This is a genomic window from Novosphingobium sp. BL-A-41-Hi4A-0G, assembly GCF_055521735.1.
Map to the genome: position 1 here is coordinate 114081 of NZ_JBVFVU010000002.1, position 224895 is coordinate 338975.

The window sequence follows — 224895 nt, forward strand, 5'->3', positions numbered from 1 at the left end:
GCTTGATCGGCGTGGGGGCGTGGATTTCCGGGCAGATTACCACACCCAGCTTGTGGGCGAGATCAAGGTTGCGCTCGGTATAGGCTTCCCATTGCGGTTCGGGGATCAGGTCGTGCGAGAGTACGCCGAACTTTGGGCGCAGGAACTTGAAGCCCAATTGGTGGGCAAGGCGCAGGTCGCGCTCGAGCTCTGCGGCACCTTCCTCGACAGTGAGGTTGCGACCCAAGGTAATGCGCATGTCGACCCACGAGCACATGTTGGTGGGTTCCAGCTTGTACTTGTCGAGCAGGCCGAACCAGCGGTCGAGGAACTGGCTACTGGGATTGGGATAGCCTTCGATCTGGCCCTCACCAAGGATCTCGATGCCGGTGGCACCGGTATCGGCGATATGATCGAACGCATCCTCCAGCGTCATGACCGAGCCGTAGTCGTCGACGTAACTGTAGGTTGAAACACCGTATTTGAACGAACCGGGCATGTCTTGCTCCTGGATGGCGGGAGAGGGAGCCAGGGCATCCTCTCCCGCCGGTATGCGTGTCAGATCAGAAGTTCACACTGGCCCGCACGCCATAGGTGCGGGGCGGCTGGAACTGGTAGTTGTCGCTGAAGCCGTTGAAGTTCTGCTCGGCAAACGACAGCACGTTTTTGTTGAGGACGTTGCGGACATAGGCCTGCAGCTTCCAGCCACCCGCGTTCGGCTCGATCGAGGCCGAGAGGTTGCCGAGGAAGTAGGACGGCGATCGGATCTGCGACAAGTTGAAGGCCGAGAAGTAGAAGCTCGACGAATACTTCCCATCCGCACGGAACGAGAGCAGGTGATCGCCCAGCGGAACGCCCTGTTCGAAGCCCATCGAGGCGGTGAAGCGCGGGGCGTTGGGCAGCTGGTTCCTGCTGATGTCGACGTTCTGGTTGTTGCCGTTGGTGACGACGATGTTGCCGCCGAACCTGGTGTCGAGCAGGGTGCTGTTGAGATAGAGCTTCGTGTTCTGTGCGACGCGAGCGTTCAGTTGACCTTCGAGGCCGAGCACGCGGGCGCTGCCGACGTTGAACACGCCGGTCGAGCAGGTCGGGCATGTGCTCTGTTGGGCCTGATAGCCCTTGTAGTTGAAGTAGAAGGCGGCGAAGTTCAGCTGCAGGGCGTTGCCCATCAGCGTGTTCTTGGTGCCGATCTCGAACGCGTCGACCTGTTCGGCGCCATAGGGCGTGGCGGCGACCGAGCCGTTCGAGTTGAACCCGCCCGACTTGTAGCCGCGATCATACTTGGCATAGATCAGGCGGCCCGATTCCGGACGCCAGTTGAGGCCGAGGTGCCAGGTTGGCTTGCTTTCTTTGGTCTCGCCCTGCCCCGAATTGACGATCGGGAACGGCGGACACGTACCGGGAGCCGGGAAGCCATTGCCACAGAGCGGGAAGGCCAGCGCCGGCAGGACCAGCGTCGAATTGCCGGTGCGCGACTTGTTGTCCCAGGTGTAGCGCGCGCCTGCCGAAAGCTGGAGCTGTTCTGTCAGGTCATATTCGGCCTGGGCGAAGATGGCGTCGGACTTCGTCTTGATCGCGAAGTCGAAGGCGATGCCGTAGCGGAACGACTGGTCGGCGTTGGGCGCGAAGGAGAGCGGCCCGCCCGGCGCGAACAGGCCGGTCATCTCGCGGTTGTAGAGCCCGGCAGTGAGCGCGTTGTCTTCCGAGAAGTGGAAGTAACCCGCCTGGACGAAGAGCTTGCCGGTCTTCTCGTTGCTGACGCGCACTTCGTGGTTCCACGTCGTCGGCGCCTGGGTGTTGAGGTACTGGCGGTTGGCCGGGTAGTTGGGGCCGGTGGCGTCGAGCGTGAGGTCGAACTGCTGCTTGTCCCACCCGCCCGAGTAGATCAGGTTGAGATTACCGAGGCCGCTGTAACTGGCCTCCCAGCGGATGCGTTCGCCCTTGAGCACGGTGCGGGTAGGGGAATCGCTGCGGAAAGCTGGCAGCGGGTCGAAGCTCGGCTGCGGCGCGCCCAGCGTGTCCTTGAGCACTGCCTCGCCATCGGTGTCGCGGTCGTCGCGCTGATAGGACACCCACAGGTCGAGGCCGTCCTTGGCGAAGCGGGCCTGAATGCGGCCGGACTTGAAGTCCTCGTTGTCGGCCGACGGCATCACGCCGACCTGGCGGCGGTAGCCATCGTGCTTGAGGAACACGCCCGAGGCACGCAGCGCGAAGTTGTCGGACAGGGCGAGGTTGACTGCAGCGTCGGCGTTGGTCGTGTCGTAGTTGCCGTATTCGAACGAGGCGGAGACCTCGTTCTTGAACTTGGGCCGGTTGGTGATGATGCTGACAAGGCCGCCGGTGGAATTGCGGCCCTGCAGCGTGCCTTGCGGACCTTTCAGCACTTCGACGCGGGCGACGTCGTACATCGAGGTGTTGATCGAATAGGCACGGTTGGTGAAGAAGCCGTCGCGCGACACGGGGACCGAAGGATCGCCCAGCTCGGTGACGTCGGTCGAGGCGATGCCACGCACCGCGACATAGGCCGAGCTGTTCGAGCTGGAAACGTTGAGGCTGGGGTCGATCGACGAAAGGTCGCGAACCGAATTGATGCCACTCTCGGCAAGGTCCGCGCCGGTATAGACGTTGAGCGCGATCGGCGTGTCCTGCGCGGTCGTCTCGATGCGGTTGGCGGTGACGATGATGTCGCCGACGCCATGATCGGCGGTGTTCGTCTCATCGGCCTGCCCGGCGGTTTGCGCAACGGCTGGCGCGGAGAGCGCCAGGGCCGACGTGGCGAGCAATATGGCAGTGGTATTCATGGCCGTTCCCTCCCGGTTTTTGCTGACCGCTAGCCTTTCGCTCCGGTCTATTTGATCGGTGATTAAATTCGGGAAAGGTGAGCGTCAAGTGAAAATCTAATCACTGCTTTGATTGCAATTGAGCGCACGAGCGCAGGCGCGGCAAATGCGCCGTCGAGCCTAGGCTGCGAACGGGTTCAGTCCGCGAGCGCGGCCAAGGCTGCGCGGGCTACGATCGCCTCGGCGATGTCGATGCTCGGCACGGCCTGCTCGCTCGGCCGGATCACGCCCTTCTTGCGCATGGAGGCGAAGCCATAGATCGCCGACCAGTAGGCAATCACCCGAAGGTCTGCTTCCTCGTCGCTGATGTCCGGGAGCGCCGCGGTGAGATGATCGCGCAAGTTGAAATGCCCCTTGAGCTGGTAATCGAGCAGCTGGGGATCGAGCACTGGCGAGGTCAGCTCGCTCTCGTACATCAGGTCGAGCAGGCAAGGATTGGCCTCGGCAAAGCGGATGAACAGCAGGCCCATGCGGCTGAGTTTCTCGGCCGGGGTCATGGCGCTCACCCTGACCTGTTCGGCTCCCTCGAGCATCTCCTCGAAGCCCTCCACGGCCAGCGCGAGCAGGAGCGAGCGCCGGTCAGGGAAGTGGTGGTAGGGCGCGCCCGGCGACACGCCGACCTGCTGCGCCAGCGTGCGGATCGACAGCCCGTGGTGCCCATGTTGCCGCACGTATTCGCGGCCCGCATCGAGGAGGTCGCGGCGCAGGTTCTCGCGGTGATAGGGCTTCTTGGCAGACATCGGATCTCTCGGGCGACCGGACGGAATCCCGGACAACGGATTGCTTCCCTAACAGCAAACCACCTTCTGGCCAGATGGAAAGCGCCCGTTCCTGCTCCTTAGGGTGGGCGACTGCAGGCATTTCAACGGACTGTAGCGAGCGGCTTGCCAGCCAATCTGATCAATGATCAAAGGCGGACATGGATGATCAAGGTCTGGTGACACTCGCCGCGTCGGATTACGAAGTGACGATTGCGCCGCAAATCGGCGGTTCGCTGCGCAGCCTCGACTGGAAGGGGTTGCCGGTGTTGCGCAAGGCGCGAACCGGGCACATTCTCGACGCGGCATGCTTCCCCATCGTGCCGTTCTGCAACCGCATTGCGCAGGGACGATTCGCCGTGGATGGGGTCGACCATTGCGTGCCGTCCAACTTTCCCGATGGCTGGCATCCCCATGCGCTGCACGGCTATGGCTGGGTGCGCCCGTGGCAGGTGATTGCGCATGATGCGTCGTCGATCCGGCTGGTCCACGACTATGCCGAAGGGGTGTGGCCGTGGCGCTATCGCGCCGAACAGAGGATCACGGTTTCAGGCGACGGAGTGCGACTGTGGATGGCGGTGACCAATCTGAGTCCGGGCACCATGCCGTCGGGCCTCGGCTTCCACCCCTATCTTCCGGGCGATGACAGTGTCGTGTATCATGGCCTGCATCGCAGCGAGTGGGAAACTTCACCTGATGGCCTGCCGCTGCTGCTGGTCGATGCGGGCGAGGCGGTGGACTGGTGGCAAGGCGCGCCTGTCATCAGCCGTGCCGTCGATACGATCCAGGAGGGGCGCGAAGGAGCGCTCACGATCCGGCGACCGGCCAATGCTCTGCAGATCGAGATGGAGCCGTCCGATGCGTTGTCCTGCACCGGAGTCTATGTCGGGCAGGATGGCGACTTCTTCTGCATCGAACCGCTTACCCACCCGACCGACGCGATCAATCGTGCGCCCGAACGCATGGCGATGCTGGCCGAAGGGCAGAGGCTTGAGGCCAGCTTGCTGATCCGTGCGCGACGCATCCCGACGGAGGACGATTGACTTCGCCGCGCGATAATCTAATCAACGATTAAATTGTCAATTGACGGAGGACGCGGGTTGGCCTGCGCCTGCGTGGGAGGGATGGATGGAACCTGTCAGGATCGGCGTTGTCGGCGCGGGCGATATCAGCGCGGTCTATCTCAACGCGATCACGCGCTCGTCTGCGTTGGACCTGCGCGCGATAGCCACGCGTAACCCGCAGGCGGTCGCGGAAAAGGCACGAGGTTTGGGCGCGCGGGCCACGTCGGTGGCAGAACTGCTGGCCGACGAGACGATCGAACTCGTCGTCAACCTCACGCCGGGCGTGGCGCACGAGGCAATCAACCGCTCGGCGCTGGAGGCGGGCAAGCACGTCTATTCCGAAAAGCCCTTTGCCCTCTCGCACGCGGCGGCGCGGCGGCTTGCGGACATCGCCGAGAGCCGGGGGCTGCTGATCGGCTCGGCACCCGACACATTCTACGGCAGCGCACACCAGGCCGCGCGCAAGGCGCTCGATGCGGGCGCGATCGGCAAGCCGGTGTTCGGCACCTCGTTCCTCGGGCTGCCGGGCCTCGAGCTGTTCCACCCCAGCCCGGAGGCGTTCTACCGTCCGGGGGGCGAGCCACCGTTCGATGCGGGGCCCTATTACACCACGATGTGGATCAACCTGCTGGGGCCGGTGAAGCGGGTGTTCTCGGTTTCTGGCGCAGGCAGAAAAGAGCGCACGATCTTGCGCGGGCCCCGGAAGGGAACGGCCTTTCCGGTCACGGTCGACACCACGTTCAACACGGTGCTTGAGTTCGAAGAGGCCTCGGTCAGCTTCGTCATCTCGCTCGACGTGGTGGTGCCGACGCTGCGGCCGGGGGAACTGTTCGGTTCGGATGGCATGCTGGCCATGGCCGACCCGATGTTCTTCGGCGGCGAGCCTGCGGTGATCGCGCCGCCGCAGCCTCGCACGGCTCTCGCCACCGCTGAACAGGGCTTTGCCACGCCCAACCGGCATGACCACACGGGGCGCGTAGTGGCCGATTATCGTGGCGCAGGGCTGGTCGATCTCGCGCTCGCCATCCGCACCGGCAGCAGGCACCGCACGGGGGCAGAATTCATCGTCCACTCGGTCGAGGTGATGGAGGCCATCGTCAGGTCGGCCAGGACGCGCACAGTGGTCGACCTCGTCTCCACTTGCGAGCGCCCGGCGACCATCGATCCCGAGGCGGACGCGGCGCTGATCGCGCTGACGGCATCGCCCTTCGATCTGGCCGAAAACAGCTCGGCCCACTGATTTCTCGCTTTTGATGGAGTTTCCCGAAATGTCCGCACGCCAACGTCTTCTTGCTGCCCATCTCGCCTGGGGCCTCGCCCTGATTGCTCCTGCGAGTGCGAGTGCTGCCGATGGCCCGCCCGATGGTTCGACACCCGAACAGAAGGCAGTGATTGCCAAGGACCCGGCCTATCGCAGGCAGGACCTCGTGCTGACCGATGTGCCGCGCAGTAAGGCTGCGCCCCGGAAGCTGTTCAACGGCCGCGACCTCACCGGGTGGGACAGCTGGCTCGGCGTGACCGTGCCGTCAACGACCTATGGCACGCCCAGCAGCGCGCCGATCGGGCTCAATCACGATACCTACGGCGTGTTCAAGGTGGTCGAGCAAGACGGCGCACCAGCGATCTATTCGAGCGGCAAGCTGTTCGGCGGGCTGATCACCAGGCAGGCCCATCGCAATTACCACCTCCACGTCGAATACAAGTGGGGCGCGAACACGTGGATGCCGATACCGCGCAACAACGGCGTGCTCTATCACTCGCACGGGGCCTATGGCGCGTTCTTCGGCACATGGATGAGCGCGATCGAGTTCGAGGTGGTGCCGCACTCGGTCGGCATGCTGCTGACGGTGGGCGATTCCAAGGGCAAGCAATCTTTCGAGACGGTCGACTGGCGGGTCGGCGCGACGGTGCCGGTCGCCAATGATCCGTCGATCCCATATCCGAGCCGCCGCTACTTCCATGACGGACTGCCCGCGCAGCTGGTTTTCCCGACGTGGAACGTCGATGCCGGGACGGACGCGGAAAAGCCGCTGGGCGAGTGGAATTCGCTCGACCTCTATGTCTTCGGCGACAAGTCGATCCACGTGGTCAACGGCGTGCCGGTGATGGCAGCAACCAACCTTACCACCAGGGACGCCAAAGGCCGAACGGTGCCTCTGACCGCGGGCAAGATCCAGCTGCAGTCGGAAGGGGCGGAGACCTATTTCCGCGCGATCACGATCGAGCCGATCCGCCGCCTGCCGACCATCACTGAGCGCAAGGCACGCTGAAATAGAGGAGCGGGCATCATGGCAGAGACGGTTTTCGAGCAGGTAACGGGCGAGCAGGACCTGCTCGATGTGGCTGAGTTTCGCGCGGCGGCCGAGCCGCTGATGCCCGAACCCTACCGCAACTTCGTCAACAATGTCGGCATGGAGCGCACCCTGCACGACGACATCGCAGCGTGGCAGGCAATGCACTTGCGGCCGCGTGCGCTGGTTGATGTCTCGCATATCGATACCTCGACCACGGTGCTGGGGCAGCAGATCGCGATGCCGATCATGACCGCGCCGTTCGTCGGTTCGACGCTGGTCCATCCCGAAGGCGAGGTGGCGACCGCACGCGGGGCGATGGCGGCCGGTACGATCACCACGCTCAGCATGATGGGCACGCGCCCGCCCGAGGCCGTGGGAGCCGTGGCGAGCGGACGCTACTGGCAGCAGATCTACTTCATGCGCGATCGCGGCGTGGTGGAGGATGTGGTTGCGCGCGCTGTGGCTGCGGGGGCCTGCGCGCTGGTCTTCACCGTCGACCTGCCGGTCATGCCCGCCTTCCCGCGCCCGATGCGCCTTGCCGCGCAAGGGCTGTTCCAGCGCTGGCAGGAACCGGAGCACATGATGTTCGCGATTCGTGACTATGGCGACCGGCCAATGGGGGCGACGTTCCCCGACGCCAAGGCAACCTGGGCGGACATTGCATGGCTGCGTGGGCTGTCCGACCTGCCGCTGATCCTCAAGGGCGTGATCCGCGCCGATGACGCGATCCGCGCGCGCGATCACGGGGCGAGCGCGCTGATCGTCTCCAACCATGCCGGGCAAGGCCTGCGCAGTTCCCAGCCTGTCGCCCATGCCTTGCCATCGATCGTCGAAGCGGTGGGCTCAGATATCGAAGTCTATGCAGACAGCGGCATTCGCAGTGGTGCTGACGTGCTGCGGGCACTGGCGCTGGGCGTGAAGGCGGTGCTGGTCGGAAGGCCCGTGCTGTGGGGACTTGCCGCAGGCGGCGCGGGCGGTGTCGAGCGCGTGCTCGGGCTGTTGCAGGCCGAACTTGCCGAAGTGATGGCGATTACCGGGGCGACGCGCCTTGCCGATATCGACCGGTCGGTTCTCGGCATCATGTGATTGCCAAGCGGGCGGGAGGCACTGGCCGCGTCCCGCCCTTTACCCGGTCATGCGGTGAGAGCGCCGAGGTGGGTTTCCCACGTGATCTCGTCATTGTGCGAGTGGGTGAAGCCGATCGAACGTTCGAAATCGACGCAGGCCTTGGTGCGGAAAGCGACGATATAGGTGCGGCGCCAGCGGTCGGGCGAGGAATTTCCGCCCGAGCCGTGGACGATCAGTTCGTCGTGCACGGTAATGTCGCCGCGCTTCAGCGGCAGCTCGACCACTTCGTCCTCGGCGGCGAGCGTAACGCTGAGGATGTGCGACTTGCTGCGATCGTCGCCCATCAGCGGACGGTGCGGGCGCAGGCCCTGCTTCTGCGATCCGGGTACGACCTTGAGGCAGCCGTTTTCGGCATCGGCATCGTCGAGCGCGAGGCTGCAGGTGGCGGTGAGCGGCTCGGGCGTCCCGGTCGGCCAGTAGCCGAGGTCCTGGTGCATGGTGAACACAGCGTCGGGCTTGGCCGGGCGCTTGGCGAGGAACTGGTCGTAATCGAGTGTGGCAGTCTCGCCCAGAAGCTGGCGCGCGATCGAGGCCGCGCGTGCCTCGTAAAGGTTGCCGCGCAGCGTGGGTTCATAGCGACGCGGTAGAACGGCGTTGACGAGACTGAAGTCCTCGAACTTACGCTCATAGGGGCCGGACATGTCGCAGAAGTCCTTGCCCATGCCGGGGACCTGGCCGGTGACGAAGCGTTCGAACTCGGCCTCGAGCGGGGCAAGCTCCTCCTCGGTCATCACACCGCGCAGGGTGACGTAGCCCGCGCGATGGAACTGCGCGATCTCCTCCTCGGTCAGAATGTAGTCGCGGCCTTGGCGGCCATAAGGCTGGGTCATCGTTTGCAGCATCCTCATCAGGGCACGTGCCGACAGGGCCGCGCCGTGGTTGACGTGAACCGTTTAATCAGTGATTAGATTGTGTTCAACCGAAAAGGTTGGCGCGGGGCATGGGAGTGACAGCCCCGCGAGGTCGGGGGAACCCTGTGGGGGATGAGTGGTTGTGCTTCTGCAATCGGGGGCCCATAGGCTGGTGATGCCGGAAACACATGTGATCGTAGCCATTGCCTGGGCCATCGTGCTCGGCGGACTGGGCGGAGTGCTGACCAAAATCGGCGCGTGGTATCGCAATTTGCGCAAGCCTCCATGGCAGCCGCCCGACTGGCTGTTCGGTCCGGCATGGACGGTGATCCTTGGGGCAGCCGCATGGGCCATGGTGCTGAGCTGGGAAGGCGCGGGCGATGACTGGGGGCGGCGCGTGATCGTGATGCTCTATGCCGCCAACTTCGTGTTCCACTTCCTGTGGTCGCCGCTGTTCTTCACGCTCAGGCGGCCGGACTGGGCGCTGGTCGAGGTGGTGCCGCTGTGGCTCTCGGTCTTCGCGCTGTGCGTTATGCTGCGGCCGTTCTCGGTGCAGGCGAGCTGGCTGATCGTGCCCTACCTCGTCTGGGTGAGCTTTGCCGCCTGCCTCAATATCGCCATCGTGCGCCTCAACGGGCCGTTCCCGACGAAAGAACCCGCACCGCATGAGCGTGAGGGAAATCTTCGCGAGGTGTGAAGTCCCGCACATTCTTCCGGGCCGTGTGGCGCTACCAAGCCCATGCGACCCGAAGGGCTCTGCCAGTCAGAGTTCCTCAACTTCAAAGGGGCGGCGCGTTAGATCGCGCCGCCCCCTTTTTTGTCCGGGAACCTGCGTCTCTGCGAGAAACATCCTGCAGTGCGATGCCGCTCGACTTTCAGGCGTTCCTTGACAACACCGAGGTCCCCGCCTTCGCGGGGACGCAGCGTGTCAGTAGGAGCCCTGCTTTCGGATCAGGGCGATTTCGGCTTCGGTCAGGTCGCGGATCATGACGTTGCGCATCAGGACTTCGGCGGCTTCGAATTCGAGGGCGATGCGCCCACGGGTCAGCGGCTCGCCCTTGCGGTCGATCATGCGGAACAGGGTGTTGACGATGCGGCCGTTGACGAGCTGCGCGGCCTGGTCGCCGAAGACGACGAGGTCGACGGTGTTCCAGTCGTCGATGCGTTCGTAAGTGCCGGCGTGGCGGTGCCATTGGCGGGCGATGCCGCCGGCATTTATCGGTTCGGCATAGTCGGTGGGCAGGCCGGGGAAGTAGTTGGGCCAGAGCGGCGTGCCGCCGAGCAGCGGGCCTTGCAGGGCCCTGGTGTTGACCATGATCGCATCGCCGATGTCGCCCTCTTCGAACTGGAATTCGACGCAATCGGGGAAGAGGCGGTCAAGCTCGGGGGCCATGTGATAGAGCAGGCCGGAATTGCGGCGCTGCCACCCGCGCGGGGCGAAGCGGCGCTCGCCGAAGCGGAAGTCCATGCGCAGGTGGTAGTTGGCGTGTGTGCCGGTCGTGGCGATGTGGCCGAAGCTGGCCTTATCGGGGCCGGTAAAGCTGCTGCCCAGCATGTGCAGCACGCCTTTTTCGATGCGGATGGCGTTGTGCGCATCGCGGTTGCCTTCGCCGTCCTGGTAGATCGTCCAGCCATCGAGGTTGCGGCCATTGAACAGGGCGCGCCATGGGGAAGGCGTTGCAGGAATGCGGGCGATGGCGGGGAGGGCGGTTGTTGCTGCTGCTACGGCTAGGCCCTGCAGCATGGTGCGGCGGTTTGGCATTTGCGCTCCGTCCCTTGCGTTCCGTAACAACACCGGCGTCCCCGCTTTCGCGGGGACGCCGGGTTCGGGAATCAGGCGGCGAGTGCGAGGTCCTTGGTGTCCTTGGTGGTGGGCACGAAGGGCAGGTAGGAGACGCGGTTGCGCACGGCAAAAGTGATCGTGTGGGTGCCAGCGGAAAGGCCGCCGTTCAGCACGATGATCTGCGCCTTTTCGCCGAAGTTCCAGCGGTCGTCATAGACCGTTTCCATTTCGTCGAGCGTGTAGGTCTTGCCGCGCACGCTGAAGCGCACCGATTCTCGCGGCTGGACTTCGCCATCGACGGTGACCTGGATGTCCTCGATCATCGAAAGACCAAGGCCGCGGTAGTAGGGCAGGCGCCCGAGGAAGGAAAAGCCACCCTCCACGGACTGGAGGCTGCCCTCGACGATCATCTTGTTGTCCATCATGGGAAGGCTCTCCTTATTCTGCGGCTTCGCGGGTGGCTTCGGCGTCAGCCGATGCGGTGGGCGAGGTCTTGATCGTGGGGACTTCGGCTTCGCCCAGCAGGCGGGCGAGCATGACCTGCTGGCGGCGGACCTGTTCGACCGAGTCTGGCTCCTGCGCATCCTCGATCCAGCGGTTGCCTTCGTATTCCGAGCAGATGTAGCCTTCGTAGCCGCCCTGCTTGAGGACTTCGACGATCTTGTCGTAGGGGATCGAGGGCTCCACGTAGTCCTCGTCCATCTGGTAGAACTTGCCGTGGATGTTGTGGATGCGCGGCATGTAGTCGAGCATGCGCTTGGGTTCGAAAGCGGCGTTGTGGCGCAGCGTTTCGGCCATGGCGATGGCAGGGCCGGTGCCGCCCATCTGCTGCACGTCGAGGATGACGTATTCCGAAAGGACGCGGTCCTCGTAGGCCTTTTCGACGTAGTCGGCGATGTTCTGCGGCACGCCGATGCGGAGGAACTTTTCCTTCCACACGGGCGGGAACCTGAACAGGAACATGCCCATGTCGGGCAGGAAGCCGAGTGCGTCGGAGCCCGACTTCTCGAAGGCTTCAGCGTGGCGGATGATCCACGGATGATCGAAGTGCAGCGGGGCGTGGACCTCGATCAGGATCTTGAGCCCATGTTCTTCAGCGTAAGGCGCGGCGGCGACGAGCACTTCGGGGGCGATCGATACGAGCGCGCGGATGTACTTCATGCCGAGGCGGGCACCGAATTCGATGTCCTTCTTCACGCTGGCGACCTGCTCGTCGAAGGGCATCGGGCGGCCCTTGTAACGCTTGTAGTCGAGCATGAAGTCGTGGCTGACGGGGGTGCAGTCGTACTGCTTGATCAGGCGGTGCCAGTTTTCGACATCGGCATCGGCCGCGCCATATTCGGGCCAGCCCCAGAAGGTCTGCTCGCCGATGATCTCGATGCCCTTGGCGCCGAGTTCCGCGCTGGTGCGGATGCAGTCCTCGAGGGTCATCTTACCCTGGAAGGTCTCGTTCTGGTAGGAATAGAGGCTCACGCCCCTCTTGATCTTCGACACACGTCACCTCTTGGCGGGGGTTCTTGCGGATAGCCGGGCACAGGCTGCGGTTCGGTTCAGTGCCGAGTTTACAGGTCGGACAGGGCTGGGGTTCGGGCCATTGCGGGCCGGATGCCTCTCGCTCTCTCCTGGGGTCTGGCGCCCTCTATTGGAATAGATATTCTACTAATTCAACCTCGCCGTCAAGGCCTGTCAATCGCCGCTTGACCCCATTTTAGAATCAACATACTTGTTTTGGTACCGGGCAGCAGCGAGCGCGAAGACGTGCCGCGACAGGAGCTGCCAATGGGAGAGCGACATGACAATTCATCACTTGCGCAAGGGCATGCTGGCGATCGGTGCGGCCACTCTGGGACTGGCAACGCCGGTGCTGGCCAAGGACGACGTTTCTGCCGAGATCGCCGCGCTCAGGGCTGAAGTCTCGCAGCTCAGGGCCACGGCCCAGTCTGCGCGCGACCGGGGGGATATCCAGAACCTGTTCTCGCGCTACATGTATCTGCACAACGCCTTTCACGATCCCGAGATCATTCCGCTCTGGGCGAAGAAGGGCACGCCCGGCATACGCGCGCAGTATTCGAACAACGGGGTCTATACTTCCTGGGAATCGATCACCGGCTATCACGCGCAGCGGCCCAATCCGGCGGGCAAGCTGATCTTCCACTACCTCGCCTCGCCGCTGATCGAGGTGGCGGCCGATGGGCAGACCGCCAAGGGCCTGTTCGTTATGGCGGGCGTGGAATCCGGGCTGACCGATCCCGAGGCGGCGAAGAAGGCGCCCGACTTCATGTACGTCAAGGACCTGATGATCGACGGCAAGCGCGTGTGGATGCACGAGATCATGGTCAAGTACGGCGTCGACTTCATCCGCCAGGACGGGCAGTGGAAGATCTGGCACCTGCATTGCTACGAAGTGGCGCGTTCGCCCCATGGCATGGGCTGGATTCCCTTTGCCGCCAAATCGCAGGACAACCCCTTTGCCGATGACCTGATGTACTTCGGCGAGGACGGAAAGCCGGTGCTGATGCCCAAGCCAGATGCGCCGGTGACCATGCGCAACAATCCCTATCGTACCGACACCGGCCAGACTTTGGATGCGCCGCCGCCGGTGCCCTATCGCACGATGAGCGAAACCTTCGAATATTGAGGCCGGACATGATGCGGAACCTTGCCGTCGCCGGGGCGCTGGCCCTTTCCTTCGCCGCGCAGGCAGGGCTTGCGCGGACAGTCGTCCCGACCAGCGGCGGCGCGGTTCGCGGGGTGGTGAAGGGGGATGCGGAGGCGTTCCTCGGCATCCCCTATGCTGCGCCTCCAGTGGGAGCCGACCGCTGGCGCGAGCCGCAGCCTGCGCCGGTCTGGCAGGGCGTGCGCGACGGATCGGCGTTCGGGGCTGTGTGCCAGCAGGGCGTGCCCGCGCCGTGGGGGCCGTACACCGCTGAATTCCTTGCCGCCCCGCCGATGAGCGAGGACTGCCTGACGCTCAACGTGTGGCGCCCTAAGAGCGCAGCCACGAAGAAGCTGCCGGTGTTGGTCTTCATCCACGGCGGCGGCTTCGGTGGCGGTGCGGGCAGCCTGCCGATCTATGATGGCGCGAAGTTGGCGGCGAAGGGCGCCGTGGTGGTGACGATCAACTACCGCGTTGGCGTGCTGGGCTTCATGGCCCATCCCGCGCTCACCGCGGAATCGCCGCTCGGTTCATCCGGCAACTACGGGCTGCTTGACCAGATCGCCGCGCTGAAATGGGTGCGGGCCAATGCCGGCAAGTTTGGCGGCGATGCTGGCAACGTGACCGTCTCGGGCGAGAGCGCGGGCGCGGCATCGGTGGCGGACCTGATGGTCTCGCCACTCGCCAAGGGCCTGTTCGACAAGGCCATCGCCTTCAGCGGGGCGAGCATGGCGGTGGACGTGCCGCCCCTGAAGCAGAACGAGCAGATCGGCAGCGACCTTGCGGCCAAGCTCGACAAGGCGAGCATTGCCGACATGCGCGCGGAGCCCGCCGAGGCGCTTGTCGAGGCGACGCGTTATGTTCCCGGCGCCAGCAGCGGGCCGCCGCGGCTGATGTTCGTGCCCAATGTCGATGGCAAGGTGGTGCCGTTCGATCCGATCCGCGCAAGCGGCCCTGTGGCGAGCCCGGTGCCGCTGATCTCGGGCTACAACAGCGCGGAGATGATCGACCCCTCGGTGCGCACGCCTGCGCAGTTCGAAGCGGCGGTGCGGGCGCGCTATGGTGCTTCTGCCGAGCGTCTGCTGGCGCTTTACCCGCACGCGACGGACGCCGAGGCGGTGGCATCGAACACGCTGATCGCGCGGGATCGCTACATGGCGGGGCTGCTGCTCTGGGCGCGCGAGCGCACGCGGACGGCGCAGCAGCCGGTCTTCGCATATCTCTATGACCATGCCTATCCGGCGGTGAACGGCGGGCAATCGTGGGGGGCCTTCCATTCCTCGCAGCTGCCCTATGTGTTCGGCAATATCGGCATCGGCGAACGGGCGTGGAAGCCTGCAGACGATCGCGTTGTCCGGCAATGGCAGGACCGTCTGCTGGCATTCATGCGCAGTGGGGTTCCGGGCAAAGGCTGGGCGAAGGTGTCGAAGACCGGCGCGACGGTGATGGGGCTGGGCGACCGCGAAGGGATGCGCCCCGCCGTGTCCTCGCCCGAACGCTTCGAGGCCTTCTGCGCCTATGCAGCAAGCGGGGGCAAGCTCGGCCTGATGTGAGCGCCACTCGTCCGGGGGTGCGCGATTTATCGCTATGGGTCGTGCCGTTAATGGCAATGGACGCGTGCACCCCCGCCCGATAGTCCCGCGCCAATGGCAAAAGGGGCGCGAATTCTATTGGGCCTGAGTGGGCTGCTCGCAGCGTCGAGCCTGCTGCTGTCCGCGCAATCCGGGGCTGAGCCTGCGGCTGCTGCACCTGACGCCTTGGCGCAGAGCCGCGCCGCCATGGTCGAGCCGATGCTCGATAAGTTCTGTTCGCGCTGCCACAACGATTTCGATCATGTCGCCGGGCTTTCGGTGGCGGATCTCAAGGCTTCGGACCTTGCAGATGGCCGCAATGCGGAAGCCTGGGAGAAGATCCTGCGCCGCATGGCGACGGGTGAGATGCCGCCCCATTCCAAGCCGCAGCCGGAATTGGCCCAGCGCGCCGCCGTGGTCGAATGGCTCGACAGCGCGCGGGCGCAATATGTGGCGGCGCATCCCGATCCCGGCCGCAGCGCGGTGCGACGGTTGAACCGCACCGAGTATGCCAATGCGGTGCGCGATCTGCTCGGCGTCGAGGCGGATCTTGCCCGCGCCTTGCCGCCGGACAATTCGGGCTTCGGGTTCGATAACATCGCCGATGTGCTCAGCGTCTCGCCCACGCTGATGGAGCGCTATGTCGCGGTGGCGGGCAAGGTGGCGCGGATGGCGACCGGGCTGGTGCCGACGCGGCCTTTCGTGACGACATGGCAGGTGCCCAAGGACGGCTCGGTGATGAACGGCGGGGTTCCGGCCTACAACGAGCGCGCCGTCGATGCGTTCGGCGCGGGCGACCTGCCGCTGGCCTCGCGCGGGGGTACGGCGGTGCGCTATGTCGCGCGGGCCGATGGGCTTTACGATATCGTCGCGTGGCTGAACTCGAACACCAATAACGAGACCGACCGGCTGGTCGAGGACCGCTATTCGCTGCGCGTGGGGTTGAGCGCGGGCGAGCATCGCATCGGCGTATCGTTCCGCCGCCAGACCTGGCCGGACGAGAGCGTGCAGACCTTGCGCAACAACACCGACTACGTGCCGCTGCCGCTCGACACGCCGAAGCTCCTGCCAATGGACGTGTGGGTGGATGGCAAGCGGGCGGGCACGGTGCAGGTGCCTTCGTGGCGGATGCACCCGCGCTATTCGCAGCGCAATTTCCCGCGCGACGTGCTGCAGCTGGACGTGGCGGGGCCTTTTGATGCGAAGGGCGGACCGCCACGAACTCCGGGGCTTTTCCAATGCCGTCCGCGCAATGCGGCGGAGGAAGGGCCTTGTGCTCAGACTATCGTCTCCGCGCTGGCGCGGCGGGCGTGGCGCAGGCCGGTGACGGCGGCGGATGTTGCGCCCTTGCTGCGCATCTATGGCGCGGCGCGGGCGGGGAGCAGTTTCGAGCAGGGCATCGAGGCGGCGGTTGAGGCGATCCTGGTATCGCCGCAGTTCCTGTTCGTGGTGGAAAGCCCGCCCCCTGCAGGGATTGCGGGTGCGGCCTATGGCGTGTCGGACCTCGATCTCGCCACGCGGCTCGCGCTGTTCCTGTGGAGTTCGATCCCCGACGAGCGGCTGCTGGCGCTGGCCGAGCAGGGGCGCCTGCGCTCCCCCGGCGTGCTCGATGCAGAGATTGCGCGGATGCTGGCCGATCCCAAGGCGCAGGCGCTGACCGACAACTTTGCCGGGCAGTGGCTCTATTTGCGCAACCTTGAACAGCAGCGCCCGGACATCACCGAGTTTCCCGATTTCGACACCCGGTTGCGCAGCGCGATGGCGACCGAGACGAAGATGTTCTTCGCCTATGTCATGGGCGCGAACCGGCCCGTGACCGATTTCATCCGCGCCGATTATACCTTCCTCAACCAGCGGCTGGCGCGGCATTATGGCATCGCGGGCGTCAGCGGCACGGCGTTTCGCAAGGTGGCGCTGGACCCTGCAACCACGCGCGGCGGGCTGCTCGGGCAGGCGAGCATCCTGACGGTGACCTCCTATGGCAACCACACTTCCGTGGTGAAGCGGGGCAAGTGGGTGCTCGACAACATGCTCGCCTCGCCGCCGCCCCCGCCGCCGCCCGATGTGCCCGCGCTGAAGGCCGAGCATGACGGGCGCAAGCTGACCGCGCGCCAGCAGCTGGAACTGCATCGCGCCAACCCGACCTGCGCCGCCTGCCACGCCAAGATGGACCCGCTCGGCTTTGCGCTCGAGAACTTCGACGCGGTGGGCGCCTGGCGCACGGTCGATGCGGGGCAGGACATCGACAATACCGCCGTGCTGCCCGATGGCCGCGCGATTGCCGGGTTCAGCGGGCTGCAGCAGGTGCTGATGGAGCGGCGCGACGAGTTTGCGCAGGCCTTTACCGAGCGGCTGATGACCTATGCCCTCGCGCGCGGGCTGGGGCCGCAGGACATGCCCGCCGTCCGCGCCATCGCGCGCAAGGCGGCGCAGGAGGACTATCGCGTGCAGACTATCGTGCGGGGGATCGTGACCAGTCCGGCGTTCACCATGCGGCGGGCTCCGGGGCTGAAAGTGGCGCAGGTGCAGCGATGATCGTGCGCCGCGCCCCTCTTTCGCGCCGCACCGTGTTGCGCGGGGCTGGCACGATGCTGGCACTGCCGTTCCTCGAAGCGATGATGCCGAGCGCGAAGGCCGCGGACATTGCGCAGCGGCCCAAGCGGTTGCAGGTGTTCTATACGCCCAACGGCATGACCATGGCGGAGTACCGGCCCGTGGGGACGGGGGCCGATTTCACGCTGCCGCAGACGCTTGCGCCTTTGGAGCCGCATCGCAAGGACTTGCTGTTCGTGACAGGGCTGGGCCATCCGCAGGCGGCGGCTTTCGGGGATCGACCGGCGGGGCATGGGCGGTCCTGTCCGGCGTTCCTGACCGGCGCGCATGCCAAGCAGACCGAGGGGCCGGACATTCGCTGCGGCGTGTCGATGGATCAGGTGTTCGCCGCGCATCTGGGAGAGGCGACGCAGCTCCCCTCGCTCGAACTGGGCATCGATCAGGCGAGCCTGCTCGGCAGTTGCGACATCAACTATTCCTGCGCCTATACCAACGGCATCTCGTGGGCCACGCCGACGGTGCCGCTGCCGGTAACCGCCAATCCGCGCGACGTGTTCGAGCGCCTGTTCGGCGATGGCGAGGCGCTGGACGAGACGAGCCGACTGGCGCAGCTGCGGCGGCAGAGCTCGATCCTCGATTTCGTGCGCGAGGATGCGGCGCGGCTCTCGGGCGCGCTGGGCATGGAGGACCGGCACAAGCTGGATGAGTACCTCGACGCCACCCGCGCGATCGAGAAGCGCATCCAGCGGGCGCAGGGGACTCCGGTGGCGCAGCAGGGAACTTCCATGCAGGCGCCGGCGGGCATTCCCGATGACTTTGCGACCCACGTGAAGCTGATGATCGACCTGCAGGTGCTGGCGCTGCAGGCGGACCTGACGCGGGTCGGCACGTTCATGATCGGGCGGGAGATTTCGAACCGGACATATCCTGAAATCGGCGTGCCGGATTCGCACCACATGCTCAGCCATCACGGCAAGAACCCGGACAAGATGGCCAAGCTGGCGCTGATCAACCGCTATCACATGACCTTCTTCGCCTACATGCTGCAGCGGCTGAAGGAAGTGTGCGACGGCGAAGGGTCGCTGCTCGATACCATGCTGGTGTTGCGCGGATCGGCGTTCGGGGATTCGAACGACCACGATTTCATGGACTTGCCGGTGATCGTGGGCGGCGGGCTGGTCTCGGGCGGGCGGCACCTGACAGTGGCGCAGGGGACCTCGATGTCGGACTTGATGCTGGCCGGGCTGAACCTGCTGGGCGTTTCGGCAACCAAGTTCGGGGATAGCAGCGGACCGCTCAAAGGGCTGGCCGATGCTTGAGCTTGTCGCAGCCTTGCTGCTCGCGGGCGCTTCGCCGGTGGCCGAGGCTATCGCGGCGGACGATGCGGCGGCCTTGCAGGCGGCGCTGGCGGGCGGGGCCGATGCCAATGCGCCGCTCGACTATGGCGAGCCTGCGCTTGGCCGTGCGGTCGAGGTGCAGGACCCGGCGCTGGTCACGCTGCTGCTGGGCGCGGGGGCCAGGCCGAACCTTGCCGACGCCAATGGCCTGACGCCGCTGGCGCTGGCCTGCGAGCGGGGGAATCCGGCGATTGTCTCGGCGCTGCTTGCTGCCGGGGCCGATCCGCGCAAGGCGGGGGCGGAAGGGGCCTTGCCCTTGTCGCTCTGCGCGCGGTTTGCGCCTGCGGAGACGGTGGCGGCGCTGCTCGCCAAGGGGGCCAAGGCCGATGCGCCCGACCCGCGCGGACAGACGCCGCTGATGTGGGCGGCCTCGGCGGGCAAGGCCGATGCGGTGGCGATGCTGGTCAAGGCCGGGGCCAAGGTCAACCGGGTGACTCCGGGCGGATTTACGCCGCTGTTCTTTGCCATCGCGGGCGGAAATGCCGATGCCGTGGCGGTGCTGGTCGATGCAGGCGCGGACCTTGGCCATCGCGGGCCGGAGAATACGAGCGCGCTGCAGCTTGCGCTTTACCAGAAGAACTGGGCGGCGGCGCGGTTGCTGCTGGCGCGGCGGGGCTGGGATCTTGGCGAGATCGACCGCAATGGCAATCGCCCGCTCCATGTTGCCGCCGCGGCCGGGCAGGGGGCGCTGGTGGCGGCGCTGCTCGAAAAAGGCGCCGATGCCAATGGCTTGACCGGGCCATCGCGGATCACCTGGGTGACCGAGGCGAACTTCGGCGTGGCCCCTCCGCCCAAGTCTCCAACTCCCCCCCTACTCTCCGGGGCAGAAGGGGGGCAGAGCGGGGTCATGCGGCAACTCGTCGAGGCAGGAGCACAGCAGGACGTGGTGCTGAGCGATGGCACCAATGTGCTCCTCGCGGCGGCTTCGAGCCACAGCCCGGAGGCGCTGGAATATGCCCTGACCCTTAGCCCCGATGTGAGCTTTGCCGACGCCAATGGCATGACTGCGCTGCACCGCGTGCTGGGCGGCGGGTGGCATCCGGGGCTTGAAGCCATGCTCCGCCTCCTCGCCGCCAAGGGTGCCCGCACTGACCTTGCCGACAAGTTCGGGCGCACCCCGGCGGCCATGGCCGAGGGCGGGCTTGCCACGGTGCGCGAGGTCTATGCCAAGGTCTTTCCCCAAATGCCGCCTTCCGCGCTGGCGCTGAAGCCGCTTTGATTTCATCTGCGTTCTATCGAGGATTCCGACCCATGATGCGCTCTGCTGTTCTCGCTCTTGTTCTTGTAGCCACCGGCGCCTCGCTCGCCGTCGCTGCTTCGCCCGCCGATACGATTGCGGCGCGGCAGGCGAACTTCAAGAAGATGGGCGGGGCGATGAAGGTCATCAAGGACGAGCTGGCGGGCGGGGCCGACAAGGCCAAGATGGTGGGCGCGGCCAAGACCATCGCCGCCGTTGCCCGCGCGCAGGGTCCGCTGTTCCCCAAGGGCACCGGCCCCGGTGCGGGGGTGAAGACCGACGCTCTGCCCGCGATCTGGACCGACCGCGCGACGTTCGATGGCCATGCCAAGAAGCTGATCGCTGAGGCGGACAAGCTGGTGGCCGTGGCAGGCAGTGGCAATGCGGCGGCGGTGGGCGCGCAGTTCAAGGCGGTTGGCGGCACTTGCGGCGGATGCCACAAGGCGTTCCGGGCGGACGATTGATCCGGCGCAAAGGTAGGGGGCAGCACTTTGACAGAGGGCAAGGTTGGCGTGTGGGACGTGCCGGTGCGGTTGTTTCACTGGTCGTTGCTGGGGCTGTTCTGCTTTTCGTGGTGGAGCGGGGAGAACAATGAGATGGACTGGCACCGGCAGTCCGGTCTGCTGGTGCTTGCGCTGCTGCTGTTCCGGCTGTTCTGGGGCCTTGCCGGATCGCGCACCGCCCGGTTTGCGCAGTTCCTGAAAGGCCCGGGCGAGGTCATCGCCTATGCGCGCAAGGCGGGCGACGAGCATCCCACCGACGGGCACAATCCGCTGGGCGGGTGGAGCGTGGCGGCGCTGCTGCTGGTGCTGCTGACGCTGGTTGGCGCAGGGCTGTTCGCGGTCGATGTCGACGGGTTGGAATCGGGGCCGCTGGCTGATTACATCAGCTTCGATGCGGGGCGGCAGGCTTCGGAAATTCACGAAATCGCGTTCAAGGCCGCGCTGGCGCTGATCGGGTTGCACGTCTGCGCGATCGGCTACTACCAGTTCCTCGTCGGGCGCGATCTGGTCAGCCCGATGATCACCGGCAAGCGCGAGCTGGCACCGGGCGAGAGCGCGGAAGGGGTGCGCTGGTCACCCGTGAGAGCGCTGATTGGCCTCGCGGTGATTGCCGCGCTGGTCTGGGCGGTGTCGAAGGGGTTTCACTTCTCGAGCGCTGGCGAGGTGTAGGACGGATCGTGCGCGAAAGGCAGTTCGCGGCCCTCGCGCAAGGCCTCCAGCACCTCGGCAAAGCCGGTCCTGCAACGGAAGCCAAGGCGGCGTTCGGCGTGTGATGCGTCGTAAACCCGGCCGATGCTGGGGGGTAGAGTCCAGCCCTTCGCTGCGTAGAGCGCTGCCGCATCGGGGAAGTGGCGGGCGATGACACTGCGCGCATCGGCTTTCAGCTCGCGCACCTCGCTGCGGCTGAACGGCGTGGGAGCGGACAGCACGAAGATGTCGAAGCCGAGATCGGGCGCGCTTTCAAGCGCGGCGATGTGCGCGTCGGCGGCGTCTTCCACCGTCAGGCGGCGGTTGAGCAGTTCGTTGGCCTTGAGGTTCTCGCCCGAAGGGGTGGCGTGGGTGTCATCGTCTTCGGGAAAGAAGCGCCCTGTGCGAAGGACCATGGAGGCAAGGCCGTGTTCGTGCGCGTAGAGGCGGCACAGGCCCTCGGCGGCGAGCTTGGTCACGCCGTAGATGTTGCGCGGGGCGAGCGGGCCGGTCTGTTCATCGAGCCAGACGGCCTCGCTGCCCGCCTCGTCACGCACCTGCTGGCTGATCATCAGCGAGGTGGTGGAGGTGAACACGAAACGGTCATGCCCTGCCGCCTTTGCTGCCTGCAGCAGGTTGAGCGTGCCGGTGACGTTGACGTCGATGAAAGTCTGTTCGCCGTAGCGGACGATGTCGGGCTTGTGCAGGGCGGCGGCGTGGATCACCGCGTCGACGCCTTGGGCGAAGGCCTGTTCGATCACGGCGCGGTCTGCCACCGAGCCGATGATCTGCGTTTCCGGACCTGCCGCGACGTCCAGCCCGAGGACCTTGTGGCCCTGTTGGCGAAGGCGGGGGGCGAGGGTGCGTCCGAGCCAGCCGGACGATCCGGTGAGCAGGACGCGCATCGCGCTCAGGCGAGGCGTTCGGGGACGGCTTGCGCTTCTTCGGCCAGCGTATCGGCGGTCATCACCGCTTCCCATGGGAAGACGAACCAGCGCTTGTCAGCCGCGCGGTCGATCACTTCGGCGGTGTAGTCGACCCGGGCCTGCGAGCGGCAGTTGTCCATCAGGACGGCGAAGCGCAGGTTCTCCTTGTTGCAGCCGAAGTCTGACAGGAGCTTGCGGATATAGACGATTGTGCCGCCGCTGTCGTTGATGTCGTCGACGAAGAGGAGGCGGGTGCCGTCAGCCGATTTGCCCGCGACCTTGCCCAGCAGCTCGTCGGCAAAGCCGGGAACTTTGGAGGAATGGTCGATCGAGAGCATCGGCACTTGCAGTTCGTGGCTGATATAGACCGCCGGGACGAGGCCGCCGCGCCCGATGCCGATGATGAAATCGGGCTTCCAGCTGTCTGCCGCGAGGGTCCGCGAAAGGCCGCGCACTTTGGCGAGGAAGTCCTCGTAAGCGATGTAGTTGAGCACCGGAGGGGCGGAATCGGTCATGTTCCGGACAATACCTTGGCAGATGTACGAGATTCGCGGGGTATCGCGTGAAGGGGTTGCGCGCAATTGCGGTTCCCACGTCTTTTTGGGTTCCGCTGGCGTTGGTCGATTGACCTTCGCGGGGGCGGCGCTGTGGGGCGTGTTTCTCGCAGAGACGCAGAGAAGAAAGGGAGACGCAGAGGTGTTGTGTCTGGCCGCAAGGCCACTCAGGTCTTTCAAGCTTCTGGCAGGAGGCAGCGTACCGAGCAGAAAGCGGCTTCGCCGCAAGCGCTGCTTCTTTGCGATCTCCCGTTCTTCTCTGCGTCTCTGCGAGAAACAGAAGGACGCGCAAGCCTCAGACCGGCAGGACCGGCGATCCGGGATAGGCCAACTGGCCGAAGGCCGCCTGCATTTCGCCCAGAACGATGTCTGCCGCATAAGTCGGGGGGCGGGCGGTGGCGGTGCACAGGGCGAGCGTCATCGGGCGCAGGACGGGGTCGGAAATGCGGGTGAAGGAGAGCAGGCCTGCGCGGACCTCGGTCATCACGTCCAATGAGGTGAGGATGCCGATGCCGACGCCCTGGAGCACCAGCGACGTGATCATCTGGATGTTGTTGCTGGTGGCTTTCTTGTCGAGCGTGGCGCGGGTGGTGCCTTCGAGCACGGCGATCTGCTGGTGGACCGCGAGTGCACTGGAGGGGATCACGACGGGTGAGCCGATGCAGGCGGAAAAGCGCGCTTCGGCCTGCTGGCCGAAGGGGTGGCCGGCGGGCGTGATGAAGCCGAGGTGCACGTCGACGAAGGCGCGTACGGTGATATCACGGAAGGATTCGGGATCGAAGAAGATGCCGAAATCGACCTCGTTGCTGGCGATCATGCGGCGGACCTGATCGTTGCCGGTGACTTTCACATCAATGGTGATGCCGGGGTAGCGGCTCTGGATCGACTGGATGGCGGCGGGAATCACGCCCTTGGCCAGTGCATCGATCACCGCGATTTCAACGTGGCCGCGCTTCAATCCGCGCAAGTCCTCGATCTGGGCGCGCACTTCGGAAAGGCTCTTCTGCCAGCGCCCGCCTGCGGCCATCATGATCTCGCCCGCCGAGGTCAGGCGCAGGCCGGTGGGCAGGCGCTCGAACAGGGGCATGCCGATCTCGGCCTCGACGTTGAGGATCTGCCGGTCGATCGCCGAGGCCGAAACGTTGAGCTCGTCTGCCGCCTTGCGGATCGAGCCGAGGCGGCCGACGGCGAGGAAATAGCGCAGGAAGCGGGAGAATGCTGGCACGACTGGGGGCTACCTATTTTTTGCAACGCTGTGTCGGATTCATTGCGTTTGTGTGCAAAGGGTCAAGTCCTTAACCACCGGCCATCGCATTTTTCGCGATGGAGGGTTCGCACAGATGGCAGGGGTCAAGACGGCAAGGGGCTGGCGTGCGCACATGCGCGGCGCAGCTGTCTTTGCCGTTCTGGCGCTCGGGTCTGCCCCGGCCTTTGCCGAACCGCTGCCGCTCGATCCGGCGCGCGAAGCGGCGGTTGCGGCGCTGATCGACAAGGCCAGGGCGAGCCCGCCAAGCTTGCGGGTGCTGCTGCGCCCGATGCCCAAGGGCGGCGATCTGCACAATCACCTTGGCGGCGCGATCTATGCCGAGGATTTCCTCGAATGGGCGGGCGACAAGGGGTTCTGCGTCAAGGCCGATGGCTTGGGCGTGGAGCCGCCGCCGTGTCCGCCTGAGCGCACGATTGCGCGATATTCGGTGGAGAACGAGTTCGGCTACGACCGGCTGGTCAATGCGATGTCGACGCGCGGCTGGCAGCGCGGGGTCGGGCGCAACGATGTGACCGGGCACAACCAGTTCTTCGGTGCCTTCAGCCGGTTCGGGCCGATTGCGGGCGAGAATGCCAAGATGCTGGTGGCGGCGCGGCGGATCGCTGCGGGCGACAATCTTTCCTACCTTGAGCTGGACCACAATACGACGACGCTGTCGGCCAGCTTTGCCGCAGCGCCGCAAGGAGCGCTGGACGAGGCGGGGCTGGCGGCGCGTTATGCGGCGGAGGTCAAGGCTCTGGCCCCGCTGATCCCGGCGGCGCGCAAGGAGCTGGATGCCGACGAGGCCGAGGCGGGCAAGGCGATGGCTTGCGGCACGGCAAAGGCCGAGCCGGGGTGCAAGGTGGCGGTGCATTACCTGTTCCAGGCCATGCGCGCGCTGCCGCCGACCTATGTCTATCGCTCGCTGATCCTTGGCTTTTTGATGGCCGAGGCAGATCCGCGCTTTGTCGGCGTGAACATCGTCATGCCCGAGGACGCCTATCCGGCGAGGCGCGATTACCGGCTGCACATGGCGATGATCCGCCTGCTTTCGGCCAAGCATCCGGGTGTGAAGCTGACGCTCCATGCGGGCGAGGTGACGCTGGGCCTCGTGCCGCCGCAGGACTTGCGCGACCATATTGCGCAGGCGGTGGCGGTGGGGGCCAAGCGCATCGGCCATGGCACCGGCATCGCGTTCGAGGACAAGGCCGAAGACACCATGGCGCAGATGGCGCGCGATGGCGTGGCGGTGGAGATCAACCTTTCGAGCAACGACGTGATCCTTGGCGTGAAGGGCGCGGACCATCCGCTCAACCTCTATCGCGCGCATGGCGTGCCGGTGGTGCTTTCGACCGACGATCAGGGCGTGCTGCGCTCTGACATGACCAACGAATACGTGCGCGCGGTGACCGAACAGGGGCTGGGCTATGCCGAGCTCAAGAAAATCGCGCGGGCCGGGCTGCACTACTCCTTCCTGCCGGGCGCGGCGCTGTGGGCCGATGTGGCGGGGCTGAAGCCGGTGGCGGCTTGTGCCGACCTTGCCGCGCCTGCTTGCACAAAGTTCCTGTCTGCAAACGAGAAAGCGCGGCTCCAGGCCGATCTCGAGCAGCGCTTTGCCGCTTACGAGACGGGGCGGCTGGCGCGGGCCACGAAGGAGAATTGAGCGCGCTGCCCTGCGGGACGGGCGCGGTGAGACAAGCAATGTGCGCGACTTGCGTATTCATCGCCGCGGCGCGGCATGATCGAAGGGACGACAGCACGAAAGAATGAGGGAGAGGCGCGGTTCAACCAGGCGACATCCGGGCTTCAAGGGGAAGCCGGAGCGCCAAAAAGCGTCCAGGGGGGTTAAAACAATGCAAGACCCGATCACACTCGAAAGCAATTCCCGTCTCAATCGTGGCCTGATGAAGGGCCTTGCCGCCCTGATGGCCTGCACCGCGCTGACCACGCCCGCCTTCGCGCAGGAAGCGGCCGATGCCGAGGAGCCGCCCAAGGAAGAGATCGTCGTCACCGGCTCGCTCAACGCGCTGCCGCTGAAGGACGTCGGCTCGATCTTTGGCTTCGACAAGAACCTGGTGGAAACGCCGCGTTCGGCCTCGTCGATCTCGAAGGAGCAGATGGAGCGCTTCGGCGTGACCGAGATCTACGATCTCGTGGCGCAGTCGCCCGGCACTTTCACCAACTCGTTCTTTGGCGTTGGCGGTGCGCTCGACATTCGCGGCACGCCCGGCGAAGTCTATTTCCGCGGCATCCGCCGTCTCGACAACCCCGGCAACTACCCGACGCCGATCGGCGCTTCGGACCGCATCGACATCGTGCGTGGGCCTGCCTCGCCGATCTATGGTCCGTCCAAGACCGGCGGCTACATGAACTTCGTGCCCAAGTCGGCGCGCGTGGCGGGCGGCAAGTACCTCGGCAGCCCCGAAGGCCAGCTGACCTTCACTACCGGCAGCTGGGACCGTGCGGTCCTTTCCGGCGAAGTGCGCGGGCCCGGCAAGATCGGCACGCAGGAGTTCGGCTACAACCTCTACGCCGAGGTCGAGAACTCGGGCAGCTACTATCGCAACATGAGCACGAAGCAGACGATCCTGCAGGCGGCGTTCGACACCGATCTGGCGCCCAACCTGCGGCTCGAGTTCGGCGGCATGTACCATGACTACAAGGGCCAGCAGAACGGCGGCTGGAACCGCCTGACGCAGGAGCTGGTCGACAACGGGACCTATATCACGGGCTCTGCGCAGCCGGTTGATACCGATGGCGACGGACAGATGTCGCAGGGCGAGATCAACGCGGTGATCCCCGGCGGCTTCTCGATCTTCGGCACCTTTGGCTGTGGCGGCGGTTCGCCGTTCGCCTCGGGCTTTACCGATGCGTGCTTTACCAACGCCTATCCGCAGCTGGCGCTGACCAATGTCGGCACGGCCAAGCTCGACCGTCGCAACACGCTGACCGGCCCGAACGACAAGCTCAACAACAAGGCCAAGACCGCCTATTTCGACCTGATCTTCGACGGCGGCAATGATCTCGAGATCAAGAACCAGTTCTTCTACGACGGCTACACCAACCTCAACGAAAACGCCTACGGCTTCTCGCAATTCCACGATTCGTGGGTGATCGAGGACCGCATCGTGATCTCCAAGTCGTTCACCAATGACATGGGCAAGTTCTCGTTCCAGGCCTCGCCGTCGATCCGCTACACCAAGTTCAAGCATGGCGACGACTTCAACTACGAGTACTTCCACCGCGTCGACCTGACCAAGGGCTACACGCCGCTGTCGGATCGCCTGCTCTCGACCGAGTGCGACTGCGACTACACCTCGTACAACCAGGGCCACTACACCGACCTTGGCGCGGCGTTCCTGACCGATCTCGATTTCAATTTCGGCCTCGGGATCACGGCGGGTGCGCGCTACGACCATATCTCGGTCACCACGGCGGACGTTGCCGCCAAGCTCGAGAACCCGGCCTCGGCAGGGCGGGCGAGCGACAGCAAGGGCGCATGGTCGTGGTCGGCCAGCGTCAACTACAAGACGCCGTTCGGCCTGATCCCCTACTTCACCGTATCGCGCCAGTCGACGGTGATCGCCGGGCAGGGCGCCGAGATCTATGTGGCCGACGTGACCGGCGGCACCTTCATCAGCGCGTCCAAGCTCTATGAAGGCGGCATCAAGGGATCGTTCCTCAACAACCGGCTCTATGCGGCCGTCTCTGCCTACAAGCAGACCCGCGTGGACCGCAACGCGCAGGCGATCGTCACCAACCAGGCGGTCGAGACGAAGGGCATCGAGGCCGAAATGCGCTGGTCGGTGGACCGGCACCTGCTGATCACCGCCAACTACACCAAGACCAAAGTCTACAACCTGACCGCGCTCGGCAATGGCGTGCTGTTCAGCTTCTTCGGCATCGAGGATCTCAAGAACGTCACCAACCCGGCGCTGCATCTTGGCGGCCAGCCGATCGGCCTCGTGCTGATCACCAACAAGGAACAGTCGCGCCGCGCCGGTATTCCGGAAGACCTCTACTCGGCCACCGCGACCTACTCGTTCGACAACGGCCTTGCCGTTGCGGGCAGCATCACGCGGGTGCCAGCGGTGTTCTCGGGCCAGTCGCAGGCGGTGCGTCTGCCAGCCTATACGCTGGTCGATGGCTCGCTTTCGTACACCACGGGTCCGTGGCTGCTGCGCGCGGTGGTCAAGAACGCCACCAATGCCAAGTACTTCCGCGCCAACTTCACCGAACTGTTCGGCAGCACCATCGCGCTGCCGGAACGTCCGCGCAGCTGGCAGGCTTCGGTCGTCTACAAGTTCTGACGACTGGTCTGAATGCGAGGGGCGGTTCTCTCCCGCCGCTCCTCGCAACCGGCGAATATTCCAAGGTATCCGACATCATGCGAACCATTGCGCGCCTCGCGCCCTTCGTTGCGGCTCTGATGGCCGGAGCGCCGCTTGCTCACGCGGCCCCTGTGGCGGACGCGGCGAGCGTGGCGGCAGTGCAGGCCTGCGTTCCGGCGCGGCCCTGCGCGGCGAAGCTGCCGGTGCGGGTGGTGGTCGTCACCATGTTCGAGATCGGCAAGGACAGTGGCGACAAGCCCGGCGAGTTCCAGCTGTGGAAGGAGCGGCGCGGGCTTTCGGTGACGCTGCCGTTCCCGCAAGGCTGGCACGATCTGGCCTATGACCCTGAGACCGGCGTGCTGGCGATCGTGACGGGGATGGGCTCGATCAAGTCTGCCACGGCGGCGCTGGCGGTGGGGATGGATGACCGGCTGGACCTTTCACAGGCCTACTGGCTGGTGGCGGGGATTGCCGGGATCGATCCCGAGGATGCCTCGGTGGGATCGGCGGCCTGGGCGCGCTACCTGATCGATGGCGACATCGCGCACGAGATCGATGCGCGCGAGATCCCGGCGGAGTGGAAGAGCGGCTACTTTGCGCTGCACAGCAAGGGGCCGATGGACCCGACGCCGCTGCCGCCCGACAACGGCGAGATGTTCGAGCTGAACCCTGCACTGCAGGACTGGGCCTTCGCGCTGACGAAGGACATGAAGCTGCCCGACGATCCGGCGATTGCCACCGCGCGCAAGGCGTTCACCGGCTACCCCAATGCGCAGAAACCGCCGTTCGTGCTTAAGGGCGACAATCTGGCGGCGATGACGTTCTGGCACGGCGCGAAGATGACGCAGTGGGCCAATGACTGGACGAAGTTCTGGACGCGGGGGCAGGGCGAGTTCGTGACCTCGGCGATGGAGGAGACGGGCACGTTCCAGTCGATCGAATATCTGACCCGTGTGGGCAGGGCCGACCGGGACCGGGTCATGGTCCTGCGCTCTGCCAGCAACTTCACCATGCCGCCGCCGGGGGTGGACCCGGCCAGCTACCTGCTGAGCGAGAACCAGGGCTATGCCGGGATGACCGCGGCGCTGGAGGCGCTCTACCTCGTTGGCGGCAAGGTGGTGGACGAGATCACCGGGCACTGGGATCGCTATGAGAAGGCACCGCCCAAGTGATGGGTGCCGTCTGACATGGCGCTGACGCTGATCCGCAACGCTGCCGTTGTCGTCGTGATGGACGATCCGGGCACCGAGATCGCGGGCGGGGCGGTGGCGATGCGCGACGGGGTGGTGCTGGCGGTGGGGACGACTGCTGAACTCGCACCGTTGGCGGGCCATGCCGATGTGATCATCGAGGCGGCGGGCTGTGTAGTGACGCCGGGGTTGGTCAACACGCACCACCATTTGTACCAGACGCTGACCCGCGCCTTGCCGGGTGCGACCGAGGCATCGCTGTTCGGCTGGCTCAAGCGGCTCTACCCGATCTGGGCGACTTACACGCCCGACGACGTGTTTGCCGCGACGCAACTGGGTTTGGCCGAGCTGGCGCTTTCGGGCTGCACGATGAGTTCGGATCACCTCTACCTGTTCCCGAACGGGGTGACGCTCGACGATACGATCCATGCCGCCGCGGGCATCGGCCTGCGCTTTCACGCCACGCGCGGGAGCATGAGCGTGGGCGAGAGTGCGGGCGGACTGCCGCCGGACTCGCTGGTCGAGCGCGAGGACGCGATCCTCAGCGATTGCGTGCGGGTGATCGACCGGTTCCATGACGCGTCTGACGGCGCGATGGTGCGGGTGGGGGTGGCACCGTGCTCGCCGTTCTCGGTCAGTCAGGGGCTGATGCGCGATGCGGCGCTGCTGGCGCGCGACAAGGGCGTGATGCTGCACACCCATCTGGCCGAAGATGCCGACGACGTGGCGTTCAGTCTGGAGCGGTTCGGGTGCAGGCCGGGGCAATATGCGCAAGAGCTGGGCTGGACCGGGCCGGACGTGTGGCATGCCCATTGCGTGCAGCTGGACATGCAAGAGATCAGCCTGTTTGCGCGGACCAAGACCGGGGTGGCGCATTGTCCGGGGTCTAATTGCCGGTTGGGATCGGGCGTCGCACCGGTGCGGGCGATGGTCGATGCAGGCGTGCCGGTGGGGCTGGGGGTTGATGGCTCTGCCTCGAACGATTCCGGCAATCTGCTGGGCGAGGCGCGGCAGGCCCTGCTGTTGCAGCGGGTGACGCATGGGGCGACGGCTTTTGCCACGCGCGAGGCTTTGCGGCTGGCGACGCGGGGCGGGGCGCAAGTGCTCGGAAGGCATGACCTTGGCAGTCTGGTGCCGGGCAAGCGCGCCGACATTGCGGTGTGGGACATGGGCACCGTCGCCTCTGCCGGGGCGTGGGATCTGGTGGCGGGGCTGGTGCTCGCGCCGCCTGCGGGGGTGCGCGACCTGTTCGTCGAAGGGCGCGCGGTGGTGCGTGATGGCGAGCTGGTGATGACGACGCGGGCGGCGGTCGTCACCGCTGCGCGCAAGTCGCTCGATCGCCTGATGGCACTGGCATAGGAAAGGGGATGGCATGGCTTTGCCCGGAGCAGTGACCCGCGAGCAGGCGCGCGATCCGGACTTCTTCCCGGGCTTCGGCCTCGCCATTCCGCTGGGCGTGCAGCACGTGCTGGCGATGTTCGTATCGAACCTGACGCCGCCGATCATCATTGCGGGCGCGGCGGGGTTCGGCTTCGGATCGCCCGATCCTTCGGCGCTGATCTACATGATCCAGATGTCGATGCTCTTCGCCGGGATCGCCACGCTGCTGCAGACGGTGGGCGTGGGGCCGGTGGGCGCGCGGCTGCCCTTGGTGCAGGGGACGAGCTTTGCCTACATCCCGGTGATGATCCCGATCGTGGCGGGCAAGGGCGTGGATGCCATGGCTGCGCTGACCACGGCGGCGCTGATCGGCGGGCTGGTCCATGCCGCGTTGAGCGTGTTCGTCGGCCGCGTGCGCTTTGCCCTGCCGCCGCTGATCACCGGGCTGGTGGTGCTGATGATCGGCCTGTCGCTGATGCGGATCGGGGTGCAGTATTCGGCCGGTGGCGTGCCTGCGATTGGCACGCCTGCATTCGGTGCGGGGACGAGCTGGCTGCTGGCGGCGGTTGTGGTTCTGGCGACGCTGGGGCTCAAGTTCTTTGCGCGGGGGATCTGGTCGACCGCTTCGGTGCTGCTGGGGCTGCTGGCGGGATATGCGGTGGCGCTGGCGATGGGGCGGATCTCGTTCGAGGCGGTGGGACAAGCGCCGATTGCCATGCTGCCCAACCCGTTCCACTTCGGATTTGCGCTTTCGGCCTCGGCCATTCTGGGCTTCGTGCTGACCGGGTTTGTCTCCTCGATCGAATCCATCGGTGACGTCGAGGCGATCTGCGAGGGGACGGCGGGGCGGCCTGCGAGCGATGCGGAACTGCAGGGTGCGGTGGCGGCGGACGGCGTGGGCACGGCGCTGGCGGCGGTGTTCGGGGCAATGCCCAACACCACGTTCAGCCAGAACGTGGGGCTGATCGCGATTACCGGGATGATGAGCCGCCATGTGGTGACGCTGGGCGCGGTGTTCCTGATCCTGTGCGGGCTGGTGCCCAAGATCGGCGCGGTGGTGACGACGATCCCCATCGAAGTGCTGGGCGGCGGGGTGATCGTGATGTTCGGCATGGTCGCCTCGGCTGCGCTCTCGATGCTGGCTTCGGTCGAATGGAACCAGCGCAACATGCTGGTCTTCGGGGTGAGCCTGTCGCTGGCGCTGGGGCTGCAGCTTGAGCCGGATGCGGTGGCGCACCTGCCCGAGACGGCGCGGGTGCTGCTGACTTCGGGGGTGATGCCGGCGGCAGTGCTGGCGGTGGTGCTGAACCTGGTGCTGCCGCGCGAGACTGCTGACGAAGATCGTGGGGACCGGGAACCAACGCTGGCGGCGGCGGAGTAGTGTGGGGCAGGGTGCTCTCTTTTTTGCAACGATGCGTGCCGATCATTGCGTTGGATCGGTAGGGTGGAGCGGGGCATAGCGGGACGAGCCATGACCACGCGCAGCAAACTTCCCTCGGTCGATCCGTTCCTGCTCTGGCTGGTGGGCACGGTCGTGGCGGCGAGCCTGCTGCCGGCGCGGGGCGTGGCGCTGGAAGCGTTCGACGTGGCGGCGGACGCGGCGATCGTGCTGCTGTTCTTCCTCCATGGCGCGAAGCTGAGCCGCGAGGCGGTGCTGGCGGGGATCGGCAACTGGCGGCTGCATCCGCTGGCACTGGGCTTTACCTATCTGCTGTTTCCGGTGCTGGGTCTGGGCGCGGCGAAGGTCGCCGGGCTGGTGATCGATCCGTCGCTGGCGATGGGACTGCTGTTCCTCGCGCTGCTGCCATCGACGGTGCAAAGCTCCATCGCGTTTACCGCCATGGCGGGCGGGAACGTGGCGGCGGCGGTGTGCTCTGCCTCTTTGTCCAACCTTGTCGGGATCGTGCTGACGCCGCTGCTGGTGGCGCTGTTCATTCATGCCGATGGGGCAGGCGGGGTGGACGGGCTGGCCTCCGTGCAGAAAATTGCAACGCAATTGCTCCTGCCGTTCGTGGCGGGGCATCTGCTGCGGCCCGCGATCGGCAAATGGGTCGATGCGCACAAGAAGCTGCTGCAGCCGGTGGACCGGTCATCGGTGCTGCTGGTGGTCTATTCGGCATTCAGCGCGGCGGTGGCGAACGGGGTGTGGAGCAGGGTCGGGCCGTTTGATCTTGGCGTGCTGCTGGTGGCCTCGGCGGTGATTCTGGGGGTTGTGATTGCGGTGAATGGCGTGGTGGCGCGCGTGGCAGGGTTGCCGCGCGAGGATGCCATCGTGCTGCTGTTCTGCGGATCGAAGAAGAGCCTGGTTTCGGGCGTGCCGATGGCGGGTGCGCTCTTTGCCCCGGCGCAAGTGGGCATGGTGATCCTGCCGCTGATGATCTTCCACCAGTTGCAGCTGTTCGTCTGCGCCTGGCTGGCGGGACGCTATCGGCGCGAACTGGATGCTGCCGCTGCGGTGCGGCCGCCGCAGGGCGAGGCGGCGGCGCTGGCGCGGGCGGCGGAGATCGGACTGCCGATACCGGAAGCCTGCCGCGCGGGCGTGGTGGCCAATCTCGAACTGCTGACGCGTCATGCGCGGGTGCTGGACGCATGAGGCGGGCGGTTGACATTGACGCTGCGGTGCGGGCGGAGGAGGTCAGCGCAACTTCGCTGGCCGTGGAGGCGATTGCCGCGCTCAAGGCCGATGCGCATGTTGCCGTGACGCGCGTGCTGGAAGAGCGGGCGCTGGCCGAGGCGGCGGTGGTGGATGCCATGGTCGCGCGCGGGGACGATCCGGGGCCGCTGGCGGGCGTGCCCTATGGGGTGAAGGACCTGTTCGACGTGGCGGGCCTGCCGACGACGGCGGGTTCTGCGGTGCGCGCTGGGGCTGCGCCTGCAGAGCGCGATGCCGAGGCGATCCGGCGGTTGCAGGCCGCAGGGGCGGTGCTGGTGGCGACGCTCAACATGGATGAGTTTGCCTATGGTTTTGCGACGATCAATGCGGCGCATGGCACGACGCGCAACCCGCATGACCCGGCGCGGTTGGCGGGGGGATCGTCGGGCGGGTCGGCGGCGGCGGTGGCGGCGGGACTTGTGCCGTTCGCGCTGGGGTCTGACACCAATGGCTCGATCCGCGTGCCTGCCAGCCTGTGCGGGCTCTATGGACTGAAGTGCGCGCATGGCTCATTGCCGGTGGCGGGGACGTTTCCGTTTGCCGAGAGCTTTGACGATATCGGGCCGTTCACGCTGAGCCTTGCCGACATGGCGCTGGTGTGGGGCGTGCTGCGCGGCGGGGCACTGCCGGAATGGCCGAGCGATATTCGCATTGCGCGGCTGGGCGGGCGGTTCCGGGAGAATGCCGATCAGGTGCAACTGGCGGCGATCGATGCGATTGCGGAGCAGGCTCCGCTGGTGGAACTGCCCGACATTGCGAAGGCGCGCAGTGCGGCGTTCCTGATCACTGCGTTCGAAGGCGGCGCACTGCATCGCGAGACTCTGGCCACGCGGGCGATGGACTACGATCCGGCGGTGCGGGACCGGCTGATGGCGGGCGCGCTCCTGCCGGAGGAACTGTACGCCAAGGCGCTCGCTTTCCGCGCCGACTTTCTGACGCGGCTGGAGGGGCTGATTGCGGATTTCGATGTGCTGCTGGCACCGGCCACGCCTTGCGTAGCACCGCTGATCGAGGACCCGCGCATCGTGATCGACGGGGCGCTGAGTCCGGCGCGGGCGGATCTTGGCATTCATACGCAGCCGATCACGTTCACCGGCCTGCCGTCGCTGGCGGTGCCGCTGCACCGGCCGGGGCAATTGCCGCTGGGGCTGCAGCTGATCGGCAAGCCGGGCGGCGAGGGCGCGTTGCTGGCGCTTGCCGAGCGGCTCGAAAACGAGGGATGGACTGGCGTGAGCGCGCCGGAGCGCTTGATTGCGGGGGAACTGATATGACGGCGGCTACAACAGCTGAGGGCGGCGTGCTCGAACGCCACTTCAGGATGCGCGAGCGCGGGACCAATACGCGGACCGAGGTGCTGGCGGGGTTCACCACCTTCCTGACCATGGCCTACATCGTGCTGGTCAACCCGGCGATCCTTGGGCAGGCGGGGCTTCCCGTGGCCTCGGTGGCGGCAGCGACATGCTTTGCCGCGGCGTTCGCCTCGATCCTGATGGGGATGGTGGCGAACACGCCGCTGGCACTGGCGCCGGGGATGGGGCTCAACGCCTATTTCAGCTTTACCGTGGTGCAGCAGATGGGCGTGCCCTGGCCGGTGGCGCTGGGCTGCGTGTTCATCTCGGGCGTTGCGTTCCTGATCCTGACGCTGACGGGCGTGCGGCAGTTGATCGTCTCGGTCATCCCGCAGCACCTGTTTGCCGCTGTTGCGGGCGGGATCGGGCTGTTCATCGGCTTCATCGGGCTGAAGGACGCAGGGATCGTGGTGGCCAATCCCGCCACCTTCGTCGGCCTTGGCAGCGTGACCGAGCCGGGGCCTGCGCTGGCGCTGTTCGGGCTGGTGGTGATCGGCACGCTGTCTGTGTGGAACGTGCGTGCGGCGATGCTGATCGGGATCGTGCTGACGACGATTGCCGCGTGGATCGTGGGCCTCGTGAGCGCGCCGACCGAGCCTTACAGCCTTGCTGCGCTGACCGGGACCGCGTTCCAGCTGGATATTGCGGGCGTGTTCGGGCTTTCGGGCAAGCACGGCATCGGCCTTCTCGAAATCCTGTTCGTGTTCCTGTTCGTCGACCTGTTCGACAACATCGGCACGCTGGTGGCCGTGACCAAGCGCGCCGGGCTGATGGACGCGGCGGGCAGGATTCCGGGGCTCAACCGCATCCTGATGACCGATGCGGTGGCGACGATGGTCGGCGCGATGGCGGGGACCAGCACGGTGACCAGCTATGTCGAGAGCGCGGCGGGCGTGCAGGCGGGCGGGCGCACTGGGCTGACGGCGGTGGTCACTGGCCTGCTGTTCCTGCTGACGATGTTCGTCGCGCCCTATGCGCAGCTGGTGCCGCTCGCTGCCACCGCGCCCGCGCTGGTCGTGGTGGGCGGGCTGATGCTGCTGCCACTGACCGAGGTGGACTGGGAAGACCCGATGGCGGCGATCCCGGCGTTCCTGACCGTGGCGATGATCCCGCTGACCTTCTCCATCGCAAACGGCCTTGCCTTTGGCATCACCGCCCACGCCCTGCTCAAGCTGCTGAAGGGCAAGGCGACGACCAAGGACTGGTTCCTGTTCACCCTCGCCGCGCTGTTTGTGGCGCGCTTTGCCTGGATGGCCGCTGCATGATCCGCCAAATGACGCGACGTATCGCACTTGCTTTCGTTGCCCTGCTCCTGCCCGCGTCTGCGCAGGCGCAGAAGCTGGATGATACCCCGCGCACCGTGGTGATGACCGCGTTCCGGCCGGAATGGAACGCGCTGGTCCACACGGTGCAGGGTGCGAAGGAGCATTCGATCAACGGCGGCACGTTCCTCACCGGGACGATGGAAGGCAAGCCGGTGGTGTTGATGCAGAGCGGGGTCAGCGTGGTGAATGCCGCGATGAACACGCAAGTGGTGCTCGACCGGTTCAACGTGAAGCGCATCGTCTTTTCCGGCATCGCGGGCGGGGTGGACCCCAAGCTTTCCATTGGCGACGTGCTGGTGGCCGAGGACTGGGGGCAGTATCTCGAGGCATCGTTTGCGCGCAAGACCAAGAACGGCTGGATGCCGCCGGACAAGGGCCAGCCTGACAGCCCGGCCAACTGGTTCTTCATCTTCCCGCGCGGCACGGTGATGGCCAATGCCGCCACGCCGCCCAAGCGCATCTATCGCGTGCCGGTGGATGCAGGGTTGCTCGATCTGGCGCGCAAGGTGGTGCCTTCGATCACGCTGGAGCGCTGCGTGCCGCCATCGGAAAAGATGCTGGCAGGGTCCGAGCTGTGCCTGCCGCGCGTGCCGAAGATCGAGGTCGGCGGGACCGGGGTGACGGCGGGCATCTATGCCGACAATGCCGAGTTCCGCATCTATCTGCACAAGGCGTGGAAAGCGCGCGTGCTCGACATGGAAAGCGCCGCGGTGATGCAGGTGGCCTATAGCAACATGGTCCCGGCCATCGTCTTCCGCAGCCTTTCCGACCTTGCCGGCGGCGACAAGCACAAGAACATGGAAGACACGTTCGAGCACCTCGCCTCGGTCAATTCGGCGCATGTGGTGCGCGCCTATCTCGCCGCGCTGCCGGACTGATCGCGATGGAACGCAAAACCGTCACCGGATCGAAAGGCATGGTCACCGCGCCGCATTGGCTGGCGGCGGAGGCAGGGCTTTCGGTGCTGCAGGACGGCGGCAATGCGGTGGAGGCGACCGTCGCGGTCGCCGCGTGCCTTGCCGTGGTCTATCCGCACATGACCGGGATCGGCGGGGACGGGTTCTGGGTGATCCACGAGCCTGATGGCGCGGTGCATGGCATTCATGGCTGCGGCGGGGCTGCGGGGGCGGCTTCGCTGGCGCTTTATGCGGGGCTGGACGCGGTGCCGTTCCGCGGGCCTCTGGCTGCGAATACCGTAGCGGGGACGATTTCCGGGTGGGCGGCGGCGCTGGAGAGCGCTGGCGGATCGCTGCCGCTGTCACGCCTGCTGCGCGATGCGATTGCCCATGGTGAGACGGGGGTTGGGGTCACGGCGGGACATGCCGCGATTGCCGCCGCCAAGGGGCCGGAGCTGCGGGTGCAGCCGGGGGCCTATGCCACGACATTCGAGCCGGAAGGCCGTCCGCTTCATGAGGGCGATGTCCTGCGTCAGCCGGTGCTGGCGCAGACATTACGGCGATTGTGCGAGGAGGGGCTGGAGAGCTTCTACACCGGGCCGCTGGCGGCAGATATTGCGGCTGATCTGGCGGCGCTGGGCAGTCCGGTTTCGGCTGCGGACCTTGCCGCGCATGAGGCGACACGTCCTGCGCCGCTGACCACGCGGTTGCGAGACTGCCGGTTGTGGAACAGTGCCCCGCCGACGCAGGGCTTCGCCTCGCTGGTGATCCTTGCGCTGTTCGACCGGCTGGCGGCGGATGCGGTGGACGGATTCGATCATTTCCATGGGCTGGTCGAGGCGACCAAGCAAGCGTTCCTGCTGCGCGACGTGCATGTGGGCGATCCTGCGTATCATGACTTTGACTGGCAAGGGCTGCTGTCTGATCCTGTGGCGCTGGATGAACTGGCGGCGCGGATCGATCCGGCGAAGGCCTTGGCATGGCCGCAGCCGCCGCAGTGGGGGGATACCTGCTGGTTCGGGGCGGCGGACGGCGAGGGACGCGTGGTCAGCGCGATCCAGTCGACCTACTTCGAGTTCGGATCGGGGCTGGTGCTGCCAAGGACCGGGATCACCTGGCAGAATCGGGGCAGCAGTTTCCGGCTCGCGGCGGATGGGTGGAATGCGCTGAAGCCCGGGCGCAAGCCGTTCCATACGCTGAACCCTGCGCTGGCGCGGTTCGATGACGGGCGGGTCTTGGCCTATGGCACGATGGGTGGCGAGGGGCAGCCGCAGACGCAGGCGGCGTTGTTTTCGCGCTATGCGCGGTTTGGCGTGGACTTGCAGGAGGCGATCTCTGCGCCGCGCTGGCTGCTGGGGCGGACGTGGGGCGAGCAGTCCACCACGCTGAAGCTGGAGGATGGGTTCGATCCGGCGCTGTATGCCGCGCTGGCTGCGGCGGGGCACGATGTAGAGCGCGTGGGGCCGCTGACGGCGACGATGGGGCATGCGGGCGCGATCGTGCGCCATGGCGACGGGTGGCTGGAAGGCGCGACCGATCCGCGCAGCGATGGCGGGGTGGCGGCGTGGTGAGCGGGGTGCGCGCTGTCTTGCGTTGTGATGAGCTGACGGTGCCGCCGTTCAGCGACAGCGTTGGCGGGCTGACGCGGACCTATCTTTCGCCTGCCTACTTTGCCGCGCAGGACAAGATCTCCGAGTGGATGGCCGAGGCCGGGATGGCGCTGCGGTGCGATGCGGCGATGAATCTGGTCGGGCGCTACGAAGGCGCGGCGGCGGGTGCGCCTGCGCTGGTGATCGGCAGCCACCTTGATAGCGTGCGCAATGCCGGGGCCTATGACGGGCCGCTGGGGATCATGCTCGGCGTGGAAGCGGTGGCGGCGCTGCATGAGCGCGGGGTGCGCCTGCCCTTTGCCATCGAGGTCTATGCCTTCGGGGACGAGGAAGGCTCGCGCTTTCCTGCGGCGATGCTGACGAGCCGGGCGGTGGCGGGCACGCTCGATCCGGCAGCGCTGGAGGTGACGGACCGCGAGGGCGTGGCGCTGGCCGAGTTGGTCGATGTTGCCGCCTTTGCTTCGGCGGTGCGGCGCAAGGGCGAGGTCTTTGCCTATCTCGAGGCGCATATCGAGCAGGGGCCGGTGCTGGAGGCGCAAGGGCTGGCCGTGGGCACTGTCACCGGTATTGCCGCGCAACTGCGCTATGAGATCGAGCTTGGCGGGACGGCAGGCCATGCCGGGACGACCGCGATGGGCCTCAGGCGTGATGCCGTGACGGGCATGGCCGAGATGGTGCTCGCGGCCGAGAGCGTGGCCAAGGCGGGGCCTGCCGATCTCGTGGCGACAGTGGGGGTGGTGCAGGTGCCTTCGGCCGCGGCCAACGTGATCGCGGGCAAGTGTTCGTTCACGCTCGACGTGCGTGCGGCAAGCGCTGCGACGCGCGATGCGGCGGCGGACGAGATCCTGCGCCGCTTTCGCGCCATCGCCAATGCGCGCGATCTGGGCCTTGCCGTGCGCAAGGGGCACGATCTTCCCGCCAGCCCCTGCGATCCGGCGCTGATGCAGCTGCTCGATCAGGCGACGCAGGCGGCGGGACACAAGCCGTTCCGCCTTGTTTCGGGGGCGGGGCATGATGCCATGATCATGGCCGCGCTGTGCCCCACCGCGATGCTGTTCATCCGCTGCCGGGGCGGGGTGAGCCACAATCCTGCCGAGCATGTCGACCCTGCCGATGCGCAAGTGGCGCTGCAGGTCATGCTCGGCTTCATCGAACAACTGGGAGCCAGCCTTGAGCCAGCTTGATCCGACTCTCTTCGGCGAAATCGACCCTCCGCAGCGGCTGCTGATGGGGCCGGGACCGGTCAATGCCCATCCGCGCGTGCTGCGGGCGATGGCGGCGGACCTGCTCGGGCAGTTCGATCCGGAAATGACCGGGTTCATGAACCAGGTCATGGCGCTTTACCGCCCGATCTTCGGCACCTGGAACCAGTGGACAATGCTGATCGACGGCACGGCGCGCGCGGCGATCGAGGCTTCGCTGGTGAGTCTGGTCGAGCCGGGCGACACGGTGCTGGTGGTGAACTTCGGGCGCTTTGGCCTGCTGCTGACCGAGATCCTGACGCGGCTGGGCGCCAAGGTCGAACAGGTCAGCGCGCCGTGGGGCGAAGTGGTGCCGCTTGAGGCGATTGCCCGCGCCATCGAGATGCACGGGCCGAGTGTCGTTGCCACGGTGCATGGCGATACTTCGACGACGATGAGGCAGCCACTGGAAGGGCTCGGCGCGCTGTGCAAGGCGGCGGGCGCGTTCGCCTATGTCGATGCCTGCGCGACGCTGGGCGGCATGGAGATCGCGGCGGACCGCTGGGGCGTGGACGTGGTGACGGGCGGTTTGCAGAAGTGCCTTGGCGGGCCTTCGGGCTCTGCGCCGATCACCATTTCCGACCGCGCGGCGCAGCGCATCTTCTCGCGCCGCCATGTCGAGCAGGGCATCCGGCGCGATGACATCGTCGATGGCAAGGGGCCGCGCATACCATCCAACTACTTCGATCTGGCCATGATCATGGACTACTGGTCGGACAAGCGGCTGAACCACCATACCGAGGCGACCTCGATGCTCTATGCCGCGCGCGAATGCGCCCGGGTGGCGCTGGGCGAGGGGCTGGAGGCGCGGTACGCGCGGCACCGCAAGGCGGGTGCTGCGATGACCGCCGGCGTGCGTGCGATGGGGCTGACGGTGTTCGGCGAGGATGCCCACCGCATGACCAACGTGACCGGCGTGTACATTCCCGCAGGCGTCGATGGCGAGGCGATCCGCACGATGATGCGCGATCACTTTGAGATCGAGATCGGCACCGCCTTTGGCCCGCTGCAGGGCCGGATCTGGCGGCTGGGCGCGATGGGCTACAACGCGATGAAGCACAAGGTGCTGCTGACGCTTGGCGCGCTGGAGGCCTGCCTCAAGGCGCAAGGGTTCAGCCTGCCGCTGGGCGAGGCGGTGCCTGCCGCGCTGGCGGCGTGGGAGGCAGAATGACGGCCGCGCGCGATCTTACAGGCTACGGCGCGACGCCTCCGCCAGCGCAATGGCCGGGCGGGGCGCGCATCGCCGTGCAGTTCGTGATCAATTACGAGGAAGGCGCGGAGAACTCCGTGCTCAATGGCGACAAGGGTTCCGAGGCATTCCTGTCGGACATGGTCGGCGCGGGCTCCCATCCGGCGCGGGCGATGGCGATGGAGAGCCTCTATGAATACGGCAGCCGCGCCGGGTTCTGGCGGCTGCACCGGCTGTTTGCCGCGCGGCGTGTGCCGGTGACGGTGTTTGGCGTGGCCACCGCGATGGAGATGAATCCGGCGGCGGTTGACGCCATGCTCGAGGCTGGGTGGGAGATTGCGAGCCATGGGCTTCGCTGGATCGACTACCAGTATGTGCCCGAAGAGGTGGAGCGCGAGCATATTGCGCGGGCGATTGAACTGCATACCCGGCTGACCGGGGAGCGTCCGCTGGGCTGGTATCAGGGGCGCACCTCACCCAACACGGCGCGGCTGGTGGTGGAGGAAGGCGGCTTTCTCTACGACGCCGACAGCTATGCCGATGACGTTCCGTACTGGGATGTGCGTCATGGCAAGCCGCAGCTGATCGTGCCCTATTCGCTCGATGCCAATGACATGAAGATGGTGGCGCTGAACGGCTTCACCGAGGGCGAGCAGTTCTTCCGCTACTTGCGCGATACCTTCGAGCAATTGCGCGAGGAGGGCGGGCGGATGATGTCGGTCGGCCTGCATGGGCGCATTGCCGGAAAGCCGGGGCGGGCGCGGGCGGTGGCGCGGTTCCTCGACCATGTGATCGAAAGCGGCGATGCGTGGATCGCGCGGCGGATCGACATCGCGCGGCACTGGCAGGCCTTGCATCCTTATGCTGGAGGCGCGGCGTGACGGTGAACGATCCGGTGCTGCTGGCTGAAATGACCGCTGCGTTTGCGGCTTACGAGCGCGCGCTGATGACGGACGATCTGCCTGCGATGGACGCGCTGTTCCACGATGCGCCGACGACCAACCGCTTTGGCGTGGGCGAAGTGCTGTGGGGGATGGAGGCGATCCGCGAGTTTCGCAAAGGGCGTGGGGGATCGCCGCAGCGCCGGTTGGGGCAGGTGGCGATAACGGTTTATGGCACGGTTTACGGCGACGCGTTCGCCACGGCGGACGCCGAGTTCTTCCGCGAGGGGAGCGAGCGACGCGGGCGGCAGAGCCAGGCATGGGTCAGGTTTGCCGATGGCTGGAAGGTCGTCTCCGCGCATGTGAGCCTTGAAGGGGCCAAGTCATGACCGCGCTGTTCGAGCATAGTCCTTGGGTGGAGGCGCGGGCCGATGCGCGAGCGTCGAGCGGGGACCGTCATGCCGATCTGATGGCGGTGGTGCGTGATGCCTCGGCGGAGGAGCAGATGGCCCTGATCCGCGCCCATCCTGAACTGGCTGGCAAGGCGGCGGTGGATCGCACGCTGACCGCGGCTTCGGCGGCGGAGCAGGCGAGCGCCGGGCTCGACCGGTTGAGCGAGGCGGAATTTGCGCGGTTCCATGAATTGAACGCGGCCTATCGGGAGCGGTTCGGCTTTCCCTTCATCATCTGCGTGCGGCTGACCGACAAGGCGGGGATTCTCAGCGCGATGGAAGCACGGTTGGCCAACGAGCGTGACACCGAAATCGCCACCGCCATCGCGCAGATCGGCGAGATCGTGCGGCTTCGTCTGGAGGACATGAAGTGACGGTGGACTGGGGCGAATGGCTGAACCTTGCGATCCGCTGGTTCCACCTGACCGCGGGCATCGCGTGGATCGGCTCGTCGTTCTACTTCGTCTGGCTCGACAACCATCTGGTGCCGCCCAAGGAGGGCGAGGCGAGCGGCGAGGTGTGGTCGGTCCACGGCGGCGGGTTCTATCACAAGCAGAAGTACGCGGTGGCGCCCGCAAAGATGCCCGAGGACCTGCACTGGTTCAAATGGGAGGCCTATACCACGTGGATCACCGGCTTTTCGCTGCTGGTGCTGGTCTATTGGGTGGGCGCAGAAAGCTTTCTGATCGATCCGGCCAAGGCGCAGCTTTCGCAAGGGGCGGCGATCGGCATCGGCGCGGCTTCGCTGGTGACGGGTTGGCTGGTCTATGACGGGCTGTGCCGTTCGCCCTTTGGGCGCGACAACCGGGTGCTGGGGGCGGCGTGGTTTGCCTTTCTGGTGCTGGCGGCGTTGGCGCTCAACGCGGTGTTCAATGCGCGCGGGGCCTATCTGCACGTCGGCGCGATGATCGGCACTGTCATGGTCGCCAACGTGTTCTTCGTCATCATCCCCAACCAGCGCAAGGCGGTGGCGCAGCTGATGCAGGGGCAGGCGCCCGATCCGGCGCTGGGCAAGGCGGGCAAGCAGCGTTCGGTCCACAACAACTACATGACGCTGCCGGTGCTGTTCATCATGATCAGCCACCACTATGCGATGACCTTCGGTGCGGCGCGGCCCTGGCTGGTGCTGGCGCTGCTTGGGTTGACCGGCGTCGCGGTGCGGCATGTGTTCAACTTGCGGCATCAGGGCCGGAAGACCGGGCGGGCGATGGTCGTGGCCGGGGCGATGGCGCTGGTGAGCGTGACGTATGTCTCGGCGGAAAAGGCGACCTTGCCTGCGGTGGCGAAGGCTGCGGAGGCTTCGCAGGAGCCCGCGACATGGGCCAGCGTGGAGCCCATCTTCACCAAGCACTGCACCAGTTGCCACGCCGCAAAGCCAACGAGCGAGGCATTCACCGCGCCGCCGCTGGGGGTGATGCTCGACAGCTATGACCATGCCCATGCCGTGGCGCCGCGGGTGCAGAAAGTGGCGGTCGATGCCGAGATCATGCCGCTGGGCAACATGACCGGAATGACCCGCGCCGAACGCGATGCGCTGGGCCGCTGGATTGCAGCAGGAGCGCCGCAATGACCACGCTTTCGACCCACGTGCTCGACACCATGCATGGCCGCCCGGCGGCGGGCGTGAAGCTGCGGCTGGAAGATGGGAAGGGGACGGTGCTGTTTGCGGGGACGACCAATGCCGACGGGCGCTGTCCGGGGATGCCGCAAGTCGGGCCAGGGCGATATGCGCTGGTCTTTGCGGTGGCGGAGTACTTTGCCGAAGCGGGCGTGACGCTGCCCGAGCCGCCGTTCTTGGATGACGTGCGCATCGCTTTCGGCATGGCGGACGAGGGGCATTATCACGTGCCGCTGCTGGTCTCGCCGTTCGCCTATTCGACCTATCGGGGAAGCTGAGCCATGGCGGTACGCTTCCTGCTCGATGGCCAAGTGATCGAGATTGCGGACTGCGATCCGACCGGAACCTTGCTCGATTACTTGCGCGGGGCCTTGCGCAGGACCGGCACCAAGGAAGGTTGCGCCGAAGGGGATTGCGGCGCTTGCACTGTTCTGGTGGGCGAGCCGGAGGGCGCGGGTGTGCAGTGGCGCGCGGTCAATGCCTGCATCGCGTTTCTGCCTATGCTGCACGGTAAAGCCTTGATGACAGTCGAAAGTCTGGCGAAGAGCGGAGTGCTCAATCCGCTGCAGGCATGCATGGCGGCCAATGGCAGTTCGCAATGCGGGTTCTGTACGCCGGGGTTCGTGATGTCGCTGCATGGGCGGGCGATTGGGGCGCTTGGGAGCGAGTTGCCAGTGGCCGACGTCATTGCGGGCAATCTTTGCCGTTGCACCGGTTACGGGCCGATCCTCGAGGCGGGGGAGACGGTTTCGCGGATCGTGCAGGACGATGCGGATGTGGCGGCGGCGCTGGCTGGGTTGGGCGGTGATGCCAGCGGAACGTCTGGCGGGCGCAAGTGGTTTGCGCCGCGTTCGTCCGATGCGCTGGTGGCGATCCTTGCCGAGCATCCCGAGGCGCGGATCGTGGCAGGTGCCACCGATGTCGGCCTGTGGGTGACCAAGGGCTTGCGCGATCTCGGCACCGTGGTGTTCATCGGCGACGTTGCCGATCTCGGGCAGATCGAGGAGACGGACGAGGGCCTGCGGATCGGTGCAGCGGTGCGGTATGCGCAAGCCCATGCGGCGATGGCGCGGCTGCACCCGGATCTGGGCGAGCTGGTGCGGCGGATCGGCGGATTGCAGGTGCGCAATTCGGCCACGGTCTGCGGCAACATCGCCAATGGCTCGCCCATCGGCGACGGGCCGCCTGCCTTGATCGCGCTGGGGGCGGAGCTGACGTTGCGCTCTGCCGCAGGGCGGCGGACGCTGGCGCTGGAGGACTACTTCCTCGATTACGGCAAGCAGGATCGGCATCCCGGCGAGTTTGTCGAAAGCGTGTTCGTGCCGCGCCCTGCGGCGGGTGCGCTGGTGCACATCTCCAAGCTCTCGCGCCGGTTCGACAGCGACATTTCGGCGGTGCTGGGAGCCTTTGCGCTGACGGTGGAGGGCGGGGTGATCAGGGCGGCGCGCGTTGCTTTTGGCGGGATGGCCGCGACGCCCCGGCGCGCGCAGGGGTGCGAGGCGGCGCTGGTGGGGCAGCCATTTGCCGAAGCGACGATGGCTGCGGCGGCGCAGGCCTTGCGCGCAGACTTCCAGCCCTTGACCGACGTGCGCGGGACATCGGCCTACCGCAACGAGGCTGCGGCGGCGCTGCTGTGGCGGCTGTGGCACGGGGAGCAGGGTGAGGTCGTCTCGGTGCTTGACGTGGAGGCCTGCTGATGGCCGAGGCTGATCCGCTCTGGCCCGCAGGCACCAAGCCTTCCAACCCGCATGACAGCGCGCATCTGCACGTGGCGGGGCTGGCGCGCTATGTGGATGACGAGCCGGAAGCGGCGGGCATGCTGCATCTGGCCTTCGGGCTTTCCGCCCATGCGCGGGCGCGGATGGTCGGCATGGACCTTGCGGCAGTGCGCGCCTTTCCGGGCGTGGTGGCGGTCTATACCGCCGCCGACATTCCGGGGGAGAACAACGTCGGGCCGATTGCGCACGATGACCGCGTGCTGGCCGATGGCGAGGTGGTGAGCCATGGGCAGCCGGTCTTCCTGGTTGCGGCGGAAACGCGAATGGCGGCGCGCAAGGCGGCGCGGCTGGGCAGGATTGACTACGAACCGCTGGATGCGGCGATCACCGTGGCGCAGGCGCGGGCGGCAGATGCGCGGATCGAGGCGGACCAGCGCATGGCGCAGGGCGATGCCGATGCTGCGCTGGCTATGGCACCGCACTGGCTTGCCGGTCATCTGAAGATCGGGGCGCAGGATCACTTCTATCTGGAGGGTCAGGTTGCCCATGCGCGGGCGGGGGAGGACGGGCAGATCCATGTCGTCTCCTCGAGCCAGCATCCGAGCGAGGTGCAGCATCTGGTGGCGCACCTGCTGAACAAGCCGAGAGCCGACGTGACCGTGGAAGTGCGGCGCATGGGCGGGGCGTTCGGTGGAAAGGAAAGTCAGGCCGCGTTGTTCGCCGCCGCTGCCGCGCTGGTGACGCATCATACCGGGCGGCCTGCCAAGTTCCGCTGCGACCGGGATGACGACATGATCGTGACGGGAAAGCGGCACGATTTCGAGGTCCATTACGAGGCGGGGCATGATGATGCCGGACGACTGCTTGCGGTGAAGCTGAGCTTTGGCGGACGCTGTGGAGCGACGATGGATTTGTCGCCCGGCATCAACGACCGCACAATGTTCCATGCCGACAACTGCTATTTCCTGCCCGACGTGGAGATCGTCTCGGAGCGGCTGAAGACCAATACCGTCTCGGCCACCGCCTTCCGGGGCTTTGGCGGGCCGCAGGGCATGCTGGCGATCGAGCGGGTGTGCGATCACGTGGCGGCGCGGCTGGGACTTGATCCACTTACGGTGCGGGCGCGCAATCTCTATCGGCCGGGGCGCGATGTGACGCCCTATGGCATGAGGCTGGAAGACAACATCGCGCCGCAGCTCGTCGCGCGGCTGCGCGAGACGGCGCGCTATGACGAGCGGCGCGAGGCCGTGGCCGCGTTCAATGCGGGCAACCGGGTGCTCAAGAAGGGGATCGCGCTGACGCCGGTGAAGTTCGGGATCAGCTTCACCACCACGCATCTCAATCAGGCGGGCGCGCTGGTGCACGTCTATGCGGACGGGTCGATCCAGGTGAACCATGGCGGCACCGAGATGGGGCAGGGCCTCTACATCAAGGTCGCGCAGATCGTGGCGGACGTGTTTGCCGTGCCGGTGGGGCAGGTGCGGATTACCGCGACGCGGACGGACAAGGTGCCCAATACCTCGGCCACGGCGGCGTCATCGGGGGCAGACCTCAACGGCATGGCGGCGCACCACGCGGCCATGGCGATCCGCGAGCGGATGGCGGCGTTTCTGGAGCGGGCGTTCGGCGGCGAGGTGCAGTTCACCGCCGATGGCGTGATCGCGGGCGAGACGCGGATGAGTTTTGCCGAAGCGGCGCGCAAGGCGTGGCTGGGGCGGATTTCGCTCTCGTCCACGGGCTTCTACGCCACCCCCGAGATCGAGTACGACCGCGTCGCGCACAAGGGGCGGCCGTTCTATTATTTCGCCTATGGCGCAGCGGTTTCCGAAGTGGTGGTCGACACGCTGACCGGGGAGCACAAGGTGCTGGCCGTGGACATCCTGCACGATGTGGGCCGCTCGCTGAACCCGGCGATTGACCGGGGGCAGATCGAGGGCGGCTTCGTGCAGGGGCAGGGCTGGCTGACCACTGAAGTGGTGGAATGGGACGCCAAGGGCCGCCTGCTCAACCATTCGCCTGCGACCTACAAGATCCCGACGGCCTCGGACCGGCCCAGGCGGCTGCGCATCGACCTGTGGGACGGGGAGAACGTGAAGCCTACGGTGCACCGTTCAAAGGCGGTGGGCGAGCCGCCGCTGATGCTGGCCAATTCGGTGTTCTGCGCGATCAGTGCCGCGATTGCCGCGACCAACCCCGCGCGACGCGAGCTGCCGCCGCTTGATGCGCCGGCCACGCCCGAGGCGGTGCTGCGGGCAATTGCGGCGCATAAGGGAGCGGCGTGATGGAGTGGATCGAGCAGCTCCGGGTTCTGTCATCGCGCGGGCCTGTCGCGATGATCAGCGTGCTCGCCACCGAAGGCTCCGCGCCGCGCGGGGCGGGGACGCGGATGCTGGTCACGGCAGGGGGCGAGCTTGGCACTATTGGAGGCGGCGCGCTGGAGTTCCGTGCGGTGGAGCAGGCGCGCGCCGTGCTGGCGCATCCGCCGGGGACCTGGCGGGTGCAGGACTATCCGTTGGGGCCGCTGCTGGGGCAATGCTGCGGCGGGCGGGTGCGGGTGCTGGTCGAGCATCTCGATCGCGATGCGCTCGGCTGGCTTGGCGATGCTGCGGAAGGGCGGGTGCTGGTCAGCCAGTTGCGGGCGGGTGCGGTGCAGCGGCATGTGAGCGACGGGCCTGCCGTGCCGCTTTCGGCGCGGGGGGACCGGCCGCGCGAGGGCAGTCGTCTGGTGGAGATGATCGGGCAGGTGCGCCGTCCGCTCTATCTGTTCGGCGCAGGGCACGTGGGGCAGGCGATTGCGCGGCATGCGAGCGGATTGCCGCTCCGGCTGGCATGGTTCGATACGCGCCCGGTGTTCGAGACGATCGAGGGCGTGGCGGTGGTGCCCGAAAGCGCTATCGCGCAATGCGTGGCCGAAGCGCCGGAGGATGCCGCCTTGGTGATCCTGACGCATGACCATGCGCTGGACTATCGGCTGACCCATGCTGCGCTGACGCGCTCGCCGCTTGCCTTCACCGGGCTGATCGGATCGCAGACCAAGCGCGCGCGGTTCCTTTCGCGGCTGGAGCGCGAAGGGGTGAGCGCCGAGGCGCGGGGGCGGCTGACCTGTCCGATCGGCTTGCCGGGGGTCACGGGCAAGGAGCCGGACGTGATCGCGGTCGCCCTGCTGGCGCAGCTGTTGCAACTGCCGGATGCCGCGCAAGTGCGAGCTGTGGCGGCATGAGGCTGCAAGGGTTTCGCGGCGAAATTCTGAGCCTCACTCACGATCCCGCCGAGGGCAGCGATGCGGTTCGCCATGACGCCGACGGGCTGCTGGTGGTGGAGCATGGGCGGATCGTTGCGCGCGGGAGCTTTGCCGAGGTTTCCCCGCGTTTCACAGGGATTGCGGTGGAGCGGCTGGAGGGGCTGATTGTCCCCGGCTTCATCGACGCGCACGTTCATTATCCGCAGCTCGACTGCATCGCGAGCCATGGCGAGCAGTTGCTCGACTGGCTGGAGCGGCACATCTTTCCGGCGGAGCAGGCCTTTGCCGATCCGGCGCATGCGGGCGCGGTGGCGGGAGCGTTTCTGGACGAGCTGCTGCGCCATGGTACGACCAGTGCGCTGGTGTTCGGGACGGTCCATGCCGCCAGCGTCGATGCCTTCTTCGAGGCGGCGCGGGCGCGGGACTTGCGGATGATCTGCGGCAAGGTGCTGATGGATCTGGGGCCGGATGACTTGCGCGATACCGCAGACAGCGGGGTGGCGGAAAGCAAGGCGCTGATCGCCCGGTGGCATCGGCGCGGGCGGCTGGGCTATGCGGTGACGCCGCGCTTCGCTCTGACATCGAGCGATGCGCAGCTGGCCAGCGCAGGGCAGTTGCTGGCCGATCATCCCACTGTTCTTCTGCACACCCACCTTGCCGAGAACACCCGCGAGATTGCCGAAGTGGCGGCGCGGTTTGCCGAGGCTGCGGACTATCTCGACGCCTATGACCGCTTCGGGCTGGTGACCGACCGGTCGGTCTTTGCCCATGGTGTGCACTTGCCGGACAGGTCCTGCGCAAGGCTGGCGCAGAGTGGTGCGGGGATTGCGGTGTGCCCTAGTTCGAACCTGTTTCTGGGTTCGGGCATGTTCGATTTCGCGCAAGCCGAGCGGCATGGCGTGCGGCTGGGGCTCGGGTCCGATATCGGCGCGGGGACGTCGCTGTCGTTGCTGCACAATGCCGGGATTGCCTATCAGGCGGGGCTGTTCAACGGCTACCGGCTCGACCCGCTGCGCGCCTTGTGGCTGGCAACGGGTGGCTCGGCCCGTCTGCTGCATATCGAGGACGAGGTAGGGATGCTGGCAGAGGGGCAGGAGGCAGACTTCGTGGTGCTGGACGACAAGGCCACACCGCTGCTCGCGCGCCGGACGGCCGGGGCGACGCTTGAGGAGCGGTTGTTCGCGCTGCAGGTGCTGGGCGATGATCGGGCGGTGCGGCGGACTTACGTCATGGGGCAATGCGCGTGGGACCGTGATGGGTTACGGTGCGCGGCATGACCGATCTCGACAGCTTCATCGCCCGCCTTCCCAAGGCCGAACTCCACCTGCACATCGAGGGCAGCCTCGAGCCTGAACTGATGTTCGCGCTGGCCGAGCGCAACGGCATCGCGATCCCCTATGCCAGCGTGGACGAGGTGCGCGCGGCCTATGCGTTCTCAAACCTGCAGGACTTCCTCGACATCTACTATGCCGGGGCCGGAGTGCTGCAGACCGAGGCGGATTTCCATGACCTTGCCATGGCCTATTTCGACCGGGCAGCGGCCGATGGCGTGGTCCATGCCGAGATCATGTTTGATCCCCAGACTCACACCGACCGGGGCATTGCTTTTGAAACGGTGATCCGAGGGCTGCTGTCTGCGATGGCCGAGGCCGAGATCAAGCACGGGATGACCAGCGCGCTGATCCTGAGCTTCCTGCGCCACCTTTCGGAAGAGGCGGCGTTCGAGACTCTGGCGATGGCCGAGCCGTGGCTGGATCGGATTGCGGCGGTCGGGCTGGATTCGAGCGAGGTTGGCCACCCGCCTGCGAAGTTCGCGCGGGTCTTCGCGGCGGCGCGGGCCAAGGGGCTGAGGCTCACCGCCCATGCCGGCGAGGAAGGGCCCCCGGATTACGTCTATGAAGCACTCGACCTGTTGCAGGTGGACCGGATCGACCATGGCAACCGCGCGCTGGAAGATCCGGCGCTGGTGCGGCGGCTGGCGTCAGAGGGCATGACGTTGACCGTCTGTCCGCTTTCCAATCTCAAGCTCTGCGTGGTGAGCGATCTGGCCGACCATCCGCTTGATCGCATGCTCGCCGAAGGGCTGAAGGCGACGGTCAATTCCGACGACCCTGCCTATTTCGGCGGCTATGTGGCCGACAACTACCGCGCGGTAGCGCGGGCGCGCGGGCTGTCCCGCGATTATCTAGCCCAGCTTGCCCGCAACAGCTTCACCGGATCGTTCCTGTCACCCGAGGCGGTGGCGCGGCACCTTGCAGCCATCGACGATTACCTCAGCCGAACATAGGAGTCCCATGCGCCGTCTGCTCGTTGCCATCGCCCTGTTCTTCGCAGCATTCGGTGCCGCCCATGCCGCCGAGCCGCGACGGAAGGTGATCATCGACGACGAGGGCTTTGCCCTGATGCACCTGCTGCTGCTGGAAGACCGGCAGGTGGAGGTGATGGGCATCACCACCGTATCGGGCAACACCTGGGCCAATCGCGCCACGGCCATGGTGCTGCGCGGGCTGGAATTGTCGGGGCATGAAAGCGTGCCGGTGGCGCAAGGGGCGACCTTTCCGATCCTCAATTCCGAGGCGCGCACCGAGCGGTGGGAAGCGCTCTATGGCAAGCTGGTGTGGAAGGGCGCGTTCATGAAGCAGTGGGCCGAGCCGACCGTCCAGTCGACGCCCGAGCATCACGGACCCTTCGATCCGGTGGACCTGCCGTGGGGCAATCCGAAGCTCAAAGCCCTGCCGGAGGCCGCCGCCCTCTTTATGATCCGCACCGTGCGGGCCAATCCGCATCAGGTGACGATCATTGCCTGCGGGCCGCTGACAAACCTTGCGCTGGCGCAGCGGCTTGATCCCGAGTTCGCCTCGCTGGTCAAGGAAGTGGTGGTCATGGGCGGAAGCCTCAACCCGCAGCAGGTGCTGGACGATACCTCGGCGGCGCAGTTTGCGCGCGAATTCGTCAACACGCCGCGCCGCGAGTTCAATATCCGCTTCGACCCGGAAGCTGCGAGCATGTTCGCTCATGCGTGGTGGCCCAAGGTGACCTTCGTGCCGGTCGATCCCTCGACCGCCACGCAACTGACCCCGGCGCTGGTGGAGCTGCTGGCCAATGTAGCGCGGCCGCCGGTGGCGGCGATGATCCGCCGGATGGAGCCGGGATTTCCGATGTGGGACGAGATCGCCGCTGCCGTCTGGCTCGATCCTTCGCTGGTCACGCGCCAGCAGCGCCTGTGGTACGATTTCGATGTCCAGTTCGGCCCCGGTTACGGCGACATGTTGACTTGGCACGACGCTTACCGGCCCGGCCTCGACGAGGGGCAGGCGGACATGGTGCTGACGGTGGACGTGGCCCGCATGGAAGCGCTGTTCGCGCAGGCGCTGGGTGGGCGTTAGGGTCAGGTGAGGAGGGCGTTGCGCGCGGCGATGTCTTTGCGGATGGTTTCGTGGAGGCCGTCCATCGGCCACATCAGGACGACCACGGTCTGCAGGGCGAGGAGGATGACGGCGCTGCCGTAGTAGGTCCAGCGGATCGCTTCGCGGGCAGTGTCGGTGACGGCGTCGGGCACATAGCCAGCAGCGCCGAGCATGAAGGCAAACCCTGCCGTGCCGATGGCCATGCCGACCTTGGTCGAGAGGCTGATGCCGGCCGAGAGCAGGCCTTCGCGCCGGGTGCCGAACTTCCATTCGTGATAGTCCACCGTCTCGGCAATCATCGCGAAGGCGGCGGTGATGGTGATCGAGGTGGCAAGGCAGGCGGCGATGTAGAGCGTGAGGAAGGTTGCGGTGTTGCCTTGCGTGAGCGGCAGGACGGCGAAGATCACGGCGGCCAGCGCGAGGACGAAGGCGCTGCCTTTCCTGATGCCGGTGCGCGCAAGGATCGGCGGGGCGACAAACGAGGACAGCAGCAACATGCCCGAGACCGCCGGGAGCATGACCGAGATCATCCACGGCGCGCGCATCACGTCGATGGCGAAATAGGCGGTCGCGCTCATCATCAGGCCGAAGCGGATGAAGTAGAGCAGGCAGGAGGCGAAGACGACGAGCCAGGCTTTGTTGCGCAGCATCTCCTTCACGGCAGGGCCGATGGCGAAGTGGGGCGAGGAGCCGTCGTCGAAGCGTTCCTTGCAGTTGCGGAACAGGGCGAGCGTGCAGACGAAGCCGATGGCGGCAAAGAGCATCGCGACGAGCTGGAAGCCCTTGTTCTGGTCCTCGCCGCCGAACACACCGACCAGCGGCATGACCGCCGCGGTGCCGAGCACGACCGAGATCGAGGTGCCGACCCCGCGCATGCCGGAAAGCTTGAGGCGCTGCTTCGGGTCGAGCGTCATCATCGGCATGAGCGCGGTGTAGGGGATAGCCTGCACGGACATGAGGATGCCCAGCGCCTTGAAGGTGACGAAGGCATAGACCAGCTGCGCGCCGTGGCTCCACGCAGGCACATGGAAGAGCGCGACGGTGAGCAGGGCATAAGGCAGCGCGGTGAACAGGAAATAGCCGCGCGTGCGGCCCCAGCGGCTGCGGGTCTTGTCGACCGCGATGCCGACGACCGGATCGATCACCGCATCGAGCAGGCGGGCGATCAGGAATACCGTGCCCACGCCTGCTGCCGGCATGCCAACGACATTGGTGTAATAGAACAGCAGGAACCCGCTCGCCATGTTGTAGGCAAGGCTGGTGCCCATGTCGCCGAGGCCGTAGCTCAGGCGTTCGGTGAAGCTCAGTCTGGTTTCGGCCACTTGTCCTCTCCCGGATCGCGGCGTTCTGTGTCTAGCAGCCCAGCGTTTTGCGGGTCAGCGCGAGTGACTGGTCCATCGGCAAGGTGGGGAAGTATTCCATGCCGATGCTGCCGGTGTAGCCGAGGCTTTCCAGCGTCTCCATGACGTGCGCCCAGTCGACCGTGCCGGTGCCGGGTTCGTTGCGGTCCTGCATGTCTGCCACCTGCACGTGGGCGACGAGATGGATGCGTCCTTCAAGGACTTGCGCGATGTCCTCGCCCATCACGGCGCTGTGCCAGACATCGTAGAGCAGACGCAGGTTGGGGCTGGCGACGGCTTCGATCAGGTCCAGACCGAGCGTGGTGCTGACGAGGTACATCGCCGAGAACAGGCGGGTGTTGAGCGGTTCGAGCAGCAGGGTGACGCCTGCCGCCTCGGCAAGGGCGGCCGCTTCCGTGAGCGCGGCGACGGCATTGGCGAAGTGGTCTTCCTCGCTCATCCCTTCGACCTTGAAGCCCGAGGCGACGATCAGCGGCGGCTTGCCGAGCGGGGCGGTGGCCTTGATCGTTTCGCGCACGGCATCCACCATCTCGGCGCGCTCTGCCGGGTCGACGATCGAGCGGCGCGGATCGACGCAGATGCCGGTGAGCTTCACGCCCGTCTCTTCGAGCGCGGCACCGATGGCCTCGACCGGCTTGTCGCGCCAGAGGTGGAATTCGACGAGATCGAAGCCTTCGGCCTTGGCGGCGCGGACACGCTCGGCCAGATCACCGGCTTCGGCGAATTGCCATTCGATGCAGGAAGACAAGGGGTAAGCAGCAGGCACGTCGATCTCCCAATCGGCGGCCCCGCACCCTTGGACGAGCGCGTTTGCCTGGCGGCAGAATGGGCCGCTACTTTATTGGAATATATATTCTCATCCTTCGCGACGAAGGTCAAGGCCCGCCGACGCAATTCGTCCCTCACGCCGACAAAGGCCGTCATGCGTCTGACGGGAAGCTGATCCTAGGTAATCAGCCACTTCCTCTGTATGGAGCGGGTGAATCGCAACACCCCTGCGCAGAGCGAAAGGCGCCATCCGAAGTCATGACGTCATGCGCATCCCGATTGGACGAACTGGGCTGGAGGCCGTTCTTCAGCGCGCAGTTGTCCGAAGAGGAAGTGGCGCAGTGTCTGCCCGTGCGGGTCATGGCGGTGCATCGCGGCTATATTTCCGTGGCGGGCGATGGCGTGGAAACGCTGATGCCCTCGCAGATTCCGGGGGCGGATGGCGAGGAGGACCGACCTGCGGCGGGCGACTGGCTGCTGCTGGCGCGCGACAGCATGGAGCCGGTACGGCTGCTGGCCCGTGCCAACCTGTTCAAGCGGCTGGCGGCGGGGGTGCGGCAGAGGCTGCAGGTCATCGCTGCCAATGTCGACACGCTGTTCGTCGTTGCCTCGTGCAACGACGATTTCAACATTGCGCGGCTCGAGCGCTATCTGGTGCTGGCGCGCGACGTTGACGTGACGCCGGTTGTGGTGCTGACCAAGACCGACCTTGTCGATGCGTGGGAGCCTTTTGCCGAGGCCGCGCGTGCGCTTCAGCCCGATCTGATCGTGCAGGCCGTCAACGCGCGCAATCCGGCAAGCGTGGCGGCCTTGGCCAAGTGGTGCGGGCCGGGGCAGACGGTTGCGTTTCTGGGCTCGTCCGGCGTCGGCAAATCGACGCTGATCAATACGCTGAGAGGCTCCGACAATCTTGCCACGGGCGCGATCCGCGAAGAGGACGGCAAGGGGCGGCACACGACCACGGCGCGCGAGATGCACCGGCTCGAAGGCGGCGGCTGGCTGCTCGACACGCCGGGGATGCGCGAGTTGCAGCTATCCGAGGTGGCATCGGGCATTGCCGAAGTCTTCGACGATATCGTCAGCCTTGCGCAGGAATGCAGGTTCTCGAACTGCACGCATGAAGCCGAGCCGGGCTGCCGGATCGTGGAAGCGATGGGCAACGGAACGCTCGACCCTGCGCGGCTGGCGCGCTGGCGCAAGCTGGCGAGCGAGGAAGCGGCCAATTCGGCGAGCAGTGCCACCCGCAAGGCGCGCGGCGCTGGCCGGGCTGGTTCTGCGCCGCAGCCCTCAAACAGAAACGGGCGGCGTCCGCGGCGGTAACGTCACGGGCTGCGCGCACGATTATTGGAGATATCATGGCCGACTTGTACCTGCGTGCGCTCGAATCCGAACGCAAGAGCCTGTGGGCGATGTGCCGGCTCAAAGGGCTTTCCAAGGACACGCCCGAGCGCCGCCGCATTGCCGAACTGGATGAGCTGATCGGGACGCACAAGGCCAAAAAGGCCTGATACCAACCTGCACTGATCCTGACCTCATGGGTCAGGATCAGTGCAGGTTGGTATGAGGTTCAGCGCGCGGTGATCGCCGCTTCTGCCGCGCTGGCTTCGGCGATGAGCGTGCGCAGCGCGGCGGCGGTATCGGCAAGGAGCCGTTCGCTGATCGGCTTTTCGCCATTGATGAACCGCCGCAACGACCGCTCGTCTATGCCAAGGCGGCGCGAGGAGGTGGTGACGCCGCCCAGCACCTGAATGCAGTGGGCGAAGTGGTCCTGCAGGGCGTGCGTCTGTTCGGGGGCTGTCATCGGTTCTCTCTGCTCGGATGAAGGCGGGCGCGTCAATCCCCGGTGATGAATTGATCGTTGCGGGCGAAGGCAAGGAACCTTCGCGCGCGGTTCCGGTTCTTGGGTGAGGCGGACGGCACCACGTGAGGGGCTGCTTCTGCAATCTCTCACGAAGGATCGAAACATGGCTATTCCCCGCAACGGCAAGGCTGACGCTAACCGCTCGCCTGCGCTCGACAATGCCCTGCGCGATCACCAGCCCGGCGCGGGCCGACCCGGATACGCGACGGATCTCGGCAATGCCGGGGAGACGCATCAGGATGCCGAGGCCGGCAGCGCGGCTGATGGCTTCCTGACCGACAATTTCGGCCATCGCCTGTCCGACAACCAGAACAGCCTGAAAGCGGGTGAGCGCGGGCCTACGCTGCTGGAAGACTTCATCCTGCGCGAGAAGATCTTCCACTTCGACCACGAACGCATCCCCGAACGCATCGTCCACGCCCGCGGATCGGGCGCGCATGGCGTGTTCGAGGTGACCAGGGCACTTCCGGAGCTGACCCGCGCGGGGCTGTTCCAGAAGAAGGGGACGACCTGCCCGGTGTTCGTGCGCTTCTCGACCGTGGCGGGCGGGGCCGGATCGATCGACACCCCGCGCGACGTGCGCGGCTTTGCGGTGAAGTTCTACACAGATGAAGGCAACTGGGACCTGGTTGGCAACAACATCCCGGTGTTCTTCATCCAGGACGCGATGAAGTTCCCCGATCTGGTCCATTCGGTGAAGATGGAAGCCGATCGCGGCTATCCGCAGGCGGCGAGCGCGCATGACACGTTCTGGGACTTCATCGGACTGATGCCGGAATCGATGCACATGATCATGTGGGCGATGAGCGACCGCGCCATTCCGCGCACGCTGCGCATGATGGAAGGCTTTGGCGTCCACACCTTCCGCTTCGTCAATGCGCAAGGGCAGGGCAAGTTCGTCAAGTTCCACTGGAAGCCGGTGCTGGGCATGGAATCGCTGATCTGGGACGAGGCGGTGAAGATTGCCGGGGCCGATCAGGACTTCCACCGCCGCGACCTGTTCGAAAGCATTGCCGCAGGCAGCTTCCCGGCCTGGGACCTTGGCGTGCAGGTGTTCGACGAGGACTTCGCCGCAGCGCAGCCCTATGACGTGCTCGATGCGACCAAGCTGATCCCGGAAGAGGATGTGCCGGTCGAGATCGTCGGGCGGATGACGCTCAACCGCAATGTCGATAACTTCTTTGCCGAGACCGAGCAGGTGGCGTTCATGCCGACCAACGTGATCCCCGGCATCGATTTCTCGAACGATCCGCTGCTGCAGGGGCGGCTGTTCTCGTACCTCGATACGCAGAAGTCGCGCCTTGGCACGACCAACTTCCACCAGATCCCGATCAACGCGCCTAAATGCCCGTTCCACAACATGCAGCGCGACGGCATGATGCAGACGCTGGTGCCGACGGGCCGCGCCAACTACGAGCCGAATTCGCTGAACGAGGCGGGCGAGGACAGCGGCCCGCGTGCTTGTCCCGATACCGGCTTCACCTCGTTCCGCGAGAACGGGGAGCGCAACGATCCGACCGAGAAGGTGCGCGTGCGGGCCGAACTGTTCGCCGATCACTACAGCCAGGCCGCGCTGTTCTTCCATTCGCAGACCGCGAACGAGCAGGCGCACATCGCCTCGGCGCTGGTGTTCGAGCTTTCGAAGGTGACGCTGGAGCACGTTCGCCTGCGGGTGCTTTCGCGCCTGCGCAATGTCGATGAAGGGCTGGCCGCGCGCGTGGCCGATGGCCTTGCCATGGACCTGCCCGAGAAGGCTCCTGCCGCGCGTGAGCCGGTGGAGATGAAGCCTTCCGATGCCCTGTCGATCCAGAAGCAGAGCAAGAAGACGTTCGAGGGCCGCAAGCTGGGTATTCTCTTTGCCGAAGGATCGGACATGGCGACGATCGACAGGATGAAGGCCGATGTCGAAGCGGCGGGCGGCAGCGTGTTCCTCGTCGCGCCCAAGGTTGGCGGCATTGCGGTCAAGGGTGGGACGCTCAAGGCCGATGGCAAGCTGGAAGGCTCGCCCTCTGTGCTGTTCGATGCGGTTGCCTCGGTGCTGATGCCCGCAGAGGCCGAGAAGCTCAGCCTGCAGGGCGCGGCGGTGCAGTGGTTCATGGACGCTTATGGCCACTGCAAGACCATCGCCCACTGCAACGGGACCAAGGTCATCCTCGCCAAGGCGGGGGTCGAGCCGGACGAAGGCGTCGTCCCCAATGAAAAGCTGATGGAGGTCGGCCCGGTGCGGCACTTCGCGCGCGAGCCGAAGGTCCGCGATCTCGCCTGAGGAGCAACGGTGGTGGCGACAGTCAACAAGATCAAGCCGGATGAAGCGAAAGCCAAGGCCGTTGCCAAGGCCAAGGCCATCGCGCCGGAGGTGCCGGCGCATATCGGCCAGACTCCGGCCACCGACCTTCGCGGGTTGCCCGATGTGTTCGGGCGGCTCGTCGAGGATCATGACCGACACCGCGCGCTGCTCGCCATGCTGGAGGCAACCGGCGGCAAGGGCGTTGAGGCCAAGGCGCTGTTCGAGGAGCTGGTCTATGAACTGAAGGGCCACGCCGCTGCCGAGGAGCAGGCGCTGTGGTCAACCGTGCTGCGCAATCCGGAGACAACCGAATTCGCCCGCCATGCCGTGGCCGAGCACAAGGACATCGACAAGATGCTCGACGACCTTGCCGCGCGCGACATGGGCACCATCTCCATCACATCCGCGAGGAAGAGCAGGAGCAGTTCGTCGAGAGCGAGAAGATCCTCACCGCCGCCGACCGCAAGCACATGCTGGCCGTGTTCGAACGGCGCAAGAAGGCGGAGAAGGCCGCAGCCGAAGTGAAGCCCCGGCTGCGGATCAACGATATCGCCTGAGTCTGGACCCGGTGCTCAGCCCAGCTTGCGCAGCGGTTCCGTGCCGTCCCAGTCCTTTCCGGCGTCCTTGATCATCTGGAAGATGCCATCGGCGCCGGTCATGTTCTGGAGCAGTTCGATCACGTGCCCCGGCCCCATTCCGGGATCGACATAGATCACTTCGCCATCGGCTCCGACCTTGCCCTCGACGAGGATCTCCGCGCCTGCCTCGGCACAGGCGGCGCGGGCTTTGGCGATGGAATCGACGAAGATGCAGATGTGGTGGAGGCGGTCGGTCACGGCATATTCGCCGGTGTAGATCGATGGCTCGGCGTTCTCCGGGCGGATCAGCTCGATCTGCACATCGCCCCAATAGGCGATGGCGATGGAGAAGACCGCGCCGGTGGGGACGCCCTTGTACTTGGCATGCCCGAGCGCGACGTTCTCCATCAGGTAGAACGGGCCGACGCCCATGGTTTCGGTCCAGTACTTGACCGCCGCGTCGAAATCGGACGGCAGATAGGCGAGCTGGCCGACAGGGCCCAGCTTGGTGATCGCGCGGGTCATGCGAACAGGCCCTCGGGTGCTTCGAGCAGGCCCTTCAAGGTCTGCAGGAACTGCGCGCCCGCCGCGCCGTCGATGGCACGATGATCGACCGACATGGTCAGGCCGATGCGGCTTTCGAAGGCGATGTCGCCGTTGGCTGCTTCCACCGCCACGCGGTTCACCCCGCCAACGGCAAGGATCGCGCCCTGCGGCGGATTGATGATCGCGTCGAATTGCTCGATCCCGAACATGCCGAGGTTGGAGACGGAGAAAGTGCCGCCGTCCATGTCCTCGAACCCGAGCTTGCCAGCCTGCGCCTTGTCGATCAGCGCGCGGGTGGTCGCCGCGATCTGGGCGATGTGCATGCGGTCGGCCTGGCGGACGATGGGCGTGACGAGGCCCTTGGGGCTGGCCACGGCAATGGCAACATCGGCGTGCGGGAAGGAATGCACGGCATCGCCATGGACCTGCACGTTGACATCGGGGTGCCTGACCAGCGCCAGCGCCACGGCCTTGACGATGTAGTCGTTGATCGAGGCCTTGGTGCCGAGCACGAGGTTCGCCGTCTTGCGCAAGTCCATCAGCGCATCGACCGAGGCCGAGACGCGCAGGTAGAAGTGCGGGATGGTCTGCTTGGCTTCGGTCAGGCGGCGGGCGACGACCTTGCGCACCTTGTCGAAGGGCTGGACGCTGGGCTGGTTGGCGACCAGCTCGAACGGTGCACCGAAGGCGACCGCTGGTGCAGCCGTGGTCGGCTTGACCAGTGCCAGCACGTCAGCCTTGGAAATGCGGCCGCGCGCGCCGGTGCCCTTGATCCCGGCCAGCACAATGCCTTGCTGTGCCGCGATGCGGCGGGCGAGCGGCGAGGCGAAGGCTTCGGGCGTGTCTGCAACCAGTTGCGCCGTGCCCTTGAAGCTGGCGGCGCGTTCCGGGCGCAGGGCCTGCACCACGTCCTGATAGGTGATGCGCCCGTTGCGGCCCGATCCTGCGATCGGTTCGATGTCGACGCCTTCGGCTTCGGCAAGCTTGAGCGCTTCGGGGCTGATCGCGCGGTTGGTGACGATCTTCTTCGGCTCGCGCGCGGGTGCTGCGGCAGCAGCAGGGGCCGGAGCCGCCGCCGCTGCCGGGGCAGGGGAAGCGCCGCCAGCCTTGGCCGCGACCGAGGTTTCGGCAGGCTTGAAGGTGGCGATGAACGCATCGACTTCGGCGTCGGTGGTATCGGCATCGGCGAAGACCGCCAGCAGCGCGCCCACCGGGTGCGCCTCATCGCTGGCGGGCGTCAGCAGGCGCTTGAGCACCGCATCGTATTCGGCTTCGACCTCGTTTGTGATCTTGTCGGTCTCGATCAGGCACAGCAGCTGGCCCTTGGAAAAGGCCTCGCCTTCCTTGACCATCCATTCGGCGATCGTGCCCTCGGTCATTTCGATGCCCCATTTGGGCATGCAGAACGGGCGTATATTGGCCATGTCGCGGCTCCTCAACGGTAGCTCAGGACCTTGCGCACCGCCGCTTCGATCTTGTCGACCGAAGGGAGGTAGGCAGTTTCCAGCTCGCGCGCGAACGGGATGGGGGTGTGCGGCGGGTTGACCGACAGCGGCGGGGCCTTGAGGCTGGCGAAGGCCTTTTCGGCAACCAGCGCGCAGATGTCGGCACCAAGGCTGCAGCGCGGCGGCGCTTCGTCAACCACGATCAGGCGACCGGTGACTTCCACGGAGTCGAGGATCGCCTCTTCATCCAGCGGGCTGGTGGTGCGCAGGTCGATCACGTCGCAGCCGATGCCCTCGGCGGCCAGCTTGTCGGCCACGGCCTCGCAGAAGCCAAGCAGCAAGCCGGTCGAGACGATGGTCACGTCCTGCCCGGCGCGGGAAAGGCGCGCGTGGCCAAAGGGGATCATGTAATCGGGATCGTCGGACACTTCGCCCTTCATCCCGTAGAGTGCCTTGTGCTCGAGGAAGATCACCGGATCATCGTCACGGATGGCGGTGCGCAGCAGGCCCTTCACGTCATCCGGCGTGCTGGGCATCACCACCTTGAGACCGGGCATCCCGGTGAGGATCTGGTGGACGGCCTGGCTGTGCTGGGCAGCGGCGTTGTAGCCTGCGCCATAAGCCATGCGGATCACCGCAGGGCACTTGGTCTTGCCGCCGAACATGTAGCGGAACTTGGCGAGCTGGTTCCAGATCTGGTCGAGCGAGACGCCGATGAAGTCGGCGAACATCAGTTCGGCAATCGGGCGCTTGCCCGAAAGCGCAAGGCCGGCCGCCGCGCCCATGATCGCGCTTTCCGAGATCGGGGTGTCGATCACGCGGTCCGCGCCGAACTTTCCGAACAGCCCGGTCGAGGTCGACCAGATGCCACCGATGGCTTCGGGGCCGCCCGGCGTGCCCATGCCGCCGACAATGTCTTCACCGAGCATGACGACATTCTCGTCGCGCTCCATTTCCTCTGCGATCGTCGAGACGACGGCGTCGCGGTACATCATTTTTGCCATTTGTCCGCTCCCCGGCTCAGTACGAGATATAGACGTCGGTCAGGACGTCTTCGGCGGTGGGCCGGTCAGCGGCCTTGGCCTGGCGCACGGATTCCTCGATCACTTCGAGCACTTCGGCATCGAGCGCATCGAGATCGGCGTGTTCGAGCAGGCCTGCATCCGTCACCGACTTGCGGAAGTTCTTGAGGCAATCGCGCATCTCGCGGATGCGATCGAGCTCGCCCGGACCGCGATAGCGCTGCGGATCGCCTTCGAAGTGGCCGAAGAAGCGCTCGGTATCGAACTCGACCGCCGCCGGACCGTTGCCGGGGACGCGGACGTAATCGAGCACTTCGCGCATGGTTTCATAGACCGAGAAGAAGTCGGTCCCGTCCCCGCGCCAGACCTTCATGCCGAAGGCTTCGGCGCGGCTGGCGATATCGCCGCTGGTGCCGACCGCATACTGGTAGCCGGTGTGTTCGGAGTAGTGGTTGTTCTCGAACACGAAGATCGTCGCGGCCTTGGTGACCACGGCCATGTTCATGGCTTCGAAGGTGGTGCCCTGGTTGCACGCGCCGTCGCCCGAGAAGGTGATGGCGACCTTGCCCTTTCCGTCGATCTTGGCGGCGATGCCTGCGCCCACGGCGATGGGAGCGCCCGCGCCGACGATGCCGTTGGCACCGAGCATGCCCTTGTCGACGTCGGCGATGTGCATCGAGCCGCCCTTGCCCTTGCACAGGCCTTCGCGGCTGCCCCAGATCTCCTTCATCATCCCGTTCACGTCACAGCCCTTGGCAAGGCAATGGCCGTGGCCGCGATGGGTCGAGACGATCTTGTCATCGACCGAAAGGTGCTCGCACACGCCCACTGCGACGGCTTCCTGCCCGCAATAGAGGTGCGTGAACCCGGCGATCTCACCGGTCTGGATATCGACGTGAAGACGTTCCTCGAATTCGCGGATCACCTTCATCTGGCGATAGGCGCGCAATAGCGCCTCACGGCTCAGCTGCATCCTTTTCTTCCCTTAAAGTCCGAGAACAGTCCGGGCGATGATGCCCGCCTGCACTTCGTTGGTTCCGCCGAAAATGGTCCAGGCACGGCTGTTGAGATAGCGTGCCGAGGCGACTTGCGCTTCTCTCGAATGAATCGGAGCAGGCGCGTTGTCGCCGTAGAACGGCCGTGCGAAATCGAGCTGGAGCCCGGCCGGGCCGTAGAGGTCCACGGCGAGCAAATCTACGTCCTGCCGCAGGTTCGAGGCGAGCAGCTTGCACAGCGAGGTCTGCGGACCGGGCGCGCGGCCCTTGGCGATCTCGGACAGGATCTTCAGCTCGATCATTTCGAGGCTCTGGATGCCGAGGCGGACCTTGGCGACGCGGCGCTTCCAGTCCCTGTCGTCGGCCAGCTTACCGCCCGCGCCATCAGGCTCGCCCGCTGCGGCCTGTTCGATCTGGGCGAGATCGTATTCAAGCTTGGGCGAATGGCACGATCCGCCGCGTTCGTTTTCGAGCAGGAACTTGGCGAGCTTCCAGCCATCGCCTTCCTCGCCCACGCGGTCCTCGACCGGGACGATCGCGTCTTCGAGGAACACCTGATTGACCTCGTGGTCCCCGGCCAGCGTCAGCAGCGGGCGGACGGAAACGCCGGGCTGGTTCATGTCGACCAGCAGGAACGAGATGCCCGCCTGCTTCTTGACGTTGGCATCGGTGCGCACGAGCGCGAACATCCTGTTCGCCCAGTGCGCGTGGGTGGTCCAGATCTTCGAGCCGTTGAGCTTGTAGTGCGTGCCGTCATCCGAAAGCACGGCGCGGCATTGCAGGCTGGCGAGGTCCGATCCCGAGCCGGGTTCGGAGAAGCCCTGGCACCAGTAATCCTCGCCCGAGAGGATCCTGGGCAGGTACTTGGCCTTCTGTTCGGGCGTCCCGAAGGTATAGATGACCGGCGCGACTAGCTTGAGGCCGAGCACGGTCAGGTTCGGCGCCCCTGCCAGCGCGCATTCCTTCTCGAAGATGTAGCGCTGCGTCGGAGTCCAGCCGGTGCCGCCAACCTCTTTGGGCCACTGATAGGCGAGCCAGCCCTTTTCGTTGAGCACCGCGTTCCAGCGCTGGCCGATGTCGGGTTCGACGAAGACTGTCGGCGAGGCGGCGGCGCCGTCCTTCACATCTGCCGGAAGGTTCTGCGCAAGGAACGCGCGGACTTCGTCACGGAAGGCCAGTTCTTCGGGGGAAAGATCGATATCCATGGGTGTCAGCGCTCGAGAATGGTGACGGCAGAGACGCCGGGGGCGCCATAGACGTGACTGTATGCGGTCTTGGGGTTGCCGGGAACCTGCCTGCCACCGCCGTCGCCGCGAAGCTGGACGACGTTTTCATAGACCTGACGAAGGCCTGAAGCGCCGATCGGTTCGCCACAGGCAAGGCAGCCGCCATCGGTGTTGACGGGCAGCGCGCCGCCGATCTCGGTGCGGCCCTGTGCCAGCCATGCTTCCTGCTCGCCATCCTTGCAGAAGCCGTTCTCGGCCATGTGCATGATCTCGGCGCCGCATTCGGTGTCCTGCAGCTGGGCGAGCGCGATGTCCTCAGGCCCGATCCCGGCCATGCGGAAGGCATCGGCGCTGGCGATCTGCGTGGCCGTGGCCTTGCCGCCGCCGATGTCGATGGACGGGGCAAAGACCTCGAAAGACTTGGGCGGGCGCGTGCGCATGGTTGCGGCCTTGAGGCGGACGAGCGGCTTGCCCAGCTCGCGCGCCTTCTTCTCGCTGGCAAGGATCAGCGCCACGCCGCCCTCTGCCGGAGAGCAGAACATGTACTTGGTATAGGGGTCCGAAACGAGCGGCGCTTCGAGGATTGTCTCGATGTCCACCGGCTCGCGCCGCCATGCGTGGGGAGCGTGAACGGCGTTGCGGAAGGCCTTGTTGGCCACGCGCGCAAGGCTGGTCTGGCTGATGCCGTGCTCGTGCATGTAGCGCATGATCTTGGCCGCGAAGAACTGCGTTGTGATCATGTAGCCGGCATCGCCGTACCATTCCGGCAGGTTGTATTCCGAAGGCAGGGCATTGAACGCGCCGCGCGGATGCTTGTCGAATCCGACGGCAAGGCCGATGTCGAACTCGCCAGACTTGATCGCCATCTGCGCCGAGAACAGCGCCGAGCCCCCCGCCGCGCAACCATTGCGCACGTTGATGAACTGCACGCCGGTAAGACCCAAGCGCTCGACCATCGTGTCAGGATTGCCCGCCGCGTCCGAGCTGCCATATGCGAACTGGATCTGCGGCCAGTCGATCCCGGCGTCGGCCAGCGCCTCGTGCACGGCGAAGACGCCCTGTTCAAGGCCCGAGAGCCCATCGGTGCGGCCGAAGGGGTGAATACCCACACCGACGATGCAGACGTCACCGCTCATGCTGCAGCTCCTGCGGGGCGGAAGGCGGGGATCATCACGGAGTCTTCCGCATCGGGATCGAGCGGGATCATGGTCAGCTCAAGCGGCATGCCGATACGGATATCCTCGAAGGCAACGTCGGTCAGGCGCGATTCCACGATCACTTCGCCCGGCAGTTCGACATAGGCAACAGCCCATGGGCGGAAAGCCTCAGGCCCCTTGTAGGGCGGCGATTTCGGGCGGTAGCGCTGGATGGTGTACGACCACAGTGTGCCGGTGCGCGAAAGCGCGACCTGCTCGTACCGGTCCCCCAAAGGACACGGAAACACGACGCGCCCGGTATCCCGCTCACGCCCGCCGATCAGGTGCGGCGGATTGTCCTCGGTAATGAGCCCTTGGGCGATAACGTGCATTCCACTCCCGTCCGTGCAGTTCCGGAGGTCTGATTCCGATTTCATGCACTAGACCCGTCCAAGCAACTTTTGCCGACTCTGCAAAACGCTAGGGTGAGCAAATGGACAGGTCGGGATCAGGCCAGTTGCAGTTCGTCCAGAAGGTGCGGAATACGGGATTTCAGGTTGAAGAAGCCCTTGCCGCAATCGGGCCAGCACAGCCGGTCCCATTGGCGCTGATGTTCGGCAAGGACGATGTCCCGCGCCGCCAGCGCCGTGCCCAAATCCTCGAGCGCGGTTGCCACCGGTCCGACCGGCGCAAAGCCCGTGACCACCTGCTTGCAACCTTGCTGCACCGCCAGCGTGGCAACATCGCCTGCACCGACCGGGCATCGCCAGTGCGCTGCGGCCCGCGAGGCAGCGTCGCTCAGCGCGGTCTGGTCCCATGCGTTGCGCGTCATGGTGTCCGCGACAACCACGATGCGCACGTCTAGCGAGGGCAGCACGGTTTCAAGCGAGCAGTCCTCGGGCGTGATCAGCACCAGCGTCGGCAGCGCCGGGTCGATGGCCCGTGGCTCGCGCAAGGGCGTGCGCGGCGGATGGGGCGGGGCAGCGGGGCCTTGCGCAGTCTGCGCAAGGCCATCTGGACGAAAGCGCCCCCCGGTCATCGCTGCGATGCGGTCGGCATTGGCGAGGTAGCTCTTGCCCGCCGTGTGCAGCCCCGCCACCCAGCGCCAGCTGAGCGTGTTCGAGGCAGGGTCTGCGTCCATCAGCTTGTCGAAGAACCACTGTGCGCCCAGCTGCCACGGCAGGCCCAGCGTGAACGTCCAGATCGAGGCGACCTGCATCCGCGCCCAGTTGTGCAGGTATCCGGTCTCTGCCAGTTCACGCGCCCAGTGGTCGAAAGCGTCGATCCCGGTCCGCCCGCCAATCGCTTCTGCAATCGCGCTGCCGGGATGGAAGGCATCGAAATCGGCAAGGTAGCTGCGCCACACGCCCGGTCGCTGCTCGAGCCAGCCCTTCCAGTAGGTCCGCCAGAACACTTCGGCGATGAACTTGTCGCAACTGTCGATCCGATGCGCCCCCAGCACCGCGCGTACCACTTCATCCTCGCCTATCAGTCGGCGACGCAGGGCAGCCGAGAGGCGCGAGACGTTGGCGTGATCGCGGTGCGGATCGACCAGATTGCGCCGCGCGCCATAGGCGCTGCCCGCCTTCGGCACGAAACGCGCGAGCCGCTCGAGCGCGGCCCTACGGGTGAGGGGAAAGCTGTCCATCGCCCGTGCCTAGACCTGCGACGGGGCAGGCTCGACGCGGCTAAAGGGCCGTGTTGCCGCGCCATGGCAAGAAGGCCAGAGCAGGGCGACGATCAAGGAGTCTGCCTGCATGCCTGCTTCTCCCCTCCCGCGTGCCGTTACCGTGCTTGGCCTTGCCGGTTGGCTGCCGCAGGCGCTGTGCATCTGGGCGGTGCTCGACAAGGGGCCGTATCAGTGGACCGCCAAGGCGGCGGGCTGCTTCTACGCCGCGCTGATCCTGTCGTTCCTTGGCGGGCTGTGGTGGATGGCAGGGCTGATGGGCGGCGTTCGCAAGTCGGGGCTCTATGTCGTCTCGGTCCTGCCGAGCCTTGCCGCATGGGCCGCGCTCCTGCCGTGGAGCGAGGGCTGGCACTGGCCGGGGCCGTCGCTGGTGGCGCTCGGGGCTCTCCTCCTCGCCAGCCCGCTGGTCGATCGCAAGCTTTCGGGCGATGTTACCCTGCCCGAAGGCTGGTTGCGCCTGCGCGTGTGGATGGCCAGCGGGCTTGGCGTTCTGACGCTTGTGCTGGCGGCGATCGGCTGACGCTCGCACGAGAGTTTCGCTGCGTGGAACGCTCGTGCAGACCGCCGATGGCAGGCAAAGGGTCTGCGCGATAACTCTTCGGTGAAGCGGAGATGGCCCTGAAGGCCGTCCCGGACCGGAGGGGATCATGCCGAAAGACAGGACGGCGCTCGTTGCCGCAGGGATTTTGCTGGTGGCGCTCGCCGCGCCAGCCATCGCGGGCCAGAAGCTGGGCGAAGCGCAACCGATCCGCGCGCCTGAGACGATTTACGCCAAGACCTGCGGCTACTGCCATGGGCGCAATGTCGGCCCGATCATCCTCGGTCGCGCCCTTCCGGCAGAGACCGTCAAGTACATCGTGCGCTACGGCCAGAACGGCATGCCCGCCTTCCGCCCGACCGAAGTGAAGCCGGAGGAACTCGAAGCTCTCGCCGCGTGGGTCGAGAAGAGCGAAACGCGCAAGGGGGAGCACGGACAGTGAGCGAACTCAATCTGGACCGTCGCGGCCTGCTGGGCGCAGGGATCATCGGTGCCGCCAGCCTCGGGCTTGGCACGGGTGCCAGCGCGAAGAACCCCGCGCCGCTTGCGCCGCACATGACCAAGGCCGGTTTTGCCGGCGCGATGAAGGCGTTTCGCGGCGTCGTCGGGGCCGAATGGGTGTTCGGCGATGAAGAGGCGGTTGCGCCCTATGCCAAGGTCTATGTCCCCGATCCGCTGAACCGCCACGTTCCCATCGGTGCGGTCTGCCCGGAGACGGTCGAGCAGGTGCAGGAAATCGTCCGCATCGCCAACACCTATCGCCAGCCGCTCTGGCCGGTCTCCACCGGCAAGAACATGGGCTATGGCATGACCGCGCCCGCAACGCCGGGGCAGGTCGTGCTCGATCTCAAGCGGATGAACCGCATCCTTGAGGTGGACGCCGATCTCGGCACCTGCCTGCTCGAGCCGGGCGTGACCTACCAGCAGCTCAAGGACTATCTGGTCGAGAACAACTTGCCCCTGTGGATCGACGTGCCCACCGTCGGCCCTATCGCCTCGCCGGTTGGCAACACGCTCGATCGCGGGGTCGGCTACACGCCCTATGGCGAACACTTCATGTTCCAGTGCGGCATGGAAGTGGTGCTGGCCGATGGGCAGGTCATGCGCACCGGCATGGGCTCGATCAAGGGCAGCACCGCGTGGCAGGCGTTCAAGTGGGGTTACGGACCCTATCTCGACGGGCTGTTCACCCAGTCGAACTTCGGCGTGGTGACCAAGATGGGCCTGTGGCTGATGCCAAAGCCGCCGGTCTACAAGCCGTTCATGATCCGGCACCCCAACATGGAGGACACGCCGAAGATCATCGAGGCGATGCGCCCGCTTCGCGTCTCAAACCTCGTCGCCAACTGCAACTTGATGATGAGCGCGTCCTACCAGCTTGCCATGTTCAAGCGCCGCAATGAGATCGTGCCCGATGGCGTGCCGCTGGACGAAGCCTCGCTGAAGAAGGCGGCCAAGGCCAATGGTCTGGGCATGTGGAACACCTACTTCGCGCTCTACGGCACTGAACAGACCGTCGGCGCGATCGAGCCGATCATCCGCGCCAGCCTCACGGCCAGCGGCGGGGAGGTGCTGACAGCCGCCGAAATGGGCGACAACCCGTGGTTCCACCACCATTCCACGCTGATGGAAGGCGGCCTGAACCTCGACGAGATCGGCCTGCTGCGCTGGCGCGGGGCGGGCGGGGGCCTCGCCTGGTTCGCGCCGGTTGCCGCCGCGCGCGGGGTGGAGGCCGAACGCCAGACCGCTCTGGCCCGCGAAATCCTCGAAAAGTGGGGCTTCGACTATACCGCTGCCTATGCCATCGGCTGGCGCGACCTGCACCACATCATCGCCCTGTTGTTCGACAAGTCCGATGCCGAGCAGGAGAAGAAGGCGGACGCCTGCTACCGCGAACTGGTCACCCGCTTCGGCGCGCAAGGCTGGGCAAGCTACCGCACCGGGGTCAACTCGATGGACCTCGTCGCGCAGCAGTACGGGCAGGTGAACCGCGATTTCAACGCCAAGATCAAGCATGCCGTGGACCCCAACGGCATTCTGGCCCCCGGCAAATCAGGGATAATGTGAGATGATGCGTTTCGAAGGAAAGGCCGTGCTCGTGACGGGCGCCGCCACCGGCATCGGGCGGGCCACCGCACTGGCTTTCTCGCGCGAGGGTGCCGCGGTGATGATCGGCGATATCGATGATCGCGCCGACGAGACCGTCGCGATGATCCTCGGAGAAGGGGGCCGCGCCGCCTTCCGCCGCACCGATGTGCGCAAGGCGGGTGATCTCGACGAACTGGTCGCGCAATGCCTCGACCGGTTCGGGCGGATGGACGCGGCGTTCAACAATGCCGGCGTCCTGCCCCCGCAGCGCCCGATCCACGAAGTGACCGAGGAAGAGCTGGATCTTGCCATCGATGTCGATTTCAAGGGCGTGTTCTTCGCGATGCAGGCCGAGATCCGCCACTTCCTGAGCGTCGGCGGGGGCACAATCGTCAACACTGCCAGCGTCGGCGCGCTGATCGCGGACCCGAACATGAGCGCCTATTGCGCGATGAAGCACGCGGTATCGGGCCTCACCAAGGCCGCCGCTGTGGAATACGCCCAGCAAGGCATCCGCGTGAACGCCATCGCGCCCGGTTTCGTGGTGACGCCGATGACTCAGCACTGGGCCGACAGCAACGCCTTCACCGACATGTTCTTTGCCCAGAACATCTCCGGCCGCGCCGCACGGCCCGAGGAGATCGCCCCCACTGTGCTCCACCTGTGCTCGGACGGCGCAAGCTTCATCAACGGGGCCACTTTCACCATCGATGGCGGCCAGACCGCCCACTGAGGGGACACACCATGCGCAAATTCATCGCATTGCTTGCCGCATCGGCGCTTTCCATCGGCGCTGCCGAGGCCAAGCCGCTTGAATATAAGGTCATCCCGACCAGCCCGGTCAGCATGGTCGCCAACATCACCCTGATCACTGGCGAAAAGGACGCGGTGCTGGTCGACGTGCCCTTCGCCCGCTCCGATGCGATGCGCGTAGCCGCCGAAGTGCTCGACAGCGGCAAGACCTTGAAGGCGATCATCATCACCCACGATCACCCCGATCACTTCTTCGGGCTCGATGTGCTGCAGGATGCCTTCCCCGACGCAAAGATCATCGCCAACCCGGTCGCGGCCAAGGACATGGCCCGCTCGATCCCGATCAAGTTCAAGCGCTGGAGCGGCCAGCTCGGCACCAATGCACCCAAGCGCCCGGTCCAGCCGGAGGCCATGACGGGCGACAGCTTCGACCTCGAAGGCCACAAGCTGCAGGTCATGGGGCCGATGCAGGGCGACCATGTCCATTCGACCGTGGTCTGGGACGCCGAGACGCGTACCTTGATCGCGGGCGATGTGCTCTACAACGGGGTCTATGTCTGGCTCGGCGAACATGGCCCCGCGCAATACGATGCTTGGCTCAAGGTGCTCGACCAGCTCGAGGCGCTCAACCCGGTTCGAGTCGTGGCGGGCCACACCAAGCCCGGCCTTCCCGACGACTCCATGAGCATCGGCTGGACCCGCGCCTACATCAAGGCCTTCGCCGATGCGCGCAGCCGGTCCAAGACCTCGAAGGACCTCGCCGCGATCATGGCCGCGAAGTATCCCAACGCCACCGAAGTCTATGGCGGCTTCCTGCTCGGCATTTCCAGCCAGGTCGGCGCGGGCGAGATTCCGCCTTGGGATGAATGAGGGTCTGGATTGAGCCCTGTTACACCCCCTCCCCGGCGGGGAGGGAGGATCCATCAAGTCGCCAGCGAAATGTAGCCCAGCTGCGCAGCCTTGAACACGGTCTGGCTGCGGTTGACCGCGTTCAGCTTCATCGAGGCGTTGTGGATATGGAAACGCACCGTCGCGCGGCTGCGGCCCATGATCATGCTGATTTCGAGGTCGGTCTTGCCGATCGCCGCCCAGCGCAGGCACTCGACCTCACGCTTGGACAGGCGCGAGCCTGAGGGCAGGGCCTGTGCCGACCCCATCGCGTGCACGTAGCTGGCGATGAAGGTGCGGGCATAGATCCCGAAGGCATCGCCATTCTCGAGGAAGACATCGTCCAGCTCGGTCAGTTCCGGGTCGAGCGGGTTGAAGCTGACCGCGCCGATCTGCCCGAACGGCAGGTGCACCGGCACCACGATCGCAGCGCGGGTCATTGCCCGCGCCTCGAAGTTGGTGAGGTCGATGGCGGTCAGGTAGTGGTTGGGCTGGCGGGTGTGGAAGCCGTTGGCGTTGACCCAGAAGGGCTCGCTCTCGAACCGGCAGGCCGAGGTCAGCGGCGAATCCAGCGCGATGCGCGAATTGCGCCACCACACCTTCTCGTCGTTCCAGCCGAACACGTCGCGGGCAAGGATGTTGCCATCGGCATCGACGGGCGTGCGCTTGTCGGCAATGTCGTGGGCCGGGGCCGCGCGCATTCCGGCACCGGTCGCGATCTGGTGCAGGGCCTCAGCCGCGCGGCGCACGTCCTGCGGTGTGCTGATCCTGACCGAATCGATGGACTCCACCGAAAGCTGCAACTGACCTCTCCTGTACTTATGGCCGTACCCATACCGGGCGAAGCCTTTGGAAACAACGACGCTATTGCCTCAAACGCCTAGTCATTTGCGCAGCATGGCGAGCCGTGCGAACTTGTTACAGGTCATTCCCTTGAGGAGAGGGACGTGAATTTCGACCTGAACGAAGACGAGGAAATGCTCAAGGCGCTGGCCGAGCGTTTCGTCGACGACAATTACGACCTTGATCGCCGCCGGGTCTATCTGGGTGGCCCCAACGGCTTTTCGCCGCAGATGTGGTCGCTGCTGGCCGAACTGGGCCTCGTTGCCGCGCCGCTGTCGTTCGAGAGCGGCGGCATGGCGCTTGATGCCACGGCCATCGCCACGGTGTTCCAGGCGCTCGGCAAGGGCCTTGTGGTCGAACCCCTGATCGAGAACGTGATGGTCGCCGCCCGCCTGTTCGAGCGCGTCGCACCTGCCGAACTTGCCGGGCAATGGATGGAGGCACTCGCCATGGGTACGCGCCGTCTTGCCCTGGCCCACGCCGAACAGGGCGCACGCGGCGGACGCACCTTCGTCGAGACCCGCGCCAATGCGGACGGATCGTTGACCGGCGCCAAGTCCTGCGTGCCTGCAGGCGCCGGGGTTGACGGCTACATCGTCACTGCCCGCGAAAGCGGCTCGGCCACCGATGACGCAGGCGTTGCGCTCTATCTCGTCGCTGCCGCCGCGCCGGGCCTGTCGATCAATCCCTGGCGCATGGTTGATGGCTCGCTCGCCGTCGCGCTCTCGCTCGATGCCGCGCCCGCCGTGCGCCTCGGCGGTTCATTGGCCGACGTTGCCGAAGTGGGCGTGCTCGCCTCGCTCGCCCGCTCCGCCGAAGCGCTGGGTGTGATGCAGTCGCTGTTCGATGCCACGCTCGATTACCTGCGCACGCGCCAGCAGTTCGGCACGCCGCTCGGCTCGTTCCAGGCTATCCAGCACCGCATGGTCGCGCAATATGCCGCGATCGAACAGGGCCGCGCGCTGCTCGATCTCGCCATCGTCAGCCAGGGGTCGGCAGGCTTTGCCGCTGCGGTCGATGGCCTGCGCGCCTTTGTCGCCCCTGCCTCGGTCGAGCTTGGTCACGAGATGATCCAGTTCCACGGCGGCATGGGCGTTACCGACGAGCTGTTCATCGGCCACGGCCATAAGCGCCTGCTCATGCTCTCGCGCTGGCCCGATGATGGCGTGGCCGCGCTTGACCGCTTCGCCGGAGCGGCCTGACAACCCCACTCTATCCTTCCAAGGTACAATTGGCGTCGCGCTGATGCGGGCGCATGCTCCGGGTCGATCTCAACGACAATCGACCCGGAGTACCGAGGATGTTGCAGCAGGCCCTTAGCCAGTTCACTGGCATTTCGCTCATTCGCGAAAAGTTCGACAACTTCATCGGCGGCAAGTGGGTTGCCCCGGTCAAGGGTGCGTACTTCGACAATATCTCGCCGGTGACCGGCCAGGTCGTGTGCCAGGTGGCGCGCGGCACGGCAGAGGACATCGAGCTGGCGCTTGACGCCGCACACGCCGCCAAGGACGCGTGGGGGAAGATGTCCACCACCGAGCGGTCGAACATTCTGCTCAAGGTTGCCGACAAGATGGAGGCCAACCTCGATCTCCTCGCGCTGGCCGAGACCATCGACAATGGCAAGCCGATCCGCGAGACGACTGCCGCCGACATCCCCCTCGCCATCGATCACTTCCGCTACTTCGCCGCCTGCGTCCGCGCGCAGGAAGGCTCGATCGCCGAGATCGACCACGATACCGTCGCCTATCACTTCCATGAGCCGCTGGGCGTGGTCGGCCAGATCATCCCGTGGAACTTCCCGATCCTGATGGCGGCGTGGAAGCTCGCCCCGGCGCTGGCCGCAGGCAACTGCGTGGTCCTCAAGCCCGCCGAGCAGACCCCGATGTCGATCCTCGTTCTCGCCGAACTGATTGCAGACATCCTGCCTGCCGGCACGCTCAACATCGTCAACGGCTTCGGCATCGAGGCAGGCAAGCCGCTCGCCACCAACAAGCGCATCGCCAAGATCGCGTTCACCGGCGAGACCACCACCGGCCGCCTGATCATGCAGTATGCGTCCGAAAACCTGATCCCCTGCACGCTGGAACTGGGCGGCAAGAGCCCGAACATCTTCTTCGCCGACGTGATGGATCACGACGACGACTTCCTCGACAAGGCGCTCGAAGGCTTCACCATGTTCGCGCTCAACCAGGGCGAGGTCTGCACCTGCCCGAGCCGCGCGCTGGTCCACGAATCGATCTATGACCGCTTCATGGAAAAGGCGATTGCCCGCGTCGAGGCGATCAAGCTCGGCAGCCCGCTCGATGCCGGAACCATGATCGGCGCGCAGGCCTCGAACGACCAGATGGAGAAGATCCTCTCCTACATCCAGATCGGCCGCGACGAGGGCGCCAAGGTCCTGACCGGCGGCGAGCGCGCGATGCACACCGGTGAACTGGCCGACGGCTACTACGTCCAGCCGACCGTGCTCGAAGGCCACAACAAGATGCGCGTGTTCCAGGAAGAAATCTTTGGCCCGGTGCTTGCCGTGACCAAGTTCTCGACCGACGAGGAAGCGCTCGAGATTGCCAACGACACGCTCTACGGCCTCGGCGCCGGGGTGTGGACCCGCGACGGAACCCGCGCCTACCGCTTCGGCCGAGGCATCCAGGCCGGGCGCGTCTGGACCAACTGCTACCACGCCTACCCGGCCCACGCGGCCTTCGGTGGCTACAAGCAGTCGGGCATCGGGCGCGAAACCCACAAGATGATGCTCGATCACTACCAGCAGACCAAGAACCTGCTGGTCAGCTACAGCCCCAAGAAGCTCGGCTTCTTCTGAGGATGACGTGAGACCGGCGTGATCGCTGGAGGGAGACGGCGCGGTGCAGGGAGGAAGGTCCCGCCCGCGCCGTCGCCATTTGTGATCCGCCAATTGCCAAGGCGCCACAAGAGCGCAAAGATGAAGCGACAACTATGAGAGGATGAATGGATGGCCCAGGTCGTCGTCAACGTGTTCTACAATGCCCCCACCGATCCGGAGGCGTTCGAGGCCTACTACCTCGGCACCCACATGCCGATTGCCGAACAGATTCCCGGGCTGGAAAAGGCTGTCCTGCTCAAGGGCCTGCCCGGTCCCGATGGCAGCCCGCCCGCCTACTATCGCCTGACCCAGCTGTGGTATGCCGATGCCGCCGCGATGGCTGCGGCGATGTCCTCGCCTCAGGCGCAGGCCGCCAGCGCGGATATCGCCAACTTCGCCACCGGCGGCGCGAGCATCATGATTTCCGAAGTCGGATGAGCAGTCAGCCGCCTCGTGTTCTGATTACGCCGGAGGCCGGGGAATGGATTTCCCGGCTCAAGGCGCAACACGGGGCGCTGATGTTCCACCAGTCGGGCGGATGCTGCGATGGCTCTGCTCCCATGTGCTTCGTCGCGGGCGAATTCCGCGTCGGCGGGCAGGACGTGCTGCTCGGCCACGTGGCGCAAGACACGCCGGTCTGGATCGGGGCGGCCCAGTTCGAATACTGGCGGCACACCCAGGTCACCATAGATGTCGTGCCGGGACGCGGCGCGGGCATGAGCCTCGAAGCGCCCGAAGGCGTCCGCTTCATCGTTCGCAGCCGGGTGTTTTCCGATGAGGAGAGCGCTGCGCTCGAAGCGGCGGGCGAACCCATGCGCGGGGATGCGCCAGCGCTTGGCGCAGGGGCTATCTCGCCCTAAGCTGGCACAGGCAGGAGAACCCGCAAGAGGTCGGCCATGGAGGATGCAGTGATGGATATGGCGACACGGATCGCGACATCTGGCGATGATGCGCGGATGATCGCCTGCACGTCGCGCGCCGCCGATCCGCAGGCCGCCGTTGCCGAACTTGCCGAATGCATCGCTGGCCGCAAGCTTTCAGGCGCGCTGCTGTTCTGCTCCAATGCCTACCCGCGCGATGCCCTGCAACAGGCTCTGGCCGAGCGCATGCCCGATGTCCGCCTCTACGGTTGCACCAGTGCGGGCGAGCTGACCGAGCAGGGCTATGATACCCATTCGGTCGTCCTCATCGGCTTTCCCGAAGGCCCGTTCTCGATGGCCTCGCTGCGCTTCGACGATCTCGACAGCTTCGATCCCGCCGCCGCGCAGGGTGCGATCCGCCAGCTCGTCGCCCAGTCCCGGCGTGATCACGGCGCGGGCGAGGGGCTGCATCAAGTTGCACTGTTCTTCGTCGATGGCCTGTCCCACCGCGAGGAGCTGCTGACGATGACCGCGCAGCATGCCTTGGGCGATATCCAGCTGATCGGCGGGTCGAGCGGCGACGGTCTTTCCTTCCGCGACACTGCGATCTTCCATGAAGGCGCGTTCCACAAGGACGCGGCGGTCATCGTGCTGCTCACCAGCCGCCGCCCGCTTCACGTCTTCTGCAAGAGCTTCTACCGCCCCGGTCCTGCCAAGATGGTCATCACCGAGGCCGACGCCGAATCCCGCGTCGTCACCGAAATCAACGCCGCCCCCGCTGCCGAGGAATACCGCCGCCTCGCGGGCAGCCCGGTGACCGAACTCAACGCCCAGTTCTTCGCCGCCTATCCCCCGATCGTGCGCACCGGCGGACAGTTCCACGTCCGCTCGATCCAGACTGCGAACGCGGACGGCTCGCTCACCTTTTACTGCGCCATTGACACGGGCGTGGTCCTTTCGATCGGGGAGCCGATTGACCGCATCGCCGAGATGGACGCCCTGTTCGAGGAAATCGGCGACAAGGTCGGCGAGATCGACCACGTCGTCGGCTTCGATTGCGTGCTCAACCGGCTCGATGCGGAGGACCGCCAGCAGGCAGGCGCGGTCTCGCGGATGTATGTTGCCAACCGCGTGTTCGGCTTCAACACCTATGGCGAACAGTTCCGCGCTGCGCACATGAACCAGACTTTCACTGGACTTGCGGTGGGGCGATGAACAGCGGCCTCACCGGCATCCTCGCGCCAGCGATGGTCAATGGCGAGGACGAGATTACCGCCCTGCGCGCCCGCGTGCGCCAGCTTGAGAAGATCAACGCCGCGCTGATGGACCGGGTCGAACGCTCGGTCGACATGGAAGGCGGCGCGTTCTCGATGTTCGAGACGGCCATCGCGCTCGAATCCGTGGTGCGTGATCGCACCAGCGCACTCGAAGCGGCGATGGCCGAACTCGCCGCCGCCAACGAGGATGCCACCGCCGCCCGCGTCCTCCTGCGCGATGCCATTGAATCGCTGAGCGACGGCTTCGCCCTGTTCGATGCCGATGACCGCCTGATCCTGTGCAACCGCGCCTTCCTCAGGATCTTTCCGGCGGTCGAGCCGATCTCGGGTGACAGCCCCGAATTCTCCGAAATGGCCAGCCGCGTTGCCCTGACCGGTTCCACCATGGGCGCGGCCATGGCGCCCGACCGCTGGCTGAGCGACCGCGTCGACTGGCACCGCCGCGCCGAAGGGGCGCACGTTCAGGCGCTGAACGACGGGCGCTGGATCCAGATCAACGAGCTGCGCACCAGCGATGGCGGCATCGTCGGCATCTATACCGACATCACCTCGGTCAAGGCCGAGGACGCCCGCCAGCGCGCGCTCGAACTGGCCGAGCGCAACCTCGCCCTACAGGCCACGCTCGATACCCTGTCCGAAGGCGTCTGCCTGTTCGATGCCCAGCGCCGGATGCAGGCGTGGAACGAAGGGTTGGTGCGTGTCCTCGGCCTTTCGGGCGGAGACCTGCTGCGCCATGTCGAGAGCCACTCCCAGCTGGTCGAATGGTGCAGCTGGCGCTTGGGCCTCGAATGCGCTGACAGCCTCGCCTGGCGCGAGGGCGATACGCGCCAGCTTTCCGCCGAATGCCTGATGGACGGGCGCCACTTCGTGATCCGCTCGGTTCCGCTGGGCAATGGCGGCATGGTCTTCACCTTCGACGACGTGACCGACCACGTCAGCCTGCAACGCTCGCTCACCGAAACGGCTGAACTGCTTGAACGCCGGGTGGAGGAGCGCACCGCCGAACTGGTCGAGGTCAACCGCCAGCTGGTCGAGGCCAAGAACGAGGCCGAGACGGCCAACCGCTCAAAGACCAGCTTTCTTGCCGCCGCCAGCCACGACCTGCTCCAGCCGCTGAACGCTGCGCGCCTGTTCGTCTCGGCCATGGACGGGCTGCGCCTGCCCGAACGCCCGCAGGCACTGGTCGCCCAGGCCTCCACCGCGCTCGATTCGGTCGAGGACCTGCTCGAAGCCCTGTTCGAAATCTCGCGCCTCGATGCAGGCGCCATCCAGCCCGAGATCGGCCACCAGTCGCTGGGCTCGATCCTGCAGACCTTGCGCGTGGAGTTCGCCCCGCTTGCCGCAGCCGGGGGCCTGCAGTTCGATGTGGTGGAAACCGATGCATGGGTCCGCTCCGACGCGCGCCTGCTGCGCCGCGTGCTCCAGAACTTCGTCTCCAACGCGATCCGCTATACCGATGCGGGCCGCGTCTCGGTGGAAGTGGCAAAGCTTGACGGGCAGGTGCGCGTGACCGTGCGCGATACCGGCCCCGGCATTGCCGCGCAGGACCGCGAGGAAATCTTCGGCGAGTTCCGCCGCGTCGGCAAGACGCAGAAGATCCCCGGCAAGGGCCTTGGCCTTGCCATCGTCCGCCGCGTCTCGACCATGCTCGATCATCCCATCGGGCTGGATTCGGTCCCCGGCCTCGGCTCGGCCTTCTCGATCCTGCTGCCCCGGGTCGAGCCGGTCGCCGCGCCTGCGCCCGCCGAACCTGCATCCGCTGCGCCCACCGGCAATGGCGGCCTCGTGCTGGTGATCGACAACGATCCGTCGATCCTTTCCGGCATGGAGGCCCTGCTTGAGAACTGGGGCCTCGAAGTGGTCACCGCGCGCGATCCTGCCGACGACAGCGTCAGCGCTGCACTGGCGCGCAAACCGGCCATGACCATCGTCGATTACCACCTCGACGACGGCCAGACCGGCGATGAAGCCATCGCCGCCCTGCGCCGCCGCGCGGGCTACGATCTGCCCGCCATGGTCATCACTGCCGACCGCGGCGAGGAGACCAAGACCCGCCTCGCAGCCCTCGCGCTCCCGCTCCTCAACAAGCCGGTAAAGCCCGCGCAACTCCGCGCCTTCCTGCGCCAGAGGGACGTGCTTTAAAGCGCCCGTTTTCTAGAGCGCGCGTCGCGCCTTCATCCACGCCTTGGCCTGACCCTGCACCTGCAGCAGCGAGGCGAAGACCGATTTGTCCGGATCGGGCCGCCCGGTCCGCCCCAGCGCATCGATCTGGGCATAGTACCACATCTGCACGCCGAAGCCCGCGATGGTGCGCACGGCATCGAACCGTTCGAGCCAGCGCAGGGCCGGGGGCAACATGCGCAGGGTTGCCTCGAAGCGCGGCAAGTCCCCCCTGTCTTCCAGAAGGTCGCGGCAGGCCGCAGGCGCGGCACACAGCGGACGGCCGATGCCGATCAGGTCCGCCGCGCCCGTCTCCAGCGCATGCTGCATCGCGGCCCGGCTGCGGAAGCCGCCCGTGACCATCAACGGCCTCCTGGTCAGGCTCGCCTTCATTGCCTTGGCAAAGTCGACGAAATAGGCCTCGCGTGCCGCAGTCGACGCTGGGACGTCTGGCCGTTCCACGGCCTCAAGCCCCTCCATGTCCATCATAGCGGGCTGTTCATAGGACCCGCCCGAAACCTCAAGAAGGTCCACCCCCGCCCCTTCCAGCCAGCGCGCCACTTCCAGGCTTTCCTCGAACGCGAACCCGCCGCGCTGGAAGTCCGCCGAATTGAGCTTCACCGAAATGCCGAAGGCCGGACCCACCGCGTCACGCACCGCGCGCACCGTCTCCATCAGGAATCGCGCCCGGTTCTCCAGCGAACCGCCCCACCGGTCGCTGCGCTGGTTGCTGCGCGGGCTGAGGAACTGCGAAAGCAAGTAGCCGTGCGCAGCATGGATCTGCACCCCGCCAAAGCCCGCCTCCTGTGCGGCCCTGGCGCAAGTGGCAAAGCGCCCGATCAGGTCGAGGATCTCCGCCTCCTCCAGCGGCACCGGCTCACCGAACTGCCCGCCCGGCAGCCCGAGCTTGACCGCCGAAGGTGCCTTCGGGTGCGGATTTACGGTGCTCTGCGTCTGCCGCCCGGCGTGGCTGATCTGCATCCACAGCTGGTTGCCCGCGCGCGTCCCCGCCTCGGCCCACCGCGCCAGCGCCGCTTTCATCGCCTCATCGGGCGCGCGGTCGATGATCACGTTGCCGGGCCGCTCAAGATGGTCGCCGTCGATCTGCACGTTGCCGGTGATCAGCAACCCCGCGCCGCCATCGGCCCAGACGCCGTAGAGCCGGTCAAGCTCCGCCGTCGGTCGGCCCGAGGGATCGGCAAGCCCCTCGGTCATTGCGCCCTTGGCAAGGCGGTTCGGAATTACGGTGCCACATGGCAGCGCCAGTGGTGTGTTGATCAGCATGGCAATCTCCCCCGCGCCCAGTCTGCCAGACCGGCGGCGAAGAGCAATTGCCCATTCGTGACAGTTTACCGGCGTGAAAGGTTACCCCTTGAAGCCGATCTTGCCGGCCATGATCACCGCCTGCGTGCGCGAGAAGACGTTCATCTTCTGCAGGATCGCCGATACGTGCGCCTTCACCGTCGTCATCGAGACGTCGAGTTCATAGGCGATCTGCTTGTTCAGCCGCCCGGCGACGAGATGCCCCAGCACCACGCGCTGCTGCGGGGTCAGGCTGTCGATCCGGCTGCGGATCAGGTCTTCCTCGGCAGCCGCGCTGTCATCGCCTTCCAGTTCGGGCATGTAGATTTCGCCCGACAGCACCTGGTGTAGCGCATCGAGGATCGCCGCGCGCTTGAGGCTCTTGGGCACAAAGCCTGCCGCACCCGCCGCCAGCGCATCGCGCACCACCTTGCGGTCGGTCACGCCCGAGACCATCACCACCGGCGTCGCCGGAAAGCGGTCACGCAGCGCCTCAAGTCCGGAAAGATGCGAAACGTCGGGAATGTTGAGGTCAAGCAGGACGAGATCGACATCACCCTCTGCCGCCAGCGTGTTCAAGGCCGCTTCCAGGCTGTCCGCCTCGAGGATCGCACAGTTCGGAAAGGCATCGTCGAAGATCGAACGCAAGCCATCGCGCACCAGCGAATGGTCATCAACGATCAGCACGCGTTCCGGAGATCCGACTTCTGCCACGGCAGCGCTCCCCTTATCGTCTGCGAATGCGGTTAGTGCGGCGGTATTGATCATTGTCATCTACCCGGGGAGGGGGTGGAGCGCCAGACCTGCGGTATGGTCTGGCGCTCCGGGGAGAGTTACTTCGGCAGCTTGAACACCCAGAGCGAACCGCCCTGGCTGATTTCCTTGAAGGTCTTGGCAACCTCGCCGCCCCACAGCGGCACCGCGCCGCCCCAGCCTGACATCACGGCGACATACTGCTCGCCGTCCTGCTCCCAGGTGATCGGCGATCCGACCACGCCCGACCCGGTCTGGAACTTCCACAGCTCCGCACCCGTCTTGGCGTCGAACGCCATGAGGTAGCCCTCGGGCGTACCCGTGAACACCAGATTGCCGCGCGTGGCCAGAACGCCGCCCCACAGCGGAGCCTTGTTCTTGTATTCCCACACGATCTTGCCGGTCACCGGGTCCATCGCGCGCAGGGCACCGATGTGGTCCTCGGCGATCGGCTTGATGGTGAAGCCCGCACCCAGATAGGCCGCACCCTTCTTGTAGGCGATGGGTTCGTTCCAGATGTCCATGCCCCAGTCGTTCGAGGGCACGTAGAACAGGCCGGTATCCTTGGAATAGGCCATCGGCATCCAGTTCTTGCCGCCAAGGAACGACGGGCTGGCAAACACGGTCGTGCCCTTTTCCGCACCGTTAGGCGCACCCGGACGGTTGGCGGGGATGAAGTTGGGGCGGCCAGTCTTCAGGTTGATGCCGTCGGCCCACGTGGTCTGCATCACGAACTTGCTCGCGCCGACCAGTTTGCCGTTGGTGCGGTCGAGTACATAGAAATAGCCGTTGCGGTCAGCCTTGGCGCCGAGCTTCATCGGTACCTGCTTGCCCTTGACCGTCATCGTCGCATCGAACGGAATGAACTCGTTCACCCCGTCGAAGTCCCAGCCGTCATGCGGCGTGGTCTGGTAGTGCCACTTGATCTCGCCGGTATCGGGATCGATCGCCAGCGTCGATGCGGTGTAAAGGTTGTCGCCAGGGCGCAGGTTGCTGTTCCACGGGCCGGGGTTGCCGGTGCCGAAGTAGAGCAGATTGGTTTCCGGGTCGTAGGTTCCGCCAAGCCAGGTCGCGCCGCCGCCGGTCTTCCACAGATCGCCGGTCCACGAAGCATTGAGCTTGCCGGTCATGGTGCTCGGCTTGCCAGCCAGCGTGCCCATGTGGCCCTCGATGGTCGGGCGCGTCCAGATCAGCTCGCCGGTATCGACATTGCGCGCCGATACTTCGCCGATGATGCCGAATTCACCGCCCGAGTTGCCGGTGATGACCATGTCCTTGACGATCAGCGGCGCAGCCGTGGCCGAATAGCCCGCCTGATAGTCGGCCAGCTTCTTGTTCCAGATGACCTTGCCGGTGTTGCGGTCGAGCGCAATCAAGTGAGCGTCGAGCGTGGCGAAGATCACCTTGTCGCCATGGATGGCGGCACCACGGTTGACCACGTCACAGCAAGGCATGATGCCGTCGGGCAGGCGGGCGTTGTATTCCCACTTCTTCTCGCCAGTGCGCGCATCGAACGCAAACAGGCGCGAGTACGAGCCGGTCACGTAGATCGTGCCGTCATAGACCAGCGGCTGCGATTCCTGGCCGCGCTGCTTCTCGCCTCCAAGCGATGCCGCGAACACCGGCACGAGGCCCTTCACGTTTTCGGCATTGATCTTGTCGAGCGAGCTGAAGCGCTGCTGCTGCGGACCCATGCCATAGCTGATCACGTCACCGGGCGTGGCCGCATCGTTGACGATGTCCGCGCTGGTCGGTCCACCGGCAAGTACCGGTGCTGCCGTAAGGCTGGTTGCGGCCGCAAGGCCTGCCAACACGATTGAAAAACGCCGCTTCATCCTGTCCCTCCTGTTATGGGGTCTTGTTTTGCGATGGAGTGCGGTCATGCGGGAATCCCCCCGGTTCGCCACTGATCCCCTATCGTCGAAGTGAGCCTATCGGTTGCAGCATGCCACACAATTGAACCTTGGGATAAGGAGTTGTGCCTCAGGCCCACCCCCGACACCTTCCGCCTGCGGCACGGGGAAACAGGCGCAGTTCTATCACCTCCCCTCCCGCAGGCGAGAGGGGCTGGGGGTGGGCATTCCCCCGCGAAAAATGTTGCGCAAAACAAGTGCAGCAAAAACGGTTCGGGGAACACCGGTCGCAGTCGGTGTTCCCGTCCCCCCCGTTTGCCTGCCCTTGCGGTTCAGGCCCGAAGCAAATCTTCAGGATTGCGCGGAAAGCGCTGGTTTCCAGGTCACGCCGTGGGCCTTGAAGATCGCAGCCATCCGCCCGTCGGCGACCATCTGCTCAAGGATCTCCTCAAGCCGGAAGCCGAGATTGCGCGAGTTCTCCTTGACCGCGATGCCGATGTCCCAGCCCGGAGACATCATCATTGGCAGCGGGCCTTTGCGCACCTTGATCCCGGCGTCGGCATGATCGGCAACTGCCGCCTCGATCTGTGCGGTCGTCGCCACGGTGAATTCTGCGCTGCCATCGGCGAGCGCCGCTGCGGCATCGTAGCCCGTGGGCACGTGAACCAGATCCTTCGCCAGCACCCCGCCTGCATGGCCGAGCAAATAAAAGTCGGGGATGGAGGCCAGCTCCACCGTGATCGGCCGCCCCTTGAAAGCGGCCGGAACCGCCTCGCAATTGCCGCCATCACGCGAACAGGCCGCGCCGAACGTCTCGCGGTAATAGGGCGCGAGGAACACCACGTTGTCCTCGGCCTGCATCAGCTGTCGCTCGAACGGCACGTGCAGCATCACGTCGCAGGGCTGGAAGCCGAGCAGCCCGCCGCGCCAGACCACGTTGCGCAAGTCGTCGGATATGTCCTCGCCCGCGAAGAACAGCTGGACATCGGCGCGCACGCCCAGCGCTTCAGCCAGGGCGCGTGCGATGTCGGCGTCGATGCCCGCCACCTTGCCACCCTGATCCCACGACCATGGCCGGTTGTCCGCATAGAGTCCGACCCGAAGGACTCCGAGGTCTTTGACCTTCTCAAGCGGCGCGGCAAAGGCGCTGGACGACGCGGCCAGCGCGCTCAGGGCGAGGGCCTGCAGGAATGAACGCCGGTTCACTCGTCGGTGTGCTTCGATTCGATCCAGGTCCGGATCGCCCAACCGGCCTTCTGGCCCAGCACTTCGCCCATCGGCGGCATATAGACCTTGCCGTCGCGCGCCGAACCATGCTGGAAGCGCTGGATGAACCATTCGTCCCCGCTGTCGCCGGTCTCCAGATAGCGCAGATCAGGCGCGATGCCGCCCGAGATCGCATCGAGACCATGGCACCGCGCGCAGTTCTGGCCATAGGCCGACTGCCCGATTTCCAGCGCCTTCTCGTTGCCGCGATAGGGATTGACCGTCACCCACGTGTCGTTGCCACCGGCAAGGTCGGGCAGGGCGGAGGTATCGACCGCCTGCGGCGTCACGTTGCCATGGGCGGAAAGGCTCGATGCGATGGCGCCGGTGGCGAGCGCAGCCGCTGCCAGCAGGGCGGCTCGGCCCTTGGATATCTTGATCATCAGTCATCCTCTGCGACACGGGTGCGGACGATCGTCCGCCCCGATGATGTGCCCTGCTTATCGCGCTGCGGGTCGATCGCAAATTGAACCATGGTACAAGACCAAGGTGCCATATGAGAAATCCCTAACCCGCAATATTGTGCGCAGCATGGAGAGAAAACTGAAAGCCATTGCTGCGGCCCTGCTGCTCGGCACCGCGCTCGCACCCGCTGCTCACGCGAGCCGCGCCTATGTCAGCAACGAACGGTCCTCCACCGTCACGGTGATCGATCTCGACAAGGGCACAGTCGAAGCCGAATGGCCCGTCGGCAAGCGCCCGCGCGGCATCGCCATGACGCGCGATGGCAAGGCCCTGCTCGTCGCCGCCAGTGCCGACAACGCGGTCGAAATGCGCGATCCCGCCACCGGCGCGCTGATCGCCACGCTGCCATCGGGCGCTGATCCCGAACAGTTCTTCCCCGCCTATGCCGGAGACCTGCTCTTCGCCGCCAACGAGGACAACGGCGCGGTCACCGCCATCGATCTTGCGGGGCGCAAGGTCGCCTGGCAGGTTGCCACCGGCAACGAGCCCGAGGGCGTCGCGCAGAGCCCTGACGGCAAATGGCTGCTCGTCACCAGCGAGGAGGACAACACCGTCGCCTGGATCGACCTTGCCACCCGCACCCTGGACGAGGAGATGGAAACCAACGCAAGGCCCCGCCACATCGAGTTCGAGGCCAGCGGCGCGAAAGTGTGGATTGCTGCCGAAATGGCCGGCACCGTCCAGATCGCCGACGTCGCCACCAAGACCATCGAGCAGACTCTGACCTTCGCCCCAGCGGGCGTGCCCGCCTACAAGGTCATGCCCTGCGGCATCCGCTTCACCCCCGACGGCAAGACCGCGATAGTGGCCCTCGGTCGCGCAGACAGCATCGCTGTTGTCGACGTCGCTTCCCGCACGGTTCGCGGCTACGTCAAGGTCGGCGACCGCCCCTGGCACCTTGCCATCACCGCTGACGGCACCCGCGCCATCGTTGCCAACGGGGCCAGCGATACGGTCTCCTTCGTCGACATCGCCGCGATGCAGGTCACCGCCACGATTCCGGCAGGCGGCGGCCCCTGGGGCGTCGCGCTGGGGCGCTGACTGTCCTTCGTCATTATCCCAAAGTCCAACGCCCAAAGTCCAATATCGCGGTTTGTTTCCGCGCAGCATTGTCCCCGCTCAGTCGCAGATAATCGACACGACCTTTCAAGGAGGGGATGGAAATGAACATGAAGAAGGCGCTTTGCGCCTCGGTCGCGCTCGCCACGATGGCGCTCGCCACCACGCCCGCCTACGCCGGCACCGCCGAACTTCTGAAGCGCCTGCACGAGAAGGGCATCCTCTCCGACGAGGAATATGCCGAGCTGCTCGCCGAGGAAAACAAGCCCTCTCCCGCTGCTGCTCCGACGCCTGCCGTCGAGGCCGCCGCGCTCGATGCAATGGCCCGCGCGCAGGCCTCGATCGATCACACCCGCGACGTTCGCATGACCGATAGCGGCATCGGCCTGCAGGTCGGCCCGGCAACCATCACCTTCGCAGGCTCGGTCAACGGCTTCTACGTTCACGACAACCCCGCCACCCCCACCGCGCGCACTGCCGTCACGGGCGGCATCGCCAGCGTCGGTGCCAACAATTCGAGCGCGGTCCGCAACGGGTTGCTCCCCGGCTTCCTCAAGGTCTCGGTCGCGGCCAAGCAGTCTGGCTGGGACGTCGGCGCAACCTTCGGCATGTACCCCGGTATCAACTCCACCGCCTGGGGAGCGCTTGGCGCCAACAACGGCGGCCAGCCGACCGCGCTGGCCACCGCCGGGATCGACTTCCGCCAGACCTTCATGACCTTCGGCAAGCCCAACGTCGGCACCTTCAAGATCGGCCGCGACATCGGCCTGTTCGCGTCCGAAGCGATCCTCAACGACATCACCCTGCTGTCCTCGGGCACGCCCGGAAACAACGTTGCACCCGGCAACACCACGCTGGGCCGCATCGGCGTCGGGTACATCTACACCGACTTCCAGCCGCAGATCACCTACACCTCGCCGAGCTTCAAGGGCCTGCAGGCCTCGGTCGGCGTGTTCCAGCCGCTGTCCTCGCTTACCGGCCCGGCGGAAAGCAACTCCGCCCCCGGCTTCCAGGGCAAGGTCACCTATGACGGCAAGTTCGGCGACGTTGTGGCGCGTCTGTGGGTCTCAGGGATCACCCAGAAGCATGACATCGTCGGCGGCGGCAGTTACACCGGCAGCGGCGTGGACTTCGGCGGCAAGGTGACGGTCGGCCCGGTCACCGCGACCGGTTACTACTACACCGCCAGCGGCCTCGGCACGACCGTGCTCGGCCTGTTCGACACCGGCGCTCCACAGACTGGCCCCGGCATCGCCAAGCGCGATTCCAGCGGCTTCTACGCCCAGGCCCTCGCCACCTTCGGCAAGGTTTCGGTCGGCGGAAGCTATGGCGAGAGCCACCTCGATTACGCCAGCAACACCGACCGCGTCGCCAACCCCAACCTGCTCGACGTCAACTCGAGCTACGTCGGACAGGTCCGCTACGGCCTGACCTCATGGGTCACGCTGATCGGCGAATACGTGCATTCGAAGGCCGTCGCCCACTCGGGCAACAAGGCACAGAGCGATGCCGTGGCGGTTGGCGGAATCCTGTTCTTCTGATCCGGATTTCAAAAACTTAACATCCTAACCATAAGTCCACCCTTGTCGGCGGCGCATAATGCTCCCAAAGCGCCGCCGACAGACCTGTCTTCAAATCGTCATCCGGAAAGTCGCAGCAGATGGACGACACCAGATTCTCGCGTGCCTGCAGCCTCCTGGCCGCAGCCGCTCTCGCATCGACCGCGCTCCCCGCTTTCGCGGATGAGGGGCCCGATGGCGAAATCGTCGTATCCGGCAAGGGCCTTGAAAAGACCCCCGGCACCCCCGCCTATTCCACCGTCGAAATCGGCCGCGACGCCATCACGACCTCGGCTTCGGGCCGCATCGAGGACGTGCTGACCTCGGTCGCCGGCTTCCAGCAATTCCGCCGGTCAGACAGCCGCTCGTCCAACCCTTCGGCGCAGGGCGTCACCCTGCGTGCATTGGGCGGCAACGCCACCAGCCGCGCCCTCGTGCTGCTCGATGGCGTGCCGATGGCCGATCCGTTCTTCGGCTATGTCCCGCTCCCCGCGATCACGCCTGATACGCTGGGTTCGATCCGCGTGACGCGCGGCGGCGGCTCCGGCCCGTTCGGCGCAGGCGCGCTGTCGGGCACGATCGAACTCGAGAGCGCAGACCCAGACCAGCTTGGCCTCGTAAATGGCCAGCTCCTCGCCAGCCAGCGCGGTGAGACCGAGGCGTCCTTGAGCGTCGCCCCGCGCCTCGGCTCGGGCTTCGCGGTCGTCTCGGGCCGCTGGGATCGCGGCAAGGGCTTCTTCACCACGCCTGAGGCCCAGCGCGTCCCGGCCACGGTCCGCGCCCGCTACGAATCGTGGTCCACGCAGATCCGCGCCGTCGCCCCGCTCACCGACACGGTAGAGCTGCAAGCCCGCGCCCTGGTGTATCGCGATGAACGCCTGCTGCGCTTCAAGGGCGCCACCACCTCCAGCGAAGGGCAGGACGCCAGCCTGCGCCTCGTCGGTCGCGGCGATTGGCAGTTCGATGCGCTGGCCTATGTCCAGGTCCGCAACTTCGACAACATCGTCGTCTCCGCCACCAGCTTCAAACCCACGCTCGACCAGTACGACACCCCCGCCCAAGGCCTCGGCGGCAAGTTCGAGCTGCGTCCGCCGATGGGCGGGAAAGACGTCCTGCGCCTCGGCGTGGACTGGCGCCGCGCCTCGGGCACGATGAAGGAAAACGCGATCAGCGCCGCCACCGGCGCAATCACCGCCCGCCGCCGGGCAGGGGGCGTCAACACCGACCTCGGTTTCTACGCGGAGAACGACCTGACCATCGGGGCGCTCGTGCTCACCGGCGGCCTGCGTGCCGACCGGACCGTGATCGCCGACGGCTACTTCGAAGTTCGCAACAACGCCGGCACCGTCACCAGTCGCAACGATTACGCCACGCAGAGCGACTGGACCGTCACCTGGCGCGGCGGCGCGGTCTTCCGCGCCAATGACATGATCGCCCTGCGCGCCGCTGCCTACACCGGCCTGCGCCAGCCGACCTTGAACGAACTCTACCGCCCGTTCACCGTCTTCCCGGTCACCACGCAGGCCAACGCCGCCCTGCGCAACGAAAAGCAGAAGGGTTTCGAGGCCGGGATCGACCTCACCCCCGCCAAGGGCCTGCGCCTCTCCGTCACCGGCTTCGACAACCGCATCGAGGACGCCGTCGCCAACGTCACCATCGGCACCAACCTGCGTCAGCGCCAGAACGTCGACCAGATCCGCGCGCGGGGCATCGAGGCATCGGCCCACGCCGAACTCGGCATCGTCCGCTTCGATGGCTCGCTGGCATGGACCGACGCCGAAGTGCGCAACGGTGCCGCCTCGAATCTCACCGGCAAACGCCCCGCCCAGACCCCGCGCCTCGCCGCCTCGGCCACGCTCGGCCTCGCGCCTGCATCGGGTTGGGACATCGCCGCCACGCTGCGCCACGTCGGCCAGCAGTACGAGGACGACCTGCAGGTCGACAGCCTCAAGGCCGCAACCACGCTCGATCTCTTCGCGCAAGTGCCGCTGCCCAGGGGCGTCAGCCTGATCCTGCGCGCGGAAAACGTGTTCGATACCGATATCGTCACGCGCAACGCCGGCGGGTCTATGGACCTCGGCAACCCGCGCACGGTATGGGCAGGCCTTCGCGTGAAGATCTGATCCTATGCGCCGTACGATTGCTGTCCTCCTCGCCGCCGCCCCGCTTCCGGCGCTTGCTGATGAAGCGCCCGAGATCGTCGTGACCGCTCCGGGCGGCACAATCGATCTCGACGAGGCACGTGCGCTGAATCTAGCCGCCATCGACGCCTCGGGCCGCCCCGATCTCGGCCGCGCGCTCGAACGCGCCATCCCCGGCATGACGCTCGGCGAGGCGGCGGGCAATCCGTGGCAGGCAACGCTGGGCTGGCGCGGCTTTTCCGCAGGCGCGCTGCAGGGCATGGAGCAGGGCCTTGCCGTCTATCTCGATGGCGTGCGCTTCAACCAGCCGTTCGGCGATGTCGTCCTGCTCGATCTCATGCCCGATACCGTGCTTGTCAGCGCGCAAGTCAACGACGCCAACCCGGTGCTTGGCCGCAATGCCCTTGCCGGATCGCTGCTCGTCCAGACCGGTGACGGGATGAGCCTTGGCGGCCTCAAGGCGCAGAGCGACGTTGACAGCGAAGGCATGGTCGGCGGTGCGGTCAGCTACGGCACCGGCACCTCGCAGGACAATCTGCTCGTATCGTTCGAGGCGCGGCGCGACAAAGGCTGGCGCGTCGCCAGCCCCTCGAAGCTCTATCGCGGCTTTGCCAAGGGCATCCATCAGGGCAATGGCTGGGGCGTGGAACTCTCCGCACTCGGCGCATCGACCGACCTCACCGGCAACGGCGTCGCCCCCGTCGAACTGCTTGATGCGCAGTACAACGCCGTGTTCACCCGGCCGGACACCACCCGCACCCGCTTTGCCCGTGTGGTCGCAGCGCCATGGCTGGCTAGAGGCGATACCGGCCGCATCGAACTGCGTGCCCACTGGCAATACCTCGACCGCCGCAATGCCAATGGCGATCTTGCCGATTTCGGTCCATGCGATGCCAGCCCGGCGCGGCTCTGCGTCGAGGATGACGACGACGGCTTCTCCGATCCCCTGTTCTCGAACGGCGTCCCCATCGCTGTCGATGCGGCAGACGATGAGCCCGCCGTGTTCAATCGCGGGCAGGAGCGCACCCGTGCCTGGGGCGCAACCCTGCAATGGCTCGACGTGCGCGAAACTGCCATCGGCACCCGCCGCATCGCGCTTGGCGGCACATGGGAACGCGCCCGCACCAGCTTCGGCGCGCAGACCGACCTTGGCGAGCTCGAGGAAGACCGTTCGGTCGAAGACCTCGGCTTGCCGCTGGTGTCGGCAGAAGGCGCGATCCTGCCGGTCGATCTTGTCACGCGGCTGGATGATCTCGCCCTGTTCGCCAGCGCCCAGATCCCGCTTACCAGCGCTCTCTCGGTAGAGGCCGGGGCACGCTATTCGCACAACCGTGTGGTGATGGACGACCGGCTCGGCACCGCGCTCGATGGCGACCACACCTTTCGCCGCTTCAACCCCTCGGTCGAATTCGACTATGCGCTGGCCGACGGCATCCACGCTACGGCAGGGTTCGCGCTGACCAGCCGCAATCCCACCCCTGCCGAACTCAGCTGCGCCGATCCCGAAGCGCCGTGCACGCTGGCCAACTTCTTCGTAGCCGACCCGCATCTGAAGCAGGTCACCGCCAGCAATTGGCACGGTGGAATCAACGCCACCCGCAAGGCGCTGGCCTGGCGGATCAACGCCTGGCGCTCGGAAACCAGCAACGACATCCGCATGGTCGCCTCCACCGTGCGCGGCCGCGCCTATTTCGCCAACCTCGGCCACACCCGCAGGCAGGGCGTCGAAGCCTCTGCCGAATGGCGACACAATGGCTGGCACGCGTCGGCCAATTACGCCTTCACCGACGCCCGCTTCCGCGATGCCTTCACCATGTCGAGTCCGTCCAACCCCGCGGCTGACGACGAAGGCACGATCATGGTCGAGCGAGGAAACCAGCTCCCCGCTGTCCCGCGCCATGCGATGAACCTGCGCCTCGCCCGTGAAGCGCGTGACTGGTCGGCAGGCTTCACCCTGCGCGCCCGCTCGGGCCAGTACCTCGCCGGAGACGAAGGCAACGACAACGCCCGCACCCCGGCCTATGCGGTTCTCGATCTCGACGGCGCTGTAAAGCTCGCCCCGGGCATCCGCCTCGTCGCCCAGCTACGCAACGTCCTGAACAAGCGCTACGCCACCTTCGGCACCTTTTCGGAAGTCGACGAGATCGACCTTGCCGAAGCTCCCGGCGCCGAAAACCCCCGCGCCTACGCCCCTGGCGCCCCGCGCAGGTTGACGGTCTCGCTCCGCGCGGAGTTCTAGAGCTTCGGCAACAACTCCGCCTCGAGCGCCGGGTAAAAGTGCGAGACGCTGCGCTGCAATTCATAGCGCGCGGCCTTGAGCGCTGAGAAACGCGGCGCAATCGGCAATTCGCCCGCCTCGCTCATGTCGAGCCCCCCGGCCACCGCATCGCGCAGCGTGGCCTCTACCCAGCCGAGCCAATCCCGCGTCTGCGCAATCGCGCTGCCGTCGCGGTCCAGCGGGCCGTGGCCCGGCACCAGCAGCTTGTGGGGCAGGGCGGCGAGGACATCGAGTGACTTGCGCCAGTCGGGCAGGCTCGCGTGCGGCGTTGACGGCGCGCGGTCGTGGAACACGAGATCACCCGCCAGCAGCACACCGGTCGCCTCATCCAGCAGCGCCAGATCGCCGCCCGAATGGCCCTTGAGCGCGAGCAGGCGGAACTTGCGCCCGCCAAATTCTGCCGCACCTTCAGTTACATCGCCCTGCGGCAGGACCACTGCGGTGCCTTTCATCCAGTCGGCCAGCAGGCGGTACATCGCGTCCGAAAAGCCCTCGCCATCGCGCTCCAACTCGGCGCGGGTCGCGGGCAGGGCGTGGACAATCGCGGGATCGAATGCTGCCGCGCCCATCGCATGGTCGGGGTGCAGGTGGCTGACATAGACCCGGCCCACCGCCTTGCCCGTCACCCGCTGCGCCAATGCGCCCAGCGCCAGCCCATGCTCGCGCGAAACGCCCGGATCGAACAGCACCGCGCCTGCCTCTGTTGCGATGATCGCGCTGTTGGCAATCGCCCCGCCATTGGCAAAGCCGATCGCCTCGTCCGCCCCGCGCACCATCCACAGGCCATCGCCGACGGCTTGCGCCAAGGGATTGTATTTGCCTGCAAACTGCTCTGCGAACGCGGCGGCGGGAGCCAGCAGTCCCGCCAGCACTACAGCCCGCCGGTCAAGCCTCATGCGCCGACCTTGCCGGGGAAGCGCAGGCCCGCACTGTCGCGCGCCTCGAAGCTGATCGCACCGCGCGCCTTGACCACCACTGTGAAGGCCGGGTCCTCGGCCACCGAGCCGAAAATTTGCATTTCGCCCAAAGACTTGCCGCCCGCATCGTGGATTGTCAGGTGCTCTATGTTGTAGGCCGGGATGTTCTCGACCAGCCCTGTATCCATCGGGTGGCGGAAGGTCATGCGCAGCCGTGTTTCACCCGCCTTTTCAGGCCATTGTGCGCCGCGCACTTCGCCCAGATGGTCCGCCCAGTCGCCCTTCACGCGGCTCACCGGCGGGGCAGAGCAGCCACCGCCTGCCGCATCGATCCACGATCCGCCCACGTGCCACGTCCCGTCCGCCGTCAGCACCGCCGCCCGCACCGGCGTGCGCTGATCGAGCTTGATCCGCGTGGCGATGAAGGGCTCGGCCTCGGCAGGGCGATAATCCAGCGCGACCGGGATCGGGTTGAGATCGGCGAAGAGCACGATGCGCTGCACGTCGGGCAGGGTGCGGGCGTCCACGGTCACCGGAAATACACGCTGATTCTCAGCGATTTCAGGGATGCGCACGACCACGCGCGGGTCGAACACGACCTTGTCGGCGCCGAACAGCCGCGCGGCGTGATGCTCCCACATCGGCGATTTCAACGGGTCCGCTGGCGCTGCCTGCGCGTTGGCGGCAACGACAAATGACAGGACGGCAATCGTCAGCCTTGGCATTTCACGCATTCTCCCAAAGTCCACTATGACCGCTTCGGGCGCGCCGTCATATTGGACCTTGGAACAAGAGGGGAAGGGCACATGGCAGGCACGATCAGGACCCTCGCACTGGCGCTTGTTGGCGCTCTCCAACTCCCCGGCAACTCTGCGGGGCAAACGGGTAACTCCCCCCCAACTCTCGCCGAAGTCTTCGACGCCAACGGCTACCGCACGGCACGCTATCGCGCCCCGGTAGATCGACTGCCCACACCCGCCACCCCCATCACCCTTCAAGACGCTCTCAAACTCAAACCGGGGGTCGATGCCCTGTTCATCGATGTCCTCCCCGCCGAAGGGGGCGTGCGCGATTCCGTGACGGGAAGCTGGACTCTGGCGACTGCCCACGAGACCATCCCCGGTGCCCTCTGGCATCCCGAGACCGGACGCGGCCAGCCCGATGTCGCGCTGTGGCATGGGCTGCACGATGCGGTGGCCGCCGCGCGCGAAAGATCGCCGGGGATGCCGGTGGTGCTGTTCTGCCGCACCGATTGCTGGATGGGCTGGAACGCCGCCCGCCGCCTCGCCCGCGATGGCTTCGGCAATGTCCACTGGCTGGCCGAGGGGATCGAGGGCTGGCACGGCGCAGGCCGGGCGCTGGTGGTGGCAAGCCCGGCCAAGATCCTCCCTGTTTTTCCGTAGGACAAACGGGGAGGGGGACCGCCCGCGCAGCGGGTGGTGGAGGGGCCGGATTCTTACCCCTCCGTCAGTCCTTCGGACTGCCACCTCCCCTTTTGCACTTCGTGAAAAAGGGGAGGATTTTCCGAAGTTACTTCAGCGTCTTGAGATACGCGATCAGTTCGGCGCGCTTGGCCGGGTCCTTGATGCCGGGGAAGCTCATGCGGTTGCCGGGGATGAGTTTCGCCGGGTTTTCCAGCCATTTGTCGAGCGTTGCATCGTCAAGCTTGAGGCCCGACTTCTTCACCGCGTCAGAGAACTTGTAAGTGCGCTTGACGCCCATTTTGTGGCCATAGACGCCGAAGAGGTTGGGGCCGATCTTGTCGGGCGCGCCCTTGGCGTTGCTGTGGCACACCGCGCAGCGCGCCCAAGTGGATGGCGGATTTGCGGGCGGACCAGCATGAGCCGCGGTCGCGGTCAACAGGGCGCCAGCGATGAGTGCAAGGCGTAGGTTGGTCATTGTATCTCTCCCGGATTCGTTACCCGGAAGGTGTGACACGGCCCCCTTGCCGCCTAAATTGGACTTAGGATCAAGCTTTCGCCGGACGATCCTTCAGCCAGCCGATGCCGCGCCGGAGCAGGTCGTAGAACACCGGCAGGTCCCAGGCGCAGCGGTCGACCGTGGGCCACCAGTCGAGCATGGGCTGGAGATCGTAGTGCCCGCGGCAATGGCCCAGCGTGTTGTAGAGCACGCCACCTTTTCCGTGGTCCTTCAGGTACATGACCGCATGCTTGCCAATGGCATCCGCCGCCTCGACAAAGCCGGTGCCTTCCACGGTGCAGTCGGTTTCGAGCAGCACGTGCAGGTCGCCGTGGTACTCCATGTGGTAGAGCTCGTCCGTGGTTTCGAACGGCTCCACCCCTTGCACCAGCGGGTGATCGGGGTCCGCGACGGTCACCGTATAGGGCGCGATCGGCGGGTGGCTGATGAACTGGCTGCCGAGCAGGTCCATCATCAGCGGCGCCCAGCGCGGCGCGTCCCACAGGTTCTTGTGCTCGCCCGAAGTGAGGAAGCGCAGGACCGAGTTGGTGCCGTGCAGCGCATACCAGCGCCCGCCTGCCTGCAGCCAGTCGCGAAGGGCTTCCTGCGCCTTGAGCGAGGGCGTGACGTCGCAGGTGTAGGTGATCAGGATATCAGCCGCCTTGATCGCCTCGATGTTCTCGTAATCCTCGAACACGCGGGTGCGGATCGCCGGGTCCTCGGCCAGCAGCTTGAGGATCTCGAGCCGCGCGAAGTCCATGTCATGCCACACGCCGCCACAGACGAACACGCAATCGATGCGCGGGGGGCGAATCTCGCTGTTGTCTTCACTCACTTGGCATCATCTCCCAAACTCGCAGCGACATGGTTCTGCCGCCTATGTCTTTTGCACACGCTGCCCTCGAATGCCCACCCCCAACCCCTCCCGCCTGCGGGAGGGGAGCGAGACTTATCGAGCCGAAGGCGAGATTAGTCGCAGCGGGGTGGGCTGTCTGCGCTATGCGTTCAGATATTTGTCGAGCGTCTGGTGGAACTGGCGGATGCGGATTTCCTGATAGTCGCCGAGGTTTACCTCGCCGGTCTTCGACGCATGGAGACCGTCCTGCACATAGGGCAGGTTGTCCATGTCCTGTTCGAAGACGTGGCCGAGCACGCCGAGTTCGGGCGCATCGGTCCACTTCTGCTCAGGGGTGAGCAGCTTCATCGGCACGCCATGCGGCATGGGATCGCCCTTCCTGACGCGGGCGAGGATGCGCACTTCCATCAGGCAGGTGTCGGGCGTCTTTCCGGGGCGCCAGCGATAGACGATGTTCGGCATGAACCCGCCCCACGGCGCGAAGTTGGGGAAGACGTTATAGACGAGACCGTCGAGCAGTTCGGCGTCGGTGGCGTGGTCGTGGTCATAGCCGGTCTGCGCGGTATAGCCTGCGCGCATGGCCGCGCCGAGGGCAGCGCGTGCGGTCATGCCTTCGGGCACGCTGACCGCGAAGGGATCGCCCGATGCATCGTAGTTGTCCGCCGAGCGACCGTTGTACTTGCAGAACTCGTCGACGATCCACTGCTGGGTCTTGCCCTCGGGATCGACGTGCGGGGACATGATGCCGAAGGGCACATGGTTGACGTTCACATTGTCGCCATAAGTCCAGTAGGCGGCGTTGGCGTCACCGGTGAACGGCAGGAGCTGCGGGTGGGTGACGACGGTGTGCCAGGCTTCCATGAAGGCCTCGGCAGTGACCTTCCAGTTCGCCGGGACTTCCTTGGCCACCCAGATCACCGTGGTGCATTCCTCATGCCGCCAGCGCTTGAAGAATTCGGGGATCGGGGCGAGGTATTCCTCGAGGGTGGGGCCGCCCGGTTCCTCACGCAGGAAGATATAGCCGCCCCAGCGGCCGACTTCGGCCTCGGGCAGGGCCATCTTTTCTGCCTGCAGATGCTTGAAATCCCACGAGCAGGGCATGCCGGCAAAGCTGCCGTCCTTGTTCCAGGCAAAGCCGTGGAACGGGCAGGTGAAGGTATCCGCCGTGCCGTCCTCGGTACGCAGCTTGCGGCCGCGATGGAGGCAGACGTTGTGCATCGCCTTGACGCTGCCGTCTTCCTGACGGGAGATCAGCCACGAGCGGCCCGCGTTCTCGAACACGGTGTAATCGCCCGCCTCGGGAATGTCCTCCTCGCGCGCGGCAAACTGCCAGACGTGGGGCCACATCTTCTCGCGCTCGAGCCTGGCGAACTCTTCCGAAGTGTAGCGCTCGGCGGCAATCGGTTCCGAGCCGCGATACTGGTAGCTCTCTTCGGTGAGCATCGCCGGAGCGGGGCGCGAGTCCTGTGCCAGCAGTTCCTGCCAGCTGATTGCTTCGCACCTTGCCTTGCCGCCGCCCATATTGGGATCGCTGTCAGCCATTTTCTCGATTCCTCACCCAGAATTCAGTCATTGCTGCCGGTTTTGCCGGTCCCCCGCGCGCGCGTCACCTTGCTGAAAGCATAGGTTGCACGGACTGCGCGTGCGCGTAACCACTGACGCCATAAATTCACGCAGATTCTGTGCGGGAGAGAGCAATTGTCAAAGAGGCTTGAAGGGAAGGTCGCCCTGATCACCGGGGGCACCACCGGCATCGGCGCGGCCACTGTCGCGCGGCTGACGCAAGAAGGTGCCAAGGTGTGGTTCACCGGATCGAAGGAAGAGGCCGCCGCCGCGCTTTGCGCCGAAACAGGCGCGGTGTTCCGCAAGCTGCGCGTGCAGGACGCTGCGGGCTGGCCGGGCCTGATCGACGAGATCATGTCGACCGAAGGCCGTCTCGACATCGTGTTCGCCAATGCCGGCACCGAAAGCGGCGATGCCAGCATCGAGGATGTCGGCATCGAGGGCTGGGACAACGTCGTGGCGGTCAACCAGACCGGCGTGATGCTGACCGTGCAGAACGCGATAAAGGGCATGAAGCGCAATCCCGAAGGTCCGCGCGGCTCCATCATCATCAACTCGTCGATGAACGCCACGCGCCCCTTGGGCAATTACGTGACCTACTCGGTGACCAAGGCAGCGGTCTGCGCGCTGGCCAAGTCCGCTGCGGTCCACTGCGGGCAGCAGGGCTATGCCATCCGCGTCAACGCGATCCTGCCGGGCGTGGTGGAAACGCCGCTGATTCAGCAGATCATGAACAGCCAGCCCGATCCCGCCGCCGCGCGCGCGATGTACGAAGGCATGGCGCCGATGAAGCGCATGGCGCAGCTCAATGAAGTGGCGGGCCTTGTCGCCTACCTTTCGAGCGATGAGGCCGGGTTCATCTCCGGCGCGGAATACGCGATCGACGGCGCGACGACCGCCGGTATGATGGGGGTCTGAGTACCATGGAACTTTCCGCACAGCGCCTGAAGGGGCGCGTTGCCTTCATCTCGGGCGGCCTTCGCGGCATTGGCCTGGCCTGCGCGACCCGTTTCCTCGCCGAAGGTGCCGAAGTGGTGCTGTCTGACCTCGACGCCGAGGACAGCGACACCGCGCGCGAAGTGATGGGCAAGCTGGGGCAGGCTGCCAGCTACATCAGCGCCAACGTGGCCAGGGAAGAGGACTGGGAGCGTGCGGTCGCGCTGGTGAAGGAACGCCACGGCAAGTGCCACGTGCTCGTCAACAACGCCGGGATCGACCTGACCGGACCGGTCGAGACGCTCTCCATGGAAAGCTGGCGGCGGATCATGTCGATCAACGTCGATGGCGTGTTCCTCGGCACCAAGCATTTCGTGCCGCTGATGGCAGAGAGCGGCAAGGACTTCCGCGGCGGCTCCTCGATCATCAACGTCAGCTCGATCATGGGGCTGGTCGGCATGAACGAGGTTTCGGCTTACAATGCGTCCAAGGGCGCCGTGCGGCTGTTCACCAAGGGCATCGCCATCGAGTTCTGCCAGAAGAAGACCCCGATCCGCGCCAATTCGCTGCATCCGGGCTTTGTCGAGACGCCGCTGCTCAAGGCCGGGTTCCAGCGCTGGGTCGATCAGGGCTTTGCCGAAAAGCCCGATGATCTGGTCGCAGGCGTGGTCGGCGCAACGCCGATCGGGCGTCTGGCACAGCCCGAAGAACTGGCCTCGGCCGCGTTCTTCCTCGCCAGCGAGGATTCAAGCTACATGACCGGCGCGGAGCTGGTGATTGACGGGGGATGGACGGCACAATGACGATTGCTCTGGATAACGTAGTCGCCGTCATCACCGGCGCAGCAGGTGGCATTGGCCGCGAGCTGGTCAAGGCGATGAAGGCGGCCAATGCCATCGTCATCGCCACCGACCTTGCCGCAGACGCGCAGATCGAAGGCGCGGACCATTACCTCAAGCACGACGTGACGAGCGAGGCCGACTGGCGCACCGTAGCGGCGCTGGTGCAGGAGAAGTACGGCAGGCTCGATGCGCTGGTGAACAACGCGGGCTATTCCATCGTCACCAAGTTCGAGGAAACGCCGCTCTCCGATTTCCACCGTGTCAACGCGATCAACGTGGATTCGATCATCATCGGCACGCAGGTCCTGCTGCCTCTGCTGAAGGAGGGCGGCAAGGCGCGCAAGAGTGGCGCTTCGGTGGTCAACTTCTCCAGCGTGGGCGGCCTGCGCGGTGCGGCCTTCAACGCGGCCTATTGCACCAGCAAGGCGGCGGTGAAGATGCTGAGCAAGTGCCTTGGCGCAGAGTTTGCCGCGCTCGGCCACAATATCCGCGTCAACTCGGTGCATCCCGGCGGGATCGACACGCCGATGCTGGCCTCGATCATGGACAAGTACGTCGAACTGGGTGCCGTGCCATCGCGCGAGGTGGCAATGCAGGGCATCGTCGCCAACCACCCGATCGGACGCATGGGGCGGCCGGAGGAAATGGGCGGGGGCGTGGTCTATCTTTGCTCGGACGCGGCAAGCTTCGTCACTTGCGCCGAGTTCGTGATGGACGGCGGCTTCAGTCAGGTTTGATAACGTAATGTTTCCCAATAGTACGCAAGTATTGCTTTGCGGGAAACATTGTGTTCTGTCTGCACCACTTCACCTGTAATAGTATTTCTGGAATGTAACCGCACTTCGGGGCAATTGACCCCGATGGGCGGCTTTGCAGATTGCCCCCAACCCGCGCCGGGCATGGCGCGGAAAACGGGGACTGATCATGAAAACCAGAACATCCATTCGCGTCGCAGCGCTGGTCACTGCGAGCGCTCTTTCCATTACTGCCATTCCCGCCTTCGCGCAGGACGCTGCCGCTCCGGCACCGGCGATCGACAGCCCGGCCGAGGCCGAAAGCGCCGACGGCACCATCGTCGTCACCGGCAGCCGCCTGCAGCGCAGCGCCAATGAAACCGCGCCGCTGCCGATCAACACGATCACGTCCGAAGCGCTGCGCAACGCCGGCAACACCGACGCCACGGCGACGCTGCGCCAGATCCCGGCGCTGATTTCCTCGGGCACGGTCGCAGACTCGATCGAGCGCGGCGGTGGCGGCATCGGCCAGGCCACGCTCAACCTGCGCCAGCTCGGCTCGAACCGCACGCTGGTGGTGGTCGATGGCTATCGTCATGTCTCGGGCGTGGCCGGAACGCAGACCGTCGACGTCGCCACGATCCCCAACGCGCTGATCGAGCGTGTCGAAGTGCTGACCGGCGGCGCATCGGCAGTCTACGGTGCCGACGCGGTGACCGGCGTGGTCAACTACGTGCTCAAGCGGGACTTCGAGGGCCTGATGTAGATTTCCGCTGAGAAGTGACCCGGTATTTCCATCGAGAATTGACCCGGGTGATGGTATGTCCCGCAGAGCGGGTTTTGGGTCAAGCTGGTGATTTTTCCTTTCGTGGTTTTGGTGAGGCAGAGCTGGCCCTGAACCGGAAGCTGTCATTGCCAGTTTCGATGATGTGGCAATGATGGGTTAGCCGATCCAGCAGGGCTGTGGTCATCTTGGCATCGCTGAATACCTCGGCCCATTCGCTGAAGCTGAGGTTAGTGGTGATCACGACGCTGGTGCGTTCGTACAATTTGCTGAGCAGGTGGAACAGCAAAGCTCCGCCTGATGGGCTGAACGGCAGATAGCCCAGTTCATCAAGGATGATGAGATCGAGCTTGAGCAGACGTTCGGCAATCTGCCCCGCCTTGTTGGCTGCTTTTTCCTGTTCGAGCGCATTGACCAGATCGACCGTGGCAAAGAAGCGCACTTTTCTGCGGTGATGTTCGACGGCTTGAACTCCCAGCGCAGTGGCGATGTGCGATTTGCCGGTTCCGGGCCCGCCAATCAGTACTACGTTGTCAGCGCCGTCGATGAACTCGCCACCATGGAGTTGCCGAACCAGGGCCTCGTTGGCCTCGCTGGATGCGAAGTCGAACCCGGCCAGGTCTTTGTAAGCTGGGAACCGGGCGGCCTTGATCTGATAAGCAATCGAGCGGACCTCACGTTCGGCCATCTCGGCTTTGAGCAACTGGGAGACCATCGGCACTGCGGCACTGAAGGCTGGGGCGCCTTGCTCGATAAGGTCCCCCACTGCTTGGGCCATGCCATACAACTTCAGCGCCTTGAGCATGACGACAACGGCGGCACTGGCGGGGTCATGACGCATGACGCAGCCCTCCCTCACGCAGGGCATCATAACGTCCGACATTGGCCAACGGCTCTTGCGCAAGGCGCAAAGCCTGCGGTGCGTCAATCGGCGCTGCCGGTGGAGCCTTACCATCGATCAGGCGGTGCAGGATATTGAGGACGTGGGTCTTGGTGGCGACGCCCGCATCCAGCGCCAGTTCGACAGCGCAAAGCACTGCCTGTTCGTCATGTTGCAGCACCAACGCCAATATCTCCGCCATCTCCTTGTCTCCGCCGGGACGACGTAGGAGCTGGCTTTGCAGCTGCTTGAAGGCCTCTGGGAGCTGCAAGAATGGCGCGCCATTGCGCAGTGCTCCCGGCTTGCGCTGGACTACTGCCAGATAATGCCGCCAGTCATAAATTGTCCGCCCGCCAGTGTGGTGGGATCGGTCAATGATTCTGGCATGTTCGCAAAGGATCTGCCCCTCGGCCGCCACCACGATCCGCTCGGGGTAGATCCTGATGCTGACCGGGCGGTTGGCAAAGGATGCCGGGACGCTGTACCGATTGCGTTCAAAGCTGATGAGGCAGATCGGGGACACCCGCTTGGTGTGTTCGACAAAACCATCGAAGGTCCGCCCCAGCGGCATCAGACTACCAACCTCAGCGGCGTGTACATCGGCTACGGTGCCGGGCAAGTTGCCATGTTGGATCTCACCCCATTGCGCGATGCATTGTTCCTCGAGCCAGGCATTGAGCGCATGGATATCCGGGAAGCTCGGCAACTTCTGCCACAGCCGCCGCCGTGCATCTTGCACGTTCTTCTCGACTTGGCCCTTCTCCCACCCCGAGGCCGGATTGCAGAATGCAGGCTCGAACAAGTAGTGGCTGGCCATTGCGGTGAAGCGCGCGTTGACCTGTCGGGCTTTGCCCTTGCCGATCTTATCGACCGCAGTTCGCATGTTATCGAAGATCCCGCGCTGCGGCACACCACCCAGCACGCGGAATGCCTGCGTCAGTGCATCAAACAGCATCTCATGCGTCTGTAACGGATAGGCCCGCACGATGAACGCCTTGCTGTGTGATAGTTTGGTATGGGCCGCCTGCAGCTTGACACGCTCGCCACCAAGAATTGCCCAATCTTCGCTCCAGTCGAACTGGAACGCCTCACCTGGCTGGAAAACCAAAGGCACGTATGTTCCGCGGCCACTGGCCTGCTGTGCCAAGAGACGGCCTGCCTTCCAATCCCGCACATAGGCAGCGACACGATTATAGGACCCTTCGTAGCCCAATACGGCCAGATCAGCATGCATCTGCTTCGCCGTGCGCTTCTGCTTGCGCGATTTGCCAGCCTCGATTTGTAACCAACCCGTCAGCTTCTCAGCAAACGGGTCCAGCTTGCTCGACCGGTCAGGTACCTTGAACTGCGGCACCACCGTATCCGCGCGCAGATACTTGCGGATCGTGTTGCGCGACAAACCGGTGCGCCGCTCAATCTCACGAAGCGGGATCTTATCACGAAGGCGCCACCGGCGAATTACACTCAATAAATCCATGTCGATCACTCCCGATACCCCTGACTGGTCAGCCAGGGGCGGGTTCAAACATGGGTCAATTCTCAATGGAAATTTATGCCCTTACCGGGTCACTTCTCAGCGGAAATCTACACGCCACGACCTGGACGGTGGGCACGGTGATCCAGCCGCGCTTCATCCGGGGCCTGACGCTCTCGGTCGATTACTACTCGATCCGCATCGAGGACGCGATCGCCGCGGTTTCGGCGCAGGACATCGTCAACACCTGCTATGACAACGACACGTTCCCGAACCAGTTCTGCGCGCTGTTCTCACGCAACGGGCCGAGCGCGGGGCAGAGCACCTTCGGCTTCAACTTCCTGCGCCAGACGCAGATCAACTTCGGCCGGATCGAGACGTCGGGTATCGACGCCACGATCGACTACCGCTTCAGCCTTGGCGCGAACAACTTCGGCATCAATGTGGTCGCCAACTGGACCGAGAAGTTGAACCGCTTCTTCGATCCGGTGAACCGCAGCCTCGTCAATCCGGGCCTGAAGGAAACCGGTGCGCCGGAATGGTCGGGCGTGGGGTCGTTCACGTGGAACCGTGGGGCCTTCACCCTGAACTATTCGCTGCAGTACATCGGCCGCCAGGCCGTTGCCTCGGCGATCCAGATCGAGCGCATTGCCACCGAGTTCGGCCCGGCGGGCATGGCGCCCGAATACTGGGTCCACAACCTGGCGGCGACGTTCGACGTGCAGAAGAACTTCTCGATCACGGCGGGCGTCAACAACCTGACCGACAAGGAACCGTTCATCGCCAGCTCGGCCTACCCGGTCAGCGGCATTGGCCGGACCGTGTTCGTGGGCGTGCGCACCAACTTCTGACCCTGAAGGGCGGGGCGCAGTGGCGCTCCGCCCGCCTTCTCAGGCTGTGGCTTCCACCGCCAGCACTTCAATCGCCTCGGCCTTGCCGCCGAAATCCACCAGTTCCCCCTCTTCCGCCCCCATCATTGCGCGGGCGAGCGGGGCCGACCAGGCGATCAGGCCGCTTGCCGGATCGGCTTCGTCGTCACCGACGATGGAGATGGTGCGCTCCTTGCCGCCCAGCGCGAAGCGCACGGTGCAGCCGAAGCCGACCGTGCCGTCGGCCGGTGGCGCGGTCACTTCGGCGGTAGCTTGCCGGGTGCTCCAGTAGCGAAGGGTGCGGCGCAGCTTCTTGATCTCGGCCTCGTCCGCCACGCCGTCTTGAGCGGCATTGGCAAGCGCCGCTTCGGCTTCGGCCAGCTTCTGCGCGATCTGCGTCGCGCCGCGTGGCGTCACGAGGTTCGGCCCCGGCGGGATCGGGATCTCGAACGCGGGCTCGAGATGCTCGTCATCGCTCTCGCGCCGGAAGGCGACACTCATGCTCTTTCTCCACTGGCGCGCATCTGCCCGCTCTGCAACAAGCCGACCCCTATGGCACAGGTCACGCGCGCAACGAAGGCTCTGGAGCAGGCGGGCATCGCCTTTGAACTGCGCACATACGATTATGATCCCGCCGCAACGAGCATTGGCCGCGCTGCCGCCGAGGCCTTGGGGGTGGACCCGGCGCAAGTGTTCAAGACGTTGATGGTGCTGGCCGACGGCAAACCCGCCTGCGCCATCGCGCCCAGCGACGGCGAAGTTTCATTGAAGCGTGTTGCGGCGGCCTTGGGCGCGAAGTCTGCCGCGATGATGCGCGGGGCCGATGCCGAGCGGCTGACCGGCTACAAGATCGGCGGCATCAGCCCCTTCGGCCAGATGCGCCCGGTGCCGGTGGTGATCGACGAGACCGCGCTGCTGTGGGACGCGGTGTTCCTCAACGGCGGGCAGCGGGGGCTTCAGGTCATGCTCTCGGGCGAGGACGCGGTGCGCGTGCTGGGCGCGGTGGTGGCGGAGATCGGGGCAGCATAGATCCTCCCCGTTTTTGCGAAGCACAAACGGGGAGGGGGACCGCCAGCGAAGCTGGTGGTGGAGGGGTGGGAAGCCCCTCCGTCATTCGCTGCCGCGAATGCCACCTCCCCATTTGTCCTTCGGAAAAACAGGGAGGATCGACGGCAGGCTACCGCGTCAGATAGCCACCCTCGACCGCCAGGCTGTGCCCGGTCACATAGCTGGAGGCATCCGAGCACAGCCACGCGCTTGCCTCGGCCACTTCCTCAGGTTTGCCGAAGCGGCCGAACAGGCTGAGTGCCGGGGCGAAGTCTTCCTCGGTGAAGCCGGTGGTTTCCAGCGCGCCGCGCAGCATCGGGGTGTCGATTGCGCCGGGCAGCACCGCGTTCACGCGGATGTTGCGCCCTGCGTATTCGAGGCTGCCGGTCTTGGTCAGGCCAATCACGCCGTGCTTGGCCGCGACATAGGCCGCATTGTTGGGCTGCGGGCGGACCGAGCTGACCGAGCCGATGTTGACGATGGAGCCGCCCGAGCCCTGTGCGAGCAACTGGCGGATCTCGTACTTCATGCACAGCATCACGCCGCGCAGGTCGACGTTCAGCACCTTGTCGAACACCGCCATGTCGGCCTCGTGGATCGGCAGCACATCCGGGGTGATCGCGGCGTTGTTCACCGCGCAGTCGAAGCGGCCGAAAGTGGCAACGGTCTCGGCGACGAGCGCCTCGACCTGGGCTTCATCGGCAACGTCGGTGCGAACGGCGTGGGCGGTGCCGCCCGCCTCGCGGATCGCGGCGACGGTGGCGGCGGCGGTGTCGGGGTTGATGTCCGAGACCACGACCTTCGCCCCGCGCGCGGCGAGCAGGCGCGCGGTGGCCGCGCCCATGCCGACGCCTGCGCCGGTGACGATGGCGACCTTGCCGTCAAGGCTTACGAGATTGGGATTCACGATTTTGCTCCTTGCGCGATCCATGCGCGGATTTTGGCGACGTCGCCTGCATCGAGCGGGAATCCGCCGAACGGCATCATCGCTCCGGACCCGCCATGGTCGAGATGGGTGCCTTCGATCTTCATCACCAGATAGGACTTGTCCGGCGCGCCGGGCTCGACGCGCATGACGGCGGGCGCTTCCTGCGAGGGCTTGCCGACAAGGAAGCCGATAGCGGAATCGCCGACCAGCGACATGCCCCCTGCTTCCTCGCCCGTCAGGTGGCAGGTAGCACAGTTCTGTTCGAGGATCGGCACGATGTCCTTTTCATAGGACACAGGTACCGCCGGTTCCTCGGCCCGCGCGGAGATGGCAAGTGCCAGCAACCCCGTGCCAAGCGCCAGCCACTTCATGCCGACACCGCGTGGCGACCGGCGATGTAACCGAAGGTCACGGCTGGTCCGATCGTGCCGCCTGCGCCGAGATAGGCCTGCCCCGTAGGTGCCGCGATGCAATTGCCTGCTGCGTAAAGGCCCGGGATCGGTTGTCCATTCGCCGCGAGAACCTGCGAGTTGGCATTGATCTGCGGCCCGCCGGCCGTATCGAGCGTGCCCGGCCCGAGCACCAGCGCATAGAACGGTCCCTTCGTCGCAAACGGGTGCATCGTGTTGTTCGGCCAGGGATTTTCCGGCTGCGTCGTGCCCGCGCGGCGGGCCGAGAACAGCAGGTGCCATTCGCGGTCATAGAGATACTTGCCGCGCCCGAATTCGGGATCGACGCCCTTCTTCGCATAGGCGCTGAAATTGCTGATCGACTGCTTGGCGTTGGCGGCGAACTCCGGCGCAAGGCGCACGCCGCCGGTGCGATCCTGCCAGCCTACCAGCTGCGCATCGACCTTGGCGAAGACCTCGTCCCAGGTCTGCCCTTCGACAAGGTGCGGCTGCTCGGCCTTGTTGACGGGGAAGGGGAAGGCTCCGCCGAAGGCATCGATGCTGCGCTGGTCGAACAGCATGAACATCAGGTGGTTGGGGTATTCCTCATGCGCCGGATCGTACCAGAAGTGCGCCTGCGTGCGGTCGTTGTAATCGCGCTTCTCGTTGACCACGCGCTTGCCGTACTTGTTGACGAGGATCATCGAATCCCCCGGCAGCACGAAAGCGCCAAGGCCGATGCCACGCGTCTTGAGCGCCTCGCCCAGCACGACCTGGCTGCGCCAGCCGAGGCCCATGTTGCCCATCATCGCGCCTGCTTCCTGCGCGATCGGGATGAAGTCTCCGGTCGATCCCGGCAGCGAGCACGAGCCATAGACCGCAGGCTGGTGGACGTCGCACAGCTGGACGTTGTGGCTGTAACCGCCGGTGCCGAAGACCACGCCCTTGTTGGCCTTGATGCGGATGACCTTGTCGCCCTGCTTCGCCTCTGCGCCGATGACCCGGCCCGATGCTTCCTTGACGAGCTTCGTCACGCGGGTGCGGGTCAGGATCGGCACGCCCTTGGCCTTGAGGTAGGCATGCATCTGCGAGGCGAGACTGCCGCCGCCCTGCGTCGATCCGGAACCTACAGCGGGTTCCAGCGCGCGGCCGGTCGGCACCTTGTTCTCAGGCAGGTGGTCGGCATAGTCAGGCGCGGGCTTGTCCACCTGGAACAGGCGGAACTGCTTGAACTGCACCGCGCCCAGATCGCGCAAGTGATCGACCGCTGCCGAGCCGTGGTCATAGAACGCCTCGACCACCTTGAAGCGGTTCTCATCGAGGCCGAGCGTGGGGCTGTTGGGGTTGTACTGGCGCGGATAGCCATAGCGCACGACATAGCGCAGCGCGTCGGTCTTGGGGTCCTCGATGCCCTGTTCGCGGAAGATGAAGTGGTTGAATATCCACGTGACGCCGCCCGACTTGGCGGTGGTGCCGCCAAGGATCGGCATCTTCTCTACCATCATCACCTTCGCACCTGCTGCCATCGCGGTGATGGCGGCCGTCCCCGCCGCCGCGCCACTGCCGACGCACAGGACGTCGCATTCATGGTCCCAGCCTGCTGCGGGTGCTTCCTGAGCCTGCGCGGCACTGGCAATGCCGCTGGTTGCCGCCACTGCGGCGGTGATGCCTGCGCCTGCCAGCATCTGGCGGCGATGGATACCCTTGGTGGGCTGGGTCATTGGTTGTTCTCCCGTCTGTTCTGTTCATGGGTGAGCGCTGGATGCCCACCCCGTCTGACTAAGGGCCTGCTGCGCAGACCCAAGTCTCCCGGCCCTCCCGCCTGCGGGAGGGCGCATTCGTTACTTTCTACTCCCCTCCCGCAGGCGGGAGGGGCTGGGGGTGGGCATTCACAGCGCCGAGTTCACCGCCGCCCAGCGATGTAATCGTTGATCACCTCATGGAACCGCCGCACCCGGTTTTCCTGCCGGGCGAGGTAAGCGTCGTCGTGGCCGAGCGAGTGCAGACCCTGCTGCTGCGTCACCGCAACATCGAGGTCCTGGATCAGGAAGTCTCCCTGCGGAATCTCGGCGCTGTAGGCGGTAAAATCGCCGGTCTGGTGCTCGGCTTCCTTCCACGGGCGCAGCCCATAGAGCGTTGGCACATCGGCCCCGCCTGCCACTTCGGGCGCGAGATACCAGTAGTCGAAGGTCGACCAGTTGGGGTCTTCCATGTCGGGTTCGGTGCGGAACACGTGGAGCCCCTCGGGGGTGCCGGTAAGCGTCAGGTTGGGGAAGCAGGTGTGGTGGAACTGGTCGGTCAACTCGTCATCGGCGAGCTTTTCGAAGTGTTTGTAGCCGCGCTCCGGCCCGAGCTTGCGCCGCGCCTGCTGCAGGGCAAGGCGGCCCTCCTGCGCGCGGCCTTCGAACTGCGCAGGGTCGAGGTCCCATTCCTTCAGCACCTGCGCCCACAGCGGCTTCATCTGCTGCGCGTCCGGGTAGCGGCTCGAGGGCTGCAGCTTCTCGATCATGCGGTTGTGGCCGGTCGGATACATCTCGAACACGGTGGTCGAGTAGTGATCGTCGATCATGCCCTCGAACTGCGGATGCACCGCCGGGATGTGGTAGGCCTCGTTGAAGTTGTCGGAGGCGAACTTCCAGTTGGTGTTGACGCGCAGCGTGCGCCAAACCACGCGCTTCCAGCTGGCGAGATCGCGATTGCCAAGCAGCGTCGGGATGGGATCGAGGTATTCCATCAGCGGCACGGCGTTGGGGTCGAAGCTGTAGAACACGAAGCCGCCCCAGGTCTCGCAGGGCACTTCCTTCATGCGCAGCGTGGCGCAGGGGGAGCCTTGGGGGAAATCCTCCTCGTCCTGCACATGGTCGAGCGCGCCGTTTATGTTCCACTTCCAGCCGTGGTAGGGGCAGGTGAAGTGCTCGCCTACGCCGCCTTCTTCCACAGTGACGAGGCGGTTGCCGCGGTGGCGGCAGACATTGTGGAAGGCGCGGATGCCGCCGTCCTTCTGGCGGACCATGACCACCGACTGGCGCATGAAGTTGTGGGTGATGAAATCGCCCGCCTCCTCAAGCTGCGCCGTGCGCCCGCCAACGTGCCACACGCGCTTCCACATGTGCTCCCATTCGAGCGCGGCGAAGTCCTTTGACCAGTAGCGGTCACCGGTGATGGCATCGCCGCGCGGTTCGGGAAACTGCGCGCTTTCGTGCGTGGGGTAGGGGGCATCGGCTTCGGGGACCTGGATATAGGTGGCCATGATCAAGCACTCCTGTAACCGGCGTTCTCCCCGAGCGCCGGATGGGGTTGGGTGGTTTTGTTTTCTTCTGGGCGTTGCGCGAGTGCCCACCCCCTACCCCTCCCGCCTGCGGGAGGGGAGATTAAGGACCTGCCCTCCCGCAGGCGGGAGGGCCGGGAGACTTGGTTCTGCGTAGCAGGACCTAGTCGGACGGGGTGGGCACCCCGCACAAGCTTACTTCGCGTTCTCGAGCGTGCCCGAAAGCGGCATCAGGAAGTCCATGGTGTAGCGCGTGGCCTTCCAGCCCTTTTCTGTACGGCGGACCTCGAAGTAGTAGCGGCCGTTGACCGTCACCGCCCGGCCGTCCTTGCCCACGCCCATGCCGATCACATAGGCGCGCATCGAGGCGGTATCGCCTGTGTAGCCGGTGACCGCGAAGTTGGTCAGGTAATGGGCGTGGTGCGCCATGTTGGCGAAGACGTTGGTGAAGAATGCGCGGATGCCATCGTGGCCATGCTGCGGTTCAAGGCCGATGCCCGAGAGATCGAATACGGCATCCTCGGTGAAGACATCGAGGATTCCGTCGATGTTGCCGATGGTGTCGACGGCATGCGCATAAGCAACCATCAAGTCCTGAATGGCAAGGCGGTCTTCAATCGGGCACTGCATTATCGTTTCCTCTCAGATACTTATAATCTTGTTGGAATGTTTAGCTTCGCTGAACTACGCTTCGCTCCGTTTCCCCGGGGAAACACGCAAAACGCCAAATGGAACAAATGGGGAACATATCAGCCGAACAGCGGCCGGATCGGGTCGGTCACGCCATCCCAGCCAGCAGCGCCCTCCGCGATCTTCGTGAAGGCCGAGGTCTGGTTCTCGTCCTCCTCGACGATCTCGATCATGCAGCCCAGCGCCGCCGAGGTATCGACGTAGCAGAAGCGCATCACGCCGAACTTGCCGTCGATGGCCACGGCAAAGCCCTGATCGACATAGCGCTGTCGGCAGGCGTCGTAGTCGCCGGTGTAGATGCAGAAGTGGTGGAACCCGGTCTGGCCCTTGGCGATGGTATCGCGATAGGCGCTGGGGCGGTCGCAGTGCTGCTGGATCAGCTCGATCTGAATGCCGCCGGACTGCGCGAGCGCGACCGAGAAGTCGATGCCGTCCGACGGTGCCCCGCGATAGGTCGCTTCGGCCAGCTCGATGTGTGGGACCATGAAGAACGGGCCGATGCCGGTGGTGGCGATCCACGCCCTGGCGGCAGCTTCCACGTCCTCGACGATGAAGGCGGCCTGCATGACGTGGGGGCCGGGAGTCCCAGGAACTATTGGGCCGGGAGTTATGGTGGTGCTGCTCATTCCTTGTCCCTCTCCTTGGGCAAGGCACAGGCCCACCCCGTCCGACTAAGCCTTGCTGCGCAAGGCCAAATCTCCCGGCCCTCCCGCCTTCGGGAGGGCAAGTTGCGTCTGTTTTCTTCTTCTCCCCTCCCGCAAGCGGGAGGGGTTGGGGGTGGGCCTAGCGCCCTCTATTCCCGCGCCTTGGTCGGATGCCCCAGCACCATATCGTTCAGCTTCTCATGGAACCGCTGCACGCGCTTTTCCTGACCCGGAAGCAGGCAGCCCTTGAAGCCGCGCGAGTTGAGGCCCTGCTGCTGGGTGGTGCCGATCGACAGGTCCTGATCGGCCACATAGCCAACCGACACGCCATCGCCGTACGTCGAGTGGCGCGCGATGGCATCGTGGCGCAGCGGGGCCATGCCGACAGGGGTCAGCACTTCGGGCATCTTCGCGTTTGGCGGATAGAGGCACCAGTGCTGGAACACGCACTTCTCGGGGTCGGTCGGGTGCGGTTCGGTGCGCAGGATCTGGCACTGTTCGGGCGACATGGTGATCGTCAGGTTGGGGAACAGCGTGCAGTGGAAATAGTCCACCAGCTGCTGGTCGGTCATCGACGAGTAGTCGTAGCCCGCATCGGCCCCGCGTTCGCGCTTGGCCTTGATCACGGCCTCGCGGATGTCGGCGGTGCGGCCCCGATATTCCTTGGGATCGATGCCCCATGCCTCGGCGGCTTCATAGAGGCCCGGCGGCACGTCGCCGCTGACGTAGTCCTTGCGGCTGGTGGCCTGGTGGCCGATCATCCACATCGCGTTGTGGCCGTTCTCGTACATCTCGAACACGGTGGTCGGCAGGCCATCGTTGATGAAGGTGGCGAGTTCGGGGTGGATCGTGGGGAGGTGGTAGCTCTCGTTGAAGTTGTCGCGGATGATCTTCCAGTTGAAGTCGCAATCGGCCGAGACGTTGAACACGCGCACCCAGTTGTCGAGCTTGTAGCCCGCCAGACGCTCGGTGTAGGGCCAGAGCCATTCGTGCAAGGGGGCGACATCGTCGTCCATGCACCAGAACACGAACGGACCCCAGGTGTCGCAGCGCAGTTCCGAAAGCGTGACCTTGCCGCAGGGGTTGCCGCCGGCGAAGTCATCGGGGTCCTGCACGTGGACCAGCGTACCATCGGGATCGAACTGCCAGCCGTGATAGCCGCAAGTCAGGCGCGGGGCGGAGCCGACATCGCCGAGGACGAGGCGGTTACCGCGATGGGGGCAGGTATTGTAGAACGCCTTCACGCTGCCGTCGGCCTGTTTGACCATGACGACCGATTCCTTGCCGAAGTTGTGGCGGATGAAATCGCCCTCTTCCTCAAGGTCTGCGAGCACGCCGCCAAGGTGCCAGACCTTGGGCCAGAGGTGCTTGTTCTCAAGCTCCATCCACTCGCGCGTGATGTAGCGGTCAGCGGTGATCGTGTCGCCGCGCACGGCAACGTCGAACTCCGGGGAATAGCGGGAAATCTTGTCCTGAGCGGTCATTTCGGCGTCCTCGATCCTGTGCTCAGACCGGCCAGTCGCGGGTCTGGCTGAAGTCTGTTCCGCGTCGTCCCGGCCGGACCAGCGGATTGCCTTCGAGGAATCCGTCGGCTGCCGGGTCGGTACGCGCCCAGTCCACTATTTCGCGGCGGCGGCTGATCCGCCACTCCCCATTCTTGCAGGTGTATTCGTCGACATAGCGCCCGGCGACGACGAGGTCCTTGGGCTCGCCATCCTCGCGGGTGCGGTGCCAGGCGTAGAAATAGACCTCGCCGGAGGCCTTGTCGCCATCGACGCTGATCTGCGCCTGACCGATGATGTGCTGGCTGCCGTCAAGGTCTGCGAGGAAGCCTTGGGCGAATGCGACGAACTCGTCGGCGCTGCCCTGCATCAGCCCGCAATCGACCCATGCGTCATCATGGAAGGCGCTGCGGTGCAGGTCGGGGTCAAGCCGGTCCTGCCCGCGCATGTAGCGGCACAGGCAATCGTGAATGTCGCGGCGGGCGCAGAGGTCGCGGATTTCGGCTTCCATGTCGAAGGCCATCAGGCTTCTCCTGCCAGATATTTGTCGACGACCATCTGGAAGTGGCGGATGCGCGATTCCTGATAGTTGCCGAGGTTCTGGACGCCGACCGCACTGGCGCGGAAGCCCTGCTGCTGGGCGCGCAGGTTGTCGGTGTCCTGATCGTAGACGTGGCCCATAGCGGCATCGAAGCCGGGCGCGGTGGCGTAGCTCTGGTCCTCGGCGACGTGGAAGGGTTCGGCAGGTTCGGGCGCGGGGCCGTTTTCGGGATTGGGGCGCAGGAACAGGATTTCGAACAGGGTGCGGTTGGGGTCGAGCCCGATCGGGCGGAAGCGATAGACCATCGGCAGCGACAGGCCGGGGAACAGCACCATGTTGGGGAAGACGTGGTATTCGATGGTGTCGATCATCTCGCTGTCCGAGACGGTCGACAGATCGCACTTGTAGGCCTCGCCCAGCACCTTGCGCAGGTGGCGGGCCATGACGGTGCGGGCGGTTTCGCCGGGGCCGACGGTGAGGCCCTGCCCGCGTGAATCGCTATCGCCGAGGATCATCGTGGCGAGCAGTTCCTCCTCGCTCAGCGGCTTGGCGAGGTGGGGTGAGTTGACGCCGCTGGCGGCATAGAACCGCGTGACCGTGTCCGAATGGCAATCATACTGCACGTTGGCATCGCCCACGCCCTTGAGCAGCTGGGGATGGGTTTCGAGCACGTGGTAGGATTCAAGGAACGCTTCCTGCGCGGTCTTCCAGTTGCAGGGCAGCTCCTTGGCGACATGGACCGCGACGTGGCGGTTCGCGATGTTCCAGTCCTTGAAGTGTTCGGGCAGGGGGGCGAGGTATTCCTCGAGGCTGGGGCCTTCCGCGCTCGGGTTGATGAACACGAAGCCGCCCCAGTGGCCGACGCGGGCTTCTGGGAGGTTGGTCTTTGCCGGGTCGATGTGCTTGAAGTCCCATGCGCAGGGGACAGAAGCGAGCGTGCCGTCGTTGTTCCAGGTCCAGCCGTGGTACGGACAGCGCAGATTGTCTCCCGAGCCGACGCCTTCGCCGCGCTTGAACTTGGTCGAGCGGTGGAGGCAGGAGTTGACGAAGGCGCGGACCGACATGTCGTCCTGCCGGACCACCACGTAGGAGAGGTGGCCGACTTCGTAGGTATAGTAGTCGCCGGGTTCGGGGATGTGGTCCTCGCGGCAGACCCACTGCCAGGTGCGCTTCCAGATATTCTCGATCTCGGCCTCGAAAATGCCCTGATCGAAGTAACGGTCCACCGATACGGGGGCGGTGCCGAGAAACATCGGCTCTTCCATGGCCAGCACCGGCGGCGGGGGGAGCGCGTCGTTCGCGACGATCTGCTGCATGCTGGGCGCGCCGGGGCAGCGGATTGCGGCGAGGTCTTCCGCGTCGGCGGGCTCGGGCAAACCGTGGGGGTTGATCGCGTCAAGCATCGGACTCTCCGGGGCTGCCATGTTAAAACCGGCAGTTGTGCCTGTTTTATGGACGCTGGCGCGAGTCGGCTCAACCTAGCGGTTACGCTAGGTTTTGGAGAAACGGCGATTCAGCCGAGATCCCGCGCAATGTCACCAAATCGGCGACTGACGGGATCACGTCCGCAACGCTAATGCGCGGCCGTGTTTGACAAGGCCTTATTGACAGACGTTGCGCTCACCCTCGCCCCGGCGTTGTTCATTCTGCTGAACTTCGCGCTCGTGGACATGTTCTATGGCGACGAAACGTTCGGGCTGCAGAGCTTTCTGGCCATCTTTTTCGCCGGGGTGACGTTGTTCGCGACGTTCCTCTTCGGCGGACTGACCGGTTACATCGTTGCCAAGATCGCGACGTTCGTGATCGTCGGGCGGTGCCTGCTTGCCACAAGGCGACGCTGATCGTCGGCCAAGCGCGTTTCAGGTCGGCCAGACCAGTTCCACCCGCCGCAGGGCGCCGACGATGCCGGGGACGGGGGAGAGGTCCGAGCCTTGGCCCAGCGCAAAGTCGGGGATGCGCTTCAGCCACTCCTCCAGCGTGATCGCCACTTCTTTGCGGGCGAGTTCCTGGCCCGGGCACATGTGCGGGCCGGAGCCGAAGGTGGAGTGGCGGGCGCGTTTGCGGGTGGGGTCGATGGTCAGCGGATCGGGGTTCACGCGCGGGTCGAGGCCGTGGACTTGCGTGGGGATGGCGATCATGTCGCCCGCTTTTAGGGCGACGCCGTGGAAATCGGCGATGTCGTGGCGGACCTCGCGGGCGATGGAGACGAGGCCGAAGCGGCGGAACAGTTCGTGGACGATGGGAGTGATGTCCGCGCCACGTTGTTTCAGGTCGGCGCGCAGGGCCGGGTTTTCGGCCAGTTCGCGCATGATGAAGCCGAGCACGTTGACCACGGTATCGAGCCCCGCGATCAGCACTTGGGTGACGATCGACAGCGCCTCGTCGCGGGTAAGCGTGCGGCCGCCACCCAGATCGGCGTTGATCATCGCGCTGATCATGTCCTCGCCGCTGCCACCGCGCCGCGCATCGACCAGCGGGCCGACGTAGTCGAAGAACACCGCCTTGGCCTCGTCGAAGGTCATCGGCATGCCGGGGCGGGTCATGCATTCGGCCCAGTGGCGGATTTTGGGCGCTTCGGAGGCGTCGATGCCGACCAGCGCCATGAACACGCGGATCGGGAACTGTTCGGCATATTGGGCGGTAAAGTTGCAGTGGCCGTTCGCGGCAAAGCTCTCGATCAGTTCGATGGCGGTGGCGCGGATCGATTCCGACGCGCCGCGAATGGCAGCGGGATTGAGGTGGGCGTTGAGCAGCTGGCGGTAGGGGCGGTGCTCGGGCGGGTCTATCGTCGTGGGGATCAGCCCGTGCATTTCGCCCACCGACTTGGGCAGGACGATGATGCGCGAGGAGAATCGTTCGGGATCGGATTGCACATCCTGCAGCGCCTCGCCGCCCAGCGCGATCCAGTGGCCTTCGTTGCGCGGGGTCCAGACGACGGCGGGATTGTTTGCCGAAAGGTCGCTCCATGCCTTGTGGAAGCCGGCCGTTTCGAGGGCCGGGGGCATGTAGATGTCGATATCGACGATGCGGTCGGCAGGTACGTGCGCGGGCGCTTCCATGGGTGATCCTCTTCTGTCTGTTTTGCCGGGGATCATGCGACAGGTCCGGCGTCTTGGCGCTTGGCGATAAGGATAGGCGGGCAAGGGATTGGCGCAGGGAGGGTGGTTGACACTGCCGCGATAAGATTAGAATATAGATTCTCGTTAATAAGGAAGAGAGTATGGGAACCCGCCGGGATGCAATGAAGGCCGCCGTGGCAGGAGCGCTGGGGGTTCCGGCGCTGCTGCATGGCACGGACATCAGGGCTGCGACTGCGGGCGCGTGCAAGACCGCTGGCAAGGCGCCGGCGTGGGGACGCGGGATCGAGGGGCAGCGCAAGGCGGACCTTGGCAACGGCACGTTCCTCAACCCGATCATCTCGGGCGACTATCCCGATCCTTCGGTGCTGAAGGACGGCGACGATTACTACATGACGCATTCGTCGTTCGATGCAGCGCCGGGCATGCTGATCTGGCATTCGCGCGATCTGGTGAACTGGCGACCCATCGGCCCGTCGCTGAACAAGCCGCTCGGCACGGGCTTCGCGGTGGACATCGTCAAGCACGGCGGGCGCTACTTCATCTACATTCCGTTCATGAAGGCGCCGTGGTCCAAGGGGCTGAAGGACTTTGCCAATATCTTCGTGATCCATGCCGACAGCATGGCGGGGCCGTGGAGCGATCCGGTGGACCTTGGCATTGGCGGGCTGATCGACCCGGGCCACGTGGTGGGCGAGGACGGACACCGCTACCTGTTCTTCAACCAGGGCAAGCGGGTGCGGCTGACCGATGATGGCCTTGCCACGGCTGGGCCGATCGAGACGGTCTATGAAGGCTGGCGCTATCCGGACGACTGGGTGACCGAGAACTATGCGCTGGAAGGGCCAAAGCTGTTCCGGCGCGGGGGCTGGTTCTATCTGGTGAGCGCGGTGGGCGGCACCGGCGGGCCTGCGACCGGACACATGGTCGTCGCATCGCGCTCGCGCTCGATCAACGGGCCGTGGGAGCATTGCCCGCACAATCCCATCCAGCGCACGAAAGACGTGTCGGAAAAGTGGTGGTCGCGCGGGCATGCGACTTGCGTCGAGGGGCCGGGCGGGCAGTGGTACATGATCTACCACGGCTACGAGAACGGCTACCGTACGCTGGGGCGGCAGACCTTGCTCGAACCGATCGAGTGGACGGCTGACGGCTGGTTCCGGGCCAGGGGTGGCGATCTTTCGCAGCCGTTGCCGATGCCCAAGGGCGCGGCAGTGCCGCACGGGTTTGCGCGCTCGGATGACTTCTCGGTCCCGAGCCTTGGCACGCGCTGGTCGCTCTATGCCAGCGCGCCCGAGGAGGCGGGGCGGGTGCGTTACGAGGCCGGGGCGCTGGTTCTGGCGGGCAAGGGATCGGGGCCGCAGGACTGTTCGCCCCTGACGCAGAACGTGGGCGACCTGTCCTATGAGTTCAGCGTCGAAGTGGAACTGGTGGGCGAGACGACGGCGGGGCTGCTGCTGTTCTTCAACGACCGCCTGTTCCTCGGCATGGGCATCGATGGCACGCGGATGACGAGCTATCGCGGCGGCAAGGCGAGCTACTGGCCCGAGCCTGCGCCGCCGGTGCGCCGGATGCACATGCGCATCGTCAACGAGGCGCAGATCGTGACGTTCTACTACAGCCTCGACGGTAAGGACTGGACCCGCCACGGCGTGCGCAGCGAGGTTTCGGGCTACAACGCCAATGTCGTGGATGACCTGCTGAGTTTGCGGCCGGCGCTGTTTGCGGCGGGCGGGGGCAGCGCGCGGTTCCGGAACTTCCGGTTTCGCGCGTTGGGGTGAGGCGTAGTGCGGGGCTTCGAGGTTGTGGGCCCCGGCCTTCGCCGGGGCGACGAGGATTGGGGGGAGGTTGGGTAGGGCAGATCCCGCTCCACGGCGCCCATGTCCCACAGCGCCGTCACCCCGGCGCAGGCCGGGGTCCATGGGCTGTCGTTTCTCTCTGATAGTCGTGACGCGAGCTGCTTGGGCGGTTTGCCTTTGCAACGGTTGTTTTATCACGGCGAGGTTGTGGGCCCCGGCCTTCGCCGGGGTGACGGGGATGGGTGTGAGTGCAAGCCTCAGCCCATCGTCTCGCCGTTGTCGATGACGATGTTGGTGCCGGTGATGTGGCGGCCGTCTTCGCAGGCGAGGTAGAGGACCATGTTGGCGATGTCGATCGGCTGGCCCATGCCGTGGTTGTTGGCCTGATCGAGTCCGGCGTGGTCGGTGGGCAGCTCGGCCAGGGCCTGTGCGGTCATCGGGGTGACGATGCCGCCGGGCGCGATGGAGTTGACGCGGATGCGGTAGCCCTGTTCGCGGCAGTGGACCGCGATCGAGCGGGTCATGCCGATGATCCCGGCCTTGGCAGCGGCATAGGCGGGGATCACGCTGATGCCCTTGATCCCGCCGACCGAGGCCATGTTGATGATCGAGCCCGAGCCGTCGCGGCTCATGTGCGGAAGCGCGGCCTTGCAGCCGAGGAAGGTGCCGCCCGCCATAACGTCGGTCTGGAGCTTGTAGTCCTCGTACGACAAATCCTCGACCGTGCCGAAGCGGACGAGTCCGGCGTTGTTGACCAGCGTATCGAGCCTGCCGAACAAACGCACCGTTTCGGCGACGATCTCGTTCCAGCGGGCCTCGTCGCGCACGTCGTGGTGCATGAACACGCAGTTGGGGATTTCGGAAGCGACCTTTGCCCCCAGATCCTCCTGCATGTCGGTGATGACCACGCGCGCGCCTTCGCGGGCGAGAACGCGGGCGTCTTCGGCACCAAGGCCCGACGCGCCGCCGGTGATGATGGCAACCTTGCCGTCCATTTTAGCCATGTCGAATATCCTCAAGCGGCCCAGTGGGCGTAGATCGGGTCTTCGCGACCGAAGCAGCCGCGGTTGGTCAGGGCCTCGTAGAAGCCGTCGGATTGCATCGTGGAGGGGTGCGAATGGCTCCAGTCGGCAACGAACGTGCGCGACTGGATCAGCCACTTGCCATCGCGCTTCACGTAGCGATCAATGTAGCGGCCGCCGGTGAGGACTTCGGTGCCCGCCTGGACCATCTGGGCCAGCGCGTAGTGCTCGCCCACGGCCTCGTTTCCGCGCACTTCAACCCATTCGTTTGCGACCGAGTGGAAACACATTTCGAGATTGCTGCGGACGAAGGCGGTGATGTCGCGCGCGAAGTCCTTTCCCGAGCCGTTGACGACGCCCGAGATGACGGTGGAATCCTCGGAGAAGATCGAGGCGAGCAGGGCCTCGTCGGCGCGATCGACGCCACGGGCATAGGCCATGCAGAGGTCGTGGATTTCGGCCTTGGCGAGGGCGGCTTCTAGGGCGGCTTCTCGGTCGGGTGTGGCGGTCATCGTGGTTCCTCGGGCTGAGGCGGCGTGGAAGGCGAGGAGGGCGCGGCCGGGATCGGCGGCACCTTTGGCTCCGGCGGGCACGTAATGGTCGAGAGCGACCGGCGGATCGGCGCGCATGGCGGTGCTGGCGCGGTTGCTGTTGCCATCGAGCACGTAGGTGCGATGCGTCAGGCGCCACTCGCCGTTCCGCAGGGCGTGGGTGTCGAGATAGCGGCCGAACACGAGGCGCTGGAGATCGGCTTCCTCGACGTAGGCGATCACGTAGCTTTCGGAGGTGGCGGTACCGCCATCGACCCTGATCCACATGTTCGAGGTGCGGTGCAGAGTGGGTGGCGTGGTTTTCTGCGCGGTGGCGAGGATCTCTACCAGCGTGGCGGCGGGGCCTGCGAAGAAGCCGTAATCGACGGTGGCATCGGGGTGGTAGGCCGCGCCCAAAAGGTTGGCGTCGGCCCGGTCAACGCCCCTGCTGTGCAGTGACAGGGTCTGGGCGATGGCGCTGCGGGCGATGAATGCGTGCGTTGTGATCAAGGCGATATCCTCTGGAAAAAAGCGCCCCGGTTACCGTGAAGCAACCGGGGCCAGGGAGGATTTCGTCAGGTCAGAAGTTGTAGCCGACCGACACGCCGAACTGGCGCGGCGGGGCATAGCCGACGAGGCCCATGTAGCCGGGGCTGTCGTAGACCGTGGAGATGTAGCGCTTGTCGAACAGGTTCTTGCCCCACAGGCCGATCGAGTAGCGCTTGTCCGGGCCGTAGTAGGTCAGCAGCGCGTCGACGTAGTAGGTCGGCTGCACGGAGGAACGCGGGGTGTTGACGACGGCGGTGTAGAACTTCTGGCCGGTGTACATCCAGCTCACGTCAGCCACGACGCTGCTGTCGTTCGCGAAGGTGTGGGTGAAGTTCGCGCCGAGGGTCGAGGCCCACTTCGGTGCGTTTTGGAGGGCATAGCCCTTCAGGTCGATGAAGGTGGCGGCCACCGGATCGAAGTAGAGGAAGTCCTTGTACTTCGTGTCGAGGTAGGCGAGCGAGCCGCGCAGGGTCAAACCGTCGACCGGCACGGCCTGGACTTCAAGCTCGAAGCCCTTGATCTCGGACTCGGCGGCGTTGAGGATGCGGTTGCCCTGCACGTTGGTGGCAGGATCGAAGTAGATCTGGGCAACCTGCATGTCGCGGTAGCTGGTGTAGAACGCCGCGAAGTTGGTGCGCAGGCGACGGTCGAGGAAGTCTGCCTTCAGGCCCACTTCGAAGGTGTCGACCTTCTCGGGGTTGAAAGGCGTGTCGCCGTCAGCCGCGACGCCGATGCGGCCGGTGTAGCCGCCCGACTTGAAGCCGCGTGCCCAGTTTGCGTAGATCAGCTGGTTCTGGCCGACCTCGTAATCGAGGCCGATCTTCCAGCCGACGTTGCTCCAGCTCTTCTTGCCGCCGACATCGAGGCTGCCGGGGAACTTGACGTCGAACTTGTCCCAGTTGGGCGAGGTCAGCGCTTCGCTGCCGAAGCCGAGATCGAGCTGCGAGCGGGCGTCCACGCTGTCATGCGTGTAGCGGATGCCGGCCGAGAACTTCAGCGCGTCGGTGATCTGGGTGTAGGTCTGCAGGAAGGCGGAGAAGGATTCCGTGCCCTGGTCCTGCTGGTTGTACTGGATCAGGCCGGGCAGGGCGAAGTCCAGGTGGTACATCTGGTAGTGGGTGTAGTTGGTCTTCATGTAGAAGAGCCCTGCCACCGCGTTGAAGCTGTCGCCCGCCGAGAAGGCGCTGCGCAGTTCCTGGCTGAACTGCCAGCCACGGGTCCGGCGGCGGGTGGCGTTGTTGGTCTTCGCGGTGCCGTCCTGATCGGTGTATTCGAACAGGGTGAAGTGCTTGTAGCCGGTGATCGCGGTGATATCGCCGATGGGCGTGTTGTCATACTGGATCGTGCCGATGAAGAACTTGGTGGTCATGTCCGACTGATCGGGCACTTCGTTGTTGCCCGAGAAGTACTTGTCGGGCGCCTGGCAGGGCTGGTTCGGCACGGCGCAGGGGCTGCGGTACATCGGCAGGACCGCGCCGTTCCAGAACGTGCCTTCGGGAACATAGTTGCCCTCGCCCGGAAGACCGCCGTTGACGACGACCGGCGCGCCGTTGCGGGCGGCGACGTATTCGCCCTGAAGCGTGATCTTGAGGTCCGGGTTGGGCGTGATGTAGAGCTGGCCGCGCACCGCATCGACGTTCTTGCGGCCCATGTCCTCGCCGTTCCACACGTTCGTCACCCAGCCATCGCGCTGGGTGTGGATGCCGGCAACCTTGACGCTGACCACATCCTTGACGAGCGGGGCCTCGATCGAGGCGTTGACGTCGAAGCGGTTCCAGTTGCCGTAAGTGCCGCGCACGTAGCCGCCGAACTCGCCGGTAGGCTGGTTGGTCACGACGTTGACGACGCCGCCGGTGGTGTTCGCGCCGAACAGGGTGCCCTGCGGTCCGCGCAGGATCTCGACGCGGCCGGTGTCATAGGTATCGAGCAGCGCACCCATCGAGAAGAACTGTGGCACGCCATCGACAACGATCGACACGGTGTTGCCGGCATAGGGATCGGGCTCGATCACGCCGATGCCGCGGATGGTGAAGACCGCGTTGTTGGGGGTGTTGGCGAAGTTGTCGATCTGGACGTTTGGCACCGCGCCCTGCAGCGCCTGAAGCGTGGTGACGTTCATCGCGGTGAGCTGTTCGCCGCCGACAGCGGCAATCGAGATCGGCACCGACTGGATGCTTTCGGCCTTCTTCTGCGCGGTGACGACGATTTCGGAGAGGCCGCCGGTCGAACCGGTGTCCTCGGCCTGGGCCTGCGGGCCTTGTGCGTCCTGCGCGAACGCTGCTGCAGGCAGCGCAGTGAGTGCGAGCGCCGAGAGGCTGCTCAGGAGATGTGACGTGGTATGCCTTTTCATGATCTCTTCCCCTCCCATGGTGCCGGTATCGGGTCCGGTCACCGTCTTCGAAAGCGCGATTCGGCAATAACCGGCGCGTCTGCCTGTTTTATGCTCTCGAGGTGGGGGAGAGGTGAACTGGCCGTTTTGTCAGGCGGTCTTGCGCGCCATTCGCAGGCATGACAGGACAATGACGATGGCCGGTTCCACGATGCAGAAGCGGATGCTTGCCGCAATGCGCCCCGCAAGCCTGGGCGAGGGCGAGCCCGTGCGCTGGCAGCAGCGCAAGTCAGCGCAGACGCGCCTCAAGATGCTCGAGGCGGCGGTCGACTGCCTTGTCGAGAGCGGGTATCAGGGGCTGACCACCGCGCAAGTGGCCGAGCGCGCGCAAGTTTCGCGCGGGGCGATGCACCACCATTTCGCCACGCGGATGGACTTGGTGGCGGCGGTGGTCGAGCACATCTTCTACCAGCGCATGCGCCTGTTTCTCGACGATTATCTCGCGGCCATGGCGCAGAGCAAAGGCGCGCTGCTGATCGACCTTGCAACCGATGCGCACTGGCGCAGCGTGCAGACGCGCGAGTATGCGGCCTATCTGGAACTGGCTGTGGCGGCGCGGACCGACCCGGAACTGAACGCCGCGTTCGAGCCTGCTGCGCGCCGCTATGACGAGGTGTGGACCGCCGAGATGATCGAGTCCTTCCCGCAGTGGCAGGACCAGTGGATGGCGATGAAGCTGGGCAGCGATTTTGCGATTGCGGTCCACTCCGGCTTGCTGATGCATCGTCCGGTTTTCGGGCCAGAGCGGATCGAGCAAGTGCTCAAGCTGACCATCGCCACCGTGCGCGGGCTTTACGATCCGCTGAGCTGATCCGACGTCTGCGGCGTTGTTGCCGTGAATGCACATAACGAATCCAGAGTCTTGGGAGACGACGATATGACCACCGTGGCAATCACCGGCGCAGGGCGCGGTATCGGACTGGAACTCGCACGCCAGCATGTCGAGGCGGGCGACCGCGTGATCGCGCTGGTGCGCAATCCGGAAGGTGCGGGCAAGCTGGCGGATCTCGCTGCCGCTTCGGGCGGAAAGCTGACCGTGCACCGGATGGACGTGGCCGATGATGCCTCGGTCAAGGCTGGCGCTGCCGAGACGGCGGGCGAGGCGATCGACGTGCTCTACAACGTGGCGGGGGTAAGCAGATCGGACCCGGCGGAACTCGAAAGCTCGGACTGGGCGGAATGGGACGAGGTGTTCCGCATCATGGTGCAGGGCCCGTTGCGCGTGCTGCAGGCATTCCTGCCGCGCCTCGGTGAAGGCTCCAAGGTCATCAACATCTCGAGCCAGCTGGCGGCATCGACCTGGCCCTATGGCGGCTACTATGCCTATGCCTCGGCCAAGGCGGCGCTCAACCGGCTGATGCGGTCTGTGGCGACCGATCTCAAGGAGCGCGGGATCGTCGTGGGAATCATGCATCCTGGCTGGGTGCAGACCGACATGGGCGGCGAGGCGGCGGACATCACGCCGACCGAAAGCGCAAGGGGCATCCGTGATGTCGCCGCGGCGTGGACGCTCGAGCGTTCGGGCGACTTCCTCAAGTGGAACGGCGAAACCCACCCCTGGTAAGGAGCCAAGACGATGCCGTTTACCGGACCTGTCGAGGACCGCATCGCGATCCGCGAACTGATGGACACGCACGCCCATGGCGTGATGACGCTCGACGCCGAGCTGTGGGGATCGATCTGGGCAGACGATGCCTATTGGGAGCTGCCCGAGTATCCCGACCTTGGCGGCTTTTCCGGCAAGGCGGCAATCGTTGCCGGGTGGTCGGAATCGATGAAGCACTATGGCCTCGACAACTGCACCAAGCCGATGGTCTATTTCATGCAGCCCGGTTCCATCGAGGTCGATGGCGACGCGGCCAGGGCGGTCGCCTATACCATCGAGATCTTCGACGATCCCGCCACGGGAAAGCGCATCCACGCCACCGGGCGGTATGACGATGAGCTGAAGCGGATCGACGGCGCGTGGAAGTTCACGCGCCGGTCCTATCGCACGGTGTTTGCGGATTGAGCTTTGCTTTGTGCTGATAGTGCTTCGACGGGCTCAGCATGAGCGAGGTTCGTCAGAATGAGCGGGAATCAAAGGGATTCCTGTCGCTCATCCTGAGCTTGTCGAAGGATGCTACGCCGTGCCCTGAGGCTTGCGCGCGAACCAGATGACGTGCTTGGCGCCGGTGCCGGTGGCGCATTCTTCGACCACTTCCTCGTCGACATCGAACCCTGCGTCGTGGAGGCGCAGGGCGAAACCGTCGTCGGGCCAGGCTGACCAGACGGCGAGGATGCCGCCGGGGCGAAGCGCGGCCAGAGCGGCGCGGATGCCCTTGGGGTGATAGAGCGCGTCGTTGTCGTCGCAGGTCAGGCCTTCGGGGCCGTTGTCCACGTCGAGCAGGATCGCGTCGTAGGCCTCGCGCGCCGAGCCGATCAGCATCGCCACGTCGTCATCCACCACGACCACGCGCGGGTCGTCGAGGCAACCGGCGGTGAGCGCGTGCATCGGTCCGCGCGCCCAGCGGATGATTTCGGGCACGATCTCGGCCACGGTGACGACCGCGTCCTTGGGCAGGCAGGCGAGCGCGGCGCGCAGGGTGAAGCCCATGCCATAGCCGCCGATCAGCCATTCCGCACCGGGTCGCGCGCCGAGGCGTTCCTGCGCCATGGTGGCGAGCGACTGTTCGGAGGCGCTGACGCGCGTGCCCATCAGTTCGGCATCGGCGAGCAGGATGGTGAATTCATCACCGCGCTGCATCAGGCGCATCTCGCCTCCGCCCGGAACGAACGTGGTGTCGATCCAGTCGTGTCCGGCCCATGTGTCTGACGACGCCGGGGCGGACGTCTTTTCTGTGCTTGCGATGATCCGGACTACTTCTTGCGGGCCTTGCGCGCAGCATAGCGCGCGTCGCGGGCAGCCTTGCGTTCGGCTTCGGTCATTTCGGTCTGCGCGGCAAGCGCAGCCTCGGCGTCGATCTCTGCCTGGCGCTGGGCGGCTTCCTCGGCGGCCTTGGCTTCGGCCTTGGCCAAGGCAGCGGCGCGGCGGGCGGCCTGAGCGGCTTCGCGTTCAGCGGCCTTCGCTTCGGCCTTGGCGGCGGCGGCGGCAAGCGCTGCCGGATCGGGGGCGGGCTTGGCCTTCAACTTGGCGAGCGCCTTTTCACGCGCAGCTGCAGCTGCGGCGATGCGGTCGTTGAAACCGGGTTCCTTGTATCCTGCCATCTGTAATCGAAGACCTTGGGAATTGAAGTGACGTCAGGCGAGGCGGAGCGCTTCGCCGCTGATGCAAGGGCTTGGATTTATCGGCACAAGGCAGCCAAGTGCCTGAATTTGCGCCATCGGCAAGTTTGCAAGGGTGCCCCTAGCACGATGTGGCGGGCTTTGACTAGCGCCATGCAAGATGGCGAGGATGGAACCATAAGAGCGCGACCGGTTTGGGCGGGGATGGAACAGCCACTCGATTGCCTGATCATCGGCGCCGGACCTGCAGGCCTGACCGCAGCGATCTACCTTGCGCGATTTCACTTGCGCATCGCGGTGATCGATGCCGGGCACAGCCGCGCCGCGATGATTCCGCGCACGCACAACCATGCCGGCCATCCGGGCGGGATCGCGGGGACCGAACTTCTGCGGCTTATGCGCGAGCAGGCGGCGGAGTTCGGGGTGGAAGTGCAGACGGCGAAAGCCGAGAGTCTGGTGCGTGAGGGGCTGGGGTTTCGCGCTTCGGCTGATGGCAACGCGTGGGCGGCGAGGAGCGTTCTGCTGGCCACCGGCGTGGTCAACAATCGGCCGCCGATGGCCGACGAGGTTCACGACGAGGCGCTGGCGCGGGGACTGTTGCGCTATTGCCCGGTGTGCGATGGCTATGAGGCAAGCGACCAGCGCATCGGGGTGATCGGTACGGGCAGCCGGGGCCATGGGGAGGCGCTGTTCCTGCGCGGCTTTTCGCGGGACGTCACGCTTGTTTCGCCTGAAGGCGAGCATGAGCTGGATGCCGGGGAGCGGGCGGAACTTGAGCGGCTGGGCGTGACGCTTGTCGGCGGACCTTGCGCGCGTTTGCGGATCGAGGGTGAGGCTATCGTCGTGCCGTCGCCGTGTGAGGCGCTGGCGTTCGACACGGTCTATCCGGCGTTGGGTTCGGTGATCCGGTCGGAACTGGCGCTGGCGCTGGGGGCGAAGGCGAATTCGGAAGGCTGCATCGAGATCGACGCGCACCAGCGGACGAGCGTGAAGGGGCTCTATGCGGCGGGCGACGTGACGCGGGGGCTGGACCAGATCAGCCATGCGATGGGGCAGGCAGGCGTGGCCGCGACGGCGATCCGCAACGATTTGTGCGAGATTGCCCCCCTGCTGCGCTGATCAGAACTGCGAGGCGTGGGCCTCGACGCGGTAAGTGCGCATGCGGGTGCGGTCGAACAGGCGTTCCTCGTCCTCGACGATCTCGGCCATGATGGCGGGATCGGCCATGGCGGCAAAGCAGGCGTCGCAGGTTTGCTGGTCGGGGAAGTCGATCTCGAGCACGACATCGAAATCGTGGGGCTGGTCGGTGCCGTCCAGCGGGTGGAGGTGGTTGCGCTGGTAGCGGGTGGCCCAGCCTTTGAGCACCTTCTCCCCGATCAGGCGGTGGCGGCTTTCGTAGTATGCGATGAAATCGGTCTTGCTCATGCCATCGCGGCGCTTGAGCAGGGTGAGGACGGTGATGGTCATGCGTGGGCGTCGAGCCAGCGGCGCGTGGCTTCGGCCACGGCGGCGGCGCGCAGAGCAGGGTGCGGGAAAGCATCGCGCAAGACTTCGGAGCGCAGTTCGATGGCGAGCGGGATGGCCGGTGGCAGGGCGTGGTAGAGCGCTGCCAGCGGCAGGGCGCCTTCGCCGCATTGTTCGCGCAAGTTGATCGCATCGTGGATCACCGCGTCGAAGTCTGCAGGATCGGGGCGCTCGGCGGGGGCATCGCAGAACTGGGCGTAGGGCAGGAGCGCGGGATCGAGCCTTGCGATTTCGGCAATGGACGAGCCGGAGCGATCGACGTGGATCGGGTCGATCAGCAGGGCTTTCAGCGGGTGATCGATCCGATCCAGCACGGCCATGGCGGCGGTGAGGGTCTTCACTTCGGTGAAGATGCCGAATTCCAGCGCCACGCGGATGCCGCTGCCTTCGGCGTGGCGGCACAGGTCGAAAAGCTGGGCGGCGGTGCGGGGGTGGTCAGGGTCGGACGAAACGCACAGGACGTTGCGCGCGCCAAGTTCCGCGCCGACGTCGATGACCTTGCGGTGACCGTCGAGCGGGACGTCGGGTTTGAGCCAGATCACCTCGACATCGAGCAGCGGCAGGCCCGTGGCGGCGAGCGCCGCGCGAGCATCGCGGGTGTGGGCGGCGGTCCATTCCAGTGGATCGACCCAGAGGCCGACCATGTCGAAGCCGCCTGCGCGGGCGGCTTCGATGGTGTCGACAGGGCCGAATTCGGGGACGACGCCCGAGGCCAGACTGATCGGGTTCATTTGCCCGACGTTCTCACATCTGCGGTTCGGGGAGGTCCGGATCGTCCTGCAGATACCAGTCCAGCCATTCGTGGAAGTACTGGTTGCCGCGTTCGTTGCGGCCGAAGACGAGATCGTCGTGCGCGCCGGTTTCGAGGCCCTTCTGGATTTCGAGGCCGATCAGGTAGTCTTCGGTATAGGTCACGTCGCGGAAGAAGTTCATCGCGGCTTCGACGTTGGCACGATCCTCCTCGTCGCGGATGGGTTCGCGGCGCAGGTAGTTCAGCACGGTGCGGTTTTCGCCCGGCGTCGGTCCGGGGAAGAGCTGGGCGACCTGGGTGATCTCGGGCGCGATGAAGGCCGATACGTTGGGGAACATGATGCGGACGAAATCGAAGCCGTTGTTCTCCTGCGTGCCCCACTCTTCGCGCGGCACATCCTTCAGGGCCTCGGCAATGCGGTGGTGCGGGAAGCCGATGCGCTGGTGCGGACCGAAGCCTTCGTAGTGCATGCAGTTGGACGGCGTGCGCGGGAAGATCGTTTCGGGGTGGAGCGAGGCGAAGTGGTAGCCTTCGAGATAGCCGTCGTAAGCGATCTTCCAGTTGGCGCCCTCGATCACGCGGCTGCCCATGTAGGTCCACTTGCCGAAATCGAGCGCTTCGAAATCGTCGAGGAAGCCGCGGAAATAGGCATCGACATCGATCGGGGCATTGGGCGTCAGGACGACGAAGATCATCCCGGCCTTCTCCTGACACGGCAGTTCGCGCAGGCCCATTTCGGACTTGTGGACTTCGCCGAACTTGCTGGCTTCGGAAATGCCGATCAGCTTGCCGTCCTGGCCGAAGGTCCAGCCGTGGTACTTGCAGGTGAAGCGCGGGCAATTGCCGTGGCCTTCACTGGCAACCGGCGCGCCGCGATGCGAGCAGACGTTGAGGAAGGCGCGGACCTTTCCGGTCTTGTCGCGGTTGATCAGCACCGGCATGCCGACGGCGTCCATCGCCTTGTAATCGCCTGGATTGGGCAGTTCGGCGGTGAAGGCGAGCATCAGCGGCACGCGCTTGAACACCAGCTCCATCTCGGCCTTCCACTGGTCCGGATCGGTATAGCTGCGGACGGGGACGCGCTTGGTCGTCGTGGTGAGGAAGGTCTGCTTGTTCTCGACATAGTCGCGCATGATTTCAGCGACTTGTCCGATACGCTCGATACGGTCCATGGGATCTGGTGCCTCTCCGTGGCCTTTTGGCCGAATGTTGCCAAGACCATGCCGTGGGCTGCGTCATGGGGGAAGCTGTGATTGGCGATAGGTTACTCGCCTTTTCGCCAATTGCTGAAGCGGCTTCGCGCTTGGAACAAGCCACGCCATGAACGAGAACAGTGAAAAGCCCTGGGACTGGCTGCCGATTCCCTCCCCGCATCAGCAGGCCTTTGCCGCGAGCGGAGCCTGGGCGGGCAGGACTCTGGCCGATCTGGCGCGCGAGCGGGCGGCGGCGACGCCTGATTTCGTCTGCTTCATCGATGGCGAGGGGCAGTACACTGTTGCGCAAGTGCTGGCCGAGGCGGAGGCGCTGTCCGCCTCGCTTCATGCGCGGGGGTTGCGCGCAGGCGATGTTATCGCGTTTCAGGTGCCCAACTGGCGCGAGGCGGCGGTGATCAATCTGGCGGCGGCGCTTTCGGGCTTTGTCGTCAATCCGATCGTGCCGATCTATCGCGATGCCGAAGTGACGATGATGCTGGGCGATTGCCGCGCGGCGGCGATCTTCGTGCCCGAGACTTTCCGCAAGGTCGATTATGCAGCGATGGCGCGCAGGTGCCAGCAGGCGCTGCCGGACCTGGCCCATGTGTTCACGGTGCGCGGGAGCGGGCCGGATGACTTTGGCGCGCTGGTCGAGGCCGGGCGGGGCATGTCGTTCGAGGCGCCGCAGGTCGATCCGATGGGCGTGAAGATGGTGCTCTATACGTCGGGCACGACCGGGCGGCCCAAGGGTGTGCTGCACAGCCATTGCACGCTGGCGCATATCGTCGCGGCAAGTGGGCAACACTGGGGGCTCGCCGAGGGCGAGGCGACGCTGATGCCTTCGCCAGTCACGCATGTTTCGGGCTATGCCAACGGGCTGGAAGCGCCGTTCATTTGCGGCATCCGTTCGGTGCTGATGGAGGCGTGGAACGCAGCCGATGCGCTGGCGCTGATCGAGCAGCATGCCTGCGTGGGGACGGTTGCGGCGACGCCGTTTCTGGTGGAACTGGCGGCGGCGGCACGGGCTGCGGGCACGGGTCTGCCGAGCTTCCGCTTCTTTGCCTGTGGCGGGGCGGCAGTTCCGGCGGACCTTATTCCGGCAGCCAATGCGGCCTTCGACAACGCCCGCGCCTTCCGCGTGTTCGGCGCCTCCGAAGTGCCGCTGGTGACGTTCGGCTGGCCGCATGACGAGCATCTGGCGGCGACGACCGATGGCGAAGTGGTCGATTACGAAGTGCGCATCGTCGACCACGAGGATAACGATCTGTCGCGCGGGGCCGAGGGCGAGATTCTTGCGCGCGGGCCGGGCATGATGATGGGCTATGCCGACGCCGCGCAGACCACCGAGGCGATCACGCCCGACGGCTTCTTCCGCACTGGCGACCTTGGCGTGCTGGACGAGCGGGGCGCGGTGACGATCACCGGGCGCAAGAAGGACCTGATCATCCGGGGCGGCGAGAACATCTCCGCCAAGGAGATCGAGGACGTGCTCCACGGCCATCCGGCGGTCAAGGAAGCGGCCGTTGTTGCCATGCCGCACGAGCGGCTGGGCGAAGGCGTGTGTGCCTATGTGATCCTTGCAGGCGAGGCCGATGCGGCGACGCTGGTCGCGCATGTCGGCGCTTCGGGAATGGCGAAGCAGAAGATCCCCGAGCGCTTCGAGTTCGTCGAGGACTTTCCCCGCACGGCCAGCGGCAAGGTGCGCAAGGATCAGTTGCGGGCGGATATTGCCCGGAAAGTGCTCTAGGCCGCGTTCTCCTCGGCGCGGATCTGGCTTTCGAGGCGGTGGCGGACCTTGAGTGCGCCGGTATCGCAGCGAGCCGAGATTTCCCTTGGCGGGGTGTCCAGCCCCTGCAGGACCAGTTCGATCGCCTCGATCGCGGCCTTGTCCTGCGGCTGGATGCGCAGGCCCATGTCGACATGGATCTTGCCGAGCGCCGGGTTGTCGGTGGCGAAATCGCGCGAGGTGATCACGAAGTAATGCAGCGATCCCGGCGTTTCCGGCGTGATGACATGCAGGTAGTTCTGGGTGCCTAGCCGCTGGCCGCTGTTGCTGTCGAAGAGATCGCCGCCGGTGCGGATCAGGTGCGGGCCGAAGTATTCGGCGTCGAAGGACTGGTCGAGCGGGCCATCGTGCTCGGGAAACATCAGCTTGAAGAAGGGGTTCGACGGCAGCGCCTTGCCGATGCGGCGGACGTTGAGGCTTTGTGGCGTTTCGACAAGTTCCACCGGAAGGCTGGCGACCTTGTCTCCCGCCGGAATCGTGTCGGCATGGATGAAGCTGACGTGGCTGAGATCAAGGAGGTTGTCGATCAGCAAGGTGTAGCGGGCGGCGATTCTGGCGGGCATGTGCTCTTCGGTGGCCCATGCCGGATTGCCGGAGCCCATGGCTTCCATGTCAGGCAGGAGCGCCTCGTCTGCGAGCGCTTCCGGCCCGGTCCAGACCCACACGAGGCCGCCGCGTTCGGCCACGGGATAGCGGCGCAGGTCCGCGCCTGTCGGCAGGGCGGTCTGCGTCGGCACAGCTTCGAGCGCGCCGGACGCGGCGAAAGTGAACCCGTGGTAGCCACAGCGCACGCTGTCCCCCACGAGGCAGCTTTTCTCGAGCGGAAAGGCGCGGTGGGGGCACAGGCCCGACAGAACCACCGCATCGCCCTGTTCGGTGCGGTAGAAGATGACCCGTTCGCCAAGGATGGTCCGGCCCAGCAATTCGCGCGTGACTTCAGAGGAATAGGCCGCAGCCCACCACTGGTTGCGGGGCCAGGGCTGGCGCGTCTTGAGAGGGTGCATAGGTCTTCTCCCGGAGTCTCGTTGCCGTATTGTTTGGCATTTGCCAAAGATGTTTGTCAATTGCCAAAGTCCGTGGCATCCCTCGGGCATGACAGCCAGACCTGCCCGTTATGCCCCTGCCGCCAATCGCGAAGCCATTCTCGAGGCGGCGCTCGAGGTCTTTGCCGAGGAAGGCTACGAAGGCGCGAGCACGCGCCGGATTGCCGCCGCTGCCGGGATCGAACCGGGGCATCTGGCCTACTACTTCCCGACGAAGCGCCTGTTGTGGCAGGCGGTGATCGAGGCTTTTGCGCGCGATGGGGAAGGCGTGCTGCGGGCTGCGCTGGAACAGCTTGGCGGGCGGCCGGCACGAGACGTCCTTCCCGCGTTGCTGACGGCCCTGCTGCGCAGCTTTGCGGCGAACCCCCGGCTGACGCGTCTGATGCTGCAGGAGTTCTCGGTCTCGGGCGAGCGGCACGACTGGGTCGCGCAAAGCTTCGGCGTGCCGGTTTGGGAAATCCTGCGTCCGCTCTTTGCCGAGCTGGAGAGCGAAGGTCTGCTCTCGGGCGCCAGCGCGGCGGCGGCTTACATGAGCCTGCTGGGCGGCGCGTTGCTGGCGTTCGGCACGCGCGACTACTTCCTCGGGCTCAGTGGCTGCGATCCCACCTGTGAGCCCGTACTTTCACGCTATATCGACCTGCTTCTGCGGCCCTTGCTGCAGCAGGCCTGAAATCAGCCTTCTGCCATACCCCCGGCCATTGTACTTGCTGTCGCTGCGTTGATTTCGTCGCGCTTGGGGTTGCGGCGCGGGGTTAGGCAGCGTTCACCTGCAGGTCCCGGTCATGAAGCATTCGTCGATGGCGAGGGCAGTACAGTTTCGCGCAAGTGCTGGCCGAGGCCGAAAAGCTCTTTGCCGCCTTCACCAGTTGGCACCTGCCGCGTGGCGACCGGCGCGGCGACCGAAGTAGGACCCCGGCCCGAGGCTGAGGCCCGAAGCATAGGCCTTGCCGGTGCGCGGGATGTGCGCGGTGCTGGCGCCCACCACGTAGAGGCCGGGGATGGTGTTCGATTTCAGGTCGAGCGCCCGTCCGGTCGCGTCGGTCTTGATCCCGCCCAGCGTGATGAACAGGTAGTGCGACTTGTCGAAGCTGATGTCGAAGGCGGCATAGGGGCCGACATCGAGCGGCTTGAGCCAATCGGCATGCTTGTGGAAGCGCGAGTCCACGCCCCTGGCAGCATCGGCGTTGTAGGCGTGCATCGTCTCGACCAGCGAACCTTGGGGCAGGGCGAGGCCCGCTTCCATATCCTTTACCGTTTCCCAACCATCGACCAGCGAGTGCTTGGCCAGTGGATTTTCGGGGTAGGCGAAGACTTCGCTGTCGACGATCAGGTAGGCGGTCTGGCCCGGCTGCTCCATCACGAAGTTGCCGAGGCGGCCGTGGTAGACGTCTTCCGAAACAAAGCGCTCGCCGTTGCGGTTGACGATGATGCCCTTGATCAGCTGGCCGGGCGGATAGATCGACGCGGTGGGGATCACGCCGTCCATCGCCACGGCATGCGCGCCAGCGGAAAGGCCGAGGCGCACGCCCGCGCCATCGTTGCTGGGGATGCCGAGCGGTTCGCTCGTCTCGGTCAGCAGCGGCAGATGCTGCTTGATGAGTGGCTCGCACATGTTGTGGCTGCCGCAGGCAACGATCACGCCGCGCCGCGCGCGGACGAAGAACTCGCGGCCTGTCTGCCGCACCTTGACGCCGACGACGCGGCCATCGTCCTCGTCCTGCACCAGCGCGATCACTGCGCTGTCATAGATTGCGGCGATGCCCTCGGCCTCGCAGCGTTCGAGCAGGGGCTTCATGCCCGCCGAGCCTGCATTCTCGCCAACGCCCGCGACCTTGTGGCCGCGCGGGGCGGGGCGGGCAGCATCGCGATAGGGCCAGGCCTTCTCGTTGCCGGTCCACATCAGGCAGGTGGTGTCCTCCAGCCAAACCGCCTTGCCGGGGTAGTAGGTGCGCTCGAACGGCACGCCCTGGGCTTCGAGCCAGTCGAAGTGGTCCTTGCAGTCGTTGGCAAAGGCAATTGCCGCATTGGGATCGAGCGGATCGCAGCTGGCGAGCAGGAACGCGGCGAGCTGTTCGGCGTCGTCGTCATAGCCTGCGGCCTGCTGCACTGCCGTGCCGCCGCCGAGATACCAGATTCCCGAGGACAGCGCGCTGGCCCCGCCGCCGCCCGAGGCACGCTCGATGATCAGGACCTTCGCTCCGGCACGGTGCGCCTCGAGCGCGGCGCAAGTGCCCGCCGCGCCCTGTCCTGCGACGACGACGTCGACCTCCTGTTCCCACTCCGCCACGTCGACCGGACGGATCACTTCGGGAATTTCCACTGCCTGCGTCATTGGATCAAGCCTGTCCCATTGCCTTGGCGACCGAAGCGTTGATCTCGTCCCGGGTGGGGTTGCGGCGCAGGGTCAGGCCGCCGTTTACCTGCAGGTTCTCGCCGGTCATGAAGCATTCGTCGCTGGCGAGGAAGACCACGGCGGCGGCGACGTCTTCCGAGGTGCCCCAGCGGCCGAGCGGGTAGGAATTGCGGAACGATTCGAACAGGCCGGGGACTTGGCTTGCATCGGCGTTCATCGGCGTGTCGGTAAGGCCGGGCGAGATCGAGTTGGCGCGGATGCCTTCTGCTCCGAATTCGTGGGCGATGCAGCGCACGATGTGGTCGGTGCCCGCCTTGGTGCCCATGTAGATCGCGTGATCGTTGAGCATGATCGTGGCGGTGGCCGAGCTGATCGTCATCAGCGAACCGCCGCGCCCGCCAAGCGACCTGGCCATCTTGCGGATCATCGCCTGGAAGAACTGGTGCGGGCCGACGAGTTGCAGCGCGCTCATCGCGTCAAGCTCTTCGCGGGTGACTTCGAGGAAGGGCTTGAGCAGGCCCCAGCCGGTGGCGTTGATCGCGATGTCGATGCCGCCGAGCTTTTCGGCTGCGGTATCGGCAAGGGCGTTGACGCTGGCTTCATCGGTGATGTCGCAGGCGGTCCATTCGCAGCCGGTGCGCGTCGCGAAGTCCTTGAGCACGGCTTCCTTGCGGCCTGCGACGAGCACATGCGCGCCTTCGTCCATCAGGCGCTGGGCGATGACCTGGCCCATGTTGCCTTCGCTGCTGGCGCCAAGCACCACGGCGGTCTTGCCTTCGAGACGCATATTCCTCGCTCCCAATCGCGTTTGGCTCTGGCTACCACCACAGGCCGTCGGACATTTCCTGTTCAAAAGGGGAGTGGCTTGGCATTGCTGCCCCCTTCAAGAACGCTGCAACGGAATCTGCACGGGATAGAGGAGCAACAAGATGGATCTCGGACTCAAGGGCAAGAAGGTCATCCTGACCGGCGGCAGCCGCGGCATCGGGCGGGCAACGGCGGAAATTCTTGCAGCCGAAGGTGCGGACATCGCGTTCTGCTCGCGCAATGCCGAACAGGTCGCCGAAGCGGCGGCCAGCCTCGAGAAGCATGGCGGCAAGGTCTTCGGATCGGCCTTCGATATGGATCAGGGCCACGATGCCTATCGCGCATGGCTGACCGACGCGGCCGAGAAACTGGGCGGTTGCGACATCTTCATCCCCATGATCTCGACGTCAGGCTCGGGCCAGACGGGCGACTGGCAGAAGGGCCTCGACCACGACATCATGGGATCGGTGATCGGCGTGGAAGTGCTGGAGAAGTACCTCGAAAAGTCGGATGACGGTTCGATCGTGATCCTCTCCTCGACCGCAGGGCTTGAGACGTTCATCGTGCCGCAGGGCTACAATGCGCTGAAGGGTGCGCTGATCGTCTATGCCGGGCAGCTTTCGCAGGCGCTGGGGCCAAAGGGCATTCGCGTGAACGCGGTTTCGCCGGGCCCGATCAAGTTCTCGGGCGGAAGCTGGGACGTGATCGAGGGTGCTGCGCCCGAACTCTACAAGTCGGTCGAGAGCGGTTTTGCGCTCGGGCGCTTCGGGGCGCCGGATGATGTGGCCAAGGCCGTGGTGTTCCTTGCCAGCCCGGCTTCGTCCTACACCACCGGCACCAACCTCGTGATCGACGGCGGCTTTACCAAGCGCGTCCAGTTCTGACGGGCTGGCAGTTCTGAGGACCAGACCATGAGCATCGGGGCCAAGGGGATCCAGCACATCGGGGTCTCGGTCCCCGATCTCGACAAGGCGCGGGCGTTCTACCTCGATCTGCTGGGTGCGATCGAGGTGGGGCCGCCGCTCGAATGGCGGGACAATCCGTTCATCGACGAGGTGATCGGGCTGAAAGGCAGCGCGGCGCGGCAGTTCATGTGCCGGCTGGGCAATGCGCATATCGAGGTGTTCGAGTATTCGGCACCCGAGCCGCAGAAGCAGGACCCCGATCGCGGGGTGAACCATCATGGTTACACCCATTTCGCGGTGCAGGTTGACGACGTTCAGGCCTGCTACGCGCGGCTGCTCGAAGCCGGGATCCGCGTCCATGCGCCGCCTTCGATGGAAGGCATCACGGTGGACGATGAGGGCCGCAAGCATGGCTATGCGGCGACCTATTGCCGGGACTTCTTCGGCAACGTGTTCGAGATCATGGAAATCTACGACGACCCGCAGATTCGCGCCGTGTGGCGCGAGGGCGAGGGCGTGATCGTACCGAACTGACTTTCGTTGTTGGAAAACAGACCAATCTGCCTGTTTCCCCGGGGAAACGCCCGAAACTAGCCAAAAGCGCAGGGGTCCGGGCGCCCTGTTCTTGACCTCGGTCAAACGATTCCCGGCCTTGGCATGACATCACTTTCTCACCCCAAGGATGAGAGAGGAAAGACATGGCAGACCGCGATCCCGGCGCGTTCGAACAGGCGCGATGCCCCGGCACCAGCTGGGAAGACATCCTTCGCGCAGATGACGTGGCTCCGCCCGCGTTCATGGCCGAGGATCGGTCGCAATATCTCGGCTCTGAACCCATCGATGCGGCGCGGTATTACAGCCACGAGTTCTTCAAGGCAGAATGCGAGAAGATGTGGCCCAACGTGTGGCAGTTCGCCGCGCGCGAGGAAGATCTGCCCGAGCCGGGCGACTATGTGACTTATGACAACGCGGGCCGCTCGTACCTGATTGTGCGGCAGGAGGATGGCAGCGTAAAGGCGTTCCACAACGTTTGCCTCCATCGCGGGCGCAAGCTCAAGACCGACAGCGGAAGTGCCGAGCAGTTCCTCTGCCCGTTCCATGGCTTTTCGTGGAATCCGGACGGGTCTCTGCGCAACATTCCTTGCCGCTGGGACTTCGCCCACCTGACCGACGAGAAGATGCAGTTGCCCGAGGCGAGCCTTGCGCAGTGGGGCGGCTACATCTTCGTGCGCGACAATGCGGAAGGGCCAACCATCGAGGAATACCTCGATCCGCTGCCAGAGTTCTTCAAGCGCTGGAAACACGAGGAATGCGTGACGGTAGCGTGGGTGGCCAAGGTCATCCTGTCCAACTGGAAGATCGCGATGGAGGCTTTCATGGAAAGCTACCACGCCTATGTCACGCACCCGCAGCTCATGCCGTTCACCGGCGATGCCAATGCGGCCTACCACGTGCTGGGCCGACACGTGAATGTGAACTACACCCCGTTCGGCGTGATCAGCCCGCATATCGAGGCGCAGGCCGAAGCGGAGCACTGGCCGCAGCAGCGGATCATCGATGAGTTCCGCAAGTACAACGGCCGCAGCGCCGACAACTATGACGAGGACAAGGACAACTACGCCATCGCCGTCCCTGAGGGCCGCAGTGCCCGTGCCGCACTGGGCGAGAAGATGCGCGAGGTTTCGGAAAAGCAGTTCGGCGGGGACTATTCGGGCGTTTCGGAAAGCGAGCTGCTCGACGCGCTGGTCTACAACGTCTTCCCGAACTTTGCGCCTTGGGGCGGGTTCATGCCCAACATCGTCTATCGCTGGCGGCCCTGGCCCGATCAGGACAAGTGCCTGATGGAAGTGCGCGTGATTGCTCGCGTGCTGGAGGGTCAGGAGCGGCCCGCTGGGGTGCCGATGCACTTGCTGGGCGATGACCAGATCTGGGCCGATGCGCCCGAACTCGGCGTGCTGGGCGCGGTGCTTGATCAGGACAGCGAGAACATGGCGCTGTGCCATGAGGGGCTGAAGGTTTCCAAGAACCAGGCCGTCGAACTCGCCGATTATCAGGAAGTGCGCATCCGCCACATCCACCAGACGCTCGACTTCTATCTGAACAAGTGAGGCCAATCCGATGACCGAACTTTACGACAAATACGCCCGCGCTGCCGAGCGGATGCTCCATTTCGTCGAGACGCGCACGACCGATCAGGCCGCTGACGTGATGCGGGTGCCGGTGGCGGATTACCTCAGCGAGGAGCGCTTCGAGGCTGAGATCGCGAGAATCTTCAAGCGCCTGCCGCTGATGCTCGCGCTGACCATCGAACTGCCGGAGGTAAACGACTACAAGGCGATGGAGGTCATGGGCCTGCCGGTGCTGATCACGCGGGGGAAGGACGGCAAGGCGCGCGCGTTCCTCAACGTGTGCAAGCACCGCGCGATGCATCTGGCCATGGAAGGCAAGGGCAATTGCAAGGCCTTTGCCTGCCAGTATCACGGCTGGACCTACTCGAACGAAGGCAAGCTGATGGGCATTGCCGAGGCGAGCACCTTTGGCGACGTGGATCGTTCGACGCTGAACATGACCGAGCTGCCTTGTGATGAGGCGGCGGGGCTGGTTTTCGTGATCCTGACGCCGGGCTTGCCGATCAACGCCATCGAGTGGATGGGCGGGATGTACGAGGACTTTGCAGCGCTCCGCCTCGAGACGTGGTACTTCCACAAGTCGCGCGCGATGAAGGGGGCGAACTGGAAGGTGGCCTATGACGGCTATCTCGAAGGCTACCACTTTCAGGCGGCACACACCAATACGGTGGCCACGCGCAGCCCTTCGAACCGGGCGAACTACGAGGGCTTCGGGCCGCATATCCGGCTTGGCTTCCCGCAGAATGCGATCACCCGGCTCAAGGGCCTGCCGCGTGAGGAATGGGGGCGGCAGGAGAACAACGGCTATGACTTCATCCGCATGCTCTTCCCCAACATGAGCTTCTTCCTCGCGCCCGAAATGGGCCAGCTGGCACAGCTGTTCCCCGGGCCGAAGGCGAACCAGAACACCACGGTGATGAATTACATCTTCCCGGTGAAGCCCGAGACCGAGGAGGGCCTCGCCGCGCTGGATGCGATGTGCGATTTCTTCTTCGATGTGGTGGAGGAGGAAGACTACTTCCTCGGACTCAAGGTGCAGAACGGGCTGGAATCGGGCGCGATGACGCACCAGACCTTCGGGCGCAACGAGCCGGGCAACCAGTTCTTCCACAAGTGGGTGGTCTATTATCTCGACGAGAGCGGGCAGACGCCGAGGCCGGTGATGAAGGAATAGCGAAGCTGCTGATTTGACTGGACCTTCCGGTCCTTGCAGGTAACCGTTCGGCGCGGCCAGCCCGCCTGAGTCGTTTCTCCTGCAACCGGAAGGTCCCTGCATGACGCATCGTTTTCGCCCCGCCACAGCCCTGCTTCTTGCCGCATCGGCATTTGTCTTTGCAGGCCAAGGCGTTGCGGCGCAGGACAGCTTTCCGCCGAGCGACATTCCGGCCAAGTTCGCCCCGCCCGAGGACGCGCGCGACTATGTGAAGCGCGAAGTGATGATCCCGATGCGCGACGGGAAGAAGCTCTACACCGTGATCGTCTTTCCCAAGGGTACGACCAATGCGCCGATCGTGCTGACGCGCACGCCCTATGACGCAAAGTCGCGGGCCAACCGGATGGACAGCCCGCACATTCTCTCCACCCTGCCGCTGGCCGACGAGGCGTTCGTCAAGGCGGGCTACATCCGCGTCTATCAGGACATCCGGGGCAAGTATGGCTCCGAAGGCGATTACATCGTGACGCGGCCGGTGCGCGGCGAGCTGAACAAGACCGAGACCGACCACGTCACCGATGCCTATGACACGATCGACTGGCTGGTGAACAAGGCCAACCTGCCCGAATCGAACGGCAAGGTCGGCATGATCGGGTCGAGCTATGAAGGCTTTACGGTCGTCATGGCGCTGCTGAACCCCCATCCGGCGCTGAAGGTGGCCGCGCCCGAAAGCCCGATGATCGATGGCTGGATGGGCGACGACTGGTTCCACTATGGCGCGTTCCGCCTTGCCAACATCGGCTGGATCGGATCGCAGACCGGCTACAAGGGCAAGGGCGAGGATCCCGCGACAGGGATCTACGACAACTATGAAGAATTCCGCCGCATGGGCGGGGCCAACGAGTGGGCGAAGAATTCGGGCTTCGACCAGCTTCCTGCATGGCAGAAGATGGTCAAGCATACGGCCTATGATGAATTCTGGCAGGGGCAGGCGCTCGACAAGCTGCTGGCGGCCAATCCTTCCAACGTGCCGACGATCTGGGAGCAGGGGCTGTGGGACCAGGAGGACATGTACGGCGCGATCACTGCTTGGGAAGCGCTGAAGGCCAAGGGGAAAACCGGCAACAATTTCCTCGTGATGGGGCCATGGCGCCACAGCCAGGTCAACCGCGAGGGGCGTGAACTCGGGCCGTTCAAGTGGAATGGCGACACGGCAGAGCAGTTCCGCGAGGACATGGTGCTGCCCCTGTTCAACCAGTATCTGAAGGATGGCCCGGCGGCGAACCTGCCGCAGGCGGCGATCTACAACACTGGCGAGAATCACTGGGACAAGCTGACGCAGTGGCCGCTGTCTTGCGAGAAGGACTGCGCCGCGCCGCTGAAGCCGATCTTCCTGCAGGCAGGCGGCGCGCTGGGCTTTGACAAGGGTGGGGTTGGAGAAGACAGCTATCTCTCCGACCCTGACAAGCCGGTGCCGCACCTGCCGCGCCCGGTGAATTTCAACGATGGGCGCTGGGGCGACTGGCTGGTGAGCGACCAGCGCCATGCCGATGGTCGGCCTGATGTGATGACCTATGCCACTCCAGTGCTTACCAGCGCGGTGCGGGTATCGGGCGCGCCGACTGCCGATCTCTATGCCAAGACCACGGGCACCGATGGCGACTTCGTGGTCAAGGTGATCGACGTGTTCCCGGATGAGGTTGCGGGTTCGGACCCCAAGATGGGCGGGTATCAGTTGCCGATCAGCCTCGACATCTTCCGGGGTCGTTATCGCGACAGCTTTGCCAAGCCCACGGCGATTCCGGCGGGCAAGGTGCAGCGCTACAAATTCCGCCTGCCGACGGTGAACCACGTGTTCCAGCCCGGCCACCGGATCATGGTGCAGGTGCAGTCCTCGCTGTTCCCGCTCTACGACCGCAACCCGCAGAAGTTTGTGCCCAACATCTTCCTTGTGAAGAAGGCCGACTACCAGAAAGCGACGATTACGCTCGAGCGCGGCGGGGCGAATGCGAGCGCGGTGTGGCTGCCGGTCGTGCCTGAGGGGACTGCGCTGCCCACGGCGCCCTAGGGTGAGGATCTGTCATTGCAGAGCTTAGGGGTGTGATTTCTTTAGGGTTTCACGGATCTGGCCGCATTGGCCGAGGCGGAGCCTGGTCGTGCTATATCGGGTCTCACAGCCGTGAGCGTTGCATTGACCCGAAGAGGGCTTGTGCTCCCATCCGGTAACCTTCGAAGATCATTCGTCCCTGCGTTCCCTCGCAGGACACCGCCTTCGGAGCAGCTTGGACGCTTCACCGCTGGCAAACAGGTCCAATCCCACCTCATGCTTGGAACAAAGGGCCATCGCGCAGCATCGCATGCATTATGACCGCGAGGCGACGGGCGAGTGCGCCACGGACCTTCTTCAGGCCGCGATGCTTGGCGATCTTCATGGTCGATGTCTTCAGGGCAAAGGTCCCTCGGCTCCTCGTCAGGATCGAGTTGGCGGCTTCGTAAAGCAGCTTGCGCGCAGTCCCGTCCTCTTGCTTTGTGATCCTGCCAGTCCAGTCGAGTTCGCCCGATTGATGGCATCTGAATACCAGGCCGAAGTAGGCGCCGGCATTGCGTGATTGCCGGAAGCGGCCCGCCTCATCCACCGCGGCAGCAAAGCTACCCGATGTCTTAACGCCGACGCCTGAGATTACCGTTGGGTCATCGACCCGTCGCGCTCCGGGCTGGTTCTTCAAGTGCGGCGAGATGGCAGCCCAAGCTCCCTTCGATAGCCAGCACATTTCCCAACAGCCTCCTGCCTCAGCGGAGCCCCCTGGGTGCGCGCAAATTTTTCAAGAGGATGATTGGGTTTGGACCCTTAGCCTCCTGTTCCCCCAAGCTTGAATGCCGTCTCCAACTTGAGCTTGCGATTGGCCTGTTCTAAATTTTTTCGGGAAGAGAACGGATACGCTCTTCCCGGTTCCCGGTTTGTCCGCAAAGGCTTTGCCCATTAGCTGCAGAGCGACGTTTAGCGATTGTCCGAAGCTACAATTGCCAGCCGGTCACTCTGGAATGAACCGAGCCACAACTCCTCGTTGACCAGAGCGGCCGCAGACAGTCCGTTGAATCGGGATCGAGGAGTTCCGTAAGCGAAAGTGGCAATCCGGGTGCGGTCCGGGGTGATCTCTCCCACTATCCAGCCGCGCTTGCACCGCATCGGATCGGCCTTGCCGTCGATCACCTTGCGCAATCCACCACAGGCCGGTTCGTCCAGTCGCATTCCGGCAAGGAGCAAGTGCCCACTCGTCAAGTGAATGTTGTCGGGCATGAAATCCGGTGCCACAATCCGCGCGAGGGGCCTGCGGGTGTCGTCCCGGTCAAAGACTAGCACCGCATGCCAGCCGAAGGCCACGACAAAGAAGCGGCGCTGGTCAGGGTCGACCTCGATGCCGTTGTTGCCGGGCAGTTCAGTCCCCGGCATTGCACGAAAGTGCCTGTCGGTCGGACGCCGCTGCCAGACAGCCCCCGTCTTGCGGCCCAACATGAAGTCGCCAATCGTCGTGCCGGGCCGGGTCAGGACGGTGACGAGAATGGTCCCGTCTGCAAACTGCGCGACGGCGTTGCCCACTTGCTCTTCCGGCATGGGCACGCAGCCGCGCCAGACCAGCGAGGGCTGGTCCTTGTCTGGCAGGGAAACATCGAAAGCCTCAACCGCCTCGCGCCCGCCGTGGTTGACGACGAGAAGGCGGTAGCGGTCGGGTGCAATGGGGCGCAGCGAAAGTCCCCGTGCATTGAATAGCGCGACCTCGGGAGGGCCGGGGCAATCGGGAAAGGCGGTTGGGTCGGGCGCGATCTGCGCTGCCTCGCCCTTGTACCAGCGCTGGACGGTCCGGGTTTGCGTATCGACTAGCTTGATCCCGGCACCTTCGGAAAAGCCGCTAGCGACAAGCAGCGATGTCTCTGGAAGGGTTATAAGATCTTCCGGCCTTTCGGCGCCGCAGACATAGCTCATTTCCGCGTCGGGATTGCAGTCGCCAGCCTCGGGCGTTGCAGCAGGCTGCGCCACGGCGGCAGCGGTGGCAAGCAACCCGGTGACGCTCGTGCAGGCAAGCCGGAAATGTCGGCGCATCAGTCTCTCGGTCGGCCGGAAGCAGGACGCGCCGGGACCATGACACCCCGCAGCAATCCGAAATCGCGAGCATGTGGCCAGGCCGTGATAGCCGGGTTCTCACCCAGCCAGACCAGACGGGGGCGATCGGTCGTGTAGGAAGGCCATATCCCGATCCTGGCGCTGGTGGGCACGCCAGTACGCGCAAACGACAGCAATGCCCCCGCCATTTCCGCCTCAAGTGATTGGTCCGCAGCCTCCCAGATGCGTGTGGCGCGGAACGTGTTCAGTGCATCTCGCGTGCGCAGCCAGTAGGGCACGTCGCCAGTGTGGTAGGCGCCAACGGTGGCAGGGTCGTGGTCGCTGAAGGTGATGCCCGGCGCATAGGGCTGGCGGCGCGCGAAAATGTAAGCGTAGACAGGTGCCGTGCCCGACTTGTGCTGCGCCTGCGCCCAATCAAACATCTGCAGACCGACCGAGCCATCGCGGGCAATATCGATGGCGGCTCTTGGTCCGCTTGAGGCGTAGGCCTGCAGGATGGCATCGGCATTTGCGGGATATCGGTCACGAACCGCAGCAGCGAGAGCGGCACTGTTGTCGAGTGCGGGGAACGGGCGGAAACTCTCGTCCCGGGTATAGCCGATGAGCATCGGCACGTCCAATTGCCCGCGCGCGGCGAAGATTTCCTCATTCGCCCCGGTCACGACCCTGCCATCCCGGACGATCGGAGTGCGCGGCGTGGTGGCGGCCACGATGCGATCACCTGGAAAAGCGCGCATTCCGGCAAGCGAAGCGGCACCGAGGTCCTTCTGCAGCGCAAGCCCATGCTCTTCGGCCTTATCGAGAGGGACCGGGCCGATCATCCCGCCAAAGGCACTGCCGCTCATCGCCACGGCCTTGGCGAACAGGCCCTTGGCCAGCGGCGAGGCCTGCAGCAGCGAAACGGACATGGCTCCTGCCGACTGGCCGACGATCGTGACATTGGCCGGATCGCCGCCGAAGCGCGCGATGTTGCGCTGGACCCATTGCAGCGCGGCGATCTGGTCCATCAGCCCGTAGTTTCCGGACCCGCCAGTGCCGGACTCTGCCGTCAGTTCGGGATGCGCGAGGAAGCCAAGCGCGCCGACGCGATAGGCGAGATTGACGCGGACAACGCCTTCTTGTGCCAGCGGCTCACCAGAATAGTTGGCCATCGAGGCAGAACCGATGTTGAATCCGCCGCCGTAGATCCACACCACGACGGGCGCCTTGGCAGCGTCCTCTGGTGCCCAGATGTTGAGGTAAAGGCAGTCCTCGCTGGTTGCCTCATTGCCGAAGTAGTGGTTCTGGAGCGAGCCGCGCAGCGGCTGGAGGCATTCGGGGGCAAAACGGTCCGCATGAAGAACGCCCTGCCATGGCTGCACCGGCTGCGGCGGCTTCCAGCGCAGATCGCGCAAGGGCGGTGCGGCGAAAGGGACGCCGAGCCAGGCCTTGACCCCGGAGGACAGGTATTTGCCCTCGATCTGCCCGCCATCGATCGTTACAGGCTCTGCCAACGCGGGACCGCTTGTCGCAAGGAGCAGCGCGGCCGTCAGCTTGCGGATCACTTGCGCGGCACTCCCAGCTTGTCGTGGAAGAAGTCGAACGTGGCGTTCATCGCCATGAGCGAGGTGCGGCGCGTGTCATCGGGCGTTGCGCCCATGAAGCTGTGGTCGGTTGCGGCGTAGTAGGTCGCGCTGACGGGGACACCCGCGGCCTTCAGCGCAGCTTCCAGCTGATGCGATTGCGCAATCGGCACGACTTTGTCGTCAACCCCGTGCAGGATCAGGAACGGCGGATCTTTGGGGTCGACATAGGCAATCGGACTTGCCGCACGAATGGCCTCGGGCGTGCACGTGCCCTCCATGCAGGCGAGCAGGCGCTGTTCGGCGGAGTCCTTCTGGACGATGCGCGGCATCGTCGCGAAATCGAAGATGCCGTACCACACCGCCGTGGCCTGAACGCAGGCATCGTTTGCCGAGGTGGGGTCGAGCTTGGCGTCGATCCTGCCATTCGTGCAGGCAAGTCCAGCGAGACCGGCAAGGTGTCCTCCCGCCGAGCCACCGAAAACCCCGACCCGCGCAGGGTCGATATGATACTGTGCCGCATTTGCGCGCAGAAAGCGCAGCGCTGCAAAGACGTCGCGCGCCTGCGCGGGGAAAGGCGCTTCGCCCGAGAGGCGATACTCGACGCTTGCGACGGTGAAGCCTTCGGCGGCGAAGGCAGCCAGCATCTTCGGGAAGTTGTCGAACGCGCCGGACTGGCGGGTATGGCCGCCCATCCAGCCGCCACCGTGGATATAGAGCACCAGAGGATGCGGACCATTTCGGGTCGGCATGTAGATATCGACGATCTGCGGACGGTAGCCGGGATTGACCTGATAGGTCACATCCCGCCACGCCTTTACACCGCCGGGGAAGAACACCGGCACTTTCGGGAACTTGTCGGCCATCGAAGGTTCGGGATTGACCGGGACCACGCGCTCGGCCGCGACGGGCGTAGTGAAGAGAGCGGCGCAGGCGAGCGCCATCATCGGGGTGAAACGGGCCATCTTGTCCTCTCCTTGGTGCTTTTCGTGGGCGTTCAGATGACGCGGTAGAAGCGGATGTGCACTGCGCGCTTGCCATCGGGCAGGCTCACAGGATCGAGCGTCCCGATGAAGCAGCCCTGCGACAGCCAGTCGTACTTGCCTTGCGGTGCCTCGAAGACGGGATGCGTGCGAACCACTGCCTTGGGGTCCTTGGCCCTGCAGCTTACGCCGGTGTTGACGACGTTGATCACCGCACCGTCGTCCGTACGCAGCATGTAATCGGCCTTGATCTGGAGGCACCCGTCAGCCCGGCGCAACTGCCAGTCCCAGCCGCCGCCCATGATCGTACCGCGAATGCCGGGACCTTCGAACGTGCCGCCAGTGATCGGCACAATGTTGCGGGTGCCAAGCGAAGTCGGGCCGACGGGAGCATCAGCATCGAGCGTGACGGTTTCCTCGAACGCGAATTCGAGCGCGGGCTCGGCAGCGCGAGCGGTGACAGAGACGGCAAGCGCCGTCGCGGCAGCAACAGTGGCGAACAGGCGCATCGGGTTTCCTCAGTCCAGATATTCGGGTTTGTGGCGGGCCTGCGCGGCGAGACGTATCGGCGCGTTTGCAGCGCCGTATCCCGCGTAGCCACGGCGCTCGACCACCTCGAAGAACACCCGGCGGGCGAACGCGCGGCTGTAGATCTGGAAGTATTCGGCTTCGCCGTCCCTGTCATAGAGGACGCCGAGGCCGGCCATGCGCTCGATCAGATCTGGATCAAGGCCCCAGCGCGCCTCAAGGTCGTCATAGTAGTTGCGCGGGATCTCGAGGATCGGCAGGCCTCCGTCGCGGGCCGCCTGGGCAACGGCGAAGACGTCAGACGTGGAAAAGGCGATGTGCTGCACGCCCGCCCCGAAGTAGTTCTGCACGAAGCGCGAGGTGAGCGATTGGCTGGCAAGCGAGCCGTTGAGGGTGAACCGCACCGACCGGTCGGCATTCTCGACCGCCTGGCTTTGCACGAGACCCATCGGATCGGCGATTTCGAGCTGGGGCGTCTTGTCGACATCGAGCAGCGCCACGTAGAACAGCAGCCAGCTGAGGAACTCCTCGTACTGCATCGTCTGGGCGATGTGGTCGACGCCAGTCAGAAGCGGCGCGTCTGGCTCTTCGAGCAAGTGCGGAAACTCGTGCGCCCACATGGCCTCGCGAGTCGCTGCATCGACGAGATAGATCAGGCTGCCGCCAATCCCGCGCACGCTGGGGATCGGCCATTCATCGGGACCGACTGCCTGCTCGAAGCGGGGGATGCGCAGGAAATCGGCGCGTGCGAGAGCGGCCGGCACGTCAGGAACGGTAAGCCCGAGTGCGCAGACGGCCGCGCCATGGACCATGTCGAAGCTGTGCGCGAGGCCTTCGGGTTCGCAGTTGACGACGATGCTCGCCGACCCTTGCGTCCACTTTGTGACGTCCTTGGTACGATGGCGCGCGGTGGGGCGGAAGCCGAGCGGGCGGAGCATTGCTCCCAGAGCTTCGGCTTCTTCGTGGCTCGCGGCGAATTCGATGAACTCGACGCCACTGGTCCCGGTGCGCGGCGGCAGATCCGGCGCTGCCGGCGAAGGTCTGGCAATACCGCCTTCCAGCAGGCGCAGCGAACGATAGCCATCAAGCGCGACGCCGCTTGCGGAGCCCGCCCGGAAGCGGTCGTTGAATATCTCGAGGCTCCAGTACCCGTCATAGCCGATCTTGCGGATGGCCTGCGCCCAGTCGTCGAGCGGGAAATCGCCCTGCCCCGGCATCGAGCGAAAGTGCCTGCTCCATTGCAAAAGGTCCATGTCGAGCACCGGTGCATCGGCCACCTGCACGATGAACAGCTTGTCGGCACGGATATCGCCGATGCTGCTGGAAGGTATCCGGCGCGAGAGGGAATGGAAGCTGTCGAGAACGAGGCCAATGGCGGCGTGATCGGTGTCTCGCACGATGCTCCAGGCATCGCGGTGGTCGTTGACATGGCGGCCCCACGCGAGCGCCTCATAGCCGATGCGCAAGCCACGGGCAGCAGCGCGCTTGCCCGCTTCGTGGAGGTCGGCGATGGTCCGCGCGCGGTCGGCATCGGCAAGCGGCGAACAGTTTGAGCAGACCAGCAGCAAGTCGGTGCCGAGCTCCTGCATCACATCGAACTTGCGCTCCAGCCGGTCGAAGGCACGCGCGCGCTGCTGTTGAGGCAGGCCTTCAAGGTCGCGGAAGGGCTGGAACATGGTGCAGGCAAGGCCAAGGTCGCCCATCATCGCGGCGATGTCGCGCGCGGAATGGTGCGTGGAGAGCAGGTCGTTCTCAAAAATCTCGGCGCCGTCGTATCCGGCAGCAGCGATCGCCTGCAGCTTGGCATCGAGCGTTCCACTGATGGAAACTGTGGCGATCGAGGTCTTCATGGCTGGTCAGGCTCTCCGTCATCCCGGTCTTGCAGCGAGGTTGACATCTTCAAATGTTAGGGACTAGTTCGTTACATAAATGATGCCGTGATGCAAGGGGAGGTTTGTGGCGACCAAGCGCGAAGTGGCGACCGCACAGGCAGCGATCGGCGGGGAAAAACCCGTCGTGCGCGGCCATGCGGGCAGACCGCGGGCGCAAAAGCCGCTACGACCGGCAGTGACGGGGACGGCGCTTCATGCGGAGCGGCCCGAGCCGTGCCAAGCCGCGGAGACTGCCACCTTGTCTGAAACCGATATTCCATCGAAGCCCGTACGCCGCAGCCGGGCCGAAAGTCGCGAGCAGGCTATCAACCAGATCATCGACATTGCCACCAACGAGTTCGTCGAGAAGGGACTGGCCGGCGCACGGATCGACGAAATCGCGGGCAAAGCGACCAAGCGCAAGATCTACTATTACTTCGAGGGCAAGGACGAATTGTACCGCGCGGTGCTCGAACGCGCCTATGCCCGTGTGCGCGAAAGCGAGGCGCAGGTGGATATCGCCAGCGGGACCGCAGCCCAAGCCCTGCGCCGCCTGATCGAGCACGACGTGCGCTATCACGCGCGCCACCCCGAACTTGTGCGCCTGGTGATGAACGAGAACATCCACCGCGCAGAACACCTCAAGCAGATCGACAGCCTCCCCCAAGGCAATCGCCGGGTGATCGGCATGCTGGAAAACATTATCGCGCGCGGACAGTCCGAAGGAGCCTTTCGCACCGGGATCGACCCGGTTGACCTGCATCTGAACATGACCGCGCTCAGTTTCTACAACGTCTCCAACCAGTTCACTTTCGCCCACAACTTCGGGGTCGACATGACCAGCCCCGAAGCGGTGGAGCGCAGGGCCGTGCAGGTGGCGGACATCATTCTGGCCTGGGTGACGAAGAAGGACTGACCGCGCCCGGCGGCGCGAAGCCGCCTGCTGCGGATCGACCGGACGTCTGCCCAGAGCCCCTGAGGAGAGGACGAATGGCACTTCCCGCACCCGGCGCCGCTGGCGCCGATGGACCCGATGCATGGACGCGCAAGGGCCTCGGCATCGTCGCGCTGTGCTTTGCGATAAACATGGCCGATGGCGTGGACGTCACGATCCTGTCGTTCATCGCTCCGAGGCTTCAGGCCGAATGGGGCATCGGTTCCGCCACGATGGGCAACCTGTTCAGCGCAGGCCTGATCGGCATGGCGATCGGCGGCATGTTCATCGCGCCGCTGGCTGACCGGCTGGGACGGCGCGAAGTGATCCTTGCCGGGCTGTGCCTGATGTCCGCAGGGATGTTCGCCAGCAGCATGGCGCCAAGTGTGCCGGTGCTGTTCGCGATGCGCGTTCTGGTGGGCTCCGGGATCGGCACGGTCCTGGCCGCGATGGCCGCGCTGGCGGCAGAGAGTGCCCCGCCTGCGCAGCGCAATCTCGCCGTCGGCGTGGTTCAGGCAGGTTACCCCTTTGCTGCGGTGTTTACGGGGCTGATCGTTGCGCACACCCTGCCCATCCATGGCTGGCAGGCAATGCTGCTGGGCGCGGCTGTGCTGACTGTCGTGCTGCTGCCAGCGGCGTGGCTGGTATTGCCTCACGGGCGACCGAAGTCTGGTGACGGGCCAGCTTCGGCGGGCAAGGTCGGCCAGTTGTTCGCACCCGAACTGCGCGCGCGGACCATCGCGCTGTGGAGCGCGGTCTTCTTCGGGCTGATGGTTCTCTATTTCATCGTCAGCTGGATTCCGAAGCTGTCGATCGCGGCGGGGCTTTCAGAGACCAACGGCATCTATGCAGGCGCGCTCTACAATCTCGGTGCCTTCGTCGGCACCATGGCGATGAGCATTCTCGCATTGCGCGTTCCGCTTGGGCGGCTTGTCCCGGCAATGCTTGCAGGTGCAGGCGTGGCCATGGTTGCGTTCGGCTCGCTGTCCATGCCGGTCTGGCTGACCCTCGCCGTCGCCTTCCTGATCGGCGTTCTGCTGCAGGGTGGATACAACGGCGTCTGGCCCATCGCTGCGGGTGCCTACCCCGGCGAAGTGCGCGCCACGGGCGTGGGCTGGGCCATCGGTGTGGGCCGGGGTGGCGCCGTCATCGGCCCGATGCTCGGCGGCTATCTCATGGCCGCGAACGCGCCATTGCCCGCTCTCTTCGCCGCCTATTGTGCACCGCTGCTGATCTGCGCAGCCGCTGCCTTCCAGGTCGAACGACACAAAGTGTAACTAACCAGTTACAACTTGTTTGACAGGGACTAGTTCGTAACATAAATGCAGCCTCGTGAAGGGCGGCGACTCCAGCTGCCCGAGGAGGAGGATGACCATGACCGTGAGGGGCACTCGCCTTGCGTTTTCCGCGTCGCTGCTGACCGTTGCCACCGCGCTTGCTGCGCCTGCGCTGGCACAGGATGCTGCACAGGATCAGGCCGCTGCCGAAGCGCCGGCCGACGTCAAGGAAATCATCGTGACGGGCTCGCTGATCCAGCGCCCGAACAACACTGCCGTCAGCCCGATCGTCTCGGTTGGCGAAACCGCGCTCAAGGAGACCGGCCAGGTCAACCTGCAGGACGCGCTGAACCAGTTCCCGAGCTTCACCACCGCAGGCAACGCCAACACCGGTGGCCAGGGCACCGGCGGCCGCGCCTCGGTCAACCTGCATGGCCTCGGCACCAACCGCAACCTCGTGCTGCTCGACGGCAAGCGCCTGCCGCTGTCCGACATCAACGGCAACGTCGACATCAACATCCTGCCCGATTCGATCATGGGCGGCGTGGACGTGATCACTGGCGGCGCCTCGGCAATCTACGGTTCTGACGCGATCTCGGGCGTGGTCAACTTCAAGACCCTGCGCGCTTTCGACGGCGTGCGCGTCGACATGCAGAACTCGATCAGCGAAAAGGGCGACGGCTACAAGTTCAACGGCTCTGTCGCCTTTGGCAGCGGGTTTGCCCAGGATCGCGGCCACGTGATCGCCGCGTTCAGCTATGCCAAGCAGGACTCGATCAACGGCAGCAGCCGCAAGTTCTTCTTCGACAAGACGCCCTCATCGTTCATCGGCACCGGCACGTTCGTGCCGAGCGCCACCAACGCCCCGACGGTCGAGGCACTTGGCACGCTCTTCGGCGGCTATGGTTTCGCAAGCCTGCCCGGCAACGTGAACCTGCTGAACCTCGGCTTCAACAACGACGGGACGCTGTTCACCCAGACCGGTGCACGCAACTACAAGGGCGCGAACGGCACCAACGGCTATCTCGTCGTCGGTGGCAACGTGCGCATGCCGGTTGGCCAGCAGATCGACTTTGCCAACGCGCTCGAGCGCAAGACCGCGTTCATGAAGGCCGATTACGACCTGACCCCGTCGCTGACTGCCTATGGCCAGTTCATGTACGTCGATCTCACGGTGAAGACCGCTTCGGGCGGCAGCCTCACCCAGTTCGGCACGCTGACCACTGTTCCGATCACCAATCCGTTCATTCCGCAGGATCTCAGGACGATCCTCGCCTCGCGCCCGAACCCGAACGCCGCGTTCACCTGGAACGGCCGCTATGTGGGCGTACCCTACAAGAACTGGGAAGAAAACTACGCCGTCCAGCAGTATATGGCAGGCCTCAAGGGCGATATCGCCAGCGGCTGGTCCTTCGATCTGTGGGCAGCCTACGACCAGTCGGTTCACGACCAGCAGTTGAACGATGCCGTCGTGAAGAGCCGCGTCCAGACGCTGCTCAATGCCGCTGACGGCGGCGCCTCGATCTGCGCTGGCGGCTTCAACATCTTCGGTGATGCCAATGCCCGCTCGCTGTCGCAGGCTTGCGTCGATTACATCACCAAGACCGCGTTCTCGAAGGAAAAGCTTCAGCAGACCCAGGCGCAGCTGCAGGTCAACGGCAAGCTGTTCGATCTCGGTGCAGGCCCGGCGCAGATCGCGCTGGTTGCAGGCTATCGCAAGAACACCTTCCACTACACCCCCGACAGCGATCTGCGCACGCAGAACATCGAGGCCGTGATCGCCTCTCAGCCTGCTTCGGGCCGCATCACAGTGAAGGAATTCGCAGCACAGGTCGACGTACCGCTGCTGGCCGACAAGCCCCTCGCGCGCGAACTCGGCATCGGTGGCGCAATCCGCTACTCCGACTACTCGGTGACCGGCGGCGTCACCAGCTACGAGGCGGACTTGCGCTGGAAACCGGTTGACCAGATCCTGCTGCGCGGAAGCTACCAGCGCGCAGTCCGTGCGCCCAACATTGGCGAACTGTTCTCGCCGCAGACCGGAACCCAGCTGGTGATCGGCACGCCTCCGAGCGCACTCGGCGATCCGTGCGACGTGCGCTCGACCGCTCGCACTGGCGCGAACGGCGCACAGGTGGCTGCTCTCTGCGTCGCACAGGGCATCCCGCAGGCCGCGATCTCGAGCTACACCTTCCCGACCACGGCAACCGGCCAGCTGGTCTCGGGCAACACCAACCTCACGCCCGAGCGCGCCGATACCTACAACATCGGCATGGTCATCAACTCGCCGTTCGAAAGCGGAGTGTTCTCTGACCTGACGCTTTCGGTCGATTACTACAACATCTCGGTCAAGAACGTGATCTCGACCGTTCCGGGCCTGACCGTGCTGTCGAAGTGCTTCAACCTCGATGGTTCGAACCCGACCTACGACAAGAACAACCTGTACTGCGGTCTGCTCGTACGTGATGCCGGTGGCCAGCTGACCACCGTTGCAACCCCGTACCTCAACCTTGGTTCGGTCAAGACCGACGGCATCGAGGCGCAGCTAAACTGGACGGTACCCGCCCGCTTCCTCGGCGACGAAAGCGGCCGCCTGTTCGTCAACGAAGCAATCGGCTGGCTGCACAACTACAAGCTGCAGCTCCTGCCCGGTGCGGCCACGCTCGATTATACCGGCATCAGCAACGGTGCGGCCGGCGTGAGCAGCCTGCCGCCGCGCGCCACGCCAAAGTGGAAGGCGCTGACGTCGTTCGGCTATCGCTCCGATGGTGCGACGCTGGGCATGCGCTGGCGCTACCAGAGCGCGATGAAGGATACGACTTCGGTCCTGACGCCTGCCACGGCACAGGTCGGCGTTGGTGCTTATTCGCTCTGGGATCTGTTCGGTTCGGTCCGCGTGGGCAAGTCGTTCGAACTGCGCGCAGGCGTCAACAACCTGTTCAATCGCGGCCTGCCCTTCGTCAGCAGCTCGCAGAACGGCACTGACGTTGCGCTCTACGATCCGGTCGGCCGCTCGTTCTACATGGGCTTCAAGGCCAACTTCTGATCCACCCAATGTCCCGGTGCCCCACAGTGGCGGCACCGGGATCTTATCAAGCAGAAACGAATGATCCGCTCAGGTCTCCTTGGACGCTCCATCCTTGCCTCTCGCTCCCCCGAGTTGCACGAGAAGGAAGCGCAGGCGCAGGGCCTGGAGCTGAACTACGAGCTGTTCGACTTCACCGATCGGGGTTGGTCCGATGGCGATCTCGCGCAGGTACTTGCCTGGCTTGTCAAAGACGGCTTCAGCGGCTTCAACGTGACTTATCCGTTCAAGCAGGTCGTTGTGCCGCTGCTCGATGCGCTTGATGAAAGCGCGCTGGCAGTCGGTGCGGTGAATACCGTTGCAGTCAGGAATGGCAGGCTGATCGGCTACAACACCGACATGGCCGGATTTCGGGATTCCTTCATGGATGGCCTGCCCGGGGAAGCGATCGACCGCGTGATCCAGCTGGGTGCCGGCGGGGCGGGCGCTGCTGTGGCCAACGCCCTGCTCTCGCTTGGCGTTCACAAGCTGGAGCTGGTCGACGTCGACGAGCGTCGCGCTGCCAGACTTCGTAATGATCTTAGGAGCCGTCACCCCAAGGTTGCAATTGAAGTCGCCAGGCCGGATGGCTTGGAGGCGCTATACGCCGTTGGCCCTGCAGACGGTATCGTCAACGCGACACCGATCGGTATGAGCGACAAGCCGGGCACGCCATTGGCCGTGGATATGATCCATCCCTCGCAATGGGTAGTCGACATCATCTACTTTCCACCGGAGACCGAGTTGCTGCGCGCAGCAAAGGCTCGCGGATGCCGCACACTGAACGGAATCGGGATGGTCGTGGGGCAAGCCGCCCGTGCTTTCGAGATCATCACAGGCCACTTTGTCGACAGAAAGCGAATGGCCTCGAGCCTCGAATAGTGCTGCGTGCGGTGATTACGCTGCGCACCCCATGCGCTGCCTGAGATCTGACTTGGACCTCCTTGTAGAAGCCGGTGCGTGCAAACTGAGCGAATCCGGCGGTATCGTGCGGGTCGGTCTTGTTTGCCTTGAGGCTCTGAGGCGCCTGCCGGGCGTCGATGCTCACTACTGGAACGCCCAGTTTGCGCAGGTCCAGACGGATCGCCGGCGACATGCGGCCCGTTGCGATCACCGCTCGCTCGGTCGGGCCGTCTGCTTCAGCATCACGGCGATCGCTTCGGCTGAGCTTTCCACCTTCTCCGACACGAGCTTTCGACCATCTTCGTCAACGCCGCAGACCTGCGTGCCTTCCATCGACAGGTCCAATCCGGCATAGTGCTTCAGGGCTGCTTCCTGCCTTCAGGATACGACAACCTGACGTGTGCGCCGTAACCGAGGTCCGAGGGAAACAGCCATAATTACACGATGACTCTAAGCTCTAGCGCCTTCCGTAAGCGCCTGTGCCGGTGCGCCGAGCACGGCTTCGCGGAGCTCGAGCGAGCGCGTGAACATCGGCCCGCACTCTTCGAGGAACTGGGTGGGCTTCATGCCCAGAAACTCATGTGCTTCACGGATGAAGTGCGAATAGTCGGTGTAGCCTGCATCGATAGCCAGAGCGCGGCGGCCGGGCCCGCCCTTGATCAGCGCATGGAGCGAGCGCAGGAAGCGTGCGCGGCGCAGCAGGAGCTTGGGCGGGAAGCCGAAGGCCTTGAGGCTGAGCCGTTCGAGCGACCGTGGCGCAACTCCGGTGCTGGACGAGAGCTGGGCTACGGTGCGCAGGCAGGGGTCGAGCAAGGCGGTGGCAAGGCGCACGATCGGCTCGTCGTCCTTCGGTGGGTAGGCCATCCGTTCGAGCAACCACCGGTCAAGAATACGGACAAAGTCCTGCCCACCGCCGCTCCTGCGCAAGTCGCGTGCAAGGCGTTCGACCTGCGGGCCGAAGACATCGCTGGCCGGAACGATGTGATCGGCAAGGTCTCTGGCCGGCACTCTGCTCAGCCGGACCCAGCCTCTGGGTGTGATCCCGGCGCCGATGACCGTGCCTGCCTCGCTTTCCGACCAGCAAGCCGCGCTCGATGGACCGAAGAGCGCTACGTCCGGCACGCGAAGCGCTGCCGAGACGCCGCAGCGGACATGCCAGCGGGTCGCCGGGTCCAGCAGGATGCGCAAGTTGAACCATGCCGGCTGGAACACGTCGCGGTGCACTTCGCCTTGCGACGGACTGACGGCATAGAGGTGATAGCCGCTGACGAGGCCATCAAGTTCAGCGCACGGCCGCCAATAGTCCATGCGGCCCGCTTGCGCGGTTGCGGACGGTGCCGAACCGTCCAGCGTGGGTGATTGTGCGACCTGCATGTTCCTGTTCTTGCACTGTTATCCATCTGGATCACTTGCGCAAAGGACAGAATGTTGCAGGCTGCGGTTTGTGCCCAAGGTCCCAGCCGCGACGCCCGGTGGGGTATGTGGGCGTCGCGGCGGGGTTGGGCGGCTCCAGGCGGGGCAGGCCCGGAGCCTAAAAGCGTCTCAGATGCGAATGCCGGACTTGCCCGGCGCAAGGATGCCGTTGGGATCGAGCGCGCGCTTGAGCGTCTGGTCGACCTTGCGCTTGACCGGGCCGAAAAGGTCCGCCGCCTGATCCATGAAGGCGGTGTTGACGCGATAGACGGCATAGCCGCGCTTGCCGAACTCGCTGAGCAGCCTGGCGAAGCACTCGTGGGCGCGGGCCATCTCGTCCGGGTCCGACCTGTCATAGAGCACGTCGATGATGTGGTGCATGTCGCGCATGCCGACGACGTATTCGGCGACGTAGTCCAGCCCGTATCGCCCGAGGATTTCCTTCGCGAGGCGGGTCTGTTCGACCGTCTCGCTGCCCTTTGCCGCAGTGACCGGGGCAAACCACATTGAGCCGCCGCCCCCGCGCCAGCGATAGAGGCCGAATTCCTGCAGGGTCATGTCGCCGCGCATCAGCTTGGCTCGGTAGTTGAAGGGCTGGGTGTCGCCTGCCTCTTCCTCGGTGATGAGCCTGCCCTTGCCGCTGGCCTTGATCGCACCGGCGATGATCTGCCAGTTGACCTCGACCTGCTCCTTGGTGCCATAGAGCGCGGCATAGACGTTCCATGCGCCAAGGCCTTCCTTGGCCTTGATCTCCTCGAGCACGCTGTCGGGCGTGACGCCGGTCCCGTCGTAGTACTTGCTGCGCGGCATCAGGGCGGCCGCTTCCCACATCACGTTGGCAAAGACCATCGCGTTGGGGATGACGTTGGCGATGCGAAGCGGGCGCAGGGTTTCCACGATGTCGTGGATGTCCTCGTCCTTGTCGTAGCGGATGCAGAACGGCTTGTAGACCGGGGGTTTGGGCATCAGCCACATGCCCATCTTGGTGACGATGCCATAGTTGGACTGGGTGAAGATGCCGTCGAGCGATGGGCCGTAGCCCCACTTGAACACCTGCCATGCGCTGGTGCCTTCGACCCCGCCCATGCCGGTGCGCAACACCTCGCCATTGGCGAGGACGACTTCCATCCCGCACTGCATCATGAAGTGCTCGCCATAAGGCGTGTAACCGACCCCGCGATCCAGCGTGTTGCCGACTGGGCCGGCGATGGCCGAAGGAGCAGGGCAGGACAGCCACAGCGGGATGTCGTTTTCTTCCAGGTAGTCCTTGAGCTGCTGGTAGGTGACGCCCGGTTCGACCAGCGCGGTGCACAGCACGGGATCGACCTCGAGGATACGGTTCATGTGCTTGAGATCGAGCACGACCTGGCCCGGGCTTTGCGGCGCGGCCGAGCCATAACCGAAGTTGCGACCGGTCGAGATCGTCCAGACCGGCACCTTGTATTCGTTGCAGACCTTGAGGATCTGCTGGATCTCGCTCACTTCGCGGGCATAGAGCACGGCCGAGGGGCGGTGCAGGTCCTCGCTCTCGGCGATCATCACCTTGGTGTAGGGCGCGATGTGATCGGCGTCCGTGACCACGTTCTGGGGGCCGAGGATCGCGACGAACTTGGCGATCGCAGCATGCATGTCGGCAGCGCTGACGCCTGCGGGCAGGATGGCGGGATCTTCAGGCGCTGCGGGTACGAGTGGTGCGGCGGGCTTCTTGGCTGGCATTGACTTTCTCCTTGCCGTTCAGCGCTTCGCCGCCGGCTTGGGAAACTTCGAGGTGGATACGAGGCGGGCGACGCCATCGAGCGAGGCATCGTCGATGGCCGAGTGCGGGAAGGCGGGCATGGCGAGCATGCCGTTGCGCACGACGCTGCGAATGTATTCGGGCGGTAGCGCACGGCCTCGCAGTTCGGGGCCGACACCGGTCAGGTGGCAGCGCGAGCAGGTCTTGTCCCAGAGGACCTGCGGCGATGCCCACTGGCCTGAAGGCGTTGCGGCAGGCGCGGTCGGCGATGCGCCCGCGGGCAGGGCAAGCGCTGCGAGGAGTGCCGCACCGGCGGCGAGGAGGGGCAGGTTGCGCGCGTTCATGCGGAGGCTCCCGAGGGACGGATGACCGGGCGCATGGCGGCGCGGCGGTCGATATTGGCGATGTCGAACAGGACGGCGTCGGCGCCATCAAGGAACAGCGCGACTTCGCGGCCGACGCTGATGGCGAGGGCTTCGCGCACTTGCGCAAGGCGCTGCGAATAGTCGCCTGACAGCACCACGGCGGCGCCCTGCCAGTCAGCCGGAACGCCCTTGCGGTGGGACGCGATGGCGAGCGGTCCGGACGGGGCGAGGACCGCTGCAGCGGCGGGCACGGCAGTTGCCACACCGGCGACGGTGCTGACGGACAGGAAAGTCCTGCGGCTGATCGCAGGCAAGGCAGGCATCATGCGCTATCTCCTCTTCGTGGCCGTGCCGGTCCGGCGGGCAACGGAAGGGAGCCAAGTGCGACAGGCCCTGCCCTGCGCTTTCGTGCATCTCTCCGGTCGCTCGCCGCTATCCACGGCTGTGGAGGCGTTCTTGCAATTGCCGTGCCAGTTGGGTCTGGGGAGTAGGCGCGGTTGGATTATCGTGTTGGTATTGTTTTTGATTCTGCAGATTTCGGTGGTGGAGGTGCCCGATCTGGCCTGCCGGACCTGAATCAACAATTGTCTGATTTACGCCATTTCTTGAGGCGGCCTGTCTGAAATGATACAGATGCCTGATGTCTGCAGACCTGTTCAGCCAGCTCCATTTCGATCACGCGCAGGGCCATATCTGGCTGGCCGGGCGGCGGATGATGATGATCCATGCGCGGGCCTTCAGCCTGCTGCGCCACGAAGTGATCGAGGCGGTGGGGTTGGAGAAGGCGCGCGGGTTATTCACCCGGCAGGGCTACAACAGCGGGGCGATGGACGCCGAGATCGCCAGCAAGGTCCGGCCCGATGCAACGATCTATGAGATGTTCGCCGTGGGGCCCGGACTGCACATGCTTGAAGGCATGGTCCGCACCGATCCGGTCAGCGTGAGCATGGATACGGCCACGGGGGCCTTTGCTGCAGAATACATCTGGCGCGGATCGACCGAATGCAATGCCCATCTCGAACTGTTCGGGCGTGGGCCGCTGCCCGCAGGCTGGTCGCAGATCGGCTATGCCAGCGGCTATGCCAGCGTGTTCCTTGGCCGCCCGATACTGTTCCGCGAGGTCGAATGCGTGGCGATGGGGCACGAGCATTGCCGCGTCATCGGCCGTCCGGCGGAAGAATGGCAGAATTGGCAGGATGACTTGCGCTACATGCGCGGCGCGCAGCTGAACGAAATCACGCCTGCTGCCGGTGAGGCTGTTCTTGAAAGCAGTGGCCGCAGGATCGTGGGCGCTTCGGCGGGCTTCAACGTGGCGTTCGACATGCTGGGGCATGTGGCCGATACCGATGCCGTGGTGCTGTTCTCGGGCGAGAGCGGGGTGGGCAAGGAGATCTTTGCGCGCAACCTCCACGCCATGGGAAGGCGTGCGCAAGGGCCGTTCATCGGGGTGAACTGCGCGGCGATCCCCGAAAACCTGCTCGAAGCCGAGCTGTTCGGGGTGGAGAAAGGCGCGTTTACCGGGGCGAACGCATCGCGGCCGGGCCGCTTCGAGCGGGCGAAGGGCGGCACGCTGTTCCTCGATGAGATCGCCACCCTGTCACTGGCTGCACAGGGCAAGCTGCTGCGCGCCATCCAGGAGAGCGAGTTCGAACGGGTTGGCGGGACGAGGGTGTACAAGTCCGACGTGCGTCTTGTGGCGGCGACCAATGTCGATCTGCGCGCGGCGGTGGAGGCGGGGACATTCCGGGCTGACCTGTTCTATCGTCTGAACGTCTTTCCCATCCGCATTCCGCCCTTGCGCGAACGCCGTGCCGACCTGCCGTTGCTGATGGAGCATTTCCTCGGGCTCTACAGCAGCCGCTATGGCAAGCGCCTGACGGGCTTCGAGGAAAGCGCGGTGGCGGCGATGCTTGGCTATGAGTGGCCGGGCAATATCCGCGAGCTGGAGAACGTGATCGAGCGCGGCGTGATCATGGCTCGCGATGGCGAGCCGCTGCGGCTGCATCACCTGTTCTCGGGCGGGGAAGTGCTTGGACCACCCGCCTTTCGAGTGGTGGACGGAGACGTGAGGGCCGGAGATGCGGCGGCGGAACTGGTCGACGCCGGGATGGACCTTGAGACCACCGAGCGGCGTATGATCGCGCGCGCGCTCGAAAAGGCGGGCGGCAACAAGACGCGCGCAGCCGCGCTTCTCGGCATCAGCCGTGCGCAACTGCTCTATCGTTTGGGACGTGACGTGCGCTAAGTGGTTTCTTCGGTAAAGCCCCAGAAGAACGAGCGCGAATGGTCGATGAAGTTCCGCTCGTCCGCCAGAGCCTCCTCGGCCACTTCCTTGCGGGAGAGTTGGCGTACGAAGGCGTCAACGTTCGGAAAATGCACTTCCACCACGCCATCGAGATCAAGAGGTTGGACGCCTGTGACCTGCGATTCCGCCTTGGTTGCGGCGGCATCGGCGTGAAGCTAATGGTAGCTGTAGGGCGGGATCAGGCGGCGGCCAATGTTCGCGTGGCGGTTCAGCCAGTAATCGTGAAAGGCGGCGCGGCTCAGCTCCGGCAACCGGCGCAGGCCGAAGAACAGACGTATGGCATCATTGCCCGGCAGAATGGCATGACGCGCAGAGGCAAAGATGTGCGCGCGCGCCGGATCGCCTGCGGCCACAAGCGCGGCTGCCTTTGCAACGCCCGGCAGCAGGACGAGCGCATCGGGCACTTCAGGCGATCGGCCTGCTGCATGCGCAAGCGATGGCAAGGCATCGTCGGCAAGCGCCAGGGCAAGAGTCGCACCTTCAGGGAGCGCAGTGCGCAAGGCTGCGGCAAAGGCTTCGCTCGACTGCCCCGGCTGCCGGAAGAGCAGGAGGTGGATTTCCGGCAGCACGCTCAATGCCGCACCATCGCGCCGCCATCGACCCAGACGCCGTGGCCGGACATGAAGCGGGCATCGTCGCTGCACAGGAAGGCGATGACGTCGGCGATGTCCTCGGGCTGGCCGAGGCGGCGCAAGGGGGCCTTGTTTTCCCAGAAGGTGCGGAATTCGGGCATGTCGGTGAAGGCGGGCGCGGTCATCGGGGTGGCGATGGCGCCGGGCTGGACGCAGTTTACCGTGACGCCGAAGGGTCCGAGTTCGGCCGCGACCGACTTGGTGAAGCCTAGAACCGCATGCTTGGACGCGGAATAGGCGGCGAGGCCCTCGTCGCCGTGGCTTGAGGTGGTCGAGCCGATGGTGACGATGCGCCCGTTACCCGCGGCCTTGAGATGCGGGGTGGCATCGCGGACGAGGCGGAAGACCGCGATGAGGTTCACTTCCAGCACGCGCAGGAAATAGGCGTCGTCGTGGCCCTCGAGCGGGTGGAACGCGCTGATTCCGGCGCAGGGGACCAGCGTGTCGAGCCCGCCCATGGCGGCAATGGCCTGTTCGACAAGGCGGGCATTGGCATCGGGCTGGGTCAGGTCAGCGATGAAATCGACATCGCCCTGCACGTCTGCGGTAAAGACTTGTGCGCCATCTGCGCGCAGACGCGCGGCGGTGGCGGCCCCGATTCCCAAAGCCGCACCGGTCACGATGGCCGTGCGGCCCCTAAGGCGATCAGAGGCGCAGCGATCAGAGGCCATCGGCGATCTTCAGCACGAGCTTGCCGGTGTTGGCGCCGGTGAACAGCCGCATGAAGGCGTCATAGGCGTTCTCAAGCCCCGTCTGGATGTCCTCGTCGATGCGCAGGCGGCCTTGCGCCATCCATTCGGCCATGACCGCGCCGCCTTCGGCAAAGCGCGGGGCATAGTCCATTATCAGGTAGCCGTAGAGCGTGGCCTGCTGGGTAAGGATCGACCAGATGTTGCGCGCGCCGATCTTCTCGGGCGAATTGTATTCGCTGATCAGCCCGCACAACACGATGCGCGCGTGCTTGGCGAGGTTGAGCAGTTCGGCATCGAACACGTCCCCGCCGACGTTCTCGAAGATCACGTCGGCGCCGCCGGGCGAGGCCTCGCGAATCTCCGCGGCAAGCTGGGCGACTGACTTGCTTTTGTAGTCGATGGCGACATCGAAGCCGTAGTCTTCGATCAGGCGGCGGCACTTGTCGGGGCCACCGGCAATGCCGATCACCCGGCAGCCGAGAATCTTGCCGATCTGGCCGACCGCCGAACCGACGGCCCCAGCAGCACCCGACACGAGCAGGGTTTCGCCCGGCTTTGGCTTGGCCACGTCGATCAGGCCGAAGTAGGCGGTGAGGCCTACCGCGCCCATGGCCGATAGGAACCGCGATGGCGAATCCACAAGGCTGGTATCAACCTTCATGGTGAATCCGCCCGCGCCGTTCACCGAGTAGTCCTCAAGGCCATTCATGCCCAGGACCCAGTCGCCGACCGAGAAATCCGGTGTGTTCGACGCGGCAACGACGCCGATGGTCGAGGCGCGCACCGGGTCTCCCAAAGGGATCGGCGGCATGTAGCTGGGAGCATCGTCCATCCATCCGCGCTGGGCAGGATCGAGCGAAGCATAGCAATTGCGCACGACGAATCCGCCCTCTGGCGCTGCGGGAACTGCCTCTTCCACAAGGGAAAAATCTTCGGGCACCGGTGTCCCGTGGGGGCGGCGCGCAAGCAGGAAGCGGCGATTGACGGTCATTGTGATCTCTCCCGGATTCTTGTCCGAACGTTACGGCAAGCATGGAACATGTACCGGCAGAGGCACCTGTAACAAGTCGCAGTTGGTTCCCGGACCGCAGCAGTGGATGAAAGAGGGGAACTATCGCCACTCAGCGGGCGAGGTTACCCTTGAGGGAGGATACTCATGAGACGCACTGCCGCACGGCGCCTGATCGCCGCTGCCCTGACCACCACTGCAATCGGTTTCTCGCTTCCGGCGTTCGCTGCCGACGAGCCGCAGGCCGCACAGGCCGACCAGTCTGCCGAAGCAACCGAGAACGGTGATACCGGTGCGATCATCGTCACCGCCCGTCGCCGTTCGGAAACGCTGCAGAGCACGCCTGTCGCAATCACCGCCGTGAACACCGCCATGCTCGAGAGCAAGGCTGCCGTGAACATCGGCGACCTGCAGGGCGCCGCTCCCGGCCTGCTGATCACGCAGCAGAACTCGGGCGCACAGGCTGCCAACATCTCGATCCGCGGCCTGACCTACGCCGACATCGAAAAGTCGCAGACCCCGACCGTCGGCGTGCTTGTCGATGGCGTGATGATCGGCACCAACACCGGCCAGCTGCAGGATGCTTTCGACATCGCCCAGCTTGAAGTGCTGCGCGGCCCCCAGGGTACGCTGTTCGGCGCCAACACCATCGGCGGCGTGATCAGCATCCAGCGTTCGAAGCCGACGATGAAGCCGGGCCTCAAGGCCGAAGTGACCTATGGCCGCTTTGCCACCTTCAACACCAAGATCATTGCGAACTACGGCAACGATGAAAGCTGGGGCGTCAAGGCGTGGTACTTCCACAACGAGACCGACGGCTTCTACAAGAACGTCGTGCGCAATGTCAGCGCTGGCTGGAGCAACGGTGAAAACTACGGTGCGAGCCTACTGTTCAAGCCGACCGGTTCGGGCTTTGACGCCCAGCTGACAGTGGCGCAGGTCGAACAGGTCTTCGACCCGGTCGTCAGCAACATCACCAACAGCAGCGAAGTGTTCTGCGCGTTCATTCCCTCGCGCGAATGCAACCGCAACACCACGACCGATCTCTATACGACGTTCGGCGATGCAGCTTCGAGCAATTACAAGGCGCCCGAAGCCACGCTGGAAATGAACTACGATGCAGGCGGCGTGAAGCTGACCTCGATCACCGGCTGGCGCAAGAGCACCGAAGCCCAGACCCAGGACTTCGACGGCTCCTCGACCGACCTGTACTATGTCGACCGTCGCCAGCACTACGAACAGTGGAGCCAGGAACTGCGCGCCGCAGGCAACCTGTTCGATGGCTTCGACTATGTCGTCGGCGGCTTCTACTTCAAGTCCGACTACGACCTGACGCAGTGGTCGCGCGTGTTCGGCTTCAGCCCTGCCACGCCGCCGACGCTGTTTGACCGCAATGCCCAGCGCGTCGAAGGCAAGACCGAAAGCTACGCGGTGTTCGGCGACTTCAACTGGGCCTTTGCCGAGAACTTCCGCCTCTCGTTCGGCGGTCGTTACAGCCACGACAAGAAGGAGCTGAGCAACGGCTTTGCGGCCAACGTCCTGCTCGATCCGGACAACATCGACCTGACCAAGATCGCTCTGGTCGGCAAGGGCAAGGCGAGCTTCAACAAGTTCACCCCGAAGGTCGGCATCGACTGGCGTCCGAACCAGGACGTGATGGTCTATGCCTCGTGGTCGCGCGGCTATCGCTCGGGTGGCTTCAGCCCCCGCGCAGCAACCGCTGCCACTGCCAGCACGCCGTTCCAGCCCGAAACGGTCGATGCCTATGAAATCGGCGTCAAGCTGGCCGCGTTCGACCGCAAGCTGGAACTGAACGTTGCCGGCTTCGTGTCCGACTACAAGGACATGCAGCAGAACCTGACCGTTCCGGGCGGTCCGACCGGCAACCAGACGATCACCGGCAACGTTCCGGGCGGCGCGCTGATTAAGGGCATCGAAGCCGACGGCACTCTGCGCGTGACCGAGAACCTCAAGTTCAACGGTTCGATCGCGATCATGGACTCGCACTTCCGCAACTTCGTGACGTGCGGTGCCTATGCTGGCGGGCCGGTGGCAACCAATGCCTGCGGTACAGGTCTGGTTCCGTTCAACTATTCGGCCAACCGCCTGATCTACGCGCCTGACTTCACCGCTTCGCTCAGCGCGGAATACACGCATCCGACCAGCTTCGGCGACATCTCAACGAACGTTGGCTGGCGTCATATCTCGCCGTACGACGAGCAGCTTTCGGCCCAGTCGCTGACGGTTGCGACGAATGGTGCGGGCGCTGCCACCGGGGTTACGGTCAACGGCAACGATGCCCGCGTGCGCACCACCACGCAGGACCTCGTCGATGCGTCGATGACCTTCAACTTCGACCTCAAGGGCACCAAGGCCTACCTGCGCGTCTTCGGTCGCAACCTGCTCAATGAGAAGACCACGACCCACGCGTTCACCGTGGCTGGTCTCTGGTCGTTCGGCATGGCGCTCGAACCGCGCACCTACGGCGTGACCGCAGGCTTCAAGTTCTGAAGCCAGCGCTGATAACCTGATCCACCTTGCCGGGGGGGCGGGGGAGGGTCGCTTAGGCGACGTTCCTTTCCGCCCCTCCGGTTTTTTATGGGAGAATGACAAGATGGGCCGTCTTTCCGGCAAGATCGCACTCGTGACCGGTGGCGCTTCGGTGCCGGGTCTTGGCAGTGCCACCGCGCAGCGTTTCGCCGAGGAAGGCGCCAAGGTCTGGCTCACGGACCGTGATCTGGCCGGAGCCGAGAAGGTGGCCGAAGGCATTCGGGCCGCAGGCGGTCAGGCCAAGGCCTTGCTGCATGACGTGACCGACGAGGCGCAGTGGGACGAAGTCTTTGCCGCGATCGAGGCCGAGGACGGCAAGCTTGACGTTTGCGTTAACAATGCTGGCATCGCGGTGCTGCGCCCGATCGAGGATATGACCACGGCCGACTGGAAGCTGCAGAACTCGGTCAATCTCGACAGCGTGTTCCAGGGCACCAAGCGCGCCGTGGTGCTGATGCGCAAGACCGGGACCAAGGGTTCGATCATCAACATCTCGTCGGTGGCAGGCCTGATCGGCGTGCCCGCTTGCGGGGCCTATGCGGCAGCCAAGGGCGGCGTGCGGCTGTTTTCGAAGACCATCGCGGTCGAGACGGCCAAGGACGGCATCCGTGTGAACTCGGTCCACCCCGGCATGATCCTCACGAACATCCAAGGTGTGGCACAGGAAGACAACGCGGCGAATTATGATGCCACGCTGGCGTTGGTGCCGATGGGCTATATGGGCGCGCCGCTCGATATCGCCAACATGAACCTGTTCCTGGCCTCGGACGAGAGCCGCTATGTTACGGGGACGGAACTGGTCGTTGATGGAGGGATGACGGCGCTTTGAGCGCTCGCCTGACTGTTGCGCCCTCGCGCCTGAAGAAATTCTGGGGGCGGGGGCCTCGGTGTTGTTACAGAACCCTTCAGTAAACCGGCTGAAGCCCCCGCCTGCGCGGGGGCGCGGCTTCAGGGCGCAGCCACCCACCGGATCGCGTTCTCTACCAGACGCCGATAGTGTGGACTGTCGTAAGCCGAGGGGCCATCGCCGGGCTGGAGATAGACAAGGCGGCTGTTCAGCGCCTGCTTCGTCCACCCTACCAGGTTCGATCCCGGGGGATGTTGCCAGCCTTCGCGGCTGTACATTTCACCTTTAACCGCAAGTTCGGCCGACCAGAAGTGATCGCGGTCGAAGCTTGCGGATGAGCGCAGCAGCGGGGTTGCACCCTCTTCGATCACTTGTCCGAGATAGATCTCGTCGGTCAGGGTAAAGCGTTCGGGCAGGCCTTGCGTCACCGGGTGATCGCCGCAGACTTCAATCTCGTGCGTCACGTCATGGCAATAGCCGCTGTCGGGCACCGACGCGCCTTGCCATTGGCCGGGGTGGTAGAAGAACTGGCCGCCCAGCCATTGGTGATATTCGCTCCACGTCGGCCATCCGGCCAGCGCGTGGTGCAGGGCGACGATGCCCTTGCCCTCTTCGAGCAGCGCCCTGAAGCCTGCCTTCAGCTCCGCATCGGGCTCCCGGTATAGCGGGGCATTCTCGGGCGCTTCGAAATCGAGGCCGGGCATGTCGTAGAGCACCAAGGCATCGAACCCGCGCATGGCCTTGGGGTTCATCAGCAGGGCGGCGGCGGGCTGGTCGACCATGGTGGCCGAGATGCCGTCCATGCTCTGGAACATTGAATCGAACGCGGTGCGGTCAAACGGGTGTCCGCGCACGGCGACGAGGCACTGGAGCGGGGCGCGGTGGTTGATGATCGGCATCAGGCGACTTTCACGATGACTTTGCCGATGGCCTTGCCCGACAGCATCCGGTCATAGGCGACCAGCGTGTTCTCCAGCCCTTGCGTCTCGTCGAGGTTCACTGTCAGCGTTCCGGCATCGACCCACTGGCGCAAGGTCGGCAGGAATTCGGCGCCGCGATGGAGGAAGTCGGGGATGAAGAAGCCTTCGATCCGCAGCCGCCGCATCAGCACCTGATCGAAGCGCGCGGGGCCGGGAAGGGGCGCATCGTTGTCGTATGCCGCGACCATGCCGCAGACCGCGACGCGGCCATAGTGCGCCATGTTGGGCAGGACCGCATCGAGCAGCGGGCCGCCGACATTGTCGAAATAGGCGTGGACGCCGCTTTCGACAGCGGCGAGTCGGGCTGCGACGTCATCGTTCTTGTAGTCGATGGCGATATCTACCCCGAGTTGTTCGGTGAGGTAGCGGCACTTCTCCGGACCGCCCGCCATGCCGATGACTTTCGCGCCGAGGTTGCGGCCGACCTGACAGGCCATCGAGCCAGTTGCGCCCGCTGCGGCGGAGACGACCAGCCATTCGCCGGGCTTGATCGCGGCGACTTCCTTGACGCCGACATAGGCGGTCCAGGCGTTCATGCCCAGCGCCCCGAAGTGGTGGCGGATGTCGCCCAGCGTCTCGTCGACGATCTCGAGGCCGGAGAGTGACGGGAGGACGGTTGCGTAATCTGCCCACTGGCCGAAGCCGCGCACAAGCGAGCCGACCGGGAAGGCGGCATCGCGGCTCTCGCTGACATGGCCAAGCACAAGGCCTGCCATTTTGGAACCCAGCGGCAGCGGGGGCTGATAGCCATCGGTGCGCGGGCTCATCCACATGCGGGTGCCGGCGTCCATCGAGAGCCAGCCCACCCTGATGCGCACCTCGCCCTCGCCAAGGTCCCCGAGCGTCTCGGTCTGCAGGCTCAGCGCGCTGTCGAAATCGGAGCCTTCGGGGTGGCGGTCCAGTCGCCAGAAGCGGTTTTCAGTCACGGCATTTCCTCTCAGGCCAAGGACGTGCCGACGCTACGGCATCCGGGCACCTAGCCAAAGGATGAGGCTAACGCATTGGCGAGGCAGAGATCTGGCCAATCCGAGATTAGACGCGCGACTTGGCATAATCAAAATGGGAGGATGTGGCATGCACACCTTTAAAAGAATTCTTCTGGCGACCTGCGCATTCGGCGCGGCCGTCCCGGCATTCGCGCAGGACGCAGCGCAGGCAGGCGCGCAGGACGCCGCCAGCTCCGGCGGCCTTGAGGAAATCATCGTCACTGCGCGCAAGCGCGAGGAATCGGTACAGACCGTACCGGTTGCCGTGACCGCGATTTCGGAAAAGACCATCCAGCAGCGCGACATCACCTCGATCGAGAAGATCGCCGCCGCCACGCCCAACCTCAGTGTCGGCCGTGCCTCGAACGGTTCGGGCGCGCAGCTGACCATGCGCGGCATCGGTTCGTCCTCGACCTCGATCGGCATCGAGCAGTCGGTCGCCGTGGTCGTTGACGGTGCCTACTACGGTCAGGGCCGTATCATCCAGGAAGGCTTCTTCGACCTGAAGCGCGTGGAAGTGCTCAATGGTCCGCAGGCCCTGTTCTTCGGCAAGAACGCCACGGCAGGCGTGATCAGCCTGACCACCAACGATCCCGGCAACGACCGCGAGTTCATCGCCCGCGCCGGCTACGAGTTCCGCTCGCGCCAGTATCAGGGCGAGCTGATCGCCTCGATCCCACTGAGCGACACGCTGGGCGTACGCTTCGCCGCACGCGGCTCGATCATGGACGGCGGGTATTACCGCAACGTCTCGGTGGATCGGACCTACACCACGGTGGACATCCGCAACCTGCTCACCGGCGGTAGCGGCAACCCGCTCGTTTCGGTGGCCAAGCCCGCGGCATCGCGCGCACCCGGCGAGGACGAGTTCCTCGGCCGTGTCACGCTGAAGTACACGCCGACCGACCGTCTGACCATGACGCTCAAGGGTTCGTACAACTACAACCAGGTCAACAACTCCTCCTGGAACTACGTGGCCTACAACTGTGGCCTTGCCACCGGCGTCAGCCAGCTGACCGGCTATCGCTGCGGCACGGATTTCGTGACGCATCAGAACAACATGCCCGCCGACATCGCGGCGAACTTCCCCTTCGCCAAGGACAACGGCGAGTTGTACAATCGCTATCGCTCTTGGGCGATCAACGGCGCGGTCACCTATGACCTGGGTGACGTGACCATCAGCTCGGTCACCAACTACAACACCAACAACAACCGCTGGGCCTGCGCCTGCGACTTCCAGACGAGCAACACCGGCACCTGGGCGACCGAGAACAGCACGTGGAAGGCCTTCAGCCAGGAACTGCGCGCGCAGACCGCATTCGACGGTCCGATCAACCTGATGGTCGGCGGCCTTTACCAGAAGACCAAGCGCGACTTCGAACAGTACGTGATGTTCGCGGGGCTGCGTGACGATACTGCATCGGCCGCCAACCGCTTCGTCGCCTCGTCGAAGACCAGCTTCACTGATGGCGAGACCGCAGCCCTGTTCGGCCAGGTCACGTGGAAGTTGGTCGATACACTCGAACTGGCGGGCGGCGTGCGCTACACGCATGAAACCAAGGACAGCTTCTTTACCCAGCCCTACAACAACCTTGGCGTTCAGGGCATCTTCCGTGACCAGAACGATGCTGATGGCCTCGGCGTGGTCCGTGCCAACCAGGTGTTCGACGACTGGTCGCCGGAAGTGACGCTGACGTGGAAGCCGCAGCAGGGCATTCTTGTCTACGGCGCCTACAAGACGGCCTACAAGTCGGGCGGCTTCTCCAACGGCGGCATCAATTCCAAGTTCTCGTCCGATCCGCTGGCCGACCTGACCTTCAATCCCGAAAAGGCGCGTGGCTTCGAAGCCGGGATCAAGACGACGCTGGCCGACAACCAGCTGCGCCTGAACCTGACCGCGTTCACGTATGCCTACAACGATCTGCAGGTCGACTTCTTCAACTCGCCGATCTTCGCCTTCCAGACGCTGACGGCGGATGCGCGGACCAAGGGCGTCGAGCTCGAGTTTGAATATGCGCCGCGCAGCATCGAAGGTCTGAACCTCCACGGCTCGATCAACTACACGAAGGCGCGCTACACCGACTTCCCGTCGGCACCTTGCTATGCCGGCCAGACCCCGGCACAGGGCTGCACCCTCATCGGCGGCATCTCCGCGCGCCAGAACCTGAACGGGGCACCGCTTTCGGTTGCGCCGGAATGGACCGGTGCGTTCGGCGTCGGCTACGAGACGGCGGCGGGCGAAGGCCTGAAGCTCGGCTTCAACGTCGATACGCGCTACTCGTCGAGCTACCTCGCTTCGGGCTTCGGCAATCCGTTTTCGCGCCAGGGCAAGTACGCCACGCTCGATGCGGGCATCCGTTTCGGAGCCGAGGACGACAACTGGCAGATCGCGGTGATCGGCAAGAACCTGACCAACCGCTTCTTCGTGAGCGGCGTGGTCGACGGTCCGTCGACCGGCGGCGGCACCGGCACGGCCGCAGGCGTGCGCGCAGACCAGCTCGGCTTCGGCAACCTGCCGCGCACCGTGCAGGTTTCGGTGATCAAGCGCTTCTGATCACTTTGGATAATGGAAAGGGGCCTCGTCCGGATGCGGACGGGGCCCCCTTCTTTGGCGGCTATAGCAAAGGCGCGGAGAGCATTGCTCCCCGCGCCTTTGCCGTTGTTTCGATCGGCAGCTTTTCAGCAGCCCTTGGGCGCGTGCTGGCGGTGGATGTTGCGGAAGGAGCGGGTCTTGAACAGCCACTGGCCGTCGATCTTGACGCAGGTGTCCTCGTAGACGCCGCGGTCGCGCATCGTGGTGCCGTTCTGGTCATAGACCTCGCTGGTGTAGCTGCGCATCGTGGCGGTATCGCCGGTCACTTCGATCGCGCCGGGCCAGGCTTCGAACATGATGCCGGGGTAGTTCTTCATCGCCTCGATCCACATCGCCTTGATCGCGGCGCGGCCGCGGGTGGTGCCGAGTTCAGGATAGTCGGGCAGCGACCATTCGGCGTCTTCGGCCCAGGTCGCGGCCCAGTCGTCGGCATCGACGCGGGTGACGGCGTCGGCATAAGTCTCGAGTAGCTCGCGGATGGCGAGACGGTCTTCGGCGGGGCCGGTGAAGGGCATTGTCTTATCTCTCCCGATGGTACGTTGCGGGAGAGAGGCTAACGCAGCGCGGAGACGAGTGAACCTGCGCTTTGAGCGAGTTTGGCCGGCAAGTTTGGGCAGCGAGTTCAGAGGACGACCGGCGTCTCGTCCATGCCTGGTGCTTCGTCAGGAATGCACACTTCGATCTGGCCACCCTCGACACGCACCGGGAAAGTGCGCAGGTCCTTGTAGGCGCCGCCGATGCAGCGGCCCGAGTTCATCTCGAAACGCGCACCATGAAGCGGGCACATCACCGCGCCGCGCCGGATGCGGCCGGTGGAGATCAGCGCGGCCTGATGGGTGCAGCGGTCGTTGACGGCGAACAGGCCTTCGTCGGTCTTTGCCACCAGCACGTGCCAGCCGCCGATCTTCGTGGCGATCTTGCCTTCTGCGGGGAACTCGCTCTCGGAGATCAGGGTATGCCAGGAGTCGGTCAACGTTGGGTCCTCAAGTCATGCGGATGGTGTGGATCGGGTCAGATCCGCGATAATCCTTCGCCGCCTGCGCGACCATCGCATAGAAATCAACCAGCGTTTTTGTGGGGGCGTAGAGTTCGGTGAACAAGCCCATCGTGGCGGTGGTATCGGCAAAGGCGAAGACGAAGCCGTCGTTCATTTCGGCACGCAAGGCACAGGGCGCACCGCGTGCGGCAAACTTCGCGAGTTCGGCGTCCACGTCATCGACGAAGATCGCCACGTGGTGCATGCCCCAGCGGCCGGAGCCTTCAGGGTAAAGGTCGCGGAAGGGCGAGGGGCCGGGATTGTTCTGGGCGATGAACTCCACCATCACCTCGCCCCATTGGCCGTAGGCGGAAGTATGATCCAGTTCGCGCTCGACGCCGCGATGGACGGCGCGGGCGAGCGGGATGTTGTCTGCAACGAAGAACGGCCCCGATCCGAAGGCTTCATGGTGGGCGCGCGCAGCCGCGCGAACGTCCTCGACGAAGAAGGCGACCTGACGGATCGGCAGCCCGCCGCTCATATCGAAGCGCCGCCATCGACGCGGAATTCGGCACCGGTGGCAAAGGCGCTGGCATCGCTGGCAAGGAACACTGCCATGGCGGCGATTTCTTCGGGCTTGCCCAGGCGCTTGACCGGGTGGACGTCGACGAAGCTCTGATAGAGCGCTTCCGGGTTGTCGCTCTGCGCCAGAACCTTGTCGATGATCGGGGTGTGGATTGCGCCGGGGTGGATCGAGTTGCAGCGGATGCCATAGCCCTTTTCGGCAAAGTGCAGCGCGCAGGACTTGGTCATCAGCGTCACCGCCGCCTTGGCCGCGTTGTAGGCAACGAGGTTGGACGAGGCCTTCACGCCCGACAGCGAAGACATGTTGATGATCGAGCCACCGTGGGCCTTCATCTTCGGCAGCACTGCCTGCGTGCCCATGAACACGCCGAGCACGTCGATATCGAGTTCGTGGCGGAACTGGTCGAGGGTGATCTCCTCGATCGAGCCGAGCGTGGTGATGCCAGCATTGTTGACCAGCACGTCGATCCGCTCGAACGGCGCGACGGCTTGCGCCCACGATGCCTCCTGCGTGACGTCGAGAGCCACGAACCGCGCTCCGATCTCGGCGGCCAGTGCTTCACCGGCCGCCGCGTCGATGTCGGCGACGATGACTGCGGCGCCTTCGGCCACGTAGGCGCGCGCAATCGCTTCGCCCAGACCCGATGCGCCGCCGGTGACGAAGGCAGTCTTTCCTGCAAGTGCGCCCATCAGATCAGCACCCCCATTAAATAAGAACCAGCGTCTTGCCGGTGGTCTTGCCGCTCATCAGGTCGATGAACGCCTCAGGCAGCTTTTCGAGTCCTTCGCGCACGTTTTCGAGCGGCTTGAGCTTGCCCTCGGCAAAGAGGCGGTCGAGCATGGCCTGAGCTTCGCCGAGAACCTCGGGATGATCGTAGGTGATGAAGCCGCGCATGGTCAGGCGGTTGACGACCAGTTGCCACAGGTTGCGGTTGCCGTGGGGATTGTCGGCATCGTTGTACTGCGCGATCATGCCGCAGACCGCGACGCGGCCATGCAGGCGCATCAGCGGCAGGATGGCATCGAGCGTCTCGGCACCCACGTTGTCGAAATAGACGTCGACGCCATCGGGTGCAGCTTCATGGATCGCCGCTGCGAGATCCGGCACGGCGCGGTAGTCTATCGCCACGTCAGCGCCCAGATCGCGGACGATCTGGGCCTTGGCCGGCCCACCGGCAAGGCCGATCACGCGGCAGCCCACAGCTTTTGCCAGCTGCACGACGGTGCTGCCGGTAGCGCCTGCCGCCGCGCTCACCACGACGGTCTCGCCTGCCTTGGCCTTGCCGATCTCGAACAGGCCAACCCAGGCGGTCAGGCCGACCGGGCCGAGCGCGCCCATGTAGTGCTGCAACGGCACGCCGGGTGCGGCTTCGACTTTCTCGATGCCCAGCGCATCGCCCTTGACCACATAGTACTCCGACCACACTGCAAAAGTGCGCAGCAGCGTGCCGACGGGGAAGGCGGGGTCGTTCGATTCGACGACTTCGCCAAGCGACATGCCGTTGATCGGCGCGCCGAGGGCTACCGGCGGGAGATAGCTCGGCCGGTCATCAAGGAAGCCCCGGATGGCCGGGTCGCACGAACAGACCCGCATCTTCACGAGGATCTCGCCGGGCCCGGGGACAGGGCGCGGCGCCTCGATCAGGGCGAAGTCGTCGGGGACGGGGATGCCGACGGGGCGGCGGGCCAGTGTGATCTGGCGCGTGATCTGGTTATCTCTCTCCATGTACCATCCTTAGCGCGGGCAACCGCAAGGCATCGCTAGCCATATCGCTAGGTTTCGGCTTGTGCCTGTATGAACGATCCTTGGGCAAACGTGAGAGGACAAATCCAATGACCATGACTGCACAAGAGATGATCCAGTTCGTCGATGACCTCTACGAGGCAACAGGCACGGGCAACTGGGAAAAGGCCGCCTCGATGCTCACCGACGATTTCATCGTGAGCGAAGCGCCGGGCTTGCCGATGGAAGGCATCTATCGCGGCAAGAACGCGCTGCAGGAGCTGTACGTCAAGGTCATGGGTCTGGTCGACGTTGTCGGCCTGAACCGGGTCGAGACCACCGCTGGCAAGGATCATGCCGTCACGATCCTGTCGTTCCAGTTCGCCGATCCCTCGCTGCCGCCCGCCGAGCTGTGCGAGCTGTTCCGATTCCGCGATGGCAAGTGCTGCGAGATCAAGCCGTTCTACTTCGACCACGCCGTGTTCCGCGCGGCCGCCGAGGCCAAGGTTCGCGCTACCGCCTGACGTTGCAGGATCGGCTGGCCAGTGTGTCAGCCGATCCGCCGCAGCAATTCGTGCAGGGCTGCATAGCCTTCAGGCCCTATCTTGGCGGCAATCGCGTCTTCGCCGGCCTGTGATGCCGCGCGAAGCAGATTCATGGCTTCGATCCCTGCGGGCGAAAGGGATATGCCGATCATTTTCCCCTTGCCCTGCTCGCGCTCGATCCAGCCACGTTCGGTCAGGCGGCCGATGATCGGCACCATGTTCGACCGCTGGATCTTGAGCATTCGCCCGATCGAGCTTTGCGTGATCCCCGGATTGGCGTCGATCACCATCATCACTGCCGCGTCGGGATGGCGAACGCCAAGATCGCCGTAGGCTTCATTGACCACGCGCAAGCCCATGTTGGCGGTGCGCACGAGATGAAAGCCGACAAAGTCTTCAAGAGGGTTCCGCATCACGCCCTTCTAACAGCAGCGTTGCAAACATGCATCACTGCCCGGCTGAAGATATTCTACCAAATTATGCTATTGACCATAACACAAGGTGATGCATACACTCGCAACTGCAAGGGCCGCAATAGATGGCCGCTCTCCGCGAAGGCGGAGCGTGCCGTCAGGTGAAACAGGTTCAGCAGAGCTGGGCCCTGGCGTTGGGAGGACAGGATGATGAAACTGCTTACTGCGGGCGCAAGCCTGCTTGCCCTCACGATTTCCGGCACGGCGATGGCACAGGATGCCGCGCAGCCACAGACGCCGACGACAGACGAGATCGTCGTGACCGCGCAGTTCCGCGCGCAGAACCTTCAGGACACCCCGCTCGCCATCACCGCCGTCAGCGGCGAACTGCTGGCTTCGCGCGGCCAGACCAACGTCTCGGAAATCGCCGCACAGGCGCCGAACGTCACGCTCAAGCCGCAGGGCCAGGAACTTGGGCCAGGCATCATCGCGTTCATTCGCGGCGTGGGCCAGACCGACCCGAACTTCGCGCTGGAACCGGGCGTCGGCATGTACATCGACGACGTCTATCTGCCGACGCTGACCGGCTCGCTGCTCGACCTGACCGACCTCGATCGCGTCGAAGTTCTGCGTGGGCCCCAGGGCACCCTGGCCGGGCGCAACTCGCTGGGCGGCTCGATCAAGCTCTATTCCAAGAAGCCGACCGGATCGAACACCGGTTCGATCGAGGCGACCTATGGCCGCTACAACCGACTCGACCTTCGCGGCCTGTTCGATCTGAAGCTCTCGGACAACCTGTTCGTGCGCGTGGCCGGCGTCACAAAGAACATCGACGGTTACGTCAAGCGGCTGGACTACAACCTGACGCACCCCGGCACCAACGTGCCGACCTTTGCCAAGGGCGCGGACCCTGTGCTCGGCAAGCTTGGCGGCCAGTCCTATGCGGCAGGCAAGGTCTCGCTGCGCTGGCAGCCGACCGAGACGGTCGATATCAACCTGTCGGGCGACTATACGCGTGAGCGCAACGAGCCCGGTGCGAACGTCCTGCTCTATGCCAACACGTCGGCGGTCTTCGATGGCCCCAACGCCACGTTCACCGGCGGGCGTCCGTTCCTGCAGGGCACCAATGGCGCCGGCATTCCGCTGAACTGCGCCTTCGTGCCCAACGGCGTGAACAGCTGCGACACGATCTCAGGATATGATCGCCGCTACATCTCCTATGCCACTTATGCCGATCCGGCCCGGCCCGACAGCCAGATGCCGTACAAGCCGACGTTCACCGATCCGCATTCGGATCTCGACAACTACGGCGCCGCCCTGACCATCGACGTGGACGTGTCCGACCAGCTCAAGCTCAAGTCGATCACCTCGTGGCGCAAGTACACCGCCGACTGGTCGTATGACTCGGACGGCTCGCCGATTGCCAACAACAACCTCAACCAGACCCAGAAGAACCGCCAGTGGAGCCAGGAGCTGCGCCTGTCGGGCAAGGTGCTGGATGACAAGCTCGATTTCACCGTTGGCGGCTTCTACTTCGATACGCGCGGTACCTTCACCGGGCGCATCAACCTGAACTACGCTGGGATCGATTTCCGCCACGGTCCTGATCCGACGCCTGCGAAGAACAAGGCGCTCTTCGCCAACTTCACCTATGCGCTGACCGATGCGGCCAACATCACCGGCGGCATCCGCCAGTCGTGGGACGAGAAGGACTACGGCTACGTCCGCAAGAATCCGGATGGCACCAACATCCAGGGTCCGTGCAACTTCTTCCTCGGCGCACCGACCGCAGGTCCGACCGGTATCGGCAACCAGCCCAACTGCCTGCTTTTCGGGCTTGACGGGCTGACCGCGAAGTTCCGCGACAACCGTCTCGACTGGCGCGTGGCAGCGGACTACCGCTTCAGCCCTGACTTCATGGCCTATGCCCAGGTCTCGACCGGGTATCGTGCCGGTGGCGTCAACCCGCGTCCGTTCTTCCCGAGCCAGGCAACCGCCTTCCGGCCCGAGACGATCACCGCCTACGAAGTGGGCTTCAAGTCGGACCTGTTTGACCGCAAGCTGCGCGTCAACGTTTCGGCGTTCTTCAACGACTACAAGAATATCATCCTGTCCAGCGTCAACTGCCTCGATCTCGCCACGGCGGGGCCGGGTGGCTCGTCGCAGGCAACGCCTTGCCTGCGTCCGTCGAACGTCGGTTCGGCCCACGTGAAGGGCTTCGAAGTCGAAACGCTGTTCCGCCCTGTCGAGAACTTCACCATCGATGGCTCGGTCAGCTATCTCGACTTCCAGTACCAGAATGTCGACTCGCTCTCGACCGGGGTGACGCTGAACGACGTGACGCCCTACACGCCTAAGTGGAAGGCCGCCGTGGGCGTGCAGTATGACATTCCCGATGTCCTGAAGGGCGTGGTCACGCTGCGGCTTGATGGTGCCTATCAGTCGGAAATCTTCACCGAAGCGGCCAACATCCGCAATCTGCCGGTCAGCAGCACGGTGGCGGCCAACAGCCCGGTCACGCCTTCGCCGTTCAGCAATGCCGGTGGCGGTGGTCCGATCTCGACCCTGCGCCTCACCAACCGCATCGACGGCTACTTCCTCGCCAATGCGCGGGTGGGCTGGCAGTCGGATGCGAAGGACTGGGGCGTGACGCTCGAAGTGCAGAACCTGACCAACAAGTACTACTTCCTCACCCTTCTGCAGGAAGCCTTCGGTGCTGGCACGGCTTCGGGTCAGCCCGGTCGTCCGCGCACCTGGTCGGTCTCGGTCAGCCGGACGTTCTAAGCGGGCAAACGGGCGAAGCGCACACACCCCTGAGTTTTGTCCATAACCGAACCGCCGTCTGCACCCCCGTGCAGGCGGCGGTTCTGCGTCAGTGGTCGAGTTCGATCTGCTTGATTGCGGTTCACCATGTAGCCGTCGATGGAACTGTAAACGAGGATCGGGTCCTCGTCGGCTGCGGCTCATATTTCGTCGATGAGGCAGAAGTGGCGGCAGGCGAAGGTGCATGCAGCGATCTTCGGGGATGGCCTGAACATGGGGACCGATCAGGCGTTCGGTTTTCAACTATGGCTTGCCTATGCGATCCGGAACTCCGATCAGGTCTGGCTCTATGAATTGGAGGGAAGCCACCAGATGATGAGCCTTGGACTGCACTTGCGGATTATCTGGGCGCTGGAGGAGTTCTTCCGCCACATGCGCAAGCACGATGGCATGTGGGTGGCAGCGCGCCACCAGATCCCGCAAACGTTGGCGGCGGTGGATCCGGCATGACATTGCGGCTGGAAAATGACGGACAGGTCACGCGCCTGCTGATCGACCGTGCGGACAAGCGCAATGCCTTCACCATCGATATGTGGCGGCATCTGCCGGAACTGCTGGCGCAGGTTTCGGCAGATGCGGACTGCCGGGTGCTGGTTGTGAAATCGGCGCAGGGCGGGGCATTCTGTGCCGGTGCGGATATTGCCGAATTGCTGGCGAACAAGGACGATGCTGTCTGGCGGGCAGAGAACCAGAAGGCGATCAACCGCGCGCAATACGAACTCACCCGCTTCCGCCTGCCGACCGTGGCGATGATCGAAGGCGATTGCGTGGGCGGCGGCTGCGGCATTGCGCTCGCCTGCGATATGCGCGTCGCCGGGCCGAACGCGCGGCTGGGCATCACGCCTGCCAAGCTCGGCCTCGTCTATCCGCTGCATGACGTGAAGCTGCTGGTCGATCTGGTAGGGCCGGGGCAGGCGCGGCGGATGCTCTATACCGGCATGCTGCTGGGGGCCGAGGAGGCCAAGGCGGTTGGTCTCGTCGAGGAGCTGGCCGACAGCGAGGACGCGCTGGTGGCGCAATTGCTCGCCGCGTCGCCATCCTCGACGCATGCGATCAAGGGCTTCGTCCGCAACGTGCTCGACGGACAAGTGGCGGACGATGCCGAATCCTTGCGCATCTTCGCCTCGGCCTTCGAGGGGGCCGACTTCCGTGAAGGAACTACTGCCTTCGTCGAGAAACGAAAGCCGGTCTTCGGGCAATGATCGGGAAGGGCACGATTCTGGGCTGTACGAATGCCGTGCCGGTGCTGGCCCGCCCTTCGTCATGCATCTCCCGACAAGTAGCGCGGCGTAAGATTTGACCGTGCAGGACTTACTCGGCTGGCCCGAGCGGCTGGCGGGTTCAGCGTTCGAGATTACCTGACCGCCAAAGACCATCGCCAACATGGAACCGGCCTTTATTCCGATGCAGGTGTTCGGGCCGGACCTTGATGCCCGCATGGTGGATTGGATCACGCGCAGGACGCTGATCGCAGTGTCGTTGTCTGTCAGTGCGTGGGCGACGATGCGGGGCAGGCCACCACGGACGGACTTCTCGCAGGTTCTGCTGATCCTGTCCGGACGTCCAGTGGAGAAGAGGGCCAGCGCATCGCCAATTTCGCGCAGGCGCAGCGCCACCTTGCCGGCCGCTGCGGGATCGCCCTTTGCGACTTAGACAAGTTCGGCTTCGAGGTCCGCAAGTGCGGCCTGCGACTACTGAACCCGACTCACACCACCAGCACGGTCGATCCTGTCGTCCGCCGCGCTTCCAGATCGCGGTGCGCCTGTGCTACGTCATCGAGCGCATAGGTCTGGCCGATGGTCACGTCGAGAGTGCCGTTGGCGATCAGCTCCCAAACCCGCGCGGCACCCGCAGCCCGCTCGGCCGAGTCTTCGTAGTAGTGATAGAGCATCGGCCTCGTGTTGAAGAGCGAGCCCTTCTGCGCGAGCAAGCCAAGGCTGATGCCGGTGACCGGGGCCGAGGCATTGCCATAGCTCACGATCAGCCCGCGCTTGCCGGTGGAATCAAGGCTGGCTTCCCAGGTATCCATGCCAACGCCATCGAAGGTGACGCGCACGCCCGCTCCAGCGGTCAACTCGCGCACGCGGTTCGCGACAGGATCGACGGCATAGTTGATGACATGGTCCGCCCCGGCAGCGCGCGCGGCGTCTGCCTTGGCTTCGGTCGAAACAGTGCCGATCACGGTGGCGCCCACATGCTTGAGCCACTGCACCAGCAACAGGCCCACGCCGCCTGCCGCCGCGTGCACGAGCACTGGTATCCCGGCCTGCACATGGGCGCAGCGCTCGACGAGGAATTCGACCGTGCAGGCCTTGAGAATGACGGCAGCGGCAATGTCATCGGAGATGGCGTCCGGTAGCGTGAACAGGCTGGCTGCCTTGTAGATGCGAGCCGTGGCATAGGCGCCAAGATCCGGGCCGAAACTGGCCACGCGATCGCCCACCGCAAGTTCGCTGACACCTTCGCCCACGGCCACGACACGGCCTGCCGCTTCGACGCCGAGCCCGCTGGGCAGCGCCATCGGATAGATCCCGCGGCGGTGGTAGGTGTCGATCATGTTGAGCCCGACCGCGGTGTGTTCGACCAGGACTTCACCGACAGCAGGGGCGGGAAGGTCGACCGTGGTCCATTCGATCACGTCCGGGCCTCCGGTGGCGTTGAGGCGTACGACCTTTGCTTGCATGGGATACTCCTGACATCGCGCAATTCGCCATGACCCTAGCCGCCGCACCCCGCGCTCGCAAACCGGGCCGGTCGGGCATGATCCGCCAGTCGCAAAGATTGCCAAGCAGCCATGAAAGCACCTGCGCTGTCCGAACAATCTGCGTTCGAGCAGGAGGCCTTGATTAGCCGATCTGAGCGTGCCGCGCTTGGTGGAGGAAGGGGAACAGGCACCACTGAGGAAAGCGCGTCGGACCGGCGGCGGAGGGCTCGCTCCACCACCCCCGGTCCGTCATTGGCCTCAATCGTAGATCGGGCGCAGTTCGTTATCGAGGTAGTACCGGGTCATCGCCATCGAGGCGAGCAGGTCGGGAGAACCGTCATACTCGATCGACATCCAGCCCTTGAATCCGTGCTCCTTGAGCGCGTGGTAGAGGCTCTTGAGATCGAGCGTACCCATGCCCGGCTCCCAGAACCAGCGCGTGCCGTCGTCTGTGATTTCCGGGTCCTGCGAATAGCGCAGGCTGTCGGGCTGGGCGGACGATGCGGTGTCCTTGAGGTGGAACGTGCTGATCCGGTCGTGGTAGTCGTTGTAGAACGTCAGCAGATTCTCGCCCATGATCGAGATCTGGGCGGTGTCGATGCAATAGTGCACAAGCTTGGGATCGGTCGATTCGATCAGTTCGCGGTGGTTGTGCAGGTTGATCGCGCAGAAGAACTCGTTGTGCAGGCCAATCTTTACGCCCTTGTCGGTGGCGTAGCGGCCGATCTCATTCATGACCTTGGCGCACTGCTGCACTTCCTCGCGGCTGAGCGGACCGCAGCCGAAGTAGTTCTGGGTGGGGCAGGTGTTCATGTAGGTGCCGCCGAAACGCACGATGGTATCGACCGCTTCGCAGCCTGACTTCACCGCTTCATCGAAATGGCTGACATCGTGCGAGGCATGGGCACCGTGGAACATGCCGATCACTTCGACGCCGCGATCCTTGGCAAAGGCGGTGAAGTTTTCGGGCGAGCCGAACAGCGGCAGGATGTCGGCCATGTCCCATGGCGCGATCTCGATGCCGTTGAAGCCCAGCGCCGACTGGTACTTGAGGATGTTGTCCCAGTCCGAATAGTAGGCGCTGTTGGTCTTGTCCTCGTAGTAGAAGTCGCGGAAGTTATCGATCTGCTTGTAGGGGATCGACTTCCAGTGGCTCATGTTGGCGTATTGGATGTTGGGCATGTCGGAGGTCTCCGGCCTTAATTCTGAAGCTGGTTGAGCAGGGCGCGCGTGCGCAGCAGGGCGCGGAACGGGTCGCGCGTCTGGCGGGCGCTGCAGACCACGGGGCCGCAGTAGCCGAGCTTGTCCAGCAGGGCGGCAATGCCGGGCAAGTCCACCGATCCGGTGCCGGGATCTCGGAAGACCTGCGTAGCGTTGCCGTGCGGGTGTTCGGGGTTTGGCGTTTTCCAGACTTCGCCCGTGTCGACGAAGCTGGTGTCGGTCAGGTGGACGCAGCCGACGCGGGCGATGTTGCCAGCGATGAACTGTGCAGGGTCGATGCCCGCAACGATAAGGCTTGCGGTATCGATATCGAGGCCAACGCTTTCCGGCAGGCCGGCGAGCAGCGGCAGGATGCGTTCACCGCCGAACAGGCTCCAGTATTCGTTGCGCAGGACGAGCTTGACGCCCAGTTCCTCGGCCTTGGTGGCAAGGCCGGTCAGAAGCTCGAAGGCGCGATCGGTGAACATTGCGATCTGTGCGTCGATGTCCGGGTGGTACTGCTTGATCCGCCCGTAATAGGGCGAGGGGCTGATGGCGAAACAGTCCGCGCCAAGGTCGGCCGCGTGGGCAAGAGCCTCGCCCGCAAAGTGGCCCGAGGCGCCGAAGTAGAAGTGGATGTTGTCGTTGCGCATGAACAGGTTGGGATCGAACGTCACCGCGGTGACGCGCTTGATCCCGCTGGCGGCCAGGACTTCGCTGTACCGGGCGGCGCTGGTGTACTTGGTGTTAATGTGTAGATTTCCGCTGAGAAGTGACCCGGTAAGGGCATAAATTTCCATTGAGAATTGACCCATGTTTGAACCCGCCCCTGGCTGACCAGTCAGGGGTATCGGGAGTGATCGACATGGATTTATTGAGTGTAATTCGCCGGTGGCGCCTTCGTGATAAGATCCCGCTTCGTGAGATTGAGCGGCGCACCGGTTTGTCGCGCAACACGATCCGCAAGTATCTGCGCGCGGATACGGTGGTGCCGCAGTTCAAGGTACCTGACCGGTCGAGCAAGCTGGACCCGTTTGCTGAGAAGCTGACGGGTTGGTTACAAATCGAGGCTGGCAAATCGCGCAAGCAGAAGCGCACGGCGAAGCAGATGCATGCTGATCTGGCCGTATTGGGCTACGAAGGGTCCTATAATCGTGTCGCTGCCTATGTGCGGGATTGGAAGGCAGGCCGTCTCTTGGCACAGCAGGCCAGTGGCCGCGGAACATACGTGCCTTTGGTTTTCCAGCCAGGTGAGGCGTTCCAGTTCGACTGGAGCGAAGATTGGGCAATTCTTGGTGGCGAGCGTGTCAAGCTGCAGGCGGCCCATACCAAACTATCACACAGCAAGGCGTTCATCGTGCGGGCCTATCCGTTACAGACGCATGAGATGCTGTTTGATGCACTGACGCAGGCATTCCGCGTGCTGGGTGGTGTGCCGCAGCGCGGGATCTTCGATAACATGCGAACTGCGGTCGATAAGATCGGCAAGGGCAAAGCCCGACAGGTCAACGCGCGCTTCACCGCAATGGCCAGCCACTACTTGTTCGAGCCTGCATTCTGCAATCCGGCCTCGGGGTGGGAGAAGGGCCAAGTCGAGAAGAACGTGCAAGATGCACGGCGGCGGCTGTGGCAGAAGTTGCCGAGCTTCCCGGATATCCATGCGCTCAATGCCTGGCTCGAGGAACAATGCATCGCGCAATGGGGTGAGATCCAACATGGCAACTTGCCCGGCACCGTAGCCGATGTACACGCCGCTGAGGTTGGTAGTCTGATGCCGCTGGGGCGGACCTTCGATGGTTTTGTCGAACACACCAAGCGGGTGTCCCCGATCTGCCTCATCAGCTTTGAACGCAATCGGTACAGCGTCCCGGCATCCTTTGCCAACCGCCCGGTCAGCATCAGGATCTACCCCGAGCGGATCGTGGTGGCGGCCGAGGGGCAGATCCTTTGCGAACATGCCAGAATCATTGACCGATCCCACCACACTGGCGGGCGGACAATTTATGACTGGCGGCATTATCTGGCAGTAGTCCAGCGCAAGCCGGGAGCACTGCGCAATGGCGCGCCATTCTTGCAGCTCCCAGAGGCCTTCAAGCAGCTGCAAAGCCAGCTCCTACGTCGTCCCGGCGGAGACAAGGAGATGGCGGAGATATTGGCGTTGGTGCTGCAACATGACGAACAGGCAGTGCTTTGCGCTGTCGAACTGGCGCTGGATGCGGGCGTCGCCACCAAGACCCACGTCCTCAATATCCTGCACCGCCTGATCGATGGTAAGGCTCCACCGGCAGCGCCGATTGACGCACCGCAGGCTTTGCGCCTTGCGCAAGAGCCGTTGGCCAATGTCGGACGTTATGATGCCCTGCGTGAGGGAGGGCTGCGTCATGCGTCATGACCCCGCCAGTGCCGCCGTTGTCGTCATGCTCAAGGCGCTGAAGTTGTATGGCATGGCCCAAGCAGTGGGGGACCTTATCGAGCAAGGCGCCCCAGCCTTCAGTGCCGCAGTGCCGATGGTCTCCCAGTTGCTCAAAGCCGAGATGGCCGAACGTGAGGTCCGCTCGATTGCTTATCAGATCAAGGCCGCCCGGTTCCCAGCTTACAAAGACCTGGCCGGGTTCGACTTCGCATCCAGCGAGGCCAACGAGGCCCTGGTTCGGCAACTCCATGGTGGCGAGTTCATCGACGGCGCTGACAACGTAGTACTGATTGGCGGGCCCGGAACCGGCAAATCGCACATCGCCACTGCGCTGGGAGTTCAAGCCGTCGAACATCACCGCAGAAAAGTGCGCTTCTTTGCCACGGTCGATCTGGTCAATGCGCTCGAACAGGAAAAAGCAGCCAACAAGGCGGGGCAGATTGCCGAACGTCTGCTCAAGCTCGATCTCATCATCCTTGATGAACTGGGCTATCTGCCGTTCAGCCCATCAGGCGGAGCTTTGCTGTTCCACCTGCTCAGCAAATTGTACGAACGCACCAGCGTCGTGATCACCACTAACCTCAGCTTCAGCGAATGGGCCGAGGTATTCAGCGATGCCAAGATGACCACAGCCCTGCTGGATCGGCTAACCCATCATTGCCACATCATCGAAACTGGCAATGACAGCTTCCGGTTCAGGGCCAGCTCTGCCTCACCAAAACCACGAAAGGAAAAATCACCAGCTTGACCCAAAACCCGCTCTGCGGGACATACCATCACCCGGGTCAATTCTCGATGGAAATACCGGGTCACTTCTCAGCGGAAATCTACAGGCTACGCGATCGACCACGAAAACCGTGGCGGTCAGCGTCATGCGGTATATGTGCTGCAAGGCATGGCTCGTTGCCTTCTGCCGCAGGCAAGACCGGTGCCTGCGCCGCGCCGCATCGCGCCAGTGCAGGGTGAGTTGCGCTTTACCTGACGGGAACCGCCACGCCGACTGAACATTGAAGCTGCAATGACACAGCCCCAATGGCTTTCGCTGGCCACTCTCGGCGGAATGATGGCGCTGTTCCTGTGGGGGCGCTTCCGATACGACGTGACTGCAGTGATTGCACTGTTGTTCGCCGTTGCCATTGGTGTGGTCAGCCCAAAGGCTGCATTTGCCGGTTTTTCTGATGACATCGTCGTGATTGTTGGTTCCGCGCTGGTGCTCTCCGCTGCGGTCCAGCGCTCCGGCATGATCGAAAGCGTGCTGCAATCGCTTGCCCAGCGCATCCGCAGTCCGCAAGGGCAGATGCTCGCGTTGTCGACGGCGGTGGGCGTATCATCAGGCTTCATCAAGAATGTCGGCGCGCTGGCGATGCTGATGCCCGGCGCCGTGCAGATGGCGCGGCGCAACAAGGCCTCGCCTTCGCTATACCTCATGCCGATGGCCTTTGCCTCGCTGCTCGGCGGTCTCACCACGCTGATCGGCACATCGCCCAACATTATCGTCAGCCGCGTCCGCGAGGAGATGACCGGCGAGCCGTTCCGCATGTTCGATTACCTCCCTACCGGGCTTGCGCTTCTGGCTGCGGGGCTGATCTTCCTCTCGATTGGCTGGCGATTGCTGCCGACCGACAGGCAGGCCGCCCAGGGCATGTCCGAGGCGATAAACATCTCCGCCTACGTGATCGAGGCGACTGTCAGCGAAGGCTCGCCCGTTGCCGGACTTTCCGTGGCCGACTTCGTTGCGCGACATGACGGCGAAATCGAGGTCGCCGGCCTCCTGCGGGGCGACATGCGCGGCGCGGTCGCCCCCGAAACGCATATCGGCGAAGGTGACGTGCTGATCCTTAGCGGAGAGCCCAACCGGCTTGAGCAGGTCGTTGGGGCGGACCGGCTCGTCCTTGCAGGCGGTTCGGGCGGGGGCGGTTCGGGACAGGCTGACGGAATCGGCGTGATCGAAGCGGTGATCCATGCCGATTCCGCCCTGATCGGCCGGACCGCAGGACGCCTGCAGATGCGCGATCGGCTCGGCGTCAACCTGCTCGCCATCTCGCGCGGCGGGGAGACGATCACCAACAAGCCCGGCAACACCGTACTGCAGGCTGGCGACGTCATCGTTCTGCAGGGACAGCTCAATGTCCTGCCTGCGCGGCTCGCGGAAATGGGCGCGCTTCCGCTTGCCGAACGCAAGATCGGCTTGGGTTCGACGCGAACGCGCTGGCTTCCGCTGATCATTCTGGCGGGTGCGATGATTGCCGCTGGCAGCGGTTACGTCCCAGCAGCGCTGGCCTTCTTCGCGGCGGCCGGGCTCACCGTGATCTCCGGTGGACTGCCTGCCGACGATGCGTACAAGGCAATCGAGTGGCCGATCCTGATCATGCTGGCGGCGCTGATCCCGGTGAGCGAATCGCTGCAGACGACAGGCGCATCCGACGTGATCGCAAAGATACTGGCCGATCTTGCCGTCACGCTTCCAGCGTGGGGCGCGGTCGCGCTAATCCTCGTTGCCGCGATGGCCGTTACGCCCTTCCTCAACAATGCCGCCACTGTGCTTGTCATGGCTCCGATCGCGGGTGTCTTCGCCGAGCAGTTGCACTATCGACCGGAGGCCTTCCTGATCGCCACGGCCATTGGCGCGGGCTGCGATTTTCTCACGCCCATCGGCCATCAGTGCAATACGCTGGTACTCGGTCCTGGAGGCTATCGCTTCGGTGATTACGCGCGGTTGGGCGCGCCGCTTTCCGTGCTGGTCGTGCTGATCGGGACGCCGTTGGTCCTGTGGTTCTGGCCGCTTTGAACGCGGCTCAACGCAAGCCGTCTCGCCAGCGCGCCAGTCGCCCAATAGCATCCTCCAGCATCGGCGCAGGCTTGCAGTGGCAAAGCCGTGCTATGTGCGTGGGCATGTGATCACCCTCCCACAGCGCGGACAGAGGGATCGAGGCAACTCGCGCTTCCCGAACCGCGCGCTCGCTGAAAGTCCGGTCGTCGAGTGCGATGCCCGAAGTCGGAAGGTCGATGCAGGCAAACCATGTCGCAACCGAAGGCAGGGTGACAAAGCCCTCCCGTTCAAGACCTTGCAGCAGGACCGCCCGCGTCTGCTCCCAGCTTGCTGTGCAAGCCTTGACGATTATCGACTGATCGAGAGCTTCGGCCACGGCAAATTGCAGCATCGGCGGCGTGGTGAAGGTGAGGAACTGGTGCGCCCGTGCCACGACCGAAGCCACCTGCGGCGCAGCGACGATCCAGCCCACTTTCCAACCCGTCGCGCCAAAGATCTTGCCCGCAGATCCGATCTTGACCGCCCGCTCCGCCATTCCCGGCTGGGTCAGCAGCGAGGCATGGGCAAGGCCGTCGAAGCGGACATTCTCCCAGACCTCGTCGCAGATGGCGAAGAGGTCGTGCCTCCTGCACACATCTGCAAGCATCGCGAGATCATCAGGAGAGGCAACCGTGCCGGTCGGGTTCAGCGGATCATTCAAGACCAGCGCACGCGTGCGCGGTGTGATCGCAGCCTCGATCACAATCCGATCATAGCGCCATTCCGGGGCCTGCAGCGCCACGAATACCGGCACGCCACCTGCGCGCCGGACAAGCGGGGCATAGGCATCGTAGGCCGGCGCAAACAGTAGGACCTCGTCGCCGGGGGAGACGACCCCGAGGATTGCGGAGGCGACCGCTTCGGTCGCCCCAGATGTTACGACTACGCTCTCAGCCGACAGTTCAAGCTCTTGCGTCCGTCCGTAGAATTCGGCCACAGCTTTGCGAAGTTCAGGGACGCCTGCCATCGGCGGATACTGGTGTGACCGTTCCGCCGAAGCCTTCGCCAGCGCTTCGAGCAGGGGCTGTGGCGGTGCGCCGTCAGGAAACCCCTGCCCGAGGTTGATCGCACCAAGTTCACGGGCGAGGCCGGACATGTACTCGAAGATCGTGACCGGCATGCAGGCATAGATCGGGTGGAGGCGCAAGTTTGCAGTTGTCATCAAAGTGACCCTAACCGGGCCACACCTCTACTTGCAATGGCAAGCGCTGCGGCTACGGTCGCGCCCGAAGCAGCAATGAGCGAAATGATGAGCGAACCACTTGTTCTTCACGGCTATTGGCGATCCACTGCATCGTGGCGTGTCCGGATCGCGCTGGGGCTTAAGGGTCTCGCATGGGAGGGCAGGGCACATGATCTGCGCACTGGCGATCAACGCGCGAGCGACTATCTGGCCCTGAATCCTCAGGGCTTCGTCCCCGCACTCGAAGTTGATGGTGCCGTTCTCACGCAAAGCCTTGCAATTATTGAATATCTCGACGAACTTTATCCAGATCCTCCGTTTCTCCCGGCAGAGCCTGTGGAACGGGCAAAGGTACGGGCCCTGGCGCAAGTGATCGCCTGCGATACTCACCCGGTGCAGAACCTCAAGGTTCTGAAGATGTTGAAGAAACAGGGGTTGGATCAGGCGGCTGTAGATACCTGGGCAATCGAGATCATCGAGCAGGGTCTTGCGGCCTGTGCCGATCTCATCGCCAATCGATCAGGTCCTTATTGCTTTGGCGACACTGTCACGCTGGCCGATATCCTTCTGGTGCCCCAACTCGGCAATGCCAGGCGGTTCGGCGCACGGTTCGATTTCGGGCGCATTCCGGATATCGAAGCGGCCTGTGCAAAGCTTCCAGCGTTCGTTGCGGCAAGACCGGAATGTCAGTTAGATGCCGATATCGCCTGATTGCGGGCGGGATATGTTGCGATGCCGTTGATGCTGGACGATGGCCAATCGGTCGAAACCGGCCCTTACACAAGTGCTGAACCCAATCCGACGCGAATATCTGCTCCAGACATCGCCTGCTATGATAATGGTTTCAGTCATTTTTTCGTTCCGGGCCATAAATGATACAACGACGTGCGTACCGAGCGCTTTGCAATGGTCACAAGGCAGAGGCTGAGCCTGGAGCGGGTCTTCCAAATGAGACCATCCATGACGGTTTCGCCCTGATCTGATCTGCATGAAATCAGGGGCAAGCGCTGCGGTTCGGCCTGAAGGGACCAGGTTCGCGCTGAAGGGGTGTGCAGTCGTCCGGCTTTGGTCGTTTGGCGCAGGAAGAATGTATGCCTGCTGAGCGTTGAGGATCCCAACACTTGCGATGCTGCTCCACGGTCACGCAAGTTGTGCCGATCGCAAGGTCATCGCCCCTTTTGTCACGCCGAGGGAGTGCGTGCCGCAAAAGACCCATGGGAATGCACTCTCCGCCTCGTGGCTCTCAGTAGGTAAAACCCGCTCGTTCCCGACCAGCGAGTCCTTTGTGCGCCTGCTCGAGGTTGACGCAGGCATGGGTCCACAAGCATCGTGGGTCGGACATCATGTGAAGAAAGTTTGGTCGAGATGGCGCCTCGCGCGCGGTGCCTGGATGGCTGAAAAACAGAACCGACACAAAAGGTTGCACGGCACGAAGGCGCGGCGAACGGACGCTCGCATACGGCAGAGGATTGCGATAACGCCAACGCTCCGTCGGCACTTTGCTTGCGTCAGAACTTTCCAGGGATTTGACCATGGATTTCCTTGACCAACTGACCCGGTTCCTGTTCCTGACCGGACTGCCGCCGCACGGCTTCTGACTGCTCTGGGAACCCGGACTGGTCTGGACACACGTGGCCGCCGACGCCGTGATCGCGCTCGCCTACTACTCCATCCCTGTGGTCTTGTGGTTGTTTCTCAAGCGCCGTCCCGATCTTGAGTTCGGGTGGGTGCTGGTCTTGTTTGCGGTGTTCATTCTTGCCTGTGGTACGACGCATCTGATCAGCATTCTTGTGCTCTGGGTTCCCGCCTACGGCATCGAAGCATTCGTGAAGGCGATCACAGCTGGCGCGTCGATCGTGACGGCAATTGCCCTATGGCCGCTTTTGCCAAAACTGGTCGCCGTGCCTTCTCCGGCCCAGTTGCAGGTTGCGCTCGATCGCCTGCACGCCGAAATGGCCGTGCGAGAGCGGGCCGAGGAAATGCTGCGTCAATCGCAGAAGCTTCAGGCAGTGGGGCAATTGACCGCGGGAATCGCCCATGACTTCAACAATCTGCTCACGGTGGTGACCGGCAACCTTGAGCGCCTGCAGCGCTACTCGGGCGATGAACAGCAGGCGGCGCGCAGCATCGACAACGCGCTTGTTGCAATCGAGCGCGCGGCGAAGCTGACAAGCCAGTTGCTGGCTTTTGCGAGGAAACAGCCCTTGTTGGTCGAGCCAGTGGACGTCAATCAGACCGTCCGTGAGCTTTGCCCCATGATCGAGCGGACGGCAGGTGGCAACGTCGTGGTTGACGCCAAGCTTTGGCCTGAAGATCTGGTGATCGAGATCGATCAGAACCAGCTTGAAAGCGCCTTGCTGAACCTTGCGCTCAATGCGTGTGATGCGATGCCGTCGGGCGGTTGCCTCGAGATCGTTACGGCACGCAAAGGTGATCAGGTGACGGTCACCGTTGGTGACACTGGTACTGGCATGGATAGCGACACCCTCACTCGCGCGACAGAGCCATTCTTTACGACGAAACCCGTGGGCGCAGGAACAGGTCTGGGATTGAGCCAGGTCTATGGTTTTGTCACACAAAGTGGTGGACAGGTCGAAATCCAGTCGAGCGTCGGAACCGGAACGAGCGTCACGCTTTCTTTTCCCCGAAGTAAGGGAGGGGCCGATGACTCGCATTCTGGCGGTTGATGACGAACCACTGTTGCTGGAACTTGTTGTCGACGAACTCGAGATGCATGGTTTCGTCGTCCAAGCTGCCGCTGACGGCGAGGCGGCAAAGGCGTTGCTAGCCTCAAATTCCGATTACGATGTGCTTGTGACCGATCTTCGGATGCCCGGCAAAGTCGACGGGCTGGCGCTTGCGCGATACTTCCTCGATCATAATGGAGTTGGTCGGGTAATCTACGTGACTGGCTTTGCCGAAATCCCGCAGACCTTTTCTGCCAGGGAGACGCTGCTGCGCAAACCGTTCCGGATGGGGCAGCTGGTCTCGCTCATTGAAGCGACCTTGTGATCAAAGCAGGCGGACAAGGAAGCGAGCCTGCCGATCACTACAATGCCGGACTGATGTTCGAACCTTGCAAGACCCTGAGCACGCACTCGCCCTCAGGCCCGCAGACGCCAGCCGGTCTTGAAGATCCAGGCGATGACCGCGACGCACAGCACCATGAAGGCCACTATCATAAAGAGACTGAAACCGACACTGACGTCGGACTGGCCATAAAACGCCCAGCGAAACCCGTTCACCAGATAGACAATGGGATTGAACATGGTCACCGTCTGCCACGCCGGCGGGAGCATCTTGATGGAATAGAAGGTACCACCAAGAAATGTAAGTGGCGTGATGATCATGATCGGCACGACCTGAAGCTTCTCGAAACCGTCAGCCCATAGCCCAAGTATGAATCCAAACAGGCTGAAGCTGATTGAAATCAGGATCAGGAATGCAGCAGCCCAGAATGGGTGAACGATCACTATGGGCACAAACAACCGGGCTGTAGCCAGAATTATCAGGCCCAGAATAACCGATTTGGTCGCAGCAGCGCCGACGTAGCCCATCAGTGCTTCGAATGCCGAAACCGGCGCCGACAGAAGTTCATAGATCGTGCCCGTGAAGCGGGGCAGGTAGATACCGAAAGACGCGTTTGAGACGCTCTCGGTCAACAGCGCGAGCATGATCAGACCAGGGACGATGAAGGCTCCGTAGCTGACGTTGTCGATCATCTGCATCTGTGATCCAATCGCTGATCCGAACACGATGAAGTATAATGATGTCGATATGACCGGTGCTGCGAGGCTTTGGAACAATGTTCGAAGCGTACGACCCAGTTCGAATCTGTAGATGGCGCGCACCGCATGGACGTTCATGCCTGCTTCTCCACTAGGCCGACAAATATCTCTTCAAGCGATGACCGCGAAGTGTCGATAGACCGAAAATCAATGCCTGCGACGAAGAGATGCTTGATCAGGGCTGCCGCCCCGGTTGCGCCATCTCCCTTTCCGCTCAGCGTAAGCACTAACGATGCGCCATCTTCCGCCAGAGCCAGCCCTTCAAGCGCAAGTTCCCGAGGCAATGTGTTGAGTGGCTTGGCTAGGCCAATGGTCACTCGCGTCCGACCGAGTCTTTCCATCAGCGCGTGCTTCTCGTCGATCAGGATGATCTGGCCATCATCGATCACGCCGATGCGATCAGCCATTTCTTCGGCTTCTTCGATGTAGTGCGTCGTCAGGATAATCGTGACGCCCTTGTCGCGCAGGCGGCGCACCATGTCCCACATATCGCGACGTAGTTCGACATCGACGCCGGCTGTCGGTTCATCAAGGAACAGGATCGTCGGCTCATGCGACAGTGCCTTGGCAATCAGGACGCGGCGCTTCATGCCACCAGATAGTCCGGCAATCTTGGTATTCCGCTTGTCCCAAAGCGAAAGATCACGCAAGATTCCCTCGACCAGCGCAGGATTGCGCGGCTTGCCAAACAGGCCCCGGCTGAAATTGACTGTGTGCCACACGGTCTCGAACATGTCGGTTGCCAATTCCTGCGGAACCAGCCCGATCTTGGCCCGCGCCGCACGATAATCCCGCGCGATATCGTGGCCATCTGCGATCACCGATCCGACCGTTGCCTGGACGAGCCCGCAGACGATGCCGATCAGTGTCGTCTTGCCTGCGCCATTGGGGCCAAGCAGCGCAAAAATCTCACCGCGAAAAATCTCAAGATCGACCGATTTTAAAGCCTTGAAGCCCCCTTGGTAGGTTTTGCCGAGGCCTTTGATGGAGACGATCGGTTCCGGAGTCTGAGATGCCATTCGCGTTAATTGGCAACGATATCGCGATAACGCCAGCGTGAATGTCGGCTATCACATGGATTTGGTTGGAGATGGATGCAGGCGCCTCGTCAAGCGTAAGGCCAAGGCGACCAGCGAACAAGGCGCAACTATTGATCAGGTCTGCAGGGTCGCTTTTGTCCGCTCACAAAGCTGGCTTGCGAAGATTCATTATCGACCTGACTGCGACGTTCTGCAGCAAATGTGGACTCCCAGCCGTTGTACCACATGCGTGCATCATTGCGGGCCACCGAGAAACGAGTTGCAGAAAGCTGCTTTTCGAACCTCGAAGCCTAAGGTCGTTGGGGTATCTGCGGGACGTGGCTTGTCATGGAAGACATGCTAGACATCGCTTCATGACATGCATCCACAAGCTTTCCGGTATCGTCGACGTCGGCGTGTTTAGATACGCGTGGGAGCTGCGGAGCGAGCCGCAGTGGAGCGAGACCGAAGGTTGGAAAGGTATGACGATCGCCTTGCAGCGCCAGCACACAAAGCGCGGAGCTTTGCTGGAATTCCCTCCGCCCAAGCGCTTGCTGAAAGGTATGCAACGTGGCCGCCTCCAGATTAGCGACGCGCTCGTAATCAGGGGCATTCAGGCAGCTTTGCACGCAGGCTGGGAGCCCGCGTCGAGGGGAAGGCCGATTGTTTTCGTGGTCGATGCTGAAGGCAACTAGCGACAGACGTCGGTGCTGCGGCAAAAATGCCTTATGCTCGTTTCGTCAAATGCGTGGAAAGCTGAGCAGGTCTGCATCGCGCTGGAATCTGTTTTGGCTGAGCAGCCCCTGGTTTTCCAGACGCCTTTCGCCTTCAAAATCTGCAGCCGTTCGGGTTCGACGGTTGACAGCACCCGTTCCTGACCAAGCTTGCGCACCGGGTAATAGGCCATCTCGACGTAGTCGAACACGTCCTGCCAGGGCTTCCTCGCGAGATTTATTGGTGCGGCAGCGGATGCACTCACGCTTGAGTGGCGAGAAGAAGCACTCGGCAACCGCGCTGTCATGGCAATTGCTGCGTCGGCTCATCGAGTGCTCAAGATCGTGAAATGGATGAACGCAGCCCAGTCGACGCTGGTGAGCTGCGGGTCCTGGACCGAGTGGATGAGCACCTGGCGCTTCGGCTTGCACCGCCATACCGCCATGTGCGGCGCCTGCATCGACCAACCCATCGCGCGGTGTGATAGCAGATCAATCACAAAAGCGAGATAGGCAAAGCCATCCAGGGTGCGAATGTAGGGAATGTCTGTCACTCAGGCCGGGTCTTGCGAGGCAACATCGAAGTGGCGATCCAGCGTATTGTTGACCGCCATGGTGGACATGCTTGCGTAGCTGCCAGGTCGGCAAATGTAGCTTATCTGTGCTCTGATGCCTGCCAGCCTGGTCAACCGGGCAACGCAGTTTGGGCAGCAGGTCTCATCATGATTTAGAAGGACATCGCGGAGCTTGCGGAAGCCATAGACTTTGCCCGCTGGCTCTTCTGGCAGGCATGGAAACCACCGGGCTGGATGCGCAGGCCCCGACACATCGTTCGGACCCTGCACCGGTGACGATGCTCGGCAATGAACACGGATTTCACTTTCTATCGCTGGCGAGATACGCGCTTGCATTTCTAAGATGTCGGGCTCCTCGGTCACCCGGGCCCACTCGCGCTTCAGCTGACGGATCTCAGCATCCTTGCCGGTATCGCCGGATACAACATTCCCAAGCTGACGCTTCAAGGTATACAGCGCGTGCAGACTGACGCCGAGCCGAGACCTCCGTTACCGGATGGCCGCGCTCGGTGATCTGGGCCATCGCCTTACGCTTGAATTCATGGCTCAATTTGGCATCCCCCATCTTTGCCTCCTATCCTAAAATCAGGGCCGACGGCGTCCGGAAATCGAGGGGCTGATCAGTCATTCGTCATGACCCTGGGTCACAGGTGAGCTGCTGTGAATCCAGCTTTTGGGATTGGGTCTTCTCTACGTCTATTCTACCGATTGCTGTTCCAGCACCGAAAAATCCCCTTTGGGCGGTTGAATAAACTGATTGCAGATGCAATCACCCCCACCAAAGGAGACAGCGACAATGGCAGGCATGATACCGTTCGATTGGGAAGACGCGCTCGGGCTCGACAGCCTGCTGAGCGATGACGAACGGATGATCCGCGATGCCGCGCGCGCCTTTGCGCAGGACCGGCTTGCGCCGCGCGTGATCGATGCCTTTGCCAACGAACATACCGATCCTGCGATCTTCCGCGAAATGGGCGAGCAGGGCCTGCTCGGCGTGACGCTGCCCGAAGACTATGGCTGCGCGGGCGCGGGCTATGTGTCCTACGGCCTTGTCGCGCGCGAGGTCGAGCGCATCGATTCCGGCTACCGCTCGATGATGAGTGTGCAGTCGAGCCTCGTGATGTTTCCGATCTACGAATATGGATCGGAAGAGCAGCGCCGCAAGTATCTGCCCAAGCTTGCCACCGGAGAATGGATCGGCTGCTTTGGCCTGACCGAGCCCGATGCCGGGTCCGACCCCGGCGGGATGCGCACCAATGCGCGCAAGGTCGACGGCGGATACGTCATCAACGGCGCCAAGACGTGGATTTCCAACGCGCCGATTGCCGATGTCTTCGTCGTCTGGGCCAAGAGCGATGCGCACGATGGCAGCATTCGCGGCTTCGTGCTGGAAAAGGGCATGAAGGGCCTTTCGGCGCCCAAGATCGAGAACAAGGTCTCTTTGCGCGCCTCGATCACCGGAATGATTGTGATGGATGAGGTGTTCGTGCCCGACGATGCGCTGCTGCCCAACGTGCAGGGCCTCAAGGGACCGTTCGGCTGCCTCAATCGTGCGCGCTATGGCATCTCGTGGGGGGCGCTGGGTGCGGCGGAGTTCTGCTATTCCGCAGCGCGCCAGTATGGCCTTGATCGTCACCAGTTCGGCCGGCCGCTTGCCGCAACGCAGCTTTACCAGAAGAAGCTGGCCGACATGCTGACCGAGATCACGCTGGGCCTTCACGCCTCGCTGCAGGTCGGCCGGTTGATGGACGCAGGGCGTTTTGCGCCCGAGATGATTTCCATCGTCAAGCGCAACAATGTCGGCAAGGCGCTCGATATTGCGCGGATGGCGCGCGACATGCACGGCGGCAATGGCATTTCCGGCGAGTACCAGGTGATCCGTCACATGGTGAACCTCGAGACGGTCAACACCTACGAGGGCACGCATGACGTCCACGCGCTGATCCTCGGCCGCGCCATCACCGGGATCGCCGCTTTCTGACCTTATTACTCTGCACGGTAGCGATTCCAGCGCGTCTGGACTAAGGGCGCGCCATGGAATCGCCCGTCACCGTTGCCGCGCTCTACCGCTTCGCCCCGATAGCCGATGGCGCAGCCCTGCGCGATGCGCTGGAGACGGTGTGCAAGACGCAAGGCATCAAGGGCACGTTGCTGATCGCCCGCGAGGGGATCAACGGCACGATCGCGGGTAGCGCCGATGGCATCGCGCGGGTGGTGGACTTCATCCGGGCCCAACCAGATTGTGCCGAGACGGACGTGAAGTATTCCGGTGCGTCGGAAATGCCGTTCTATCGCATGAAAGTGCGGATCAAGCGCGAGATCGTGACGATGGGAGAGCCGGACGTCGATCCGCGCGCCAGCGTCGGCGCTTATGTCGCGCCGCAGGACTGGAACGCCCTGATTTCACACCCCGATACGATCGTGATCGACACCCGCAACGACTACGAGGTCGCGGCGGGCACCTTCGAGCGGGCAATCGACCCGCAGACCGCGAGCTTCCGCGAGTTCCCCGAATGGTTCCGGCGCGAGCGCGAGCGTCTGCTGGGCGAGGGCAGGGCACCCAAGGTCGCCATGTTCTGCACTGGCGGCATCCGCTGTGAGAAGTCGACCGCGTTCCTCAAGGCCGAAGGCGTCGAGGAGGTCTATCACCTCAAGGGCGGCATCCTGAAGTATCTCGAGGAAGTGCCCGAGCAGGAAAGCCTGTGGCACGGCGAATGCTTCGTCTTCGACGAGCGCGTGACCGTAGGCCATGGCCTTGTGCAGGGGAGCCACGTGCTCTGCCGCGCCTGCCGCCGCCCGGTGAACATCGAGGGGCAGAGCCACCCGCTTTACGAGGAAGGGGTGTCCTGCGCCGCCTGTTACGATGAACGCACCGACGAACAGCGCGCCTCGGCGCGCGAGCGGGACCGGCAGGAGAAACTGGCCCGCGCGCGCGGGCGCAGTCACATTGGCGCAGTGCTCAGCACGAACTGACGAAGGCGACGATCTCGTCGGCGAGGCGGCGGTCGGACGTGCCGACGTGCATCGCCAACGAATAGTGGTTGTGGCCGGGGATGATCATGCCAGTGGGCATGGTGCCGTGCCGTTCAAGGCGCTCCTCCATCAATCCGAGAAATTCGGCCTGAAAGCGCGGTGGATCGTATTGCGCACTGGCAACGAACAGCGGGATCGTGGTCGATGCGACAGCCTCACGCGGCATCCGCTCAGGATATTCCGCATTCGGGCCGTAGTAGGGCTCGTCCCGCTCATCGAGCGGCGTGTAGCCATAGAGGCCTGACAGCAGCACGGCTCCCGCGACTGGCAGATCGGGCCGCAGCTTCAGCGCAGAAGCGATATGCACCGCACCTGCCGAAGTGCCTGCGACCACGATCCGCGCCGGATCGCCGCCATGCGCGCCAGCATTGGCCCGCAGCCATTCGACCGCCAGCACCACGTCCTCGCCACCGTCGGGCCAGCGGGCTTCGGGCAGGAGGCGGTAGTTCATCGCCGCACCGAGGAATCCGGCCTCGGCCATGGTCCGGGCGAAGGCGGCGTTCTGCCACGACGCCCCCTCAGACCCAGCTCCACCCTTGTCGCCGATACGAAAGCCGCCGCCGTGGACGAAGAGAACGACGGGAAGGCCCGCAGCCTTGCTCGTCCGATAGAGATCGAGCAGATGCCGCTCATGCGGACCGTAAGCGCAATCGCCAGCCAGCACCGGCACCCGAGCGGCAAGCTCCTGCTGTCCGGCAGCAAGCAGCACACGGACCTGCTCAACCACTTGCGGGCTGAGCGTGGTGCCCATGGCAGCGATTGCGTCCCTGATCATTTCTCGTCGATCACCGGGTTGGTCAGAGTGCCTACCTTGCCGATGGAGACTTCGGCGACGTCACCGGCCTTCATGTAGAGCGGCGGATTGCGCTTGTCGCCGACGCCGCCCGGCGTGCCGGTGGCGATCACGTCACCCGGCTCCAGCGTGGTGAAGGTCGAGCAGTATTCGATGATGAAAGCGATATCCCAGATCATGTCCGACACGGGCTGGTCCTGCACAAGCTGGCCGTTGATGCGGGTCTGCACCCGCTGGCTGGCGATGTCGGGCAGTTCGTCCGGCGTGACCAGCGCAGGGCCGAAGCCACCGGTGCCGGGGAAGTTCTTGCCCGGGGTGAACTGGATGTTGTGACGCTGCCAATCGCGCACAGAACCGTCGTTGAACACCGAATAGCCCGCGACGTGCTCCATCGCCTTGGCGCGGGGGATGCGGCGGCCGCCCTTGCCGATGACGACGGCGAGTTCGCCCTCATAGTCGAAGCGGGTCGTCTCGGGCGGGCGCACCAGCGGCTCGCCATCGGCGATCAGGCTGTCGGCCCAGCGGGTGAAGATCGCAGGGAACTCCTTCTGGTCGCGCCCGGTCTCGGCGACGTGGGTCGCGTAGTTCAGGCCGACGCAAAGGATCTTTTCCGGATTCGGGATCAACGGCAGCAGGCGCACGTCGGCGCGGGCGTAGCTGGCCGTGGTCGCCAGCGCGGCAAGGTTCCCCGCCACGGCATCCTTGAGCCAGGCGGCAGTCCCTTGGCTCCCAAGGTCGTGCACGGTCTCACCATCGAGGCGGCCGAAGCTGGGCGTGCCGTCCGGACGGCGGAAGCTGATGTAACGGGCCATGGTCTTTTCTCCCCCTGAGCGGGCTTGTGCGCGAATGTGTCGTGCGTGGCCTTTCGAACCGGCCAGTGCAAGTGCGGCCGCGCCGCCGACAAATCCGCGCCGGTTGAGTTTCAAAGCGGTGCGGCTTCCCAATCGCGGCGGCAGCGGAAGCGCTCTTCCGCGACGCGAAGCCCGGCGAAATCCTTGTCCGATATGCCCCACTGGTCGATGCGATTCTCGGGCCAGGTCCACTCGTCCGGCTCGCCGGTGCGATAGTCCGCCGGAACCTTCTCGACGGCGGTGGAATACTCGATCACCGGGCCGAACGGCGCGATGTAATAGGCATAGACGTTGTCACCCGGTCCATGACGCCCGGGCCCCCACGCGGGCGCAAAGCCGTTGTCGCGCATCCAGCCGATGCCGCGCATCACCGCGTCGAGATCGTCCATCTCGAAGGCCACGTGGTTCAGGCTGGCAAAGCCTGCACGGGCAAAGGCCGTGGAATGGTGGCTGTCGTTGCAACGCACGAAGACCATGCCCTTAGTGCGGTCCGAGACGCGGAAGTCGAGTACGTCCTCGACCGCGTGGCCCAGCAGCTCGGCATCGGCCGAGTTGAACACCACGTGGGTGAGCTTGACCGGCGAAACGCGCTTGCTGGCCTTGGAGAAGCCTTCGATGGGGGCAACTTCGCCGGCGCCTGCAAGGAAGCGCAGGATCGTGCCTTCGGGCAGCTCAACGAGCAGCCCTGCGCCGTCGCCCGGATCGGCCGACGTCACTGGGCACGCGGCCCAGCCCTTTGCACTGACGCGGGCCTTGATGGCGGCCAGTTCCTCGTCGCTGCACACGAATGTGGTCGAGCGAACGAACTCGTCTTCCGACGGTTCGAAGGCGACAAGGTAGGGGAAGGTGCCGGTGCCGCGCAGGTAATGCGTGTCGCCTCGCACCTCGGCGGGCGAGAGGCCCCAGATGTCGACCATCCAGGCCGCCGCTCCTGCGGGATCGGGCAGGGCCAGTTCGATGCTGCGCAGCTTCACTTCTGTGTCTCCAGATTGAACCCGGCGGCATGGAGGCCTGCCAGCGCGCAGAGTTCGTCACAATCGCCGGTATCGCCGCTGATGCCGACGGTGCCGATAACTTCGTCCTGATGCCGGATCAGCACGCCGCCGGGCGAGAAAGCGATATTGCCGCCGACCGCCACGCTGACGCTCTGGAAGAACGCCGGGTTGCCCTTGGCGCGTTCGGCCAGCACGCGGGTATCATCCCCCATGCCGAGCGCGCCCATCGCCTTGGCGCGGGCGATGTCGTGGCGGAACAGGCTCGCGCCATCCTCGCGGGCGAAGGCGACCGGGTGGCCACCGGCATCAAGCACGATCACGGCGAGCGGCTTGGCATTGCGCGCGCGCGCTTCGGCCAGCGCAGTGGTGACGATGGTCTGGGCTGCAGCGAGTGTCAGGCTCATGCCTCGATCTCCTGCCTGAAGCCGAGCAGCGCATCGCGCGCGGCCAACAGGTCGGCGGCCTTGCCGGTGCCGAACACGCAGTGATCGGGGCGCACCAGCACCGCATCGGCGCCCTTGGCATCGAGCCACGCCAGCACCGCGCCATTGTCGGGCAAGTCGGCGGCGGCAATCGCGCCGTCAGTGCCGCTGCCCCGCACGAACAGCCGCCAGCCCTGACCGACCAGATCGTCGAGCTTGCGTCCGTCGGTCAGGATGGGCTGGATGAAGCGCTCGCCCGCAGCCGGTGTGCCCGCCGCGATGAAGCCGGTACTGATCGCCGGGATCAGATCCGCCGCAGTCTCGCCGGCTTTCTGCGCAGCCTGTGCGCGGATATTCGCATCACGCGCAGCGGCCTTAGCGGGATCGAGTTCGCAGATATAGCGGCCCGCAGCCACCGCTGCGCCGATCACGCCGCGCACGTGCGGGTCGCGCTCTGGCTGGTAGGTCGCAAGAATCGCCTCGTCCGCAGCGTCATTGACGATGGCGGCCATCTTCCACGCAAGGTTGGCCACATCGCGCAGGCCGTGGCACATGCCCTGGCCGAAGAACGGCGGGGTCTGGTGCGCGGCATCGCCTGCGAGGAACACGCGGCCGACCTGCCAATGCTCGGCCACCAGTCCATGAAAGCGATAGGTCGCGGCGCGCACGATCTTGTGCGGCACTTGCCTCATCCATGCCCCGACGAGCGCGGCGACATTCTCCTCGCGCATCATCTCGGCATCGTCCTCGTGCGGCAGGAGCATGAACTCCCAGCGGCGATGGTTGCGACGGCCCGGCACCACCGTGGCGGGGCGGGCGGGATCGCACATCATCACCGAGAGGCGCTGCAGATCCGCGCCTTCCGGCACGCCGGTCAGCGACGGGAAGGTCACCGGCCCTTCGACCTCGGCGTCGACGACCAGCCAAGGCTCCTCGAAATCGAGGTCGTCGAGCTTCACTCCCAGCGCCTTGCGCACCGGACTGCGTGAGCCATCGGCGGCGATCACCCAACGCGCGGTCAGGCTGCGCTGCACGCTATCCTGCGTGTAAGACACCGTCACGCCGTTATCATCCTGCGAAAGCGAAGTGAACTCCGCCCCCGTCAGAAAACCGATCCGGCCATTGTCGGCAAAGGCCGCGCGCAAGTGCGCCTCGAACTCGGGCTGGTAGAAAAAGTAGTCGTTCGACCACCCGAAGGGCTTGGGCTTGCCCACCGTGCCCATGTAGCGGATCACCCCATGGTCCGCACCCACGTGCAGATGCCCGTCCGTCGCCACCATGTCTGGAAGCACGCGGTCGATCAAGCCCGCCGTCTGGAACAGGCGCATCATCTCATGATCCAGATGTACCGCGCGCGGCAAGGGATAGTGTTCGGTCTCCTTCTCGAGCACCACCACAGACAAACCTTGCCTTCCCAGAAGGTTGGCAGCCATAGCTCCGACAGGGCCGCAACCAATGATCGCTACGTCGAACATCGTTGTCATCACGCGGCAGCCCCTTCGGCCGCCTGGGGAGTCTTGTAGAGAATACCGCCCTTCATGATCATCACGAGCTTGCTCTTGTCCTGAAGGACGCGCACGTCCTGCGTCGGGTCCCCGTCGACGAGGAGGAGGTCGGCGAGCCAGCCTTCCTTGATGCGTCCGACTTCAAACCCCATCAGTTCGCCACCTAGCGCAGTGGCGGCCTTGAGGGCTTCGGGGGGCGTATAGCCGAAGTGGTCGACGAAGATCTCGAGGTCGCGCGCGTTACGGCCAATGGGATTGAACGGAAAACCATAGTCCCCGCCAATCAGGATGCGCATGCCGCGCGCCTTGAGCGCCGGGACGAGCTTCGATTCCAGCTCCATCCGCTCTGCCGCGCTCTTCTTCATGTGGCTCATGTCGATGTGTGGAGGCGGGGTGGCTTCTAGCGCGGCGATCGAAACGCCGGGTGAGGGGGCGTAGAACGTGGTGTCCCGGGCTGCGATCATCGCGTCGGCAGCGGCCTCGTCGGCATAGGAGGCGTGATAGATAATCCGCGCGCCTGCCTTGAGGGCAAGCTCGATGGCCTTGGGGTAGTATGCGTGCGTTGCGATCCAGAGCCCGGCCTCGCGCGCTGCCACACCCGCTGCTTCCATTTCCTCGTCGGTATAGAGCACGTCCTGCGCTGAGCCCGGCTTCAGGGCATCCTCGCCCGAGACGACAAGCTTGAGCGACCCGATGCCCTGGTCCTTGCAGTAGGCCACGAACTTGCGGATGGCTTCGGGCCCGCGCCCGTTGAACACATCGCCGGTCTCCACGCCCTCGGCACCTTCCGGGCTGCGCTCGAGCGTCGAGGGGATCAGGCGGGGGCCGGGCGTTTCCCCGGCGTTGATCGCCCTTGCCAGTTCCACCTCGATGCCATCGCCCAGCGCGCCTGCCGAATAGGCGCTGGTAAAGCCATGATCGAGCAGCACGCGGGCATTGCGCCACGCGGCGATCTTCAATTCCTCGGGAGGGAGGATAAACTGGTGATAGATCTTCTCGACCGAGGAGCCCCAGGTGAGATGGGCATGGGCCTCGACCATACCGGGCATCAGCGTGCGCTCAGCCCCTTCGATGACCGTTGCGGCATCGGCGTCGTCCAGTCCGTCTGCCGATTCGGCGATGGCCTTGATCCGGCCATCCTCGACAAGAACTGAGCCAAGGCTCGCAAGACTCTGTTCGCCATCGAAAATCCGCACGTTGCGGATGAGCGTCGTCATCGGCAGTTCTCCCACTTTCCGTCAACCCGCGTAGCGGTCTCTATCTCTCACGAAAAGTATTGTTCTGCGATGATAGTATAGGACGACGCTATGGAACTTCGACTTTAGAACCGATAATATATCTTATGTAAAATATGTTCGCTACGAAGGCTTCCCCAAATGGCAGGTCTCGCTTGGACGATGCCGGGGCCATACCGCAACCATGCCAACTGCTTCTCCACCCGAACAGGTAACCGTCTGGTACGACGGCGCCTGTCCGCTCTGCTCGCGCGAGATCGCGATGATACAGCGGTTGGACCGTGAGGGTGCGATCGATTTTGTCGATATTGCCGACCCTTACGCGCCATGCCCGGTCGATCGAGAGCTGGCGCTTGCGCGCTTTCACGTGTCCGAAGGTGACCGCGTTCATTCGGGCGCGGCGGCCTTTGCGGCGATGTGGCGGGCGGTTCCGGCCTTGCGCTGGCTGGGCCTGTTGGCGCGCTGGCGTCCGGTCGAGATGGTGCTGGAAGGTGCCTATCGCGCGTTCCTGAAGATTCGCCCGGCATTGCAAAGGCTTATGAAATGAGCGGATCGCGTTATCGCAAGGTGCCGACGGCGCGGCTGTCGCGATTTGCTGCGTTTGGTCAGCTGGCGGGAGGCGTTGCCGCCAATATGCTGGGCGAAGGGGCGCGGCGACTGGCGCGGGGAGAAGCGCCAAAGCTGTCCGAGCTTCTGCTAACCCCTGGAAATGCCACGAGAGTTGCAGACCAGCTCTCGCGCCTGCGCGGCGCTGCGATGAAGCTTGGGCAGATGATTTCGCTCGACGCCGGAGACGTCCTGCCGCGCGAACTGACCGAGATTCTCGCGCGTTTGCGGGACTCTGCGCACTACATCCCGCCTACCCAGCTCGAGAAAGTGCTGAATGCGCAGTGGGGCGCGGGCTGGCGGACGAAGTTCCGCAGTTTCGGCGCGCAGCCCATCGCGGCCGCCTCGATCGGACAGGTCCACAAGGCCGTGCTGCCTGATGGCCAAGTGCTTGCAATCAAGGTGCAATATCCCGGAATCGCGGCCAGCATCGACGCTGATGTCGACAACGTGGCAACGCTCCTGCGGGTGTCCGGACTGCTGCCGCCCGGCCTTGATGTAAATCTCCTACTCTCCGAGGCAAAGCGGCAACTCCACGAGGAGTCCGACTATCTCCGCGAGGCAGAGATGATGCAACGCTATGGCAGGATGCTGGCGGGCGAGGACGCCTTCCTGATCCCCCGCCCCTACGCGCCCCTCTGTGGCAAGAACGTTCTGGCGATGGATTTCATTGAGACGCGTCCCATCGAATCCCTCCTCGCCGCCCCTCTCGAGGTGCGCAACAAGGCCATGGCGGCGCTGCTCGACCTGACCTTGCGCGAGCTTTTTTCATTCGGCTTCATGCAGACCGATCCAAACTTCGCCAATTTCCGGTGGCAGCCCGAGACCGGCAAGCTGGTGCTGCTAGACTTCGGTGCGGCGCGCGAGGTTCCGGCGGGGACGGCCAAGGCTTACCGGCGGATGTTGCGGGCGGGCCTGGCGGAGGATCGCGCGGCCTTGCGGTCAGCGCTGGTCAACGTGGGTTTCGTTTCGGACCAACAGGTTGCGCGCCATGGGGCGGCGTTCGACCGGATGCTTGACGTGCTGATTGGGCACCTGGGAAAGCCGGGCCTGTTCGACTTTTCCGACCGCTCGTTCGTCGAACGGGTACGCGCCGAGGCCGAAGCGGTGGCGGCCGACCGCGCCTCCTGGCACATTCCGCCGGTCGACACGCTGTTCGTGCAGCGCAAGGTCAGCGGCACCGCGCTGCTGGCGATCCGCATGAGAGCGCAGCTGCCATTGCGTGAAATGGTGGCGCAGGCCATCGGAGAGTCACTTTCCACGGGCGAAATGACATTATGATGTGATTTGGATTGACCTTTGCCACAGCGATGTGCGACATCGCGACTCATGGCACAGGACATTGTGGCGCGTGCGCGCAAGCTCATCGAGGATCGGGTCATTTCGCGGGCGGCGCTTGCCCGTGCGGCAGGTCTTCATCCCAACACCTTGCGCGATGCGCTCTCGCCGGACTGGAACCCGACCGCCGACACGCTGACCAAGCTCGAACGCGCGATGGACGATAGCGACGACGACGATTTCAGCCTCGCCACGGTCGAGGAAATCATCGCGGACGTGCGCAACGGGCGCATGGTCATCCTGGTGGACGACGAGGATCGCGAAAACGAGGGCGATCTGGTGATCCCCGCGCAGATGGCAACGCCGGAATCGATCAACTTCATGGCCACCCATGGCCGTGGCCTGATCTGCCTTTGCCTGACCAGCGAACGTGCCAACAAGCTCGGGCTCGAACTGATGAGCCGCAACAACGGCACGCGTCATGGTACGGCCTTCACTGTCTCGATCGAGGCGCGCGAGGGCGTGGATACCGGGATTTCGGCAGCAGACCGCGCCCGTACCGTTGCCGTGGCGGTGGATGCCAACAAGGGTCGGGACGATATCGTCACGCCCGGCCACGTCTTCCCGCTGATCGCGCGTGATGGCGGCGTGCTGGTGCGCGCGGGGCACACCGAGGCCGCTGTCGACCTGCCGCGTCTTGCCGGCCTCAATCCTTCGGGCGTGATCTGCGAGATCATGAACGACGACGGCACGATGGCGCGCATGGACGACCTGATTCCGTTCGCACGCAAGCATGGGTTGAAGATCGGCACGATCCGCGACCTGATCGCCTATCGCCGCAAGCATGACCACCTCGTCGAGTGCCTCGATCAGGCGCCGTTCCACACCGACTACGGCGGCGACTGGACGATCAAGACCTATCGCAACAAGGTCGACGGCTCGGTGCACCTGGTGCTGCAAAAGGGCCCGATCGTGGCAGGCAAGCCGACGCTGGTGCGCATGCACTCGATCTCGGTCCTGTCCGACGTGCTTGGCCAGCCCGGCCCGCGCAAACGCATCCTTCAGCGCGCGATGACGGAAATCGGCGAAGCCGGTTCGGGCGTGATCGTGCTGCTGATGCCGACCGATCCCGAGCAGCTGCAGCGCGAAGTGAGCGGCACCGCCGGCCACGACATGGAGCTGCGCAGCTATGGTATCGGTGCGCAGATCCTTGCCGACCTTGGCATTCACGACATGGTGCTGCTGACCAATTCGCACCACAACCTTGTGGCGCTGGAAGGTTATGGCCTGAACATCGTGGGCGAGCGGGCAATTCCTTCGGCTTGAGCCGGGTGACCGGTACTGGTCGTCTTCAAGCACTTCGTCATTGCGAGCCCGCAAAGCGGAAGAAGCAATCCAGAGCGGCTTGGAGCAACCTCTGAATTGCTTCGCTCCGCTCGCAATGACGTCGGGAGGCGTTCAGCCGGTTGCGCTTGCTGTCATGACCTGACGCCCGTCCGAGGCGAAGGCGGCAAGGTCTATGGCTTCCCCTGCCCCGCGCATGACGAGATGGAGTGGTTCGCCGCAGATTGCAGGTGACAGGCCACGGAAGGCGAAGCTTTTCAGCGCATTGTCGCCCCGCTCGCGCTGAGCGAGATCGAGCAGCAGCGTGGCGGTCAGCGGGCCGTGGACGACGAGGCCGCGATAGCCCTCTTGCTGCGTGGCATAGGGCTGATCGTAGTGGATGCGGTGGCTATTGAAGGTCAGCGCCGAGTAGCGGAACAGCAGGCGTTCATCAGGCACGATGGTGCGGTGGGCAGACCACGGTGCCGGATCGAAGGTGGCAGCGGCAGGCGGTGGCGGGACCGGCGGGCTTCCCGCTGGCGCGGCATCACGATAGACAACGGTCTGCACTTCCCGGACGGCAAGTTCACCGTCGCACAGCGTTTCATGCGCGATGTCGACGAAAACGAGATTGCCGCTTCCGCCCTCCTTCTCGCTGACCGCCACGACAGTCGACAGGCGTTCGACAGGGGCCGACAGCGTAAGCGGCGCAAGAAACTCGACCTTGCTTGAGGCCCACATGCGGCGCGGGAGCTGCACCGGGGGCAGGAAGCTGTCGGGGCTGTCATCGCGCCGGGGGTGACCGTCGGAGCCAAGCCGGGAGGTCGGCGCATCGGGCGTGCACAGGCACCAGTGGAAGCCTTGCGGCATGGTGTTGCTGGCCGGTGCTTCACGATCAAGCGTCGCGAGCCAGCGAATGGCGAGGCTGGCGTCCGCCCGCTCGGCGCGGCGCTCGGTTCGGCCGATCCATGCGTCCCACATGCCCGTCAATTGCGCCCCTCCAGCAGGCCCCGAGCGATCACTTGCGCCTGTATCTCGGCGGCGCCCTCGAAGATGTTGAGAATGCGCGCGTCGCACAGAACGCGGCTGATCTCGTATTCGAGCGCATAGCCGTTGCCGCCGTGGATCTGCAATGCGGCATCGGCGTTGGACCACGCAGCGCGGGCGGCGAGAAGCTTGGCCATGCCGGCCTCGATATCGCAGCGCTTGCCCGAATCCTTGGCGCGGGCTGCGGCATACGTGAGCTCGCGGGCCATGACGATATCGACGAGGCTCATTGCCAGCTTGTCGGCCACGCGGGGGAAATGGACGATGGCCTTGCCGAACTGCTTGCGGCTGCGCGCATAGTCGAGCCCGAGTTCCAATGCGCGGCGGGCAACGCCGACGGCGCGGGCGGCGGTCTGGATGCGGGCGCCTTCGAAGGTGCGCATCAGCTGCTTGAAGCCTTGCCCTTCCTCGCCGCCGAGCAAGGCATCGGCAGGCGCGGTCATGCCATCAAACTGCAGCGCGTATTCGCGCATGCCACGATAGCCGAGCACTTCGATCTCGCTGCCGGTCATCCCGTGGGCAGGAAAGGAATCGTCTTGAGTGCCGCGCGGCTTGGGAACGAGCAGCATCGAGAGGCCGGCATAGCCCTTCGCTTCCGGCAACGTGCGGGCGAGCAGAGTCATCATGTCCGACCGGGCGGCGTGGGTGATCCAGGTCTTGGCACCGTCGACCACCCATTCGCCAGACGCAGAACGACGCGCGCGGGTCTGGAGCGAGCCAAGGTCGGAGCCGGTATCGGGTTCGGTGAACACGGCGGTGGGCAGGACGTCTCCGCTGGCAATGGCGGGGAGCCACTTTGCTTTCTGGTCAGGCGTGCCGCCGAGTACGATCAGTTCGCCTGCAATCTCGGAGCGCGTACCCAGCGAGCCTGCGCCGATCCATCCGCGCGAAAGCTCCTCGGTGACGACGCACATGACCAGCTTCCCGAGGCCGAGGCCACCGAACTCTTCCGGAATGCAGACGCCGAAGGTGCCGAGATCGGCCATGGCGCGCACGGTCTCGTCCGGGATCAGCGCGTTGGCGAGGTGCCAATGATGCGCGTGGGGCAGGATCTGCGCGTCGGTGAAGCGGCGGAACTGGTCGCGGATGGTGTCGAGGTCGTCATCGCCGAAACTGTCAGACGGCCATAGGCCCGAGGCGAGCGCGGCGGCTATTTCGGCGCGGGTTTCCGCATGGTCGGCATCGATCAGGTGGACGCAGGCTTCGGCCAATATGCGTGCGGCCAGGCCGAGGTCGAGGTCTGCGGGGCGGACGATCTCGTTCTGGCCCATCGGCAATCCGCCGACGACCTGGGCCAGCGTCTCGGAAAAGGCGAGCCGGGCAACGGCGTGGTCGAGTGCTGAATCGCTGCGTGCGGCCCATGCCGATGTGGCCTCCAGCGCGGCGACGCTGGTAGCGATCCAGGCAAATCCGTGGGCGCCTCGCTGGTGCTCGTCGATGCGCGAGCCTTCCAGACGGGCAGCCAGCGCGGCCCTGGCCGCTGCCTGATAGTCTCGCGCCGCGGCCAGTTCGTTATTGAACATCCTGTTCTTTTTCCGGATTGAAGAATATAAGCATTGCTATTATCGCCACGGCATGAAAGTCAACGTGGCCTTCTTGTCATCTGACGTCGGACGTCTGTTCCGCAAGCGTTTTGCCGCGAGCGCGCAGCACTTTGGCGTGACAGGTCCGCAATGGCGGATGCTGGCAGCGATCCAGCGTGATCCCGGCACGAACCAGGGCGCCCTGGCAAGCTGGCTCGAAGTCGAGCCGATCACGGCGGGCCGCATGATCGACCGGCTGGAGAAGATGGACCTTGTCGAGCGGCGGCACGATCCCTCGGATCGCAGGTGCTGGTGCCTGCACCTGACGCCCAAGGGCGAGGATCTCGTCAGACACATGGCACCGTTCGCGCAGCAGGCAATCAGCGAGGCGGTCTCGGGACTTTCCGAAGAGGACCATGCCGTGCTGCTGGCTCTGCTCGAGCGGGTCCGATCCAACCTTTCCAACGATGCAACTCCTGAAGCGAACCTGATCCATGGCTGAGGCTGACCCCTTCCCTCCCGAGAATACGCCCGCCGCAGTATCTCCTGCAGCATTGGCTGCCAGCGAGCATGCCGGAGCGACGCGCTCCAGGCGGATGCGCACGGTACTGATGATCCTCGGGCCGGTTGCTGCCGTGGCAGGCGGCCTGTGGTACTGGTTCGGCAATCCCGGCGTGGTCGAGACCGACAACGCCTATATCAAGCAGGACATCGTTGCCGTGGCGGGCGAGGTCAGCGGGCTCATCACGCAGGTCAAGGTGCGCGACAACCAGCACGTCAAGGCGGGCGACGTGCTGTTCACGATCGATCCTTCGACCTTCACCGCAACCGTCCAGCAGGCCGACGCCCAGATCGCGACTGCGCAGGCCAGAGTGACCGCGCTCAACGCCGACGTTGCCGCCAAGGCTGCAGACCTTGCCGCGGCGGGCGACGATCTGGCACTGGCCCAGGCCAACTTCGCGCGCGAGAAGGCGCTGATGGAAAAGGGCTTCAACACTCGCGCGCGGATGGATGCGGCAGAGCATGCCGTGGCGGTGGCGCGCGACAAGATCGTCTCGATCCGCGCCGAAGTGGAGCAGGCGCGGGCCGAACTGGCCAACGGGGCGCAAGTGCCTGGCGTCAATCCCGCCATCGCAGCAGCGCAGGCTAACCGGGCCAAGGCAACGCTCGACATCGAGCGCACGGTGGTACGCGCGCCCGCTGACGGGATCGTCACCCAGGTCTCGCGGCTGCAGGTGGGGCAGATGGTGTTCCCCGGCGTACCGATGCTGTCGATCGTGCGCGACGGCAGTGCGCGGGTGGAGGCGAACTTCAAGGAGACAGACCTGGGCCGCATGCGCCCGGGCCAGCCTGCCGAGATCGAGATCGACGCCTATCCGGGGCTGAAACTGAAAGGCCATGTCGATTCCATCGGTGCGGGCACGGGGTCGGAGTTCTCGGTGCTGCCGGCGCAAAACGCCACGGGCAACTGGGTCAAGGTGATCCAGCGCGTACCGGTGCGCATCGCCATCGACAGCAAGTCCGAGCGGCCGCTGATCGCGGGGCTGAGTTCCGACGTCACGGTTCATGTCGGCAAGTAGCGCGGAAAATCCGCCGCTCGTCTCGCGCAACCGACCGCTGATGCTGGTCGGCGCGATGGCGGCGATGGTCATGTACACCCTCGACACGACGATCGCGAACGTTGCCCTGCCGCACATGACCGCATCGCTCAGTGCCACGCAGGACACGATCACCTGGGTGCTCACAAGCTACGTGCTGGCATCGGCTGTTGCGCTGCCGCTGGCCGGATGGCTGGTCGACAAGTTCGGCATCCGCACAATGATGCTGGCCTCGGTCCTACTGTTTACCGTTGCATCGATGCTGTGCGGCGCGGCGCACAGCCTAGAGCAGATGGTGCTCTTCCGCATCCTGCAGGGGCTTGGCGGCGCATTCCTGTCACCACTGGCGCAGACGATAACGCTGGATTCCAGCACGGCGGAGGAGAGGCCCAGAATGATGGGCCTCTATACGCAGGGCGTGATGCTCGGACCGATCACCGGGCCGATCATCGGCGGATTCCTGACCGACAACTACAGCTGGCGCTGGGTGTTCTACGTGAACTTGCCAGTGGGCCTCATATGCTTCGTGCTGCTGCTGCTCTATCTGCCCAAGACACCGACGAAGCGGCGACGCGTGGACATTACCGGTTGGGTGCTGGTGGCGCTCACCGTTTCGGCCCTGCAGCTGATTCTCGACCGTGGGCTGACGCTCGACTGGTTTGCTTCGGCCGAGATCGTGACTTATGCCGTGGTGGCCGTGGCCTGTGCGTGGCTGGCCGTGTTCCACTTGTCGGGCACGGCACATCCGCTTTTTCCCGCCGGGCTGTTCCACGACCGCAATTTCACGGTGGGCCTTGCCTTCATGTTCCTGATTGGGCTCGTCATGATGTCGGTAATGGCGCTGCTGCCGGGGCTGCTCCAGCAGATCTACGGCTATACGCCGCTGCAATCGGGCATGTTGCTGGCGCCACGCGGAATCGGCATGCTGGCGTCGATCACGCTGTTCGGGCGCTTCATGACCAAAGTGGACGCGCGCGCGCTGCTGGCGCTGGGGCTGCTGCTGATGGGCGCATCCATGTGGATGATGACCGGGTGGTCGCTGGAAATGCCGCGCGGGCCGATCATCATGGCGGGGCTGCTCCAGGGGCTCGGCCTCAGCTTCACGTTCATGCCGATGAACCTGATCTCGTTTGCGACCCTGCCTCCGCAGTACCGCACCGATGCCTCGAGCCTTGGAAACCTGATGCGCAACCTTGGTTCCTCGATCGGGATTTCGGCGGCCTCGGTCGAGCTGGCGCGGAACATCCAGGTCAACCATGCCGAACTTGGCGCCCACGTGACGCGCACGCTTGTGCCCTTCGATCTGGACAGGATCACGGCCTATGGCGGGGTGGGCGACACGATGCTGCGGGTGATGGATGGGATGGTCAACCAGCAGGCGGCGATGATCGCCTATATCAATGACTTCTATGTCATGGCCCTGGCTTGCATCTGCGCGATCCCGCTGCTGTTGCTGGTACGCCCGGCCAAGCCGCAGCCCAAGCCCCAAGACTGAGAATCGCGAAGGCAAAAAAGGGGGCTGACTTGCGCCAGCCCCTTGGAAAGTTTGGGAGAGGATGCCTGAAAGGCACCCCCTCTATCCACGTTGGCGCCTAATGCTGCAAGTGCGAACGGCGCTAAGTGAGTTGCAAATCATGCATACGATGCCTGTTTGGCTGCAAGCACCGTGTTGCTGAGCAGGCAGGCTATCGTCATTGGCCCCACGCCGCCGGGCACGGGCGTCACCGCCTTGGCGTGATCGAGTTCATGCGTGGCGCAATCACCAACGATCCTGGTGTTGCCATCGTGATCGACCACCCGGGTAATGCCGACATCGATGACCACCGCGCCGGGCTTGACCCAGTAACCGCGCACGAGGTGAGGCGCACCGGCGGCGGCGACGATGACATCGGCCTTGCGCGCGACATCGGGCAGGTCCTTGGTCTCGATGTGCGTGACGGTGACAGTCGCCTCGCGCTCGAGCAGGAGCATCGAGACGGGCTTGCCGACGATGTTCGACTTGCCGATGACCACGACGTTGAGGCCGCGATAATCGTCGATCACGCTGTCGAGCAGGAGCATGACGCCAAGCGGAGTGCAGGGAACGAGGCCTCCGGTGCCGGTGGACAGGCGGCCGACGTTGACCGGGTGGAAGCCGTCGACGTCCTTCCCGGGATCAATCCGGTCGAGCACAAGCGCGGCGTCGATGTGCTTGGGCAGCGGCAGCTGGACAAGGATGCCGTGGATCGCGGGATCGGCATTCAACTCGTCGATCAGGTCAAGCACGGTATCCTGCGGCGTATCGGCTGGCAGCCGGTGCTCGATCGAGCGGATGCCGGCCTTGCGGCACTGGCTGATCTTGCGACCGACATAGACTTCGCTTGCCGGATCGTTGCCGACGAGAATCACGGCAAGGCCGGGTGCCGTGCCGCCGCTGGCGACGATATCCGCCACCTCCTTTGCCGTGCGCGCCAGCACTTGCGCGGCGAGCGCCTTGCCATCGATAATCTGGGCCATTGCCTGTTCCTAAACCGCTAATATTGTATGTGTTGCATACAATATTAGCGGTGAGTGTCGCGGAAGGCAACCGCCTCCGGCACGACATCGGCCAGCACATGCGCCAAGGCGCGCGCATTGAGGTCGCGCGCCTTCTCCTCGCTTTCCGCCTCGCTGTAGCAGCGCAGTTCAGGGGCGTTGCCCGAGGGTCGGAAATGGATGATCGCGCCATCGGCAAAGGTCATGCGATAGCCATCGGTCGTGTCGATGCCGGTGGGGAAGCCAGCAATATCGCCAAACAGGCGCGCGATCCGCGCGAGCTGTTCGTCTTCCGGACCGTGCGACAGGAAGGCAATGAGCGCAGCGCTGTTGTCCTGCGGGAAATCGGCGACACGGTCCGAAAAGGTGAAGCGCGGGGGCAGGTCGGCCACGGCATCGGCAAGCGGGCGGTCCTTGGCGTTCAGCACCACGGCGATGATCGGCAGCAGGGCATCGCGCGTCGGCAAGGCGGCCAGATCGCCAACCTTGCTGCCAAGGAGGAAGCCGCCATTGGCTTCATAGCCGCAGACGCGGGCGGCAGGGTCTGCCTCGGCAGCGTCCATCATCGCCCGGATCACATAGGGCGAGCCGATCCGGGTACGCACCACGGACGGAACCGTGCCGCTGAGTTCCAGCACCGTGTTGGAGCTGACCGGCGTGACCACCACGTCCGCAGCCACGGCGCGGGCGCAGAGCAGGCCGACGATGTCGCCGCGCAGCCAGGTGCCTGCGGCATCGGCGACCAGCGGACGATCGGAATCGCCATCGGTGGAAATGATCGCGTCGACTTTGTTCTGCGCGGCCCACTGCGCGGCAAGATCGATGTCCTCCTGGCGAATGGCTTCGGTATCGACCGGCACGAAGACCGTCTCACGCCCGAAGGGGACGGCCTTGGCACCCAGAGCCTCGACCGCACGGACGAGGACGTCCCGGCCGACTGCAGTGTGCTGATAGACGCCGATCGTCAGCCCGGCGAGCGCATCGGCACCGAAGTGGCGCACGTAGCGCGCGATGTATTCGTCAACCACATCGGTGACGGGGGGCATTTCGACCGGGGCGAGCAGGCTGTCATCATTGCCGAAGCGGGCCGGGTCCTGCGCCACGCGCTGGGAGACGATGCCGCCTTCGTCGCTCTTGAGCACTTCGCCATGGGGGCGATAGAACTTGATGCCGTTGCGGTCTGCCGGGATGTGGCTGCCGGTGACCATGATCGAAGGCATGCCTATACCCATGGCGTGGAAGGCCAGCGCGGGCGTCGGCGTGAGGCCGCAGAACACCACCTCGCCGCCGCAATCGCGCACGGCCGTGGCGCAAGCGGCGAGAATCCGGGGCGTGCTGGTGCGCAAGTCTCCCGCAAGGGCGACGCGGTCGCCGGAAGAGAACTCCCCGATCTGGCGAAGATATTGAAGAAACGCCGTTACATAGGCATGGCAGAGCTTGTCGGTCATGGCCACGGCGAGTCCGCGCACGCCGCTGGTGCCGAACGGGACTCCGCTGTTTGCCATCAACTCGGCTACGGTAGCGCCGCTTTCGATCGACATATCATTCATAAGCAACTGTTTTCCACTTCAAAGTCGATCCGTACCGAGCACCTGCAGCACGAAACCACGATCTTGCTGACAACATCACGTCATAGCCGCTTCGGGACAGCCTTGGCAAAGAGGCGCTGCCCTGCGGACCGAACCGGATGCACCCTTGTCAGTTCCCCAAGTCACGATTTTGCCACTCTATTTCGGTTGTGTGGCACATCCGTGTCCGGGTGGGCCTCTTGCGGTTCAGCAAAAAAAGTTCACACATCATTGCCACAAAGACATCGAAGCGCCCCCACTTGTGCTGCACTTGCGAAGATTGGACTAAACCAAGATCATGGCCGTTGCCCACTCCGAAACGTCAACCGGGGCGAACCATCACCACGTACCGACGTTCCGCGACTTCTTTCGCTGGGCAATTCAGGTACTTGGCCCAGATGCGGCATTTATCCGGCTGGCGCTGCTGTTTGGCGCGGCGATATCGCTGCTGTCGCTGGCGACGCCGATTTCGGTCCAGTTGCTGATCAACTCGGTCGCCAACACTGCCCTGCCCGCTCCACTTCTCACGCTTGCGGCGATTCTCTTTTCTCTGCTCTTGCTGTCGGGCATCCTGAGTGCCTTCCGTGTCCATTTGCTCGCCAAGTTCGAGCGGCGCTTCTTCGCTCGGCTCGTTGCGGAGATCACTTTGCGCGCAGTTCATGCGCAGAACCCGTTCTTCGTCGATTCCCGGCGCGGAGACCTGTTCAACCGGTTCTTTGACATTGGCGTGGTGCAGAAGGCGCTGACAAGCCTGCTGATTGCCGGCTTTACCATTGTTCTGCAGAGCTTTGTCGGTCTGCTGGTGACGAGCTTCTACCACCCGTTCTTCCTGGCCTTCAATCTGGTGCTGGTCCTGCTGGTCCTGGTCATCTGGCGCATATGGGCCAACTCGTCGATCGCGAGCGCCGTGTCGAAGAGCCATGCCAAGCACGCCACTGCGCACTGGCTCGGTACGGTGGGCGGCTCCAACGGCGTCTACAAGTCGAGCCGGCACATGGCCTATGCCATCCGCCGGTCCGAGGACATGACCGCGAACTACGTCGCGGCTCATCGCCGCCACTTCCGCTACACCTTTGGCCAGACGCTGGCGCTGCTGCTGCTTTATGCGCTGGCCAGCGCGGGCCTGCTGGCACTGGGCGGGTGGCTGATCCTCGAAGGCGAGTTGTCGATTGGCCAGTTGGTGGCCGCCGAGCTGATCCTGTCGGGCGTGTTCTACGGCATTGCCCAGCTGGGCACCTATCTCGAGGTTTTCTATGAGCTGGCAGCGAGCCTCGAGGAGTTGAACCTGTTCTGGGAAGTGCCGCAGGAAGGTGCCCCTCTTGCCGGGACAGAAGGCGACGCTGCTCGACTTGTCGACGGATCGATCCGCCTGCGTCAGGTTGAGCATGGCCCGCATCGCTTTGACTTTGCCGTGCCCGGTGGAGCGCAAGTTGGCGTGCTCGCCGCACCCGGCGTGGAACGTACGCTGGCGACGCTTCTCAAGCGCCTGGAAGTGCCGCGCAGCGGTTTCGTCTCGGTAGGCGGCGCGGACCTTGCAACGTTCGACATGTATCGCCTGCGTTCGGACGTGATCGTGCTGGATCGTCCGACCATCGTCGAGATGTCGGTGCGGGAGTATCTTGGCCTCAGTGCGCCTGACCGGCCCGACGCGATGATTCAGGCGCTGGAGCTGGTCGGTCTCGACCGCCGCGTAGGGGCGCTGGATGGTGGGCTCGACGCTCTGCTCTCAAGCACGGGCTTTCCGCTGACAGTGGGCGAGACGATGACGCTTAAACTGGCAGGCGCCGTGCTGGCGCATCCGCGTGTGCTTATGCTTTCGCCAATCTACGACATGCTGCCGCCCGAACGGCTCGATGGCGTATTCGCAGCGCTGCGCGAGCATGGCACGACGATCCTGCAGTTCACCGCACGACCCGAAGGACTGGTGCGCGACCGGTGGCTGTGGCTTGGCCCGAAGGAACAGCGCGAGGGTACTTGCCTTGAAGATATCGAGCCATTCGCCCGGGGCGATGTCACCGCCCAAGGGGAGCGCTGAGCCATGGCCATGACTCCTGGTAATTCCGTGCGGCACGACCTTTCCGCCTTCCCGACGCTGGCCAGCCTCAAAGTGCCGCGCACCACCCGCACGCTGGGGCGGATGATCGCGGCGACGATTCCACTGTTGCTGATCCTGCTCTTCGCGGTGAAGTGGGTGCAGACAGCGCCGGGCCGGGGCGAGGTGATTGCGCTCAATCCCGAGGACCGCGTCCAGCAGGTTACTGCGCTGGTACCCGGACGCGTCGAGCGCTGGTTCGTGGTCGATGGCCAGCAGGTCAAGAAGGGCGATCCGATCGCGCGGATCATCGACAACGACCCCGATCTGCTCGCCAGCCTCGGAGCCGAGCGGGCGCAGGTCGTTGCGCAGATTGCGGCTGCCGAACAGGCGCTGGCCACAGCGCGGCTGGACGTGACGCGTACCTCCCAGCTCTATGCCGACGGCCTAGCCGCTCGCCGCGACTACGAAAACACGCAGATCAAGGTGGCCGAAATGGAAGCCAAGCTCGCCGAGGCGCGGGCCAAGCTCAACAAGGCCAATATCGGTCTGAACCGCCAGTCGGCGCAGCTGGTTCGTGCGCCGCACGACGGGCGAATACAGCAGCTGAACACCGCAGCCGGTGCAACTCTGGTCAGCGCGGGCGACTGGCTGGCGACAATTGCGCCCGAGCGCCAGCAGCGCGTGGTCGAACTCCTGGTCGACGGCCGCGACGTGGCGCTCGTCCGACGTGGGCAGGCAGTGCGCCTGAATTTCGAGGGCTGGCCTGCAATCCAGTTCAGCGGCTGGCCGTCGGTGGCGATGGGCATGTTCGACGGACGCGTACTGGCGATTGACCCTTCGGCCCAGAACAGCGGGTTGTTCCGCGTGCTGGTCGAGCCGATGCCGGGGAAGCCCGCCTGGCCAGACGACAATTACGTTCGCCTGGGATCGAAGGTGCGTGGCTGGATCCAGATGGAGACGGTGACCATCGCCTACGAACTGTGGCGCCAGCTCAATGACTTCCCGCTGGAATTCCCGGTTCCGGTCGACACCGGCCCGCGTAAGGGAACCGCGCTCAAGGCCCTGACCGACAAGGAATCGACCAAGAGCAAGAGCGGCGGCAAGTCGGACGAGTATGACGGCGCAGGCTACGGCGGGGCTGGATACAGTGAGGGCGGGGAAGAGAAATGATCTTCCGGATCGTGGCCGCGATCCTCGCCTTCCTGTCGCTTGCGACCCCGGCAGCGGCGCAGGTGGCAAAGGCGCGCGAGCTGACCTTGCGCGAGGTATTGCAATCCTCGGCCACGCATGCCCCGCAGATCCTCGAGGCAATGGCGCGACAGCGGCAGGCCGATGCCCGCGCGCTCAGCGTGGAAGGACAGTTCGACCTCGTGTTCAACGCGGAGGCAACCACGCGGCCCCTCGGCTACTACAATGGTTCCACGGCCGAGGTTTCAGCATATCGCCCGCTCCAGAACAACGGTGGGCAGGTCTATGGCGGCTACCGCAAGTCGTTCGGTGACTTCGCTTCTTACGAAGGCAAGTCGATCACCAACGAATTCGGCGAGATCAAGGCGGGGATGCTGTTCTCGCTGCTGCGTGACCGCGTGATCGACGAACGTCGCGGGCGGCGCGAGCTGGCAGGCGCCGACATCGAGCTGGCCGAGCTGGACCGCGATCTGGTGGCCATCGGCGTGCAACGTCGTGCCATCGAGGCCTATCAGCTGTGGGTGGCAGCTGGCATGCGCGTGCGCATCTATCGCGAGATCTACGATCTTGCCAAGGAACGGCAGGCCTCGATCGAGCGGCAGATCGAGCTGGGTGCCCGTCCCTCAATCCTCGGCACCGAGAACCAGCAGAACATCGTGCGGCGCCAGGCGCTGCTGGTGCGCGCCGAGCAGGATCTGGAGTTGCAGGCCAATGCGCTATCCCTGTTTCTGCGCGATGGCCTGGGTCAGCCGGTGGTGCCATCGGCCGAGCGGCTGCCTCCAAGACTGAGCGACGGTGTTGCCCCTCGCCTTGTAGATCAGAGCGCAGCCATCGCGGCCCGGCCCGATCTTCAGGCGCTGCTCACGCGGATCGAGCAGGCGGGCATCCGCACGCGCCTTGCCGAGAACGATCTGAAGCCGCGCCTCGATGTGCGGGTGGAAGCATCGAAGGATATCGGCGCGGGATCTCCCGTCCGCACGCCGACCGAGGGCATGGTGGGCCTGCGTTTCTCGGTGCCGCTCGAACAGCGCGCGGCCAAGGGCCGCATTGCAGAGGTTGCGGCCGAGCAGGATGCCCTGTCTCTGCGGCTGCGCCTGCTGGAGGAGCAGATCGGCGTTGAGATCACCAACTTGCGCACGCAAGTGAAGGGTGCCGAGAAGCTCGCCGGCCTTGCCACTGCCGAAGCCGCCCTCGCCCGCAAGATGGCCGAAGCCGAGCGCCGCCGCTTCTCGTTGGGCGCGAGCGACTTCCTTGTGGTGAACCTGCGCGAGGAAGCGCTGGCCGATGCCACTGTGCGCGAAATCGACGCGAACTATCGCCACGCCGCCTCGCAAGCCGAACTCGTCGCCGCGCTGGCCGATCGCGAACAGCTCGGGCTCTGAGGTTGAGCGCTATCATGATCTGCAAGTGTGGATTTTGTGACGGCGGGTCTCCCCTTCCAGTACACGCCCTCGTATAGCCGCCCCAGCCTGGACCGGAGCCTACATGTCATTGCTTGCAGCAGGCCTTGTGGCCATGCTTCCATCGCCTACCGAGGCAGCGGCTCAGCCGCCCGTTGCCGACGTGGGCGCAGAAATCGTCGTGACCGCACAGAAGCGGGCCGAACGGGCTGGCGATGTGCCCCTGTCGCTTTCCGTTCTGGGCAGCGATGCCCTCGAGGCCGCGCGGCTCACGCAGGCAGACGATCTTGCCGCGCGCATCCCGAACCTGCGTTTCAGCGCGACAGTTGGAGAGAACACCCCGATCTTTGCCCTGCGCGGCGTTTCCATGTCGGATTTCAGCTTGAATCAGGCCGGACCGGTGGCGGCCTATTACGACGAGGTCTACAAGGGCAACTTCGCCTTCCTCGGGCTGCAACTCTATGATCTTGCCCGGATCGAAGTGCTGCGCGGGCCGCAGGGCACGCTCTACGGCAAGAATGCGACCGGCGGTGCGATCAACTACGTCTCGGCACGGCCGGTCTTTGCGAATGAGGGCTACCTCAAGGCGGGCTTTGGCAACTTCGGCCGCATCGAAACGCAAGGCGCGGTCAATCTGGCCCTTACCCCGACCCTGGCAGCCCGCGTCGCCTTCACCGCCGCGCGAGCCGATGGCTGGTTCCGAAACAGACTGGCGGGCCAGCCTGATCTGTCCTCGACGCGCGAATATGGCGTGCGCGGAAGCGTGCTCTGGCAGCCGTCTGACAGTGTCGAGCTGATCCTGCGCCTCTCAACCAGTCTGCAGATGCCGCAGAACTACGGGAATTTCTCATCGCCCCGCTCCGATGGCATCGGATCGGGTGTCTATGAGGCTTACGGCCAGGGCAGCAGCTATTTCCGGACCGGTCTTGGCGTGCGGGAGATCGAGGCGAATTTCACGCCGCGCCGTCATGCCCGGACGTGGTCTGCGTCGCTCACGGGCACCTTCCGGCTTAGCGACACGCTTTCGCTTATCTCGGTCACCGGATGGGACAAGGGCAGCCTTTACGTGCCTGAGGATACCGATGGCAGCCCCTTGCGCACGCTGGAAATACCCTACACCGATCGCGGCACGCAGTTCGGGCAGGAACTGCGCCTCGTCTGGGAAGGCGATGGTCCGCTCAGCCTGATCGTTGGCGCGCATCACCACCGCGAAGACCTGTTCAACGCGACTGACCTCAATTTCTGGACTGATCTCGACGTCGATGGCAATGGCCGCGTCGATGTGAACGACTGCACCGCGAACGACAGCCTCTATGCCTGCGTCGTTTCGAACCGCTTTGATCAGGACAAGCGCAGCTGGGCGATCTTCGGTGACGCGAAACTGGCTCTTGGTGCGAGAACGACCTTGCGCGGAGGCCTGCGCTTTACCCGCGACACCGGGCTGCAGGACGAGCTCACATCCCAGTTGCGCGGCGTCGATGGCGTGCTCGTTGCAACCCTGATCGAACCGCTTGACCGGCATTTTGCCAACAGCAACCTTTCCGGCAAGATCGCCATCGATCATCGGCTGCCTGACGGCACCTTGCTATTCGCAAGCCTTGCACATGGCTATCGCGCAAGCGGGTTCAATGCCCAGGCGTTCTTCAACGCCTCAGAGGCCGGTGTCGCGCGGCCAGAGACCATCGACGCCCTGGAAGCTGGAGCAAAGCTGAAACTGGCAGGGGGCGCTGTTTCCGCATCGCTGACCGGCTTTCATTACCTCTATCGCAACCAGCAGTTCCTTTCCGTGAACCCGGCGGACGCGACGCAGACCCTCGTCAACCTTGATCGATCGCGTATCTACGGTGCAGAACTCGAACTGGACGCCCGGCCGTTGCCCGACCTGTCGGTGCAGTTCGGGCTTGGCCTGCTGCATGCACGGGCAACGCGTGGGCTTGTCAGCGGCCTCGACGTGCGCGGGCATATCCTGTCAAACGCGCCTTCGCTGACAGCCAACGCAGGGTTTGACTGGACGGCCTGGAGCAACAGCACTGCCAGCGTCACGCTGCGCGGGGATGCAAACTACGTCTCGTCGCAGTTCTTCGAGATCGTCAACATTCCTCGCCTTCGCCAAGGCGGATACGCACTGTTCGGGGGCGGAATCGACTATAGGCGGGGCCCGTGGACGTTGTCGCTGTGGGGGCGCAACCTGACCGACAAGGTCTACTTCACCTCACGCATCGACCTTTCGGGCTTCGGGTTCGATTACAACCATGTCGGCACCCCGCGCACTTACGGCGCCTCGCTACGGCGCGAGTTCTGAGGCGGCGGCGATTACGCTCCTGATGGCCTGCGTTCAGCCGAATACGCTGGCTCTTACCCAGTCGACAGTGGAAACCGGATCGGCAAGGCGCGCTTCGCCAAGCACTTTGGCCCAGTAACCTTCCGATCCATCCGCCAATCTCCATTCATGCAGGCGGCGGCTGAGCAATTGTAGATCGTATTCCTCGGCAATGCCAATGGCGCCGTGGACCGCGTGGACGGATGAAGCGATGCGGACGGCGGCGGTCGAGGTCGTGATCTTGGCGGTTGCGGCGGCTGCGAGCGCCACACCGATCCCTCCCGCACAGCCCAATTGCGCAGCGAGGCGGCAAGCGATCAGGTCTTCGGCGACAACGCTGAGCATCTGCTGAAGCGCCTGCTGGCGACCGATAGGCTTGCCGAACTGGACGCGCTCGGACGCGTGGGTGGTTGCCATCTGGCCAAGCCGCGCGGCAGCGCCTGCGATGAGGGCCGCGCGAAGCACGGCAGATATGGGCCGCAAGCCGTTCGCCGGTCGTGGCAATGCGGGACCCTGCGGTGGAAGCGTCGCCCTTGCGCCAAGCGCGCCGTGCACGCCGGTCTGCTCCAGCCCAAGCGCTGCGGCGGATGCGAGGATCAGCGCTTCGCCATTGTCGACCAGCACGTGCGAGGCCAGAAGCGCGCCAGGTATCGGCATGGCGACAGCCGTTGCCAGCGCGATCGGTCCATCAGGTGCGGCAAGGCCTGCTTCGGCAAGCAGCGCGCGGGCCACCATGGTTTCGGCGACCGGCAGCGGCAAGGCGTGGGCACCGATGGCTTCGACCAGCGGCTCGATGTCGCCGAGCGTCAACCCTGCGCCGCCATGTGCTTCACCCACCAGGGCGTCAAGGAAGCCCGAGGCAGCAAGTTCTGCCCAGATGGCCTCGACCGACCCACCGCCTTCAAGCGCACGGATGGCCGCAGGGGTGGCGATTTCGTCGAGCATGCGGACGAAGGGTTCAAGCAGTTCATTCATAATGGTTCATCCCTTCTCAACGCAGGCCCATTCCGCGCGCGATGATCCCGCGCAGAATCTCGCGCGTGCCGCCGCGCAGGCTGAAGCTGGGGGCGATGTGGGTCACGTATTGCAGGGTGCGGTAGAGTTCGGCGCTGACGGGTTCATCCGGGTGCGCGGCAAGATCGTCGCCGATCACTTGCGGCAGTTCCTGTTCGAACCCGGTGCCGCGATCCTTGACAATGCTGGCCTCGACCACCGGGCTTTCGCCCGCTTCGAGCAGGGCGGTGCAGGCAATCGACATGGCGCGCAAGGTTGCCAGTTCGGCGGTCAGCCTGCCGACCAGCGTATTGGCATCGCTGCGTCCGACAGCCTGCAGATGCCGCACCCAGGCATCGAGCAGGACAACGCTGGAATAGATGCGCTCAGGGCCGGAGCGCTCAAACGCGAGTTCGGCGGTGCACTGCTTCCACCCGTCACCCTCATTGCCGACAAGCGCGTGTTCGTCGAGCATGACGTCTTCGAAGAACACTTCGGCAAAGTGCGCATCGCCGGTGAGGTCGACGATGGGACGGACGGTGACGCCGGGCGCCTTGAGATCGACGATCAGCTGCGACAGGCCGACATGACGGTCCTCGGTCGTGCCGGAGGTACGGACAAGCGCGATCATGTAGTCGGCGTGCATCGCGTTGGTGGTCCAGATCTTCTGGCCATTGAGCTTCCAGCCAGCGCCCACGCGTTCGGCACGGGTGCGAACGCCAGCGAGGTCCGAGCCTGCACCGGGCTCGCTCATGCCGATGCAGAACACCTGATCTCCGCGGCAGATCGCCGGGATATGGCGGGCGCGCTGGACGTCGCTGCCGTAGTTCAGCAGGAGCGGCGCGCTCTGCCGGTCGGCGATCCAGTGTGCGGCGACCGGGGCCCCGGCCTGAAGCAGTTCCTCGACCACGACGAAGCGGGCGAAAGGCCCCCTGCCCTGCCCGCCATGTTCCTTCGGCAGGTTGAGACCGACGAACCCGGCGGCACCCAGCCTGCGGCTGAACCCGGCGTCGAAGCCTTGCCATGAACGCGCTCGACGATCGGAAGGCACGCCGTCCAGCTCCTTGGCGAGGAAGGCGCGGATTGCGGGGCGCAGCGCTTCGTCATCAGGCGGAAGGGTGGCTAGCGTCATGCTGTCGAACACGGATGGAGTCCTCTCTTGCGTTGCCCGTTCGCGCCGGACACGTTAGGGCTTAACCAAACAATTAAGCGATTGCCAAGAGGACCCGAAAGGCCATGTCAGACGAAACCGCCCCCTTCCTGCAGATCGAGCGCGATGGCCCTGTGGCAATCGTCACGCTCAACCGGCCGGACACGCGCAATGCGATCTCGGAAACCAGCCACAGCGAAGAGATTGCGGCGTTCTGCGCCGCTGCCACGCGTAACCCGTCCATCCGCGCGGTTGTGCTGACCGGCGCGGGCAAGGCGTTCTGTGCGGGCGGCAATGTCAAGCACATGGCCGAGAAGACCGGCATGTTCGGCGGCTCGGCATGGTCGATCCGCAACCAGTACCGCACCGGCATCCAGCTGATTCCTGCCGCGCTCTACGATCTGGAAGTGCCGGTTGTTGCTGCGGTCAACGGTCCTGCCATCGGTGCCGGGCTCGATCTTGCCTGCATGGCCGACATCCGCATCGCATCGGACAAGGCGCTGTTCGCCGAGAGCTTCGTGAAGCTCGGCATCGTGCCCGGCGATGGCGGCGCATGGCTTCTGCCGCGCGTGATCGGCATGGCCCGCGCCAGCCTGATGACCCTTACCGGCGACACCATCGATGCTGCCAAGGCGTTGGAATACGGCCTCGTCAGCGAAGTCGTCAGCCCTGAGCGGGTGCTCCCGCGCGCGCTCGAAGTCGCCCATTCCATTGCTGCCAACCCCGGCCACGCTACGCGCATGGCCAAGCGCCTGATGCGCGAAGGACAGGACATGAAGCTCGCGCCCCTGCTCGAGCTTTCCGCCGCCTATCAGGCGCTGGCCCACCACACTCAGGATCACCACAAGGCGGTCAGCGCCTTCCTCGAAAAGCGCAGGCCGGAGTTCACGAACAACTGAGCGATAAACACGGAAAGGCGGACGAGGCATTTGCCCCGCCCGCCCACTGTTTGCCGACCTGAACTCTATCTCGTTCAGGTTGGCGAGGGAGCCTGGATCAGAACTTGATGCCAGCGCGCACGCCGTAGGTACGCGGATCGGCGAGCTGGACAGTGCCGTTCGCACCCGAAGCGATGGATGAGACAGTCACGTTGTCTTCAAGGTTCTTCACGAAGAGCTGGAAGTAATAGTTCTTGTCAGGCGCGTTGTAGGTCAGGTTCGCGTCGGTCTTCGAGAAGCCCGGCTGCTTGAGCTGCTGGACGTTGGCAAGACCCGCCAGCTGGTAGCTGGTGCTGATACGAGTGCGGATCTGCGCATCGATGGTGCCAGCGCTGCCGATGTCGAAAGTGTGGACGTAGTTGAGGTTGACCGTCCAGCGCGGCGAACGGTCGAGGTCG

Annotated in this window: 203 protein-coding genes and 3 pseudogenes (2 of these 206 running past the window's edge); 107 read left to right on the forward strand and 99 right to left on the reverse strand. The window is 64.7% G+C overall.

Going from position 1 to position 224895, the window contains the following annotated elements; all coding sequences use genetic code 11:
- The 3 genes from ACZ1JX_RS18205 to ACZ1JX_RS18215 all read right to left on the reverse strand — a co-directional run.
- Window positions 1-478: the 5' portion of a sugar phosphate isomerase/epimerase family protein gene (locus tag ACZ1JX_RS18205; RefSeq protein ID WP_465126760.1), read on the reverse strand. It extends 431 nt beyond the left edge of the window; only the first 478 of its 909 coding nucleotides appear in the window; the start codon lies at window positions 476-478; the stop codon falls past the left edge of the window.
- A gap of 64 nt (window positions 479-542) precedes the next feature.
- On the reverse strand, window positions 543-2780 hold the full coding sequence (locus tag ACZ1JX_RS18210) for a TonB-dependent receptor (protein ID WP_465126761.1): 2238 nt from the start codon (window positions 2778-2780) through the stop codon (window positions 543-545).
- A gap of 176 nt (window positions 2781-2956) precedes the next feature.
- A complete protein-coding gene (locus tag ACZ1JX_RS18215; RefSeq protein WP_465126762.1) occupies window positions 2957-3559 on the reverse strand; it encodes a TetR/AcrR family transcriptional regulator in 603 nt (200 codons plus the stop codon).
- 179 nt (window positions 3560-3738) lie between these two features.
- Here ACZ1JX_RS18215 and ACZ1JX_RS18220 point away from each other — a divergent pair, with 179 nt between their 5' ends.
- The 4 genes from ACZ1JX_RS18220 to ACZ1JX_RS18235 all read left to right on the forward strand — a co-directional run bounded on the left by ACZ1JX_RS18220 (window position 3739) and on the right by ACZ1JX_RS18235 (window position 8021).
- Window positions 3739-4620: an aldose 1-epimerase gene (locus tag ACZ1JX_RS18220; RefSeq protein ID WP_465126763.1), complete on the forward strand. Its 882-nt coding sequence runs from the start codon at window positions 3739-3741 to the stop codon at window positions 4618-4620.
- An 85-nt stretch (window positions 4621-4705) separates the two neighbouring features.
- The gene (locus tag ACZ1JX_RS18225) at window positions 4706-5881 is read left to right on the forward strand and encodes a Gfo/Idh/MocA family protein (protein ID WP_465126764.1); all 1176 of its coding nucleotides are present in this window, start codon (window positions 4706-4708) and stop codon (window positions 5879-5881) included.
- A 28-nt stretch (window positions 5882-5909) separates the two neighbouring features.
- Window positions 5910-6911, forward strand: coding sequence for a 3-keto-disaccharide hydrolase (locus ACZ1JX_RS18230; protein ID WP_465126765.1), 1002 nt, complete (start codon window positions 5910-5912; stop codon window positions 6909-6911).
- Between the two features lie 18 nt (window positions 6912-6929).
- Entirely contained in the window at window positions 6930-8021 is a 1092-nt protein-coding gene (locus ACZ1JX_RS18235; RefSeq protein ID WP_465126766.1) for an alpha-hydroxy acid oxidase, read from the forward strand.
- A 47-nt stretch (window positions 8022-8068) separates the two neighbouring features.
- On the opposite strand, the gene ACZ1JX_RS18240 is transcribed toward ACZ1JX_RS18235, so the two are convergent.
- Window positions 8069-8911, reverse strand: a complete 843-nt coding sequence (locus ACZ1JX_RS18240) for a phytanoyl-CoA dioxygenase family protein (protein ID WP_465126767.1) — start codon at window positions 8909-8911, stop codon at window positions 8069-8071.
- A gap of 178 nt (window positions 8912-9089) precedes the next feature.
- Between ACZ1JX_RS18240 and ACZ1JX_RS18245 the strand changes: the two genes are divergently transcribed.
- A complete protein-coding gene (locus ACZ1JX_RS18245; protein WP_465126868.1) occupies window positions 9090-9611 on the forward strand; it encodes a TspO/MBR family protein in 522 nt (173 codons plus the stop codon).
- Between the two features lie 231 nt (window positions 9612-9842).
- Here ACZ1JX_RS18245 and ACZ1JX_RS18250 read toward each other — a convergent pair whose 3' ends face one another.
- From ACZ1JX_RS18250 to ACZ1JX_RS18260, 3 genes are all read right to left on the reverse strand, one after another.
- Window positions 9843-10676 (reverse strand): 3-keto-disaccharide hydrolase, encoded by an 834-nt coding sequence (locus ACZ1JX_RS18250; RefSeq protein WP_465126768.1) that lies wholly within the window; start codon window positions 10674-10676, stop codon window positions 9843-9845.
- Between the two features lie 71 nt (window positions 10677-10747).
- The gene (locus ACZ1JX_RS18255) at window positions 10748-11122 is read right to left on the reverse strand and encodes a C-glycoside deglycosidase beta subunit domain-containing protein (protein WP_465126769.1); all 375 of its coding nucleotides are present in this window, start codon (window positions 11120-11122) and stop codon (window positions 10748-10750) included.
- A 13-nt stretch (window positions 11123-11135) separates the two neighbouring features.
- On the reverse strand, window positions 11136-12128 hold the full coding sequence (locus ACZ1JX_RS18260) for a sugar phosphate isomerase/epimerase family protein (protein WP_465126869.1): 993 nt from the start codon (window positions 12126-12128) through the stop codon (window positions 11136-11138).
- A 361-nt stretch (window positions 12129-12489) separates the two neighbouring features.
- Between ACZ1JX_RS18260 and ACZ1JX_RS18265 the strand changes: the two genes are divergently transcribed.
- The 7 genes from ACZ1JX_RS18265 (at window position 12490) to ACZ1JX_RS18295 (ending at window position 21283) form a co-directional block, all read left to right on the forward strand.
- Complete coding sequence (locus ACZ1JX_RS18265; RefSeq protein WP_465126770.1) at window positions 12490-13335, forward strand: nuclear transport factor 2 family protein; 846 nt, start codon at window positions 12490-12492, stop codon at window positions 13333-13335.
- An 8-nt stretch (window positions 13336-13343) separates the two neighbouring features.
- Window positions 13344-14906, forward strand: a complete 1563-nt coding sequence (locus tag ACZ1JX_RS18270; protein ID WP_465126771.1) for a carboxylesterase/lipase family protein — start codon at window positions 13344-13346, stop codon at window positions 14904-14906.
- Window positions 14907-14999: 93 nt separating this feature from the next.
- On the forward strand, window positions 15000-17459 hold the full coding sequence (locus ACZ1JX_RS18275) for a DUF1592 domain-containing protein (protein ID WP_465126772.1): 2460 nt from the start codon (window positions 15000-15002) through the stop codon (window positions 17457-17459).
- Window positions 17456-18796, forward strand: a complete 1341-nt coding sequence (locus ACZ1JX_RS18280; protein ID WP_465126773.1) for a DUF1552 domain-containing protein — start codon at window positions 17456-17458, stop codon at window positions 18794-18796. Before ACZ1JX_RS18275 ends, ACZ1JX_RS18280 begins: the two co-directional genes overlap by 4 nt.
- A complete protein-coding gene (locus tag ACZ1JX_RS18285) occupies window positions 18789-20093 on the forward strand; it encodes an ankyrin repeat domain-containing protein (protein ID WP_465126774.1) in 1305 nt (434 codons plus the stop codon). The genes ACZ1JX_RS18280 and ACZ1JX_RS18285 overlap by 8 nt, the downstream gene beginning before the upstream one ends.
- A 32-nt stretch (window positions 20094-20125) precedes the next feature.
- The gene (locus tag ACZ1JX_RS18290) at window positions 20126-20575 is read left to right on the forward strand and encodes a c-type cytochrome (protein WP_465126775.1); all 450 of its coding nucleotides are present in this window, start codon (window positions 20126-20128) and stop codon (window positions 20573-20575) included.
- 27 nt (window positions 20576-20602) lie between these two features.
- Window positions 20603-21283 carry a cytochrome b/b6 domain-containing protein gene (locus tag ACZ1JX_RS18295; RefSeq protein WP_465126776.1) on the forward strand — a complete coding sequence of 227 codons (681 nt, stop codon included), beginning with the start codon at window positions 20603-20605 and terminating at the stop codon, window positions 21281-21283.
- Here the strand turns inward: ACZ1JX_RS18295 and ACZ1JX_RS18300 are convergent.
- From ACZ1JX_RS18300 to ACZ1JX_RS18310, 3 genes are all read right to left on the reverse strand, one after another.
- Window positions 21256-22206: an NAD-dependent epimerase/dehydratase family protein gene (locus ACZ1JX_RS18300; RefSeq protein WP_465126777.1), complete on the reverse strand. Its 951-nt coding sequence runs from the start codon at window positions 22204-22206 to the stop codon at window positions 21256-21258. The genes ACZ1JX_RS18295 and ACZ1JX_RS18300 overlap by 28 nt on opposite strands.
- A 5-nt stretch (window positions 22207-22211) precedes the next feature.
- Window positions 22212-22742, reverse strand: coding sequence for a phosphoribosyltransferase (locus ACZ1JX_RS18305; RefSeq protein ID WP_465126778.1), 531 nt, complete (start codon window positions 22740-22742; stop codon window positions 22212-22214).
- A gap of 334 nt (window positions 22743-23076) precedes the next feature.
- A complete protein-coding gene (locus ACZ1JX_RS18310) occupies window positions 23077-24006 on the reverse strand; it encodes a LysR family transcriptional regulator (protein ID WP_465126779.1) in 930 nt (309 codons plus the stop codon).
- 115 nt (window positions 24007-24121) lie between these two features.
- Between ACZ1JX_RS18310 and ACZ1JX_RS18315 the strand changes: the two genes are divergently transcribed.
- The 23 genes from ACZ1JX_RS18315 (at window position 24122) to ACZ1JX_RS18425 (ending at window position 52487) form a co-directional block, all read left to right on the forward strand.
- A complete protein-coding gene (locus tag ACZ1JX_RS18315) occupies window positions 24122-25690 on the forward strand; it encodes an adenosine deaminase family protein (protein WP_465126780.1) in 1569 nt (522 codons plus the stop codon).
- A gap of 241 nt (window positions 25691-25931) precedes the next feature.
- Window positions 25932-28337: a TonB-dependent siderophore receptor gene (locus ACZ1JX_RS18320; RefSeq protein ID WP_465126870.1), complete on the forward strand. Its 2406-nt coding sequence runs from the start codon at window positions 25932-25934 to the stop codon at window positions 28335-28337.
- 77 nt (window positions 28338-28414) lie between these two features.
- Complete coding sequence (locus ACZ1JX_RS18325) at window positions 28415-29530, forward strand: purine nucleoside permease (protein ID WP_465126781.1); 1116 nt, start codon at window positions 28415-28417, stop codon at window positions 29528-29530.
- A 15-nt stretch (window positions 29531-29545) separates the two neighbouring features.
- Window positions 29546-30907: an 8-oxoguanine deaminase gene (locus tag ACZ1JX_RS18330; protein WP_465126782.1), complete on the forward strand. Its 1362-nt coding sequence runs from the start codon at window positions 29546-29548 to the stop codon at window positions 30905-30907.
- Window positions 30908-30920: 13 nt separating this feature from the next.
- Complete coding sequence (locus ACZ1JX_RS18335) at window positions 30921-32309, forward strand: uracil-xanthine permease family protein (protein ID WP_465126783.1); 1389 nt, start codon at window positions 30921-30923, stop codon at window positions 32307-32309.
- 90 nt (window positions 32310-32399) lie between these two features.
- On the forward strand, window positions 32400-33521 hold the full coding sequence (locus ACZ1JX_RS18340) for a bile acid:sodium symporter (protein WP_465126784.1): 1122 nt from the start codon (window positions 32400-32402) through the stop codon (window positions 33519-33521).
- Window positions 33518-34852, forward strand: coding sequence for an AtzE family amidohydrolase (locus ACZ1JX_RS18345; protein ID WP_465126785.1), 1335 nt, complete (start codon window positions 33518-33520; stop codon window positions 34850-34852). Before ACZ1JX_RS18340 ends, ACZ1JX_RS18345 begins: the two co-directional genes overlap by 4 nt.
- Window positions 34849-36195, forward strand: a complete 1347-nt coding sequence (locus ACZ1JX_RS18350) for an NCS2 family permease (protein ID WP_465126786.1) — start codon at window positions 34849-34851, stop codon at window positions 36193-36195. Before ACZ1JX_RS18345 ends, ACZ1JX_RS18350 begins: the two co-directional genes overlap by 4 nt.
- Before the next feature lie 8 nt (window positions 36196-36203).
- Window positions 36204-37133, forward strand: a complete 930-nt coding sequence (locus tag ACZ1JX_RS18355; protein WP_465126787.1) for a 5'-methylthioadenosine/S-adenosylhomocysteine nucleosidase — start codon at window positions 36204-36206, stop codon at window positions 37131-37133.
- Window positions 37134-37138: 5 nt separating this feature from the next.
- Window positions 37139-38722, forward strand: coding sequence for a gamma-glutamyltransferase family protein (locus ACZ1JX_RS18360; protein WP_465126788.1), 1584 nt, complete (start codon window positions 37139-37141; stop codon window positions 38720-38722).
- Window positions 38716-39945, forward strand: a complete 1230-nt coding sequence (locus tag ACZ1JX_RS18365; RefSeq protein WP_465126789.1) for an allantoate amidohydrolase — start codon at window positions 38716-38718, stop codon at window positions 39943-39945. The genes ACZ1JX_RS18360 and ACZ1JX_RS18365 overlap by 7 nt, the downstream gene beginning before the upstream one ends.
- A gap of 43 nt (window positions 39946-39988) precedes the next feature.
- A complete protein-coding gene (locus tag ACZ1JX_RS18370) occupies window positions 39989-41173 on the forward strand; it encodes a pyridoxal-phosphate-dependent aminotransferase family protein (RefSeq protein WP_465126871.1) in 1185 nt (394 codons plus the stop codon).
- Window positions 41170-42072 carry an allantoinase PuuE gene (puuE, locus tag ACZ1JX_RS18375; protein WP_465126790.1) on the forward strand — a complete coding sequence of 301 codons (903 nt, stop codon included), beginning with the start codon at window positions 41170-41172 and terminating at the stop codon, window positions 42070-42072. Before ACZ1JX_RS18370 ends, puuE begins: the two co-directional genes overlap by 4 nt.
- Window positions 42069-42461, forward strand: a complete 393-nt coding sequence (gene hpxZ / locus ACZ1JX_RS18380) for an oxalurate catabolism protein HpxZ (protein WP_465126791.1) — start codon at window positions 42069-42071, stop codon at window positions 42459-42461. Before puuE ends, hpxZ begins: the two co-directional genes overlap by 4 nt.
- Window positions 42458-42898, forward strand: a complete 441-nt coding sequence (uraD, locus tag ACZ1JX_RS18385; protein ID WP_465126792.1) for a 2-oxo-4-hydroxy-4-carboxy-5-ureidoimidazoline decarboxylase — start codon at window positions 42458-42460, stop codon at window positions 42896-42898. Before hpxZ ends, uraD begins: the two co-directional genes overlap by 4 nt.
- Window positions 42895-44094 carry a urate hydroxylase PuuD gene (locus ACZ1JX_RS18390; protein ID WP_465126793.1) on the forward strand — a complete coding sequence of 400 codons (1200 nt, stop codon included), beginning with the start codon at window positions 42895-42897 and terminating at the stop codon, window positions 44092-44094. Before uraD ends, ACZ1JX_RS18390 begins: the two co-directional genes overlap by 4 nt.
- The gene (gene uraH / locus ACZ1JX_RS18395) at window positions 44091-44420 is read left to right on the forward strand and encodes a hydroxyisourate hydrolase (RefSeq protein ID WP_465126794.1); all 330 of its coding nucleotides are present in this window, start codon (window positions 44091-44093) and stop codon (window positions 44418-44420) included. The genes ACZ1JX_RS18390 and uraH overlap by 4 nt, the downstream gene beginning before the upstream one ends.
- Window positions 44421-44423: 3 nt before the next feature.
- Window positions 44424-45839, forward strand: coding sequence for a xanthine dehydrogenase small subunit (xdhA, locus tag ACZ1JX_RS18400; RefSeq protein WP_465126795.1), 1416 nt, complete (start codon window positions 44424-44426; stop codon window positions 45837-45839).
- The gene (gene xdhB, locus ACZ1JX_RS18405; RefSeq protein ID WP_465126796.1) at window positions 45839-48142 is read left to right on the forward strand and encodes a xanthine dehydrogenase molybdopterin binding subunit; all 2304 of its coding nucleotides are present in this window, start codon (window positions 45839-45841) and stop codon (window positions 48140-48142) included. Before xdhA ends, xdhB begins: the two co-directional genes overlap by 1 nt.
- Window positions 48142-49080 (forward strand): xanthine dehydrogenase accessory protein XdhC, encoded by a 939-nt coding sequence (gene xdhC / locus ACZ1JX_RS18410; RefSeq protein ID WP_465126797.1) that lies wholly within the window; start codon window positions 48142-48144, stop codon window positions 49078-49080. The genes xdhB and xdhC overlap by 1 nt, the downstream gene beginning before the upstream one ends.
- A complete protein-coding gene (gene guaD, locus ACZ1JX_RS18415) occupies window positions 49077-50378 on the forward strand; it encodes a guanine deaminase (RefSeq protein ID WP_465126798.1) in 1302 nt (433 codons plus the stop codon). The genes xdhC and guaD overlap by 4 nt, the downstream gene beginning before the upstream one ends.
- The gene (locus ACZ1JX_RS18420) at window positions 50375-51388 is read left to right on the forward strand and encodes an adenosine deaminase (RefSeq protein WP_465126799.1); all 1014 of its coding nucleotides are present in this window, start codon (window positions 50375-50377) and stop codon (window positions 51386-51388) included. The genes guaD and ACZ1JX_RS18420 overlap by 4 nt, the downstream gene beginning before the upstream one ends.
- Window positions 51389-51395: 7 nt before the next feature.
- The gene (locus ACZ1JX_RS18425; RefSeq protein WP_465126800.1) at window positions 51396-52487 is read left to right on the forward strand and encodes a nucleoside hydrolase; all 1092 of its coding nucleotides are present in this window, start codon (window positions 51396-51398) and stop codon (window positions 52485-52487) included.
- 2 nt (window positions 52488-52489) lie between these two features.
- On the opposite strand, the gene ACZ1JX_RS18430 is transcribed toward ACZ1JX_RS18425, so the two are convergent.
- Both ACZ1JX_RS18430 and ACZ1JX_RS18435 read right to left on the reverse strand, forming a co-directional pair.
- Window positions 52490-53830 (reverse strand): MFS transporter, encoded by a 1341-nt coding sequence (locus tag ACZ1JX_RS18430; RefSeq protein WP_465126801.1) that lies wholly within the window; start codon window positions 53828-53830, stop codon window positions 52490-52492.
- Window positions 53831-53861: 31 nt separating this feature from the next.
- On the reverse strand, window positions 53862-54635 hold the full coding sequence (locus ACZ1JX_RS18435; protein ID WP_465126802.1) for a TIM barrel protein: 774 nt from the start codon (window positions 54633-54635) through the stop codon (window positions 53862-53864).
- A 281-nt stretch (window positions 54636-54916) separates the two neighbouring features.
- Between ACZ1JX_RS18435 and rsgA the strand changes: the two genes are divergently transcribed.
- Window positions 54917-55957: a ribosome small subunit-dependent GTPase A gene (gene rsgA, locus ACZ1JX_RS18440; RefSeq protein WP_465126803.1), complete on the forward strand. Its 1041-nt coding sequence runs from the start codon at window positions 54917-54919 to the stop codon at window positions 55955-55957.
- Between the two features lie 35 nt (window positions 55958-55992).
- Window positions 55993-56145 (forward strand): hypothetical protein, encoded by a 153-nt coding sequence (locus ACZ1JX_RS18445; protein ID WP_465126804.1) that lies wholly within the window; start codon window positions 55993-55995, stop codon window positions 56143-56145.
- A 59-nt stretch (window positions 56146-56204) separates the two neighbouring features.
- Here the strand turns inward: ACZ1JX_RS18445 and ACZ1JX_RS18450 are convergent, their stop codons facing one another.
- Window positions 56205-56438 carry a hypothetical protein gene (locus tag ACZ1JX_RS18450; RefSeq protein ID WP_465126805.1) on the reverse strand — a complete coding sequence of 78 codons (234 nt, stop codon included), beginning with the start codon at window positions 56436-56438 and terminating at the stop codon, window positions 56205-56207.
- 163 nt (window positions 56439-56601) lie between these two features.
- On the opposite strand from ACZ1JX_RS18450, the gene ACZ1JX_RS18455 reads away from it, so the two are divergent.
- Together ACZ1JX_RS18455 and ACZ1JX_RS18460 are read left to right on the forward strand one after the other, a co-directional pair.
- Window positions 56602-58764 (forward strand): catalase, encoded by a 2163-nt coding sequence (locus ACZ1JX_RS18455; protein ID WP_465126806.1) that lies wholly within the window; start codon window positions 56602-56604, stop codon window positions 58762-58764.
- A gap of 12 nt (window positions 58765-58776) precedes the next feature.
- Complete coding sequence (locus ACZ1JX_RS18460) at window positions 58777-59310, forward strand: hemerythrin domain-containing protein (RefSeq protein WP_465126807.1); 534 nt, start codon at window positions 58777-58779, stop codon at window positions 59308-59310.
- Between the two features lie 47 nt (window positions 59311-59357).
- On the opposite strand, the gene ACZ1JX_RS18465 is transcribed toward ACZ1JX_RS18460, so the two are convergent.
- From ACZ1JX_RS18465 to ACZ1JX_RS18500, 8 genes are all read right to left on the reverse strand, one after another.
- Window positions 59358-59888, reverse strand: a complete 531-nt coding sequence (locus ACZ1JX_RS18465) for a VOC family protein (RefSeq protein WP_465126808.1) — start codon at window positions 59886-59888, stop codon at window positions 59358-59360.
- The gene (locus ACZ1JX_RS18470) at window positions 59885-61333 is read right to left on the reverse strand and encodes a dihydrolipoamide acetyltransferase family protein (protein WP_465126809.1); all 1449 of its coding nucleotides are present in this window, start codon (window positions 61331-61333) and stop codon (window positions 59885-59887) included. The genes ACZ1JX_RS18465 and ACZ1JX_RS18470 overlap by 4 nt, the downstream gene beginning before the upstream one ends.
- Window positions 61334-61344: 11 nt before the next feature.
- A complete protein-coding gene (locus tag ACZ1JX_RS18475) occupies window positions 61345-62358 on the reverse strand; it encodes an alpha-ketoacid dehydrogenase subunit beta (protein WP_465126810.1) in 1014 nt (337 codons plus the stop codon).
- A 16-nt stretch (window positions 62359-62374) separates the two neighbouring features.
- Window positions 62375-63349: a thiamine pyrophosphate-dependent dehydrogenase E1 component subunit alpha gene (locus tag ACZ1JX_RS18480; RefSeq protein ID WP_465126811.1), complete on the reverse strand. Its 975-nt coding sequence runs from the start codon at window positions 63347-63349 to the stop codon at window positions 62375-62377.
- 12 nt (window positions 63350-63361) lie between these two features.
- On the reverse strand, window positions 63362-64576 hold the full coding sequence (locus tag ACZ1JX_RS18485; protein WP_465126812.1) for an acyl-CoA dehydrogenase family protein: 1215 nt from the start codon (window positions 64574-64576) through the stop codon (window positions 63362-63364).
- A gap of 5 nt (window positions 64577-64581) precedes the next feature.
- Window positions 64582-65733 carry a thiolase family protein gene (locus tag ACZ1JX_RS18490; RefSeq protein ID WP_465126813.1) on the reverse strand — a complete coding sequence of 384 codons (1152 nt, stop codon included), beginning with the start codon at window positions 65731-65733 and terminating at the stop codon, window positions 64582-64584.
- The gene (locus ACZ1JX_RS18495; RefSeq protein ID WP_465126814.1) at window positions 65730-66125 is read right to left on the reverse strand and encodes a Zn-ribbon domain-containing OB-fold protein; all 396 of its coding nucleotides are present in this window, start codon (window positions 66123-66125) and stop codon (window positions 65730-65732) included. The genes ACZ1JX_RS18490 and ACZ1JX_RS18495 overlap by 4 nt, the downstream gene beginning before the upstream one ends.
- Before the next feature lie 116 nt (window positions 66126-66241).
- A complete protein-coding gene (locus ACZ1JX_RS18500) occupies window positions 66242-67381 on the reverse strand; it encodes an FAD-binding domain-containing protein (RefSeq protein WP_465126815.1) in 1140 nt (379 codons plus the stop codon).
- 109 nt (window positions 67382-67490) lie between these two features.
- Between ACZ1JX_RS18500 and ACZ1JX_RS18505 the strand changes: the two genes are divergently transcribed.
- The 5 genes from ACZ1JX_RS18505 to ACZ1JX_RS18525 all read left to right on the forward strand — a co-directional run bounded on the left by ACZ1JX_RS18505 (window position 67491) and on the right by ACZ1JX_RS18525 (window position 71669).
- On the forward strand, window positions 67491-67940 hold the full coding sequence (locus tag ACZ1JX_RS18505; protein ID WP_465126816.1) for a DUF3429 domain-containing protein: 450 nt from the start codon (window positions 67491-67493) through the stop codon (window positions 67938-67940).
- A gap of 127 nt (window positions 67941-68067) precedes the next feature.
- Entirely contained in the window at window positions 68068-68400 is a 333-nt protein-coding gene (locus ACZ1JX_RS18510) for a c-type cytochrome (RefSeq protein ID WP_465126817.1), read from the forward strand.
- Window positions 68397-70025, forward strand: coding sequence for an FAD-binding oxidoreductase (locus ACZ1JX_RS18515; protein WP_465126818.1), 1629 nt, complete (start codon window positions 68397-68399; stop codon window positions 70023-70025). The genes ACZ1JX_RS18510 and ACZ1JX_RS18515 overlap by 4 nt, the downstream gene beginning before the upstream one ends.
- A 1-nt stretch (window position 70026) precedes the next feature.
- Window positions 70027-70779, forward strand: a complete 753-nt coding sequence (locus tag ACZ1JX_RS18520; RefSeq protein WP_465126819.1) for an SDR family NAD(P)-dependent oxidoreductase — start codon at window positions 70027-70029, stop codon at window positions 70777-70779.
- An 11-nt stretch (window positions 70780-70790) separates the two neighbouring features.
- Window positions 70791-71669, forward strand: coding sequence for an MBL fold metallo-hydrolase (locus tag ACZ1JX_RS18525; RefSeq protein WP_465126820.1), 879 nt, complete (start codon window positions 70791-70793; stop codon window positions 71667-71669).
- A gap of 53 nt (window positions 71670-71722) precedes the next feature.
- On the opposite strand, the gene ACZ1JX_RS18530 is transcribed toward ACZ1JX_RS18525, so the two are convergent.
- Window positions 71723-72490 carry a helix-turn-helix transcriptional regulator gene (locus tag ACZ1JX_RS18530; protein WP_465126821.1) on the reverse strand — a complete coding sequence of 256 codons (768 nt, stop codon included), beginning with the start codon at window positions 72488-72490 and terminating at the stop codon, window positions 71723-71725.
- A gap of 144 nt (window positions 72491-72634) precedes the next feature.
- On the opposite strand from ACZ1JX_RS18530, the gene ACZ1JX_RS18535 reads away from it, so the two are divergent.
- The 6 genes from ACZ1JX_RS18535 to ACZ1JX_RS18560 all read left to right on the forward strand — a co-directional run bounded on the left by ACZ1JX_RS18535 (window position 72635) and on the right by ACZ1JX_RS18560 (window position 79651).
- Window positions 72635-73732 carry an acyl-CoA dehydrogenase family protein gene (locus tag ACZ1JX_RS18535; protein WP_465126822.1) on the forward strand — a complete coding sequence of 366 codons (1098 nt, stop codon included), beginning with the start codon at window positions 72635-72637 and terminating at the stop codon, window positions 73730-73732.
- A gap of 98 nt (window positions 73733-73830) precedes the next feature.
- Window positions 73831-75351: an aldehyde dehydrogenase gene (adh, locus tag ACZ1JX_RS18540; protein WP_465126823.1), complete on the forward strand. Its 1521-nt coding sequence runs from the start codon at window positions 73831-73833 to the stop codon at window positions 75349-75351.
- 150 nt (window positions 75352-75501) lie between these two features.
- A complete protein-coding gene (locus ACZ1JX_RS18545; RefSeq protein ID WP_465126824.1) occupies window positions 75502-75810 on the forward strand; it encodes an EthD family reductase in 309 nt (102 codons plus the stop codon).
- Complete coding sequence (locus ACZ1JX_RS18550) at window positions 75807-76232, forward strand: DUF779 domain-containing protein (protein WP_465126825.1); 426 nt, start codon at window positions 75807-75809, stop codon at window positions 76230-76232. The genes ACZ1JX_RS18545 and ACZ1JX_RS18550 overlap by 4 nt, the downstream gene beginning before the upstream one ends.
- A gap of 36 nt (window positions 76233-76268) precedes the next feature.
- Entirely contained in the window at window positions 76269-77447 is a 1179-nt protein-coding gene (locus ACZ1JX_RS18555; protein WP_465126826.1) for an FIST N-terminal domain-containing protein, read from the forward strand.
- Window positions 77444-79651 carry a hybrid sensor histidine kinase/response regulator gene (locus ACZ1JX_RS18560; protein ID WP_465126827.1) on the forward strand — a complete coding sequence of 736 codons (2208 nt, stop codon included), beginning with the start codon at window positions 77444-77446 and terminating at the stop codon, window positions 79649-79651. The genes ACZ1JX_RS18555 and ACZ1JX_RS18560 overlap by 4 nt, the downstream gene beginning before the upstream one ends.
- Window positions 79652-79663: 12 nt before the next feature.
- On the opposite strand, the gene ACZ1JX_RS18565 is transcribed toward ACZ1JX_RS18560, so the two are convergent.
- The 5 genes from ACZ1JX_RS18565 to pedF form a co-directional block, all read right to left on the reverse strand.
- The gene (locus tag ACZ1JX_RS18565; RefSeq protein WP_465126828.1) at window positions 79664-80953 is read right to left on the reverse strand and encodes an NADH:flavin oxidoreductase/NADH oxidase family protein; all 1290 of its coding nucleotides are present in this window, start codon (window positions 80951-80953) and stop codon (window positions 79664-79666) included.
- Between the two features lie 81 nt (window positions 80954-81034).
- Window positions 81035-81739 (reverse strand): response regulator, encoded by a 705-nt coding sequence (locus tag ACZ1JX_RS18570; RefSeq protein ID WP_465126872.1) that lies wholly within the window; start codon window positions 81737-81739, stop codon window positions 81035-81037.
- 65 nt (window positions 81740-81804) lie between these two features.
- A complete protein-coding gene (locus tag ACZ1JX_RS18575) occupies window positions 81805-83559 on the reverse strand; it encodes a methanol/ethanol family PQQ-dependent dehydrogenase (protein WP_465126829.1) in 1755 nt (584 codons plus the stop codon).
- A gap of 369 nt (window positions 83560-83928) precedes the next feature.
- Complete coding sequence (locus ACZ1JX_RS18580) at window positions 83929-84783, reverse strand: substrate-binding periplasmic protein (RefSeq protein ID WP_465126830.1); 855 nt, start codon at window positions 84781-84783, stop codon at window positions 83929-83931.
- Complete coding sequence (gene pedF, locus ACZ1JX_RS18585; protein ID WP_465126831.1) at window positions 84780-85226, reverse strand: cytochrome c-550 PedF; 447 nt, start codon at window positions 85224-85226, stop codon at window positions 84780-84782. Before pedF ends, ACZ1JX_RS18580 begins: the two co-directional genes overlap by 4 nt.
- A 148-nt stretch (window positions 85227-85374) precedes the next feature.
- On the opposite strand from pedF, the gene ACZ1JX_RS18590 reads away from it, so the two are divergent.
- The 4 genes from ACZ1JX_RS18590 to ACZ1JX_RS18605 all read left to right on the forward strand — a co-directional run bounded on the left by ACZ1JX_RS18590 (window position 85375) and on the right by ACZ1JX_RS18605 (window position 92306).
- Window positions 85375-86349, forward strand: a complete 975-nt coding sequence (locus ACZ1JX_RS18590) for a PQQ-dependent catabolism-associated beta-propeller protein (RefSeq protein ID WP_465126832.1) — start codon at window positions 85375-85377, stop codon at window positions 86347-86349.
- A gap of 128 nt (window positions 86350-86477) precedes the next feature.
- Entirely contained in the window at window positions 86478-87908 is a 1431-nt protein-coding gene (locus ACZ1JX_RS18595; RefSeq protein WP_465126873.1) for a porin, read from the forward strand.
- Between the two features lie 119 nt (window positions 87909-88027).
- Window positions 88028-90049 (forward strand): TonB-dependent receptor, encoded by a 2022-nt coding sequence (locus ACZ1JX_RS18600; RefSeq protein WP_465126833.1) that lies wholly within the window; start codon window positions 88028-88030, stop codon window positions 90047-90049.
- 4 nt (window positions 90050-90053) lie between these two features.
- Window positions 90054-92306: a TonB-dependent receptor gene (locus ACZ1JX_RS18605; RefSeq protein WP_465126834.1), complete on the forward strand. Its 2253-nt coding sequence runs from the start codon at window positions 90054-90056 to the stop codon at window positions 92304-92306.
- Here ACZ1JX_RS18605 and ACZ1JX_RS18610 read toward each other — a convergent pair.
- Window positions 92303-93241 (reverse strand): quinoprotein relay system zinc metallohydrolase 1, encoded by a 939-nt coding sequence (locus tag ACZ1JX_RS18610; protein WP_465126835.1) that lies wholly within the window; start codon window positions 93239-93241, stop codon window positions 92303-92305. The two genes, ACZ1JX_RS18605 and ACZ1JX_RS18610, sit on opposite strands and share 4 nt — an antisense overlap.
- Complete coding sequence (locus ACZ1JX_RS18615) at window positions 93238-93987, reverse strand: quinoprotein dehydrogenase-associated SoxYZ-like carrier (protein ID WP_465126836.1); 750 nt, start codon at window positions 93985-93987, stop codon at window positions 93238-93240. The genes ACZ1JX_RS18610 and ACZ1JX_RS18615 overlap by 4 nt, the downstream gene beginning before the upstream one ends.
- Before the next feature lie 81 nt (window positions 93988-94068).
- Between ACZ1JX_RS18615 and ACZ1JX_RS18620 the strand changes: the two genes are divergently transcribed.
- The gene (locus ACZ1JX_RS18620) at window positions 94069-94665 is read left to right on the forward strand and encodes a rhodanese-like domain-containing protein (protein WP_465126837.1); all 597 of its coding nucleotides are present in this window, start codon (window positions 94069-94071) and stop codon (window positions 94663-94665) included.
- A gap of 127 nt (window positions 94666-94792) precedes the next feature.
- Here the strand turns inward: ACZ1JX_RS18620 and ACZ1JX_RS18625 are convergent, their stop codons facing one another.
- The 3 genes from ACZ1JX_RS18625 to ACZ1JX_RS18635 form a co-directional block, all read right to left on the reverse strand.
- Window positions 94793-95161: a c-type cytochrome gene (locus tag ACZ1JX_RS18625; protein ID WP_465126838.1), complete on the reverse strand. Its 369-nt coding sequence runs from the start codon at window positions 95159-95161 to the stop codon at window positions 94793-94795.
- 70 nt (window positions 95162-95231) lie between these two features.
- Window positions 95232-96017 (reverse strand): ThuA domain-containing protein, encoded by a 786-nt coding sequence (locus ACZ1JX_RS18630; protein ID WP_465126839.1) that lies wholly within the window; start codon window positions 96015-96017, stop codon window positions 95232-95234.
- A gap of 162 nt (window positions 96018-96179) precedes the next feature.
- Window positions 96180-97580 carry an aromatic ring-hydroxylating oxygenase subunit alpha gene (locus tag ACZ1JX_RS18635; protein ID WP_465126840.1) on the reverse strand — a complete coding sequence of 467 codons (1401 nt, stop codon included), beginning with the start codon at window positions 97578-97580 and terminating at the stop codon, window positions 96180-96182.
- 156 nt (window positions 97581-97736) lie between these two features.
- On the opposite strand from ACZ1JX_RS18635, the gene ACZ1JX_RS18640 reads away from it, so the two are divergent.
- From ACZ1JX_RS18640 to ACZ1JX_RS18655, 4 genes are all read left to right on the forward strand, one after another.
- Window positions 97737-98519, forward strand: coding sequence for an SDR family NAD(P)-dependent oxidoreductase (locus tag ACZ1JX_RS18640; protein ID WP_465126841.1), 783 nt, complete (start codon window positions 97737-97739; stop codon window positions 98517-98519).
- A 5-nt stretch (window positions 98520-98524) separates the two neighbouring features.
- Window positions 98525-99340: an SDR family NAD(P)-dependent oxidoreductase gene (locus tag ACZ1JX_RS18645; protein ID WP_465126842.1), complete on the forward strand. Its 816-nt coding sequence runs from the start codon at window positions 98525-98527 to the stop codon at window positions 99338-99340.
- Window positions 99337-100116, forward strand: a complete 780-nt coding sequence (locus ACZ1JX_RS18650; RefSeq protein ID WP_465126843.1) for an SDR family NAD(P)-dependent oxidoreductase — start codon at window positions 99337-99339, stop codon at window positions 100114-100116. The genes ACZ1JX_RS18645 and ACZ1JX_RS18650 overlap by 4 nt, the downstream gene beginning before the upstream one ends.
- 187 nt (window positions 100117-100303) lie before the next feature.
- On the forward strand, window positions 100304-100879 hold the full coding sequence (locus ACZ1JX_RS18655) for a TonB-dependent receptor plug domain-containing protein (RefSeq protein ID WP_465126844.1): 576 nt from the start codon (window positions 100304-100306) through the stop codon (window positions 100877-100879).
- A gap of 79 nt (window positions 100880-100958) precedes the next feature.
- Here the strand turns inward: ACZ1JX_RS18655 and istB (ACZ1JX_RS18660) are convergent, their stop codons facing one another.
- On the reverse strand, window positions 100959-101738 hold the full coding sequence (gene istB / locus ACZ1JX_RS18660; RefSeq protein ID WP_086740912.1) for an IS21-like element helper ATPase IstB: 780 nt from the start codon (window positions 101736-101738) through the stop codon (window positions 100959-100961).
- Entirely contained in the window at window positions 101728-103254 is a 1527-nt protein-coding gene (gene istA / locus ACZ1JX_RS18665; RefSeq protein WP_277788710.1) for an IS21 family transposase, read from the reverse strand. Before istA (ACZ1JX_RS18665) ends, istB (ACZ1JX_RS18660) begins: the two co-directional genes overlap by 11 nt.
- A gap of 50 nt (window positions 103255-103304) precedes the next feature.
- Here istA (ACZ1JX_RS18665) and ACZ1JX_RS18670 point away from each other — a divergent pair, with 50 nt between their 5' ends.
- Window positions 103305-104102, forward strand: coding sequence for a TonB-dependent receptor domain-containing protein (locus ACZ1JX_RS18670; protein ID WP_465126845.1), 798 nt, complete (start codon window positions 103305-103307; stop codon window positions 104100-104102).
- Window positions 104103-104141: 39 nt separating this feature from the next.
- Here ACZ1JX_RS18670 and ACZ1JX_RS18675 read toward each other — a convergent pair whose 3' ends face one another.
- Window positions 104142-104621, reverse strand: a complete 480-nt coding sequence (locus tag ACZ1JX_RS18675) for a GreA/GreB family elongation factor (protein WP_465126846.1) — start codon at window positions 104619-104621, stop codon at window positions 104142-104144.
- A 51-nt stretch (window positions 104622-104672) separates the two neighbouring features.
- Between ACZ1JX_RS18675 and ybaK the strand changes: the two genes are divergently transcribed.
- Window positions 104673-105149 (forward strand): Cys-tRNA(Pro) deacylase, encoded by a 477-nt coding sequence (gene ybaK, locus ACZ1JX_RS18680; protein WP_465126847.1) that lies wholly within the window; start codon window positions 104673-104675, stop codon window positions 105147-105149.
- Window positions 105150-105297: 148 nt separating this feature from the next.
- On the opposite strand, the gene ACZ1JX_RS18685 is transcribed toward ybaK, so the two are convergent.
- The 9 genes from ACZ1JX_RS18685 to ACZ1JX_RS18725 all read right to left on the reverse strand — a co-directional run bounded on the left by ACZ1JX_RS18685 (window position 105298) and on the right by ACZ1JX_RS18725 (window position 114532).
- A complete protein-coding gene (locus tag ACZ1JX_RS18685) occupies window positions 105298-106074 on the reverse strand; it encodes an SDR family NAD(P)-dependent oxidoreductase (protein WP_465126848.1) in 777 nt (258 codons plus the stop codon).
- Entirely contained in the window at window positions 106071-106466 is a 396-nt protein-coding gene (locus ACZ1JX_RS18690; protein WP_465126849.1) for a hypothetical protein, read from the reverse strand. The genes ACZ1JX_RS18685 and ACZ1JX_RS18690 overlap by 4 nt, the downstream gene beginning before the upstream one ends.
- Window positions 106463-108205 carry an FAD-dependent oxidoreductase gene (locus ACZ1JX_RS18695; protein ID WP_465126850.1) on the reverse strand — a complete coding sequence of 581 codons (1743 nt, stop codon included), beginning with the start codon at window positions 108203-108205 and terminating at the stop codon, window positions 106463-106465. The genes ACZ1JX_RS18690 and ACZ1JX_RS18695 overlap by 4 nt, the downstream gene beginning before the upstream one ends.
- 182 nt (window positions 108206-108387) lie before the next feature.
- Window positions 108388-109734, reverse strand: coding sequence for an aromatic ring-hydroxylating oxygenase subunit alpha (locus tag ACZ1JX_RS18700; RefSeq protein ID WP_465126851.1), 1347 nt, complete (start codon window positions 109732-109734; stop codon window positions 108388-108390).
- A 213-nt stretch (window positions 109735-109947) separates the two neighbouring features.
- A complete protein-coding gene (locus ACZ1JX_RS18705; protein WP_465126852.1) occupies window positions 109948-110382 on the reverse strand; it encodes a nuclear transport factor 2 family protein in 435 nt (144 codons plus the stop codon).
- A 119-nt stretch (window positions 110383-110501) separates the two neighbouring features.
- Window positions 110502-111068 (reverse strand): VOC family protein, encoded by a 567-nt coding sequence (locus tag ACZ1JX_RS18710; RefSeq protein ID WP_465126853.1) that lies wholly within the window; start codon window positions 111066-111068, stop codon window positions 110502-110504.
- Window positions 111069-111235: 167 nt separating this feature from the next.
- Window positions 111236-112570: an aromatic ring-hydroxylating oxygenase subunit alpha gene (locus tag ACZ1JX_RS18715; protein ID WP_465126854.1), complete on the reverse strand. Its 1335-nt coding sequence runs from the start codon at window positions 112568-112570 to the stop codon at window positions 111236-111238.
- A 22-nt stretch (window positions 112571-112592) separates the two neighbouring features.
- Complete coding sequence (locus ACZ1JX_RS18720) at window positions 112593-113111, reverse strand: nuclear transport factor 2 family protein (RefSeq protein ID WP_465126855.1); 519 nt, start codon at window positions 113109-113111, stop codon at window positions 112593-112595.
- Window positions 113111-114532 carry an aromatic ring-hydroxylating oxygenase subunit alpha gene (locus ACZ1JX_RS18725; protein WP_465126856.1) on the reverse strand — a complete coding sequence of 474 codons (1422 nt, stop codon included), beginning with the start codon at window positions 114530-114532 and terminating at the stop codon, window positions 113111-113113. The genes ACZ1JX_RS18720 and ACZ1JX_RS18725 overlap by 1 nt, the downstream gene beginning before the upstream one ends.
- A 183-nt stretch (window positions 114533-114715) precedes the next feature.
- On the opposite strand from ACZ1JX_RS18725, the gene ACZ1JX_RS18730 reads away from it, so the two are divergent.
- Complete coding sequence (locus ACZ1JX_RS18730; RefSeq protein ID WP_465126857.1) at window positions 114716-114970, forward strand: hypothetical protein; 255 nt, start codon at window positions 114716-114718, stop codon at window positions 114968-114970.
- Window positions 114971-114988: 18 nt separating this feature from the next.
- Here ACZ1JX_RS18730 and ACZ1JX_RS18735 read toward each other — a convergent pair whose 3' ends face one another.
- Window positions 114989-116188, reverse strand: coding sequence for a cytochrome P450 (locus tag ACZ1JX_RS18735; protein ID WP_465126858.1), 1200 nt, complete (start codon window positions 116186-116188; stop codon window positions 114989-114991).
- A 161-nt stretch (window positions 116189-116349) separates the two neighbouring features.
- Here ACZ1JX_RS18735 and ACZ1JX_RS18740 point away from each other — a divergent pair, with 161 nt between their 5' ends.
- Window positions 116350-117987, forward strand: coding sequence for a family 43 glycosylhydrolase (locus ACZ1JX_RS18740; protein WP_465126859.1), 1638 nt, complete (start codon window positions 116350-116352; stop codon window positions 117985-117987).
- A gap of 275 nt (window positions 117988-118262) precedes the next feature.
- Here ACZ1JX_RS18740 and ACZ1JX_RS18745 read toward each other — a convergent pair whose 3' ends face one another.
- The 3 genes from ACZ1JX_RS18745 to ACZ1JX_RS18755 all read right to left on the reverse strand — a co-directional run bounded on the left by ACZ1JX_RS18745 (window position 118263) and on the right by ACZ1JX_RS18755 (window position 122456).
- The gene (locus ACZ1JX_RS18745; protein ID WP_465126860.1) at window positions 118263-119009 is read right to left on the reverse strand and encodes an SDR family oxidoreductase; all 747 of its coding nucleotides are present in this window, start codon (window positions 119007-119009) and stop codon (window positions 118263-118265) included.
- Window positions 119010-119020: 11 nt separating this feature from the next.
- A complete protein-coding gene (locus ACZ1JX_RS18750) occupies window positions 119021-120067 on the reverse strand; it encodes a nuclear transport factor 2 family protein (protein ID WP_465126861.1) in 1047 nt (348 codons plus the stop codon).
- A gap of 70 nt (window positions 120068-120137) precedes the next feature.
- Window positions 120138-122456, reverse strand: a complete 2319-nt coding sequence (locus ACZ1JX_RS18755) for a TonB-dependent receptor (protein WP_465126862.1) — start codon at window positions 122454-122456, stop codon at window positions 120138-120140.
- A 175-nt stretch (window positions 122457-122631) separates the two neighbouring features.
- Between ACZ1JX_RS18755 and ACZ1JX_RS18760 the strand changes: the two genes are divergently transcribed.
- The 3 genes from ACZ1JX_RS18760 (at window position 122632) to ACZ1JX_RS18770 (ending at window position 124506) form a co-directional block, all read left to right on the forward strand.
- Entirely contained in the window at window positions 122632-123306 is a 675-nt protein-coding gene (locus tag ACZ1JX_RS18760; protein ID WP_465126465.1) for a TetR/AcrR family transcriptional regulator, read from the forward strand.
- Between the two features lie 66 nt (window positions 123307-123372).
- Complete coding sequence (locus ACZ1JX_RS18765; protein ID WP_465126466.1) at window positions 123373-124059, forward strand: SDR family NAD(P)-dependent oxidoreductase; 687 nt, start codon at window positions 123373-123375, stop codon at window positions 124057-124059.
- Window positions 124060-124071: 12 nt separating this feature from the next.
- Window positions 124072-124506: a nuclear transport factor 2 family protein gene (locus tag ACZ1JX_RS18770; RefSeq protein ID WP_465126467.1), complete on the forward strand. Its 435-nt coding sequence runs from the start codon at window positions 124072-124074 to the stop codon at window positions 124504-124506.
- Window positions 124507-124617: 111 nt separating this feature from the next.
- Here the strand turns inward: ACZ1JX_RS18770 and ACZ1JX_RS18775 are convergent, their stop codons facing one another.
- Window positions 124618-125250, reverse strand: a complete 633-nt coding sequence (locus tag ACZ1JX_RS18775; protein ID WP_465126468.1) for a spermidine synthase — start codon at window positions 125248-125250, stop codon at window positions 124618-124620.
- 104 nt (window positions 125251-125354) lie between these two features.
- Window positions 125355-125702, reverse strand: a complete 348-nt coding sequence (locus tag ACZ1JX_RS18780; RefSeq protein ID WP_465126469.1) for a DUF6481 family protein — start codon at window positions 125700-125702, stop codon at window positions 125355-125357.
- Window positions 125703-125924: 222 nt separating this feature from the next.
- On the opposite strand from ACZ1JX_RS18780, the gene ACZ1JX_RS18785 reads away from it, so the two are divergent.
- Window positions 125925-126839 carry an NAD(P)/FAD-dependent oxidoreductase gene (locus ACZ1JX_RS18785; RefSeq protein WP_465126470.1) on the forward strand — a complete coding sequence of 305 codons (915 nt, stop codon included), beginning with the start codon at window positions 125925-125927 and terminating at the stop codon, window positions 126837-126839.
- Here ACZ1JX_RS18785 and ACZ1JX_RS18790 read toward each other — a convergent pair whose 3' ends face one another.
- Genes ACZ1JX_RS18790 through ACZ1JX_RS18800 form a run of 3 tightly spaced genes read right to left on the reverse strand, consistent with a single transcriptional unit; the run spans window position 126840 to window position 129167 of the window.
- Window positions 126840-127187: an EthD domain-containing protein gene (locus ACZ1JX_RS18790; protein ID WP_465126471.1), complete on the reverse strand. Its 348-nt coding sequence runs from the start codon at window positions 127185-127187 to the stop codon at window positions 126840-126842.
- Window positions 127184-127975, reverse strand: a complete 792-nt coding sequence (locus ACZ1JX_RS18795) for a sugar phosphate isomerase/epimerase family protein (RefSeq protein ID WP_465126472.1) — start codon at window positions 127973-127975, stop codon at window positions 127184-127186. The genes ACZ1JX_RS18790 and ACZ1JX_RS18795 overlap by 4 nt, the downstream gene beginning before the upstream one ends.
- A 13-nt stretch (window positions 127976-127988) precedes the next feature.
- The gene (locus tag ACZ1JX_RS18800; protein ID WP_465126473.1) at window positions 127989-129167 is read right to left on the reverse strand and encodes an aromatic ring-hydroxylating oxygenase subunit alpha; all 1179 of its coding nucleotides are present in this window, start codon (window positions 129165-129167) and stop codon (window positions 127989-127991) included.
- Between the two features lie 148 nt (window positions 129168-129315).
- On the opposite strand from ACZ1JX_RS18800, the gene ACZ1JX_RS18805 reads away from it, so the two are divergent.
- Complete coding sequence (locus tag ACZ1JX_RS18805) at window positions 129316-130935, forward strand: AMP-binding protein (RefSeq protein WP_465126474.1); 1620 nt, start codon at window positions 129316-129318, stop codon at window positions 130933-130935.
- Here ACZ1JX_RS18805 and ACZ1JX_RS18810 read toward each other — a convergent pair.
- The gene (locus ACZ1JX_RS18810; RefSeq protein ID WP_465126475.1) at window positions 130932-131978 is read right to left on the reverse strand and encodes a Rieske 2Fe-2S domain-containing protein; all 1047 of its coding nucleotides are present in this window, start codon (window positions 131976-131978) and stop codon (window positions 130932-130934) included. The genes ACZ1JX_RS18805 and ACZ1JX_RS18810 overlap by 4 nt on opposite strands.
- A gap of 88 nt (window positions 131979-132066) precedes the next feature.
- Here ACZ1JX_RS18810 and ACZ1JX_RS18815 point away from each other — a divergent pair, with 88 nt between their 5' ends.
- Window positions 132067-132687 (forward strand): TetR/AcrR family transcriptional regulator, encoded by a 621-nt coding sequence (locus ACZ1JX_RS18815; protein ID WP_465126476.1) that lies wholly within the window; start codon window positions 132067-132069, stop codon window positions 132685-132687.
- Between the two features lie 189 nt (window positions 132688-132876).
- On the opposite strand, the gene ACZ1JX_RS18820 is transcribed toward ACZ1JX_RS18815, so the two are convergent.
- Both ACZ1JX_RS18820 and ACZ1JX_RS18825 read right to left on the reverse strand, forming a co-directional pair.
- Entirely contained in the window at window positions 132877-134349 is a 1473-nt protein-coding gene (locus ACZ1JX_RS18820) for an FAD-dependent oxidoreductase (protein WP_465126477.1), read from the reverse strand.
- Window positions 134350-134353: 4 nt separating this feature from the next.
- Window positions 134354-135157 carry an SDR family oxidoreductase gene (locus tag ACZ1JX_RS18825; protein ID WP_465126478.1) on the reverse strand — a complete coding sequence of 268 codons (804 nt, stop codon included), beginning with the start codon at window positions 135155-135157 and terminating at the stop codon, window positions 134354-134356.
- Window positions 135158-135299: 142 nt separating this feature from the next.
- Here ACZ1JX_RS18825 and ACZ1JX_RS18830 point away from each other — a divergent pair, with 142 nt between their 5' ends.
- The 5 genes from ACZ1JX_RS18830 to ACZ1JX_RS18850 all read left to right on the forward strand — a co-directional run bounded on the left by ACZ1JX_RS18830 (window position 135300) and on the right by ACZ1JX_RS18850 (window position 141432).
- Window positions 135300-136061, forward strand: a complete 762-nt coding sequence (locus ACZ1JX_RS18830) for an SDR family NAD(P)-dependent oxidoreductase (RefSeq protein ID WP_465126479.1) — start codon at window positions 135300-135302, stop codon at window positions 136059-136061.
- Window positions 136062-136088: 27 nt separating this feature from the next.
- Window positions 136089-136616, forward strand: a complete 528-nt coding sequence (locus tag ACZ1JX_RS18835; protein WP_465126480.1) for a VOC family protein — start codon at window positions 136089-136091, stop codon at window positions 136614-136616.
- 164 nt (window positions 136617-136780) lie between these two features.
- Window positions 136781-138190, forward strand: a complete 1410-nt coding sequence (locus ACZ1JX_RS18840) for an aromatic ring-hydroxylating oxygenase subunit alpha (RefSeq protein ID WP_465126481.1) — start codon at window positions 136781-136783, stop codon at window positions 138188-138190.
- A 10-nt stretch (window positions 138191-138200) separates the two neighbouring features.
- Window positions 138201-139385, forward strand: coding sequence for an aromatic ring-hydroxylating oxygenase subunit alpha (locus tag ACZ1JX_RS18845; RefSeq protein WP_465126482.1), 1185 nt, complete (start codon window positions 138201-138203; stop codon window positions 139383-139385).
- Window positions 139386-139485: 100 nt separating this feature from the next.
- Window positions 139486-141432 (forward strand): CocE/NonD family hydrolase, encoded by a 1947-nt coding sequence (locus ACZ1JX_RS18850; RefSeq protein ID WP_465126483.1) that lies wholly within the window; start codon window positions 139486-139488, stop codon window positions 141430-141432.
- 253 nt (window positions 141433-141685) lie between these two features.
- Here the strand turns inward: ACZ1JX_RS18850 and ACZ1JX_RS18855 are convergent.
- From ACZ1JX_RS18855 to ACZ1JX_RS18880, 6 genes and pseudogenes are all read right to left on the reverse strand, one after another.
- A pseudogene (locus ACZ1JX_RS18855) lies at window positions 141686-142045 on the reverse strand (transposase); the annotation flags it as partial.
- 317 nt (window positions 142046-142362) lie between these two features.
- A complete protein-coding gene (locus ACZ1JX_RS18860) occupies window positions 142363-143463 on the reverse strand; it encodes a hypothetical protein (protein ID WP_465126484.1) in 1101 nt (366 codons plus the stop codon).
- Complete coding sequence (locus ACZ1JX_RS18865) at window positions 143463-145028, reverse strand: carboxylesterase/lipase family protein (protein WP_465126485.1); 1566 nt, start codon at window positions 145026-145028, stop codon at window positions 143463-143465. Before ACZ1JX_RS18865 ends, ACZ1JX_RS18860 begins: the two co-directional genes overlap by 1 nt.
- Entirely contained in the window at window positions 145025-146011 is a 987-nt protein-coding gene (locus ACZ1JX_RS18870) for an alpha/beta hydrolase fold domain-containing protein (protein ID WP_465126486.1), read from the reverse strand. Before ACZ1JX_RS18870 ends, ACZ1JX_RS18865 begins: the two co-directional genes overlap by 4 nt.
- A gap of 32 nt (window positions 146012-146043) precedes the next feature.
- Window positions 146044-146538 (reverse strand): DUF3237 domain-containing protein, encoded by a 495-nt coding sequence (locus ACZ1JX_RS18875; protein WP_465126487.1) that lies wholly within the window; start codon window positions 146536-146538, stop codon window positions 146044-146046.
- A gap of 9 nt (window positions 146539-146547) precedes the next feature.
- Window positions 146548-148407, reverse strand: a complete 1860-nt coding sequence (locus tag ACZ1JX_RS18880; RefSeq protein ID WP_465126488.1) for a bifunctional sugar phosphate isomerase/epimerase/4-hydroxyphenylpyruvate dioxygenase family protein — start codon at window positions 148405-148407, stop codon at window positions 146548-146550.
- A 280-nt stretch (window positions 148408-148687) separates the two neighbouring features.
- Between ACZ1JX_RS18880 and ACZ1JX_RS18885 the strand changes: the two genes are divergently transcribed.
- From ACZ1JX_RS18885 to ACZ1JX_RS18900, 4 genes are all read left to right on the forward strand, one after another.
- On the forward strand, window positions 148688-149344 hold the full coding sequence (locus ACZ1JX_RS18885; protein WP_465126489.1) for a TetR/AcrR family transcriptional regulator: 657 nt from the start codon (window positions 148688-148690) through the stop codon (window positions 149342-149344).
- Between the two features lie 74 nt (window positions 149345-149418).
- Complete coding sequence (locus tag ACZ1JX_RS18890; RefSeq protein WP_465126490.1) at window positions 149419-150639, forward strand: MFS transporter; 1221 nt, start codon at window positions 149419-149421, stop codon at window positions 150637-150639.
- Window positions 150640-150736: 97 nt separating this feature from the next.
- Window positions 150737-153685, forward strand: coding sequence for a TonB-dependent receptor domain-containing protein (locus tag ACZ1JX_RS18895; protein WP_465126491.1), 2949 nt, complete (start codon window positions 150737-150739; stop codon window positions 153683-153685).
- Window positions 153686-153745: 60 nt separating this feature from the next.
- Entirely contained in the window at window positions 153746-154585 is an 840-nt protein-coding gene (locus tag ACZ1JX_RS18900; protein WP_465126492.1) for a shikimate dehydrogenase, read from the forward strand.
- Window positions 154586-154813: 228 nt separating this feature from the next.
- Here ACZ1JX_RS18900 and ACZ1JX_RS18905 read toward each other — a convergent pair whose 3' ends face one another.
- From ACZ1JX_RS18905 to ACZ1JX_RS18925, 5 genes are all read right to left on the reverse strand, one after another.
- A complete protein-coding gene (locus ACZ1JX_RS18905) occupies window positions 154814-154939 on the reverse strand; it encodes a hypothetical protein (protein WP_465126493.1) in 126 nt (41 codons plus the stop codon).
- Between the two features lie 117 nt (window positions 154940-155056).
- A complete protein-coding gene (locus ACZ1JX_RS18910; protein WP_465126494.1) occupies window positions 155057-155980 on the reverse strand; it encodes a helix-turn-helix domain-containing protein in 924 nt (307 codons plus the stop codon).
- Window positions 155981-156148: 168 nt separating this feature from the next.
- Window positions 156149-157735, reverse strand: coding sequence for an FAD-binding oxidoreductase (locus ACZ1JX_RS18915; protein ID WP_465126495.1), 1587 nt, complete (start codon window positions 157733-157735; stop codon window positions 156149-156151).
- Between the two features lie 18 nt (window positions 157736-157753).
- Window positions 157754-158098, reverse strand: a complete 345-nt coding sequence (locus tag ACZ1JX_RS18920; RefSeq protein ID WP_465126496.1) for a c-type cytochrome — start codon at window positions 158096-158098, stop codon at window positions 157754-157756.
- On the reverse strand, window positions 158095-158445 hold the full coding sequence (locus ACZ1JX_RS18925; RefSeq protein ID WP_465126497.1) for a hypothetical protein: 351 nt from the start codon (window positions 158443-158445) through the stop codon (window positions 158095-158097). The genes ACZ1JX_RS18920 and ACZ1JX_RS18925 overlap by 4 nt, the downstream gene beginning before the upstream one ends.
- Here ACZ1JX_RS18925 and ACZ1JX_RS18930 point away from each other — a divergent pair.
- Both ACZ1JX_RS18930 and ACZ1JX_RS18935 read left to right on the forward strand, forming a co-directional pair.
- Window positions 158444-158695 carry a hypothetical protein gene (locus tag ACZ1JX_RS18930; RefSeq protein WP_465126498.1) on the forward strand — a complete coding sequence of 84 codons (252 nt, stop codon included), beginning with the start codon at window positions 158444-158446 and terminating at the stop codon, window positions 158693-158695. The two genes, ACZ1JX_RS18925 and ACZ1JX_RS18930, sit on opposite strands and share 2 nt — an antisense overlap.
- Before the next feature lie 64 nt (window positions 158696-158759).
- Entirely contained in the window at window positions 158760-160364 is a 1605-nt protein-coding gene (locus ACZ1JX_RS18935; RefSeq protein ID WP_465126499.1) for a sigma 54-interacting transcriptional regulator, read from the forward strand.
- Here the strand turns inward: ACZ1JX_RS18935 and ACZ1JX_RS18940 are convergent.
- The 4 genes and pseudogenes from ACZ1JX_RS18940 to ACZ1JX_RS18955 all read right to left on the reverse strand — a co-directional run.
- A pseudogene (locus ACZ1JX_RS18940) lies at window positions 160361-160561 on the reverse strand (EthD domain-containing protein); the annotation flags it as partial. The gene ACZ1JX_RS18935 and the pseudogene ACZ1JX_RS18940 overlap by 4 nt on opposite strands.
- Window positions 160562-160579: 18 nt before the next feature.
- On the reverse strand, window positions 160580-160999 hold the full coding sequence (locus tag ACZ1JX_RS18945) for a hypothetical protein (protein ID WP_465126500.1): 420 nt from the start codon (window positions 160997-160999) through the stop codon (window positions 160580-160582).
- Window positions 160996-161727 (reverse strand): SDR family NAD(P)-dependent oxidoreductase, encoded by a 732-nt coding sequence (locus tag ACZ1JX_RS18950; RefSeq protein ID WP_465126501.1) that lies wholly within the window; start codon window positions 161725-161727, stop codon window positions 160996-160998. The genes ACZ1JX_RS18945 and ACZ1JX_RS18950 overlap by 4 nt, the downstream gene beginning before the upstream one ends.
- Window positions 161717-162739, reverse strand: coding sequence for an NADP-dependent oxidoreductase (locus tag ACZ1JX_RS18955; protein ID WP_465126502.1), 1023 nt, complete (start codon window positions 162737-162739; stop codon window positions 161717-161719). The genes ACZ1JX_RS18950 and ACZ1JX_RS18955 overlap by 11 nt, the downstream gene beginning before the upstream one ends.
- A gap of 165 nt (window positions 162740-162904) precedes the next feature.
- On the opposite strand from ACZ1JX_RS18955, the gene ACZ1JX_RS18960 reads away from it, so the two are divergent.
- Window positions 162905-165268, forward strand: coding sequence for a TonB-dependent receptor (locus ACZ1JX_RS18960; RefSeq protein ID WP_465126503.1), 2364 nt, complete (start codon window positions 162905-162907; stop codon window positions 165266-165268).
- Window positions 165269-165371: 103 nt separating this feature from the next.
- The gene (locus tag ACZ1JX_RS18965) at window positions 165372-166136 is read left to right on the forward strand and encodes an SDR family NAD(P)-dependent oxidoreductase (RefSeq protein WP_465126504.1); all 765 of its coding nucleotides are present in this window, start codon (window positions 165372-165374) and stop codon (window positions 166134-166136) included.
- Between the two features lie 119 nt (window positions 166137-166255).
- Here ACZ1JX_RS18965 and ACZ1JX_RS18970 read toward each other — a convergent pair whose 3' ends face one another.
- On the reverse strand, window positions 166256-167053 hold the full coding sequence (locus ACZ1JX_RS18970; protein WP_465126505.1) for a ThuA domain-containing protein: 798 nt from the start codon (window positions 167051-167053) through the stop codon (window positions 166256-166258).
- The gene (locus ACZ1JX_RS18975) at window positions 167053-168060 is read right to left on the reverse strand and encodes an NADP-dependent oxidoreductase (RefSeq protein WP_465126506.1); all 1008 of its coding nucleotides are present in this window, start codon (window positions 168058-168060) and stop codon (window positions 167053-167055) included. Before ACZ1JX_RS18975 ends, ACZ1JX_RS18970 begins: the two co-directional genes overlap by 1 nt.
- A gap of 148 nt (window positions 168061-168208) precedes the next feature.
- On the opposite strand from ACZ1JX_RS18975, the gene ACZ1JX_RS18980 reads away from it, so the two are divergent.
- On the forward strand, window positions 168209-170674 hold the full coding sequence (locus tag ACZ1JX_RS18980; protein ID WP_465126507.1) for a TonB-dependent receptor: 2466 nt from the start codon (window positions 168209-168211) through the stop codon (window positions 170672-170674).
- A 125-nt stretch (window positions 170675-170799) separates the two neighbouring features.
- Here ACZ1JX_RS18980 and ACZ1JX_RS18985 read toward each other — a convergent pair whose 3' ends face one another.
- From ACZ1JX_RS18985 to ACZ1JX_RS19005, 5 genes are all read right to left on the reverse strand, one after another.
- The gene (locus ACZ1JX_RS18985; protein WP_465126508.1) at window positions 170800-171228 is read right to left on the reverse strand and encodes a nuclear transport factor 2 family protein; all 429 of its coding nucleotides are present in this window, start codon (window positions 171226-171228) and stop codon (window positions 170800-170802) included.
- Between the two features lie 107 nt (window positions 171229-171335).
- Window positions 171336-171686, reverse strand: a complete 351-nt coding sequence (locus tag ACZ1JX_RS18990) for a Rieske (2Fe-2S) protein (RefSeq protein ID WP_465126509.1) — start codon at window positions 171684-171686, stop codon at window positions 171336-171338.
- Window positions 171687-171696: 10 nt separating this feature from the next.
- Window positions 171697-172230 (reverse strand): VOC family protein, encoded by a 534-nt coding sequence (locus ACZ1JX_RS18995; RefSeq protein WP_465126510.1) that lies wholly within the window; start codon window positions 172228-172230, stop codon window positions 171697-171699.
- Window positions 172227-172964, reverse strand: coding sequence for a glucose 1-dehydrogenase (locus ACZ1JX_RS19000; protein WP_465126511.1), 738 nt, complete (start codon window positions 172962-172964; stop codon window positions 172227-172229). Before ACZ1JX_RS19000 ends, ACZ1JX_RS18995 begins: the two co-directional genes overlap by 4 nt.
- Window positions 172965-172980: 16 nt before the next feature.
- On the reverse strand, window positions 172981-174000 hold the full coding sequence (locus tag ACZ1JX_RS19005) for an NADP-dependent oxidoreductase (RefSeq protein WP_465126512.1): 1020 nt from the start codon (window positions 173998-174000) through the stop codon (window positions 172981-172983).
- 107 nt (window positions 174001-174107) lie between these two features.
- Here ACZ1JX_RS19005 and ACZ1JX_RS19010 point away from each other — a divergent pair, with 107 nt between their 5' ends.
- The gene (locus ACZ1JX_RS19010) at window positions 174108-174521 is read left to right on the forward strand and encodes a nuclear transport factor 2 family protein (RefSeq protein WP_465126513.1); all 414 of its coding nucleotides are present in this window, start codon (window positions 174108-174110) and stop codon (window positions 174519-174521) included.
- Window positions 174522-174547: 26 nt separating this feature from the next.
- Here the strand turns inward: ACZ1JX_RS19010 and ACZ1JX_RS19015 are convergent, their stop codons facing one another.
- Window positions 174548-174955, reverse strand: coding sequence for a MarR family winged helix-turn-helix transcriptional regulator (locus ACZ1JX_RS19015; RefSeq protein ID WP_465126514.1), 408 nt, complete (start codon window positions 174953-174955; stop codon window positions 174548-174550).
- 207 nt (window positions 174956-175162) lie between these two features.
- Between ACZ1JX_RS19015 and ACZ1JX_RS19020 the strand changes: the two genes are divergently transcribed.
- The 3 genes from ACZ1JX_RS19020 (at window position 175163) to ACZ1JX_RS19030 (ending at window position 178980) form a co-directional block, all read left to right on the forward strand.
- Window positions 175163-177739, forward strand: coding sequence for a TonB-dependent receptor (locus ACZ1JX_RS19020; RefSeq protein WP_465126515.1), 2577 nt, complete (start codon window positions 175163-175165; stop codon window positions 177737-177739).
- 192 nt (window positions 177740-177931) lie between these two features.
- Window positions 177932-178228, forward strand: coding sequence for a hypothetical protein (locus ACZ1JX_RS19025; protein WP_465126516.1), 297 nt, complete (start codon window positions 177932-177934; stop codon window positions 178226-178228).
- Window positions 178225-178980: an enoyl-CoA hydratase/isomerase family protein gene (locus ACZ1JX_RS19030; RefSeq protein ID WP_465126517.1), complete on the forward strand. Its 756-nt coding sequence runs from the start codon at window positions 178225-178227 to the stop codon at window positions 178978-178980. The genes ACZ1JX_RS19025 and ACZ1JX_RS19030 overlap by 4 nt, the downstream gene beginning before the upstream one ends.
- Before the next feature lie 503 nt (window positions 178981-179483).
- On the opposite strand, the gene ACZ1JX_RS19035 is transcribed toward ACZ1JX_RS19030, so the two are convergent.
- From ACZ1JX_RS19035 to ACZ1JX_RS19045, 3 genes are all read right to left on the reverse strand, one after another.
- The gene (locus ACZ1JX_RS19035; RefSeq protein WP_465126518.1) at window positions 179484-180461 is read right to left on the reverse strand and encodes a quinone oxidoreductase family protein; all 978 of its coding nucleotides are present in this window, start codon (window positions 180459-180461) and stop codon (window positions 179484-179486) included.
- A 279-nt stretch (window positions 180462-180740) separates the two neighbouring features.
- Window positions 180741-181664, reverse strand: a complete 924-nt coding sequence (locus ACZ1JX_RS19040; RefSeq protein WP_465126519.1) for a sugar phosphate isomerase/epimerase family protein — start codon at window positions 181662-181664, stop codon at window positions 180741-180743.
- A gap of 17 nt (window positions 181665-181681) precedes the next feature.
- Window positions 181682-182497, reverse strand: coding sequence for a sugar phosphate isomerase/epimerase family protein (locus ACZ1JX_RS19045; protein WP_465126520.1), 816 nt, complete (start codon window positions 182495-182497; stop codon window positions 181682-181684).
- Between the two features lie 50 nt (window positions 182498-182547).
- Here ACZ1JX_RS19045 and istA (ACZ1JX_RS19050) point away from each other — a divergent pair, with 50 nt between their 5' ends.
- The 3 genes from istA (ACZ1JX_RS19050) to ACZ1JX_RS19060 all read left to right on the forward strand — a co-directional run bounded on the left by istA (ACZ1JX_RS19050) (window position 182548) and on the right by ACZ1JX_RS19060 (window position 186883).
- Entirely contained in the window at window positions 182548-184074 is a 1527-nt protein-coding gene (gene istA / locus ACZ1JX_RS19050; protein ID WP_277788710.1) for an IS21 family transposase, read from the forward strand.
- Window positions 184064-184843, forward strand: coding sequence for an IS21-like element helper ATPase IstB (istB, locus tag ACZ1JX_RS19055; protein WP_086740912.1), 780 nt, complete (start codon window positions 184064-184066; stop codon window positions 184841-184843). The genes istA (ACZ1JX_RS19050) and istB (ACZ1JX_RS19055) overlap by 11 nt, the downstream gene beginning before the upstream one ends.
- Before the next feature lie 270 nt (window positions 184844-185113).
- A complete protein-coding gene (locus ACZ1JX_RS19060) occupies window positions 185114-186883 on the forward strand; it encodes an SLC13 family permease (protein WP_465126521.1) in 1770 nt (589 codons plus the stop codon).
- A gap of 7 nt (window positions 186884-186890) precedes the next feature.
- Here the strand turns inward: ACZ1JX_RS19060 and ACZ1JX_RS19065 are convergent, their stop codons facing one another.
- Window positions 186891-188066, reverse strand: coding sequence for an aminotransferase (locus tag ACZ1JX_RS19065; protein WP_465126522.1), 1176 nt, complete (start codon window positions 188064-188066; stop codon window positions 186891-186893).
- Window positions 188067-188141: 75 nt separating this feature from the next.
- Between ACZ1JX_RS19065 and maiA the strand changes: the two genes are divergently transcribed.
- The 3 genes from maiA to ACZ1JX_RS19080 all read left to right on the forward strand — a co-directional run bounded on the left by maiA (window position 188142) and on the right by ACZ1JX_RS19080 (window position 191099).
- Window positions 188142-188798, forward strand: coding sequence for a maleylacetoacetate isomerase (gene maiA / locus ACZ1JX_RS19070; protein WP_465126523.1), 657 nt, complete (start codon window positions 188142-188144; stop codon window positions 188796-188798).
- Window positions 188799-189718: 920 nt separating this feature from the next.
- Complete coding sequence (locus ACZ1JX_RS19075; protein ID WP_465126524.1) at window positions 189719-190774, forward strand: sensor histidine kinase; 1056 nt, start codon at window positions 189719-189721, stop codon at window positions 190772-190774.
- A complete protein-coding gene (locus tag ACZ1JX_RS19080) occupies window positions 190752-191099 on the forward strand; it encodes a response regulator (protein ID WP_465126525.1) in 348 nt (115 codons plus the stop codon). The genes ACZ1JX_RS19075 and ACZ1JX_RS19080 overlap by 23 nt, the downstream gene beginning before the upstream one ends.
- Before the next feature lie 92 nt (window positions 191100-191191).
- On the opposite strand, the gene ACZ1JX_RS19085 is transcribed toward ACZ1JX_RS19080, so the two are convergent.
- Both ACZ1JX_RS19085 and ACZ1JX_RS19090 read right to left on the reverse strand, forming a co-directional pair.
- Entirely contained in the window at window positions 191192-191953 is a 762-nt protein-coding gene (locus tag ACZ1JX_RS19085; protein ID WP_465126526.1) for an ABC transporter permease, read from the reverse strand.
- Entirely contained in the window at window positions 191950-192894 is a 945-nt protein-coding gene (locus tag ACZ1JX_RS19090) for an ABC transporter ATP-binding protein (RefSeq protein WP_465126527.1), read from the reverse strand. The genes ACZ1JX_RS19085 and ACZ1JX_RS19090 overlap by 4 nt, the downstream gene beginning before the upstream one ends.
- 374 nt (window positions 192895-193268) lie before the next feature.
- Between ACZ1JX_RS19090 and ACZ1JX_RS19095 the strand changes: the two genes are divergently transcribed.
- Window positions 193269-193589: a hypothetical protein gene (locus tag ACZ1JX_RS19095; RefSeq protein ID WP_465126528.1), complete on the forward strand. Its 321-nt coding sequence runs from the start codon at window positions 193269-193271 to the stop codon at window positions 193587-193589.
- Between the two features lie 119 nt (window positions 193590-193708).
- Here ACZ1JX_RS19095 and ACZ1JX_RS19100 read toward each other — a convergent pair.
- Window positions 193709-194747 (reverse strand): annotated as a pseudogene (locus tag ACZ1JX_RS19100) (IS3 family transposase); the annotation flags it as partial.
- A 231-nt stretch (window positions 194748-194978) separates the two neighbouring features.
- Here ACZ1JX_RS19100 and ACZ1JX_RS19105 point away from each other — a divergent pair.
- The gene (locus ACZ1JX_RS19105; protein WP_465126529.1) at window positions 194979-196163 is read left to right on the forward strand and encodes an acyl-CoA dehydrogenase; all 1185 of its coding nucleotides are present in this window, start codon (window positions 194979-194981) and stop codon (window positions 196161-196163) included.
- A gap of 53 nt (window positions 196164-196216) precedes the next feature.
- Window positions 196217-197155 (forward strand): oxygen-dependent tRNA uridine(34) hydroxylase TrhO, encoded by a 939-nt coding sequence (trhO, locus tag ACZ1JX_RS19110; RefSeq protein WP_465126530.1) that lies wholly within the window; start codon window positions 196217-196219, stop codon window positions 197153-197155.
- On the opposite strand, the gene ACZ1JX_RS19115 is transcribed toward trhO, so the two are convergent.
- From ACZ1JX_RS19115 to ACZ1JX_RS19140, 6 genes are all read right to left on the reverse strand, one after another.
- Entirely contained in the window at window positions 197142-197990 is an 849-nt protein-coding gene (locus ACZ1JX_RS19115; RefSeq protein WP_465126531.1) for an alpha/beta hydrolase, read from the reverse strand. The two genes, trhO and ACZ1JX_RS19115, sit on opposite strands and share 14 nt — an antisense overlap.
- Entirely contained in the window at window positions 197987-198820 is an 834-nt protein-coding gene (locus ACZ1JX_RS19120) for a fumarylacetoacetate hydrolase family protein (RefSeq protein ID WP_465126532.1), read from the reverse strand. The genes ACZ1JX_RS19115 and ACZ1JX_RS19120 overlap by 4 nt, the downstream gene beginning before the upstream one ends.
- A 110-nt stretch (window positions 198821-198930) precedes the next feature.
- Window positions 198931-199833, reverse strand: coding sequence for a VOC family protein (locus ACZ1JX_RS19125; protein WP_465126533.1), 903 nt, complete (start codon window positions 199831-199833; stop codon window positions 198931-198933).
- Entirely contained in the window at window positions 199830-200258 is a 429-nt protein-coding gene (locus ACZ1JX_RS19130; protein ID WP_465126534.1) for a GlcG/HbpS family heme-binding protein, read from the reverse strand. The genes ACZ1JX_RS19125 and ACZ1JX_RS19130 overlap by 4 nt, the downstream gene beginning before the upstream one ends.
- Window positions 200255-201751: a bifunctional 3-(3-hydroxy-phenyl)propionate/3-hydroxycinnamic acid hydroxylase gene (locus ACZ1JX_RS19135; protein WP_465126874.1), complete on the reverse strand. Its 1497-nt coding sequence runs from the start codon at window positions 201749-201751 to the stop codon at window positions 200255-200257. Before ACZ1JX_RS19135 ends, ACZ1JX_RS19130 begins: the two co-directional genes overlap by 4 nt.
- 8 nt (window positions 201752-201759) lie before the next feature.
- The gene (locus tag ACZ1JX_RS19140; RefSeq protein ID WP_465126535.1) at window positions 201760-202998 is read right to left on the reverse strand and encodes an amidohydrolase family protein; all 1239 of its coding nucleotides are present in this window, start codon (window positions 202996-202998) and stop codon (window positions 201760-201762) included.
- 202 nt (window positions 202999-203200) lie between these two features.
- Here ACZ1JX_RS19140 and ACZ1JX_RS19145 point away from each other — a divergent pair, with 202 nt between their 5' ends.
- From ACZ1JX_RS19145 to ribB, 3 genes are read left to right on the forward strand one after another with little or no spacing between them, the layout of a single operon-like run.
- Window positions 203201-203563, forward strand: a complete 363-nt coding sequence (locus ACZ1JX_RS19145) for a thiol-disulfide oxidoreductase DCC family protein (protein WP_465126536.1) — start codon at window positions 203201-203203, stop codon at window positions 203561-203563.
- A complete protein-coding gene (locus ACZ1JX_RS19150; RefSeq protein WP_465126537.1) occupies window positions 203560-204903 on the forward strand; it encodes an ABC1 kinase family protein in 1344 nt (447 codons plus the stop codon). Before ACZ1JX_RS19145 ends, ACZ1JX_RS19150 begins: the two co-directional genes overlap by 4 nt.
- Window positions 204904-204951: 48 nt before the next feature.
- Window positions 204952-206226, forward strand: coding sequence for a 3,4-dihydroxy-2-butanone-4-phosphate synthase (gene ribB / locus ACZ1JX_RS19155; RefSeq protein WP_465126538.1), 1275 nt, complete (start codon window positions 204952-204954; stop codon window positions 206224-206226).
- A 132-nt stretch (window positions 206227-206358) separates the two neighbouring features.
- Here ribB and ACZ1JX_RS19160 read toward each other — a convergent pair whose 3' ends face one another.
- Together ACZ1JX_RS19160 and ACZ1JX_RS19165 are read right to left on the reverse strand one after the other, a co-directional pair.
- A complete protein-coding gene (locus ACZ1JX_RS19160; protein WP_465126875.1) occupies window positions 206359-207204 on the reverse strand; it encodes an HTD2 family dehydratase in 846 nt (281 codons plus the stop codon).
- A gap of 5 nt (window positions 207205-207209) precedes the next feature.
- Window positions 207210-208793 (reverse strand): acyl-CoA dehydrogenase family protein, encoded by a 1584-nt coding sequence (locus tag ACZ1JX_RS19165; RefSeq protein WP_465126539.1) that lies wholly within the window; start codon window positions 208791-208793, stop codon window positions 207210-207212.
- Window positions 208794-208845: 52 nt separating this feature from the next.
- On the opposite strand from ACZ1JX_RS19165, the gene ACZ1JX_RS19170 reads away from it, so the two are divergent.
- The 3 genes from ACZ1JX_RS19170 to ACZ1JX_RS19180 are packed head-to-tail and all read left to right on the forward strand — an operon-like array spanning window position 208846 to window position 211886.
- Window positions 208846-209295: a MarR family winged helix-turn-helix transcriptional regulator gene (locus ACZ1JX_RS19170; protein ID WP_465126540.1), complete on the forward strand. Its 450-nt coding sequence runs from the start codon at window positions 208846-208848 to the stop codon at window positions 209293-209295.
- Window positions 209288-210373: an HlyD family secretion protein gene (locus ACZ1JX_RS19175; RefSeq protein WP_465126541.1), complete on the forward strand. Its 1086-nt coding sequence runs from the start codon at window positions 209288-209290 to the stop codon at window positions 210371-210373. The genes ACZ1JX_RS19170 and ACZ1JX_RS19175 overlap by 8 nt, the downstream gene beginning before the upstream one ends.
- Entirely contained in the window at window positions 210360-211886 is a 1527-nt protein-coding gene (locus tag ACZ1JX_RS19180; RefSeq protein ID WP_465126542.1) for a DHA2 family efflux MFS transporter permease subunit, read from the forward strand. Before ACZ1JX_RS19175 ends, ACZ1JX_RS19180 begins: the two co-directional genes overlap by 14 nt.
- A gap of 137 nt (window positions 211887-212023) precedes the next feature.
- Here the strand turns inward: ACZ1JX_RS19180 and folD are convergent, their stop codons facing one another.
- Window positions 212024-212887: a bifunctional methylenetetrahydrofolate dehydrogenase/methenyltetrahydrofolate cyclohydrolase FolD gene (folD, locus tag ACZ1JX_RS19185; RefSeq protein ID WP_465126543.1), complete on the reverse strand. Its 864-nt coding sequence runs from the start codon at window positions 212885-212887 to the stop codon at window positions 212024-212026.
- 44 nt (window positions 212888-212931) lie between these two features.
- On the reverse strand, window positions 212932-214455 hold the full coding sequence (locus tag ACZ1JX_RS19190) for a phosphomannomutase (RefSeq protein WP_465126544.1): 1524 nt from the start codon (window positions 214453-214455) through the stop codon (window positions 212932-212934).
- Between the two features lie 316 nt (window positions 214456-214771).
- Here ACZ1JX_RS19190 and ACZ1JX_RS19195 point away from each other — a divergent pair, with 316 nt between their 5' ends.
- The 4 genes from ACZ1JX_RS19195 (at window position 214772) to ACZ1JX_RS19210 (ending at window position 221398) form a co-directional block, all read left to right on the forward strand.
- On the forward strand, window positions 214772-216508 hold the full coding sequence (locus ACZ1JX_RS19195) for an ABC transporter transmembrane domain-containing protein (protein ID WP_465126545.1): 1737 nt from the start codon (window positions 214772-214774) through the stop codon (window positions 216506-216508).
- A 102-nt stretch (window positions 216509-216610) separates the two neighbouring features.
- A complete protein-coding gene (locus ACZ1JX_RS19200) occupies window positions 216611-217678 on the forward strand; it encodes an efflux RND transporter periplasmic adaptor subunit (RefSeq protein WP_465126876.1) in 1068 nt (355 codons plus the stop codon).
- The gene (locus tag ACZ1JX_RS19205; RefSeq protein ID WP_465126546.1) at window positions 217675-219078 is read left to right on the forward strand and encodes a TolC family protein; all 1404 of its coding nucleotides are present in this window, start codon (window positions 217675-217677) and stop codon (window positions 219076-219078) included. The genes ACZ1JX_RS19200 and ACZ1JX_RS19205 overlap by 4 nt, the downstream gene beginning before the upstream one ends.
- A 103-nt stretch (window positions 219079-219181) precedes the next feature.
- Window positions 219182-221398, forward strand: coding sequence for a TonB-dependent receptor (locus ACZ1JX_RS19210; RefSeq protein ID WP_465126547.1), 2217 nt, complete (start codon window positions 219182-219184; stop codon window positions 221396-221398).
- Window positions 221399-221431: 33 nt separating this feature from the next.
- On the opposite strand, the gene ACZ1JX_RS19215 is transcribed toward ACZ1JX_RS19210, so the two are convergent.
- Window positions 221432-222391, reverse strand: coding sequence for an acyl-CoA dehydrogenase family protein (locus ACZ1JX_RS19215; RefSeq protein ID WP_465126548.1), 960 nt, complete (start codon window positions 222389-222391; stop codon window positions 221432-221434).
- A 16-nt stretch (window positions 222392-222407) separates the two neighbouring features.
- Complete coding sequence (locus tag ACZ1JX_RS19220; protein ID WP_465126549.1) at window positions 222408-223553, reverse strand: acyl-CoA dehydrogenase family protein; 1146 nt, start codon at window positions 223551-223553, stop codon at window positions 222408-222410.
- Window positions 223554-223645: 92 nt separating this feature from the next.
- Here ACZ1JX_RS19220 and ACZ1JX_RS19225 point away from each other — a divergent pair, with 92 nt between their 5' ends.
- Window positions 223646-224458, forward strand: a complete 813-nt coding sequence (locus ACZ1JX_RS19225; protein ID WP_465126550.1) for a crotonase/enoyl-CoA hydratase family protein — start codon at window positions 223646-223648, stop codon at window positions 224456-224458.
- Window positions 224459-224555: 97 nt separating this feature from the next.
- Here ACZ1JX_RS19225 and ACZ1JX_RS19230 read toward each other — a convergent pair whose 3' ends face one another.
- Window positions 224556-224895, reverse strand: the 3' end of a protein-coding gene (locus tag ACZ1JX_RS19230; RefSeq protein WP_465126877.1) for a TonB-dependent receptor. The gene runs 1235 nt beyond the window's last position; 340 of the gene's 1575 nt are visible here — the last part of the coding sequence; the start codon falls outside the window, past its right edge; its stop codon occupies window positions 224556-224558.

Excerpts from the sequence above, each read along its gene's own strand:
- ACZ1JX_RS18340 (WP_465126784.1), top strand. The coding sequence starts at position 32,400 with ATGACCACGCGCAGCAAACTTCCCTCGGTCGATCCGTTCCTGCTCTGG.
- istB (WP_086740912.1), bottom strand. The coding sequence starts at position 101,738 with ATGCGTCATGACCCCGCCAGTGCCGCCGTTGTCGTCATGCTCAAGGCG.
- ACZ1JX_RS18700 (WP_465126851.1), bottom strand. The coding sequence starts at position 109,734 with ATGGCCACCTATATCCAGGTCCCCGAAGCCGATGCCCCCTACCCCACG.
- ACZ1JX_RS18950 (WP_465126501.1), bottom strand. The coding sequence starts at position 161,727 with ATGGCCTCTGATCGCTGCGCCTCTGATCGCCTTAGGGGCCGCACGGCC.
- ACZ1JX_RS18780 (WP_465126469.1), bottom strand. The coding sequence starts at position 125,702 with ATGGCAGGATACAAGGAACCCGGTTTCAACGACCGCATCGCCGCAGCT.
- ACZ1JX_RS18745 (WP_465126860.1), bottom strand. The coding sequence starts at position 119,009 with ATGGCTAAAATGGACGGCAAGGTTGCCATCATCACCGGCGGCGCGTCG.
- ACZ1JX_RS18670 (WP_465126845.1), top strand. The coding sequence starts at position 103,305 with ATGGGTCAATTCTCAATGGAAATTTATGCCCTTACCGGGTCACTTCTC.
- ACZ1JX_RS18465 (WP_465126808.1), bottom strand. The coding sequence starts at position 59,888 with ATGACCCGCGCGATCACCAAGCTGGGCCCTGTCGGCCAGCTCGCCTAT.
- ACZ1JX_RS18360 (WP_465126788.1), top strand. The coding sequence starts at position 37,139 with ATGGAACGCAAAACCGTCACCGGATCGAAAGGCATGGTCACCGCGCCG.
- ACZ1JX_RS18775 (WP_465126468.1), bottom strand. The coding sequence starts at position 125,250 with ATGCGCCTGATGCAGCGCGGTGATGAATTCACCATCCTGCTCGCCGAT.
- ACZ1JX_RS18760 (WP_465126465.1), top strand. The coding sequence starts at position 122,632 with ATGGCCGGTTCCACGATGCAGAAGCGGATGCTTGCCGCAATGCGCCCC.
- ACZ1JX_RS18250 (WP_465126768.1), bottom strand. The coding sequence starts at position 10,676 with ATGCCAAACCGCCGCACCATGCTGCAGGGCCTAGCCGTAGCAGCAGCA.
- ACZ1JX_RS18240 (WP_465126767.1), bottom strand. The coding sequence starts at position 8,911 with ATGAGGATGCTGCAAACGATGACCCAGCCTTATGGCCGCCAAGGCCGC.
- ACZ1JX_RS18960 (WP_465126503.1), top strand. The coding sequence starts at position 162,905 with ATGAGACGCACTGCCGCACGGCGCCTGATCGCCGCTGCCCTGACCACC.
- istA (WP_277788710.1), top strand. The coding sequence starts at position 182,548 with ATGGATTTATTGAGTGTAATTCGCCGGTGGCGCCTTCGTGATAAGATC.
- ACZ1JX_RS18215 (WP_465126762.1), bottom strand. The coding sequence starts at position 3,559 with ATGTCTGCCAAGAAGCCCTATCACCGCGAGAACCTGCGCCGCGACCTC.
- ACZ1JX_RS19215 (WP_465126548.1), bottom strand. The coding sequence starts at position 222,391 with ATGAATGAACTGCTTGAACCCTTCGTCCGCATGCTCGACGAAATCGCC.
- ACZ1JX_RS18230 (WP_465126765.1), top strand. The coding sequence starts at position 5,910 with ATGTCCGCACGCCAACGTCTTCTTGCTGCCCATCTCGCCTGGGGCCTC.
- ACZ1JX_RS18270 (WP_465126771.1), top strand. The coding sequence starts at position 13,344 with ATGATGCGGAACCTTGCCGTCGCCGGGGCGCTGGCCCTTTCCTTCGCC.
- ACZ1JX_RS18655 (WP_465126844.1), top strand. The coding sequence starts at position 100,304 with ATGAAAACCAGAACATCCATTCGCGTCGCAGCGCTGGTCACTGCGAGC.
- ACZ1JX_RS18225 (WP_465126764.1), top strand. The coding sequence starts at position 4,706 with ATGGAACCTGTCAGGATCGGCGTTGTCGGCGCGGGCGATATCAGCGCG.
- ACZ1JX_RS18425 (WP_465126800.1), top strand. The coding sequence starts at position 51,396 with ATGCGCCGTCTGCTCGTTGCCATCGCCCTGTTCTTCGCAGCATTCGGT.
- ACZ1JX_RS18930 (WP_465126498.1), top strand. The coding sequence starts at position 158,444 with ATGCGCTATCTCCTCTTCGTGGCCGTGCCGGTCCGGCGGGCAACGGAA.
- ACZ1JX_RS18825 (WP_465126478.1), bottom strand. The coding sequence starts at position 135,157 with ATGCGTCTCGAAGGCAAGACCGCCGTGGTGCTTGGCGCCAGCAGCGAA.
- ACZ1JX_RS18610 (WP_465126835.1), bottom strand. The coding sequence starts at position 93,241 with ATGAGGCTTGACCGGCGGGCTGTAGTGCTGGCGGGACTGCTGGCTCCC.
- ACZ1JX_RS18470 (WP_465126809.1), bottom strand. The coding sequence starts at position 61,333 with ATGGCCAATATACGCCCGTTCTGCATGCCCAAATGGGGCATCGAAATG.
- ACZ1JX_RS18520 (WP_465126819.1), top strand. The coding sequence starts at position 70,027 with ATGATGCGTTTCGAAGGAAAGGCCGTGCTCGTGACGGGCGCCGCCACC.
- ACZ1JX_RS18550 (WP_465126825.1), top strand. The coding sequence starts at position 75,807 with ATGAGCAGTCAGCCGCCTCGTGTTCTGATTACGCCGGAGGCCGGGGAA.
- ybaK (WP_465126847.1), top strand. The coding sequence starts at position 104,673 with ATGGCACAGGTCACGCGCGCAACGAAGGCTCTGGAGCAGGCGGGCATC.
- ACZ1JX_RS18810 (WP_465126475.1), bottom strand. The coding sequence starts at position 131,978 with ATGCACCCTCTCAAGACGCGCCAGCCCTGGCCCCGCAACCAGTGGTGG.
- ACZ1JX_RS18815 (WP_465126476.1), top strand. The coding sequence starts at position 132,067 with ATGACAGCCAGACCTGCCCGTTATGCCCCTGCCGCCAATCGCGAAGCC.
- ACZ1JX_RS18715 (WP_465126854.1), bottom strand. The coding sequence starts at position 112,570 with ATGACCGCTCAGGACAAGATTTCCCGCTATTCCCCGGAGTTCGACGTT.
- ACZ1JX_RS19080 (WP_465126525.1), top strand. The coding sequence starts at position 190,752 with ATGACTCGCATTCTGGCGGTTGATGACGAACCACTGTTGCTGGAACTT.
- ACZ1JX_RS18805 (WP_465126474.1), top strand. The coding sequence starts at position 129,316 with ATGAACGAGAACAGTGAAAAGCCCTGGGACTGGCTGCCGATTCCCTCC.
- ACZ1JX_RS18495 (WP_465126814.1), bottom strand. The coding sequence starts at position 66,125 with ATGCACGTTATCGCCCAAGGGCTCATTACCGAGGACAATCCGCCGCAC.
- ACZ1JX_RS18280 (WP_465126773.1), top strand. The coding sequence starts at position 17,456 with ATGATCGTGCGCCGCGCCCCTCTTTCGCGCCGCACCGTGTTGCGCGGG.
- ACZ1JX_RS18210 (WP_465126761.1), bottom strand. The coding sequence starts at position 2,780 with ATGAATACCACTGCCATATTGCTCGCCACGTCGGCCCTGGCGCTCTCC.
- ACZ1JX_RS18695 (WP_465126850.1), bottom strand. The coding sequence starts at position 108,205 with ATGACCCAGCCCACCAAGGGTATCCATCGCCGCCAGATGCTGGCAGGC.
- ACZ1JX_RS18355 (WP_465126787.1), top strand. The coding sequence starts at position 36,204 with ATGACGCGACGTATCGCACTTGCTTTCGTTGCCCTGCTCCTGCCCGCG.
- ACZ1JX_RS18915 (WP_465126495.1), bottom strand. The coding sequence starts at position 157,735 with ATGCCAGCCAAGAAGCCCGCCGCACCACTCGTACCCGCAGCGCCTGAA.
- ACZ1JX_RS19030 (WP_465126517.1), top strand. The coding sequence starts at position 178,225 with ATGACATTGCGGCTGGAAAATGACGGACAGGTCACGCGCCTGCTGATC.
- xdhC (WP_465126797.1), top strand. The coding sequence starts at position 48,142 with ATGGAGTGGATCGAGCAGCTCCGGGTTCTGTCATCGCGCGGGCCTGTC.
- ACZ1JX_RS18555 (WP_465126826.1), top strand. The coding sequence starts at position 76,269 with ATGGAGGATGCAGTGATGGATATGGCGACACGGATCGCGACATCTGGC.
- ACZ1JX_RS18860 (WP_465126484.1), bottom strand. The coding sequence starts at position 143,463 with ATGCGCCGACATTTCCGGCTTGCCTGCACGAGCGTCACCGGGTTGCTT.
- ACZ1JX_RS18420 (WP_465126799.1), top strand. The coding sequence starts at position 50,375 with ATGACCGATCTCGACAGCTTCATCGCCCGCCTTCCCAAGGCCGAACTC.
- ACZ1JX_RS18675 (WP_465126846.1), bottom strand. The coding sequence starts at position 104,621 with ATGAGTGTCGCCTTCCGGCGCGAGAGCGATGACGAGCATCTCGAGCCC.
- puuE (WP_465126790.1), top strand. The coding sequence starts at position 41,170 with ATGACGGCCGCGCGCGATCTTACAGGCTACGGCGCGACGCCTCCGCCA.
- ACZ1JX_RS18850 (WP_465126483.1), top strand. The coding sequence starts at position 139,486 with ATGACGCATCGTTTTCGCCCCGCCACAGCCCTGCTTCTTGCCGCATCG.
- ACZ1JX_RS18720 (WP_465126855.1), bottom strand. The coding sequence starts at position 113,111 with ATGGCCTTCGACATGGAAGCCGAAATCCGCGACCTCTGCGCCCGCCGC.
- ACZ1JX_RS19040 (WP_465126519.1), bottom strand. The coding sequence starts at position 181,664 with ATGCCCAACATCCAATACGCCAACATGAGCCACTGGAAGTCGATCCCC.
- ACZ1JX_RS18770 (WP_465126467.1), top strand. The coding sequence starts at position 124,072 with ATGCCGTTTACCGGACCTGTCGAGGACCGCATCGCGATCCGCGAACTG.
- ACZ1JX_RS18275 (WP_465126772.1), top strand. The coding sequence starts at position 15,000 with ATGGCAAAAGGGGCGCGAATTCTATTGGGCCTGAGTGGGCTGCTCGCA.
- ACZ1JX_RS18840 (WP_465126481.1), top strand. The coding sequence starts at position 136,781 with ATGGCAGACCGCGATCCCGGCGCGTTCGAACAGGCGCGATGCCCCGGC.
- ACZ1JX_RS19015 (WP_465126514.1), bottom strand. The coding sequence starts at position 174,955 with ATGCGGAACCCTCTTGAAGACTTTGTCGGCTTTCATCTCGTGCGCACC.
- ACZ1JX_RS19020 (WP_465126515.1), top strand. The coding sequence starts at position 175,163 with ATGATGAAACTGCTTACTGCGGGCGCAAGCCTGCTTGCCCTCACGATT.
- ACZ1JX_RS18575 (WP_465126829.1), bottom strand. The coding sequence starts at position 83,559 with ATGAAGCGGCGTTTTTCAATCGTGTTGGCAGGCCTTGCGGCCGCAACC.
- ACZ1JX_RS18755 (WP_465126862.1), bottom strand. The coding sequence starts at position 122,456 with ATGAAAAGGCATACCACGTCACATCTCCTGAGCAGCCTCTCGGCGCTC.
- ACZ1JX_RS19190 (WP_465126544.1), bottom strand. The coding sequence starts at position 214,455 with ATGAATGATATGTCGATCGAAAGCGGCGCTACCGTAGCCGAGTTGATG.
- ACZ1JX_RS18565 (WP_465126828.1), bottom strand. The coding sequence starts at position 80,953 with ATGCTGATCAACACACCACTGGCGCTGCCATGTGGCACCGTAATTCCG.
- ACZ1JX_RS18870 (WP_465126486.1), bottom strand. The coding sequence starts at position 146,011 with ATGGCCCGTTTCACCCCGATGATGGCGCTCGCCTGCGCCGCTCTCTTC.
- ACZ1JX_RS18255 (WP_465126769.1), bottom strand. The coding sequence starts at position 11,122 with ATGATGGACAACAAGATGATCGTCGAGGGCAGCCTCCAGTCCGTGGAG.
- ACZ1JX_RS18260 (WP_465126869.1), bottom strand. The coding sequence starts at position 12,128 with ATGACCCTCGAGGACTGCATCCGCACCAGCGCGGAACTCGGCGCCAAG.
- ACZ1JX_RS19135 (WP_465126874.1), bottom strand. The coding sequence starts at position 201,751 with ATGTTCGACGTAGCGATCATTGGTTGCGGCCCTGTCGGAGCTATGGCT.
- ACZ1JX_RS18925 (WP_465126497.1), bottom strand. The coding sequence starts at position 158,445 with ATGATGCCTGCCTTGCCTGCGATCAGCCGCAGGACTTTCCTGTCCGTC.
- ACZ1JX_RS19085 (WP_465126526.1), bottom strand. The coding sequence starts at position 191,953 with ATGAACGTCCATGCGGTGCGCGCCATCTACAGATTCGAACTGGGTCGT.
- ACZ1JX_RS18935 (WP_465126499.1), top strand. The coding sequence starts at position 158,760 with ATGTCTGCAGACCTGTTCAGCCAGCTCCATTTCGATCACGCGCAGGGC.
- ACZ1JX_RS18490 (WP_465126813.1), bottom strand. The coding sequence starts at position 65,733 with ATGAGCGGTGACGTCTGCATCGTCGGTGTGGGTATTCACCCCTTCGGC.
- ACZ1JX_RS18335 (WP_465126783.1), top strand. The coding sequence starts at position 30,921 with ATGGCTTTGCCCGGAGCAGTGACCCGCGAGCAGGCGCGCGATCCGGAC.
- ACZ1JX_RS18525 (WP_465126820.1), top strand. The coding sequence starts at position 70,791 with ATGCGCAAATTCATCGCATTGCTTGCCGCATCGGCGCTTTCCATCGGC.
- ACZ1JX_RS18235 (WP_465126766.1), top strand. The coding sequence starts at position 6,930 with ATGGCAGAGACGGTTTTCGAGCAGGTAACGGGCGAGCAGGACCTGCTC.
- ACZ1JX_RS18285 (WP_465126774.1), top strand. The coding sequence starts at position 18,789 with ATGCTTGAGCTTGTCGCAGCCTTGCTGCTCGCGGGCGCTTCGCCGGTG.
- ACZ1JX_RS19005 (WP_465126512.1), bottom strand. The coding sequence starts at position 174,000 with ATGGAGAGAGATAACCAGATCACGCGCCAGATCACACTGGCCCGCCGC.
- ACZ1JX_RS18545 (WP_465126824.1), top strand. The coding sequence starts at position 75,502 with ATGGCCCAGGTCGTCGTCAACGTGTTCTACAATGCCCCCACCGATCCG.
- ACZ1JX_RS18800 (WP_465126473.1), bottom strand. The coding sequence starts at position 129,167 with ATGGACCGTATCGAGCGTATCGGACAAGTCGCTGAAATCATGCGCGAC.
- ACZ1JX_RS18645 (WP_465126842.1), top strand. The coding sequence starts at position 98,525 with ATGGAACTTTCCGCACAGCGCCTGAAGGGGCGCGTTGCCTTCATCTCG.
- ACZ1JX_RS19160 (WP_465126875.1), bottom strand. The coding sequence starts at position 207,204 with ATGTGGGACGCATGGATCGGCCGAACCGAGCGCCGCGCCGAGCGGGCG.
- ACZ1JX_RS18305 (WP_465126778.1), bottom strand. The coding sequence starts at position 22,742 with ATGACCGATTCCGCCCCTCCGGTGCTCAACTACATCGCTTACGAGGAC.
- uraH (WP_465126794.1), top strand. The coding sequence starts at position 44,091 with ATGACCACGCTTTCGACCCACGTGCTCGACACCATGCATGGCCGCCCG.
- ACZ1JX_RS18510 (WP_465126817.1), top strand. The coding sequence starts at position 68,068 with ATGCCGAAAGACAGGACGGCGCTCGTTGCCGCAGGGATTTTGCTGGTG.
- ACZ1JX_RS18450 (WP_465126805.1), bottom strand. The coding sequence starts at position 56,438 with ATGACAGCCCCCGAACAGACGCACGCCCTGCAGGACCACTTCGCCCAC.
- ACZ1JX_RS19035 (WP_465126518.1), bottom strand. The coding sequence starts at position 180,461 with ATGCAAGCAAAGGTCGTACGCCTCAACGCCACCGGAGGCCCGGACGTG.
- ACZ1JX_RS18290 (WP_465126775.1), top strand. The coding sequence starts at position 20,126 with ATGATGCGCTCTGCTGTTCTCGCTCTTGTTCTTGTAGCCACCGGCGCC.
- ACZ1JX_RS18725 (WP_465126856.1), bottom strand. The coding sequence starts at position 114,532 with ATGCTTGACGCGATCAACCCCCACGGTTTGCCCGAGCCCGCCGACGCG.
- ACZ1JX_RS19065 (WP_465126522.1), bottom strand. The coding sequence starts at position 188,066 with ATGACAACTGCAAACTTGCGCCTCCACCCGATCTATGCCTGCATGCCG.
- adh (WP_465126823.1), top strand. The coding sequence starts at position 73,831 with ATGTTGCAGCAGGCCCTTAGCCAGTTCACTGGCATTTCGCTCATTCGC.
- ACZ1JX_RS18765 (WP_465126466.1), top strand. The coding sequence starts at position 123,373 with ATGACCACCGTGGCAATCACCGGCGCAGGGCGCGGTATCGGACTGGAA.
- ACZ1JX_RS19170 (WP_465126540.1), top strand. The coding sequence starts at position 208,846 with ATGAAAGTCAACGTGGCCTTCTTGTCATCTGACGTCGGACGTCTGTTC.
- ACZ1JX_RS18835 (WP_465126480.1), top strand. The coding sequence starts at position 136,089 with ATGAGCATCGGGGCCAAGGGGATCCAGCACATCGGGGTCTCGGTCCCC.
- ACZ1JX_RS19140 (WP_465126535.1), bottom strand. The coding sequence starts at position 202,998 with ATGACGACGCTCATCCGCAACGTGCGGATTTTCGATGGCGAACAGAGT.
- ACZ1JX_RS18785 (WP_465126470.1), top strand. The coding sequence starts at position 125,925 with ATGGAACAGCCACTCGATTGCCTGATCATCGGCGCCGGACCTGCAGGC.
- ACZ1JX_RS18370 (WP_465126871.1), top strand. The coding sequence starts at position 39,989 with ATGGGGCCGGGACCGGTCAATGCCCATCCGCGCGTGCTGCGGGCGATG.
- guaD (WP_465126798.1), top strand. The coding sequence starts at position 49,077 with ATGAGGCTGCAAGGGTTTCGCGGCGAAATTCTGAGCCTCACTCACGAT.
- ACZ1JX_RS19090 (WP_465126527.1), bottom strand. The coding sequence starts at position 192,894 with ATGGCATCTCAGACTCCGGAACCGATCGTCTCCATCAAAGGCCTCGGC.
- ACZ1JX_RS19095 (WP_465126528.1), top strand. The coding sequence starts at position 193,269 with ATGACATGCATCCACAAGCTTTCCGGTATCGTCGACGTCGGCGTGTTT.
- ACZ1JX_RS18625 (WP_465126838.1), bottom strand. The coding sequence starts at position 95,161 with ATGACCAACCTACGCCTTGCACTCATCGCTGGCGCCCTGTTGACCGCG.
- ACZ1JX_RS18480 (WP_465126811.1), bottom strand. The coding sequence starts at position 63,349 with ATGCAGCTGAGCCGTGAGGCGCTATTGCGCGCCTATCGCCAGATGAAG.
- xdhB (WP_465126796.1), top strand. The coding sequence starts at position 45,839 with ATGGCCGAGGCTGATCCGCTCTGGCCCGCAGGCACCAAGCCTTCCAAC.
- ribB (WP_465126538.1), top strand. The coding sequence starts at position 204,952 with ATGGCACAGGACATTGTGGCGCGTGCGCGCAAGCTCATCGAGGATCGG.
- ACZ1JX_RS19000 (WP_465126511.1), bottom strand. The coding sequence starts at position 172,964 with ATGGGCGCACTTGCAGGAAAGACTGCCTTCGTCACCGGCGGCGCATCG.
- ACZ1JX_RS18315 (WP_465126780.1), top strand. The coding sequence starts at position 24,122 with ATGGCAGGGGTCAAGACGGCAAGGGGCTGGCGTGCGCACATGCGCGGC.
- istB (WP_086740912.1), top strand. The coding sequence starts at position 184,064 with ATGCGTCATGACCCCGCCAGTGCCGCCGTTGTCGTCATGCTCAAGGCG.
- ACZ1JX_RS18605 (WP_465126834.1), top strand. The coding sequence starts at position 90,054 with ATGCGCCGTACGATTGCTGTCCTCCTCGCCGCCGCCCCGCTTCCGGCG.
- ACZ1JX_RS19180 (WP_465126542.1), top strand. The coding sequence starts at position 210,360 with ATGTCGGCAAGTAGCGCGGAAAATCCGCCGCTCGTCTCGCGCAACCGA.
- ACZ1JX_RS18590 (WP_465126832.1), top strand. The coding sequence starts at position 85,375 with ATGGAGAGAAAACTGAAAGCCATTGCTGCGGCCCTGCTGCTCGGCACC.
- ACZ1JX_RS18455 (WP_465126806.1), top strand. The coding sequence starts at position 56,602 with ATGGCTATTCCCCGCAACGGCAAGGCTGACGCTAACCGCTCGCCTGCG.
- ACZ1JX_RS18965 (WP_465126504.1), top strand. The coding sequence starts at position 165,372 with ATGGGCCGTCTTTCCGGCAAGATCGCACTCGTGACCGGTGGCGCTTCG.
- maiA (WP_465126523.1), top strand. The coding sequence starts at position 188,142 with ATGAGCGAAATGATGAGCGAACCACTTGTTCTTCACGGCTATTGGCGA.
- folD (WP_465126543.1), bottom strand. The coding sequence starts at position 212,887 with ATGGCCCAGATTATCGATGGCAAGGCGCTCGCCGCGCAAGTGCTGGCG.
- uraD (WP_465126792.1), top strand. The coding sequence starts at position 42,458 with ATGACCGCGCTGTTCGAGCATAGTCCTTGGGTGGAGGCGCGGGCCGAT.
- ACZ1JX_RS18300 (WP_465126777.1), bottom strand. The coding sequence starts at position 22,206 with ATGCGCGTCCTGCTCACCGGATCGTCCGGCTGGCTCGGACGCACCCTC.
- ACZ1JX_RS18970 (WP_465126505.1), bottom strand. The coding sequence starts at position 167,053 with ATGCCGATCATCAACCACCGCGCCCCGCTCCAGTGCCTCGTCGCCGTG.
- ACZ1JX_RS18900 (WP_465126492.1), top strand. The coding sequence starts at position 153,746 with ATGATCCGCTCAGGTCTCCTTGGACGCTCCATCCTTGCCTCTCGCTCC.
- ACZ1JX_RS18595 (WP_465126873.1), top strand. The coding sequence starts at position 86,478 with ATGAAGAAGGCGCTTTGCGCCTCGGTCGCGCTCGCCACGATGGCGCTC.
- ACZ1JX_RS18320 (WP_465126870.1), top strand. The coding sequence starts at position 25,932 with ATGAAGGGCCTTGCCGCCCTGATGGCCTGCACCGCGCTGACCACGCCC.
- ACZ1JX_RS19130 (WP_465126534.1), bottom strand. The coding sequence starts at position 200,258 with ATGAGCCTGACACTCGCTGCAGCCCAGACCATCGTCACCACTGCGCTG.
- ACZ1JX_RS18245 (WP_465126868.1), top strand. The coding sequence starts at position 9,090 with ATGCCGGAAACACATGTGATCGTAGCCATTGCCTGGGCCATCGTGCTC.
- ACZ1JX_RS18635 (WP_465126840.1), bottom strand. The coding sequence starts at position 97,580 with ATGGCTGACAGCGATCCCAATATGGGCGGCGGCAAGGCAAGGTGCGAA.
- ACZ1JX_RS19200 (WP_465126876.1), top strand. The coding sequence starts at position 216,611 with ATGATCGCGGCGACGATTCCACTGTTGCTGATCCTGCTCTTCGCGGTG.
- ACZ1JX_RS18920 (WP_465126496.1), bottom strand. The coding sequence starts at position 158,098 with ATGAACGCGCGCAACCTGCCCCTCCTCGCCGCCGGTGCGGCACTCCTC.
- ACZ1JX_RS18350 (WP_465126786.1), top strand. The coding sequence starts at position 34,849 with ATGACGGCGGCTACAACAGCTGAGGGCGGCGTGCTCGAACGCCACTTC.
- ACZ1JX_RS18875 (WP_465126487.1), bottom strand. The coding sequence starts at position 146,538 with ATGCGCCTGTTCGCCACTGTTGCTGCCGCGACGGCGCTTGCCGTCTCT.
- ACZ1JX_RS18445 (WP_465126804.1), top strand. The coding sequence starts at position 55,993 with ATGGCCGACTTGTACCTGCGTGCGCTCGAATCCGAACGCAAGAGCCTG.
- ACZ1JX_RS18505 (WP_465126816.1), top strand. The coding sequence starts at position 67,491 with ATGCCTGCTTCTCCCCTCCCGCGTGCCGTTACCGTGCTTGGCCTTGCC.
- ACZ1JX_RS18500 (WP_465126815.1), bottom strand. The coding sequence starts at position 67,381 with ATGGACAGCTTTCCCCTCACCCGTAGGGCCGCGCTCGAGCGGCTCGCG.
- ACZ1JX_RS18830 (WP_465126479.1), top strand. The coding sequence starts at position 135,300 with ATGGATCTCGGACTCAAGGGCAAGAAGGTCATCCTGACCGGCGGCAGC.
- ACZ1JX_RS19010 (WP_465126513.1), top strand. The coding sequence starts at position 174,108 with ATGACCATGACTGCACAAGAGATGATCCAGTTCGTCGATGACCTCTAC.
- ACZ1JX_RS19195 (WP_465126545.1), top strand. The coding sequence starts at position 214,772 with ATGGCCGTTGCCCACTCCGAAACGTCAACCGGGGCGAACCATCACCAC.
- ACZ1JX_RS18910 (WP_465126494.1), bottom strand. The coding sequence starts at position 155,980 with ATGCAGGTCGCACAATCACCCACGCTGGACGGTTCGGCACCGTCCGCA.
- ACZ1JX_RS18615 (WP_465126836.1), bottom strand. The coding sequence starts at position 93,987 with ATGCCAAGGCTGACGATTGCCGTCCTGTCATTTGTCGTTGCCGCCAAC.
- ACZ1JX_RS18330 (WP_465126782.1), top strand. The coding sequence starts at position 29,546 with ATGGCGCTGACGCTGATCCGCAACGCTGCCGTTGTCGTCGTGATGGAC.
- ACZ1JX_RS19045 (WP_465126520.1), bottom strand. The coding sequence starts at position 182,497 with ATGGGTCAATTCTCAATGGAAATTTATGCCCTTACCGGGTCACTTCTC.
- ACZ1JX_RS18560 (WP_465126827.1), top strand. The coding sequence starts at position 77,444 with ATGAACAGCGGCCTCACCGGCATCCTCGCGCCAGCGATGGTCAATGGC.
- ACZ1JX_RS18570 (WP_465126872.1), bottom strand. The coding sequence starts at position 81,739 with ATGATCAATACCGCCGCACTAACCGCATTCGCAGACGATAAGGGGAGC.
- ACZ1JX_RS18345 (WP_465126785.1), top strand. The coding sequence starts at position 33,518 with ATGAGGCGGGCGGTTGACATTGACGCTGCGGTGCGGGCGGAGGAGGTC.
- ACZ1JX_RS18955 (WP_465126502.1), bottom strand. The coding sequence starts at position 162,739 with ATGACCGTCAATCGCCGCTTCCTGCTTGCGCGCCGCCCCCACGGGACA.
- ACZ1JX_RS18790 (WP_465126471.1), bottom strand. The coding sequence starts at position 127,187 with ATGACCATCACCGTCCTCACCCTGCTCAAGCGCCGCGATGGCATGAGC.
- ACZ1JX_RS19120 (WP_465126532.1), bottom strand. The coding sequence starts at position 198,820 with ATGGCCCGTTACATCAGCTTCCGCCGTCCGGACGGCACGCCCAGCTTC.
- ACZ1JX_RS18820 (WP_465126477.1), bottom strand. The coding sequence starts at position 134,349 with ATGACGCAGGCAGTGGAAATTCCCGAAGTGATCCGTCCGGTCGACGTG.
- ACZ1JX_RS18880 (WP_465126488.1), bottom strand. The coding sequence starts at position 148,407 with ATGAAGACCTCGATCGCCACAGTTTCCATCAGTGGAACGCTCGATGCC.
- ACZ1JX_RS18690 (WP_465126849.1), bottom strand. The coding sequence starts at position 106,466 with ATGAAGTGGCTGGCGCTTGGCACGGGGTTGCTGGCACTTGCCATCTCC.
- ACZ1JX_RS18220 (WP_465126763.1), top strand. The coding sequence starts at position 3,739 with ATGGATGATCAAGGTCTGGTGACACTCGCCGCGTCGGATTACGAAGTG.
- ACZ1JX_RS18740 (WP_465126859.1), top strand. The coding sequence starts at position 116,350 with ATGGGAACCCGCCGGGATGCAATGAAGGCCGCCGTGGCAGGAGCGCTG.
- ACZ1JX_RS19165 (WP_465126539.1), bottom strand. The coding sequence starts at position 208,793 with ATGTTCAATAACGAACTGGCCGCGGCGCGAGACTATCAGGCAGCGGCC.
- ACZ1JX_RS18985 (WP_465126508.1), bottom strand. The coding sequence starts at position 171,228 with ATGCCCTTCACCGGCCCCGCCGAAGACCGTCTCGCCATCCGCGAGCTA.
- ACZ1JX_RS18710 (WP_465126853.1), bottom strand. The coding sequence starts at position 111,068 with ATGAGCAGCACCACCATAACTCCCGGCCCAATAGTTCCTGGGACTCCC.
- ACZ1JX_RS18620 (WP_465126837.1), top strand. The coding sequence starts at position 94,069 with ATGGCAGGCACGATCAGGACCCTCGCACTGGCGCTTGTTGGCGCTCTC.
- ACZ1JX_RS18265 (WP_465126770.1), top strand. The coding sequence starts at position 12,490 with ATGACAATTCATCACTTGCGCAAGGGCATGCTGGCGATCGGTGCGGCC.
- ACZ1JX_RS18795 (WP_465126472.1), bottom strand. The coding sequence starts at position 127,975 with ATGAACCCGATCAGTCTGGCCTCGGGCGTCGTCCCCGAATTCGGCCCT.
- ACZ1JX_RS18980 (WP_465126507.1), top strand. The coding sequence starts at position 168,209 with ATGCACACCTTTAAAAGAATTCTTCTGGCGACCTGCGCATTCGGCGCG.
- ACZ1JX_RS19175 (WP_465126541.1), top strand. The coding sequence starts at position 209,288 with ATGGCTGAGGCTGACCCCTTCCCTCCCGAGAATACGCCCGCCGCAGTA.
- ACZ1JX_RS18995 (WP_465126510.1), bottom strand. The coding sequence starts at position 172,230 with ATGAGCGGCGGGCTGCCGATCCGTCAGGTCGCCTTCTTCGTCGAGGAC.
- ACZ1JX_RS18325 (WP_465126781.1), top strand. The coding sequence starts at position 28,415 with ATGCGAACCATTGCGCGCCTCGCGCCCTTCGTTGCGGCTCTGATGGCC.
- ACZ1JX_RS18845 (WP_465126482.1), top strand. The coding sequence starts at position 138,201 with ATGACCGAACTTTACGACAAATACGCCCGCGCTGCCGAGCGGATGCTC.
- pedF (WP_465126831.1), bottom strand. The coding sequence starts at position 85,226 with ATGATCAAGATATCCAAGGGCCGAGCCGCCCTGCTGGCAGCGGCTGCG.
- ACZ1JX_RS19025 (WP_465126516.1), top strand. The coding sequence starts at position 177,932 with ATGAGGCAGAAGTGGCGGCAGGCGAAGGTGCATGCAGCGATCTTCGGG.
- ACZ1JX_RS18650 (WP_465126843.1), top strand. The coding sequence starts at position 99,337 with ATGACGATTGCTCTGGATAACGTAGTCGCCGTCATCACCGGCGCAGCA.
- ACZ1JX_RS19145 (WP_465126536.1), top strand. The coding sequence starts at position 203,201 with ATGCCAACTGCTTCTCCACCCGAACAGGTAACCGTCTGGTACGACGGC.
- ACZ1JX_RS18600 (WP_465126833.1), top strand. The coding sequence starts at position 88,028 with ATGGACGACACCAGATTCTCGCGTGCCTGCAGCCTCCTGGCCGCAGCC.
- trhO (WP_465126530.1), top strand. The coding sequence starts at position 196,217 with ATGGAATCGCCCGTCACCGTTGCCGCGCTCTACCGCTTCGCCCCGATA.
- ACZ1JX_RS18735 (WP_465126858.1), bottom strand. The coding sequence starts at position 116,188 with ATGGAAGCGCCCGCGCACGTACCTGCCGACCGCATCGTCGATATCGAC.
- ACZ1JX_RS19060 (WP_465126521.1), top strand. The coding sequence starts at position 185,114 with ATGACACAGCCCCAATGGCTTTCGCTGGCCACTCTCGGCGGAATGATG.
- ACZ1JX_RS19225 (WP_465126550.1), top strand. The coding sequence starts at position 223,646 with ATGTCAGACGAAACCGCCCCCTTCCTGCAGATCGAGCGCGATGGCCCT.
- ACZ1JX_RS19150 (WP_465126537.1), top strand. The coding sequence starts at position 203,560 with ATGAGCGGATCGCGTTATCGCAAGGTGCCGACGGCGCGGCTGTCGCGA.
- ACZ1JX_RS19115 (WP_465126531.1), bottom strand. The coding sequence starts at position 197,990 with ATGATCAGGGACGCAATCGCTGCCATGGGCACCACGCTCAGCCCGCAA.
- istA (WP_277788710.1), bottom strand. The coding sequence starts at position 103,254 with ATGGATTTATTGAGTGTAATTCGCCGGTGGCGCCTTCGTGATAAGATC.
- ACZ1JX_RS19205 (WP_465126546.1), top strand. The coding sequence starts at position 217,675 with ATGATCTTCCGGATCGTGGCCGCGATCCTCGCCTTCCTGTCGCTTGCG.
- ACZ1JX_RS18895 (WP_465126491.1), top strand. The coding sequence starts at position 150,737 with ATGACCGTGAGGGGCACTCGCCTTGCGTTTTCCGCGTCGCTGCTGACC.
- xdhA (WP_465126795.1), top strand. The coding sequence starts at position 44,424 with ATGGCGGTACGCTTCCTGCTCGATGGCCAAGTGATCGAGATTGCGGAC.
- ACZ1JX_RS19105 (WP_465126529.1), top strand. The coding sequence starts at position 194,979 with ATGGCAGGCATGATACCGTTCGATTGGGAAGACGCGCTCGGGCTCGAC.
- ACZ1JX_RS19210 (WP_465126547.1), top strand. The coding sequence starts at position 219,182 with ATGTCATTGCTTGCAGCAGGCCTTGTGGCCATGCTTCCATCGCCTACC.
- ACZ1JX_RS18475 (WP_465126810.1), bottom strand. The coding sequence starts at position 62,358 with ATGGCAAAAATGATGTACCGCGACGCCGTCGTCTCGACGATCGCAGAG.
- ACZ1JX_RS18905 (WP_465126493.1), bottom strand. The coding sequence starts at position 154,939 with ATGGAAGGCACGCAGGTCTGCGGCGTTGACGAAGATGGTCGAAAGCTC.
- ACZ1JX_RS18890 (WP_465126490.1), top strand. The coding sequence starts at position 149,419 with ATGGCACTTCCCGCACCCGGCGCCGCTGGCGCCGATGGACCCGATGCA.
- ACZ1JX_RS18485 (WP_465126812.1), bottom strand. The coding sequence starts at position 64,576 with ATGGATATCGATCTTTCCCCCGAAGAACTGGCCTTCCGTGACGAAGTC.
- ACZ1JX_RS18705 (WP_465126852.1), bottom strand. The coding sequence starts at position 110,382 with ATGCAGTGCCCGATTGAAGACCGCCTTGCCATTCAGGACTTGATGGTT.